The sequence below is a fragment of the Anaerobacillus alkaliphilus genome (genome assembly GCF_004116265.1).
Classification (GTDB): Bacteria; Bacillota; Bacilli; order Bacillales; family Anaerobacillaceae; genus Anaerobacillus; species Anaerobacillus alkaliphilus.
In genome coordinates this window covers 461,372-686,961 of the sequence record NZ_QOUX01000001.1, presented here as the reverse complement: position 1 = coordinate 686,961, position 225,590 = coordinate 461,372, and the positions used below count along the sequence as shown (strand labels likewise).

At 36.5% G+C, this 225,590-nt stretch carries 293 protein-coding genes, 3 pseudogenes and 1 other annotated feature (2 of these 297 running past the window's edge); of the genes and pseudogenes, 50 read left to right on the top strand and 246 right to left on the bottom strand.

All coding sequences use genetic code 11. The annotated features are described in order from the left end of the window. From DS745_RS03820 to DS745_RS03810, 3 genes are all read right to left on the bottom strand, one after another. Window positions 1–120, bottom strand: the start of a protein-coding gene (locus DS745_RS03820) for a GNAT family N-acetyltransferase (RefSeq protein ID WP_241657702.1). It extends 297 nt beyond the left edge of the window; the window shows 120 of its 417 coding nt (coding positions 1–120); it begins with the start codon at window positions 118–120; the stop codon falls past the left edge of the window. A 94-nt stretch (window positions 121–214) separates the two neighbouring features. Beyond that, the gene (locus DS745_RS03815) at window positions 215–565 is read right to left on the bottom strand and encodes a YunG family protein (protein ID WP_129076864.1); all 351 of its coding nucleotides are present in this window, start codon (window positions 563–565) and stop codon (window positions 215–217) included. 27 nt (window positions 566–592) lie between these two features. Then, window positions 593–1,129 carry a hypothetical protein gene (locus DS745_RS03810; protein ID WP_129076863.1) on the bottom strand — a complete coding sequence of 179 codons (537 nt, stop codon included), beginning with the start codon at window positions 1,127–1,129 and terminating at the stop codon, window positions 593–595. Between the two features lie 215 nt (window positions 1,130–1,344). Here DS745_RS03810 and DS745_RS03805 point away from each other — a divergent pair, with 215 nt between their 5' ends. Further along, on the top strand, window positions 1,345–2,103 hold the full coding sequence (locus DS745_RS03805) for a CPBP family intramembrane glutamic endopeptidase (RefSeq protein WP_161568170.1): 759 nt from the start codon (window positions 1,345–1,347) through the stop codon (window positions 2,101–2,103). Between the two features lie 50 nt (window positions 2,104–2,153). Here the strand turns inward: DS745_RS03805 and DS745_RS03800 are convergent, their stop codons facing one another. The 5 genes from DS745_RS03800 to DS745_RS03780 all read right to left on the bottom strand — a co-directional run bounded on the left by DS745_RS03800 (window position 2,154) and on the right by DS745_RS03780 (window position 7,372). Continuing rightward, entirely contained in the window at window positions 2,154–2,462 is a 309-nt protein-coding gene (locus tag DS745_RS03800) for a hypothetical protein (RefSeq protein WP_206662910.1), read from the bottom strand. 89 nt (window positions 2,463–2,551) lie between these two features. Continuing rightward, window positions 2,552–2,812, bottom strand: coding sequence for a hypothetical protein (locus DS745_RS03795; RefSeq protein WP_129076861.1), 261 nt, complete (start codon window positions 2,810–2,812; stop codon window positions 2,552–2,554). Window positions 2,813–2,928: 116 nt separating this feature from the next. Then, on the bottom strand, window positions 2,929–6,120 hold the full coding sequence (locus DS745_RS03790; RefSeq protein ID WP_129076860.1) for a DEAD/DEAH box helicase: 3,192 nt from the start codon (window positions 6,118–6,120) through the stop codon (window positions 2,929–2,931). Between the two features lie 132 nt (window positions 6,121–6,252). Next, window positions 6,253–6,924: a GNAT family N-acetyltransferase gene (locus tag DS745_RS03785; RefSeq protein ID WP_129076859.1), complete on the bottom strand. Its 672-nt coding sequence runs from the start codon at window positions 6,922–6,924 to the stop codon at window positions 6,253–6,255. A 100-nt stretch (window positions 6,925–7,024) separates the two neighbouring features. Further along, on the bottom strand, window positions 7,025–7,372 hold the full coding sequence (locus tag DS745_RS03780; RefSeq protein WP_129076858.1) for a winged helix-turn-helix transcriptional regulator: 348 nt from the start codon (window positions 7,370–7,372) through the stop codon (window positions 7,025–7,027). 172 nt (window positions 7,373–7,544) lie between these two features. On the opposite strand from DS745_RS03780, the gene DS745_RS03775 reads away from it, so the two are divergent. Continuing rightward, window positions 7,545–8,261 (top strand): 3-ketoacyl-ACP reductase, encoded by a 717-nt coding sequence (locus tag DS745_RS03775; protein WP_129076857.1) that lies wholly within the window; start codon window positions 7,545–7,547, stop codon window positions 8,259–8,261. Window positions 8,262–8,301: 40 nt separating this feature from the next. Here DS745_RS03775 and DS745_RS03770 read toward each other — a convergent pair whose 3' ends face one another. The 26 genes from DS745_RS03770 to DS745_RS03665 all read right to left on the bottom strand — a co-directional run bounded on the left by DS745_RS03770 (window position 8,302) and on the right by DS745_RS03665 (window position 21,811). Then, a complete protein-coding gene (locus DS745_RS03770) occupies window positions 8,302–8,565 on the bottom strand; it encodes a hypothetical protein (RefSeq protein ID WP_129076856.1) in 264 nt (87 codons plus the stop codon). 44 nt (window positions 8,566–8,609) lie between these two features. Next, entirely contained in the window at window positions 8,610–8,987 is a 378-nt protein-coding gene (locus DS745_RS03765; protein WP_129076855.1) for a hypothetical protein, read from the bottom strand. After that, window positions 8,984–9,136, bottom strand: coding sequence for a hypothetical protein (locus DS745_RS24500; protein WP_161568169.1), 153 nt, complete (start codon window positions 9,134–9,136; stop codon window positions 8,984–8,986). Before DS745_RS24500 ends, DS745_RS03765 begins: the two co-directional genes overlap by 4 nt. 10 nt (window positions 9,137–9,146) lie before the next feature. Beyond that, window positions 9,147–10,262: a hypothetical protein gene (locus tag DS745_RS03760; protein ID WP_129076854.1), complete on the bottom strand. Its 1,116-nt coding sequence runs from the start codon at window positions 10,260–10,262 to the stop codon at window positions 9,147–9,149. Window positions 10,263–10,272: 10 nt separating this feature from the next. Beyond that, on the bottom strand, window positions 10,273–10,812 hold the full coding sequence (locus DS745_RS03755) for a GNAT family N-acetyltransferase (protein ID WP_129076853.1): 540 nt from the start codon (window positions 10,810–10,812) through the stop codon (window positions 10,273–10,275). A gap of 185 nt (window positions 10,813–10,997) precedes the next feature. Beyond that, window positions 10,998–11,837 carry a hypothetical protein gene (locus DS745_RS03750; protein ID WP_129076852.1) on the bottom strand — a complete coding sequence of 280 codons (840 nt, stop codon included), beginning with the start codon at window positions 11,835–11,837 and terminating at the stop codon, window positions 10,998–11,000. A gap of 516 nt (window positions 11,838–12,353) precedes the next feature. After that, window positions 12,354–12,569 carry a hypothetical protein gene (locus DS745_RS03745; protein ID WP_129076851.1) on the bottom strand — a complete coding sequence of 72 codons (216 nt, stop codon included), beginning with the start codon at window positions 12,567–12,569 and terminating at the stop codon, window positions 12,354–12,356. A 177-nt stretch (window positions 12,570–12,746) separates the two neighbouring features. Then, window positions 12,747–13,172 (bottom strand): GNAT family N-acetyltransferase, encoded by a 426-nt coding sequence (locus DS745_RS03740; protein ID WP_129076850.1) that lies wholly within the window; start codon window positions 13,170–13,172, stop codon window positions 12,747–12,749. 72 nt (window positions 13,173–13,244) lie between these two features. Next, entirely contained in the window at window positions 13,245–13,463 is a 219-nt protein-coding gene (locus DS745_RS03735; RefSeq protein WP_129076849.1) for a hypothetical protein, read from the bottom strand. Between the two features lie 75 nt (window positions 13,464–13,538). Next, on the bottom strand, window positions 13,539–14,003 hold the full coding sequence (locus DS745_RS03730) for a hypothetical protein (RefSeq protein WP_129076848.1): 465 nt from the start codon (window positions 14,001–14,003) through the stop codon (window positions 13,539–13,541). Window positions 14,004–14,021: 18 nt separating this feature from the next. Continuing rightward, window positions 14,022–14,504, bottom strand: a complete 483-nt coding sequence (locus DS745_RS03725; protein WP_129076847.1) for a hypothetical protein — start codon at window positions 14,502–14,504, stop codon at window positions 14,022–14,024. A gap of 159 nt (window positions 14,505–14,663) precedes the next feature. Then, on the bottom strand, window positions 14,664–15,188 hold the full coding sequence (locus DS745_RS03720) for a P-loop nucleotide/nucleoside kinase family protein (protein WP_129076846.1): 525 nt from the start codon (window positions 15,186–15,188) through the stop codon (window positions 14,664–14,666). Between the two features lie 253 nt (window positions 15,189–15,441). Further along, complete coding sequence (locus tag DS745_RS03715; protein ID WP_129076845.1) at window positions 15,442–15,840, bottom strand: GyrI-like domain-containing protein; 399 nt, start codon at window positions 15,838–15,840, stop codon at window positions 15,442–15,444. Window positions 15,841–15,911: 71 nt separating this feature from the next. Further along, window positions 15,912–16,157: a hypothetical protein gene (locus DS745_RS03710; RefSeq protein WP_129076844.1), complete on the bottom strand. Its 246-nt coding sequence runs from the start codon at window positions 16,155–16,157 to the stop codon at window positions 15,912–15,914. 172 nt (window positions 16,158–16,329) lie between these two features. Continuing rightward, window positions 16,330–16,641 (bottom strand): YciI family protein, encoded by a 312-nt coding sequence (locus DS745_RS03705; protein WP_241657701.1) that lies wholly within the window; start codon window positions 16,639–16,641, stop codon window positions 16,330–16,332. Between the two features lie 62 nt (window positions 16,642–16,703). Further along, window positions 16,704–16,868 carry a hypothetical protein gene (locus DS745_RS24495; protein ID WP_161568168.1) on the bottom strand — a complete coding sequence of 55 codons (165 nt, stop codon included), beginning with the start codon at window positions 16,866–16,868 and terminating at the stop codon, window positions 16,704–16,706. A gap of 25 nt (window positions 16,869–16,893) precedes the next feature. After that, a complete protein-coding gene (locus DS745_RS03700; RefSeq protein ID WP_129076843.1) occupies window positions 16,894–17,466 on the bottom strand; it encodes a hypothetical protein in 573 nt (190 codons plus the stop codon). A gap of 75 nt (window positions 17,467–17,541) precedes the next feature. Continuing rightward, window positions 17,542–17,850 carry a putative signal transducing protein gene (locus tag DS745_RS03695; RefSeq protein ID WP_161568167.1) on the bottom strand — a complete coding sequence of 103 codons (309 nt, stop codon included), beginning with the start codon at window positions 17,848–17,850 and terminating at the stop codon, window positions 17,542–17,544. Next, the gene (locus DS745_RS03690; protein WP_129076841.1) at window positions 17,843–18,094 is read right to left on the bottom strand and encodes a DUF6366 family protein; all 252 of its coding nucleotides are present in this window, start codon (window positions 18,092–18,094) and stop codon (window positions 17,843–17,845) included. Before DS745_RS03690 ends, DS745_RS03695 begins: the two co-directional genes overlap by 8 nt. 87 nt (window positions 18,095–18,181) lie before the next feature. Continuing rightward, window positions 18,182–18,394 carry a hypothetical protein gene (locus DS745_RS03685; protein WP_129076840.1) on the bottom strand — a complete coding sequence of 71 codons (213 nt, stop codon included), beginning with the start codon at window positions 18,392–18,394 and terminating at the stop codon, window positions 18,182–18,184. Window positions 18,395–18,439: 45 nt separating this feature from the next. Beyond that, complete coding sequence (locus DS745_RS24490; RefSeq protein ID WP_161568166.1) at window positions 18,440–18,577, bottom strand: hypothetical protein; 138 nt, start codon at window positions 18,575–18,577, stop codon at window positions 18,440–18,442. An 87-nt stretch (window positions 18,578–18,664) separates the two neighbouring features. Next, window positions 18,665–19,087, bottom strand: coding sequence for a hypothetical protein (locus DS745_RS03680; protein ID WP_129076839.1), 423 nt, complete (start codon window positions 19,085–19,087; stop codon window positions 18,665–18,667). A 90-nt stretch (window positions 19,088–19,177) separates the two neighbouring features. Further along, complete coding sequence (locus tag DS745_RS24375; RefSeq protein WP_153188167.1) at window positions 19,178–19,429, bottom strand: hypothetical protein; 252 nt, start codon at window positions 19,427–19,429, stop codon at window positions 19,178–19,180. 352 nt (window positions 19,430–19,781) lie between these two features. Continuing rightward, window positions 19,782–20,531 carry an NAD(P)-dependent oxidoreductase gene (locus tag DS745_RS03675; RefSeq protein ID WP_129076838.1) on the bottom strand — a complete coding sequence of 250 codons (750 nt, stop codon included), beginning with the start codon at window positions 20,529–20,531 and terminating at the stop codon, window positions 19,782–19,784. After that, on the bottom strand, window positions 20,528–21,181 hold the full coding sequence (locus DS745_RS03670; RefSeq protein ID WP_277750900.1) for a DUF4386 domain-containing protein: 654 nt from the start codon (window positions 21,179–21,181) through the stop codon (window positions 20,528–20,530). The genes DS745_RS03675 and DS745_RS03670 overlap by 4 nt, the downstream gene beginning before the upstream one ends. Before the next feature lie 246 nt (window positions 21,182–21,427). Next, complete coding sequence (locus DS745_RS03665) at window positions 21,428–21,811, bottom strand: hypothetical protein (RefSeq protein ID WP_129076836.1); 384 nt, start codon at window positions 21,809–21,811, stop codon at window positions 21,428–21,430. Between the two features lie 167 nt (window positions 21,812–21,978). On the opposite strand from DS745_RS03665, the gene DS745_RS03660 reads away from it, so the two are divergent. Continuing rightward, window positions 21,979–22,401 carry a hypothetical protein gene (locus tag DS745_RS03660; RefSeq protein WP_129076835.1) on the top strand — a complete coding sequence of 141 codons (423 nt, stop codon included), beginning with the start codon at window positions 21,979–21,981 and terminating at the stop codon, window positions 22,399–22,401. Between the two features lie 22 nt (window positions 22,402–22,423). Here the strand turns inward: DS745_RS03660 and DS745_RS03655 are convergent, their stop codons facing one another. From DS745_RS03655 to DS745_RS03630, 6 genes and pseudogenes are all read right to left on the bottom strand, one after another. Next, window positions 22,424–22,741 carry a hypothetical protein gene (locus tag DS745_RS03655; RefSeq protein ID WP_129076834.1) on the bottom strand — a complete coding sequence of 106 codons (318 nt, stop codon included), beginning with the start codon at window positions 22,739–22,741 and terminating at the stop codon, window positions 22,424–22,426. Window positions 22,742–22,799: 58 nt separating this feature from the next. After that, window positions 22,800–23,270, bottom strand: a complete 471-nt coding sequence (locus DS745_RS03650) for a 2-thiouracil desulfurase family protein (RefSeq protein ID WP_129076833.1) — start codon at window positions 23,268–23,270, stop codon at window positions 22,800–22,802. Window positions 23,271–23,287: 17 nt separating this feature from the next. Further along, window positions 23,288–23,662: a hypothetical protein gene (locus tag DS745_RS03645; protein ID WP_129076832.1), complete on the bottom strand. Its 375-nt coding sequence runs from the start codon at window positions 23,660–23,662 to the stop codon at window positions 23,288–23,290. Window positions 23,663–23,678: 16 nt separating this feature from the next. Beyond that, window positions 23,679–24,131: a GNAT family N-acetyltransferase gene (locus DS745_RS03640; RefSeq protein ID WP_129076831.1), complete on the bottom strand. Its 453-nt coding sequence runs from the start codon at window positions 24,129–24,131 to the stop codon at window positions 23,679–23,681. Beyond that, entirely contained in the window at window positions 24,128–24,334 is a 207-nt protein-coding gene (locus DS745_RS03635) for a hypothetical protein (RefSeq protein WP_129076830.1), read from the bottom strand. The genes DS745_RS03640 and DS745_RS03635 overlap by 4 nt, the downstream gene beginning before the upstream one ends. Before the next feature lie 96 nt (window positions 24,335–24,430). Further along, a pseudogene (locus DS745_RS03630) lies at window positions 24,431–24,757 on the bottom strand (hypothetical protein); the annotation flags it as partial. 370 nt (window positions 24,758–25,127) lie between these two features. Between DS745_RS03630 and DS745_RS03625 the strand changes: the two are divergent. Next, complete coding sequence (locus DS745_RS03625) at window positions 25,128–26,024, top strand: SDR family oxidoreductase (RefSeq protein ID WP_129076828.1); 897 nt, start codon at window positions 25,128–25,130, stop codon at window positions 26,022–26,024. A 32-nt stretch (window positions 26,025–26,056) separates the two neighbouring features. Here DS745_RS03625 and DS745_RS03620 read toward each other — a convergent pair whose 3' ends face one another. The 7 genes from DS745_RS03620 to DS745_RS03590 form a co-directional block, all read right to left on the bottom strand. Beyond that, on the bottom strand, window positions 26,057–26,497 hold the full coding sequence (locus tag DS745_RS03620) for an NUDIX domain-containing protein (RefSeq protein WP_129076827.1): 441 nt from the start codon (window positions 26,495–26,497) through the stop codon (window positions 26,057–26,059). Window positions 26,498–26,500: 3 nt separating this feature from the next. Continuing rightward, the gene (locus DS745_RS03615; RefSeq protein WP_129076826.1) at window positions 26,501–26,824 is read right to left on the bottom strand and encodes a nucleoside triphosphate pyrophosphohydrolase; all 324 of its coding nucleotides are present in this window, start codon (window positions 26,822–26,824) and stop codon (window positions 26,501–26,503) included. Window positions 26,825–26,826: 2 nt separating this feature from the next. Further along, window positions 26,827–27,186: a VOC family protein gene (locus tag DS745_RS03610; RefSeq protein ID WP_129076825.1), complete on the bottom strand. Its 360-nt coding sequence runs from the start codon at window positions 27,184–27,186 to the stop codon at window positions 26,827–26,829. 327 nt (window positions 27,187–27,513) lie between these two features. After that, window positions 27,514–28,587, bottom strand: a complete 1,074-nt coding sequence (locus DS745_RS03605) for an ABC transporter substrate-binding protein (protein ID WP_129076824.1) — start codon at window positions 28,585–28,587, stop codon at window positions 27,514–27,516. Window positions 28,588–28,629: 42 nt separating this feature from the next. Further along, entirely contained in the window at window positions 28,630–29,094 is a 465-nt protein-coding gene (locus DS745_RS03600; protein ID WP_129076823.1) for an ABC transporter substrate-binding protein, read from the bottom strand. Between the two features lie 123 nt (window positions 29,095–29,217). Beyond that, complete coding sequence (locus tag DS745_RS03595; RefSeq protein ID WP_129076822.1) at window positions 29,218–30,441, bottom strand: MFS transporter; 1,224 nt, start codon at window positions 30,439–30,441, stop codon at window positions 29,218–29,220. Window positions 30,442–30,626: 185 nt separating this feature from the next. Next, window positions 30,627–31,505 carry an SMP-30/gluconolactonase/LRE family protein gene (locus DS745_RS03590; RefSeq protein ID WP_129077039.1) on the bottom strand — a complete coding sequence of 293 codons (879 nt, stop codon included), beginning with the start codon at window positions 31,503–31,505 and terminating at the stop codon, window positions 30,627–30,629. Between the two features lie 110 nt (window positions 31,506–31,615). On the opposite strand from DS745_RS03590, the gene DS745_RS25345 reads away from it, so the two are divergent. After that, window positions 31,616–31,747 carry a hypothetical protein gene (locus tag DS745_RS25345; RefSeq protein ID WP_277750894.1) on the top strand — a complete coding sequence of 44 codons (132 nt, stop codon included), beginning with the start codon at window positions 31,616–31,618 and terminating at the stop codon, window positions 31,745–31,747. 556 nt (window positions 31,748–32,303) lie between these two features. Here the strand turns inward: DS745_RS25345 and DS745_RS03585 are convergent. From DS745_RS03585 to DS745_RS03560, 6 genes are all read right to left on the bottom strand, one after another. Beyond that, complete coding sequence (locus DS745_RS03585) at window positions 32,304–33,914, bottom strand: MDR family MFS transporter (protein WP_129076821.1); 1,611 nt, start codon at window positions 33,912–33,914, stop codon at window positions 32,304–32,306. Window position 33,915: 1 nt separating this feature from the next. Further along, a complete protein-coding gene (locus DS745_RS03580; RefSeq protein ID WP_129076820.1) occupies window positions 33,916–34,362 on the bottom strand; it encodes a MarR family winged helix-turn-helix transcriptional regulator in 447 nt (148 codons plus the stop codon). 341 nt (window positions 34,363–34,703) lie between these two features. After that, window positions 34,704–35,585 carry a hypothetical protein gene (locus tag DS745_RS03575; protein WP_129076819.1) on the bottom strand — a complete coding sequence of 294 codons (882 nt, stop codon included), beginning with the start codon at window positions 35,583–35,585 and terminating at the stop codon, window positions 34,704–34,706. 111 nt (window positions 35,586–35,696) lie between these two features. Next, window positions 35,697–35,879 (bottom strand): hypothetical protein, encoded by a 183-nt coding sequence (locus tag DS745_RS03570; protein WP_129076818.1) that lies wholly within the window; start codon window positions 35,877–35,879, stop codon window positions 35,697–35,699. A gap of 137 nt (window positions 35,880–36,016) precedes the next feature. Continuing rightward, window positions 36,017–37,213 carry a S8 family peptidase gene (locus DS745_RS03565; RefSeq protein ID WP_129076817.1) on the bottom strand — a complete coding sequence of 399 codons (1,197 nt, stop codon included), beginning with the start codon at window positions 37,211–37,213 and terminating at the stop codon, window positions 36,017–36,019. A gap of 402 nt (window positions 37,214–37,615) precedes the next feature. Continuing rightward, on the bottom strand, window positions 37,616–38,581 hold the full coding sequence (locus DS745_RS03560) for a S66 family peptidase (protein WP_129076816.1): 966 nt from the start codon (window positions 38,579–38,581) through the stop codon (window positions 37,616–37,618). A gap of 168 nt (window positions 38,582–38,749) precedes the next feature. On the opposite strand from DS745_RS03560, the gene DS745_RS03555 reads away from it, so the two are divergent. Beyond that, window positions 38,750–38,992, top strand: a complete 243-nt coding sequence (locus DS745_RS03555) for a YuzF family protein (RefSeq protein ID WP_241657699.1) — start codon at window positions 38,750–38,752, stop codon at window positions 38,990–38,992. A gap of 145 nt (window positions 38,993–39,137) precedes the next feature. Here DS745_RS03555 and DS745_RS03550 read toward each other — a convergent pair whose 3' ends face one another. The 4 genes from DS745_RS03550 to DS745_RS25005 form a co-directional block, all read right to left on the bottom strand. After that, a complete protein-coding gene (locus DS745_RS03550; protein ID WP_129076815.1) occupies window positions 39,138–39,662 on the bottom strand; it encodes a hypothetical protein in 525 nt (174 codons plus the stop codon). Between the two features lie 31 nt (window positions 39,663–39,693). Then, complete coding sequence (locus DS745_RS03545) at window positions 39,694–40,266, bottom strand: GNAT family N-acetyltransferase (RefSeq protein WP_129076814.1); 573 nt, start codon at window positions 40,264–40,266, stop codon at window positions 39,694–39,696. A 187-nt stretch (window positions 40,267–40,453) separates the two neighbouring features. After that, window positions 40,454–41,014 (bottom strand): isochorismatase family protein, encoded by a 561-nt coding sequence (locus DS745_RS03540; protein ID WP_129077036.1) that lies wholly within the window; start codon window positions 41,012–41,014, stop codon window positions 40,454–40,456. 75 nt (window positions 41,015–41,089) lie between these two features. Continuing rightward, window positions 41,090–41,347, bottom strand: a complete 258-nt coding sequence (locus tag DS745_RS25005) for a hypothetical protein (RefSeq protein WP_129076813.1) — start codon at window positions 41,345–41,347, stop codon at window positions 41,090–41,092. 352 nt (window positions 41,348–41,699) lie between these two features. Between DS745_RS25005 and DS745_RS03530 the strand changes: the two genes are divergently transcribed. Continuing rightward, the gene (locus tag DS745_RS03530) at window positions 41,700–43,541 is read left to right on the top strand and encodes a stalk domain-containing protein (protein WP_161568164.1); all 1,842 of its coding nucleotides are present in this window, start codon (window positions 41,700–41,702) and stop codon (window positions 43,539–43,541) included. A gap of 170 nt (window positions 43,542–43,711) precedes the next feature. On the opposite strand, the gene DS745_RS03525 is transcribed toward DS745_RS03530, so the two are convergent. The 6 genes from DS745_RS03525 to DS745_RS03500 all read right to left on the bottom strand — a co-directional run bounded on the left by DS745_RS03525 (window position 43,712) and on the right by DS745_RS03500 (window position 47,702). Beyond that, window positions 43,712–44,191, bottom strand: coding sequence for a hypothetical protein (locus DS745_RS03525; RefSeq protein ID WP_129076811.1), 480 nt, complete (start codon window positions 44,189–44,191; stop codon window positions 43,712–43,714). 148 nt (window positions 44,192–44,339) lie between these two features. After that, window positions 44,340–44,525 (bottom strand): hypothetical protein, encoded by a 186-nt coding sequence (locus DS745_RS03520; protein WP_129076810.1) that lies wholly within the window; start codon window positions 44,523–44,525, stop codon window positions 44,340–44,342. 58 nt (window positions 44,526–44,583) lie between these two features. Continuing rightward, window positions 44,584–44,811 (bottom strand): hypothetical protein, encoded by a 228-nt coding sequence (locus tag DS745_RS03515; protein ID WP_129076809.1) that lies wholly within the window; start codon window positions 44,809–44,811, stop codon window positions 44,584–44,586. Between the two features lie 109 nt (window positions 44,812–44,920). Continuing rightward, complete coding sequence (locus DS745_RS03510; protein ID WP_129076808.1) at window positions 44,921–45,433, bottom strand: hypothetical protein; 513 nt, start codon at window positions 45,431–45,433, stop codon at window positions 44,921–44,923. 333 nt (window positions 45,434–45,766) lie between these two features. Then, window positions 45,767–46,210 (bottom strand): hypothetical protein, encoded by a 444-nt coding sequence (locus tag DS745_RS03505; protein WP_129076807.1) that lies wholly within the window; start codon window positions 46,208–46,210, stop codon window positions 45,767–45,769. Window positions 46,211–46,580: 370 nt separating this feature from the next. Continuing rightward, window positions 46,581–47,702 (bottom strand): DUF2812 domain-containing protein, encoded by a 1,122-nt coding sequence (locus tag DS745_RS03500; protein ID WP_129076806.1) that lies wholly within the window; start codon window positions 47,700–47,702, stop codon window positions 46,581–46,583. Window positions 47,703–48,053: 351 nt separating this feature from the next. Between DS745_RS03500 and DS745_RS03495 the strand changes: the two genes are divergently transcribed. Continuing rightward, entirely contained in the window at window positions 48,054–48,578 is a 525-nt protein-coding gene (locus DS745_RS03495) for a hypothetical protein (RefSeq protein WP_129076805.1), read from the top strand. Window positions 48,579–48,714: 136 nt separating this feature from the next. Next, window positions 48,715–49,005, top strand: coding sequence for an RNA polymerase alpha subunit C-terminal domain-containing protein (locus DS745_RS03490; protein ID WP_129076804.1), 291 nt, complete (start codon window positions 48,715–48,717; stop codon window positions 49,003–49,005). A gap of 92 nt (window positions 49,006–49,097) precedes the next feature. On the opposite strand, the gene DS745_RS03485 is transcribed toward DS745_RS03490, so the two are convergent. Together DS745_RS03485 and DS745_RS03480 are read right to left on the bottom strand one after the other, a co-directional pair. Further along, window positions 49,098–49,574, bottom strand: a complete 477-nt coding sequence (locus DS745_RS03485) for an NUDIX hydrolase (protein WP_129076803.1) — start codon at window positions 49,572–49,574, stop codon at window positions 49,098–49,100. Beyond that, complete coding sequence (locus tag DS745_RS03480) at window positions 49,574–50,065, bottom strand: GNAT family N-acetyltransferase (protein WP_129076802.1); 492 nt, start codon at window positions 50,063–50,065, stop codon at window positions 49,574–49,576. The genes DS745_RS03485 and DS745_RS03480 overlap by 1 nt, the downstream gene beginning before the upstream one ends. A gap of 158 nt (window positions 50,066–50,223) precedes the next feature. Here DS745_RS03480 and DS745_RS03475 point away from each other — a divergent pair, with 158 nt between their 5' ends. Then, window positions 50,224–50,634, top strand: coding sequence for a DUF3888 domain-containing protein (locus tag DS745_RS03475; RefSeq protein WP_129076801.1), 411 nt, complete (start codon window positions 50,224–50,226; stop codon window positions 50,632–50,634). A 77-nt stretch (window positions 50,635–50,711) separates the two neighbouring features. Here the strand turns inward: DS745_RS03475 and DS745_RS03470 are convergent, their stop codons facing one another. The 3 genes from DS745_RS03470 to DS745_RS03460 form a co-directional block, all read right to left on the bottom strand. Then, window positions 50,712–51,125, bottom strand: a complete 414-nt coding sequence (locus DS745_RS03470) for a hypothetical protein (RefSeq protein ID WP_129076800.1) — start codon at window positions 51,123–51,125, stop codon at window positions 50,712–50,714. Between the two features lie 304 nt (window positions 51,126–51,429). Then, a complete protein-coding gene (locus DS745_RS03465; RefSeq protein ID WP_129076799.1) occupies window positions 51,430–51,861 on the bottom strand; it encodes a hypothetical protein in 432 nt (143 codons plus the stop codon). Window positions 51,862–51,996: 135 nt separating this feature from the next. Beyond that, the gene (locus tag DS745_RS03460) at window positions 51,997–53,718 is read right to left on the bottom strand and encodes a methyl-accepting chemotaxis protein (protein WP_129076798.1); all 1,722 of its coding nucleotides are present in this window, start codon (window positions 53,716–53,718) and stop codon (window positions 51,997–51,999) included. A 424-nt stretch (window positions 53,719–54,142) separates the two neighbouring features. Between DS745_RS03460 and DS745_RS03455 the strand changes: the two genes are divergently transcribed. After that, the gene (locus DS745_RS03455; protein WP_129076797.1) at window positions 54,143–54,706 is read left to right on the top strand and encodes a CBO0543 family protein; all 564 of its coding nucleotides are present in this window, start codon (window positions 54,143–54,145) and stop codon (window positions 54,704–54,706) included. A 169-nt stretch (window positions 54,707–54,875) separates the two neighbouring features. Here the strand turns inward: DS745_RS03455 and DS745_RS24485 are convergent, their stop codons facing one another. The 11 genes from DS745_RS24485 to DS745_RS03400 all read right to left on the bottom strand — a co-directional run bounded on the left by DS745_RS24485 (window position 54,876) and on the right by DS745_RS03400 (window position 66,311). Next, window positions 54,876–55,043: a hypothetical protein gene (locus DS745_RS24485; protein ID WP_161568161.1), complete on the bottom strand. Its 168-nt coding sequence runs from the start codon at window positions 55,041–55,043 to the stop codon at window positions 54,876–54,878. Between the two features lie 194 nt (window positions 55,044–55,237). After that, a complete protein-coding gene (locus tag DS745_RS03450) occupies window positions 55,238–55,840 on the bottom strand; it encodes a hypothetical protein (RefSeq protein WP_129076796.1) in 603 nt (200 codons plus the stop codon). A 108-nt stretch (window positions 55,841–55,948) separates the two neighbouring features. After that, a complete protein-coding gene (locus DS745_RS03445) occupies window positions 55,949–56,209 on the bottom strand; it encodes a hypothetical protein (protein ID WP_129076795.1) in 261 nt (86 codons plus the stop codon). Window positions 56,210–56,302: 93 nt separating this feature from the next. Then, window positions 56,303–56,806, bottom strand: coding sequence for a hypothetical protein (locus DS745_RS03440; protein ID WP_129076794.1), 504 nt, complete (start codon window positions 56,804–56,806; stop codon window positions 56,303–56,305). A gap of 394 nt (window positions 56,807–57,200) precedes the next feature. Next, window positions 57,201–58,328, bottom strand: coding sequence for an alanine dehydrogenase (gene ald, locus DS745_RS03435; RefSeq protein WP_129076793.1), 1,128 nt, complete (start codon window positions 58,326–58,328; stop codon window positions 57,201–57,203). A 1,416-nt stretch (window positions 58,329–59,744) separates the two neighbouring features. Next, complete coding sequence (locus tag DS745_RS03430; protein ID WP_129076792.1) at window positions 59,745–61,100, bottom strand: aspartate aminotransferase family protein; 1,356 nt, start codon at window positions 61,098–61,100, stop codon at window positions 59,745–59,747. Window positions 61,101–61,126: 26 nt separating this feature from the next. Then, window positions 61,127–62,593 carry a CoA-acylating methylmalonate-semialdehyde dehydrogenase gene (locus DS745_RS03425; protein WP_129076791.1) on the bottom strand — a complete coding sequence of 489 codons (1,467 nt, stop codon included), beginning with the start codon at window positions 62,591–62,593 and terminating at the stop codon, window positions 61,127–61,129. Window positions 62,594–62,795: 202 nt separating this feature from the next. Further along, window positions 62,796–64,373 carry a PucR family transcriptional regulator gene (locus tag DS745_RS03420; RefSeq protein WP_129077034.1) on the bottom strand — a complete coding sequence of 526 codons (1,578 nt, stop codon included), beginning with the start codon at window positions 64,371–64,373 and terminating at the stop codon, window positions 62,796–62,798. Between the two features lie 920 nt (window positions 64,374–65,293). Next, window positions 65,294–65,554, bottom strand: a complete 261-nt coding sequence (locus tag DS745_RS03410) for a hypothetical protein (protein ID WP_129076790.1) — start codon at window positions 65,552–65,554, stop codon at window positions 65,294–65,296. Between the two features lie 140 nt (window positions 65,555–65,694). Beyond that, window positions 65,695–66,090 carry a hypothetical protein gene (locus DS745_RS03405; RefSeq protein WP_129076789.1) on the bottom strand — a complete coding sequence of 132 codons (396 nt, stop codon included), beginning with the start codon at window positions 66,088–66,090 and terminating at the stop codon, window positions 65,695–65,697. After that, window positions 66,087–66,311 (bottom strand): hypothetical protein, encoded by a 225-nt coding sequence (locus tag DS745_RS03400; protein WP_129076788.1) that lies wholly within the window; start codon window positions 66,309–66,311, stop codon window positions 66,087–66,089. The genes DS745_RS03405 and DS745_RS03400 overlap by 4 nt, the downstream gene beginning before the upstream one ends. A gap of 161 nt (window positions 66,312–66,472) precedes the next feature. On the opposite strand from DS745_RS03400, the gene DS745_RS03395 reads away from it, so the two are divergent. Beyond that, window positions 66,473–66,724 carry an AbrB/MazE/SpoVT family DNA-binding domain-containing protein gene (locus DS745_RS03395; protein WP_129076787.1) on the top strand — a complete coding sequence of 84 codons (252 nt, stop codon included), beginning with the start codon at window positions 66,473–66,475 and terminating at the stop codon, window positions 66,722–66,724. 237 nt (window positions 66,725–66,961) lie between these two features. On the opposite strand, the gene DS745_RS03385 is transcribed toward DS745_RS03395, so the two are convergent. From DS745_RS03385 to DS745_RS03270, 24 genes are all read right to left on the bottom strand, one after another. After that, window positions 66,962–67,237, bottom strand: a complete 276-nt coding sequence (locus DS745_RS03385) for a hypothetical protein (protein ID WP_129076786.1) — start codon at window positions 67,235–67,237, stop codon at window positions 66,962–66,964. 324 nt (window positions 67,238–67,561) lie between these two features. After that, window positions 67,562–67,741 (bottom strand): hypothetical protein, encoded by a 180-nt coding sequence (locus DS745_RS03380; RefSeq protein ID WP_129076785.1) that lies wholly within the window; start codon window positions 67,739–67,741, stop codon window positions 67,562–67,564. Between the two features lie 503 nt (window positions 67,742–68,244). Beyond that, window positions 68,245–68,685 carry a HEAT repeat domain-containing protein gene (locus DS745_RS03375; protein WP_129076784.1) on the bottom strand — a complete coding sequence of 147 codons (441 nt, stop codon included), beginning with the start codon at window positions 68,683–68,685 and terminating at the stop codon, window positions 68,245–68,247. 88 nt (window positions 68,686–68,773) lie between these two features. Continuing rightward, the gene (locus tag DS745_RS03370) at window positions 68,774–69,340 is read right to left on the bottom strand and encodes a GNAT family N-acetyltransferase (RefSeq protein ID WP_129076783.1); all 567 of its coding nucleotides are present in this window, start codon (window positions 69,338–69,340) and stop codon (window positions 68,774–68,776) included. Between the two features lie 154 nt (window positions 69,341–69,494). Then, window positions 69,495–69,689: a hypothetical protein gene (locus DS745_RS03365; RefSeq protein ID WP_129076782.1), complete on the bottom strand. Its 195-nt coding sequence runs from the start codon at window positions 69,687–69,689 to the stop codon at window positions 69,495–69,497. Between the two features lie 158 nt (window positions 69,690–69,847). Then, window positions 69,848–70,234, bottom strand: a complete 387-nt coding sequence (locus DS745_RS03360; RefSeq protein ID WP_129076781.1) for a retropepsin-like aspartic protease — start codon at window positions 70,232–70,234, stop codon at window positions 69,848–69,850. Next, window positions 70,231–70,488 carry a hypothetical protein gene (locus DS745_RS03355; RefSeq protein ID WP_129076780.1) on the bottom strand — a complete coding sequence of 86 codons (258 nt, stop codon included), beginning with the start codon at window positions 70,486–70,488 and terminating at the stop codon, window positions 70,231–70,233. The genes DS745_RS03360 and DS745_RS03355 overlap by 4 nt, the downstream gene beginning before the upstream one ends. Before the next feature lie 110 nt (window positions 70,489–70,598). Beyond that, window positions 70,599–70,787, bottom strand: coding sequence for a hypothetical protein (locus DS745_RS03350; protein ID WP_129076779.1), 189 nt, complete (start codon window positions 70,785–70,787; stop codon window positions 70,599–70,601). Between the two features lie 131 nt (window positions 70,788–70,918). After that, window positions 70,919–71,359 (bottom strand): hypothetical protein, encoded by a 441-nt coding sequence (locus DS745_RS03345; RefSeq protein WP_129076778.1) that lies wholly within the window; start codon window positions 71,357–71,359, stop codon window positions 70,919–70,921. A gap of 104 nt (window positions 71,360–71,463) precedes the next feature. After that, entirely contained in the window at window positions 71,464–71,682 is a 219-nt protein-coding gene (locus DS745_RS03340; RefSeq protein WP_129076777.1) for a helix-turn-helix transcriptional regulator, read from the bottom strand. After that, on the bottom strand, window positions 71,683–72,000 hold the full coding sequence (locus tag DS745_RS03335) for a DUF6442 family protein (protein ID WP_129076776.1): 318 nt from the start codon (window positions 71,998–72,000) through the stop codon (window positions 71,683–71,685). Between the two features lie 165 nt (window positions 72,001–72,165). After that, window positions 72,166–72,477, bottom strand: a complete 312-nt coding sequence (locus DS745_RS03330; RefSeq protein WP_129076775.1) for a hypothetical protein — start codon at window positions 72,475–72,477, stop codon at window positions 72,166–72,168. A gap of 129 nt (window positions 72,478–72,606) precedes the next feature. Further along, window positions 72,607–72,972: a hypothetical protein gene (locus DS745_RS03325; protein ID WP_129076774.1), complete on the bottom strand. Its 366-nt coding sequence runs from the start codon at window positions 72,970–72,972 to the stop codon at window positions 72,607–72,609. 378 nt (window positions 72,973–73,350) lie between these two features. Further along, the gene (locus DS745_RS03320; protein ID WP_129076773.1) at window positions 73,351–73,584 is read right to left on the bottom strand and encodes a hypothetical protein; all 234 of its coding nucleotides are present in this window, start codon (window positions 73,582–73,584) and stop codon (window positions 73,351–73,353) included. A 23-nt stretch (window positions 73,585–73,607) separates the two neighbouring features. Beyond that, window positions 73,608–73,823 (bottom strand): hypothetical protein, encoded by a 216-nt coding sequence (locus DS745_RS03315; protein ID WP_129076772.1) that lies wholly within the window; start codon window positions 73,821–73,823, stop codon window positions 73,608–73,610. Window positions 73,824–73,845: 22 nt separating this feature from the next. Next, the gene (locus tag DS745_RS03310) at window positions 73,846–75,330 is read right to left on the bottom strand and encodes an NCS1 family transporter (protein WP_129076771.1); all 1,485 of its coding nucleotides are present in this window, start codon (window positions 75,328–75,330) and stop codon (window positions 73,846–73,848) included. A gap of 117 nt (window positions 75,331–75,447) precedes the next feature. Then, complete coding sequence (hydA, locus tag DS745_RS03305; protein ID WP_129076770.1) at window positions 75,448–76,863, bottom strand: dihydropyrimidinase; 1,416 nt, start codon at window positions 76,861–76,863, stop codon at window positions 75,448–75,450. Between the two features lie 10 nt (window positions 76,864–76,873). After that, complete coding sequence (gene preA, locus DS745_RS03300) at window positions 76,874–78,160, bottom strand: NAD-dependent dihydropyrimidine dehydrogenase subunit PreA (RefSeq protein WP_129076769.1); 1,287 nt, start codon at window positions 78,158–78,160, stop codon at window positions 76,874–76,876. A gap of 31 nt (window positions 78,161–78,191) precedes the next feature. Next, on the bottom strand, window positions 78,192–79,550 hold the full coding sequence (locus DS745_RS03295; RefSeq protein ID WP_129076768.1) for an NAD(P)-dependent oxidoreductase: 1,359 nt from the start codon (window positions 79,548–79,550) through the stop codon (window positions 78,192–78,194). Between the two features lie 76 nt (window positions 79,551–79,626). Beyond that, the gene (locus DS745_RS03290; protein WP_129076767.1) at window positions 79,627–80,517 is read right to left on the bottom strand and encodes a nitrilase-related carbon-nitrogen hydrolase; all 891 of its coding nucleotides are present in this window, start codon (window positions 80,515–80,517) and stop codon (window positions 79,627–79,629) included. A gap of 234 nt (window positions 80,518–80,751) precedes the next feature. Then, complete coding sequence (locus DS745_RS03285) at window positions 80,752–81,201, bottom strand: DMT family transporter (protein ID WP_129076766.1); 450 nt, start codon at window positions 81,199–81,201, stop codon at window positions 80,752–80,754. A gap of 127 nt (window positions 81,202–81,328) precedes the next feature. Then, complete coding sequence (locus DS745_RS03280) at window positions 81,329–81,811, bottom strand: GNAT family N-acetyltransferase (RefSeq protein WP_129076765.1); 483 nt, start codon at window positions 81,809–81,811, stop codon at window positions 81,329–81,331. Window positions 81,812–81,831: 20 nt separating this feature from the next. Further along, window positions 81,832–82,305, bottom strand: coding sequence for a tetratricopeptide repeat protein (locus DS745_RS03275; protein WP_129076764.1), 474 nt, complete (start codon window positions 82,303–82,305; stop codon window positions 81,832–81,834). A 78-nt stretch (window positions 82,306–82,383) separates the two neighbouring features. Further along, window positions 82,384–83,067: a YetF domain-containing protein gene (locus tag DS745_RS03270; RefSeq protein WP_241657698.1), complete on the bottom strand. Its 684-nt coding sequence runs from the start codon at window positions 83,065–83,067 to the stop codon at window positions 82,384–82,386. Between the two features lie 136 nt (window positions 83,068–83,203). On the opposite strand from DS745_RS03270, the gene DS745_RS24480 reads away from it, so the two are divergent. Continuing rightward, a complete protein-coding gene (locus tag DS745_RS24480; RefSeq protein WP_129076763.1) occupies window positions 83,204–83,395 on the top strand; it encodes a hypothetical protein in 192 nt (63 codons plus the stop codon). A gap of 28 nt (window positions 83,396–83,423) precedes the next feature. Here the strand turns inward: DS745_RS24480 and DS745_RS03260 are convergent, their stop codons facing one another. From DS745_RS03260 to DS745_RS03135, 27 genes are all read right to left on the bottom strand, one after another. Next, window positions 83,424–83,723, bottom strand: a complete 300-nt coding sequence (locus tag DS745_RS03260; protein ID WP_129076762.1) for a zinc ribbon domain-containing protein — start codon at window positions 83,721–83,723, stop codon at window positions 83,424–83,426. A gap of 196 nt (window positions 83,724–83,919) precedes the next feature. Next, on the bottom strand, window positions 83,920–84,249 hold the full coding sequence (locus tag DS745_RS03255; RefSeq protein WP_129076761.1) for a low molecular weight protein tyrosine phosphatase family protein: 330 nt from the start codon (window positions 84,247–84,249) through the stop codon (window positions 83,920–83,922). Window positions 84,250–84,348: 99 nt separating this feature from the next. Then, the gene (locus DS745_RS03250; RefSeq protein ID WP_129076760.1) at window positions 84,349–84,531 is read right to left on the bottom strand and encodes a hypothetical protein; all 183 of its coding nucleotides are present in this window, start codon (window positions 84,529–84,531) and stop codon (window positions 84,349–84,351) included. A 235-nt stretch (window positions 84,532–84,766) separates the two neighbouring features. Beyond that, window positions 84,767–85,078 (bottom strand): hypothetical protein, encoded by a 312-nt coding sequence (locus DS745_RS03245; protein ID WP_129076759.1) that lies wholly within the window; start codon window positions 85,076–85,078, stop codon window positions 84,767–84,769. Between the two features lie 147 nt (window positions 85,079–85,225). Then, the gene (locus tag DS745_RS03240; protein WP_129076758.1) at window positions 85,226–85,597 is read right to left on the bottom strand and encodes a DUF4181 domain-containing protein; all 372 of its coding nucleotides are present in this window, start codon (window positions 85,595–85,597) and stop codon (window positions 85,226–85,228) included. Between the two features lie 202 nt (window positions 85,598–85,799). Then, window positions 85,800–86,474, bottom strand: coding sequence for a class I SAM-dependent methyltransferase (locus DS745_RS03235; RefSeq protein ID WP_129077031.1), 675 nt, complete (start codon window positions 86,472–86,474; stop codon window positions 85,800–85,802). A 361-nt stretch (window positions 86,475–86,835) separates the two neighbouring features. Then, complete coding sequence (locus DS745_RS03230) at window positions 86,836–87,285, bottom strand: DUF4829 domain-containing protein (RefSeq protein ID WP_161568160.1); 450 nt, start codon at window positions 87,283–87,285, stop codon at window positions 86,836–86,838. A gap of 91 nt (window positions 87,286–87,376) precedes the next feature. Next, window positions 87,377–87,793: a hypothetical protein gene (locus DS745_RS03225; RefSeq protein ID WP_129076756.1), complete on the bottom strand. Its 417-nt coding sequence runs from the start codon at window positions 87,791–87,793 to the stop codon at window positions 87,377–87,379. A 12-nt stretch (window positions 87,794–87,805) separates the two neighbouring features. Beyond that, entirely contained in the window at window positions 87,806–88,195 is a 390-nt protein-coding gene (locus DS745_RS03220) for a hypothetical protein (protein WP_129076755.1), read from the bottom strand. A gap of 126 nt (window positions 88,196–88,321) precedes the next feature. Further along, window positions 88,322–88,666 (bottom strand): DUF3221 domain-containing protein, encoded by a 345-nt coding sequence (locus DS745_RS03215; RefSeq protein WP_129076754.1) that lies wholly within the window; start codon window positions 88,664–88,666, stop codon window positions 88,322–88,324. Between the two features lie 14 nt (window positions 88,667–88,680). After that, window positions 88,681–89,562 carry an aminoglycoside 6-adenylyltransferase gene (locus tag DS745_RS03210; protein WP_129076753.1) on the bottom strand — a complete coding sequence of 294 codons (882 nt, stop codon included), beginning with the start codon at window positions 89,560–89,562 and terminating at the stop codon, window positions 88,681–88,683. 106 nt (window positions 89,563–89,668) lie between these two features. Next, window positions 89,669–90,490 carry a hypothetical protein gene (locus DS745_RS03205; protein WP_129076752.1) on the bottom strand — a complete coding sequence of 274 codons (822 nt, stop codon included), beginning with the start codon at window positions 90,488–90,490 and terminating at the stop codon, window positions 89,669–89,671. Window positions 90,491–90,544: 54 nt separating this feature from the next. Beyond that, window positions 90,545–92,188 carry a glutamine--tRNA ligase/YqeY domain fusion protein gene (locus DS745_RS03200; RefSeq protein WP_129076751.1) on the bottom strand — a complete coding sequence of 548 codons (1,644 nt, stop codon included), beginning with the start codon at window positions 92,186–92,188 and terminating at the stop codon, window positions 90,545–90,547. 59 nt (window positions 92,189–92,247) lie between these two features. Then, window positions 92,248–92,494: a binding site (T-box leader), on the bottom strand. A 131-nt stretch (window positions 92,495–92,625) separates the two neighbouring features. After that, entirely contained in the window at window positions 92,626–93,090 is a 465-nt protein-coding gene (locus DS745_RS03195; RefSeq protein ID WP_129076750.1) for a GNAT family N-acetyltransferase, read from the bottom strand. A gap of 444 nt (window positions 93,091–93,534) precedes the next feature. After that, on the bottom strand, window positions 93,535–94,134 hold the full coding sequence (locus DS745_RS03190; RefSeq protein ID WP_129076749.1) for a dienelactone hydrolase family protein: 600 nt from the start codon (window positions 94,132–94,134) through the stop codon (window positions 93,535–93,537). A 99-nt stretch (window positions 94,135–94,233) separates the two neighbouring features. Next, window positions 94,234–95,010 carry a DUF6843 domain-containing protein gene (locus tag DS745_RS03185; RefSeq protein WP_129076748.1) on the bottom strand — a complete coding sequence of 259 codons (777 nt, stop codon included), beginning with the start codon at window positions 95,008–95,010 and terminating at the stop codon, window positions 94,234–94,236. Window positions 95,011–95,256: 246 nt separating this feature from the next. Beyond that, window positions 95,257–95,781, bottom strand: coding sequence for a general stress protein (locus DS745_RS03180; RefSeq protein WP_129076747.1), 525 nt, complete (start codon window positions 95,779–95,781; stop codon window positions 95,257–95,259). Window positions 95,782–95,794: 13 nt separating this feature from the next. Then, window positions 95,795–96,364: a hypothetical protein gene (locus DS745_RS03175; protein WP_129076746.1), complete on the bottom strand. Its 570-nt coding sequence runs from the start codon at window positions 96,362–96,364 to the stop codon at window positions 95,795–95,797. Window positions 96,365–96,415: 51 nt separating this feature from the next. After that, window positions 96,416–97,144 carry an alpha/beta fold hydrolase gene (locus DS745_RS03170; protein ID WP_129076745.1) on the bottom strand — a complete coding sequence of 243 codons (729 nt, stop codon included), beginning with the start codon at window positions 97,142–97,144 and terminating at the stop codon, window positions 96,416–96,418. A gap of 309 nt (window positions 97,145–97,453) precedes the next feature. Next, window positions 97,454–97,627 carry a hypothetical protein gene (locus tag DS745_RS24475; RefSeq protein WP_161568159.1) on the bottom strand — a complete coding sequence of 58 codons (174 nt, stop codon included), beginning with the start codon at window positions 97,625–97,627 and terminating at the stop codon, window positions 97,454–97,456. Between the two features lie 74 nt (window positions 97,628–97,701). Next, complete coding sequence (locus DS745_RS03165) at window positions 97,702–98,019, bottom strand: hypothetical protein (protein WP_129076744.1); 318 nt, start codon at window positions 98,017–98,019, stop codon at window positions 97,702–97,704. Between the two features lie 13 nt (window positions 98,020–98,032). After that, window positions 98,033–98,344: a hypothetical protein gene (locus DS745_RS03160; protein WP_241657697.1), complete on the bottom strand. Its 312-nt coding sequence runs from the start codon at window positions 98,342–98,344 to the stop codon at window positions 98,033–98,035. A gap of 89 nt (window positions 98,345–98,433) precedes the next feature. Continuing rightward, entirely contained in the window at window positions 98,434–99,243 is an 810-nt protein-coding gene (locus tag DS745_RS03155; protein WP_129076742.1) for a DUF2785 domain-containing protein, read from the bottom strand. 157 nt (window positions 99,244–99,400) lie between these two features. Next, window positions 99,401–99,763: a hypothetical protein gene (locus tag DS745_RS03150; RefSeq protein WP_129076741.1), complete on the bottom strand. Its 363-nt coding sequence runs from the start codon at window positions 99,761–99,763 to the stop codon at window positions 99,401–99,403. 54 nt (window positions 99,764–99,817) lie between these two features. Then, window positions 99,818–100,336, bottom strand: a complete 519-nt coding sequence (locus DS745_RS03145) for a hypothetical protein (RefSeq protein ID WP_129076740.1) — start codon at window positions 100,334–100,336, stop codon at window positions 99,818–99,820. Between the two features lie 176 nt (window positions 100,337–100,512). After that, entirely contained in the window at window positions 100,513–101,001 is a 489-nt protein-coding gene (locus DS745_RS03140) for a hypothetical protein (protein WP_129076739.1), read from the bottom strand. A 94-nt stretch (window positions 101,002–101,095) separates the two neighbouring features. Beyond that, window positions 101,096–101,866, bottom strand: coding sequence for a YhfM domain-containing protein (locus DS745_RS03135; protein ID WP_129076738.1), 771 nt, complete (start codon window positions 101,864–101,866; stop codon window positions 101,096–101,098). Window positions 101,867–102,148: 282 nt separating this feature from the next. On the opposite strand from DS745_RS03135, the gene DS745_RS03130 reads away from it, so the two are divergent. After that, a complete protein-coding gene (locus DS745_RS03130; protein ID WP_129076737.1) occupies window positions 102,149–102,499 on the top strand; it encodes a DUF2200 domain-containing protein in 351 nt (116 codons plus the stop codon). Between the two features lie 134 nt (window positions 102,500–102,633). Here the strand turns inward: DS745_RS03130 and DS745_RS03125 are convergent, their stop codons facing one another. The 5 genes from DS745_RS03125 to DS745_RS03105 form a co-directional block, all read right to left on the bottom strand. Then, window positions 102,634–104,031, bottom strand: coding sequence for a serine hydrolase domain-containing protein (locus DS745_RS03125; protein WP_129076736.1), 1,398 nt, complete (start codon window positions 104,029–104,031; stop codon window positions 102,634–102,636). Further along, the gene (locus DS745_RS03120; protein ID WP_129076735.1) at window positions 103,940–104,281 is read right to left on the bottom strand and encodes a serine hydrolase domain-containing protein; all 342 of its coding nucleotides are present in this window, start codon (window positions 104,279–104,281) and stop codon (window positions 103,940–103,942) included. Before DS745_RS03120 ends, DS745_RS03125 begins: the two co-directional genes overlap by 92 nt. Before the next feature lie 141 nt (window positions 104,282–104,422). After that, the gene (locus tag DS745_RS03115; RefSeq protein WP_129076734.1) at window positions 104,423–104,989 is read right to left on the bottom strand and encodes a hypothetical protein; all 567 of its coding nucleotides are present in this window, start codon (window positions 104,987–104,989) and stop codon (window positions 104,423–104,425) included. A 24-nt stretch (window positions 104,990–105,013) separates the two neighbouring features. After that, window positions 105,014–105,793 (bottom strand): CPBP family glutamic-type intramembrane protease, encoded by a 780-nt coding sequence (locus DS745_RS03110; protein ID WP_129076733.1) that lies wholly within the window; start codon window positions 105,791–105,793, stop codon window positions 105,014–105,016. A gap of 4 nt (window positions 105,794–105,797) precedes the next feature. Further along, on the bottom strand, window positions 105,798–106,460 hold the full coding sequence (locus DS745_RS03105; RefSeq protein ID WP_129076732.1) for an HAD family hydrolase: 663 nt from the start codon (window positions 106,458–106,460) through the stop codon (window positions 105,798–105,800). 134 nt (window positions 106,461–106,594) lie between these two features. On the opposite strand from DS745_RS03105, the gene DS745_RS25485 reads away from it, so the two are divergent. Then, window positions 106,595–107,086: a CBO0543 family protein gene (locus DS745_RS25485; protein WP_421721798.1), complete on the top strand. Its 492-nt coding sequence runs from the start codon at window positions 106,595–106,597 to the stop codon at window positions 107,084–107,086. A 94-nt stretch (window positions 107,087–107,180) separates the two neighbouring features. On the opposite strand, the gene DS745_RS03100 is transcribed toward DS745_RS25485, so the two are convergent. Together DS745_RS03100 and DS745_RS03095 are read right to left on the bottom strand one after the other, a co-directional pair. After that, a complete protein-coding gene (locus DS745_RS03100) occupies window positions 107,181–107,672 on the bottom strand; it encodes a hypothetical protein (RefSeq protein WP_129076731.1) in 492 nt (163 codons plus the stop codon). 387 nt (window positions 107,673–108,059) lie between these two features. Continuing rightward, the gene (locus tag DS745_RS03095) at window positions 108,060–108,821 is read right to left on the bottom strand and encodes a class I SAM-dependent methyltransferase (protein WP_129076730.1); all 762 of its coding nucleotides are present in this window, start codon (window positions 108,819–108,821) and stop codon (window positions 108,060–108,062) included. 368 nt (window positions 108,822–109,189) lie between these two features. On the opposite strand from DS745_RS03095, the gene DS745_RS03090 reads away from it, so the two are divergent. The 3 genes from DS745_RS03090 (at window position 109,190) to DS745_RS03080 (ending at window position 112,220) form a co-directional block, all read left to right on the top strand. Continuing rightward, entirely contained in the window at window positions 109,190–110,377 is a 1,188-nt protein-coding gene (locus DS745_RS03090; protein WP_129076729.1) for a glycine C-acetyltransferase, read from the top strand. A 39-nt stretch (window positions 110,378–110,416) separates the two neighbouring features. After that, entirely contained in the window at window positions 110,417–111,367 is a 951-nt protein-coding gene (locus DS745_RS03085; RefSeq protein ID WP_129076728.1) for an L-threonine 3-dehydrogenase, read from the top strand. 226 nt (window positions 111,368–111,593) lie between these two features. Continuing rightward, a complete protein-coding gene (locus tag DS745_RS03080; RefSeq protein ID WP_161568158.1) occupies window positions 111,594–112,220 on the top strand; it encodes an N-acetylmuramoyl-L-alanine amidase family protein in 627 nt (208 codons plus the stop codon). A 723-nt stretch (window positions 112,221–112,943) separates the two neighbouring features. Here the strand turns inward: DS745_RS03080 and DS745_RS03070 are convergent. Together DS745_RS03070 and mce are read right to left on the bottom strand one after the other, a co-directional pair. Continuing rightward, complete coding sequence (locus tag DS745_RS03070) at window positions 112,944–113,261, bottom strand: hypothetical protein (RefSeq protein ID WP_129076726.1); 318 nt, start codon at window positions 113,259–113,261, stop codon at window positions 112,944–112,946. A gap of 136 nt (window positions 113,262–113,397) precedes the next feature. Next, complete coding sequence (mce, locus tag DS745_RS03065; RefSeq protein ID WP_129076725.1) at window positions 113,398–113,811, bottom strand: methylmalonyl-CoA epimerase; 414 nt, start codon at window positions 113,809–113,811, stop codon at window positions 113,398–113,400. A 187-nt stretch (window positions 113,812–113,998) separates the two neighbouring features. Here mce and DS745_RS03060 point away from each other — a divergent pair, with 187 nt between their 5' ends. Then, window positions 113,999–115,039, top strand: a complete 1,041-nt coding sequence (locus tag DS745_RS03060; RefSeq protein ID WP_129076724.1) for an ArsR/SmtB family transcription factor — start codon at window positions 113,999–114,001, stop codon at window positions 115,037–115,039. Window positions 115,040–115,066: 27 nt separating this feature from the next. Next, window positions 115,067–116,293, top strand: a complete 1,227-nt coding sequence (locus tag DS745_RS03055; protein ID WP_129076723.1) for an MFS transporter — start codon at window positions 115,067–115,069, stop codon at window positions 116,291–116,293. 253 nt (window positions 116,294–116,546) lie between these two features. Here the strand turns inward: DS745_RS03055 and DS745_RS24470 are convergent, their stop codons facing one another. The 8 genes from DS745_RS24470 to DS745_RS03020 all read right to left on the bottom strand — a co-directional run bounded on the left by DS745_RS24470 (window position 116,547) and on the right by DS745_RS03020 (window position 122,342). Beyond that, window positions 116,547–116,723: a hypothetical protein gene (locus tag DS745_RS24470; protein ID WP_161568157.1), complete on the bottom strand. Its 177-nt coding sequence runs from the start codon at window positions 116,721–116,723 to the stop codon at window positions 116,547–116,549. A 134-nt stretch (window positions 116,724–116,857) separates the two neighbouring features. Continuing rightward, the gene (locus DS745_RS03050) at window positions 116,858–117,280 is read right to left on the bottom strand and encodes a hypothetical protein (protein WP_129076722.1); all 423 of its coding nucleotides are present in this window, start codon (window positions 117,278–117,280) and stop codon (window positions 116,858–116,860) included. A gap of 154 nt (window positions 117,281–117,434) precedes the next feature. After that, on the bottom strand, window positions 117,435–117,827 hold the full coding sequence (locus DS745_RS03045; protein WP_129076721.1) for a hypothetical protein: 393 nt from the start codon (window positions 117,825–117,827) through the stop codon (window positions 117,435–117,437). A 167-nt stretch (window positions 117,828–117,994) separates the two neighbouring features. Beyond that, entirely contained in the window at window positions 117,995–119,323 is a 1,329-nt protein-coding gene (ltrA, locus tag DS745_RS03040; RefSeq protein WP_129076720.1) for a group II intron reverse transcriptase/maturase, read from the bottom strand. A 528-nt stretch (window positions 119,324–119,851) separates the two neighbouring features. Next, a complete protein-coding gene (locus tag DS745_RS03035; protein WP_129076719.1) occupies window positions 119,852–120,343 on the bottom strand; it encodes a hypothetical protein in 492 nt (163 codons plus the stop codon). A gap of 96 nt (window positions 120,344–120,439) precedes the next feature. Further along, on the bottom strand, window positions 120,440–120,805 hold the full coding sequence (locus DS745_RS03030) for a DUF7674 family protein (RefSeq protein ID WP_129076718.1): 366 nt from the start codon (window positions 120,803–120,805) through the stop codon (window positions 120,440–120,442). A gap of 465 nt (window positions 120,806–121,270) precedes the next feature. Further along, complete coding sequence (locus tag DS745_RS03025; protein ID WP_129076717.1) at window positions 121,271–121,696, bottom strand: hypothetical protein; 426 nt, start codon at window positions 121,694–121,696, stop codon at window positions 121,271–121,273. Window positions 121,697–121,790: 94 nt separating this feature from the next. Beyond that, window positions 121,791–122,342: a GNAT family N-acetyltransferase gene (locus DS745_RS03020; RefSeq protein ID WP_161568156.1), complete on the bottom strand. Its 552-nt coding sequence runs from the start codon at window positions 122,340–122,342 to the stop codon at window positions 121,791–121,793. Window positions 122,343–122,481: 139 nt separating this feature from the next. On the opposite strand from DS745_RS03020, the gene DS745_RS03015 reads away from it, so the two are divergent. Next, the gene (locus DS745_RS03015; protein ID WP_129076715.1) at window positions 122,482–122,661 is read left to right on the top strand and encodes a small acid-soluble spore protein H; all 180 of its coding nucleotides are present in this window, start codon (window positions 122,482–122,484) and stop codon (window positions 122,659–122,661) included. 77 nt (window positions 122,662–122,738) lie between these two features. Here DS745_RS03015 and DS745_RS03010 read toward each other — a convergent pair whose 3' ends face one another. From DS745_RS03010 to DS745_RS03000, 3 genes are read right to left on the bottom strand one after another with little or no spacing between them, the layout of a single operon-like run. Continuing rightward, window positions 122,739–123,755 (bottom strand): S66 family peptidase, encoded by a 1,017-nt coding sequence (locus tag DS745_RS03010; protein ID WP_129076714.1) that lies wholly within the window; start codon window positions 123,753–123,755, stop codon window positions 122,739–122,741. 2 nt (window positions 123,756–123,757) lie between these two features. Beyond that, window positions 123,758–124,558, bottom strand: coding sequence for a PP2C family serine/threonine-protein phosphatase (locus tag DS745_RS03005; RefSeq protein WP_129076713.1), 801 nt, complete (start codon window positions 124,556–124,558; stop codon window positions 123,758–123,760). Continuing rightward, window positions 124,552–125,004, bottom strand: a complete 453-nt coding sequence (locus DS745_RS03000; protein WP_129076712.1) for an HIT family protein — start codon at window positions 125,002–125,004, stop codon at window positions 124,552–124,554. Before DS745_RS03000 ends, DS745_RS03005 begins: the two co-directional genes overlap by 7 nt. Before the next feature lie 264 nt (window positions 125,005–125,268). Here DS745_RS03000 and DS745_RS02995 point away from each other — a divergent pair. After that, window positions 125,269–126,144 (top strand): annotated as a pseudogene (locus DS745_RS02995) (AraC family transcriptional regulator). Between the two features lie 279 nt (window positions 126,145–126,423). Here DS745_RS02995 and DS745_RS02990 read toward each other — a convergent pair. From DS745_RS02990 to DS745_RS02945, 10 genes are all read right to left on the bottom strand, one after another. Further along, window positions 126,424–127,410, bottom strand: coding sequence for a DUF3231 family protein (locus DS745_RS02990; protein WP_129076711.1), 987 nt, complete (start codon window positions 127,408–127,410; stop codon window positions 126,424–126,426). 68 nt (window positions 127,411–127,478) lie between these two features. Then, complete coding sequence (locus DS745_RS02985; protein WP_129077029.1) at window positions 127,479–128,267, bottom strand: endonuclease/exonuclease/phosphatase family protein; 789 nt, start codon at window positions 128,265–128,267, stop codon at window positions 127,479–127,481. A 69-nt stretch (window positions 128,268–128,336) separates the two neighbouring features. Beyond that, on the bottom strand, window positions 128,337–128,741 hold the full coding sequence (locus DS745_RS02980; RefSeq protein ID WP_129076710.1) for a GNAT family N-acetyltransferase: 405 nt from the start codon (window positions 128,739–128,741) through the stop codon (window positions 128,337–128,339). A gap of 14 nt (window positions 128,742–128,755) precedes the next feature. Then, complete coding sequence (locus tag DS745_RS02975; RefSeq protein ID WP_129076709.1) at window positions 128,756–129,025, bottom strand: hypothetical protein; 270 nt, start codon at window positions 129,023–129,025, stop codon at window positions 128,756–128,758. An 11-nt stretch (window positions 129,026–129,036) separates the two neighbouring features. Continuing rightward, complete coding sequence (locus DS745_RS02970; protein ID WP_129076708.1) at window positions 129,037–129,390, bottom strand: cupin domain-containing protein; 354 nt, start codon at window positions 129,388–129,390, stop codon at window positions 129,037–129,039. A 21-nt stretch (window positions 129,391–129,411) separates the two neighbouring features. Continuing rightward, entirely contained in the window at window positions 129,412–130,080 is a 669-nt protein-coding gene (locus DS745_RS02965; RefSeq protein WP_129076707.1) for a hypothetical protein, read from the bottom strand. 137 nt (window positions 130,081–130,217) lie between these two features. Then, window positions 130,218–130,781, bottom strand: coding sequence for a glutathione peroxidase (locus DS745_RS02960; protein ID WP_129076706.1), 564 nt, complete (start codon window positions 130,779–130,781; stop codon window positions 130,218–130,220). A 126-nt stretch (window positions 130,782–130,907) separates the two neighbouring features. Then, the gene (locus tag DS745_RS02955) at window positions 130,908–131,408 is read right to left on the bottom strand and encodes an AAA family ATPase (RefSeq protein ID WP_129076705.1); all 501 of its coding nucleotides are present in this window, start codon (window positions 131,406–131,408) and stop codon (window positions 130,908–130,910) included. Window positions 131,409–131,422: 14 nt separating this feature from the next. Next, window positions 131,423–131,974 carry a GNAT family N-acetyltransferase gene (locus DS745_RS02950; protein ID WP_129076704.1) on the bottom strand — a complete coding sequence of 184 codons (552 nt, stop codon included), beginning with the start codon at window positions 131,972–131,974 and terminating at the stop codon, window positions 131,423–131,425. 1 nt (window position 131,975) lies between these two features. After that, on the bottom strand, window positions 131,976–132,707 hold the full coding sequence (locus DS745_RS02945) for a hypothetical protein (RefSeq protein ID WP_129076703.1): 732 nt from the start codon (window positions 132,705–132,707) through the stop codon (window positions 131,976–131,978). Between the two features lie 195 nt (window positions 132,708–132,902). On the opposite strand from DS745_RS02945, the gene DS745_RS02940 reads away from it, so the two are divergent. Next, entirely contained in the window at window positions 132,903–133,706 is an 804-nt protein-coding gene (locus DS745_RS02940; protein ID WP_129077027.1) for a polysaccharide deacetylase family protein, read from the top strand. Between the two features lie 66 nt (window positions 133,707–133,772). After that, window positions 133,773–134,546 carry a glucose 1-dehydrogenase gene (locus tag DS745_RS02935; RefSeq protein WP_206662909.1) on the top strand — a complete coding sequence of 258 codons (774 nt, stop codon included), beginning with the start codon at window positions 133,773–133,775 and terminating at the stop codon, window positions 134,544–134,546. Window positions 134,547–134,592: 46 nt separating this feature from the next. On the opposite strand, the gene DS745_RS02930 is transcribed toward DS745_RS02935, so the two are convergent. From DS745_RS02930 to DS745_RS02920, 3 genes are all read right to left on the bottom strand, one after another. Continuing rightward, window positions 134,593–135,018: an NUDIX domain-containing protein gene (locus DS745_RS02930; protein ID WP_129076701.1), complete on the bottom strand. Its 426-nt coding sequence runs from the start codon at window positions 135,016–135,018 to the stop codon at window positions 134,593–134,595. An 18-nt stretch (window positions 135,019–135,036) separates the two neighbouring features. Next, window positions 135,037–135,537, bottom strand: coding sequence for a GNAT family N-acetyltransferase (locus DS745_RS02925; protein ID WP_129076700.1), 501 nt, complete (start codon window positions 135,535–135,537; stop codon window positions 135,037–135,039). A 77-nt stretch (window positions 135,538–135,614) separates the two neighbouring features. After that, complete coding sequence (locus tag DS745_RS02920) at window positions 135,615–137,504, bottom strand: beta-propeller domain-containing protein (RefSeq protein WP_129076699.1); 1,890 nt, start codon at window positions 137,502–137,504, stop codon at window positions 135,615–135,617. 138 nt (window positions 137,505–137,642) lie between these two features. Here DS745_RS02920 and DS745_RS02915 point away from each other — a divergent pair, with 138 nt between their 5' ends. Further along, window positions 137,643–138,224 carry a PAS domain S-box protein gene (locus DS745_RS02915; protein WP_129076698.1) on the top strand — a complete coding sequence of 194 codons (582 nt, stop codon included), beginning with the start codon at window positions 137,643–137,645 and terminating at the stop codon, window positions 138,222–138,224. Between the two features lie 55 nt (window positions 138,225–138,279). Then, window positions 138,280–138,474 carry an ATP-binding protein gene (locus tag DS745_RS02910; RefSeq protein WP_161568176.1) on the top strand — a complete coding sequence of 65 codons (195 nt, stop codon included), beginning with the start codon at window positions 138,280–138,282 and terminating at the stop codon, window positions 138,472–138,474. Between the two features lie 45 nt (window positions 138,475–138,519). Here DS745_RS02910 and DS745_RS02905 read toward each other — a convergent pair whose 3' ends face one another. Next, the gene (locus tag DS745_RS02905) at window positions 138,520–139,692 is read right to left on the bottom strand and encodes a pyridoxal phosphate-dependent aminotransferase (protein ID WP_129076696.1); all 1,173 of its coding nucleotides are present in this window, start codon (window positions 139,690–139,692) and stop codon (window positions 138,520–138,522) included. Between the two features lie 974 nt (window positions 139,693–140,666). Further along, the gene (locus DS745_RS02900) at window positions 140,667–142,685 is read right to left on the bottom strand and encodes a prolyl oligopeptidase family serine peptidase (protein WP_129076695.1); all 2,019 of its coding nucleotides are present in this window, start codon (window positions 142,683–142,685) and stop codon (window positions 140,667–140,669) included. Window positions 142,686–142,824: 139 nt separating this feature from the next. Between DS745_RS02900 and DS745_RS02895 the strand changes: the two genes are divergently transcribed. After that, on the top strand, window positions 142,825–143,601 hold the full coding sequence (locus DS745_RS02895) for a carbon-nitrogen family hydrolase (protein ID WP_129076694.1): 777 nt from the start codon (window positions 142,825–142,827) through the stop codon (window positions 143,599–143,601). A gap of 47 nt (window positions 143,602–143,648) precedes the next feature. Here the strand turns inward: DS745_RS02895 and DS745_RS02890 are convergent, their stop codons facing one another. Together DS745_RS02890 and DS745_RS02885 are read right to left on the bottom strand one after the other, a co-directional pair. Next, complete coding sequence (locus DS745_RS02890) at window positions 143,649–144,371, bottom strand: hypothetical protein (protein WP_129076693.1); 723 nt, start codon at window positions 144,369–144,371, stop codon at window positions 143,649–143,651. Beyond that, a complete protein-coding gene (locus DS745_RS02885) occupies window positions 144,328–144,861 on the bottom strand; it encodes an RNA polymerase sigma factor (RefSeq protein ID WP_129076692.1) in 534 nt (177 codons plus the stop codon). The genes DS745_RS02890 and DS745_RS02885 overlap by 44 nt, the downstream gene beginning before the upstream one ends. 170 nt (window positions 144,862–145,031) lie before the next feature. Here DS745_RS02885 and DS745_RS02880 point away from each other — a divergent pair, with 170 nt between their 5' ends. Both DS745_RS02880 and hpaB read left to right on the top strand, forming a co-directional pair. After that, window positions 145,032–145,466 (top strand): YndM family protein, encoded by a 435-nt coding sequence (locus tag DS745_RS02880; protein WP_129076691.1) that lies wholly within the window; start codon window positions 145,032–145,034, stop codon window positions 145,464–145,466. 149 nt (window positions 145,467–145,615) lie between these two features. Then, entirely contained in the window at window positions 145,616–147,058 is a 1,443-nt protein-coding gene (gene hpaB / locus DS745_RS02875) for a 4-hydroxyphenylacetate 3-monooxygenase, oxygenase component (protein ID WP_129076690.1), read from the top strand. Between the two features lie 41 nt (window positions 147,059–147,099). On the opposite strand, the gene DS745_RS02870 is transcribed toward hpaB, so the two are convergent. From DS745_RS02870 to trhA, 8 genes are all read right to left on the bottom strand, one after another. Beyond that, complete coding sequence (locus DS745_RS02870; RefSeq protein WP_129076689.1) at window positions 147,100–147,915, bottom strand: alpha/beta hydrolase; 816 nt, start codon at window positions 147,913–147,915, stop codon at window positions 147,100–147,102. 199 nt (window positions 147,916–148,114) lie between these two features. After that, window positions 148,115–148,642 carry a hypothetical protein gene (locus DS745_RS02865; protein WP_129076688.1) on the bottom strand — a complete coding sequence of 176 codons (528 nt, stop codon included), beginning with the start codon at window positions 148,640–148,642 and terminating at the stop codon, window positions 148,115–148,117. 1 nt (window position 148,643) lies between these two features. Continuing rightward, window positions 148,644–149,150 (bottom strand): zinc ribbon domain-containing protein, encoded by a 507-nt coding sequence (locus DS745_RS02860; RefSeq protein ID WP_129076687.1) that lies wholly within the window; start codon window positions 149,148–149,150, stop codon window positions 148,644–148,646. A gap of 35 nt (window positions 149,151–149,185) precedes the next feature. Beyond that, window positions 149,186–149,662, bottom strand: coding sequence for an NUDIX domain-containing protein (locus tag DS745_RS02855; RefSeq protein WP_129076686.1), 477 nt, complete (start codon window positions 149,660–149,662; stop codon window positions 149,186–149,188). A gap of 106 nt (window positions 149,663–149,768) precedes the next feature. Beyond that, window positions 149,769–150,821: a ribosome small subunit-dependent GTPase A gene (gene rsgA, locus DS745_RS02850; protein WP_129076685.1), complete on the bottom strand. Its 1,053-nt coding sequence runs from the start codon at window positions 150,819–150,821 to the stop codon at window positions 149,769–149,771. Between the two features lie 378 nt (window positions 150,822–151,199). Next, the gene (locus DS745_RS02845; RefSeq protein WP_129076684.1) at window positions 151,200–152,636 is read right to left on the bottom strand and encodes a DEAD/DEAH box helicase; all 1,437 of its coding nucleotides are present in this window, start codon (window positions 152,634–152,636) and stop codon (window positions 151,200–151,202) included. A 340-nt stretch (window positions 152,637–152,976) separates the two neighbouring features. After that, entirely contained in the window at window positions 152,977–153,447 is a 471-nt protein-coding gene (locus DS745_RS02840) for a hypothetical protein (RefSeq protein ID WP_129076683.1), read from the bottom strand. 48 nt (window positions 153,448–153,495) lie between these two features. Continuing rightward, window positions 153,496–154,143 carry a PAQR family membrane homeostasis protein TrhA gene (trhA, locus tag DS745_RS02835; RefSeq protein WP_129076682.1) on the bottom strand — a complete coding sequence of 216 codons (648 nt, stop codon included), beginning with the start codon at window positions 154,141–154,143 and terminating at the stop codon, window positions 153,496–153,498. A 131-nt stretch (window positions 154,144–154,274) separates the two neighbouring features. On the opposite strand from trhA, the gene DS745_RS02830 reads away from it, so the two are divergent. Together DS745_RS02830 and DS745_RS02825 are read left to right on the top strand one after the other, a co-directional pair. After that, window positions 154,275–154,820 (top strand): DUF1836 domain-containing protein, encoded by a 546-nt coding sequence (locus tag DS745_RS02830; RefSeq protein WP_129076681.1) that lies wholly within the window; start codon window positions 154,275–154,277, stop codon window positions 154,818–154,820. An 11-nt stretch (window positions 154,821–154,831) separates the two neighbouring features. Further along, window positions 154,832–155,305 carry a hypothetical protein gene (locus DS745_RS02825; RefSeq protein ID WP_129076680.1) on the top strand — a complete coding sequence of 158 codons (474 nt, stop codon included), beginning with the start codon at window positions 154,832–154,834 and terminating at the stop codon, window positions 155,303–155,305. A gap of 42 nt (window positions 155,306–155,347) precedes the next feature. On the opposite strand, the gene DS745_RS24465 is transcribed toward DS745_RS02825, so the two are convergent. Next, window positions 155,348–155,500 (bottom strand): hypothetical protein, encoded by a 153-nt coding sequence (locus DS745_RS24465; protein WP_161568155.1) that lies wholly within the window; start codon window positions 155,498–155,500, stop codon window positions 155,348–155,350. Between the two features lie 61 nt (window positions 155,501–155,561). Beyond that, window positions 155,562–155,702: a hypothetical protein gene (locus DS745_RS24460; RefSeq protein ID WP_161568154.1), complete on the bottom strand. Its 141-nt coding sequence runs from the start codon at window positions 155,700–155,702 to the stop codon at window positions 155,562–155,564. 116 nt (window positions 155,703–155,818) lie between these two features. On the opposite strand from DS745_RS24460, the gene DS745_RS02820 reads away from it, so the two are divergent. Continuing rightward, window positions 155,819–156,661 carry a VOC family protein gene (locus DS745_RS02820; protein WP_129076679.1) on the top strand — a complete coding sequence of 281 codons (843 nt, stop codon included), beginning with the start codon at window positions 155,819–155,821 and terminating at the stop codon, window positions 156,659–156,661. Between the two features lie 118 nt (window positions 156,662–156,779). Here the strand turns inward: DS745_RS02820 and DS745_RS02815 are convergent, their stop codons facing one another. Beyond that, complete coding sequence (locus DS745_RS02815; protein ID WP_129076678.1) at window positions 156,780–157,241, bottom strand: DUF6232 family protein; 462 nt, start codon at window positions 157,239–157,241, stop codon at window positions 156,780–156,782. Between the two features lie 150 nt (window positions 157,242–157,391). On the opposite strand from DS745_RS02815, the gene DS745_RS02810 reads away from it, so the two are divergent. After that, complete coding sequence (locus tag DS745_RS02810) at window positions 157,392–158,354, top strand: DMT family transporter (protein ID WP_129077026.1); 963 nt, start codon at window positions 157,392–157,394, stop codon at window positions 158,352–158,354. Window positions 158,355–158,906: 552 nt separating this feature from the next. Here DS745_RS02810 and DS745_RS02805 read toward each other — a convergent pair. The 5 genes from DS745_RS02805 to DS745_RS02790 form a co-directional block, all read right to left on the bottom strand. Further along, window positions 158,907–159,542: an FMN-dependent NADH-azoreductase gene (locus DS745_RS02805; protein WP_129076677.1), complete on the bottom strand. Its 636-nt coding sequence runs from the start codon at window positions 159,540–159,542 to the stop codon at window positions 158,907–158,909. A 110-nt stretch (window positions 159,543–159,652) separates the two neighbouring features. Beyond that, window positions 159,653–159,799 (bottom strand): hypothetical protein, encoded by a 147-nt coding sequence (locus DS745_RS24850; RefSeq protein ID WP_196121179.1) that lies wholly within the window; start codon window positions 159,797–159,799, stop codon window positions 159,653–159,655. Between the two features lie 86 nt (window positions 159,800–159,885). Further along, complete coding sequence (locus tag DS745_RS02800; RefSeq protein ID WP_129076676.1) at window positions 159,886–160,194, bottom strand: hypothetical protein; 309 nt, start codon at window positions 160,192–160,194, stop codon at window positions 159,886–159,888. Between the two features lie 14 nt (window positions 160,195–160,208). Next, window positions 160,209–160,403 (bottom strand): hypothetical protein, encoded by a 195-nt coding sequence (locus tag DS745_RS02795; protein ID WP_206662908.1) that lies wholly within the window; start codon window positions 160,401–160,403, stop codon window positions 160,209–160,211. 7 nt (window positions 160,404–160,410) lie between these two features. Beyond that, complete coding sequence (locus tag DS745_RS02790) at window positions 160,411–160,797, bottom strand: Hsp20/alpha crystallin family protein (protein ID WP_129076674.1); 387 nt, start codon at window positions 160,795–160,797, stop codon at window positions 160,411–160,413. 116 nt (window positions 160,798–160,913) lie between these two features. Between DS745_RS02790 and DS745_RS02785 the strand changes: the two genes are divergently transcribed. Beyond that, window positions 160,914–161,240, top strand: a complete 327-nt coding sequence (locus DS745_RS02785; protein WP_129076673.1) for a hypothetical protein — start codon at window positions 160,914–160,916, stop codon at window positions 161,238–161,240. An 84-nt stretch (window positions 161,241–161,324) separates the two neighbouring features. Here the strand turns inward: DS745_RS02785 and DS745_RS02780 are convergent, their stop codons facing one another. From DS745_RS02780 to DS745_RS02770, 3 genes are all read right to left on the bottom strand, one after another. Next, window positions 161,325–161,558, bottom strand: a complete 234-nt coding sequence (locus DS745_RS02780; RefSeq protein ID WP_129076672.1) for a hypothetical protein — start codon at window positions 161,556–161,558, stop codon at window positions 161,325–161,327. A gap of 176 nt (window positions 161,559–161,734) precedes the next feature. Then, window positions 161,735–162,424, bottom strand: coding sequence for a pseudouridine synthase (locus tag DS745_RS02775; protein ID WP_129076671.1), 690 nt, complete (start codon window positions 162,422–162,424; stop codon window positions 161,735–161,737). Window positions 162,425–162,513: 89 nt separating this feature from the next. Further along, complete coding sequence (locus DS745_RS02770) at window positions 162,514–163,014, bottom strand: L,D-transpeptidase family protein (protein WP_129076670.1); 501 nt, start codon at window positions 163,012–163,014, stop codon at window positions 162,514–162,516. Window positions 163,015–163,154: 140 nt separating this feature from the next. Between DS745_RS02770 and DS745_RS02765 the strand changes: the two genes are divergently transcribed. Next, window positions 163,155–163,370: a sporulation protein YjcZ gene (locus DS745_RS02765; protein WP_129076669.1), complete on the top strand. Its 216-nt coding sequence runs from the start codon at window positions 163,155–163,157 to the stop codon at window positions 163,368–163,370. Window positions 163,371–164,034: 664 nt separating this feature from the next. Here the strand turns inward: DS745_RS02765 and DS745_RS02760 are convergent. Then, on the bottom strand, window positions 164,035–166,593 hold the full coding sequence (locus DS745_RS02760) for a DEAD/DEAH box helicase (protein ID WP_129077024.1): 2,559 nt from the start codon (window positions 166,591–166,593) through the stop codon (window positions 164,035–164,037). Window positions 166,594–166,812: 219 nt separating this feature from the next. Between DS745_RS02760 and DS745_RS02755 the strand changes: the two genes are divergently transcribed. After that, window positions 166,813–166,974 (top strand): YjcZ family sporulation protein, encoded by a 162-nt coding sequence (locus DS745_RS02755; RefSeq protein ID WP_129076668.1) that lies wholly within the window; start codon window positions 166,813–166,815, stop codon window positions 166,972–166,974. A gap of 199 nt (window positions 166,975–167,173) precedes the next feature. Continuing rightward, window positions 167,174–167,350 (top strand): hypothetical protein, encoded by a 177-nt coding sequence (locus tag DS745_RS24845; protein ID WP_196121178.1) that lies wholly within the window; start codon window positions 167,174–167,176, stop codon window positions 167,348–167,350. Window positions 167,351–167,536: 186 nt separating this feature from the next. Here the strand turns inward: DS745_RS24845 and DS745_RS02750 are convergent, their stop codons facing one another. Beyond that, window positions 167,537–168,181: a pyridoxamine 5'-phosphate oxidase family protein gene (locus tag DS745_RS02750; protein ID WP_129076667.1), complete on the bottom strand. Its 645-nt coding sequence runs from the start codon at window positions 168,179–168,181 to the stop codon at window positions 167,537–167,539. A gap of 127 nt (window positions 168,182–168,308) precedes the next feature. Here DS745_RS02750 and DS745_RS02745 point away from each other — a divergent pair, with 127 nt between their 5' ends. Further along, window positions 168,309–168,602: a hypothetical protein gene (locus DS745_RS02745; protein WP_129077023.1), complete on the top strand. Its 294-nt coding sequence runs from the start codon at window positions 168,309–168,311 to the stop codon at window positions 168,600–168,602. On the opposite strand, the gene DS745_RS02740 is transcribed toward DS745_RS02745, so the two are convergent. From DS745_RS02740 to DS745_RS02710, 7 genes are all read right to left on the bottom strand, one after another. Further along, window positions 168,599–169,924 carry a serine hydrolase domain-containing protein gene (locus DS745_RS02740; RefSeq protein ID WP_241657696.1) on the bottom strand — a complete coding sequence of 442 codons (1,326 nt, stop codon included), beginning with the start codon at window positions 169,922–169,924 and terminating at the stop codon, window positions 168,599–168,601. The genes DS745_RS02745 and DS745_RS02740 overlap by 4 nt on opposite strands. 140 nt (window positions 169,925–170,064) lie before the next feature. Beyond that, on the bottom strand, window positions 170,065–170,487 hold the full coding sequence (locus DS745_RS02735) for an SRPBCC family protein (protein ID WP_129076666.1): 423 nt from the start codon (window positions 170,485–170,487) through the stop codon (window positions 170,065–170,067). A gap of 116 nt (window positions 170,488–170,603) precedes the next feature. Beyond that, entirely contained in the window at window positions 170,604–171,332 is a 729-nt protein-coding gene (locus tag DS745_RS02730; RefSeq protein WP_161568153.1) for a polymer-forming cytoskeletal protein, read from the bottom strand. A 13-nt stretch (window positions 171,333–171,345) separates the two neighbouring features. Beyond that, entirely contained in the window at window positions 171,346–171,990 is a 645-nt protein-coding gene (locus DS745_RS02725) for a hypothetical protein (protein WP_129076664.1), read from the bottom strand. 5 nt (window positions 171,991–171,995) lie between these two features. Beyond that, window positions 171,996–172,628 (bottom strand): YhbD family protein, encoded by a 633-nt coding sequence (locus DS745_RS02720; protein WP_129076663.1) that lies wholly within the window; start codon window positions 172,626–172,628, stop codon window positions 171,996–171,998. A 50-nt stretch (window positions 172,629–172,678) separates the two neighbouring features. Next, the gene (locus tag DS745_RS02715; protein ID WP_129076662.1) at window positions 172,679–173,962 is read right to left on the bottom strand and encodes an MFS transporter; all 1,284 of its coding nucleotides are present in this window, start codon (window positions 173,960–173,962) and stop codon (window positions 172,679–172,681) included. 5 nt (window positions 173,963–173,967) lie between these two features. After that, window positions 173,968–174,438 carry a winged helix-turn-helix domain-containing protein gene (locus tag DS745_RS02710; protein ID WP_129076661.1) on the bottom strand — a complete coding sequence of 157 codons (471 nt, stop codon included), beginning with the start codon at window positions 174,436–174,438 and terminating at the stop codon, window positions 173,968–173,970. Between the two features lie 160 nt (window positions 174,439–174,598). Between DS745_RS02710 and DS745_RS02705 the strand changes: the two genes are divergently transcribed. Both DS745_RS02705 and DS745_RS02700 read left to right on the top strand, forming a co-directional pair. Continuing rightward, on the top strand, window positions 174,599–175,228 hold the full coding sequence (locus DS745_RS02705; protein ID WP_129076660.1) for an SIMPL domain-containing protein: 630 nt from the start codon (window positions 174,599–174,601) through the stop codon (window positions 175,226–175,228). 74 nt (window positions 175,229–175,302) lie between these two features. Continuing rightward, window positions 175,303–176,673 (top strand): amino acid permease, encoded by a 1,371-nt coding sequence (locus DS745_RS02700; protein ID WP_129076659.1) that lies wholly within the window; start codon window positions 175,303–175,305, stop codon window positions 176,671–176,673. Here DS745_RS02700 and DS745_RS02695 read toward each other — a convergent pair. Both DS745_RS02695 and DS745_RS02690 read right to left on the bottom strand, forming a co-directional pair. Then, the gene (locus DS745_RS02695) at window positions 176,654–177,286 is read right to left on the bottom strand and encodes a LysE family transporter (RefSeq protein WP_129076658.1); all 633 of its coding nucleotides are present in this window, start codon (window positions 177,284–177,286) and stop codon (window positions 176,654–176,656) included. The two genes, DS745_RS02700 and DS745_RS02695, sit on opposite strands and share 20 nt — an antisense overlap. Window positions 177,287–178,200: 914 nt before the next feature. Continuing rightward, complete coding sequence (locus DS745_RS02690) at window positions 178,201–178,479, bottom strand: hypothetical protein (protein WP_129076657.1); 279 nt, start codon at window positions 178,477–178,479, stop codon at window positions 178,201–178,203. A 92-nt stretch (window positions 178,480–178,571) separates the two neighbouring features. Here DS745_RS02690 and DS745_RS02685 point away from each other — a divergent pair, with 92 nt between their 5' ends. After that, window positions 178,572–178,874, top strand: coding sequence for a DUF3892 domain-containing protein (locus tag DS745_RS02685; RefSeq protein ID WP_129077020.1), 303 nt, complete (start codon window positions 178,572–178,574; stop codon window positions 178,872–178,874). 36 nt (window positions 178,875–178,910) lie between these two features. On the opposite strand, the gene DS745_RS02680 is transcribed toward DS745_RS02685, so the two are convergent. From DS745_RS02680 to DS745_RS02660, 5 genes are all read right to left on the bottom strand, one after another. Then, on the bottom strand, window positions 178,911–179,321 hold the full coding sequence (locus DS745_RS02680; RefSeq protein ID WP_129076656.1) for an NUDIX domain-containing protein: 411 nt from the start codon (window positions 179,319–179,321) through the stop codon (window positions 178,911–178,913). A 21-nt stretch (window positions 179,322–179,342) separates the two neighbouring features. Continuing rightward, the gene (locus DS745_RS02675; RefSeq protein ID WP_129076655.1) at window positions 179,343–179,768 is read right to left on the bottom strand and encodes a hypothetical protein; all 426 of its coding nucleotides are present in this window, start codon (window positions 179,766–179,768) and stop codon (window positions 179,343–179,345) included. Between the two features lie 37 nt (window positions 179,769–179,805). Further along, window positions 179,806–180,429 carry a zinc dependent phospholipase C family protein gene (locus tag DS745_RS02670; protein WP_129076654.1) on the bottom strand — a complete coding sequence of 208 codons (624 nt, stop codon included), beginning with the start codon at window positions 180,427–180,429 and terminating at the stop codon, window positions 179,806–179,808. 91 nt (window positions 180,430–180,520) lie between these two features. Then, a complete protein-coding gene (locus DS745_RS02665; RefSeq protein WP_129076653.1) occupies window positions 180,521–181,201 on the bottom strand; it encodes an SOS response-associated peptidase in 681 nt (226 codons plus the stop codon). 42 nt (window positions 181,202–181,243) lie between these two features. Next, on the bottom strand, window positions 181,244–181,765 hold the full coding sequence (locus DS745_RS02660) for a GNAT family N-acetyltransferase (RefSeq protein WP_129076652.1): 522 nt from the start codon (window positions 181,763–181,765) through the stop codon (window positions 181,244–181,246). A 180-nt stretch (window positions 181,766–181,945) separates the two neighbouring features. On the opposite strand from DS745_RS02660, the gene DS745_RS02655 reads away from it, so the two are divergent. Then, entirely contained in the window at window positions 181,946–184,186 is a 2,241-nt protein-coding gene (locus DS745_RS02655; protein WP_206662907.1) for an S-layer homology domain-containing protein, read from the top strand. A 35-nt stretch (window positions 184,187–184,221) separates the two neighbouring features. Here DS745_RS02655 and DS745_RS02650 read toward each other — a convergent pair whose 3' ends face one another. Then, window positions 184,222–185,058, bottom strand: coding sequence for an aminoglycoside 6-adenylyltransferase (locus DS745_RS02650; RefSeq protein ID WP_129076650.1), 837 nt, complete (start codon window positions 185,056–185,058; stop codon window positions 184,222–184,224). A gap of 192 nt (window positions 185,059–185,250) precedes the next feature. Here DS745_RS02650 and DS745_RS02645 point away from each other — a divergent pair, with 192 nt between their 5' ends. Continuing rightward, window positions 185,251–186,135 (top strand): hypothetical protein, encoded by an 885-nt coding sequence (locus DS745_RS02645; RefSeq protein ID WP_129076649.1) that lies wholly within the window; start codon window positions 185,251–185,253, stop codon window positions 186,133–186,135. Window positions 186,136–186,174: 39 nt separating this feature from the next. Here DS745_RS02645 and DS745_RS02640 read toward each other — a convergent pair whose 3' ends face one another. From DS745_RS02640 to DS745_RS02625, 4 genes are all read right to left on the bottom strand, one after another. Continuing rightward, window positions 186,175–187,641 carry an aminotransferase class V-fold PLP-dependent enzyme gene (locus DS745_RS02640; RefSeq protein ID WP_129076648.1) on the bottom strand — a complete coding sequence of 489 codons (1,467 nt, stop codon included), beginning with the start codon at window positions 187,639–187,641 and terminating at the stop codon, window positions 186,175–186,177. Window positions 187,642–187,764: 123 nt separating this feature from the next. Further along, entirely contained in the window at window positions 187,765–188,661 is an 897-nt protein-coding gene (locus tag DS745_RS02635; RefSeq protein ID WP_129076647.1) for a manganese catalase family protein, read from the bottom strand. A 30-nt stretch (window positions 188,662–188,691) separates the two neighbouring features. Beyond that, window positions 188,692–188,937 carry a YuzF family protein gene (locus DS745_RS02630; protein ID WP_241657695.1) on the bottom strand — a complete coding sequence of 82 codons (246 nt, stop codon included), beginning with the start codon at window positions 188,935–188,937 and terminating at the stop codon, window positions 188,692–188,694. Window positions 188,938–189,086: 149 nt separating this feature from the next. Beyond that, window positions 189,087–190,298, bottom strand: a complete 1,212-nt coding sequence (locus tag DS745_RS02625) for an ATP-binding protein (RefSeq protein ID WP_129076645.1) — start codon at window positions 190,296–190,298, stop codon at window positions 189,087–189,089. A 217-nt stretch (window positions 190,299–190,515) separates the two neighbouring features. Here DS745_RS02625 and DS745_RS02620 point away from each other — a divergent pair, with 217 nt between their 5' ends. Next, window positions 190,516–191,079: an FAD-dependent oxidoreductase gene (locus DS745_RS02620; RefSeq protein ID WP_129076644.1), complete on the top strand. Its 564-nt coding sequence runs from the start codon at window positions 190,516–190,518 to the stop codon at window positions 191,077–191,079. A 120-nt stretch (window positions 191,080–191,199) separates the two neighbouring features. Then, complete coding sequence (locus tag DS745_RS02615; RefSeq protein ID WP_129076643.1) at window positions 191,200–191,499, top strand: transposase; 300 nt, start codon at window positions 191,200–191,202, stop codon at window positions 191,497–191,499. 269 nt (window positions 191,500–191,768) lie between these two features. Here DS745_RS02615 and DS745_RS02610 read toward each other — a convergent pair whose 3' ends face one another. From DS745_RS02610 to DS745_RS02600, 3 genes are all read right to left on the bottom strand, one after another. Next, window positions 191,769–192,254 carry a GNAT family N-acetyltransferase gene (locus tag DS745_RS02610; RefSeq protein ID WP_129076642.1) on the bottom strand — a complete coding sequence of 162 codons (486 nt, stop codon included), beginning with the start codon at window positions 192,252–192,254 and terminating at the stop codon, window positions 191,769–191,771. A gap of 71 nt (window positions 192,255–192,325) precedes the next feature. Further along, the gene (locus DS745_RS02605) at window positions 192,326–192,925 is read right to left on the bottom strand and encodes a trimeric intracellular cation channel family protein (protein ID WP_129076641.1); all 600 of its coding nucleotides are present in this window, start codon (window positions 192,923–192,925) and stop codon (window positions 192,326–192,328) included. 86 nt (window positions 192,926–193,011) lie between these two features. Then, the gene (locus tag DS745_RS02600) at window positions 193,012–194,475 is read right to left on the bottom strand and encodes an amidase family protein (RefSeq protein WP_129076640.1); all 1,464 of its coding nucleotides are present in this window, start codon (window positions 194,473–194,475) and stop codon (window positions 193,012–193,014) included. Window positions 194,476–194,630: 155 nt separating this feature from the next. On the opposite strand from DS745_RS02600, the gene DS745_RS02595 reads away from it, so the two are divergent. After that, the gene (locus tag DS745_RS02595; RefSeq protein WP_161568152.1) at window positions 194,631–195,338 is read left to right on the top strand and encodes a BsuPI-related putative proteinase inhibitor; all 708 of its coding nucleotides are present in this window, start codon (window positions 194,631–194,633) and stop codon (window positions 195,336–195,338) included. A gap of 787 nt (window positions 195,339–196,125) precedes the next feature. Here the strand turns inward: DS745_RS02595 and DS745_RS24455 are convergent. The 4 genes from DS745_RS24455 to DS745_RS02585 all read right to left on the bottom strand — a co-directional run bounded on the left by DS745_RS24455 (window position 196,126) and on the right by DS745_RS02585 (window position 199,721). Beyond that, window positions 196,126–196,284 (bottom strand): hypothetical protein, encoded by a 159-nt coding sequence (locus DS745_RS24455; protein ID WP_161568151.1) that lies wholly within the window; start codon window positions 196,282–196,284, stop codon window positions 196,126–196,128. Between the two features lie 69 nt (window positions 196,285–196,353). Next, entirely contained in the window at window positions 196,354–196,509 is a 156-nt protein-coding gene (locus DS745_RS24450) for a hypothetical protein (protein WP_161568150.1), read from the bottom strand. A 139-nt stretch (window positions 196,510–196,648) separates the two neighbouring features. After that, the gene (locus DS745_RS02590; RefSeq protein WP_129076638.1) at window positions 196,649–198,685 is read right to left on the bottom strand and encodes a transglycosylase domain-containing protein; all 2,037 of its coding nucleotides are present in this window, start codon (window positions 198,683–198,685) and stop codon (window positions 196,649–196,651) included. Between the two features lie 184 nt (window positions 198,686–198,869). Continuing rightward, window positions 198,870–199,721, bottom strand: a complete 852-nt coding sequence (locus DS745_RS02585; RefSeq protein ID WP_129076637.1) for a metallophosphoesterase — start codon at window positions 199,719–199,721, stop codon at window positions 198,870–198,872. 211 nt (window positions 199,722–199,932) lie between these two features. On the opposite strand from DS745_RS02585, the gene DS745_RS02580 reads away from it, so the two are divergent. Continuing rightward, window positions 199,933–200,514: a LysM peptidoglycan-binding domain-containing protein gene (locus tag DS745_RS02580; protein WP_129076636.1), complete on the top strand. Its 582-nt coding sequence runs from the start codon at window positions 199,933–199,935 to the stop codon at window positions 200,512–200,514. Window positions 200,515–200,650: 136 nt separating this feature from the next. Here DS745_RS02580 and DS745_RS02575 read toward each other — a convergent pair whose 3' ends face one another. The 12 genes from DS745_RS02575 to DS745_RS02520 form a co-directional block, all read right to left on the bottom strand. Continuing rightward, window positions 200,651–201,415 (bottom strand): DUF4931 domain-containing protein, encoded by a 765-nt coding sequence (locus DS745_RS02575; protein ID WP_129076635.1) that lies wholly within the window; start codon window positions 201,413–201,415, stop codon window positions 200,651–200,653. A gap of 110 nt (window positions 201,416–201,525) precedes the next feature. After that, the gene (locus DS745_RS02570; protein WP_129076634.1) at window positions 201,526–202,467 is read right to left on the bottom strand and encodes an SDR family NAD(P)-dependent oxidoreductase; all 942 of its coding nucleotides are present in this window, start codon (window positions 202,465–202,467) and stop codon (window positions 201,526–201,528) included. A gap of 80 nt (window positions 202,468–202,547) precedes the next feature. Then, on the bottom strand, window positions 202,548–203,123 hold the full coding sequence (locus tag DS745_RS02565; RefSeq protein ID WP_129076633.1) for a TetR/AcrR family transcriptional regulator: 576 nt from the start codon (window positions 203,121–203,123) through the stop codon (window positions 202,548–202,550). 95 nt (window positions 203,124–203,218) lie between these two features. Further along, window positions 203,219–204,058 carry a hypothetical protein gene (locus tag DS745_RS02560; protein ID WP_129076632.1) on the bottom strand — a complete coding sequence of 280 codons (840 nt, stop codon included), beginning with the start codon at window positions 204,056–204,058 and terminating at the stop codon, window positions 203,219–203,221. 73 nt (window positions 204,059–204,131) lie between these two features. After that, window positions 204,132–205,430 carry a Zn-dependent hydrolase gene (locus DS745_RS02555; protein ID WP_129076631.1) on the bottom strand — a complete coding sequence of 433 codons (1,299 nt, stop codon included), beginning with the start codon at window positions 205,428–205,430 and terminating at the stop codon, window positions 204,132–204,134. After that, window positions 205,427–206,365, bottom strand: coding sequence for a DMT family transporter (locus tag DS745_RS02550; protein WP_129076630.1), 939 nt, complete (start codon window positions 206,363–206,365; stop codon window positions 205,427–205,429). The genes DS745_RS02555 and DS745_RS02550 overlap by 4 nt, the downstream gene beginning before the upstream one ends. A gap of 153 nt (window positions 206,366–206,518) precedes the next feature. Next, window positions 206,519–206,710, bottom strand: coding sequence for a hypothetical protein (locus DS745_RS02545; RefSeq protein WP_129076629.1), 192 nt, complete (start codon window positions 206,708–206,710; stop codon window positions 206,519–206,521). Window positions 206,711–206,841: 131 nt separating this feature from the next. After that, the gene (locus DS745_RS02540; RefSeq protein ID WP_129076628.1) at window positions 206,842–207,456 is read right to left on the bottom strand and encodes an NUDIX hydrolase; all 615 of its coding nucleotides are present in this window, start codon (window positions 207,454–207,456) and stop codon (window positions 206,842–206,844) included. Window positions 207,457–207,466: 10 nt separating this feature from the next. Continuing rightward, window positions 207,467–207,769, bottom strand: coding sequence for a hypothetical protein (locus DS745_RS02535; protein ID WP_129076627.1), 303 nt, complete (start codon window positions 207,767–207,769; stop codon window positions 207,467–207,469). Window positions 207,770–207,771: 2 nt separating this feature from the next. Next, window positions 207,772–207,978 carry a zinc ribbon domain-containing protein gene (locus tag DS745_RS02530; protein ID WP_129076626.1) on the bottom strand — a complete coding sequence of 69 codons (207 nt, stop codon included), beginning with the start codon at window positions 207,976–207,978 and terminating at the stop codon, window positions 207,772–207,774. 530 nt (window positions 207,979–208,508) lie between these two features. Beyond that, on the bottom strand, window positions 208,509–209,048 hold the full coding sequence (locus tag DS745_RS02525; RefSeq protein ID WP_129076625.1) for a DUF3231 family protein: 540 nt from the start codon (window positions 209,046–209,048) through the stop codon (window positions 208,509–208,511). 105 nt (window positions 209,049–209,153) lie between these two features. Continuing rightward, window positions 209,154–210,365 carry a hypothetical protein gene (locus DS745_RS02520; protein ID WP_129076624.1) on the bottom strand — a complete coding sequence of 404 codons (1,212 nt, stop codon included), beginning with the start codon at window positions 210,363–210,365 and terminating at the stop codon, window positions 209,154–209,156. Between the two features lie 157 nt (window positions 210,366–210,522). On the opposite strand from DS745_RS02520, the gene DS745_RS02515 reads away from it, so the two are divergent. After that, window positions 210,523–211,851, top strand: a complete 1,329-nt coding sequence (locus DS745_RS02515) for a polysaccharide biosynthesis protein (RefSeq protein WP_129076623.1) — start codon at window positions 210,523–210,525, stop codon at window positions 211,849–211,851. 178 nt (window positions 211,852–212,029) lie between these two features. Here DS745_RS02515 and DS745_RS02510 read toward each other — a convergent pair whose 3' ends face one another. The 17 genes and pseudogenes from DS745_RS02510 to pdxR form a co-directional block, all read right to left on the bottom strand. After that, window positions 212,030–212,563, bottom strand: a complete 534-nt coding sequence (locus DS745_RS02510; protein ID WP_129076622.1) for a GNAT family N-acetyltransferase — start codon at window positions 212,561–212,563, stop codon at window positions 212,030–212,032. Between the two features lie 288 nt (window positions 212,564–212,851). Then, the gene (locus DS745_RS02505) at window positions 212,852–213,706 is read right to left on the bottom strand and encodes a GNAT family N-acetyltransferase (RefSeq protein WP_129076621.1); all 855 of its coding nucleotides are present in this window, start codon (window positions 213,704–213,706) and stop codon (window positions 212,852–212,854) included. 16 nt (window positions 213,707–213,722) lie between these two features. After that, window positions 213,723–214,169, bottom strand: a complete 447-nt coding sequence (locus DS745_RS02500) for a GNAT family N-acetyltransferase (RefSeq protein WP_129076620.1) — start codon at window positions 214,167–214,169, stop codon at window positions 213,723–213,725. Window positions 214,170–214,318: 149 nt separating this feature from the next. Beyond that, window positions 214,319–214,669 (bottom strand): annotated as a pseudogene (locus DS745_RS02495) (VOC family protein). A gap of 169 nt (window positions 214,670–214,838) precedes the next feature. Next, the gene (locus tag DS745_RS02490; protein WP_129076619.1) at window positions 214,839–215,189 is read right to left on the bottom strand and encodes a hypothetical protein; all 351 of its coding nucleotides are present in this window, start codon (window positions 215,187–215,189) and stop codon (window positions 214,839–214,841) included. Between the two features lie 98 nt (window positions 215,190–215,287). Beyond that, window positions 215,288–215,869 (bottom strand): hypothetical protein, encoded by a 582-nt coding sequence (locus DS745_RS02485; RefSeq protein WP_129076618.1) that lies wholly within the window; start codon window positions 215,867–215,869, stop codon window positions 215,288–215,290. A 138-nt stretch (window positions 215,870–216,007) separates the two neighbouring features. Beyond that, the gene (locus DS745_RS02480; RefSeq protein ID WP_129076617.1) at window positions 216,008–216,226 is read right to left on the bottom strand and encodes a hypothetical protein; all 219 of its coding nucleotides are present in this window, start codon (window positions 216,224–216,226) and stop codon (window positions 216,008–216,010) included. A gap of 158 nt (window positions 216,227–216,384) precedes the next feature. Next, window positions 216,385–216,558 carry a hypothetical protein gene (locus DS745_RS24445; RefSeq protein WP_161568149.1) on the bottom strand — a complete coding sequence of 58 codons (174 nt, stop codon included), beginning with the start codon at window positions 216,556–216,558 and terminating at the stop codon, window positions 216,385–216,387. Between the two features lie 136 nt (window positions 216,559–216,694). Continuing rightward, window positions 216,695–217,159: a hypothetical protein gene (locus tag DS745_RS02475; RefSeq protein WP_129076616.1), complete on the bottom strand. Its 465-nt coding sequence runs from the start codon at window positions 217,157–217,159 to the stop codon at window positions 216,695–216,697. Window positions 217,160–217,395: 236 nt separating this feature from the next. After that, complete coding sequence (locus DS745_RS02470; protein WP_129076615.1) at window positions 217,396–217,932, bottom strand: hypothetical protein; 537 nt, start codon at window positions 217,930–217,932, stop codon at window positions 217,396–217,398. A gap of 97 nt (window positions 217,933–218,029) precedes the next feature. Further along, window positions 218,030–218,260: a hypothetical protein gene (locus DS745_RS02465; protein WP_129076614.1), complete on the bottom strand. Its 231-nt coding sequence runs from the start codon at window positions 218,258–218,260 to the stop codon at window positions 218,030–218,032. A gap of 107 nt (window positions 218,261–218,367) precedes the next feature. Continuing rightward, window positions 218,368–219,180: a DUF2785 domain-containing protein gene (locus DS745_RS02460; protein WP_129076613.1), complete on the bottom strand. Its 813-nt coding sequence runs from the start codon at window positions 219,178–219,180 to the stop codon at window positions 218,368–218,370. Window positions 219,181–219,317: 137 nt separating this feature from the next. Beyond that, window positions 219,318–219,506 (bottom strand): hypothetical protein, encoded by a 189-nt coding sequence (locus tag DS745_RS02455; protein ID WP_129076612.1) that lies wholly within the window; start codon window positions 219,504–219,506, stop codon window positions 219,318–219,320. A gap of 92 nt (window positions 219,507–219,598) precedes the next feature. Next, entirely contained in the window at window positions 219,599–219,880 is a 282-nt protein-coding gene (locus DS745_RS02450; protein WP_129076611.1) for a hypothetical protein, read from the bottom strand. A gap of 297 nt (window positions 219,881–220,177) precedes the next feature. Beyond that, window positions 220,178–220,681, bottom strand: coding sequence for a GNAT family N-acetyltransferase (locus tag DS745_RS02445; protein WP_129076610.1), 504 nt, complete (start codon window positions 220,679–220,681; stop codon window positions 220,178–220,180). Window positions 220,682–220,688: 7 nt separating this feature from the next. Beyond that, window positions 220,689–221,141: a DinB family protein gene (locus DS745_RS02440; protein ID WP_241657694.1), complete on the bottom strand. Its 453-nt coding sequence runs from the start codon at window positions 221,139–221,141 to the stop codon at window positions 220,689–220,691. A gap of 57 nt (window positions 221,142–221,198) precedes the next feature. Next, on the bottom strand, window positions 221,199–222,575 hold the full coding sequence (gene pdxR / locus DS745_RS02435; protein WP_241657693.1) for a MocR-like pyridoxine biosynthesis transcription factor PdxR: 1,377 nt from the start codon (window positions 222,573–222,575) through the stop codon (window positions 221,199–221,201). Window positions 222,576–222,686: 111 nt separating this feature from the next. On the opposite strand from pdxR, the gene DS745_RS02430 reads away from it, so the two are divergent. After that, the gene (locus DS745_RS02430) at window positions 222,687–223,112 is read left to right on the top strand and encodes a GNAT family N-acetyltransferase (protein WP_129076609.1); all 426 of its coding nucleotides are present in this window, start codon (window positions 222,687–222,689) and stop codon (window positions 223,110–223,112) included. A gap of 53 nt (window positions 223,113–223,165) precedes the next feature. Here the strand turns inward: DS745_RS02430 and DS745_RS02425 are convergent, their stop codons facing one another. From DS745_RS02425 to DS745_RS02415, 3 genes are read right to left on the bottom strand one after another with little or no spacing between them, the layout of a single operon-like run. Continuing rightward, window positions 223,166–223,684, bottom strand: a complete 519-nt coding sequence (locus DS745_RS02425; protein WP_129076608.1) for a YfiT family bacillithiol transferase — start codon at window positions 223,682–223,684, stop codon at window positions 223,166–223,168. A gap of 13 nt (window positions 223,685–223,697) precedes the next feature. Continuing rightward, window positions 223,698–224,309 carry a signal peptidase I gene (lepB, locus tag DS745_RS02420; RefSeq protein WP_241657692.1) on the bottom strand — a complete coding sequence of 204 codons (612 nt, stop codon included), beginning with the start codon at window positions 224,307–224,309 and terminating at the stop codon, window positions 223,698–223,700. 11 nt (window positions 224,310–224,320) lie between these two features. Further along, on the bottom strand, window positions 224,321–224,893 hold the full coding sequence (locus tag DS745_RS02415; RefSeq protein WP_129076607.1) for a nucleotidyltransferase family protein: 573 nt from the start codon (window positions 224,891–224,893) through the stop codon (window positions 224,321–224,323). Between the two features lie 218 nt (window positions 224,894–225,111). Here DS745_RS02415 and DS745_RS02410 point away from each other — a divergent pair, with 218 nt between their 5' ends. Further along, on the top strand, window positions 225,112–225,590 hold the 5' portion of the coding sequence (locus tag DS745_RS02410; protein WP_129076606.1) for an MFS transporter. 721 nt of this gene lie beyond the right edge of the window; the window shows 479 of its 1,200 coding nt (coding positions 1–479); its start codon is at window positions 225,112–225,114; its stop codon lies beyond the right edge, outside the window.

Sequence of the window (225,590 nt, the reverse complement as noted above, 5' to 3'; positions counted from 1 at the left end):
ACATCGCTCCTCCTCAACTGCCATTCTAATAAACTCTCGTCTATGATCATCCCCAATGACTTCTCGGTCAATTTGAACTAGATCTTCTATATTGCTAGAATTCGCTATCTTTACACCCACGTCTATCATCACCTTTCTACATTTTCTATCACGGTAACATAACCTTCGAAAAAACCACACAAGATTAAATAACTTCTCACCACTTCATACTTACTTATGTATTCTTTAGATAGTCCATGACACTTTGTTTTAGATAGTGATATTGTTTTGAGTTTGTATCCGTAAAAGCCTCTTCTCGCTTCGATGGTAGATCTGTATACGCAATCGCTTCAGAAAATTGTGACGCTGTAAAATCATAGCGTTCTCCATCTATAAAATTATAATAGTGCCAACACTCATCAAGTTTCGTTTTTCTTATCTCAGCCCCTAATAAATCATTTACAACTAATGCAGTTACCCCACATTGTCCTTTGGTAGGGTTATCTTCCAGCCATTTTGAACTTGATTGCAATGACCAAGCGTTAAGCAAGGCCTTGTATACCATATCCACTTGTAAAATTTCCATAACACTCCATGTTTCATCAAAAAATAGTTAATAAACAAATTTTGAAACATCCTCATTCATCGCACTGATTAAATCTAGTAATCTTCTCATTTCTATATCATTCGAGAGTAGTTTTTTTGTATCAAAACTAAAAATCCTAATTTGGTCACTATACTCTAGAATGACTTCTCCTATTTCGTGCCTTCTACTCTCAGGAAAGTTTCTTTTCGTATGAAATAATAGGTGCTCGATAAAATAGACATACTGTTCGTAGATCAAATCCTCTGGATAAAGCTGTCTTAATGAAGTCAATTCACGCCCTATGTGATTTAGCCTATATCCATGGGATGACAAAAGTCTTTCATACAAAACTCGTTCTCCTTCTGTAAAATCCTCGTTATAATCTGCTAATGTCATTGCTATAGAGGATAGTACGTTAGAATAATTTAAAATGGCAAAAGAAAATGCACTAACTTCCTTTTCCTTATAAGATTGTATTTTAGTGTTAGCTTCTACCAATTGATACGATAAGACAATTATTGAAATAACCATTCCAATACCCAAAAATACTTTTACTTTTTTCAACACTACTCACTCCTACAAACTATCATTATTGAAGTCCAAGAAAAAGATAAATTAATTACCCTTATTTTAACACCATTTTCCAGTACATTGGTAAAAAAAACGACGGTGCCACAAAAACAGTTACCTAACATCTTACAGGAAATATTTTCAAAACCTACTAGTCAACACTCACTTTATTGCTTATGATAGGAAGAAAAAGAACTCAGGAGATACATATGAGCTATTATGGCAAAGTATTGGCAGGATTTATTGTTCTAAATCTGTATTTGAACATCGGCATTGCGACATCAAGTCAATTTTGGTTACAAGTTTTACTAGTCCTCTTGTTTTTTCCATTATTAAAAGGGATCTTAAAACTTACTAAACTAAAAGATTTTCATCAAGTCGGAATTAACTTCCATTCAAAATGGGGGAAAAATCTGGCGATCGGATTTGCTATTGGTTTTTTCTTTTGGCTGATCAAGTATATGCTTGTCTATCTTTTGGGAGGATTTGAAGTAACTGGAGTTATGCCGTTAGTAAATATGTTCATGACACTATTCATGGTTATGCTCACATTTTTCATCGGATCCTTTTTAAACGACATCATCATCCGCGGTTATGTTTTCGGACATTTAAAAGAGCGAATTCCATTGAAATGGGTATTCATGATATCGATTACACTCTACGCCCTAGACGACGTCTGGAATGAAGGATTTAGCATCTCCAATACGCTATTTTCACTCATCCTCGGACTTTCGTTAACCTATGCAATTTATAAAACTGGCTCGATTTGGGCAACCACTGGTATCCATTGGGGTCTGAACGTTTGCTACGGGATATTTAACGGAACCCTTGGTAGCTCCAATGCTGGAATAATTATCACCAACTTCGGAACACCATCTATTCAACTAGAATTGATCAACTATCTTGTTCCGTTAGCCATGTTTCTCTTTGTTTATTTACTGAGAAACAAATTTGCGAAAGTCGTTTAATTGAAAAGCAGTGTGTTTCAATCGAAACACACTGCAAGCTTAACAATATGTTATTTTGTTTCATCCTCAATCTCCGTTAACCCAATCCCAAACCAATGGATGAAACCGCAACGCTTGCACATTAACGTACTAGCTGAATTATTTAACCAATCCAAACCCAAATATGACATTCCCCTTGTATTAAGTAAAGCACTACTTTGCTCAAACTTATCGTGTTTACAGTGTACACAGCTAACTTGAAAATCATTAGCTTTGTATTTACGGCCATTTTTGTCTTTCACTTTATCTAACCCTAATTTCTCTAACTTTTCCTCACCCTGTTTTCTAATCTTTTCTAATTCTTCCTTACTATAATACATCTATGTAAGTCCCCCTTATGTTTTCGCAAATGTTCTTCTTAAACTAAATAGTTCTAACTGCACAAACTGATTAGTCTCACAGTCTTTGATTAAAAGAACAGAAAGTTAATAATTAACCCTATTAATCCTGCAATATGTACGAAGGTCTTTGCGTCAGAGTTTTCATTTATGTTCAGAAACAGAAAAATAATAAACCCTAATGGTATTGGAAAACCATTAATCCCAAAACTAAATCCACCTAAAAGCAAATATCCGATTAGCTTCAAAATAAGAAGTTCTTCATCATCCTTTGCCATTGTCCAACCTATCAAGATAACTACTAGTACACTAATAAGTGTAATTACTATCATCCTACCACTTCCTTACATTTCCTATCTCTCTAGTCTAACATAGAGAAAGTGGTTAGTTTTCTGGAAAGTTTTACAAACCGAAAAAAACGCAATAGCTTTACAACCGTTGCGTTCCTTCACGTCAGTATTTCTCGAATGTCATCTTCAGTTAAAGTTGCTTTACCCTTAGAGTCTGTATTAATAATTTCTTCTATTAAATGACGTTTTTTCTCCTGGAGTTCATTAATCTTTTCCTCAATGGTTCCCTTCGCTACTAATTTAATTACCTGGACGACATTTTCCTGTCCAATTCGATGTGCTCGATCTGCAGCTTGTTCCTCTACTGCAGGGTTCCACCATAAATCATACAAGATAACCGTATCTGCTCCAGTCAAATTCAGTCCTGTCCCGCCTGCTTTTAAGGAGATTAAAAAAAAGTCTCTTTGGCCTTCGTTAAACCGTTGGCAGATCTCCACTCGTTCCTCGGATGGAGTTTGACCATCTAGATAAAAGAACGGAATGTCCTTGACGGCGAATTCTCGTGAGATCAACTCTAACATTTTCGTGAATTGTGAAAAAATTAATACACGTCTTCCCGATATTCTTGCCTCGTCAACAATGCGCATCAACTGTTCAAATTTTGCAGAACTTCCTTTGTAGCCATCTACAAACAAGCCTGGGTGGCAACAAATCTGTCGTAGTCGGGTTAAGCCTGCCAAAATTCGAATCCGATTTTTCCGAATCGTCTCTTTATCTAAATGCTTTAGCGTTTCCTGCCGGAGTTTTGCCAAATACGCTCCGTATAAATGTTTTTGATCTGGAAGCAGCTCAACAGTTTCCAATGTCTCCTCTTTTTCAGGGAGCTCAGCGAGTACATCTTCCTTTACCCGTCTTAGTAAAAACGGCCGAATTCGTCTCGCAATTGTTTCATGCGGGAGAAAACTGTAGTCTTTTAATCCTTGGAATAATTCTGGGAATACGACATGAAAAATTGCCCAAAGCTCTACAGACGAGTTTTCCACCGGGGTTCCTGAAAGAGCAAAACGGTAATTCGCTTTGATTTTCTGTACTGAACGTGCGGTTTGCGTGACCGGATTTTTAAACGCTTGTGCCTCATCGAAAAAGACGGTATGAAACTCTTGTTTTTCAAACCAATGAATATCCTTTCGCAAGAGCGGGTAGGAAGTGATCACCACATCTGCACTGATAGCATCTTTCTGGTTATTCTCTCGTTGTTTCTTCTGACCATCAATGATGACAGCTCTTAGATCAGGTGCAAACTTCAAGATCTCACTCAGCCAATTGTATGTTAGTGATGACGGACAGACGATGAGAACTGGCTGTTTCTTTTCACGAATCGTTGGAAGTTCAGAAACAATGTAGGTAATACTTTGGATAGTTTTCCCTAAGCCCATGTCATCCGCAAGAATTCCTCCAAACCCAAAGTGAGCCAACGTTTTCATCCATTGGTAGCCTTGCTTTTGATAGTCTCGTAGGATGGTTTCTAAGGTTTGAGGTACCTCGAACTCTATCTTCCCCGGGTTACGAATCGTTTCAAGAAACTGCCTAAACGATTCCTCAAGCTGAAAGATCTGCTCATCATTCACCGCATCTAAAAACGGAAGACTTTTTACGACTGGCACATCTAAGCCATTAATAAGATCTTCACTATTCCCAGGTAGTCTTTCGAGAAATTGGCGGATGTCATCGAATTCCTTCGTTTGTAGAGATAAAAGTGAGCCGTCACGTAGACGGTAATATCTCCGCTTTTCCTCTAATGCTTCTAGGATCTCACGAATTTCCCGTTCCTCTTTCCCATTGATCTCGAATTTAAACTCTAACCAGTTGGTCCGTTCTTTTTTGGCCTTAATCCGTATTTTCGGAAACATATTTCCTTTAAAAATTCGAAGTTTTACCGCTGTGGTCGCATAGACCTGCACAAGCTGCTCTAGTTTTGGCACGACATAATAGAGGAACTCATATTCTAGCTCTTCATTTTGCAGATAGTAACCGCCATCGGTTTGAACAAACTCACTTTCCTCCATGATCTCTAAAATCGTATCTTCTTTCTTAACGTCCCTGATTAAAAGAGAACTCGTTTTCGGTTCACGGTTTTCACAAGGATTAATGACGATATGTTCATAGTGAAATTCTAGTCCAGCTAGTAAACGATGATTTACCCTATCCAAAAAGAGTTTCGCAACTAACGGTTTATTTGCTTCTGAAACAAGCCCGGATATCTCAACATCCCCAAGCCTTTTGAGCCCAGGAACTACTTTTTCTAGAAAAAAAGGAACCTGGTCCTCTGATATCGGAATTTGATTTGTCCCTGATTGTTCTAACATTTTCTTAAGGTCCGAAAGCCGTTTTGAGTCATCTTTTTCAAGCTTTGTTAGGGTACCATTGGTTAACACTGATTGGTATGGTGTGAGTAACACCATATGCTCAAGACCATTAATCCTAAGCTGAAACGCCTTGCTTCCTTTACTTTTCAGAAAGTCAAACTGTAGGTCAAGTCGATCTGTTGATACTTGTAATGACTCATAGGTTTTCTCTTGACCGATGATTTTAACATATGGTGAACCTTTGAGCAGCTGTGAGAGCCTGTCCCACGAAGATGGCGGAATTAATAGAAGCTGCTGATTTCCTAAGTAATCAGAGCGATGTCCTGTTTCGTCTAAATATACAAGTTCATCATGGCTGACTTGAATTAACTGTTGAATAATTTCATCAACTTCCCTGTGAAAGCAATGCAGGGTTGGGTCATATTTAAATAGCGGCGAAAGGTATGTCGCTTTCCCAGACTTTACTCGTTCGAGAAAGAGTCTTATCTGTTGCACATAACTTTCTGCCACCTTCATTTCAATACCAAGTAGAGTTTCATTCGTACCAATCGTAACCGGTCGACAAAAAAATTCTACTTCGATTATGTCTCTTTTTTCAAAATGAAGTTGCTTCGAGCTTGTGCGCTTTGGTTGATTTTTAAAGATATTTAAGAAGCCTTGAGCTAGATCAGTTTCAGCTCTATTTACAGGATTGGTTCCGTTGCGTTGATGTTCATTAATTGAAAGTAACACCGCAGCAATGTGCTGGCAGTCCTTTTGAAAAGAAGCAAGCTTCGGACAGTTACAGCTTCTTGTAATCGATCCAGTGGGATCACGTTCAATCAAAACATGAAAGTCTTCTGTACCAGATACTGTAGCGGCACAACGATCAACATCATATTCCTGGAATGTAACCTTATTGGCACGATAAAATGAGTCCCCTTTTTTGAAGGAGACCGTTCCACACATATCTTTAATCAGCTTTTGATTTAATTTGATATTCAAGTAAACTGCTCCTTCCTAGGGGTTACGAACACGAACTTATATTCTACGATTGTATCACAGATAAGGAAAAATGATAATTGAAGTGCCACAACAAAAGAAGACGACTCAATCGAATCGTCCCCCACCTTTTAATTAAATTGCTAATAAAGCCAACTTCTCTTTCGTTTCTAACTCTTCTACCATCGCAATCCAAGATTGTGGTTTGTTTGGTAACACAGCATAGTAACGTTTTAGGAATTGAACTACTAAATCAGCTGAGATGTCAGTCATGCCATCTTCTAGTGGCATAAAACATAAGTCTAAGCCTTCTACCGCTTCGCCATCATTGTTCCAAGATGGGTGAACGTATGTAAAATCAATTTTCTTGTAGCCAAGATGTGCCAGCACTTCACGGCGTACGTAAGGGTCCATTGGCTTAACGCCGCCAAAATCATGGTCTTCGACACGGTATGGATCATAAATCTCAGCGAACATTCCAGATAACTGCTTACCATTCGCCGACGCTAACTCTTTTAAATCTGCCATTCGCTTCTGTGCAAGGAACGGTCCTATTCCAAGTCCTGCTTGACCGATAATCGTAAAGTCAGTCATTGCTACATTGAAATCCTCATAATAGCGGTATTCCGTAGAACCAACCACTTTTCCTTCGTGAACAGCTACAAATACGCGAATTCCCGGATCCTCTAGCGGCTCTTTCCAAAGACTAAACTCTAACACTTCCTCAGGAGGAAATACTTCCTTCATTAAATCATGCATTTGTTTAAATAACGGGTCTTCAATATTATTAATTCTTATGTATTCCATTTCAAAACTCCTTCCAATTGTATTACCAACATTATTAGTTATAAGCAAGTTTTTCACAAGTACACACTTTTGTTTCACTTAGTAACAAAAAGTATACCGCTTACTCTGCCCTATTTTCCAACGTACCTTCTATATAATTTTTTCCCCATTCATACATCGAATCAAGGATCGGCATCAACGTTTCCCCTTGAGCGGTCAGAGAATACTCAACTTTTGGTGGAACGACAGGATACACCTTTCGTGCGACAATGTTGTCCTCCTCGAGCTCCCTCAACTGATTGACTAGCATTCTCTGTGTAATCGCTGGCATCAGTGACTTTAATTCACTAAATCTCTTAGTACCCTCTTTACCTAAATGCCATAAGATAAGCATTTTCCATTTGCCACCGATGATTGATAACGTTAATTCCTTTTCACAGTGAAACACTTTATTTTCTAATCTAGACATCTTACTAACCTCCAACTCCCATAGTATACTTTTAGACACTATGCATAAAAAATGTGCGTACTTCTCTATCTTTTAAAATAAAAATATAATATCAGATAACGTTACATAATGGCTAGTAAAACTATCCTTACTGGTTACACTAACCTGACTAATTTTTATAGGAGTGACAGACATGCCATCATTAAATGGAAAAACTGCTTTAATTACCGGAGCAGGTAGAGGAATTGGACGAGCAACCGCGATTGCTCTAGCAAAAGAAGGTGTTAACCTAGGGCTAATTGGTTTAAACCTTGAAAATCTTGAAAAGTTAGCAGCGGAACTTTCTCAATATGATGTAACCATTTCAGCTGCTTCAGCCGATGTCAGTGATCTTGAAGCGGTAACTCACGCTGTTGAGCATATTAAATCAGATTTAGGTGCGATTGATATTTTAGTTAACAATGCTGGTACTGCGAAATTTGGTGGATTTTTAGATCTTACACCCGAGGAATGGGAAAAAAATATCCGAGTCAACTTAATGGGTGTTTACAATGTAACTCGCGCAGTGTTGCCAGATATGATTGAAAGAAAGTCTGGAGATATTATGAACATTGCATCAACTGCTGGTGAAAAAGGAGCTCCTGTCACAAGCGCTTATAGTGCATCAAAATTTGCAGTAATGGGGCTATCGGAATCGTTAATGCTTGAAGTGCGAAAGCATAACATTCGTGTTACTGCGTTAACACCAAGTACAGTTGTAACAGATTTAGCGTACGAAGCCAATTTGATTAGTGGAGACGCTGAGAGAGTGATGCATCCCGAAGATCTAGCTGACCTAATTGTAGCAGGACTAAAATTACATCCGCGAGTGTTTATTAAAACTGCAGGCTTATGGTCAACGAATCCTTAAAAACATGAAGTGGTGCTCCCGCCAAGCAGGAGCACCACTTTTAATGATATAATTTCTTAATTTGATCCAGATCCTCTATAAACATACTCGTTTCTTCCTGTGTCAACCTTAGAGGCAATTGATCATACAAAGTAATCACCTGTCCATCTTCCTCGTTTTTGTGAAGGGTAAGGTATTGATAGAGAGTATCTAATTGATTTTTACGTAGCGTAGATCTTGTTAAAAAATGTTTGACTGACTCTAAGGAAAACTCATTCATCTGCTCATCAAATTCTCCAGAAATAATTGACCCTGTAACTTTCATAGATGCAACTCCTCTACATGGTTTGTCTTAGTTTGTCCCAAAAATTACTCATACACAAACTCATGTTCAAATCCGTAGGTATCGTTCACATAAACAGATAACAAAAAAGTAATTTGCGATGTAAGGTACAAGACAGTTCGAACACCATGTGATAGCGGCATCAGCCTTGAGGCTTGAACATACCAACGTTCACCTTGAGTTGCTACTGCACTTAGCTGATGGAAAATTGGGTTAAGTTTGTGTCCAAAAGGCAGAACAAATCCATTAGGTTGTTGTACGGTTGCTTGTAGGTGAGTCAACCAGTCGGTTAAAAATCTAATTTTTTCCCCATCGATCGTGAAATCCTCAGTCTTATATAAGTCTCCTCCACATTGAAACAGGATCTGTTGCCATCTTTTCAGCTCTGTCTGGAATTCAGTCATTTCATTTCGATTTGACCTAATAGAGCAGTCGCATGATAGATTTCCCCATTAATAAACCGACATAAATCATTTGCATTGCCATCCGACTTTTCAGGACGAATAGTCTGAACGGCTATGTAGCTTGCACAAAGAAAATCACCATATATCATTGTTTGCTCCTTAGTTACTAAACTTATCATCAATGGTCATCAGACCATCGCTAAATACAACTTCTATCTGATGTTCTTTTCCTTTTTCGTTCTCAACAGTAAAAACAAATCCTTTTTCATGACGAACCGCAAGATCAACATTGCCGAAATATTTCTGATAGCTAGCAATTCGGTCTTCTGCTACTCTTTCTGGTCCTCCATCCATTGGTTTAATAAATTGTCCAAGTTCTTCGACATTTTTAGTCACAATGAGGTCTACATACTTTGTTACCATTTCTTCAGCAAACGGGAAATACCTTATGTAAGGATGGTTATAATAGATATCACCATTACCCTCATAGCGAATGAGAAACACATTAATCCCTTCATGGTCTTCTTCTCCATCATCATGTAAGACAAATTCAAATTGACCATCGATCGAATTTGCCGGTCTGTCATTTAGTTCAACTTCTAGTGAAGGTAAGTCAAACGTCTGTTCAAAACCCTCAATCATTTTACTTACATAAGACAAGTCATAGCGAGAATACAAATTCGAAGATTTAATGAGTGCTAGTAATTGTTCCTCATTTTTATGTTTTATCGCATTGATGAAATTCCTCGCTGCATCTAAGGCATGACCTGAGTCATGATAGTAACCAGATATCCCGTCATTTCGACTCTGACCAACAACTTTCCAATCCCCATTTATTTTTTCTAAAAGAAGCGTAATATAATTAACTTCTAGAACATCATTACTCTCCGCTGCATAATCGATACATTCAATATTGACCTCATTATAAGTACCTTTATATTTACTTTTTGCCACTTTATAATCAGCTTTTCCATCGCTATATAGTAATGAGGAAAACTTCTGTTTCTCACATGTTTGGATATACTCTTTAAATTCTTCCCAATCTAGAGGTTGCCTAATTATTTTATAAACAGAGTTTTCAGTATGTTCTCTCCATTCCTCTTCAGTAATCACATGTACACTTTGACGTTTATCTTGATGTGCTTCTTCTACTACCATCCCAGCAACTTTGTAAGGCTGTTTAAAGGTATCTTTGATAAACCAATATCTCCCTCCGAAAAAAAGGATTGTTACGACAAAGATAAAAAAAGGAATAAGTAAAAAGTTTCGTTTCATCTTTCCTCTCCTATTCATGCAAATTGTCAAAACGAAAGATCAATTTCATTCCATCAAACGTCTCACCGAGTTCTTCTATGTAGTTTCCATTCGTATAGGTACACACAGCTCTTCGCCAAAACTTCTGCCCTGCAATATTGGCCTCTAAATGATTCGTAAATAACTCCCATTTCCCTCTATGTTGATCAAATACTAGGTGTGCTGCCTTTTCCGCGATCCCTTTTCCACGATACGGTTGAAGTAAGAAAAATTCATTTACAAAATAATCAATGCCTTTGTTACAATAGGGTGGCGTTGCAATTAGGATAAAACCTGCAGGTCTTTCGTCGACCCTAATTAAGTAAGGAAACAATACACCAGGTTTTTCCCACCAGATATTTTGAACCTCGTACTGTTCACTCAATGTCTTCACATCATCCGTATCTTCGTAAATCCCATGCTGATTTGGAAGATGGCCATAATGACCTGATAAATCATGTAAATAAAGTGGGTATAAGTTCTTAATAATATATGAAGTATCTATATTCGTTAATTGAATTTCGATGTGCATGTAACAACTCCTTTGGTTTTCATATGCCTTTTATACTATTCTGTAAAACTACATATTTCTCCTTTTTTCATATAAAAAAGCATTACTGTGGCCAGTAATGCTTTTTAAGCTTCATGGTATTATTGCAAGGGTATAGGTATAATAGACCAACTGTAAGACTGGTACTTTTATCTCTTATAGCCTTACTATTTCATTTCTTTCAAATAATGAGCAAGTGCTTCTTCCACAATTTGTGTCAATGTTATCTCTCTATTCTTAGCTACGTCCTCGAGACTTTGAAGTAATTCATGATTAATCGTAATCGAAAGATTATGTGCTACAGATGTTTGCGACTCCCACGTCCCTATCATTTTTCGAAAAATTTCAATTTCAGTCGTTGATAAAGGTGCAATAGGTTGGGATAACTCTTTTGCTTGTGGAACATTTACTGGAAAATTAATCTTTTCAAACTCTTCTTTTAATTTATCTACTTTCATTCCACGTTTCTCGAGTTCCTCAAAGGATATCTCTTCATTTTGCAATTTCTCAGCTAACAGTTTTACCAATTTTGTTCTTTCCTCAACTGTCCAAATGTTAAAGAGGTTATCATATCGATAGCCCGCATGCTTTAGTTTATTTCGTATGTTCGGTGCTACTAATTGAAACTTCACTTCAGCTTGCTTCATCGTATGACCTTCATTTAAGTATGTAACAATGTCTCTAGTGACAGTCGCATCTAATGCAGTGTCTACAACCTGAAACATTGGATTGTCGATGCTGTTATTCTTACTCGTCTGATCGTCTTTTTCTAACCAACGCTTATGTTCTGTATCATAGCTATAACCCAAGTCCTCTAACTTCAATTGTAATTTAAAGGCAAAGCTAGCCTGTTCTCGCTTCTTAACAAATTCACCCGAAACGTCAAATAGGGTTTCACCCTGATTTAACCGTTTAACAATGGCAGCTAAAAAGTCTTTCTCCTCTACATCGATCCATTTTCGGAAAAATAAACTAAAATGTGTCTTCTTGAAAACAGCAGTATTCAATTTATTTCCCCCTTTCCCCTAGAAAAATTTGGCTTTATTTACTATTGACGTTATTAATAGGGGAAAGTTTCAAAATTACATTTTTTTTTTTGCAGGCGGACAAGTTACCTGTCCCCCTGTCCCACTCCTTACACTCAATAAGGAATCATCGAATTTTTCTATGAGCCATTTTCAACGCACCTTACAATCAATAAGGATCATAGAACTCTTCTATGATCCCTTTTAAACACAACTTACAATTATTAGGCTTAACCCCTCCTAACGTTTCCATGACACAAGGATAGAAAAGGTTTCACCTTCCCATTCTCCCATATTAATTTCCTTTAAATTATCATCGAGAATGATCGGAATAAAACATACATGCTGATCGTAATTGAACAGAATATTATCATATGTGTTGCGAAACCCCAGACCACTAGCTCCACCTCCGACGTTCAAGTATTATTAAACTCTAAAAATCTACTACCCCACTTATGGAATAATCTTGAGTGGATGATGTCAATGCAAATTCCCTGTTTATAGTTTTTCAAGTTTATTAGCGATATCAGCAAGTATTTCATTTCTTTCTCGTTGAAGTTTTATAAAACTGATTGCAAACCAAACAATCACACCAATTAAAATAGAATATATCAAAAACGGCAAAATCGTTAGAAAATAAACCCCTACCCCTGCGATATTTATAATTAATAAACCTAGCACAAAAGCAAGACCAAATATTAATAGATATTTCATTTTTCTCCTCCTTGATTAGATATTAGGATATTCAACTTTAATTTAACACCATTTTCCAGCCAGAAGGAAAATGGGACAGGTACCTTGTCCCACTCGCAACAGTTCCTAGCATACTAAAGAAAAAGTTTATATTCAGAGAACTGGACAAGTTACCTGTCCCTCTGTCCAAATAGCTAATTAAATTTGCTTATAAAATCCTGTCGCGCTTCCTTCAAACCCTTTACGAAGATAATACTGGTGAGACTCTTTTCTTTCGGAACGATTCCCACTATTCAGGGTCATCATATTCGCACCTTTCTGCTTAGCCCAATTCTCCGCTGCATTTAACAGCTTACTACCAATTCCATTACCCCTGAACTCAGACTTGACCACAAATGCAATAATCCTTATATAACTCTCACTTTTTTCAAAGCGATGACATAAAATCATCCCAATCATTCCATGCAAATTCCCATCTTCTTCGTATACATATGTTTTATAATCATTTTTTGAAAATATAGTATACATTCTATTTTCCATCTCGCTACTTTCAGTAGGGTAACCCAAGTCTCCCATTAACTCAGCTAAACCCTCAACATCCTTCTCCCTAGCTTCCCTTATCAATTACTTCCCCCCCAATCTGATCATTTCCTTCATTAACTTTTAGTTCTACCAACTACCTGCTCCAAACTAGAATTAAGTTCTATGAATTTCATGATCTTTAACCCACTTTATCACATAGATAATTAAACTAAGGATCAAATATAAAATTAGAGTAATTCTCCCGAAATTTTCTATATAAAAAGGAATTTCGCTTATGTCTCTCTCCATGAGAAAATACCAGAATGCAGTGTTACCAACATGGAGTAATCCTAAAACTAAAATGATAATTGCTAGTTTTCTTAATGTTTTCATGTTAATCCTCCAGTTGATTGACTAAACAGTGCTATCAAATGTTTTAACTCGATAGCTCTTTATAATTTTAGGTATTTAATGCTTTACTTCAATTTCAAAAACAATATCTACTCGATCCCTAAAGTCCCATCTAGGATTTAGTTTATAAACATAGTTTCCTTCCTCCGCCGGGGTCGTAATATTGATCTCTTCTTTCTTTGTGACTTTCCACTTTTCTATTATCTCTCCATCAAACCACTTTTCTAGAAATACTTTCGAAGGCTTATCTACAAAGAATACCTCTATCGTAGAATTTGCTTTCACGACATTTGGTTCATCAAGTATAATATTTTGAGCAAGAACAACAGGATCTGTCGGCGTGTCTCCCATCCGTCTAATTATTATTCCGGTATAGTTAATCTTTTCTCCATTAACAATAATAAGTGGACTAACAGAAAAAGTAGTCCCATAGACAGTAGCGTAAAAATATAAAACTATTGGACTACCTATGATAATTAGAAACAAGATGATAAAATTTCTAAAGTACCTACTTTTCTCCAAACAACCACTTCCTCTATATTACTTGACAACTTCAATGATTAAACTGATCTCGTGTTCTATATCATTAATATTTATTAACGCATTAATTTGATATCTACCTGGAGATAGCTCTAGTTTACTTAAGAAACTGAATTCCTCCAGAAAGGATATATTTCGATAAAGTGTTGTTTCAGCTCCCACACTTCTAAACCCATAAGACTTCTTAAAATTACGATCTAAGCTCGTGACATTTACTATTTTGACAATACCTGCTCTATAATGAAAAACTTTCGTCCACAGTTTTAGACCTTGATATTTAGTTGTTGCCTTAATTAATAATTTTTCATCTGCAGTATATGTTTCTTTTTCGGAGATAAGAGTTATTGTATAATTATCTATTGTTTCTTTTGAGTCATGATACTGTTCAGGTGTATTTTTAAGGGCCTCATAAATAGTCCCGAAAAACAACCAAATAAATGCTGCAACTGTAATAAGGATTAGGAATATAGCCCATTTTTTCATACTTATTTCACTTCCTTAATTTATGGTCCTACAGATAATTAGAGAAAGTATCTTGCCAATGTTCTACTTCTTTCATTAGATATAAAGACACTCCTCTATTTTATCAAATTTTCCCAGTTTGTAGATAGAAATAAAGAGTTGCAAAATTAGCAACTCTTGTTACTCCATTATGTAATTAATAACGTCTTGAATATAAGTATCTAATGGTTTACCAGTGTTAACAATTAAACAACGATGATTGTCAGGCTTTTTACTATTTTCTATAGTATACGTAAAGCCTTCAAATGACTTTACCTCTTTAATTTGGCTGATCATACTTTCTCTATTTTTCAAACGAGAATTTATCTCGTTAAAATCATTGAGGTAGCATTCAATGTATTTGTATTTAACGTTATATCTTTCTGCCAAACTTGTTCCTTTACTAATCATTTCGTCATATAAACACGGGCTATCAAATATAACACTATGGCCTTGTGATAGATGGAATTCTATGAGTGACCAATCAATATTATAAGATATTTTGCCGGCAAGCCTTGTATCAAACTCTATATCATCAATGGACTCTAATAATGCAGTTTTTACAATATCGTGATCAACGATAACTGCTCCAGTTCCTCTTGAGATTTCACGAGCAAGTGTTGATTTTCCTGACCCCGGAAAACCTGACATTTGTACAAAAAACATAATAGGGCCTCTTTTCTTATTGTTTATTTTGAAGGGGCTTTTTCTATTTTCACAGTGAAGTCATTAATGTCTAAGGAATTTGAGGAAGCAACTTTATTTAACGACAACGAGAATTACGCTATTTACCTACGACAATCGCGCTAATATTAAATCTCATTTTCTATTGAATAATACCGTTGAACTAAACAATAATAAATCTGTTGTTTTACATCTTTCTTATTCATATAAGCTTCCCTTAATAAGCATTGTAAAACTATTTAATTGCTATGTGAATCTCAATTTGACCATTAGGATAGTATTTTTCAAAGTCAAATGAATAAGCTCTCTCCAAATCCCCTTTCTCTTCACGTTCCCATATTTTTTTCCAAGCGTTGAGTATCCCAAATTCTTCTGCAGTATCCACCTCAAAAATTTCATATTTACTTGTGTTAGGAATTTTTAGTGTGAGTTCGTTCTCATTACTTTCTATTGCTACACTTAAAGTATAATCACCTTTATAATCACTCTCATAATTATAATACAAACCATATCTAACATTATTGTAATTCTTCAATATACTGGATGCCTCTTTCCACATTTCTGTAATCTTATGCAAAATAGCGTCATCTTTGAAATTATTAGTTCTAACACTTCTAATAACTGTTAGATTCATTAAAATCCCCCTTCTCATTGGTTTTTATTTACCTCTTTCAACAAAATGCACAAAACGGAAAGGAATACATCTCAACGTAAATTCATTGCATTTTCATTTTTTCGCCTTATAATAATGAACAATGCACCAGATACCAAACCCCCTACCAAAACAGAAACCAGAGATTTAAAAAATACCATATGCTTTATGGTTTCAACAAAGTATTCCAACGGCGGAGCATCTAATTTAATTCGGAAATTTGGCAAATAACCAATTAATACATATGTACCGACAAACACTATAAAAAATGAAAATACAGAAATAACTACCTTCTTCATTGTTGTTTCTCCCCTAATTTTCAAATGACCATAAGTTTTAATTTTTCTTACTAAACAATCCTTTTTAAGTAGTTGAATAAAGATAACAAAACCATTTCTTTGACTGTCCTGTTGGTGGACAATTGCAGTCGGTTGTTTAATAAATATTAATTCCGTTTAGTTATGTTTATGATTATCCCATTCCCATATGGTTGTTTTCTTTACAAGAGAGTTCCCAGGTTCGAATTTCATAAGATTCTACTCGGCTAATGACGAAAGGATCTAATTCTGCAATTTCTTTAGCCTCTTCATAGGATTTTGCCTTGATAATGATCATTCCACCTTTATAATCCGAAAATGGACCGCAAAGTTCTAGCTTATTTTCACTTTCTAACTTTTTTAAGTAATGTACATGTTCTTTGATTAGTTTCTCTGTTAACTCTTTACCAGGATTTAAGGTTAGTAGTATTACAAAACGTGTATATAATCCTGTACGATTATTCAAATTAATAGACCTCCTAAAGACTTCTTAGAAACCAAACACTTTTAAAGTATAAAGTCTTCACTTCACTTTTCAATTAAACTGTCAATCTTTTCTTCCAATCTCTTTAGCCGTTTCTTATTTTCGATACTACTCCTAAATAACGATGCTATAAAAAAGATAATACCAATCCAAACAATGAAAATTAACAACTGGTAGATCACATTAATCCAAACAATATTCTCTAACATAGACTGTCTCCTCCCACAGTTCGTATTACTCTTCTTTATTCTTCAAATACCTTTTATAAAGCGTTCGATACTTTTCCCCACCATCATATCGCAGTATGTCATATACTTTATTAATCTCTTCGACTGTTACTTCTTCTGAATTTAATAAGTTATGTGCTTCAAAAACGTCTTCATATAATGCTTCTAACAAGAAGATTAGCTCTAGCTGAATTTCACCATCTTGCCAGACACCATCATATGCATGTTTACCATTAATTAATCCCCCATTTAAAACTCCTTGGACATGAAAGGGAAATGTTCCTGCAATCGCTCCTTTTAACTCTTTATGAACGTAGAAACCTGCTTCACTTACGGTTTTTAACTCATAACCGGCTCTTTCTAAAAGTTTTACATAATGTTCATTTGTTACTGCGTTTTTCGGTTGTTCAATTAATGCTTCTATCGCTTCTTTAACCATTATCACTCGCGAATGTAAATGTCCTGCGTATTCCTGCAAATTGTTGTCGTTTTCTTTTTTAACATTGTAATGTAGTATGAAAGACAGAGCTAAACCAAGGCTAAGAATAACTAACATGATATTTCTCCAATTTTGAATCAACTTCATCCCACCAATACCTATAATATAATTTTCATGGAATTATCTTATGTTTTCTTAAGGGCTCCCTTCCATTAATTACCTATTCTCTTCTAGTAATCGTTTCGCTCTAACTAAATCTTTTTCCTGTACCATCAACTTACGTATAGAACCCTTGTCACCAATATAATAATTTCTAACCGCATGATTGGTCAGAGCATCGTCAAATTCAACTCTTGATTTAATCCCATTATTGGATAGCACACGCTGAAGCTTATAAATGTTTATTTTATTAACATCCGAATGAATGATAACAAACCACTGTTCTTTATTAATTGTGGTTTTAAACTTTAAGAAAAGACCTAACCCTATTACAAGGATAAACAGGAGAAACCAAGCATTAGCCAATGACTTCACCAACTTCTCGACAACTATTTTCTACTGAGGAGCTATCAACCACATTGGAGCATTGAGTAACAAGTAAAAATCCAACAATTAGTAGAATTAGAGTCACAATTTTAGTTAAGCATCCACCCCTCATTAACGCACCAGGATCTCCTGCCATTGATCGGTTTACAGAGTCGGCAACATTCGCAGTCGGGTGTCTTTCCCAATCCTTTACTCTCATTTTATCCTGTTCATCTTGACTCATTTAATCACCTCTTCTACAATACGGATCAAGGTACATTTGAGTTTCAGTCATTTGACACATCCCGCTAACACTTTGAAAAGTCCAATATCATAAATTAGCTTTAATTGTTTCCAAGACTTTATTAGTTGTCCACATCGATAGCACTACTGATACAACAACCATAATTGAAGAAATAATTAAAAGATAGATCGTAGCAAAACCACCCATTAAAAATTCTATCAAACCAGTTATTAACGAAAAATACCAAAAGTAAATGACAAAGAAGACAACAATTAACAAGCCTTTTAAAAGTACCTTCACTACCAATCAACTCTCTTTTAGAAAAATGATCATGTTTATTTAGGATTAAACACAAAGCTCATTATTTTCACTGACACCTCTAGAGCAGCGCCCTCGAATTTCAACATTTTCAATGTACCAAAACCCATTACCTTTTTTCATCGTTACTTTCATATCTTCTCCAGCAATAGAATCATCAAACACACCATATCTCAATATATATCCATGAGCACTGTTTTCATCAAGAAGTTCAATTCTAGTAGTTATCTCCCAAACTTCTAGACCTAGCCATTAACTAGTTTCTACCTCACTCATCCAAGCTGATATTAACAATCCTGGTGTTTCCCAAGTTTGATTAGGCACTGAGAAAGATTGATCAAATTCGCCATCCCATGATCGCCAATTTGTAGTGCCACGGATCCAACCATTTTCTTCAGCAAATGAAAAATCTATAACGTATTCCCACAATTGAGTATCAGGGTTATTCCATAATCTAGGGGCTATTTCTTTATCAATCTTGATATACTCCTTATCTTTTGATTCTTCAAGTTGCTGGTAAAGTGCCTGTAACTCGCTTTCTTTCTCTTCTAAGCGTTCTGAGATTATTTCTATCTCTCTTTCTAAGTTGGCAACACTTTCTTGGTCTACCACTTCATTCGAACAACCACTTAACAATAATGCTCCCAAAACTAAAATAAACAAATTCTTAATCATAAGAACCTCCCACAATATATTTATAGAGTTCTTGGAAGAAGCCTTTTACCCTAGTTCTTTAGAGAAACTTAAATCACATGTGCTGCTTAACTAAAGAATATTGATCTGATCTTTCATTTTAATAATAACCAAGATATTAATTATCGATAACGTCATTGCTACTGTTACTGTAAACAACATTGCGTCTGTCGGAGTGAATGACCAGATTACTGCACCTAATAAATACAGCGTATAGATTGAGAGAATAGTTATACCTATCCATAACAAAGATTTAATTTCTTTAAGATAACCTATCAATGCGAGTAAAAATAAAAGGAAAGACACCACTGCTATTATTGCCAAACCATATTGTTCATCTCGCCAAGACGTAAAGGTATTAGCTAAGAACACGAAAGACATTAGAGCTAAATAGTATTTTACATAGATGATAATCCCCTCCAGTTCAAAAGAGTTTATCTAACGAGTACTCCTCCTTCCATTTTAACATTAATCCCCTCTTAATTTCCCAAAAAAATACAAAAAAGCCCTTCTGCTTTTTAAGTAAAGGGCTACGGATAGTATTAAAGATTATTATATTCAGTTATTGTATGTTCTCACCTTCCAGAAGAATATCAAACCAAAGCTGATTTAGTTCTTGTACAAGGTGTATTTTCTTTAACATCCGGTGAAACTGATTTTCTGCAAACAATCGCTTTCAAGTATTTCCTCCCTCTACTACTGAATTTTCATTATAAATAACAGGCATTTGCCCTTTCCATTGCTCCCACAATTCTTCATTGATAATTAATTCTGACATAAAATGAGCCACATTAATCCTACTAGTTTTTCCCGGATTAAAAATGGCACTTCTGATAGGTGAAGGAAATATAGAATACTTAGTTACTTCTTCTAAATTTAATAAACTATCGGGTCTAACTGCAATCCATTCTATTTCAAGGTTGTCTTGGCCAATTTCAACTCGTAAATAATCAGCTGCTTTTTCATTATCTCTGTGTGGCGGCACAAGCAATCTAATAATACCCAGAACACATTTTTCAGCCAAAGATACTGTTTCTCTTTGATTTTTATTACTATTGCCTGTTGTATTCATAAGAATATACTTAATTGTTCTTTGGGGCTTATTTTCTTTAATCGCATGACAAATGAGTTTAGTTACATCAGTTACCAATTTAAAAGGAGGGCCAAATATTCCACGTAGAGTTAGGTTATGTCCAAGGCAGGAGATCACAGCATCACAATCTTTAACATAATCTCTCATCTCAAGCTTGTTTATTTGTAAAACATTACCAACAGTTATAATAGATATATTTTGGTGAGATAGAATTGTTTCTGATAATTTATCTGGGTAACGAACAATCACTCTTACTTTCTCTCCACAATCTAGTAATTGTTTGACGACTAATTGTCCTGTTTCACCAGTTGCTCCCACTACAAGAATTGTCATAGTGTTCCCCCTTTTTGTTTTATATATGGATTGAACCCATTAACTATCAGGTAAACAGCTAAAATCAACTCCAATAGTGCAGTGGGCGTATTCATTATCAAGTATATTGGTGATACTATTTTAATTATGTCAAAGAACAACAGAATGGTTGCTATGAGTGTAGAAGTATAGCCAATAAGGCCCCAGATTGATAACCATTTGGGAATAAGTTTCATTCTAAAAAAACAATAATATAGGATTAACCCCCCTATACTCCACGGTAATATCATTCCAATATGATTTATCCAATCTCTACCTACTCTAAGCAATTCTCCTATAGTTTGAAAACGGGATGGATCTGGCTGAACCTCTATTACAAATCGTTGACTTATGAATAATAATAGTAAAAGAAAAATGATACCAATAAAAAGAAATACTGCTCCAATTATTCTAAATCCAAAGTATGAGAGTGCAAGACCTTCATTATATTTTTTAATAGTCGGATATAATAGTACCGCAATACACACATAAACAGCGGCCATGATAAATTGAAAAAATGCAGCCAGCAATACTTGCCCCTTGATAGTTGATAATTTGGTAAGGTAGTCCGGTTGCTCTAGAGCTGGAACCGATGATAATATGCCAAATATTATTCCTGTGATTAATAATATTCCAAATGTTATGGCAGTTTTTCTGTCGGTATCAATAATTCAACCCTCCTCATTTTACTTCCTCCTCGTATTTTAAGAAGAACTGAATAAATAATAGTATCCTAAATAATTTTCCATTATAATAATTTATAAAGTCATACCGCATACTTTCAGATACTTAATTACTCAATGATAGATAAGTTTCATAACCGTTACTTGATCCCCACCAATATGCAGTGACTTTCTTCAGATAAGATAAGAAAAAACTCATTCTATTTCCTCTTCAAAAAAAGCAGCAACTTCTTCAGGAACTTCAATAATATTGTAAATCAGATATTCATCTTTATCTCGATCATGCCGCAATTGTACCAATAATGCTTTATTATTTTCATATCTCACTAGAGTTAGTGTCGAGATGAAAGCTCCGTCCGTTTTTGTTCTCTTGATTAATTCATATTTTTCACGTATGAAATCCTCACTTCTCTGATCGTCAAATAACTTTTTAAAATCCTCATAAAATACTTCGTCCGATGCAGCGATAAAGTTCATCCCAGATGTGGTCATTCCCGGACTAGAAGTGTCAGGTAGTTCAGATTCGCCTTTACAACCGGACAAGATAATTAATAGTAAAACAAAAGCTACATTCTTCAAAGATAATCCCTCCAATAAATTCTACTACATTAAATTTAACATTAGTTCCCTTTTATTTGATACACGAAATGAAAAAGCCCCCACTTCTTTTTGAAATAAGGACCTAATACGTTGCTAAAAATAAGTTGGGTATTTTAGGTTATTCTATTACTGAGGTGAAAAAATATATGGTTCGGAAATCTGTACTTCTACTAGTGTTTATCACGATCTTTTTTAACTACTCAATAATCAATGCTGAAAACAATAAGCATGTTGAGATCCTGATTATTGAGAGCGATGAAATCATTAAATCGGTCCCTATAAATCCTAATATTCAGTCTGAAGTTGAACATATCATCAGTAAAATTGATGATGTTGTTAAGAAATTTAGACCTATACCAGACAAAGGGGTCTTGATGAAAATTCCATTAGAGCCGTCAATTAATATAAACAACCAATTCCTGAACACATTAATTGATGAGGTCATTATTATTATTCCTGAAGATGAAAATCCGTATCTGCTCGTCTTTGATGATGAAAACAGAAGCTGGTTTTTTACCTTCTCAACACCACTTAATAAATTACTAAAGACACTAAACGTTTCTCTTTAAAAGACCTTTTATGGTCTTTTTTTTACTTCGCTTTGTCCCGATATACTACCAGAGTTAGTACATTTAATGTGATCGTACCTATAAGTAGTAATGCCGAGACTATAGCGACAGCTTTATGTGTGTCCAATAGAGCAGACCAATCCTCGATGATTACTAAATGAGAGGTATAGAAAATTTGAAAACAGATGGAAATAGCACAAGCACTAAGACTTATGACTGAAAGTATCACCCACGCTTTATTGTCTTCTTTCTTCTCTCTACTGAGATTTACAATTGGAAGCGTCAAGGCAATCAATCCTAGTACGAGGCTTCCAACATTAAGCCATCCAAAATCTAACATATGTAAATTCTCCTTTTTATTAACTCTCTAGTTGGTTATTCTGTTTGTTTTTTGATCGTTAAGTAGTTTGGTCTTTGAGGGACTCTAGAAACTGTTCTTCAGAAATAACTGAATAGCCATGCCTTTTGAGTAATGCAGACGTCACTCCATTACCAACGACCTTTTCACCAGAAAATTCGCCATTATAAATCATAGAATTACCGCAGGAAGGACTAGTTTCCTTAAGTACCACCAAGGTTGCCCTGAGTTCTTGCGCCTTTTCTAAAGTGCGATAGGCTCCTTTTATATATAAATTTGTGACATCGGTTCCCGACTTGGTAACTACTCTTGCTTTACCATCCAGGACATCCCCTCCCTCCCCGCCGACAATTTCAGTCGGTTCTCTCGGGACTGAAAAGCCAGCAAGCAATTCAGGACAGACTGATATTGCTTGCTCTTCCTTTACTAGCTTGTTAATCTGACTATGAAGGCAGTGGGTCCCATCGTACCTAACCTCTAAACCAACCAAACAGGAACTTACTAATATCACTTGCAGACCACTCCTTTTTAATTAGTAAACAACCACTCTAATCTTTCATTTAATTCGTCATTTGATAAAAAGTAAAAGTCACCAATACTTGAGGTATCAAAAGAAAAAGTTAACGTTTCTCCTTCAAACAGCTTCACATAATATAAGTAACCTACCCTCCCTTCCTGATTTTCATCAGGAACAAAAGTGATCATTTGTATATCGTCCAGCCAACGTTGAATAACTTCCTCATCTACAATCGTTTTTAACTCGCCACCACCGTGTCTTATTTCAATTTTCGTGACAGCTGATAGATTACCAGAATATATTTCTGCGAATGTCTTTGGCTCTAATTTCTCGGTCGAGCAGCCAGTTATCAGTACAATAAACAACAAAAGAAAGACTTTTCTCATCTCCCCACTTCCCTCGCTACAAGTCTTGTGATAGACGAATCATATCCCTGCACTGAATTCCATTCTCGTATATCTCATCTTTATAGTGTCTAATAAAAAAGTCATGATCAACACCAATAATGCGAAATCCACATTTTTGGTAAAGGGCAAGCTGACCTATACTAGAGTTCCCAGTGCCAATTTCTATCGTTTTGTAGCCGGCTGCTCTCGCCTTATCAATGGCATCCATCACTAAACGTTTACCAATGCCTTTACCCTGTTCTTCCTCAGTAACAGCAACATTAACAAGTTCAACAGTTTGGGGTCTAGTAGGAAGTAAGACATAGGCTCCTACCACTTTTCCGTCTATCTCAGCTAAATAGCAATCGCCTCTTTTGAGATAATCTTCTATTAACTCTAGAGAAGGGTCTGCTAGTAAAAGCAAGCTTCTAGGAGCTTTTTCACTTAAACTTTCATTTCGTATAATCATAGTTTACCTCTGCTATGGATATGAAAATATAATTCTCTATTCTCATCTTCTAACTTCTCCATTCTAGCTTCAAGATCTTTAATTTTCTCTTCATACTCATTACTTTTAAATTGGTTAATTGAGCGGTCAATTAAGCTCTGGACAATCGCAATCACTAAACCAATTCCAGCTAATAATATTGGTATATAAATAAAACTCTCCACTCTTCGTCACCTCACCCCCCACTTTACCATAAATAACCAATAAGATTGATAAATTTCCATAAAAAAACCGTAGAAATCCATCTACGGTCTGAAGTCTTATTTTCTATTTTCTAACTCTTTCGTAATAACTTCCATAGTTTCAGTTAATTCCTCAGCCCAGTGATCGTTTACTTTCTGGAAAATAACCCGACCGTCGTTGTCGAGTAAAGCATAGCCTCTAAATGCCATATCTCCATTTTTCATATGTAACTTATCAATTAGCTTCAGGTCTGGGTCTGATACAAAAGGAAGACTTTCCCCAAACTTTTCCTCTAGTGCACGATATAACTCGTATTGTTCTTCTGGTGTATCGCTACTAATAATATACGTATTGACGTCTAACCCTTCTAACAACCCTAGGTTTTCATGCAACTTAACTAGTTGCTGTTGACAAAAACCTCAGGTGTAAGTAGTTAAAAAGAAGAATAAAGTTGGTTTATCCTGTGGAAAGCTAACTTCTTGGTTATCTTGGTTCATTAGAGTAATAGGTTCATTAATTTTAGAACCACACCCTGAAAGGAAAACTAAAATAAGAATCATAAAAAGATAGGTTTTGCGTTTCAAGTATATTCCTTCTCTCACACGAAATTTAACTTCTATTCTATAATTTATATCAATCAGTTACTTGTCGCAACAAGTATTTAATGTAAGTTATAACTCAATTGTATGGGACAACTTCTATTTTTATTACACATGAATACAATTAAGTTTAGGTTTAGTTGAAATTAAGACGCGTTTCGAAAGGAGCATGGTTATGTATCCTGTTTATGATTACTGGGGAAAAGAAAGAAAGTGTGAAGATGTACCACTTGCTTTTCCACCTCAACATCAAGACCACCATCCAGGCTTTGAATATAAGATGGTCCCTAGGCCTCTTTCCGAAAATCCTCATTACATCGGTAGTAGAAAGTTACAAGACAAAGTAGCCATTATTACTGGCGGAGATAGCGGGATTGGCCGTGCAGTTGCCTATGCGTTTGCAAAAGAAGGCGCAGACATTGTTGTTTCGTACCTTAATGAACATGAGGATGCCACAGAAACAAAGCAACGGGTCGAACAACTTGGAAGAAGATGTCTACTTGTACCTGGTGACTTGCAAGATGAAACAATGTCACATACAGTAGTTCAAGAAGCAATTCGTCACTTTGGCAAAATTGATATTCTCGTTAACAACCACGCAGTTCAGTATGTTCAACATAGTATTTTAGATATTACTGCCGAGCAGTTAGATCTAACTTTTCGTACCAACATTTATGCTTTTTTCTTTATGACGAAAGCTGCACTACCATACTTACAAAGGGGGAGCACAATCATTAACACAACTTCAGTTACCGCATTTGAGGGATACAAAGAAATGATCGATTATTCCGCTAGCAAAGGCGCAATCCTTACATTTACCAAATCACTCGCACTTTCTCTAGCCGATCAAGGTATCCGTGTCAACGGTGTGGCCCCTGGCCCTATTTGGACACCTCTAATCCCATCTTCCTTTTCCGCAGAAGATGTAAAAACTTTTGGCGTCGATACTACACCTCTCAAGCGTCCTGGTCAGCCGTTTGAAGTTGCTACAAACTTTGTCTTCCTAGCTTCTTCTGATTCAAGCTATATGACCGGTCAAACACTTCATCCTAACGGTGGAATAATGGTTTGATTGGTAAAAATAACCCTGAGAAATTGGCAGGGTTATTGATATTTTTTCCTAACAACAAGATGCGAAATATGAGTAGTGTCAGAAGTAAACACATCAACAATTCCTTCTGGATAGGTAGGCGTCTGTTGTAATTGCTCAATGGTACGCCAAACAAGTATTATATTTGGATCTTCATTATGAATGTAGACTTTGTCCCCGTCTGTGATTGTACACCAGTGAATGAGCGTGCATTGATGAATCTGTTCACCGTCTACCTCAACAATGCTCTCGTTAACAATCGCTAGTTTTTCTACTGTTGAACTGATGTTGTACTCTTCTACCAGCTCCCTCTTAATCGCCTCAGCAGCTGTTTCTAAAAATTCAACACTCCCACCCGGAAGTCGATAGAAGCTTTCATCTCTATCACATTGAACAAGAACTAGCCTCTTCGCTTTATCCCAAATGATTGCCTCCGCTCGCAATGTCGGTTTCATCTTTTAGTCCTCTACATCTATCAAAAATATTTGTTTTTCAAATCCGCCACGTTGTACTGCTTTGTTTTTTCTTATTTCTTCTAATTGGTTTGGGTTGGAGTGGTGAATATGTGTTAAGGCATGAATAACTTCAAGCATATCTGCTAATTCCTCAATAGCCTCACTGTCATTTGTCGCTTGTAAAAATTCATTCATTTCCTCAGATAGTTTTTTTACCAATTCTACTTTATATTCAGCCGTATCTAATGTACGAGTATGATAGTTTTTTCCTGTATTTTCAATAATGCTAGGAATTAAATCCCTTACTAGTTTGTTATATGTAGGCATGGCTATTTTCCTACCAGAACAAAAACATTCTTATCTGGTGCTTGCATAACCGCTACATGACCACCTAAGGCATTCGGGAATGGTGGGCGGATCCACTCAACTTCAGGATTAGCTTTTAGAATCTCATAGGTTTCCCTGACATCTTCAACAACAATTTCGGTTTCAGCAAAGTTCAAATTCGGGTTATTCTTCAAGACTAATTCTGAGTCTCCGTCAGGAAACCTCATACCTACGAACTTCCATTGCTTGCCCTCATCTTGGTACGTTTCCCAAGCTTTAGTTAGACCTAACGACTGGTAGAATGCTACCGAATTTTCCAGATCATCGGTATAGATTGCGACGCACTCGATTTTTTTCCACATACCTTTCATCCCTCCAATTAGAACAGACATTCCACCATAGAATAAACCAAATTTAGCCAAATTTTCAAGAGAAACTTTAGGCTGTTTTCAGTTAGAGGACAGAGAGGACGCTATTTTAGCAAATAACGCCTTTTCGGAAATTTCGCGGCCACCAGGGACGTTATTTGCCCAAAATCTATGAAAATGAGGCATAATCAAGCAAAATAACGTCCTCTCTGTCCGCGAAATCGAAAAAAACTAGTTTTTTCTCAAAATAACGGCACTGGTGTCCGCCAAACTTCTCCCAATTAAAAAAGTATACGATTTTCTGTCGTATACCAATTTCTATCATAATCGTCTCGACCAGTGGTCCTTTGTCACTTCGGTTTCGGTAAGTTCAAATGTGCTGCGTGAAGCACGAAATTGAACGTGCCGGTTTACCGCGTATAAATCCTGCGGGCAACATAGAAATAACCCTAACGCTTCCTTATAAACAAAACGATCAATTTCTTTTGCTAATTCTACTTTTCTCAGATCATTAATTTCACTACTATATGCCACAAACAATCTATTAAACTCTTCTAGTTCTGGGCCTAATCTTAATGCTCCATTCTCACCAAAAAATTCGCGGTGAATAAATGCAGGAATTCCTTCTGTAAATAAGGCAAACACGTCAACTAATAGCAAATCAATCTTAGGTATTCTTCTTTTTTCAGCGATTGCTTTGCGCCATTTGTGCTCTTCTGTTTCCTCAATGACAATTACCCTGACTTTTAATGAAAGAACCGTTTCAATTTCCTCTGCAATCACTTTCGCTGCATCTTCGTACATTTTTAGCACAGCGATCACGAATTCACGATCTTCAGGCCAGCCCACTTCACGAAGTAATTCTTTTGCTCGACTAGGGTTGTAAGGTATTGGTGTCACATCTTCTGGCATCTCTTTAGACCATGGTGGTACCAAGCTTGGAATTGGTGTTGCGTAGCCAAGAAAGCCTTGCCGGGCGACTCTCGATTGATTGATAGCCATGTTAAACGCTTCTCTTACTCTTCGGTCATTAAACGGTACATCAGGCTGAAATCTGTTAAACACCCCAGCAAAAACACGGTCTGTATTCACCTGAACTAGGTTCGCATACGGCGAATCAATTACTGCCGCTGCTTGTTTCGGTTCAATCATTGTGACAATATCGACTTGTCCCTCCGTGTTTATACAAAGCAAAAGTGCTTCTTGCTTACTAAGATCATTCCGAAAGATTACCTCGGAAAGTTTTGGCCCTCTTGGTTTATTCCAATAATCTTTATTTGCCTGCAACTGAACCATCGGAGCACGAAGCTCTTCAACAGTAATCCAAGTTGCCTCAAACGGCTCTTTCTTAATAATCGCTTGCTTATTTTCTAATGATGAATATCCTTTTTGCAAAATAAACGGTCCGGTGCCCCACCGACCTGGTGCATCAAGAATTCACCAACGACCTTCCCCACTACCTTCTCGCGCATAGCCAAACCCTAGACTCTGCCAAAATAACTCATTCCCCATATGAACAGCCCTTAACTTCACTAGCGCTAATCCATCTGCCTTTGGAAACAGAAAGCGAACGGTATAATCGTCAACAACATCTACAGTTGTTTCCCGTGGAAGGTTCATCCACGTTCCAGGCGGATGTGGCGCAAACCACCGCTGTTCCTCAGAAAAACTTCTTACAAAGCTATCCGCATTAAAAACCTCACCATTATGGAACGTAACCCCTTTACGAAGCTTTACTTCTAATGTCGTTTCGTTGATCCAAGTAAACTCACTTGCCAACGACGGTGTTACATACCCTTCGCGATCAGCTCTTACTAGTTCCTCCATAGTATGAAAGAGTACAAAAAGCCAATTTAAAGGAGAAGGATCGACAACATAAACTTTTCCTACTGGTACGCTCATTTTATCCCTCCAATCCTATAACTATATATACAGGCGCCTATCAGTTATGGTGCTTGCCATTCATTTTTAACATAAAAAGCCGACTGGTTATCCTCAAACCAATCGGCGATATCAGTGCAGACCCTAGGAAGCAATTTTATCTGGACTACCTTTCTCATCAATGAATTTAAAATAAGGTAAACATATTCCTATTAACGAAACAAGACTAATTAATAAACCAATCAACAGATACAGCGGTCTCACACCAAACATTTCACTTAAGACACCTCCAGTTAGCACTCCCAGTGGCATAGCTCCTCTGATAATAAGCAGACGGACTGAAAACACTTTTCCCATGAGGTGATTTGGTACAACTTTTTGGCAGATCGTTGTATTATGGATACTAAAAATAGCCATGACTATTCCGCCAATAATTTCTGTTGAAATAGCTAAAGGGATACTATAGTTAAAACAAAGTGCAATGAAGGTAATGCCTCCGATGAAAAGGGAACCTAGCATGAGTAATCTACGACTTTTGTACTTTATTTTTGATACTAGTAAAGCACCTATTATGTATCCAACCGGAAAGCCCGCCATAAAGTACCCATAATCGGCATAAGTCCCTCCCAATTCCTCCGTAATGTATGGAAGAGTTGTAACCATGGTCACACCTACTCCAAATTGAACAAATGCTAAGAAGACACCTAACCACACAATAATTTTTTGAGTAAAGAAAAAAGATATCCCTTCTGAAAAATCTGCTACCCATGTTTTTCTTACTTCTAGTTTAATTCTCTGTTCTTGAATAAAAAGCAAAGTAAAACCACTCATGATAAGGAAAGAACTAACAAGAGTAAGTGTGAATGGAACCCCAATGTATTCAATGACTATCCCAGCTAGTATGGGAGATAAAAAGGTCATTATTCGTACGGTCCCATCAATATAAGCATTTGCTGTCTGTAATTGATCCTTTGCTACTATCGTAGGCGTAAGGGCATGGTTAGCAGGTACATATAATGGAGTGATTAAACCAACTACACACTGAACAACGTAAATATGCCAAACCTCTAAATTGCCTGATAGTAATGTAGCTAATGGGATGATAAATATGACACCCCTTGTCCATTGTGAGAGTACCATAATCCACTTTCTACTCCACCGGTCAATATAAGGGCCAATGAAAAGTTGAAGAACCAATGATGGAAGAAAATACAAAAGCCACATACTCCCTAGTGCGAGAGTAGAACCAGTAAGTTGGTAGATTAATATCGAATTACAAAAAGTACCAAAAGCACCACCTAGTTCTGATATACCATTTCCTAACCAGGTTGAAAGAAATGAACGGTTTTTCAATATAGACGAATTCATAGAATCTCCTTATACATCAATATAGTAGTTAAACTTGTCCATATTATATTAGCATTAATTTCCATTTAAATAGATAATAAATATAAAAAAACGTTCCTTATATAGGAACGCATTTTATAATCTAAACTATTAATCAAACATTTGCGAGATTTTTTTGACTATCGCTCTACCTTCATCAAATTCCCTCATCCTTTAAATGGATAAGCCTGAACCCCTTTTACATCCGTTTTTATCTTGAATAACCCTCCTGAATAAGGGTATTCCTTCAGTTGATCTTCATTTAATCCTGATCTTGCAGTCGTTATATATAATTCATCTAAATCTTTTCCGCCAAATGTACAGGATGTTACATTTAGCGCTGGGACTTCAATGGCTGTTAATTGTTCTCCTGTTTTAGGGTTCCATCTAGATACCTTGGAGCCACCCCAATGAGCAATCCAAAGCATTCCATCTTCATCAATCGTCATTCCATCAGGCATTCCCTCTTCTTCTGGAAAGTAAATAATCTCCCTCGGATTTTCAATTTCACCTGTACTGAGATGAAAGTCAAAACAAACTACCTTTCGAGTTAAGGTATCTATGTAATAAAAAAACTTATTGTCTGGAGACCACGCTAATCCATTTGATAACCCAACTTTACTCAACTGCTTTTTCACAGCCAAATTCGTATTCAAGCAATAAAGTGCACCTTGTTCCTTATGATAGGATTTATCCATTGTCCCTGCCCAAAAGCGCCCATTCGCATCACATTTCCCATCATTAAATCGATTATTTACTATATGCTTCTCAGGCTCATCTATCAGTGACAATGTCTCTGTCTGAGTATCTAAAAAATAAAAACCTTTTTCTAGTGCCAACACAGCTCCACCTGAATTTCTTGGTACGATTGCCCCAACGTAATGATTTAATTGAATGCAGCGATTTTCATTTGTTCTTGGGTTAAAAATGTATACCCTTTTTTCAAGTATATCTACCCAATATAATAATTGTTTTTTACTATCCCAACAGGGCCCCTCGCCCAACGTAGCTTTAATATCTAAGACCAATTCTAATTCTCTCACAATAGAAAACACTCCTTCTTGCCCACATAAAGACACCATTTCTTATTTGGAAATTATATACATAAACTCAATAACTTGTACATAAATAGTCTTTAAAAGGGGGGGATACAAACATGGTGATATCTTTACATAAAAAACTTATCTTTATTGTTGCAAGTATACTTGTGATTATCTATGCAATTTTCTATCTAAACAATACAAATCCTCTTGGAAATCGACAACCTACTGTATCAAGACACTTATGAAATCTTCAAAACCATTGAAAAAGCCAGAGAGCATGACAGAGACCTAACCCATAACGAAAAGGTGACAATCAAAATTTATGAAAAGAAATGGAATGGTGTAATACATCAAATAAAGCTTAAAGCTTTTCAAGAAGGCGACAGAAAATTAACCGCTGCTGAAACCAAAAGAATTAGAGAAATCGAGAGTGTCTACATTGATACCATCAGCCTTACCAATACATATAAGGTATTGATAGAATTGAGAGACGACCACTTAGAACAGAAGTATATAAATGACTTTAAAGTCGCCAAAGCCGCACTAGGATTAAGGTAATTTATCGAGCCTAATTTATCTACTTAATGCTAAGCTTTGTTAAGCATTTTCCTATCATCCATCACAATTAAAAGCACAAGAAAGTACGAAAGGAACCTTTATAGTAGGGTTTTATCACCTCTATTCACATCATGGAAACAACTATTTCCAACCAAATGAATAGAGGTGTTGATTTTTATTGGTTTTATCAAGATTGTCTGTGTTATTTATAAATCGGACAGCCTCACATTTTCCAAGCCATTCTTATTCTGTTGCTTTTCCTTCGTGTTCATCTTCTTCCTGATTTGAAGTACGAAGTGGGAGTTCTTTAAGAAAAATAGTTAACAAGACGGTTAAAACTACAGCAATCATAGCAAACATGAATACACCGGATAAAGAATAGCTCAATGCTTCTCGCAACGCTTTAATAATAGAATCGAACATGCCAACCATTCCTTCAGGCATTTCCTTACGAATTTCACTTAATGCATCAGCGTTCATTAAAATTTGAGGATCCTGTATACTAGTAAAATCCAACCCTGACTCCCCTGCTGTCGGAACTGGGCTGCCATTTGGTAAATCCATTTCACTTAGTTTATCGCTCATGCGCTTACTCAATATTGCTCCCATAAATGCTACTCCAATGGTCCCGCCAAGTTCACGGAATAATTGTGCCGTTGCAGTGGCAACACCTAAGTATTTATGTTTCACTGCATTTTGAACAGTTAAGTTAAAGACTGGGAACGTAATACCAATTCCAAGACCTGTGACACCTAGCATAAAAATCACGTGGAGCAACGTAGATTCTATCGTTAGATACGTAATTAAGTAAAGACCAAATGCCATTACTATTAAGCCAATTAGTGCAATTTTTTTATGCTTTCCTGTTTTAGTAATCAGGAATCCAGCGATAGCACTTGAAATAACCAAGGAGATGGTCATTGCCATTTCAACTAAACCTGATACAGTTGCAGAGTGACCTGCTACCCCTTGTACATGGAACGGAATATACATAATGACGCTAAACATTCCCATTCCTAAAAGAAAGGCAACGGCATTTGAAATTGTAAACACACTATTTTTAAACAAATGTAGGGGAAGCACTGGGCTCTTCACCTTCGTCTCTACATAAAGAAATAAAGCTAAAGACAAGGCTGAAACAGAGAACAAACCGATTATTTCAGGTGAAGACCAGGCATATTTGGTTTCTCCCCAAGATTCTCCCCAAGAAAAACCTAATAGCAATGTTATAATCACTATTGTTAAAATAAGTGAGCCTAGATAATCTATTTTCTCGTCCTTAAGAGTGGCTTGCTGTGGGTAAAGCTTTGCAATTAAGAGGAAAGCTACGATCCCAAACGGAAGGAATACCCAGAACACCCATGACCACTGGAAGTTATCTACGATTATTCCGCCTAAGGTTGGACCTAGCAAGCTTGCCAAGCCGAAAACCCCACCTAAGGCACCTTGCCAACGCCCGCGCTCTCTTGGAGAAAATAAGTCACCTACAGTTGCAAATGAAACGCTCATCAGCATTCCTCCGCCAAATCCTTGAATTCCTCGGAATGTAATAAGCTGAACGATGTCTGATGAAAATCCACTCAATAAGGAACCTAAGCTAAAGATAATGATCCCAGATAATAAAAACACTTTCCTGCCATATATATCAGATAGCTTTCCTACCAAAATGGCGGTAATACTGGACGTAAGCATGTAGATCGTGAAGACCCACTCATAATAATCAAGCCCACCAATCGCTGATACGATTTTCGGTAGTGACGTTCCCACAATGGTCATGTTAAGGGCAGAGAACAATAACACTGACATGACAGCAATCATGATAAACACTTTTTGTCGTTTATCTAACTTCTCCACTTTAGTCCTCCTCATGTTGTTCTGTTAGATAGCTCTCGATTTTTGCTGAAATCTTATTAAGCATCTGGATCGTTTTGATGATTTCCTCGTTCGAAAAATCGTTGAGTATATACTCATATAATTGAACATGCTCCCTTTTTTTTGCCTCCACAAGGTCAAGACCTTTCGCTGTTAACGTAGAAATCACAATCCGTCTGTCTTCTATGCTTCGCTTCCTTTCAATTAGCCCCAGGTTTTCCAACTTATCTGCAATTCCTGTTGCTGCACCAGAAGTTACACCGAAGTGCTCGGAGATTTCATTCGTTTTTATTTGACCTTTACTATAAATCATGAATAATAAAATCATTAACCCATGATTTACTTCCCCTGTATCTCTCGGCCGCATAACCGAGATACTCACCTCACTAGCACGCTTTAAGGAGATTAGCAACTCCTCAAAAATATTCAACACATCACCTCCTTTAAAATACCTTAGCAACTAAGATACTTAACGACTAAACTAAATGTATGCGCAAGGGCCTTGTCTAGGACCATTGTTTTGAAATTTTTTTAATAAAAAATTTAAATAAATTTCAAAAGTGAAAGAGGGACGTAGAAACAACATAACGAGTTCTGCTTTTTATTGAAAAATGAAAGTATATGTAGAAGTTATAAGGCTTTTACTAGATAAAGAGGATATAACAGAAGATATTGCAGTATTTTGTAGTTTCCTGCGCTTTCCCAGGAAACTATTTCTTTTTACCAATAAAAATAGCCACCATACGAGGTGACTAGCTCATCACAAACTAATTATTTTCTTCTCTCTAACCTTTTCATTTGATATTTAATATGTCCTGCTCCTAACAATGGTTCCTTATTTAGGAGACTATTACAAAGGCTGATACATTCTTTCCGATAAGGATCGTAGGATTTGCATTGATCTTGCAGTGTTACCAAAAACTTTTTAATATGTTCCGGATAGCTAAAAATATTCGTATTTTCCTTATCCTCAAAATAATAGTAGTCTGTATCTTCATCTAAGTCCGTGTATCCATGATCATTGACAAACATGCTTAAAAGTTTTTCATACCGTTTTTTTTCGAGTTCCTCTTGATAATCATTTATTGATGATATTACGTAAATTTTTTTCTCTGACCACTTAGTTAATTTCATTTGGTTAACAAGATCATCGAAAGCACGTTCTGTAAAATTCCCTATTGATTTAGGGAAAATGATGAGATTTACTTGTGATAGTTTATCAGGATGTATTTTACTTATATCTTCGTTTGTAAACCTGCAGTCCGGGTTATTTAATGGATGGCGATATCTCCAATCAATGACATCCACACCAGTATAATAGACATATTCCTTTGCACTTTTCCCGATATCTTTTAATGCTAAATCGAGTCCATAATAATCAACACCGCTTCCTGCTCCGATAGATAGGATATGGTATGAGTTGTTTAAATGGTTTTGTTCTATTACATTGCTGTATATATCATAGTATTCAAATAAGTGAGCAGGGAAGTATTTTAAGAGGTAGAGTTGTTGAATTAGTGGATTAGAATAGTCTGGTAAATGCCCTTTGTTAAAGTTTAAATCCTGTAACGTGCACAAATCGGTAAGATTTTTTAAGTTGAACTTAAAATCATCAAAAATTTCTCCAAGCTTTCCATTAATAAACGTTTCCATGCCCTGCCCCCCTATATCAGTTCGTTGGAAAAACATTTCCTTTCAACTAGCATATTGGCAAATTCGCCTTAATATGACTAAAAAAAGAGTGACTGCTACACTGAGCAATCACTAAACATGCCAATCACTATTTGAAGGATTTTGCTTTTGAGTTTGATCCTTTACTGCTTCAATCCCACTCTTTACGTTTTTATCACTCATTCGCCGATACCGATCTGACCTTTTATCAACGAGATAGCCAAATACAACGAACCCAATAATTACCAAAAGGACTATACCCCAAAAAACCGTCATACAATCACCTCTACTTTATATATTTTCAAGGTCGGAAAAGCTATTTTAATTAACTACATAATGTCCCACGAAATCAATTTAATTTTATTATAACACAAATGGAAAATAGAGGAAATACATATCGTTATATATGTTCATTACTGAGTATTCAACCATACAGAAGGACGATTACTCGTTCGTTGTCGTTGACGGCGACTTGTAGGTGCAATCAGAATTGCTCTCATCGCATCAATCCTACCAAAGCGAATTGTACCTCCTGAAATCGATTGAGTGGCTGCTCGCTCAATGATTGACCTAATTTCTCTATTCGTTAACGCTGAATTTGTTGCTTTTATTAAGCCTGCAAGACCACTAACAAAAGGAGTAGCCATTGAAGTTCCTGATGCAACCCTATACATCGAATCTTCTAATTCCACTGGAAAGGTAGATAGAATATTTTGTCCTGGTGCTGCCACATCTACCCAAGTTCCATAGTTGGAGAATGGTGCTAGTTCGTTGCTTTGATTTGTGGCAGCTACCGAAAGTACAGATGTATATGCTGCGGGATAATGCGGTAGGTTTGAAGAATTATTGCCTGCTGCACCAACTAGAAGTACACCTCTATCATTTGCATAGTTTATTGCCATTTGCAGCGTCTCATTGCTTTGCGCAGAGCCAAAACTCATGTTAACAACATGTGCTCCTCGATTCGCAGCATAAATAATACCCTCGGCAACATTACTGTTAGTGCCACTTCCTGTGTCTCCTAAAACTTTTATATTCATAATCCCAGCCGCATTATAGCTCATTCCTGCGATTCCATTTCTATTGTTCGTTAACGCTGCAGCAATCCCAGCCACATGAGTCCCATGTCCATGAACATCTTCCACTGTTGAAGAACTGGAGAAATTTGCATTATGGATGACCTTCCCTCTCAAGTCAGGATGATTTCGGTTTACTCCAGTATCTAGAATGGCAATTCTAGCAGAGATAGGAGAAATTCGTGCCAAATCCCACGCTCCTTGTGCGTTAACGTTCTCAAGTCCCCATTGCCTATCTGATAATGGATCGTTCGTTGTAATAGTAGAGTTACCTACCTTACTAGTCACCTCGTTTGTATCTGAAACTGGTTCAACCTGTATCAAGTGATCCTCCTCCACAAATCGAACTCCTTCAGTGGAAGCATATCTAGTAAGACAAGTTGGTACCTCGTCGCTTGATACTGTAACTACATGTATATCAATCTCTTTAATCTCATTAACAAGTGTGGCCTTCATCTCCTTGTGCATCTTCAAACAAGTAGACCTATCCGTCCCAGGCTTAAAGCAAACTAGTAGCCGCTTCATTGTAGCCATGAACACCCTCTCCTTATATTAAATTGGCTGTTTTCGCATGTTTGTTGCTTTCGTAAAAATCCCAACAGCTGGATTTTTACACAAAATTCTAAGAATTCACCACCAATTTAGTAAGTATTGCGCTTTTTTCTTACTTAACTTATTGGGTGATAAATTCATCTAATGTATTATTCCGATTTTTTTAGTGTAAGAAGCAAACAATGTTTACGAAAAGAGCCTTTAAATTAATCTATTTAGTCTATTCAACCAAAAGATGAAGGAAGCGGTAGATGTACTAGGATAGTTGAAATTGAGTCAAGTGAACTAATATAGTAGAAAGGATTTCACACACACGCAAAAAGTACCTGACCCCTAGGGAACAGGCACTCTTTCATAATTTTTTCTGTAATTTGACTACCAATCTTAAAATTTAAGTAGGTGTATTTCTTTCCCTTCACTTTTTAAATTAACAACCCCACCGATTGGGAATGTAATTATCGGTTGTGTATGACCAAAGTCAACATCGTATAGAACTGGAAGCGCTTTTAAAATAGGATGTTTATCAAGGGTGAAAATAAGCTGTTCTTCTGTTATTTTAGATGCACGTTGAAAACGGCCAATGACTAGTCCTTTGATATTACCTGCTACTTGTAATAACGATGTTAAATCCCGAGCGAATGTTTCAGGAATTGTCATTTCATCATCTTCTATGAAAAGTATCTTCCCATGAAACTCTGGAATGTATTCCGTACCTTGCAGCAAGTTTAGCGTACAGAGATTTCCACCATATAATTGAGCGCAAGCTTGGCCCTTGTTATAAACCTTCCAACTCGTAGCTTCAAAGTGTCTATTTTCCTGATCTAAATACCAAGCGTCATCACTCCATTGTGGAGACGGTTGGATTATATAGCTTTCTTCTTGCATTAGACATTTTTTGAAGTAGTTTGTTTGATACTCTTGTGCTTTTTCCATTTGAAAGCTTGAAAAATGCGGACCTGAATACGTCACTAGACCTGTTTTTGTTGTAATAGCGGTCGCAATCGCAGTTATATCACTATACCCACAAAACACTTTTGGATTATGTTGAATGATATCATAATTAATATATGGTAAAAGCTCGTTACTATTAAAGCCGCCTATTACGGTTAAAATTCCTTTTACGTTTTGATCACGAAATGCCTCATGCAAATCTTCAAGCCGTTCTTGAATAGAAGTAGAGTTATGTAAATCAGCATTAAATATACTTTTTCCAAACGTCACAATCAAACCTAAGCCTTCTAGACTTTTTTTTGCAAACTGTATTCCTTCATTAGATAAGATACTCGCACTTCTACTTGGTGCGATAATTCTAATCTCATCTCCTACTTTGAGTTTCACTGGTATAAGCAACTGATTTTCCCCTCTTTCTGTTTTGAAAAATAGTTTCAAAGTTTTAAACATTTTACCACAACAGCTAAATTTCACATAAGTTTTTTTAAAATTAGGTCAACACCCAAACAAAGTAGGCAAACTCACATATACTGCCTTGAAACTACTTACAATTTTGGAGGTACAAATATGTATTACGGATATGATACGCAACAAAGAAACATGAATACACAGTATCAAACAATGATTGACCCATTCGTCATTGAAACGTTACAAACAGTTATTGGTAAGCATCTTGTTGTTGAGACAACTAGAGACTCAGTTCGCGGCGTCTTAAAGGATGTAAAACCTGATCACATTACGCTGATGGCTGGTGATACACCGTTTTTTATTCGAATTCAACAAATTGTAACAATCATGCCGATTAGTTAACTTCTTGTAGAAAAACTTCCCTTGAATTGGTTTTTCAAGGGAAGTTTACTTAAGGAAGGTCGCTTGTTGACTTTTAATTCTAATCTGCTACAATTGCTCGAGGTATTTCATAGCCAATTAGTTTCTCTTCAAATTCCTATGGAAATTATTCCTCTAATAAACTTCGTACATTTCTCAAACAGAACATTTTTGTTTCTTCATCAGGAAAATAAATATTTTCATGGTCGTAGGTTACAAGTGCCTCGTAAAACGAGAAAGAACCTTGTGTCCATGCGGTTATAAATTCCTTTTTAGGTAGGATGTGTCTTTTATTGATAGCAGGTAACTCCAGTATTACATGATCTTTATCATAATCACTTAAACTTATTTCCAACATGTAATCAGGAAATTCCTCACTAGCTTTTCCATCGCTGACATACGTTCTAATTAACTGTATAAATACTGACCACATATCAGTAATTGTACCGTATTCCTTAGCACCCAAAATCTCTTCGTCCCCAAAGTGAATTTTCACGAACCCATATAAGCGTTTTGATTTTATTAATTTACCTATTTCTTCTTTGTTTCTTCGATCTTCAAATCTAAGAAAGTCTCTTTGAATTACTTCTACAGAAACTCCTTCTGAATACCATTCTTCATTCTTGCTTACATATGTTCGAACAGTAAACAAAACTAAACACCTCACTTATTTCTGGCACAAATTATTCAATTTTCTTTTTTAGATAGTCTTCTTGGAGAAGCCCATAAACAGCACAATCCTTGTATTGGTTTTTAGCATTACGAATCATATGTCTAATAGTACCTTCTTGCACCATTCCTACTTTACTCATAATTTTACCTGATGCAGGATTATCAGTGTTATGTGCTGCGGATATTTTATGTATATTCATCTGCGAAAATCCAAATTCTACAACCGTTTTTAACGCTTCTGTTCCATAACCTAAATTCCACCAATGGTATCCTAGCGAATAACTTACTTCACAATTTTCCGTTTTATTGTCAAAATTATATAAATCGATTTCGCCAATCAGTTCACCGGTTTCACTGATCTCAATACCCCAATAACAATAGTCCCTACGACTATATTGATTTACAATATTAGCTACCCTTTCTTTCGTCTCTGAGACGACCTTATGTGCTGGGCTAATCCGATTGTCGCTTACTCTCTCATCTGAAAGCCAGTTGTCAAAAATACTCCGAGCGTCATTAAGCACTAATCTTCTAAGGGTTAACCTTTCTGTTTTTAATGTGGGTGTTCCTAAATAATTTATCAATTTGTCACCTTCCATAAATCAGCCCTTGAATATAAAACTAGTAAAATCATTTTTTTAATCGTAAAGAATGACTAAGTAACTTCTAAAACTATATTTCTATACCAAAAAGAAATAACTTTGTGAGGATAAAAAACACTAAAAAAGCCTAAATTTCTGTTGTAATCTAGGCTACATATAGCTGAAAAGCTTAACGAAATTGATTGATTATTTCATCCGTTGTTACGATTGTCGCAAACTCGTTATGTAACATGGCTAATTCATGCTCCTGTATCGCATCTGCTGAATGCACGTTTCCATTATGATCAGTAACTTCAAATGCAGCAATCGCATCTGAGACTAAGTATGTGTGATAACCAAGATTTCCGCTCATTCTGGTCGTCGTTGAAACACAATGCTGTGTTGATAGACCAGTTATTACAACAGACTTTACCTTTTGTTGCTGCAAATACGTTCCTAGTTCAGTTCCTATAAACGCACTATTCACATTCTTTGTGAACACCATTTCACCTAAAGCTGGGGAAATAATGTCTTTGAATTCTGTACCTATTTTATTCGTATGGTGAAGTGGTGACTTCGGCTGAACTGACAAATGTTTAGAATAAATAACGGTTCCACCTCTCCGTCTCCACTCCGAGAGCAAGCGTGACATATTCTCCTCAGCTTGAGGATTATTTCGCTTTCCCCAATACGGGTCATCGAAACCCTTCTGAACATCTAAGATCAGTAATGCTGGTAACTCTGGAAACATATTCATTGTAAAAACTCCAATCTAAAGTGGTAGCTGCTACCATACATTCTTTACAGTGCACTAAAGATCTATAACTCATTGAAACATATAAATAATAATAAATGTGAAGATGACTCCAATTACAATCCATACTGAAAGCTGTTTATCCAGTCGTTTCGTAAGAAATTCAAAACGTATCTCTAACTTCTTTTTTACAAAATCTAATATGTAAAGGATTACAATAAAACTAAAAATTTTTAGAGATCTATCTCCAATTACAGGCTCCAAAGCCTGGTTATAGAAGCCTATTGATAACAAAAAAATGATAAGATATAGTAGTGTAGAAATTTTCATTGAGAAACTCCCTTATAGTTAAATTAGATCCATTAGGCAACTGCATTTCTCTTATTATCAACTGACCTTTACAGGCAATTGCAAGTTGAATTAAGTGTCACCCTAATTCTATCTTTCATAGTTCTGCCTTTTTTGTAGTAATACTCTTATTCACATGGATAAGTGCATTTTAACATAATCTACCAAATTCAAAAAGATAAAAAATAGCATGGTCAACTTATTTAAGTTTGATAACATTACATACGCTTCTCTATATCAATCTTTCTATTAGCTATCAAACACCAGATATTTCCGATTGCTTTACTTACTCCCTTTCCTAATAATGATAGGTATAAAAGGAGTGAAAAGAATTTTGAAATCTATTATAAAATTAAGATATTACACGTTATTTATGACTATATTTTTCTTTTCGTCGATTAACGTAGGCTACACAATAAATTGGCACCAGGCAAATGGCAATGAAACACAAACTAGGTTTTCACATGAACATATTTTACCGCCATTAGTACCAAAGTGGACAAATCGTGAGTCTTCAAATCAATTTCCTGTGATCGATGGACATACGATTTATGTCACTTCAACTAATCCACTAAAATTGCAAGCCATTGAATTAACTTCAGGAAAAGTAAAATGGGAGTACACCCTTGGAGGATCTAAACAGCTTCCCCCGTTAGCAAGAGATGGTATTATCTATGTTGGTAACGCTACTCATTACATGGCTATTCAAGATTTAAACACTCACCCAAAGGTCTTATGGTCAGTTCCTCTAGTTACTGGAACAGTTCCTTCTACAGTTTTTAGAGATACAATTTATGTAAGTACAGGTATAGGGAATTATACTGCCATTGACAGAAGAACAGGGGCACGCAAATGGGGCAATTTTGAACCAAAATCCAGCCACCCAGTTGCGATTGGCGAAGGACGGTTATACGGGGCCTCTGATAGCGATGTGTTTGCTTATGTAGACAATGGAAAAACTTACACTACCGTATGGACTAGAAGTTTTTGGACTACAGGCAAAGTCACACAGCCAATTTACAAGAATGGCATGGTTTATGTAGGCTTTAACCAAGACTATTACGCTTTAAATGCTAGAACTGGAAATGTTGTTTGGCGAACTAGACTTCCTGGAAATATTACAGAGGCCAGCGCTATTGGTAAAAATTTTCTATTTTTAAACATAGCAAATAAAACGGTAATAGCAATTCACCCATCCAACGGAAATATCGTTTGGAGAACACCACTAGACATCTTAGGTGCACCCTTGGTTGTGAATGATACTGTTTATTTAGCTAGTAACAAAGGATTGTACGGATTATCTACCCAAAATGGTACACAAACATTTACGTGGCATAGGTCTGCTCACCACTCGAGATATGCTTTAGCAGCTGCAAAGGATTTTATCATTTACACGAGACAAGACCATATGATCGGTTTCCTTCCTCACAATAAAAATATTCGTGTCATGATAGATGGAAAAGAACAAACTTTTAATAGAATTCCTAAAATTGTCTCTGGAAGAACTTTAGTACCGATGAGGGCTCTATTTGAAGCATTCGATGCTAATGTATCTTGGAATGGAGCAACAAGAACTGTAACTGCGAAAACCGAGGATACCACTGTTGAACTAACAATAGATAAAACAGAAGCCTATGTAAATGGCAAGCTTATTATTCTTGATGTACCTGCTACAATTATTGACAGCACAACATATGTACCAATTCGATTTATTAGTGAGTCATTAGAAAAAACAGTAACATGGGACGGAAAAGAACGTATAGTTGACATATCTTCAGTTAAAGAATATCCATCTCAAAAACTCATCGTCAATGGGACTGTTGTTAGAGATGATATCAAGGTTACTAATTACCATGGAACTCCTACCATACACGCAGACCCTATTTTTCAATATTTAGGCGGAGGCGTGCAATATCACCTAGGGATTGGGCAAATCATTGCTACAGTTCCTAATAACTCTATTGTCTTTGACTATAGCAAGCGGGAGCTAGTTCCTAATCTATATACTACTACGGTTGATGGAAAAGATATATTTATCAAGTATTTGCATGTTGTCAATAATCAAATCCCCGGAAAAGAAGAATTTCATCTTGACCTCACGTTCTTCCAAGATGCCTTTAATTGGACAGTGCAGTGGGATCGTGAGCAAGGGATAGTAAATATTAAATACAATTAGGTTACAAGGTGTTCTTTCAATTCTATATTTTTGTCATATACCACAGTCCAGTCGTTACATGGGCTGTGGTATATTTATTGTATGTCTTAATTCCCTGCGTATGGAAACCTGCCTCTACATAAGATGATTTCTTAATACTTAATGATTGTGTTTAGTTGCTCTTTCACATACTATGAAGTCTTTGAATTGTCGCTAGAGACTTCTCGAAACCATTTCATTTGGTCTTCACCTAGATCAGCATCGACCTTACTAAGTATTTCGTGAAAAAATACAACTTGACTTTTTATATTCTCTATCTCATTATCAGGATAAACGTTACTTTCGGCTAATACTTCGAGTTGTCTCGGAATGTGATTAAGATAGTCTCCTAAAATCTTGAAGTTTATGTTTCCTGTTTTATGTAACTTTGTATTTAAAAAGGCTATGTCTCGTTTCCACATTTCGAAAGGAAGATCGTTACCGTCCGTTAATCCATCAATAACATAGCTAAATTCACCTTCATTTACAGTATAGATTGCTTGTCTTACCGCTAACTGATACTCCGCACCATGTCCTCCTTTAAATCCACTGTTATCAATATAAAGAATATAGTTTACGACAAGTGATGCAATAAGTAGTACGAATAGAATTAATGGTTTATTAATTTTCAAGAGTATCCTCCTTTGGTTACGCCCAAACATACTAACAGGAGTAAATGGCACATTGTGTAATTTTTGATCAAAATTAAAAAATTTTTCATTTGTAAATACCAACCATTTTTATTTATTCATTAATAATAGCTTCTTATACCTCTATTACTTACACATCAACTACCTTAGATGCTCTAATCTTAACCTTTTGATGAAGGAAAAAAGCGACCCAAGCTGATGCAAATAAATTCACAATCTGTATATACTTAATTTCTTGGTTCATATAGAACGAATACAAGAATGACAGTAAAAAAACAAATACCATTACACTGAAAAAATTTCTTGCTATCCTCATCACTAACCTCCATTAAATTCTAATTGGTGCTCACATATGGCACAACGCTTTTCCTAACTTAATCGCACTCTCTGCTCTGTCTTTCTTGTCTAAAAAGCCTGTAGTGTCTAAATCCTAATATTCCACCTAAAAATCCTGTTATCACCAAAGCTACGCCTATTAAAATATCAATCAATCCTTGAACATTATATAAGCGTTCTACACCCCTAAATCCAATTAATATTGCAACAATACTTATACAAAAAATCCAAGTTGGGTCTTCTGGTAGCTTACTTTTCTTACTCATTGATTTTCCGATCTCCTCATTTTTCACCGTATAAATTTAAATCCTATTTTTAAAATTCTACTCTGCGAAATATATCCTTTAACAATTTTTAGCAGGTATAACAAACCTACTATTTTCCATAAAGATTTAATTTCTTAACTAGTTCATGAATGTTGTTATGGTATTCTTCCGTAGTCCAGTCTGTTAAAGGACGTTCTTTAAACCATTCTCCTTCATAACGCGTTAAAGTATTTCGTATGAGCGCTAGATCACTGATCATAGTGTTATATTCTTCATCAGAAAGAACAATGTCGGTTAGTAACCATTCCTTAGTTCTACTCTTATAAAAATCTAAGATGTCCTTTACCTCCTCATGCGGCAATCCTAACGCAGCCATTAATGGTAAATTAGACACCGATGTACTATGTAAATCAGCGTACATTAGTAATAAATGTTCTTTTCCTCTACCTTCTTTTGCATTTGTAAGATTAGCATAATAAGTACCCAATCCAAACTCGAATGAAGCATATAAGTTATTTAATCGATGCTCTGCTACACTTTCTTTCTGATTGTACATAAACAGTAATCCTAGATTTGTAATTATGGAAACTATCAAGGCTACTTTCATTAATTTGCTTCGCATAACTTCACTCTCAATTCCTCGTAGATAAAAGATTTTTCACGCACTTAGCACATTTTATTGCCAAGACGATTTGTTCACCATCTCTATATTAACATTTTTTTCCTTTTAACTGTTACAATAAAATAAAAAAGCCCTAATTCTCTTTGGAATTAAGGGCAACTGGAAGTCAGGGTAAACGATAAGAAGAGCAATTATAATTAACACAGACTATTTTCTAAACACTAAGCAGGTGAGATAAAAATCGAATACCTCTGATGGTAGTTTCAGTAAATCACACTGCTTTTAAGTAGAACTCTGTATCTCAATCGCTTGCTTAAAATATGACTACTACTTTTACACTTTCTTTTTAATGAAAAAAATACCAATAAATGTAATTAGAAATAGCACTAGAAAGACTTGAACAGGTAAACCTCGGTCATCTCCTTTATATGTGTCTTTAGCTTCCCTAATCGCTTTTTTATACATACCATTTTTCTCTTGTATTGCTATTGCTTCATCTGTACTTACACCTTTGATAGAATAATATTTAGTCCCTTTTTTGTAAGCATTGGAAAAATTCCCTGAGAGCCGTTCCATATCTGAATACTTAGTGACTTTACCAATCTTCCTATCTATTTCCGTTACATACTCATCAGTTACTACGTAAATATAGCCATCCCAAACAACAAAGGGATACGCCCAAGACGTTGCTAGGGATTTGTTTGGTAGTATAAAAGATGTAATTAAAAAAGCTACAAATACGATTGAAAATAAGTATCTAAACTTCATACGATTCATCTCCTCGATCCTCCAATTTACACATAGTAACCCGTTTTAGTTAGGATGCTTGCTTTGTTTAAATCTTTTCTTATGGATATTATATAGATGAATAAAATCGTGATCGACTCTGATCTCCTTTACCCTCTTTTTATAAGGCTCTTTTCGTATACATTGTGGCTTTTCTATCCTAAAATTATCGAAAAAATACCCTAGATGAAGATATCAGCCAATAAATTATGTAAGAAAAGAGCTTTACTTACTAAATTAGTGGTGAATTCTTAGTAATTTGTGTAAAAATCCGGCTTTTGGGATTTTTACGAAAGCAACAAACTTTGCGAAAACAGCCTTTTAAAAATACATGGATAATTATCTGTGCCTGTTTAAACAATTAATTTTTTATCGAATACTGAATCAAAGTATCGACCGTCTCAATCCCCCAGTAGTCTACAATAAACACATTTTTTCCTACCCTAGCGATAAATGATGTGAAATTTTCCTCCTCGATGGTCCATAACTCATCAATGGAGGGATTAGTCTTACGTTCGAATGTTCCTAGATGCTGCTTTTCTTGCACCATTATCAATACCAATAGTTTTGCAATGCTCTCAAAACCCACCTCGTAACGCTTTGCCCAAATCGTAGGATTGTATACTGGATCCTTACCAATTTCAACACTTTGACGTACTGAAATTTGATTAGGAACGAAAAAGCTTCCATCTTCCCTAAAAGATAGTTCACGCCATTTACCATTTCTAACATTCTCATAATTTTCACCTTCTAGGATTTCACCTAACATTACAATCTTCAGCTCATCATCCTGGAACATAATATAAGGATTGGAGTTAGATAGCTCAAGTAAGCCCATAATTGTCATTGCAGCAGCTAGCAAAAATAATAGTGCCTTCCTTACTTTCATTTGATATAGCTTCATTTTTGTTATTCTGCCTATACGAGTCTGATATCCGTCTTCTAATTTTTTTCTCAAATTCGCAAGGTAAAATACCCCTATATACATTTTCAACAAGAAGTAGCCAAGAACGAATATCGAAATTAGTGTTACAATTACGGAATCATAAAGCAGTACAACAGTAAAATTATTTTTTAAGATATTTAGATACAACCAACTTGATAAAGCTAAAAGAAAAGTGGCTCCTAATGTTTTTAATAAATGGCTTCTTTGTATGATCTTTAATGATCGGGCATGTTCCGAGCCGTCAGTATAGATCTCTTTTGCTTCCACATATTCTTTTTCTCGAAAAATATGAATGGAACCGATGGAGTCAATATATTGCCAGCCTAACTGTTCGTTTGCATCAAGCTTGTTTTGTCCTTTAAGATCATTGATAGGAAACGTATCAATACGATACCTGGTCTTCGTCACATTCCCTTTTTCAAATATGGCTTGCCCTCCCTTAACTTCTGTAAGATGCCAGCCTTGTTCACCCATATACGAAAACAATGAACCTAGTCTTTCTAAGTTCCACGTGTCAAACAACATCATTTTCTTCATTTACTAATCTCCTACATTGTCTTTAGATGTTTACTACCCTATTTTTAGTTTAACATCATTTTCCAATTAATAGGTAAAAATAAATTAGTAACTATTGCAACCGAAGTTACATTCTACGTACCAATTTGCAAAGAACCTCAATAAATTTAAACTAAATTACGGAAGTATTCAAATGAGTATCTTAAGGTTTGGTGGAATTTTATGTTAAAATATATACAAGGACATTGTATTTTTTTTAAAACGCCAACTAAAGAAGTAGGTTTGTTCAGTAAGAAGTAACCTTTCCTCATCTTTTCCCGTCTAATAAAATGGTACGGTTGAGCTATTTGTTATAAAATGGGAGGCTATTAAATGAAAAGTAAATCACTTCTGTCCGTTGTATTGTTAATCTTACTTGGTAACGGCTTGGTTGGGTGTTTTAACTCCAATGTTGATCAAGGTCTAATAGTACCAAGTGAACTACTAACGACTGAAAAATCATTCCCAAATGACTTCTTCGAGATAGCAGAACAAGGTTTTATCGTTAGCAAAGTTACAACTCAAAGTGATTTCAATAAACAGTGGGAATTTTTCGGATTAAGTGATAATCCAGCACAAATTGATTGGAAAAATCACGTGGTGATCTTTCTTGGAACTGGCGAATCTGGGACATGTCCAATGGAGTTTCAATTTGTTGATCTAAACGAAGAAAAAACAAAAATGACTATTCATTTAAAAGAAAAATCAAAAGGTGCTTGTACAGATGATTTCACCCCTAGAACCATCGTATTATCTGTTAACGCTAAAGAAATTTCGAACGTATCACTTGTAGAAATAAATAGATCCGGAGGTAGTAATCTTATTAATCCTGTTCTTGAGTTTCTTGAGAGCAAATAATGAAATAAGTACACCAAGAGAGATATAGTGAAACAAAAGCAGTAGCGCCTTCGTGAAGTACAGAAATCGAATTGTACATCAGAAACATACAGAGCTTTTATTTTATAACTATTACAATTTATTAGGAGGCGTTATTTTGAAAACTGAAAAAAGTTTAAAGGTATGTGAAAAAGGACATAAGTATTACAAAAGTAGTGAATGTCCAAGTTGCCCTACCTGTGATAAAGAAACCAAACCTGTAAGCGGATTCCTTTCGAAACTGAGTTCACCTGCTAGAAATGCACTGGTTCACGAAGGAATTGATACTTTGCAATTACTATCAAAGTACACCGAAAAAGAAATTTTAAAGATCCATGGTATTGGGCCAGCTTCCTTACCAATTATGAGAACTTCATTAGAAGAAGAAGGTTTATCATTTAAAGAATAAAAACAGGATCCCAAGGAATTCCTGTTAGCTTCTTCTTCGATGTTTTCTCCATTAAAAACGAACCTGTTAATGCAACTCACACTACTTATATTTCACTCTGATAATTCCCATTTGGTAGGTAATTGCTCGTTATACATTTTTATTGAGTGACTATTCCCATCTAATAAGTTATCAATTATTTGTCTTATCGCACCGTGTTCTCGTAAGTCTTCATCTTCATACGTAAGAAGGTCTTTTAATCTTATCCATTTGTAACCTGTAATTTCATCTTCCTCGAGGTTTACGGAACCTCCAGTAACCTCTCCTGTGAAATGAAACATAATAACCTGATCATTTGTACCACTGATAAAATTGTATACACCAGTCGTTCCAGTCAGTTTTACGTCCAACCCTGTTTCTTCCTTCACTTCCCTCCGAGCTGAATAAAGAATGTCCTCACCATATTCAATCCGCCCACTCGGAAAATTCCATTTGCCAACGGCTTTAGGTTTATTCTCTTTAATAATCAAGACCTTATCATTATTAAAGATTGTTACACTTACTACTAAAACAATTGAATTTTGCGACACTATTTCTCCTCGTTTCTCACTGTCTTTTCAAGTTCTATCTCGTCTCTAATCGGGATACCATCATAACCAACCAAAGGGATCTCTGGCTTTAACTTTCTTGCTTTCTCAACAGCGTTCTTATAGACATTTGCTATGCAATAGCCTCGTTTTTGATAGAATTTCATTGCCAACAAGTTGTCATTCGTAGTAATAAGTTTAACTTTTTTACATCTATTCTCTAATGCAATACTCTCTACCGCCTGTAATAGGGAACTCCCTATTCCTTGCTTTTCTACAATACTATCTAATGAAATGATTTCACACTCATCATTAGATATGATGTATGTAATTAAACCAATTATTTCGGTCTCTTTATTTAAAATAACAAACCCATTTAACTTAGAACAATCGTATATACCTGATGAAATCACCATCTCAGTACTTCCCCAATGCTCTTTGAAAAAATCAGAAACTTTCACTTGGGATATCTCACTTATTTTTAGAATTTCCATAAATACCTCCTAAACTATACTGGAATTTGCGCTCCCCTTCTAACTAATACCACTAATATACCATGTGATTTTATCCAAATACATATTTTTCCGATTAGTACTTTTCAAATTGAATACAACATATACAATTATGAACAAGCCTCAAAAGGAGGATGAAAATGAAGTGGAGAATATTAATAGTTAGTTTGGTTGTCGTAATCATTTTTGGATGGTATGTATGGAGTAGCGAACGAACTAAAACAAGGTTGGCTCAAGAAATTGTTTTTCTAGAACAACATACGGAGCTATTTAATGAACATTTCCCTGAATTTTTATGGGAGTTATTCTCGGAACCCATTTTAACTACAATCAGTCAGCAATACAGCTTGAATGAGAATTATGGATTTAAAGTTGATGCAAACAAACATATTAAATTAACACGTAATTGGGATCATAATTCGGGGTTTATCGTGCAGTTTTATATTGTTGCTCATGATACGAAAAGGGATTTAGGCTACGATATAGTGACGTTCAGACTTAAAAATAATAATAAAATACACTTAATAGAGTATAAGAAAAACGGTTGGTGAATGATCAAAAGGAGCTGCTAAACGCAACTCCTTTTAGGACTGACCATTCTGCCCAAAAATTTCAATTGGGTTTTGGTTCATTCTCTTGATAAAATCAACCTTTCTTCATAATCCAGCCATTCACCAATAATGAAGGTCGTCTCTTTAAGATTTTCCTTATACCTACAACCGCCGCATTCGACTCTCTCACTATGATAAACATTCCCATCCTTTAGTGAGAAATTTCCACTAATTACCCCGTCCTTATCACCTATTGTATACCGCAGAGGAATAATATTTTTTAGTTCATTGTCATTCCCTTTGTACCTAATTTTCGTTTCATATTCTACTTCAGTTCCAACGAGGTATATCTTGTGTTCCACAGACCAATTTTGATTTTCACCTTTATAGGTCATTGAACTAGTTAATAGATTTGTTTCCTCAGCAGTTGTAATACTAGGACTTAGAATAAAAACCAATAATAGGATACTTAAAAATTTTAATTTTATCATTGTAATAATTCTCCATCTTTTTTTCTTATATTTAGCATCGTATTAAAAAATATTCCTCTTTTGGCTCAATCCCAGTCCCCCTATTTATTCAAATCAATTACCCCTTTTGAAAATTCGAGATAATTATCAAGATAATACCGAATACAATCGCTGGGATAGATAACATTTCGAATATTTCCGGTGCATCTTATATGACCCCAAAGCCTTCATTAAACGAAATGACCAAGGATAAATAACAGAAATCCCACCCAAAACAAAACTCCCCTACTTTTGTACGATGTTTCATCACTCCCTCCAAATTTCCTTACCCCTTTCGACAACCAATCAAAAAGCCTACAATAAAAGTAAGTAACATACATATATAACTTAGGATCATTACCGTTGAACTATGTATTGTATCAGAGAAAATTAATACCAATTTACTCCCACTCCAAATAAAAGGGAGCATGTAATATTGCGAGAAACTAGTGAAAGCTATATTTCTACTAAGATCATCCAAAATAACAAACTGCCAGATGAAAATAAGAAATGATAACAGCCATATGCTATTGCCTAACAAAATACTCTTGAATTTGCTGATAGCTAGCCTACCGAATTTCATTCCTACCCACAACCAGAAAACCCCAAAGATCAATTGAAACGCAAAGGGATGAATAAAGATTAAATTTCTGCTAGCGATGTACCCATAGATTAATGGAACAAAGATTAATAAGACTTCTAGTTTATAACGGCCCATGATCGCCCTCCCTCAATGAGATAAATTTTTCTTTCATAGATACTTAACCAAAAGTTTCCAGAGTACAAATTTATAGTATCATAAATTCCCAGCAAAAAGGAAAAAGGAGTATGAGTCACTCATACTCCTTTTCTCCTATACTTTAAATTTATCTGTGATACTCTTTAAATCTGCAGCCATTTTTGCTAGTGATTCTGCTGAAGCTTGTATTTCTTCACCAATCGCCACTTGCTCTTCAGTTGCAGCGCTTACCTCTTGAGTAGATGCAGCATTTAGTTCAGCTAATTCTTTTGTGTTCCGGATCGCTTCTGATAACGCATTGCTGTCCGTCATTTGTTTTGTCGCACTGTAAACAGCCTCTGTTTTCGTTGCAACATTCGTTACCGATGTTTGAATGAGGGAGAATTTTGTTCCTACTGAGTCAACTAACTCCCTACCTGTTGAAACCTCTTGTATTCCTTCTCTCATCGAATCCATAACCTCATGAATATCGCCTTCAATAATCTTAATTGAATTTTCGATTTCTTTTGCAGACTTTGCCGATTGTTCAGCTAATTTACGGACCTCATCAGCGACAACTGCAAACCCTTTTCCATGTTCACCAGCTCTAGCTGCTTCAATAGCAGCATTTAACGCTAATAGATTTGTCTGGTCAGCGATTGCTGTAATGAGATTTGCTACTTTAGAAATATTAGCAGACCGCTCACCTAAGTGATTGACAAGTTGTTCTAGGTTTCCTATTTTTCCCTCAATCACTTCCATTTGTTTTGTGGATTTGGTGATTTCCTTTGAACCGTCAGATGCTAAGTGAAGAGTTTCTTGTGCTAGTGCTGTCGTATTTTCAACACTGTGTAAAATTTCCATGATAATTTGATTAACTTCTTGTAGTACTTGATAACCGTTGCTAATTTCTTCTAACTGAGACTCTGAACCTTTGACTACTTCCTCAATGCTTGATGCAACTTGTTGTGTGGCAAGTGAAGATTGGCCAGTACTTGCTGTAAGGTCTTCTGCGGAATTGGCTAATTGCGAACTTGTTCTTCCTAATTGCTCCATGATTGTTCGTAAGGAATGAACCATTTGTTTACTAGATAAGGCAAGTACACCAATTTCATCTTTGTTTTTAACAAGTGGCTCAACTGTTAAATCTCCCTCTGCAATCTTCTTCAATTGACTAGAGACAGTCTGGATCGGTTTTGTTAGGTATTGCGCGAACACAACAATAATAATTGACGTTACTCCTAGCGCAAGTAATGCCGTTACGATTGTCGAAGTAAGCATCTCGGATTTCCTATTAAATTCCTCTATGTATGACCCTGAAGCTATGATTACGTCCCAATCTGGGTAGTAAGCTGTATACGTTATTTTGGGTTTTATTGAATTTGGTTGGTTAGGTAACGCCCAATCATATAGAAAGAAACCATCCCCTGATAGCGCCGCTTCAACTAATCCCTTCCCGACTAGCTTCCCATTAGGATCTGCCACATCCCATAAATTGCTCCCTTCTAATGAAGGGTGGCCCAATAGATTTGCTTCTTTATCTAAAATAAAGAGATAGCCACTTTCACCTATTTTTAGATCTGTAGGTAATGGTCTAGTTCCGTCCGCATTTTTTTCACCGAGGATTTGTAAGTTAATTTCCTCAATTCCTTGAGCGATCGTCAAATCTTTTTTCTCCACACGTTTGTTCACTTGTTCCATCATTCGTATAGTCAAATGAACATCATTTTGAAGCGAATCTTCTGTCAGACGATTTAGTCCATCTTCTGCAATTGAAAAACTAAAATACCCGAGCGTTAACATCGGGCCTAACACTAATAGAAAACATACCAAAATTAACTTCTTCCTAATACTCAAAATTCTTGCCTCCTAGTTTTGTAGATTTACCTAAGACAAATCTACTAATTTTCATAGCTGTCTACTTTAATTATCTAAATAGTACCAAAAATCAGTAGAAATTTCACCTAAATTAGACAATTGTAAGAAAATATTCCATGAATATAGTCGAAATATACTAAAAATAGCCGTTAAGCGGGCTGGTTTTTAATAAACGGAATCGTTTAATTGTATGTAGCTATCCAAAAGTTCCCCGTCAACGAAACTACATCTAGACACCTTCTACATTACGTTATAAAGCCCTGCACCATTGGAAAACATAGGGATTATATATAAAATTTACTTAAACACAGAAATAAAATTAACGAACCAGCTCGATGATGAATATTTAGGTCAATATTACCAAAAACTTTAGTGATAAAACTTTTACAGGAGTTGAAGCATTGTGGCTCAAAATCAATTAATAAATCAAACATTCGAGAAGCAAGAGGAATTAAGTACGATAATTAGTTCCTATTGGAGTCAATATTCCCATATGGGTACATGGCAATTTTGGGTCGTTACCTCTTTTTTAATTATTCCTTTAGTCATCCTTGTCTTTGCTGTAGATAGAAAAAGAATTTTTGAAGTTTTATTTTTTGGATTTGTGGTGCATATGCTTTGGACGTATGCGGCACTTGCCCTAACAAATCTCGGTTATTTTTCCTATAACTATTTTTCAACTCCAGTACTTCCTGCTAGTTTAAATATGACTGCCTCCGTACTTCCAGTAAGTTTTTTATTACTGTACCAATACTGCACTAATCATCAAAAGAATTTCTTTCTTTTTTTATTACTCTTATCTGCTGTCTTTGCATTCGGCTTTGGCAGTATAGAAATAAAGATGGGTTTTCTAGAATTAAGAGGCGGAATGAATCAATTGTATCTTTTTCTAGGTGATATTGTGATCGGTGTCCTTGCATACTTCTTAACGCAACTCATTAACAGATATAAAGTAGAACGATATTAATTATCCTGGAAATCCTTTCGACAAAAATCCTCTCGTTACCTGAAACGAGAGGACTCACTATCTTATCACAGAATTACATTTTTCACTCTACTCCTAACGAGCACAATTAAAACCTAGTAGCGATTAAATATCACCGCGTAATTGCCTTTCTAAAGCTTCAATAATTCCATCAATTGTATCTTTTTTCTACTTCTGATAATTCATGTGTTTCATACAAGCTCTGGGGTGTACTGATTATCTCTTCAAGGTCGTGATAACCTGCATGCTGAGCTAATAAATTGCTAATCCCTTTTTCAACATTATTTTCTAATTTACTTAATTTCTCTATACTTTCCATATTTCCAACCTATCAACGAAAAATTAGCCCAAGAGCTGAAATCCATAATCCATATTTAGTTCCTGTTGCTAATATGAATGCAATGCCAAATAAAGAAATTGAAATTCCCAGTAGTAACAACCGCAAAACGTTTTCCCTCCCAGATATAAAAAAAATTCACAGACCTGCTCTTTAGCTTTATAAGCCAATCTTTTTTATTTCCTACCTGTTCGTACAAGTATATTTGAATAATTGTCGTCAATAATTAGCATTGGTTCCTTTATAGACTGTAAGATGTCTTCTATGTCACCTAATTCATTTTCTTTTTCTTCACTAATTGTTCTAAAAACTGTAATAACGGCTTCCATTTTCTCTTTTTCTTCACTACTCATAGCATACGAATGATTTTCAAGAAACTTATTAGTCATACCAGATATAAATATATCAACACGAAATAAGCTATATTGTAGTAAACCCCAATCAGATGATGCGTCTCCCATATGTATGGGTGACATAGCAAATAAATCGGAATGGATGCTTCTACTTTCTCCGTTAACAATTCTCCAATTATTGTACAACTCGCTTTTCACTTCACTAATTTCTTCTTTTTCAATAGGCAAATGAACAAATTCCTCAAGCCTATTTGCTAAATTACTACCTTTAACTGATATGCTCCATAAACTGTCGTAATTTCTATCTATACTCTGATTAATATAGTGTCTGTACTCTAAATGGATATAAATACTGTAAATAATAAAAACTCCAATTAATAATATAAGAAATCTGTTTAGATACTTTTTCAAATTTACTTTATACATTTAATCCCCCCTTTGCTATTTTACTTCTTTAAGTATTCTGCTTCGTTAGCACCATAGCTGTGGTAACTGCTTGTTTTAAACTCATGCTTCCGTTCGTTGTATAAAACCTTAGTAAAAATAAAAAAATCCAAAAACGATACCTATTAATATAACTGCTTTAATCCAAATAGTCTTTCTACTAATTCCAACCTTTTCCTCTAACTGATAGATATATCGAATTAATATAAACATACCAACCATAATCAGAAAAAAACCTTTAAGGATTTCAACTACTTTAAGAAACTCAAAAGTACCAATAAAAACAAGAATTATACCAATAGCACCTAAAACCATATTAAAATATAAATTTCTATTATTACCTTCTTTCAAATAAACTCCTCCAATCTTTTACAAACCTGTTCTATAATTTAGGTAGCGACAGTTCTGTGTCGCTAAAGCATTCATTAGTTTAGTAAACTAATACTATTTCAAAGATGAAATTACTTTATGAATATCCTCTTCACTGAGCCCAACAGAATAAAATTCATACCGTGTGTACTCTTCAATCTCTAGGTTAGGTATATTCATAAAAAACTCATAAGAAATAGTATCACCATTTCTTCTAAACTGTCCTACAAAATCTCCTATTACTAACAATTCAGTATCAGGAGTCGTGCCATATGGATCTATACCTTTCTCAACATTTTTTATTATGTTTTCGGGATTTGGATTTGATCTTCGATTAGGTTGTTGACTAAACCTAAAGTATGTTTGAATATCTTCACTTTCATATCTTAACTCTAGAAACTCATCTTCTAAAGAGAGGGAAGACATAGATGATAAACCTAGACCATTTGGAAGATATTTAGGAACTAACACTTCGTAAGGTAATTCCTCCTGAGCCTTGTCAATAATATCTTCTTTGCTTGAACACCCCGCGAACATCAAAATAAGTATAGAAATAATACAATAATATGATTTCTTCATATTAACCACCTCTTTTAAAGTATCATCATAGGTAATTACAACATTTTACAGGAAGAAACTGAATTTTCTTTTATTATTAACCTGCTCGTTCGGTTAAGTACATTCCTTCACAAAACCATTAGTTTTCTCTATATTAATTTAACATAAAATACCAATGTCCTTGTGAGTTTTTTATTAAGGATTATAGTTTGTTATTCAAAATTAAAACTGGAAAAATATAATGATTAAACTGTGTGTAGATTTGAACCATTAATTGCGTATACAGTAAAGTACAATAATTAAGGTAGAATACCATATATTAATAAAGAATGCCTACCAAATTAACTAACAATTTGATAGGCAAATTTCTCTATATTTTACTTTTGTGCGATAGGTAACGGAAGGTTTATTTTTGTTATACCCCCATTGCTCCCAATATATCAATTGCATTTTTATATGGTAGATTATGAGCTAGGGCAACACCTTGGCAAGTAACGATTCCTCCAACAACATTTAAGCCTTTAAGTAAGGATTGATCATTTGCACATGCTTGTTTGTAACCTACATTGGCAATTTTTAGAGCATACGGTACTGTAACATTCGTCAAAGCTATCGTTGAAGTTCTCGGAACTGCACCCGGCATATTTCCAACAGCGTAATGAACAACACCATGTGCAACATAGGTAGGATTGGCATGGGTCGTGACATGATCAACTGTTTCAAAGATACCTCCTTGATCAATCGCCACATCAACAATGACTGACCCTTCTTCCATAAGGCGAACTGTTTCCTCGGTTACAAGTTTCGGTGCTTTTGCTCCTGGAATTAAGACTGCACCAATTACTAAATCTGACTCAGTACATGCTTGCGCAATCGTATACGAGTTTGACATTAAGGTTTGAATGGAATTTCCGAAAATGTCATCCAATTCTCTTAAACGATGTGGATTCACGTCAAAAATTGAAACGTCAGCTCCTAAACCAACAGCAATTTTTGCAGCATTCGTTCCTACAACTCCGCCACCGATAATCGTTACTCGGCCTCGCTTAACCCCAGGGACTCCACCAAGAAGGATCCCTTTTCCACCTCGTGATTTCTCTAAGTATTGAGCCCCGATCTGCGTGGCCATTCTTCCAGCTACCTCACTCATTGGTGTAAGTAGTGGTAATGAATTGTCGCTTAATTGAATAGTTTCATATGCTAGAGCTACAACTTTTCTACTGACCAAAGCTTCTGTGAGCTCTGGCTCCGCTGCCAAATGCAAATACGTAAACAAAATCAATCCTTCATGAAAATACTGATACTCTGAAGGCTGTGGTTCTTTTACCTTCATCACCATTTCACAGCCCCAAGCAGCTTCAGCGGTTTCTACAATAATTGCCCCCGCTTCCATATACAATTCATCAAAAAATCCTGAGCCTAGTCCTGCACCAGTTTCTACAAACACCTCATGGTCTGATTGAACAAAAAATTTTACGCCAACTGGTGTTAGCGCAACACGGTTTTCGTTGTTTTTTATCTCTTTTGGAATACCGATACGCATTTTAATTACCTCCTTTTAAGGAATGATGGTTGAAATATGTAACCTTTTTTATCAATTGTCATAGACGCATTTGCAGTCACTCGAGACCCTCTTTCAATCAATACCTCACTCTTGGTAACACAAGCCTCTATTACGTTTCCTTTCTTCCATCCTCAACTCTATTTAGGGCACGCAAGAACTCCTTACGTTACCTTTCCATCATCCTAAACTCGATTTTCGGCACGAAACAACTCCTTGCGTTACCTTTCCATCATCCTAAACTCGGTTTTGGGCACGCAAGAACTCCTTACGTTACCTTTTTTCCTTCCTCAACTCTTTTTTCGGCACGCAAGAACCTCTTGCGTTACCTTTCTTCCTTCCTCAACTCGGTTTTGGGCACGCAAGATCCCCTTGCGTTACCTTTCCATCAGCCTCAACTCGATTTTTGGCACGCAAGAACTCCTTGCGTTACCTTTCCATCATCCTCAACTCTTTTTTCGGCACGCAAGAACTCCTTGCGTTACCTTTCCATCATCCTAAACTCGGTTTTGGGCACGCAAGAACCTCTTGAGTTACCTTTCTTCCTCCCCCAACTCTATTTTGGGCACGCAAGAACTCCTTACGTTACCTTTTCATCATCCTAAACCCGGTTTTGGGCACGCAAGATCCCCTTGCGTTACCTTTCCATCACCCTCAACTCTATTTTGGGCACGCAAGAACCTCTTGCGTTACCTTTCCATCATCCTAAACTCGGTTTTGGGCACGCAAGAACCCCTTGCGTTACCTTTCCATCACCCTCAACTCTATTTTGGGCACGCAAGAACCTCTTGCGTTACCTTTCTTACACCCTCAACTCTTTTTTGGGCACGCAAGATCCCCTTGCGTTACCTTTCCATCACCCTCAACTCTTTTTTGGGCACGCAAGAACTCCTTGCGTTACCTTTCCATCAGCCTCAACTCTTTTTTGGGCACGCAAGAACCCCTTGCGTTACCTTTCCATCAGCCTCAACTCTATTTTGGGCACGCAAGAACCTCTTGCGTTACCTTTCCATCAGCCTCAGCTCTATTTTGGGCACGCAAGATCCCCTTGCGTTACCTTTCCATCACCCTCAACTCTTTTTTGGGCACGCAAGAACTCCTTACGTTACCTTTCTTACACCCTCAACTCTTTTTTGGGCACGCAAGAACTCCTTACGTTACCTTTCTTCCTTCCTCAACTCTTTTTTGGGCACGCAAGAACCCCTTGCGTTACCTTTCCATCAGCCTAAACTCTATTTTCGGCACGCAAGACCTTCTTGCCTCACCTTTCTTACTTCTCAACTCTATCCTGGGCACGCTACCAACCCCGAACCACCCTCAAAACAACCCCCATTAACTTAAAAGAAAGTACCTGTAACCCCTTTTCCTCGATTACAAGTACTTTCCGATCGACCGCTGCTACACTACATCTTGTAATGCATCTATTATTGTTCTTGTCATAAACTGCAAATCTTCTATTTCAATATTTAACGGCGGAGATAGGGTAAGCACGTTGTTAAACCCTGCAACGGTTGCCCCGTTTTTCCCGATGATTAACCCTCGTTCTTTACAGAAGCCTATAACTTTATTTACAATCGCCACATCAATCGGTTCTTTTGTCGCCTTGTCTTTAACCAACTCGATACCGATCAGCAACCCTTTCCCACGTACATCCCCTACAAAAGGGTGCTCAGATAAGAGACTACGTAAATCACTGAGTACCTGTGCTCCGAGTTCCTTTGAGCGCTCAAACAACTTTTCTTCTTCCATTATTTCAAGATTTTTCAGAGCCAAGGCACACGCTGCGGGGTTCCCGCCAAATGTGTTGATATGTCGGAAATAATCATATTCTTCTGTTCCTTGAAAAGCTTCATAGATTTCCCTACGAACCGCTGTCGCTGAAAGTGGTAAATAGGCACTTGTAATTCCTTTCGCCATTGTTATAATATCTGGCTTCACCCCATAGTTCATAAAACCAAAAGGCTCACCTGTACGGCCAAATCCACAAATGACCTCATCAACAATCATCAAAGCGCCATGCTTTTCACAAACCTCTTTGACAGCTTTCATATAACCTTCTGGCGGCATAATTACTCCGCCTCCAGTAATGATGGGTTCCATAATCACGCCAGCAATCGTCTCACTCAATTCCCAAGTCATGACGCGATCGATGTCTTTGACAGACTCTAGCTGATCCGGTGGACAATCAGGTCTATCATTTGATCGGTAGCTATCAGGGGGTGCTACATGAATAAAACCAGGTGCCAGCGGTTCATATTTATATTTTCGCTGGGCCTGACCAGTTGCTGCCAACGACCCCATCGAGTTTCCGTGATACGCCCTGTACCTAGAGATAAACTTATACCGGTGCGTATCTCCTTTTTGCTGGTGGTATTGCCTCGCTAGTTTAAACGCAGTTTCATTCGCTTCCGATCCACTATTTGAGAAAAAGATAACATAGTCATCGCCAAGCATTTCATTCAGTTTCTCAGCTAATTTGATGGCTGGCAAGTGACTTTGCGTCAGTGGAAAATAAGCCAGTTCCTTCAACTGTTGATAAGCTGCTTCAGCTAACTCCTCTCTCCCATACCCTACATTCACGCACCATAACCCTGACATTGCGTCCAAATACTTTTTCCCATTTATATCCGTGACCCACGCACCTTTGGCTGTTTTTACAACCATAGTTGCGACAGGATTGTAAGGCTTCATCGAATGCCAAAGATATTTTTCATCAGAAGTTAAGGCATCTTGTTGCTGATTTACCTCTTCCATTGAAACTCCTCCCTTCCCCAAGTGAATTAGAAATCATACCTCGAAGTGATCATTTTCTTACGAGTGAAGAAGTTAACTCCGTCTTTCCCGTTTACATGAAGGTCTCCGTAGAACGAATCCTTCCAGCCTGAAAATGGGAAGAACGCCATCGTTGCTGGAACTCCGACATTGACTCCTAGCATTCCTGCATCTGCTTCTTCACGGAACTTTCGAACGGCTTTGGCATCCTTTGTATAGATCGTCGCCCCGTTTCCGTAACGTGACTTACGAATGTACTCTAACCCTTCATCAAGATCTTCTGCCCGTAACAAACTTAATACTGGTGCAAAAATTTCATCCTTGGCAATCGTCATTTCAGGTGTGACGTGATCAAAGATCGTTGGTCCTAAGAACGTTCCACCCGTCATTTGATCTGCTTCCACTCGACCATCACGAATTAGAGAAGCCCCTTCTTCAATTCCTTTTTCAATGTATTCCAACACCTTAGAGCGGTGCGAGTCTCGAATGACCGGTGTTAGTAACACTTCATCATCCAAGCCGTTCCCGATAATTAACTCATCTGCTTTTTTCTTTAACGCCTGCACAAAATCTTCATTATTACCAACGACGACAACAGCACTACACGCCATACAACGTTGGCCAGCACTTCCGTACGCAGAACTTACAATGTGCTGAACCGCTTTATCCATGTCCGCATCTGGCATGACAATATGATGATTTTTCGCGCCTGATAATGCCTGAACGCGTTTTCCTTGTGCGGCTGATTTTTCATAAACGTATTTCGCCACTAGCTGCGAGCCGACGAACGAAATAGCTTTTACATCCTCATGCTCGATTAAACCATTCACAACATCGTGAGCACCATGAACAACATTAAGTACCCCTGGAGGCGCACCTGCTTGCGTAAACAACTCAACAAGCTTGTTGGCCAGTAACGGCGTGCGCTCAGATGGCTTCAACACAAATGTATTACCACAAGCAATCGCTAGCGGGAACATCCATAATGGAACCATCATCGGGAAGTTGAATGGTGTTATTCCTCCAACAACTCCTAAAGGATAGCGGAACATTTCTGAATCAATATCTTCAGCAATGCCAGAGAGCGTCTCGCCCATCATTAACGTCGGCGCACCTGCTGCAAATTCAACACACTCAATTCCCCGTTGCACTTCGCCAAATGCTTCGTTGTAGGCTTTGCCGTTTTCCTCAACAATTAATTTTGCCAGCTCTGCGTGACTATCTGAGAGTAATGTATGATATTTAAATAAAATTCGCGCCCGTTTTGGTACCGGAGTATTTTTCCATGTAGCAAACGCCTCTTTAGCTGCTTGAACCGCTAAGTCCACGTCCTCTTTTGATGATATTGGTACAGTCGCTAAGATCTCACCAGTTGCCGGGTTGGGTACCTCTAACGTTGCTTCCGTATTTGCCTCTATCCACTGTCCATTAATATAGTTTTTTAAGATCGTTGTATTTTTCTTTGTAACAGCCATGGAATACCTCCTGAGTTTTGTCTGAATTTTTAAACTATTATAGATATGACTTTATTATCGCTTATTTTGCAAGGGCTTTCACTAGACACAATGTAAAATAAGTTTCCTGTTTTGTTCCACACAATGAACAGTCCCACCAAGCATTCAAACAATCTATAATGTAAAAAAAGAAGACTTGCGCACAAAAGTTGTCTCAAGCCTTCTAAAGATCATAAATATGATACCTCGTATTATTTTTTTCAGTTGTCTGCAAATATTCATAGGCAACAATCATGAATTCAAGCGCTAGCCTTTTTTCCGAAATCATAAAGTCTTCTCCTAGAAGTTTCTCAATTTTTTCAATGCGATGGTAGAGAGTTTGCCTAACGACAAACAGTTTTTTCGCAGTTTCTTGTTTAGAACCTTGGCACGCCAAATACATTTTCAACGTTTCCATCAATCGGCCATTATACTTTTGATCATATTCTATCACTGGCGCTAAATACTCCATCACTACATCCGTTAGATCACTGTGCTTGTGTACTAATGAAATGATCCGATAAAGATGCAAATCTTCGTAAAAATAACTTTTATTCTTATCGCTCAAAATATCTTGTAGTCGCAATGCTTCTTTTGCCGTTTTGTAGCTAAGGTGCATGTCATTTACTCGATTGACATACTTTCCTACGCCAAATGAAAGTGAGGAAAGCTTTAATTTCGCATTAAAATCGACGTTTTCAATTCGCTTTAATCCTTCGTTAAGTCGATCGCGCCAGCCTTTTTTCGTACGTTTATTTCCTAGGATAAAAATAAGGTCATGCTTCCATTCCGTTGTAAACACATGAAAGCCATGTTGCTCCAAAATATTTCGGCAAAATAGTTTAAAGTAGGTACCATCCATATTACTAGATTTTGCACTAGAGTTCATTTTGCAAATACAGACAACCCCACCTTGCAGTTTTAGTTGCGGGTCCATATACGTTAAATGTTCACGGATCGCTTGCTCGCTATGGTTTCCCTCTAACCAATCGGTCATCCACGCCGATTCTTCAACTGTTTTCTTTTCTTCTACGTACAAATTTCGTAATAATAATTGCGCAAGTGCAGTGACAGTACGATCAATTATTAATAGATCAAATTCATTTAATTCTCTTTGCTTTGGCACAACAATTAACTCTGCATATTGCTGTCCTAAAATTTGTACCGGGTGACGGCTCATATTCGAACTATCACTAGCAATCAACGCTCGATACTCCTGTTGCTCACGTTCTATTAGGGGTGGGACGAATTGCATATCCTTCTCGTTAAACGTAGCTATCACTTGGAGATCAATATATTTTTGAAAGAAATGCAAAATTTCTTCATAATCTTCTATTTCTAATAGTTTTTTATTTAACTGTTGTGAGTAGTTTTCTAGATCTGAGATCATTTGATAGTGTTGGTTGATCAATAAGGAGTGAATGTCTTGTGTAATTGCGACAAATGGTACTTCTTGATGAAATATGATGATCGGAAATTGATGCTCGTTGGCTAGCTCAATTACTTCTTCAGGTATGTATGTAGCGTGGGTTCCTAACTCAATGCATAATCCTGCAGCATTGCATTCAATTAACTGCGTAAGGAAAGACAGAAATATTTCTTTATCATCTTTCCACCCTAGTCCAGTCGTTAAGATTAGTTCATGTCCATTAAGAAGCTTACGAATTTGAATAACTTCAACAACATGGACCCATTTAACAAACCGATGGAGCCCCGATTGTCCTGCAACAACCTCAACCGTTTCAAAATGTTTTCGCTTCATGATTTCTTCAATTGTTAAATAAGATTTCACTTCAAGCACCTCGCCCTTTGAGGAATGTAACTATTATAATATGAGAGAGTTGTCTCGTGGAGATTTTCGAGGAAACAAGTGCTATTATGCTAAAATCCAACAAGAAAATCTCAAGGCGCCCTAGGAAAAAGAATTCGCTTTTTCTTTGCGTATCAGGACAAGCTAAAAAAAGAAACTTGGATTCCTAACGGGTTCCGTTAACTATCGCAAAACTAGAATTTACACTATAAAATAGACTCCAAATTGTAATGCATTTTGCGGTGCAAATTGTAATTAATTTTTTCCATACAAACCCAAACTTCACCCAAAAACTCATACCACCTTGATCGGAGGCAATAGGTGATACATTGACGTAACTTTCGGAAGTCTATATATAGAAATTAGATAGTTGAATTTTGGTAATATCCTGTTTTAATCCTAAACTAACCTAAATAATTGAAGAAGCAACAGCTCTATTCCGCTATCGCTTCCGTTGAAAATAATTTAACATAAAAAGGACCCAATATCTAAATAATTATCAAAGGTCCCTTAGTTGTTTTTATTCATTTGTAGTTTTGACAAATCAATAATGTAGCCGGCTTTCATTAACAAATCTAAGCCTAGTAAACCATTGATATCGTCATATCCAAAATCATTAAAATCTAACTCCACTTCTTTTGCTGTAAAATCGCCAATTTGAATTAAGTCGACTCGTTTCCTAAAAGCGTGCTCTTTTCCACCAATTCCATAATAAGTGACAATTCTATCCTATAAATCTACTCCTAGACCAATTTCTTCTACAACATTCTGTGAAATAAGTGTTCTAGCTGCCCCTGTATCTACCACCATATTCAATTACTATGCTTTTTCCTTTGAACGTCAAACTAATATCAACTAAAAGTAATCCATATTTATATTTGATTTTCATTGTAGTCAAATCTCCTTAACCCAATATCTTGACGAATTTCAAGGACAATATTTTCATGTATTGTATGATAGACTAATTCATCACCTTTCGATTTCAATAATTCCTTGGTTGCAATATCATCTGGTACAGGTGATATCAAAGCCATATCATCTATAATCTCTTGCCCACCTTTAATATGAGAAGATAATGATTTTAATTTTACAAATTGATTAGGATATAACTTTCTAACTTCGGACCATTTCACTCCAAGCACCACCCTTCTATTTTTAATATTGTTCTAGCATCCACTTTCTGCATTTTATATATTTCATCCACACCTTTAGCTAAAAAAAGACAAGATTTCTCTAATGCATTCGTTTGTTTAATAATCAATATTAAGGAAACTTACTTAATACGCCCCTTTCCTCGCAACTGATATTCCTCTTGATTACTAATTTGCTCCAATTTATAGACATAACCAAATTCTTCATCTTCCCTGAATGATTTAAAGGAAACCATATATTCCTCGCCTTCTTCAATTAAGTTATAAACCATTGATTCTTTAATGAAAATTTTATAACGCTCACGATTCTCTTTTTTTTCATGAGCATTATATCCAATAATCCACATTTCAAAATATTGACCTGGCTCAATATAATGGTGTTTTTCTTCTACAATCATACCTCCCATGCCAATACTCTTTGTCATCTGGGAATTTTCAAAGAAGAGATAATAACTAATTATTAGAGCAAAAAACGATATTACTACCACCAAAAACCATTTATTCCCAATTAACTTCAAACACATTTCCCCCTCACTAAAATACCGATCGAATATTTTAACGAATTATCAGATAAACCATCAGACGAATGGAAGGAACTCTTCATTACTTGTAAGGTTTCAGAAAAATTCTGAATTAAATCATCATCAACTGAAATACATTTATATTCTTTTGGGGCATAGTAGCCATAATCTTCTAGGGTATTAAAATCATGGATAATGCCGAACTCATGGACAGGCATATATTATCAACCTTTCACATTATGAATTAATTAATGGTTAAAAAAACTAACAGATGCAGCTGCTACTCAACAGTAGCTCTCGTCAATACAATAAGATTTTTATCTAATCACTAAATTTGTTATAATCTTGTTATAACGATTATAACGGAGGTGCAAATTCATTGGAACAATTCGAAAGAAAAGTTACTAAAATTGGAAATAGTTACAGCATTACTATACCTACTGAGTTGCTTAGACAAGTTGGTTTAGCACAGGGTGATGATGTTCAAGTAGAAGTCAAAGATGGCAAAATTGACTTACGGAAAAAAGAGCAAATTACACTCCCAGAAGGTGTTGATGCTGAATTCATGGATATCTTAAATGAAGTAATTAAAGAACATGATAAAGCCTTTAAAGGGTTAGTGAGCAGATAATGGATGAAATCGTTTATCTAACAACGAACCAAGTAATTGCAATTAATACTGTTCAAATACGTTGTATTCACCAAATGAACCAGTTGGAGTAAAAGATGCAGGTTTACTTGACTCAGCCATTAATCGACCAAAACAATCTTTGTTTGGAAATGATGCCTAGTTCAGCTATTGCTTCCGTTAGTTTAATATTCTTCTATAATTTGTCCTCTATAAGTCATTTATCAAAGTGACATTATTTTATAAACGTCTTTGATTATTTATTTTAATGTCTAAATTTAATGTACGGTCTTTTACCTCGTTTATTTCCACTTCAATATTGTCTAAAATTTTACTAATAATATAGCTTATAAATAATAAAACACTTCCCGTTGACAACAGAAAATATAAACTAACATCACCTAAACCTACAAAGTATACATTAACGTTGGAATAAATAATATTAAATATGCCAATAATAAACAGTATTACACCTACTGCAAAAATTGCACCGCAATAATTCTTTGCTTTTTTCATTCTTTTCACCTCCACTCTTTTCATCGTTTTCTATAACATCAACCTTCTCTTTAGTTCCTCTTCAACTCTTTGCTTCAATAATTGAAGGAGCGACAGACCTGTTCTGCTATCGCATCCGCAATAAGAACCGAGCTTCTATTAACTGGTTTAGTGAGAAGTAAGTAAGATTAATTACTCCTTTTCATGGTCAATGGTTTTGAGTTTATAATGATTATCAAATAGTCTTTTATAGTATCTAATTGTATACTTTTCATTTTCATCGACAAGGCTCCAAGTTGTTGCAGGTACTACAACTTCAATTATGTAGTTAGGGTCATGTTCACTTCATAAAATGATATAATGTTTGTCGACTACTAAAATCTTTTCCTCTATCTTCATACTAACTGCTATTCCACGACTTCCAGTACGTTCATAGAAATAACTAACCCCGTACAAAATTGGCAATAAAATAACCACAAAGATTGCTAAATTAATGATGCTAATCTGCTTATTAATTTTTTTCACCTCTTTTATTCATCTCTCCAATAGCAACAGAAGAACCGCCTTATTGGCTCTCGCTTTCGTTAATTTAATATCATGTTGAAAAAACTAGTCAATACTAATATAAAAGTGTCACTGCTGATGTTTAAGCAAAGCTTACACGCTTAATAAAAGAATAATTATAACAATTATAGATTTATGTTTACCACTCATTCTTAACCCCTGAAACCATTGAGTAGCTATTAAGGAAATAATAAGTATAATTAATAAAATAATAACGCTAAATCCAAAGCTTCCAGATACATAGCTACTAATATATGTAAAAATATGCTTAAATAGTATTCTAATCACTCCAATGAAGAACATAACTAATAACAATTTTGTAAATAATTCTTTCAATCTCGACACCTCATCAATAAAGTTTTTCTCCCCTCATTACTTCCTGTTCAACAAACCAGCTTCATGAGTTATAAAGAAGGGTCACTGTTACTTGTTCCAGTAACGCACCCGTTAACGCAATAAGAAAGTTACAATTTTAATCCCTTTTTCCCTAAAGAAAAAGTAGCTCTTCTTCTGACATATTCCTCCTCATCATATAGAAATTTCTTTAAAAGTTTTTTTATTTCTTGACCGTTTTCTTTTATTTCTCCAAGCCCATAAGCTATTTGCCATCTTGTATCATGGTCTGGAAAGGAAACCGAGTGTTCTGCTATTGATAACAGTTGGTGCGGATTTTCTATTAAAGTATCAATAATTATTTCACATTCATTGTCCCTGGCTAAAATATACAAAAATTCATTTAGAAGTTCTGAACTCCATCTTTCAACAGCTATATTCTCTATTAACTGGCTAGCAAAATGATAAATTTTGTCCCAATGGAAATACTCAGTTTCCCATTCTCCGAATGATTGATCTGCTGTTATAGCCCAATCCCTAAATGTTTTAATCTCTAAGAGCAATTCGTACATGTTCAGCTTCACTCCATATTCTCATCGTTACTTTCATGCCCGATGCTACTTAAAGGTAAGCACCCGTTTGTTAAATAAGGGTAGGTTATTAGTTTCTTTGGAAATCTTTCTTTAGTAAAGAGTAAACAGCCATATCTCTAAACATACCCTTAATATAATATTCGTTTTTCATAACTCCTTCTAATGTCATTCCAAGCTTTTGTAAAACTCTTTGAGATTGAACATTCTCAACCATACAAGGTGCCTTTATTTTATTCAACTCCATACTGTCAAACCCAAATTGGATTACTTTATTTGCTGCTTCGGGAATTAAGCCCGATCCCCAATGTTCTTTAGATAAGATAAACCCTATTTCAGCACGATAATGTTGCGGGAACCAAGCAACAAAATCAATTGTTCCAATTACCTTTCTATTTTCCTTTAATTCAATAGCCCAAGGAGCTAGTTTACTTTCTTCGTATTGTTTTAGGATATAACTAATGAAATCCTTTGAATTTTCTACTGTTTTATGAGTTTCCCACGGAACAAATTTCGATACTTCTGGAACAGATGAGTATTGAAACATATCGTTAGCATCATTAAGTATAAATTTCCTTAATAGAATTCTTTCTGTTTCCAGAGTCGGTAAATCATAGAACACATCTGAAATCTTCATTTTTCTACCCCTTTACTATTTAATTTTCCGCAACTATTCTACTCATTTGTAAATAAATTCCACAGGAAAAGCGTTTATTCCTTCTTGAATAAACGCTTTCGTTAACACAATATGAACTTAGCTTCTATATAACTAGTTACCCAACAACTCTAAACTATAAAGCAAAAATACTTGCTATTGTAATTGTTCCAACAATATATACCAATGAAATAGTCATCCAAAATGTATGTTTTGTAGTCTCAGCTTCAGTATTAGCAGAGATTTTCCTAATAATTTCTACTAAATTTAAACAAAATATTATCGCTAATATCGGATTTAAAAAAATTGCAAAGTATAATAAAAGTTCCACAAGTTCCTCCTTTTAAACTTCTTTCATTTTCAGTTTCCTCGTTTGCACCACAACGGAAGCAGCGACAGTTCCTCAACTATTGCTTCCGTTTACTTTAAGTGTAACACTTCACATAGCCATAACTTCTATGAAAAAAAATATCCCCTTTAAAAGAGGACTTACTTTATGGATATATTGAACTGTTTCAAGTCAATAATAAGACCTACTTCCTTCATGAAATCAAAGCCTATAATACCATCAATCTCAAGGCCATAATCCATTGACCCTAATTCAACATGGAAGTTTTGAATTGTGATTTCATTGTTAATAGAGATTTGATCTATGTTTTTAGTATAAACAAACTCAAGTCCACCGACTCCTTGAATCGTTTGAGTTACATCATTAGCTTCTGGCTTTACTCCTATCACTTCAAGTTTGTTAACATTAAAAATTGTTCCAGCAGATCCAGTATCAATTAAAACATTTTCTAATTTTAAGCTCTGCCTTCGAAATGTAACTGTAGCTTCTATAAATGGTAATTCTGACAATTCTTTTATCTTAATCATATTTTTCTAAGTCCTGTCCATTTCTTCTCACGTATTTCGAGTTCTTCCCTAGATGTATGAAAGAAGTAAAGTTCACGATTAGACTTTTGTTTGTGTAATTCATTATGACGACGGAATGCGTCCATTGAATCGTCGAAACTATCTATTACCGCAATATCATCTACTATACGATAATTACTATCTGAGTGAGCTTCAATTGCTTCAAATACAACCCATTTATCTGGATATGCTTTTCGAACATCTTCCCATAACATTTTTACTCCCCCTTTGTGAAATAATTATATTTCTATTTTATCAAAAATATCTTTAAGATACCTCAAATTTCTTTAATCAAGAAAAGCTTATCGTTACTTTAATAGGGTTTTTATTTTTTATCCCTAATTTCTTCTAAAATTTCTATTACACGTTTGTTTTGTTCTTCAATAGATTTTAACTTTTTCTCAATAATACTCGATGAAAAAATATTATGTTCGTTGTTCTTTCTCAATTTCCCATCAATAGATAGACAAGTAATTGCTATTATAACAACTCCAATTGCTACAACAAATCCCATAATATCAACCTCTTTCAAAAAGTTATAAAAACAGTTAAAACTTCAATAATACTTACATCCTAATATCGCTTTTCTTTTTTTACTTCAACAAGAAAAAGGCGATAACCTTCAACTAAGCTATCGCTCTCCATTTAATTTATTAAAGTTTTATTTTTTTTAATTTTAAAATATAAAATTTCGTATGCGTCAGGTGACTTCAATATTAAATGAGAGTACAAAACTAAAATTCTTCCAATGAATTTTTCTTCATCTTCAACATTAATTTTGCTCTCATCAAAGGTTATCGGTAAAAATAAAAGATAATTCCCTGCAATCCTTGACCATAAATTTTGTAAATAACCTATGTCATCTTTGCTGACTATTTTTGTAGAAGGTATTGTTTTACCATCCCACCAAAGGATAGTACATTTCTCATCACCATATAGCCTTTTCACAAAATCAAATATCTCATCTAAAACTTGTTCTTTTGGTTCACCTGAAGGTTCTTCAATCAGTGTCGTTATATTAGCAATTTCCCTGTCAACTTTATCTAGCCCTATTTCGTCTAAAAAACTATCCCATAAATGAGCCATAACATCACCTTTCTGGAACTAATGCACCCGTTTGTTGAATAAGAGCAGCGTCAGTTTTTTGTGCTAACGCTATCCTTTCGTGGAAGAAGCTAATAATAATTGAATTAATCAAAATAAAACAGCTCTTCAAACTTCTTATCTAATGCAATACATAATATTAATGCTAATTTAGCCGTCGGGTTAAACTGCCCTGTCTCAATTGAACTAATTGTTTGCCTTGAGACACCAACTGTATTTGCCAATTCACCTTGTGACATATTCTTTTCTGCTCGTGCTATTTTCAAACGATTTTTAAGTATAAGTTGTTCGGGCTTATCTTTCATTTAGTACACCCCATATTGGCTTAGCAAAGCTGCAAAAGAAAGAAAAACTGCAATTGTACACATGATTCCAGTAAATAAATATCCTTTCCTATCTCTCATATTAAAATATTGATAAAAAGAAACTGCGGCTGTCTGTGCTGCCAGTATCATCAAAATGTCGCTGACGAATTCATTATTAAAGGTGCGAAAAATGATTAAAAATAATATAACTGCAGTAACACTTAACCACCCAATTTGAAATGCTTTAGTTTTAACATGTTCTTCACGTTCATCCTTTTTTTCCTGCTGAGCTTTTTTTAAAATATCTTTCCTATTCATTTATAAGCCTCCTAACATTCTACGATTTAATTCTATAATTCGTATAACCGAATGTCAAGTTTTATTGTCATAAAGTAAAGTTTTATTGTCGTTTTAAAAAACTGCTTATCAATTAAAAAAGCGACTGCTCCCTTGAACATTCGCATTCTTTAGTTGAGTTAAATACTAAAAGAATTCATGTAGGGTTATACCTAAATCAAAAAATTGTTGCTCTATTCTTCTCCGTTCTTCTGCACTTCTTAAATATTCTAAAAAGCAATTTTTACATCCATGTGTTTCCACAACACAAGTATCTATAAATAAATCAAATGGTGGTTTATGTAGTGACAATGAATGACTCAGTATTTCTTTAAGTATTTCTCCATCATAAGTATTGGAAAGGATAGTATAAGTAAATCCGTCATTATTACTTTCGCCCCTGTATTCCCAATGCTTTAATACCTCTTTGTGGTCATATCCACATTCATCGCATTTCATTTTTTCACCTCTATTTAAGAGAACTATTATCGTAATTATTAAGGTACTATCCTGCTCAATGCAACAGAAGCAACAGCCTTCTTGTGCTATTGCTTCCATTACTGTAATAACACATTACCAAAAATATCCTTAATAATCAGCATCCCAAAACTTATCCTTTCTCATATCTCCAACAACTTTTTCGAACATATTCTCGCTACTAAAAATCATTCGAACAGGCGATTGAGTTGGACTACCACCAAATTTAGAACAAGGAAAAACTCTAACTTGATAAACGTTGTTCAATTTTCGATGGTACAAGTCCAAAAGCCAGTGTGTAGCGTTTGGGTAGTCAGGTGTTATTTCATCGTTTAGCATCGCAATTTTATCGTCTTCTCCCATTGGTAAAAGTTCATACTGTATGCACCGATTCCCTTTTCGCTTTCTCTTTTGACGTTTCGCCTCGTTTAAAATATTATATCTATTTTCAAACTTCTTCCTTAATCGTTTGTTCAATTTTTATCACACCTAAAAGTCATTATTTAATTTATAGCTTCTTTAACTATCCTGCTTCGTTAGCTAAAGTACACCTCTTCACAAACTTGTTTTTATAACTCTTTACTACTTTAACATAAAATACCAATTTCCTTGTGAGTTTTTTTAAGTTTGTATTCCAATTGAGAACTGGAAAGATATATTTAAGTTAAACCGTACATTAATTTGTACCCTCATTTGCGTATGTAACCTGTTGAACATACATATCACTATAATTTTTGAAAAATCGCTTTATACCAATAAAAATTGCCTACCAAATTTAGTAACAATTTGATAGGCAATTTACTCTACATTTTTTTTGCGATAGGTAACGAAACCCATTAAGGGAGTCCCTGCTTCTTAATTGATGAATGGGTAATTTAGTTCCATCTCTCTAACCATTGCATGAAATTGACTTTCGTCGCAAAACTGTTCGGCGCTCCAGTTTTTCAGAACCCAGAGGATTAGGTCTTGAGGGGTATTAAAGATTTCACCACATGAATCTGGCTTTCGAATTGTATATCGACCATTATCCTCATCAATTGTCACTTCACACGGGAACACATTTTGCTTAGAGCTTAACTTAAATTCCATGCCTAATACCCCCTTTAATTAATTTACGTTTTTTGTTGAATAAGAATTCCTGAAAAATACTTTCTTGCATCGGCTGTTAAAATGTGTAACGTTTCAACGTTTAGAGATTCCCCGTTTGCTTGCTGAAATTCTACAAAAGCACCACTTAAGTTTTCTGTGACGGCTTTAATTTTATAGCCTTGCTCAATCAAAAAATCAATTTTTTCACGCTCAGCTATATATTCATTATATGATGACATCTTTTAATCCTCTCCTCTATATCTATGCTTTTTCTCCAGGAATGACTGCCCCACCAACTGGAACCTCCACAGTTTCAGGCGCCTCATCAACCTCCCAGTAACGCCCGACTGTAATTCCTAAATACTTCTCATCATTCGGATCCGTAATTTCTGCTTGCTCATATTTCGAGAACCACCAATATTTTGCTAGGAAATAATAAGTAACGGACCCGACAAGGAAGCCAACGATAAATGAGTAGTTTGATAAGAAGTAAGCAGACCCCCCACCTAAAATCCAGGCAATAAATCCTGCCATATTAAAGCCATTGTAGTAACGGTATTGGCCATTGTCTTTATATAAATCTTGAACATTCACTCTACGCTTACGTAATAGATAATAGTCAGCAAACAAAATCCCTACAATTGCTGATAGAATTCCACCGACGATTAATAGTGCAGGAATGATAATCCCAAACAAGCTCCACGGTTGGACGATCGTTCCAATGACCCCGGCCGCTACTACCCCTGCCCAAAACGGAACTTTTGGTCCACCAACATTGGAATAAATTGTCGCTGCTGGAATTAAATTCGCCGAGATATTTGTTGACCATTGGGCAAACACAATCATTAACAAAAGAATTCCTAGTACTAATCCAGAAGCGGCTTCCTGTAAGGCAACAACAGGATCATAATTAGAAACAGCAATATAGGAAACTCCACCGATAATAATCATAAACGTTTGTGTAATCGGTAAAGCTACTAAGCTACCAACAATTTGAGTTTTGTTTCGCTTAAACCAGTTTCTTTCACGTAAAGGGGCCTTAAAGAAGCGCGAAAGAGACGGCATATCAGCAGCGAGTGTTCCCCAGAAGCCCATGTTTGCCATAATCACAACAATAAATGCAGTAAACGCTGCGCCACCAGTGACTGGGCTTTCCACCCAAGCCCACACTTCACGTCCTTGGGCTAACGCAGATTCTGATAGCGTTGAATACATCCAAATTGAAATTAAGATTATGATTGGAGCTGCTAAATCAGCAAATCTCTCAACTGCCTTAATACCTAATGACGTATTAATAACCTGTATCGTTGCGAAGATTAAGAAACAGACGAACCAGTTATCAAAACCTATAAGGACAAATAAAATGGCATTCATCGCTGTTGAACCAAAATACGTATTGATCCCAAACCAACATGATGCTACAAATCCCCGGATAATAGATGGGATATGAGTACCAACCGTTCCAAACGGAGCCCGCATATAAACAGGAAATGATAGCCCATGTTCCACACCAATATCACCAATTAATGTCATACAAAGTCCAATTGCAATCGAACCGATGATTGTTGCGAACACAACCCAGCCAAGCGAGAGACTCTGAACCCCAGTTCCTCCAATAGCAAATGCCGCAAGCACAACTGCCATTCCTACCCAGATAAAAGCAAAACCAATCGGACTTATTTTCTTCCCACTTTGGGTGGTAGGAAGTAAGTCCGGTGACCGTAGATAACTTTCTTTTTTGTCCAATTTAATCGCCCCCAGTGTATTATTTTCTTAATATTCAGATATTTAGGTTTATAATTTTACTAGGAGAGCAAGTGCATAAGATCTCTTACGCACTTGCTATGAGTAGGATTGTTTGCGCTAGATTTTGAGTGTTTGACTTTTGTCTGAAGTCGTTGAGCCATATTTTGCTCGTTTTAAAAATTGTCCTTTACCAGGAGCCCCAACAAATTGCTTGTCACGAATGACAAACTCTCCCCTGGATAAGACGGATACAGGTTCTCCTGTTACCTTCATTCCTTCAAAGGCGCTGTAATCAACCGCCATATGATGGGTTTCTGCTGAGATCGTTCTTTCTACGTTTGGATCGAAAATGACAATGTCAGCGTCAGAACCAACAGCAATTGTTCCCTTTTGTGGAAACAGCCCAAATAATTTTGCAATTCTAGTAGACATTATGTCGACAAACTGGTTAAGATCAATTCTGCCTTTTTTCACCCCTTCGGAAAATAAGATGCTGACACGATCTTCAATAATTGGACCACCATTTGGAATTTTCGTAAAATCTCCTCTCCCTAGTTCTTTTTGAACTTTAAAATTAAATGAGCATTGATCAGAACCTAATGTTTGTAGCTGCCCATTTTTCAAAGCATTCCAAAGTACTTCTTGATGGGATTTATCCCGGAGTGGTGGCGACCAGACATATTTCGCCCCTTCAAAATCCGGCTTTTCTAGAGCTGTTTGATCTAATACCAAGTATTGCGGACACGTTTCGCCCCAAACGTCAAAGCCTTTATTTCTCGCTTCCGCAATGCGTTCAACTGCATCCGCGCAAGAAACGTGAACAACATACAGTTGTGAGCCTGCTAAACCTGTTAGCTGTGCCGCTCTGCCTGTTGCCTCACCTTCAATTTCCGGTGGTCTTGTAAGAGCATGATAAATTGGATCCGTATTTCCTTCAGCCAATGCTTTTTTTGTTAAAAAGTCGATGACATCACCGTTCTCAGCGTGTACCATCACGAGGCCGCCTAGCTCTTTAGCTGCTACTAACGTACGGAATAATGTTTCATCATCTGCTTGTAGCACATTTTTATAGGCCATAAATACTTTAAAGGAAGTAATTCCTTCATCGTCGATGACACTCGGTAGCTCTTCTAAAACAGCGTCATTCACTTCACCAATCATTAAGTGGAATCCATAATCAATCACTGCTTTATCCTTGGACTTGTCATGCCAAACTTGGATGGCATTCTTTAATGGCTCCCCTTTATTCGTTAAGCAAAAGTCAATGACAGTGGTTGTTCCACCAAACGCAGCTGCAATTGTGCCTGTTTCAAAGTCATCGACCGTAATCGTTCCTCCAAACGGCATTTCTAAATGAGTATGTGGGTCAATTCCCCCCGGAAAGACATAACAGCCATTTGCGTCAACTACTTCTGCACCTTCTTCAGAGAGCAGTTGTCCAATCGTCGAAATTTTTCCGTTCTCAATTAACACATCTGCTTGGTAGGTATCTGTTGCCGTTACAATTGTTCCGTTTCTAATTAGTTTTTTCATCGAGATCCTCCTATTTTACAAAGTCTACTTTACAAGATTGAACTGCTCCAAGAGCTGCTTGACGCTCGTTCCACGTCATTGGCGCTTGTTCATGTGGTAGCTCCACCATCTCAATCGCCCCATCCACAGGACAGACGATCGAACATAAATTACAGCCTACACAATCCTCTTCACGAACTTGCAGATATGGCTTTCCACTCTCTTCCTTCAACATATCAATACATTGGTGCGAGGTATCCTCACAGGCAATGTGACACTTGTTGCAATTGATACAGGTATCTTTATTAATCCTGGCAACGATCTTGTAGTTGAGATCAAGGTTCCCCCAGTCCGAATATTTCGGAACTACCTTACCTACTAAGTCCATAGCTGAGTCCAAGCCTTTTTCATCTAAGTAGTTTGATAGACCTTCAATAAAGTCTTCAACTATTCTAAACCCATGGTGCATCACCGCTGTACAAACCTGTACCCCCGTTGCTCCCATCAGCATAAATTCAACGGCATCCTGCCAGTTTGAGACTCCGCCCATACCTGAGATTGGAACATTAATCCTTGGACTTCTTGCACATTCTGCCACCATATTAAGTGCAATTGGCTTAACAGCCGGTCCACAGTAGCCACCATGAGCCCCTTTGCCAGCAACATGTGGGATCGTGTTCCACGTATTCAGATCAACACCTGCTAAACTATTAATCGTATTGATCATACTTATCGCATCAGCACCACCCTGAACAGCAGCTTCAGCTGTTATGGTAATATCAGTAATGTTTGGTGTTAGCTTAACAATGACGGGTGTTTGCGCAACTTCCTTTACCCAATAGGTTTGCTTTTCGACTAACTCTGGTACTTGACCAGATGCCGCTCCCATCCCACGTTCTGCCATTCCATGTGGACAGCCAAAATTTAGCTCTAACCCATCAACACCAACATCCTCGACGCGCTTAACAATTTCATGCCATTTCTCTTGCTTCGGCTCGACCATTAGTGAGGCAATGATTACATGGTTTGGAAATCTCTTTTTTGTTTCATAGATTTCTCGTAAATTCACCTCTAAAGGTCGATCGGTAATTAACTCAATATTATTAAAGCCAGCGACACGTTGGCCGTTAAAGCTTACAGCAGCAAACCTAGAAGACACGTTTAAAATCGGATCTCCGAGCGTTTTCCAAACAGCTCCTCCCCAACCTGCTTCAAACGCTCGTTGAACCTGATAACCAGAATTCGTTGGAGGTGCCGAGGCAAGCCAAAACGGATTCGGTGATTTAATTCCTGCAAGGTTTATTCGTAAATCAGCCATAATGAACCCTCCTTCAAGATTATATTTGCGATTATGCTGTTTCTACTTCTTGTTGCACAAGCTGCTTGTAAATGGCATACGCAGTCTCTTTTCCTTGCTGTGCAGCTGAAACAACCATCGCTTCCCCCTGTCCCTTACCAAAAATGACATCGCCACAGGCAAATACTTTTTCTTTAGACGTTTGGAATGTCACCTCATCAATTTTTACAACGCCATCATCATGTTCAAGACCAAACTGCTCAATTAATTGAACATATCTTGATTGACCAATCGCTTTAATGACAGCATCAACTTCAAGGACAAACTCCGAATTAGGTACCGGAACTGGTCGACGACGTCCATCATCACTTGGTTCTCCAAGCTCCATCTTGATACATTCAATCCCCGTCACTTTCCCATTTTCATCACCAATAATCCGTTTTGGAGCAGTTAACCAGCGGAATTCAACGCCTTCTTGTTTGGCAAACTCATATTCAAAATCATAAGCGGTCATTTCGTCAACCGTACGTCGATATAGGATTTTGACGTTTTCAGCACCTAAGCGTACCGAGCAAGTTGCACCATCAATCGCTGTGTTCCCAGCTCCAATCACGACCACACGCTTTCCTACATAATCATTTGTCAGCTGTTTTATTTTCGTATCTTTTACAAAATCGATTGCATCATAAACGCCATCTAACTCTTCACCATCAATCCCTAGCATCGGAACATTCGCCATCCCAATTGCTAACACAACAGCATCATAGTTATCTAAAAGCTCTTGGACAGAGACATCCTTGCCAACTCTTTTATTGGTACGGATCTCTACATCCAAGCTCTTGACTTGATCTACCTCCCAAAACGAGATCGCCTGTGGTAACCGGAACGAGACAATCCCATACGTGTTCAATCCACCGGCTAGTTTTTCAGCTTCAAAAATTGTGACTTGAAAGCCTAGTAACGCTAACTCTCTTGCTGCGGATAACCCTCCTGGACCTCCACCAACAATCGCGACTGATTTGCCATTCTTTTTACCAGCTTTAAATAAAACTTGTTCATTTTGGATCGCCCAATCGGTCGCATAGCGCTGTAAGTTTCCAATTAAAATTGGTTTTGTGGAGTGGTTGAGGACACAGGCACCTTCGCAAAGCTCCTCAGTTGGACAGACACGCGCACAGCTCGCTCCTACGGGATTTGCGGTCATAATTGTTTTGGCAGAGCCTTTTAAATTCCCTGAAGCAATCTTCTTAATAAACGTAGGAATATCAATGCCTGTCGGACAGGCCTGAATACAGGGAGCATCGTAGCAATATAAACAACGGTTTGCTTCTTCAAATGCTTCTTGATTTGTTAAGCCAGGATGAACTTCTTGAAAATTCTTTTCTAAGTCATGCAACGATCTGTTTGTCATAGAAATGCCTCCTTTATCTACAAAGTTGAGAGAGCAATAGGAGTTAGACTTATTCCTATTGCTCCTGTTTTTCTTCTTATGGTAAAAGATCTGTCATTTCTTGATACGTTTCAGGACGACGATCACGGTAGAATTGCCAAGTATCACGAACTTCACGGATCGTCTTCTTATCCATTTCACCAATTACAACCTCATCATTATCACGGCTACCCATGGCTACAAAACTACCTCTTGGATCGCAAAGATACGATTGTCCGTAAAATTCACCCATGTTCCACGGAGCTTCAAAGCCAACACGGTTGATTGCGCCAATATAATACCCATTAGCTACGGCGTGCGCTGGTTGTTCAAGCTTCCATAGATATTCAGAAAGACCAGCAACAGTTGCTGAAGGATTAAAGACAATTTCCGCTCCGTTTAACCCTAGCAATCTCGCACCCTCTGGGAAGTGACGGTCATAGCAGATGTAGACCCCAATTTTTGCAAAGGCTGTATCAAACACTGGGTACCCTAAGTTACCAGGTTTGAAGTAATATTTCTCCCAGAACCCGCAGCCTTGATCTCCCACTCCTACTTGAGGAATATGTTGTTTGCGATACTTCCCTAAGTACGAACCGTCTGCATCAATGACTGCCGCCGTATTATAGTAAGTAGCAATTCCTTCCCGTTCATAGATTGGGAGAACAATGACTACCCCTAGTTCTTTGGCTAAATCCTGAAATCTTCTAGTCGTTGGACCATTTGGAATTTCTTCTGCCGCATCGTACCACTTGGTTGTTTGCTCAGCACAGAAATACGGGCCATAGAAAATTTCCTGCAAACAGATAATTTGAGCCCCTTTATCTTTTGCCTCTCTTACTAGCTTGATATGTTTCTCAATCGCTTTCTCCTTGTGTACTTCAACAGGCTCATCCCCATGAACATCATTCGCTGCTTGAATAAGACCAATCATCACTTTATCTGACATATGAAACCCCTCCATAGGAAAAATATATTTAATAGTTCTAATTCAGTAAGCGCTTACACGAGTCATTTTCACGTATGTAAGACGTACTCACCTCCCTTATACACGCGAGAATATTTAGAATATACTGAATTTAGTTTAGTTTTGTTAATTGTACTTTGAATTCCAGGCCATTACACTATACATATTGTTAAATAGAAACTGCCCTTGATTGATCATTCTGTCAAAGGAAGATTGTTACTGAGTGATACTACCGCGATAAATAAAGAACAAACCAGCTAACATTAATAGCAGTCCGAACACTCGACTCCAATTCATCGGGATCGCCTGTATCCCTAAAAATCCAAAATGATCTATTGTTAAACTGATTAACATCTGTCCGATAATTGCCGCAAAAATTGTTAAAGCAACTCCCGTATGTGGAATAGAAAGGATGATCACCGTAACAAAAACTGCACCCAGGAAACCACCAAGCAATTGCCACTTTGGAACAGTAAAGATTTGATGAATTTGTCCTTTCCCAAAAAACAAAACGATAAACACGAGAAATAAGGTACCAATGAAAAACGAGATTAAGGATGCTTCTAGTCCACCAACCCTTTTCCCAAGTTCTCCATTTATTGAGGCTTGTACTCCTGCTAACACTCCCCCAACGATTGATAGAATGATAAACAAAAGTTTTGACACAAAACCACCTCCCTTATCTGTTCAATGGATATTATTATATATACCACAGTAATTTTGCGAATATTGTAACAATTTGAGGTGACAACAAAAAAACACGCTAGAAAATCTTCCAACGTGTGCTTGTCTATTATTTTCTTACCACATAAATTACTTGCTCAGCACCAAAGCGCTGGACGTTTTCCTTCACCGTCATTCCCAACCGTTCAAGCAGGCGGCAGGAGGCTTCATTTGCCGCTTGAGTTTCCGCCACCAATTCCGGTAATTGAAGTTCAGTGAATCCGTATTGGATTACCTCTTTTACTACTTCCGTAGCATACCCAGCGCCCCACCATTCAGGCAACAACTGATAGGAGACTTCTGTTGAAACCCCGTCATGGTGTGTGTCTAAGGAAACTGTCCCAATAAACTGCTTCGTGGCTTTTTCTCTTGCCACAAAATAAAGGGACCCATCATCAGCTTCTATAATACTAGTAAAGCTGCCTTTAACCCGTTCCTCAGTAACAGTTCCACCAAGGTACTCGCGAACTCTTTCATCTAAATAGAGTTTTTTTACATCCTCATAATCATCCTTATGGATCAAACTTAACACGCAGCGGTTTGTTTCGAGCATTAACGTTTTCCTCCTAAAATTCACCAAGTGTTATTTAAATGGTCTTTATAATATGTAAGTGCTCGCTTATACTGTTGGATCGATTGATCTGTAGATGTATCTAGTAAAGTAGTCATAAGCAATTGAACAGATTTCTCATGCTCGCTTGTATTATAATAGCAGATTGCTAGAAACACTTTTATGGCACCATTGGCAGGGAACTCTTGTAAACCATTAGATAATATTTTCATGGCCTTTTCGTATTCACCGATGCAGCGTAAGCTACTTCCTAATTGAACATACGCCATTTCGCGATTAGGCCCTTGAATGTCATTTGCCAATGCTTTTTCATAGTAAGGGATGGCTTCTCTCTCGTTCCCTAATCCATCATGAAAGCTTCCATAATAGAAATTCACTTGACTGTCTTCTGGGTCTGCCTCTAGTAATTTATCTAAAATCTCTCTAGCGGCTTCATAGTTATTTGCTTCTAATAACGATATTGCTTCAGTTAACATATTACTCCCTCCCTAACTTCCTATTTTAGCACATTTTACCAAATAAAAAACACACCCTATTCGAGGCGTGCTTATGTTCTATATGTAAGTACTAACGTACAAGCTATCTCCTTCCAGCCATTCTGCAAAAAACACTTGGTCTGGTTTTACAATCCCTTTTGCATTAAGTTGACTTAACAGCCAAGCTTCATCAAATCCAGCTTGCTTTAGGTTATCCCATAACACTTCACCATCACTAATTAAAGAGATTGGCATATAAACTGGCTGTGGTTTGAAATTAAAATCTTTATTCATCGGATTATCATATTGTTGTTTTCTAAGTACATTTACAGTTCCGTTCGCTTCTAAAATTGCGTACTCTACTTCACGCATTGAAAATATATCTTTATCGCGAAGAAGATGCTGGAGCTGGTTAATATCAAGCTTACTTTTCTTAAGTTGATGTCGATCTAGCTTTCCATTCCTGATAACGATCACTGGGTTCCCCTCTAATATGGACCTTGTCTTTTTAAACCTTTGTGTAATCCATTCTAGCAAGTAAATAAACGATCCCCAAAGTCCAATTGCGTAAAGTACATATTGAAGTCCAATGTCCTTATTATAAATCGCATTACCAATTAACTCCCCTAGAACAAGCGCAGAAACAAAATCAAACGGTGTTAGCTGAGTAATTTGCGTTTTCCCGAGCAACTTTGTAACTAGGAACAAGGCAAAAAAGCCTACAATCAATTCAATCGACAAATGATAAAAATTAGTATTCAAGAGTTCTCCCCACTTTTTGTTTTGCTCATTCCATTTTGGACAAAGAGTAGGTGAGATAAACATCCATACAAAATATGCCAATCACATTTATGTTTGTGTTAAAATTAGAAATAACATACAAGTAAAGGAGTATATTATGTTTCAAGAATTTTTACCATTTTTCGTTACTGCCCTGATAGCAGTTTTCGCAACTGATTACCTGTTTTCAAGACTTTCCCTAAGCAGCTCAAAGCCAAAGGTCGTAACTTCCTTTTACAAATGGCTTACGTATGGATTTTCCTTATACGTTCTACTATTAGTAGCAGCTTTTCTTGGGTTTTTACCCTAAAGTTAGTTGGATGTTTCCTTCTATCTTATTATAATTTTCTATGTCCACAATTTGGACACGATGAAAAGGTGTTATCGTATTCATAGTCACAATTGGGACAGTTCATTAGTATTTTGTGAAGTTGTCTCATAAACTCATTTTGCACTTGTAACTGATGTAAAATGTTTAACTGGTTATCAATGATTTGGGAAAACGCAAATAATATCATGCCAATGAAAACTCCACCTGCTAAAAAAAGGAGAAATCCCAAGAATGTCCCAGTAAAAACACCTGTTATAACACTAATAATGATTGCTACCGCTCCAGTGATAATAAGTGCTGTGCTCAATAATAACAACTCCTCTCCGTTGAAAACTTCTGCTCATGTAGTGGTATGACGAACAAACACCAATCAATAAGAAAACCTTGACACCCGTTTTACTAAATTTCTCAATAATATTTAATTAAATGAGCTGCAACTTGCAGTTCATTTTACTTGCCATTAACGTAAGATAAATTTAGTTTTCTGTTGAGTGACAACAGCTTTACTCTGGAACTTCTAAAAATTCTCCAACCCGAGCTTTTAGGATTTCTATTAACTCATCGTCCATATAGCAGTAATCATCTGGAATGTCTAAATTCAAGACCTTTTTATTATTGAGCATTGGTCCAAACTTATCTTTTAACCGTCGTATATGCTTTTTCTCCATTACAAAAATAAAGTCTGCCCACCCAATGTGTCCGTTCGTAACCTTAACCTTTGCACCAACCTCTGTTCCTGCTGATCTTACATCATAACCATTGAAATCATGAAAAATCTTTTCAGCTGTCGGGCTTCGCCATTTGTTCTTACTACATATAAATAGGATTTTAATTTCAACTCACTCCTTACAACAAATTTGTCTCATTACTTCTTTCGCTAACCAGGGTTATCTATTACAGAAAATGCTCTCGTTTGATGAAATAGCAAAATGTTATTTTAAGCTTTTAGTTCTTGCCAAAATTTCCGAAACACCTATTGCTATACTTGCATTTAACATCGCAAATACTGAAATAACCATAGCTATACCTTCATATTCACCAATAAAATTCATTACAAAAGATATGAAACTAAAGAAAAATACAACTATGCCAAAAATAAATAAAAATCTATCCATTATCCCTCACCATTTCCATTCATAAAATCTGTTCCAAACTGCTTCTTTACTTGAATAAGTAAATTTTAACACTATCTACCAGTTACAAAAAGACAATTTTAATAGAAAAATAATAGGACCTGGTTTTATAAATATCCAGGTCCTTCACTCCAAATTTTCACTAAAGCACTCCGTTAACACTATAAGTACCGAGCTTCTACTAGCTGGTTTACTTGAAGTACAGCTTTACACAATCTTAATATCCGAATTTATCAATACTATGTTTTAACTCAAAAACTTCATAGCTTGTTCGAGACCCTTTTGATTTTATTTCAATTAAAAAAGCATTATTTTCTATTTCCAAACGGTACATATTACTTCCTACATATTCAATATTCGTTATTACTGAGTCATCACCTAAAACTTTTTCTCTTACACTGGGGTCACCAATTAATCTTAAAACTCTTTCTTCTGCTTTTAAATGATGATACATCTCATTAGGATTAATAACTAAGACTATAGTGATTACTAACATAAAACATAATATAAGTATTATATTCTTCTTCATTGACTTCTTCCCCCTAAGCTTTACTACTCCCTAATGCTAAACTCACAAACTGCTTCCGTTTCTCAATTACCGATTAGAATGAACCATCAATGCGACAGTTCCTGAACTAATCGTTAATGAAATAAGAATGAGCAATTATTAACTGGTTTAGTTAGCGTTAAAATGAAAAATAACCAATACGCTTATTATGCCAAACATCATTAATGAAAAGGAGAATATATGCTTTTTCCCATCAAGATAAATCCATTCTGCTAATGACCTAATCCCATAAGTCATAATGTAAAAGAAAACCCAGTACCATTTGCCAAGGTTAATATCATTTATGATATAGGTAGCAGTCGCAGCTAAAATAAGAATGAATATTGATATTATTCCTCCCCAACGTACAACCCTGCCACCCTTAGTTTCAGTAAAGTTCATGAACTCAGATAAGTCTTCATATTCTCCCTTAACAAATCTATTTCCTAATCTATCAAGATAAAATATCAGTATACAAAGCATACCTATTGAAACGTACATGAAAACCCTCCCTTACTATCTATATTTTTTATTACTCTGCTCAACATATGAAAAGCGACTTCCCTCTTCCGCTATCGGATTCTTTCTGTGTGTGGGATCGATATATATAGAGTTACTAAGGTTTAGAGTTGTATTAGGATCTTGGTGATTGCCCATAAAACCACCATACTTTTAATAGCTAGATGTTGTGGTACACTAGCACTCATAAACTTCCTTTCTGAAACAATCCTGCCCACAATCCTTCTACACCAAATAACTCTTCATTTTCAGAAACTTCTCTCATTCTTCTAATTTCAACAACCTCAAATTCATGAAAGATCTTCTTTAATTTCTCCTCTGTAAATCCTAAGCCACCTTGCAGACTACGTAACTTGTAAACCTCTAAATCAGAGATTGCAGAACCGCCTAGCTTCCCACCTTCAACAAAGCAGGTAATTGCAAAATAGCCTCCTGGCTTTAATGCTTTCATGACTAACTTTATATAACTCATTCTTCGATGTGGAGCGATATGATGAAAACAGCCAGAATCGTAGACTAAATCGTATGTACCTTCACTAAACTCTAACTCGAAAATATTCCTGCTCAAAAAATTCACTGAAGCATTTCTTTCTTTCGCTCGTTCTCCCGCCCATTCAAGTGCTTCTATTGAAAGATCGACCGCATCAACGACAAAACCTTTTTCAGCTAAATAAATCGCATTTCTTCCAGGCCCGCAGCCTAGCTCAAGAGCTTTGCCAGTACTAACGTAGCCCTTCTCAAAGTAACTGGCTAAATTTTCATCAGGAAAGTTAATAAAAAACGGAATTTTCTTGTCACGGTCTGAGTAGAACTCATCCCAATTAAAGCATTTTTCATCTGTTAAGAGCTCGTCTAACATGGTTAATAGATCATCAATACTTTTAATCAATTTCACTCTTCTTTCACATATATTTTCTACTAAATTTTATCAAGTAACATGAAAAGTTAGGTAACATTGCTGTTAAGAATGGATGAAATCCTCAAATTCAAAAAGATTCAATTAACCCACAACACACCTTAGAGCCCCTCATAACCTATCTATTTGCAAAAAAAAAATGTTTCTAGACATATCCCCTTTGCCTCTCTCATCCTGGTAAAAATCCCTTTTCAAACTCTCCTACACCTTTCCCTTCCCAAAACAATCATGACAAATGTTACAAAACTATTACAAACAAAAAAAAACAGCTTTACTGAAAATCTCAGTAAAGCTGCATCACGTTCTAGTAACCCCAATCATCAATTTTCCAAGGGGATGATTCAGAGTCTCTTGTAAGATAGTACCACCAACTATGTACGCCATTATCTAAACCAGAACCAAATCCACCTTGATAATCGACTTCAAATTCCACCTTAAAGACGCTGATATTAGATTTTTCGAAGTTCTTACCAAGACCATATGCGATAAAGTCTTCCTTCATCTTACCAGTAGTGTCTTCTTCAATTGAAAGAATTTGGATTGAATTCAAACTTTCGAGTTGCCACGAAACTCCATGTCGATCGTCAGACAATAACTGCTCCATTTTCTCTAAATCTTTATCATTTCGATACTCAAAAAATTTAGTGACTGTTTCTTTAGGTGACAAACTTACTTGCCCTTCCACCTCTTGGCTACACCCTGTCGTTATGAAAAATCCTGAGAGAATAACTAGTAATAATAAAACCTTTCTCAAGCGTTCCACTCCTTCCTTTTTTCCCTACTAAATAGTAGACGGTTCAATTCCAAAAAAGTTTCAAGCGATTGCCCAAATAGGCAATCGCTCACTAATTTCCAGAAAGCATTGTAAATGGAATTTCTTCCCCGTTCGCAATAGCCTTAATTGTTTCATATTCCTTGTCTAATTGAATTTTATATAATAACTCATACGTTAATGTCGGATCAGAAAAATTTCTCGTCTCCGATTGATCAAACAAAATATGAATCGTATCTTCAGTATGATCTACATGAAAGTTAGAAAAATATGTCGCTTTATTGCCTTGTACAACATTTCTGCCGTTTAGGAAGACATACATAGCCTTTTTCCCATCAAAATGGAGGTGAACGCCATTATCAAGCGAAACTAACTCAATAAATTCCTGCACGTTTTTACTCACACTACTCGTCTTAACTTCTGTAAAGGCTAATTCAGAATTACATCCTACTAAGAAAACAAGAAGAAATGTTACAAGGACCTTTTTCATCAGTTCCACCTCTTAACGTTTATTTGTTTCTTTCAGAGTAATGTTCTTGTCACTCATTTTATCAAGTTTAATAAGTTGATCGTAACTTAGAAAAGAATCATTCACAGCAAAACCAACGATACCATTAACTATGTAGTTTCCACCTTTAGATCTCACATCAACACTTGTCGTGATATACTCATCATTAAGGTGGTCACACTTATAGTAAATGTAGGTGTTCGTCTCATCATGGAAGATACTAAACTTTAAAGCATTTGGACTACTTTCAATGGCACGCCTCACTTCATATGGAGCATCGTCTAACGAAAGAACTTCAAAGTCTACTTTTTTTCCAATGCCAATGTAAACAGATAGAATTACAAGGGTGAAGGTGAAAAGAATTATAAACAGATTTTTATTCATTCATTCACGTCCTTTTCGCAACCATGATAAAGTTATTTTCGCCAGATCTTTCCAAAACCCTTTTTAATTGAATATCCTTTTAACATTTTATCCCTTTATTTTTCTACATGTTCATCTGCTATCGTTCTACTGGATTAATTTAATCTTAAGTGCTCCTGCTTTGAGAGGGTCCGATTCTCTCCAACCATCGACCCAAACTTCTACTAGTTGACCTTTTCTTAACTCAGAAAAATCTATCTTATTGTCGTTAGCATCTAAAATCTCAGTTTTATTAGAGACCAACAAAGACACTACAACCGGTGTAGGATAATAATTTGCAATTAGTTCCTGCACTAGTACTCTATCATCTATTTTCGTAATTTTACCTTTATGGTGTGCATCACTGGTAATTTCTTGGATTTTCTCTAAATCACTCGGACCACAACCTACAATCAGAAACAAAGCGATAAGTGTTATGAACAACTGCTTCATTTTTTTCCTCCAATTTAAAAGATTTCCCTTGCACCCTTTGACAATTCCCTTACTTGTCGCAAGTACTTCATCATATTTTGATCATCTTGGGTAGGATACGTAAAACCAAAGTGCTTCGCTACTTCTTGAGAAAGCATTCGAAATAATTCACAAGTAATAAAAATTGAGTCCCACATCTGTTCGTAGTAAGCTGAGGAATACGTTGCTTTATACATGTTCCAATAATCTTCTGGCAAATAAACTTTAAAGTACTTACCTAACTTCCCTGCAGATACCTGGAAGTCTGTTTCTACACCGATCCACCATGACACCATTTTATCAAGCGAGTCCCTTGTGGTGTATTCATACATCCATTTGACATATGGCAATTCATCACGCCAAATTCCCTTTGCCACGTTTTGCAAGCACCACCAAAAGTTATTTGTACAACTATTGAAGTCTCCTTCACTCGGCTTTTTCACATGGTAGTCTATATCGGTAGGGGGTGGAATGATTGGCAAAATATCATCCTTATCGAGTAAAGGAAGAGTTAGCTTATCTGTTTCATATCCTGCAAGCATGCTTTCCTTCGTTTCTAGATGAAGATCAATCCGATTTCCATCGGTAAATAACATTAGGTATGTATACGAGCGATCAAAGTTTTTCGGAATACCGACCCCTTGGTCTAACTTGTCCGGTTCTTGTATCATAAGTAAGTCCCCAAACACATTGATCCATTCTTCGTCTGCTAGAAAAGACGCTGTTCCAGTCACAACATAAACAATATCGTAGTCTTGGAAGATATCCTTTTGGACATTTGGATTTGTTCGCGACCCATTCATGTAAACGGCTCTAATTCTCTCATCCTTCTTGGCAAAACCCAAGATCAAATCAAACATTTCTTTCTCGCTTCTCACAGCTCCACCTCTTTTGTATAGTTATCGCCATCTTAACTATAACCTTTTCCCAATTTTTCCAAAAGAACAAAAAAAGCGATAGCTTCTTTTCGCTACCGCCATGTTGCTAATCTAACTTCTTAATCGCTACTGCATACCCTTGAGCAGGTAAGGAATGCAAGATCATACCGTCTGACCAAGCCATAACCTGATCACCGACTTTAATATCATCCACTTCTAACTCTGCACCGCTATGATCTCTGATAACCGTAGCATCGTTGATTGAAAAATAGATCTGGTCATCTATAAGTATTCTTCCATTTTCATCAATCTCCATTACTATTCCCGTTATAAAAGGCTCAGCAATAGGTAGACCGTTTTCATCAACTGCACTCATAATTCCTTCTTTAATATGGATAATTTCATCGTTTCCACCTGTAATCTCGCTTAGTAGGTCAAGATTAAGATCGGCTTTCGTTGAGACATCCATAAAAATTCGGTTTTCCATTTCATCAATGCCAAAAGAAAGAACTTGTCTTTCAGTCACTAATAATTGTTGATATGACTCATTTAATTTATTCATAATCGTATCTAACGTTTGATATGAATATTTGGCAGGTTTGATTTCAAACTCTAAATTGTCACTGCCCTTACTCTCTGCAAAAGCTACAATTCTTTCCCTCAAATCTTCATCGTAATAATCCTCTTGCACGAGCAATACGACATGCATATGTGGATCATGTGCTAGATAAAGTCCCGAAAAAGCCAACTCATCTAACTCATTTGCTACAAAATCACGGATGATATCGACAGCATCACCCTCAGGTACACCAATTGACTGCCCTCCGTCTGGACTTCCTTCGTACCCAGTTCGTGGCTCTTCTTGCTCTGGCGATTGCCCACATGCAGCTAAAGTTAACGATAAAATCAAAATCATCAAGTACTTCATGGTTCCTCTCCTTTAACCCTTTTTAAGTTAGACGACGAAGTACGAGAAAAAGTTTCATGACAAACGTTTCCATGAGTCCTTTAATGGTACAATTCGGTTTAGTACTAGTGTTTCTTCTGTCGTATATTTTTTATCGACACAGAAGTAGCCCTGGCGTAGAAATTGAAATTTCTCTTCTGGCAATGCGTTTGCAATAGACGGTTCAACGACCACACCTTTACGAATGGCTAATGAGTTTGTATTGATTTTCTCCTCCCACGTTGATTCTTTCTCGTTCTCCTCTACTAAAAGCTTATAGTACAAATGAACATCTACTTTTACCGCATGTTCTGCTGAAACCCAGTGAATTGTCCCTTTTACTTTTCGCCCTTTAAAACCAGTACCACTTTTCGTTTCTGGATCATAGGTACAACGCAACTCAAAAGTCTCACCATTTGTATCTTTAACAACCTCGTCACACTTGATAAAATAAGCGCCCATTAAGCGGACCTCTGTCCCTAACGTTAACCTCTTAAAGCCAGGCTCAGGTACTTCCATAAAATCTTCTCTTTCAATATAGACAACCCTGGAAAATGGAACTTCTCTACTACCTAGCTCAGGATTTTCACTGTTGTTTTTCACTGTTAGGTACTCGGTTTGTCCTTCTGGATAATTGGTAATGACAACGCGTAACGGTTCTAAAACCGCCATCACACTAGGCGCTTTAGGTTTCAGATCATTGCGAACCGAATGTTCAAGCATAGCCATATCTACAACTGTTTGATGTTTAGCCAACCCTATCTCTTCAATAAAATGACGAATAGCTGAAGGTGTAAAGCCCCGTCTTCTCATTCCTCGAATTGTTGGCATCCGCGGATCATCCCAACCATCAACATAACCTCCATGAACCAGTTCTCGTAAAAATCGTTTGCTTGTTACGACTCCCGTTACGTTCAATCGTCCGAACTCCCTTTGTTTCGGTGGCTCAATCAGATCTAATTCATTTAATACCCACTCATACAAAGGACGGTGATCCTTAAACTCAATGGAGCATAAAGAATGTGTAATTCCTTCAATCGCATCTTGAATTGGATGTGCAAAGTCGTACATTGGATAAATACACCAGTCATTTCCGGTTCTGTAATGCGAAGCATGAATAATTCTGTACAACACAGGGTCACGTAAGTTGATATTTGCTGAGCTCATGTCAATTTTTGCCCGTAGCACCTTTGATGCGTTAGCGAAATCACCATTCTTCATTTTTAAAAATAACTCTAGGTTCTCCTCCACCGATCGATGACGGTAAGGACTATCCTTGCCACCTTCAGTTAATGTTCCCCGGTATTCCGTCATTTCCTTTGGAGACAGATCACATACGTAAGCCTTCCCCTTTTTTATCAGCCTAACAGCCGACTCAAAAATTTGCTCTGAATAATCCGAACCGTAAAAGATATTGTCTGGTCTATATTCCAGCCATTCCAGATCCTCAATAATAGCGTTTACGTATTCAATGTCCTCCTTTAGCGGATTGGTATCATCAAACCTCAGATTAAATTTTCCTTTGAACTCTTTAGCAATCATATAATTGGTGTGAATGGCATAGGCACTTCCAATGTGCAAATACCCATTCGGTTCAGGAGGAAAACGAGTGCAAATCGGTCGTTGAAACGTTGCCTCCTTCACATCTTCTGCCACTAATTTTGTTAAAAAGTTATCCATGTCCTTCCCTCCTACTCAATTTTGGCCAATAAAAAAAATCTCACCTCCAAGACGTATGTCTTGGGGACGAGATTTGTTCGTGGTACCACCCCAGTTTATTAATATGTCACCATATTAACCTTGTCAGGTACGGCAATCAGCTTATACCCTAGCTCTATAACAGGAGCACCTGTCACACCATCCCCTAAAAGATTCCGATGTGCCGCTCGGAGGCTTGGTTCAATAACTTCATCTTTACTCCTTTTCAGCTACCGGAGCTCTCTGTAAAAAATGATCGCTATCTACTCTTCTCTTCATTGCGTTTGATTTGCTCTATAGTATCACCAAATTCAGGAAGTTGTAAAGATGATTTATGAAAATATTTTTTTAAAGTTAACACCTTAAAGAGTTGAAAAATTAAATCGGAACAACCACCCTTGAATGTGCTTATCCTATACTTATTTGAGTTTTAGTTTTAATCCTTCATGTGTTGCCTTAAAGCCTAACTTCTCATAAAATCTCAAAGCATCAGGACGCTCTTTATCTGTTGTGAGCTGTACTAAGTGACATCCACGTTCTTTGGCACGGTTAATTCCCCAATTAATTAGTTCAGTACCTATACCTTTTCCACGAGAAGCAGATGAAGTTCTTACCCCTTCAATGGTAGCCCTCCAACCGCCCTGATATGTTATATATGGAGTGAAGGTAATTTGTTGAACGCCTATGATTTCATCTCCATGACATGCTACAACTAATTCATTGTTTGGGTCAGATGAAATAGCTCTGAACGCTTCTATGTAACTATCTGGAAGGGGTTGCTCATATCTCTCCCTTTTTCTCCCTAAAACATCATCAGCTAGCATTTCAACAATTTTATCCAGATCTTGTTCTGTTGCTATTCTAAAATTAATTTCTTTTTCCATAAATCCCTCATCCTCCTAAACTCTAAAATACTTGCTCATTGTTATTGCTAATAAATCCCGCAAAAAAGCGTTAATTCCTCCTTGAATTAACGCAGTACAGAACGAGCCTTTACGAGACATCAGTGCTTTTTTTTAATAACCCTTTGCGATTTGCTATTAGGGAAATCAAAAACGAAACTATTATAGAAGAAATAATGATGTATACAATATTTAAAAAAGCAAACTCTGTGTAATTCCCAAATAGCAAAAGAAAAATGAGTGGAATACCAAACCACCTAGACCTAAATAGTCCAACCCATCCAATATATTCAGTGCTATCTTTCTGCTTTTTTGAAAATAGTATAGGCGAAAAAATAAGTATAAAAAGTCCAAAAGTTAACATAACGCTGAGAAAATCAAACTGCAAAACACTCACACCCCTTTCTCGATAAAGAGTCATTTGAGTTAACGTAATTTCTGAAAGAAATTCATCATTTGTGTATATGCTTTTTGTGCTGACTCCTCATTATATTTTGAAGAGTACGCGTCACTGAATCCATGTTGACCACTGAATTTATATAGCTTACTATTCTTTTTATCCAAAGTGGAAATTAACTCATCCACATTACATGATTTTTCTTCAGTGGAAAAGAAAAGCATTACTGGAGATTTTGGTAAAATGCCAACATAATTTCTAATACGTGAACCATAGTATCCTACTATTCCATCAACAGATTCATCCTCACTACATAACCAAGCTATGGTCGCCCCAACACTAAATCCGACAATAAATATTCTTTTGTATTGATTTTTAATATCTGACAAAATATCTTTTATTTTATGTAATGCCTTGTCAAAACCAACGTTCTCCATAAAATGATGATAAGCTACTTTCTCTTGATGATATTCAAATGGTGTATGACTCTCGTATAAATCAGGACAGAAAACATCAAAATTCTGTTCTGATAGAGACTCACAAAAATTCTTCATATGTTGATTTATTCCATAAATTTCGTGGATTACAATGATTACACTATCAGAATTTTTATCAGTTAATTTAATCATTTGCACCTCCGGTAATACTATGATTCTTTTCATCTTCATCTAAACTGCTCAATAAACCAGTGTTAAAAAGGAGCTGCATTTTGCAACTCCTTTTAACGACTAGTCCTCAAACATCCGTTCTAGCACTTTATCACTGAGCCGCCTGTAACGTTCATTTCCTTGCATAAAATAGTTTTCGCCACACATACTTTTTGTCAATTGTAGCTTCTCATAGTTTGCGGTCTTGCCGTTGGAATCATTAAATGAGCCGACCCCGTCATAGTGGACACAATCATGAGGAATCATAGTTCTTTCTCCTGCTTGATCTACGTAATAATACTCGTTATTTAATATCCCGAATGATTGTGGAGACGATGTCTTATAAAACCCATATGTGTCCTCATCTTCTTTTAGCTTTGCAACTTCAACTGGAACGACTTTATATGCTCCTTCTGTTTCCGGCTTCGGCTGATTAGGCTCACTATAGAACACAATTATCGGACCTTCAAAACCTTCCGGAATTAAATAAATCGTATTAGTCTTTTCTTGAAAGAGTGGAGGAACCTTATAAACTGCAAAAATAGCCAATGCCAAAAACGCAACAATAACAAGACTACTGCCAAGCAGCTTTTTCCTGCTTCTCTCTCTTCGGTGCAGCCATTCATTAATAACAAAAAAGAGACAGGCACTGAAGACCGCATAATACGCTAGAAAATCAATAAATATTACAGTTGCTGCCCCAAAGAATAGATGGATTAGCCCCGCTACCAGCAGACGGTAGTCTTGCATGTTTTTCGTTAACCAATCTGACAGTAAAGATACTGGAATCCCATAAATAACGGTTCCAATTGCGGTGTATACAAACACTATTGCAGCAAACAAAATAGAGTCCTGCATGATCAAACCTGCAATCAAATAAAAGCCGCTTACAAGCAGGGAAACATATAGTGCAGTTAACAATTTTTTGATCATCGAATGATATCAATTCCTTTGTGAAAATGAGTAATTACAAGGTTTACTCACTTACTTGATTTAGTTGTCTACTTAAATAGACTGTTGTATCTTCGCTAATAGGATCTATAACGAACGGCTTTCCCTTTCTTCTTCAGGATTGCTCAGGAAAAAACTTACCCTTTACACAAATTACCGGTTAAGCCGCTTCCTAACGAAATCCTTACTTATACAAGCTTGCTTCAACCTTCTAGTCTTGGCAAGGTACTTAATGTCAGAAACATTATCATACGATAGCTGAAGATGGAAATAATTGATATATTCCAAGATGGAGAAAATATAGATAAACAGCGCAATAGCCATGCCTAGAGGCAAAGATGGATACCAAATATAGACATCGATGAAGAATGACAGAGGTGCAATCCAAATCCAAATGACATTCCACCTTTTCATTCTCCAAAGGTATTGCACCACTCTATCAGGGGTTATCGATGTCCCTTCCTTCTTTAAGCGCCTTCTTTTGCTATACCAATAATAGGACCCTTGCATCAAGAGAAAAAGTAGCAAAAGAAAAGAGACCCAGAAAGAAAACAAATAAAATAATCCTAGTCCAGGGAATGATAGATGCCACAAAAAGCTGACAAAGATAAAAACTACCATAGCGGCAGCCTCACCCGTATATAAAAATGTAAACCGCTTCTCTAACCTACTTCTCACCTAATACCTCCCCTTAATCATCGTAAGTGGTCCATTCGATTTCTTCATCTTCTATTAACTCCATTAGCGTTTTTAAATGATCTACATCATTCACAATTTTGTATTCATTCACATAATCCTCGTCAACAAAGAGGTAATAGCTGGTTGTCAAATAGTCGCCTCTTTTGGTTTTATTGGTAGCGAAAATTCGTATTTCGTATTCTCTACCATAATATCGAGCATCTCGATCTCTTTTTAATCTTAGTCCGCTAAAGTCATCCAAGATGCGTTCGATAATTTCCTCATCCTTAATCGTCACACTAGCAATTCTTGTTCGACGATCACTTGAAGGATCTAGGATTGTAATCGTGACATCTTTTATCTCAGTTTCCTCGTTAATATAGTTTGAAACAAGTTTCTCAAATGTTGTATATTGGCTTGCTACAATTAACAAAATTGTTCCAACAACTACTACCGCAACAGCGGATATTAATGTTTTTTTCTTTTTAAAGAACAAACTCAAGAAAAACGTCAGCAATGCCAGTAATATAACAAAGAGAACTAGATCAAATATTTCATATAAAAACCAAATAATCGTTGTCATATTTCCCTCCTAATCTGGTTATCTAATTACTAGCTTAACATAATTTACCTTTTATTTGGAAATATATTGATTAACCAGCATCTTAATAGCTTGAACAACTAAATCTGGTTCATCATTTTGAATGTAATGTGCACTTTTTTCGGCTAATACAAATTCAGCTTTTGAAGAGATTCCTAACATTTCTCGTTGCATATCATTCCATAAGGCTTGTGACTCACTAGAATAATGTGTTTTTTTGCCAGCCGCTAAAACAACCAGCGGAACAGATAATGTCTGTTTCGAGTACTTTACCTGCTGCAAACTCTCCATAAACTCAGAATAGTTCCCTTCCAAGACAAATTGTTGGTTATAAGCATCTTGAAACTCTTTTGGCATAGTTGGAAGAAACCTTTCGCGGTAATCCTCTGGAGTAGTGTCAACCAGTACCAGACCTGCAACGTCCTCAGGATATTCAGTAGCATACAATCTTACATTGACACCACCAAAAGAATGTCCGACGAATATATACGGCGGTTTTAATTCTAAGGTATGTAAAAGTATATGTAGTTCCTTAACCATTTCCCGACTAGTTCGAGGAGAGGTACTTCTTTCGCTTTTACCTAATCCCGCGCGATCATAAACCAAAACTTCAGCAAACTCTGAAACCTCGGAAACAATCAAGTCCCATGCACTTGAGTCATCACCATAACCTGACTCCAACACTACCATTTGGTTTCCACTACCGGTAATTCTAGCAAACAAATGAAAATCACTGATTTTCACTAGCATTTCCTTCGTCATAAATACTACCTCCTACGCTACTTTCTGTTGCTACTACTAAATTTTTACTTTTATGATTTAACCTTCATTGAAAAGATATATATTTCAGGTAAATATATGTTTACCACCGTAGCAATAAATCGAGATCGTATCACTGATAATTGGAGTAAATGTCATAACCCCGACCACTACAGTAGCTTACGTATCCCCTTTCGTAAGATCGTAGAAAATGAAACTTCTTTACTTTAACTACACAATTAAAGAAAGAGAGCTGAGTCAACAATGGTCTTGTTGCTCAACTCTTGCATTCGTTGAATTCATTTTAATTCTTTACTCATTTTTATTTAACGGAAGTAACTTAGCCATAACTAATTGAACAGCAATTAATGTCAAAATAAAATCCGTATAAGGTGTATCAGTTCCTCCTAATACAGTAGCACCAATGAAAAATGTTAAGAATGAAACAATAAGCAAAGCTAAAATATAGGACAATGGATTATTCATTAGAAGACTCCTTTTTAAACACATAGTAGCTACAAATTTTAAAACGTAATAGAGTTATTATCCCGAAATGAAAACTAAGGAAAGGAATTCCTAACTATAGTAAATGTTACTAAGAAAAAGGTTAATCCTAAGACTAAAGCAAAACCTATTCGAGTATTTTTCTTTTGATTGGATAAGGCTGTGTCAACTATAAAGAAAGCACCTACGGAAGCCATGAAAAACACAAATTCTGCTAATTTTGAAGGATATATTAAAAAGCCAATTGCAAGAAAAAACATAAATAATGTGATTTGGTAAGTAAGCTTTACATTTTTTGATTGAAAAATCTTCAAAGCCACTCCTCCTTCTCCAATTAAACCGCTAACTATTAAAAAAGCGATTGTTATTTTCAACAATTACCTACTTTTAACTAAACAAGTAATGCAGAATTGGGGGACATAATAATAGAGTGATAGCAAATATTAGTAACGTTTTTGATACACCTTTAGGTAGCTTTTCTCTACCTTTCCCTATGTACCATCCACTGAATTGAAGTTTATTTCTATATAAAACAAAGATTAAAATAAATACACCAAGAATAGCTGTCCATCCATATTTATCAGTATTGATACCGATAGATGAATATATACCATAAGGAATGCCACCTAAGACTGTTACAAGAATAGCAAAAATAAAAATAATTCTAAGTAATTCTAAAACCACCCGCACAAATCTCATTCCCTTCATAAATTCATTTATAAATTACTTATTACTTAAGTCCTTACTCTATCAAAGCTTTACGAGACAAAGGAAAAGTGTATTTATTTTCATTCTTTCCAACTATGGATGTTCTCTTCTATTCTATTCCTTACGTAATGTTTCTCGCTATTCAAACTGAAATAAAGTGTTTTATAGAAATTCATTATATTTGTTTTGGTTCTAAAAAATTTTAATGAATATCCTTCTACGATGTGAACTTCTTTTATTTTTTTTGATAGGTTGTCTATCCAAGACACCAATACCTCATCTTCCATACCTTTGTCTATAAGAGATTGGATAACAAAAACCAACCTTTCATCTTCATCATCAATATAAATAACTCCATGAAACAAACAGGTACTAATGGTTTCAAGCGTAATCTCATGATACTCAGAACAATACCTTGGGTGTTTTACACACGAGTCCAATAAATCTGCTCCATGAGCTATCGCATGAGCCCACCCCTTTTCATCGACAAAACCCCTTGTATCTTTTTCCAAACCTAAATATAGAACACTCTTATCAAAAACCATAGAAAACTCTTCTTCCGTAAATAACTTTGTTTCACGGTCTTTATTCATCAGACTAGCAATTACTAAGGCTGAAAATGACCTTATAAAGACGGAATCACTGTTATTATCCCCAATGCAGTAAAGTAAATGACTATTACTAAGACACCTATCCAGTATGTATCTAACCTGTTTATTATTTAAATGATCTTCTTGAATCCATTTTGCAAGAGTAGCATAAATTAGCTTATCCCTTAACTCTGAATCTATCGTTCCTATATTATTGAGCATCAGCTCAATTAAATCATCAGTAGGAAGATATACACCACAATGATTTTTCACTTCTATTAATTGCTCTTTTAAACTCATATTTATACCTCACAAACTTTTAGTATCATTCCAAACTAGGTTAAACATCATTCTCAATTATTATAGTAAATAAAGACGCAAAATCGCTTATACAATAAGAATGCGAATATAATACTTTTTAGTGACAGCTTGCTAGACTTAAAGTCCCCGCTATTAGCTACCTCTGAAATTTCAGATAACTCAACTTATATCCAACAATAGATTTGTGGTAATAACTATATGTGACCGCGTATGCTCCGTGAGTGACGAAATCCGCATCTACATTTGGATTATTGAATTTTGAAAAACTCTTCTCAACATCTTCCCAAGTATTCCAGTTGTTGAATTCCTCTACTGATATAAATGTTCGCGCTTCAAAAGATAAATCCTCATATTTTAATGAAGTTGAGTTGTACACTTTATTGTTGAAATCAATTGCACTAAAAACTCTATTGGAGTTGGAAGAGTATAAAAGTGCATAGAAAATACCTAATAAGAGTAATAGTAACGGCATCATAATGACCAATTTCTTTAGTCTCAAAAAACTCCATCCTCCTTAAAATTTCTAATAATCTTGTATTTCTCCATTAGCACGTCAAGGTCTATTAAACGGATAAAATCCTTCTCTTCCATCGTTGTAAAACACACTAAATTGTTCGGCTTTAAAATTAAAATTCCTCTGATCCAATGGGATGTACCAATAGTATGAATGTACTTTATATCTTATATCAAAGTCATTGGTTTGAAGCCGAACCATAGTTACACTATCAGGAGCATATCCATAGTAAATCCCTCTATCTGAAACTGCTATTGAACTGATAAAATCAATACGAAAATCTTCTTCACTTATACTTGGCCTAATAGCAGGCGAAGATGAACCATAGTTATTCCACCCGAAAACTCCCTTTTTATATGATATAGCTTCTATAAAATTTCTAGAATCAACCAGGACAATCCTTTCATTATGATTAACTGGAATGACTTCTAAAATATTTCCTTTAACGTTACGTAGTAACTTTTCAACTGTTGAATTTTGATAATAAGTAATTCCCCAATACACGAAAAAGGTAGTGATAATAATAATTGAAAAAAGAAACTTTTTTTCTATTTTCATAGCAATCCCCCAAAACCGCTTAACTTAGTGCAACTTAATTTTACACCATTTTCCAGTATGTAGAAATACAAAAAAGAGATGCAATTTCGCAACTCTCAATTGAACAAGCTAAACTTGAAATTTATTAGCAACGTAAAATCCTTCAAGCTTCTGTCCATCTCCATACCTATCTTAAATCAATGCAATTTTTCTACTTGTGAAAATCGTTCCTCAAATAGCATCTCAAGCTCTTCTGTTACCTTGACAAACACACGATTGTGCGTAAAATAGAAAACATTTCCTTCCCACTCCTGCCTAACTTCGAGTAAGATGGCATCGTCTCCACGGCGGAGCACTATTAATCTAATGATATTGTCGGAGGTTTGATACTCCTCGCGGTCTGCATCTTGGATAACTGGGCTAGATTTAAGTTGATCGATGACAAACTTTACTTCACTTCCATCATCTACTATTTTTCCTTGCCAGCCCTCGTCCTCTAATACCATGTATTCAATTGTCAGCGGATTTTCATACCAGCTCCAAGGTAAATACGTGACATCATCTTTTTTAAACGTTAGAGGATTAAAAAAGTAAGTGAAATGGAAGAACAGCCAGATACCACCTAAAAGCATCGTGACTACACCAACGATATACCAGTTCCTCTTACTCTTGTTTCTATTAATCATAATGTTTCCTCCCTAAATCCATGCCCTTAAGCTATTCATATGCTATTTGTAATAACAAAAATTTCAATAATTACCTAATACAAAAAATTGATGTTTAATTAACTTTATTCACAAACTCATAGATTTCTTCAACTGAACTTCTGGACAACGAATAGATCGTATGTGTGTCTTTTGTATTCATGATTGTTCCTGCTTTCTCAGTAATCCAAAGAAAATAGCTTTCTTCACCGAGACTGAATTGATACTGCGGGTTTGCCATATTAACAATACCGGGCTCTTTCTTTGAAGTAGCAACTGCTTTTGCAAAAAGTTCAATTCCTTCTTTCGATTCTAAAGAAATTAATATAGTGTTAATGACGGCTTCAGCACCGCTCTCATGTTCAATATCTACTAAAAATGAGTAACTCGCAATACCCTGCTCCCAGGTCGCAAGAATTTCAAAAACAGTTCTTCCTTTATGTGTAATAGTATCTATTTCAGTAAAGGAGCCTGTAACATCGTTATTTTCACCCCACGTCTTGACCTCATATTTAATAGGAGGTGTCTCGAACTCTATAGATATTGTCGTGCCAGAAGTTACTTTCAACGGTTTTCTGTTTTGAACTAAGTTCGGTGGTGCATCCGAGGACGCTTGAACACTTATACTTTTCCCATTATTACAACAAGACGTCCAGCCATATGGGCCAAGTAGACCGTTGACTTCCTCTACCCCATTAGAAATTGTCACCTGTGGTGGATTTTTGTAGATACTTTCTTTCAGTTCTTCATTTTGTTTATTCACTTCACTAAGATAATTCGCTTCATTCGAGCAACCAACTATTATTGATAGCACGATTAATAATTGAAGAAAGAACCTAATTTGCATATAATCCCTCCAAAACGATCTTTCTTTAATAGACGAAATAGAAAGCATAAAGTTTCAGTTTTTTACAGACTATTGCCGATAATGTGATATATAAAATAACTACCAAGGGCAAACATTAACACAATAAGCCGTTGGTGATTTTTGCTAACCTCACTCTAAGATTAACATAAATCTCCAAAGCCGAAGACCAAAATACAGAATCGATGATTGTAATAGGGTTCTTCGTTTGAACCCACCTTTTTTTCGTACTATAATAAAGAAAACGGATATCGGAGGATTACCATGGCCAAACATCGTATCTATACAATGAGTTTTGCAAGTGTCTATCCACATTATGTTACGAAGGCGGAGAAAAAAGGACGTACGAAAACTGAAGTCGATGAAATCATCCTTTGGTTGACAGGCTATAGCCAGGAAGAGTTAGATGCACATTTGGAAAAGCAGACAGACTTTGAGACCTTCTTTGCGGAAGCATCTCAACTAAATCCTTCGAGGGCTTTAATAAAGGGTGTGGTCTGCGGTGTCCGAGTGGAAGACATTGAAGAACCAACTATGCAGGAAATTCGCTATTTGGACAAGCTAATCGATGAGTTAGCAAAGGGAAAAGCGATGGAGAAGATTTTACGGAAGTAAAAATTAATAACGAAGAAACACTTACTCCATTTATACAAGTTGGTTTTTTAAAGCATAGATTTTATATAAAGAAAGTTATTGAGAATTAAGTTTAAAAAAGCCATGAGATTTTGTTTGCTCATGGCTTAACGTTATTATAAACTTATTAATTCATTACCCTGAATAGCAAAGTGTTGAAAGTGATGACTATTTAGACTTAGACTGACACACTCCTGGCGATTATTCCAATCATCAAGTTTCATAGGCTTAATCAACAATGTTTCTACATCTTTCAGCCCATTTGCAAATCCAACATATTTTAATTTACCTTCTTCCTCCCAAAAGAAGTACATATAAAGTGCATCAGATTCAGTAACGGTATTTTTTAACTCCACCCTTATCTCAACTGTTGACTTCATAATCACAGATGGTGAAGCCCCATAAACAGCTATCCTATTTATTTCACCATTCTTCTCTACATACTCTTGAATGGTTCTGCCTAAAATTGTTTTCCTTTGTTCAATTATTTCGGGATTATTAAGCATTAACCTAAGAATTGTGTCACTCTGCTCAACAAGTTCATGAGCTATGGCGATTGAATTGTCTATATTCTCGTTTACCTGTTTATTAACCAAAAACCTTAGGACATCATCACTTAACTCTAGTAACCCAAAGTGGGATCCCCAATTTATCTTAGCAGACGTCCCGTTTAGACTATATTTAATTGTTTTCCCTTTTAAAGTTTTAGGAAGATGTTCTAGGGAAAGATTTGGGATATTACTCATTTTTTTAACAATACCATCACTCCCAAGGCTCTCAAGTTCTAGAATTTCCTTTACATGGTGCATTATCGGTTTGACTAGTGCAAAGTGATTGAAAGATTGATTTGTAAAAAGGATAATTGTTTGTTCGGTAATAAGATTTCTATAGAAACAGGCACTTGTACCATAGTAGCTTGCTCCATTATGACTAACAATCAATTGACCATTAGATTCATCGACTTCCCAGCCGCACCCATAATTATTTAGATACGGAATATACATCAATTCTGTTGTCTTTTTATCAAGAATTTCATAATCTACTAGGGCCTTGTGCCATCGAAACATATCTTCTAAAGTTGAAAGCATTCCGCCAGTCCCCTTTAATGCCCACGTAGGATAGCATTTTTCTAGTGAATGCCCAAAATTATGAAAGTTAACATAACCATGTGAGATTTTAGAGCTATTCCATTTTGGTAGATTATAACCTGTTTCTTTCATTCCTAAAGGAGCAAATATATGCTGATTTAAATATTCCTCGTACTCCTTACCAGTTACCTTCTCAAGTACCATCGTAAGTAATGTAAATCCATCGTTAGCATAATGATACTTCGTTCCTGACTTAGATAGCAGAGGCTGATAATTAATTCTATTTAATACCTCTTCAGTGGTTTCAAATAGGTAATCATCCCCTACGGTGTCCTTAATTCCTGCTGTGTGAGTGAGTAAATGGTGAATTGTGATGTCTTGTTTTTTCTTTACTCCAATTCTGCACATCGCTAAGAATATCTGCAACTCTATCCCCAAATGATAGCTTATTCTCTTGAATGAGCTTCATGATTGCTACTGCAGTAAATGGTTTTGTGATTGAACCCATATCATAGATTGTATCCGTTTGACTTAATATGTTTTCCTTTATGTTGGAAAAACCGTAAGCCTTCTTAAATTCTATTTGGCTACCCTGTCCAACTAGTACCGCACCGGATAACCCAAATGCCTCTACCTCGGATAGATATTTATCTAGTAGCTCATAACCCTGGTTCACTAAAACACTCCTCTTACTTAACTAAAATTGTACTTCATATGGTTTGTCTCATTAATTTTACACATATATAATTTTCCGATTATCTAATCATAAACTTTATAAATTATCTATCAAAATTATCCTCTTCCACTGAATCAATTCCTACAAATACCATCCATTTGCTTTAGGCAGTTTTTTAAACTCTTGCTTATTCTCGATAATCTCACCATGTAAAAATCGCAAGACAAAAATGGCTAACATATCTCTAATTTCTTTATCATAGATATGGCCGGCCCAATGAACTTTGTAGATTTCACCATTCATTTGGATCGTTAAGTAATATTCCGACGCCGGTTCCATCCAAATTGAACTTCCATCCTCACCTTCATATCTTGCATTTTGAACTGTTTCTAAAAGCTCAATTTCTTTCATTTTATAATAGATAGCTTTACGCTCTTTTTTAGTCAACGTTAAACCTGTTGTAATCGTACCATCCAGTACCAGATCTTTCGTATAGGTATTTTCAAATGTATTAATCTCATTCAAAGCACCTACACCATATTTCAATGAAAAATGAAAGTCTTTTGGCATCTTATGGGGCATAATCACTACATTATCTGAAGCCATAAGGTTAATTGCGGTAACAGAGGTATTGGAATTGGAACTGCATCCAATCATTATTGATAATAGTAAAATCATTGGTAAAATAAAAAAATGCCTCAGCCTCATTGACATTCCCTCCTGTCTCACACTTCAAGAAATGGGTGTATTCATTTGGTTATCTTTTTTTTGTATTATACCTAGCAATAAAATAATCCATAATAATGAGTTTGGAATGGCATGAACAAAGAATGATGCCAAAGTGGATCCTGTAAGTTGAGCAATAAAGGGTGCAATTAACATACTCGGCAGCATTCCAACAAAATGCCATTTTAAACAAGCGTGAACAATCCAAGCCCAAAGCAAACCATTTAATACCCAGGCTAGATCGCCAAAGATCGCTACTTGAAGCGGAAGCAAAAAGCCTCGCCACATCATTTCCTCACTAAACATGGCAACTAAATGCAGGGGTATAAATAAAAGTAACAATTTCCAATTACCAGCTAATTTCACCCCAAAAAAATCATGTGGTGGAAAAGTAAACTTATGTAACGGGTTAAAAGGCGCAGGTAAATAGGGTGGTGGAGCAAATGCTTTTTTTCTAGCAAAATATTTGCCTATAGGTTCTAGCAATTGATCTAATAAGATTGTAGCTATAACTGCACCGCCAACCCATAACCAATCACTCCCTCGTAGTGGGTGAAGATGAAACCTCTCGACCACCGCAGATCGTGACAGTTCCATACCATCAATGACGTCTGCCAATGATATGGCCAAGGGCAGTAAAGCGATGACTGGTATCCACAAACAACTCCAAAACGCAAAGATTAGTGGTACGCCTTTCTTTACTAGTTTAGGAGTAAGATAATACAAGCCATAATAAATAAGAAAACCAGGTATAGCAAAAAGTAAAAAATGTAGCCAGATCTCCATATTATCACCCACTAATACATTCAAACGTCAATTTCTCACGTAGTTCTTCAACATCTTTGACAATACAGGTTGGCTTAACCACTTCTAATTCAGCGAAAGTACCATACCCGTATGTAACAGCGATTGAGTCTATTCTCGTGTTGTTTGCGCCAATAATGTCATGCTCACGATCACCGATCATTAAAAATTGATGTTTCTCGAATTCAGGATACTCTTCTAAAATGTATTGAATAACATCAGTTTTTGAAGTTCTCGTACCATCCAAATTACTTCCTACGATAAGGTCAAAATACTGATCTAAACAAAAATGTTGCAGTATTTTCTCGGCAAACACGGTTGGCTTTGAAGTTGCAACGACTACTATTTTTTCTTGATTCTTTAAAGAAGCGAGTAGACTTGAAATTCCAGAATATACTTCATTTTCATACATGCCTTTTTCTCGAAACCGCTCTCTATAGTACTCAATCGCTCTGTTCGTCGTTTCTATATCGAAACCATAGATTTTCGCAAATGACTCTTGAAGTGGTGGCCCAATGAACTTCTCCAGCATATCAAGATTTGGTTCAGAAATCCCTAATTTCGCTAACGAATACTCCACGCACTTCGTAATTCCAAGCTTAGGATCAGTTAGCGTTCCATCTAGGTCAAAAAGAATAACTTTATACATGGAAAACCTCCTTTATTTGTAAGTTTTATTCGTGTTTTTATTATAATTCTCCTTTTTATTCCTAAAATAAAAAGGTTTTATCATAAACATAACATGAAAGACTCATACTAAAAGCATTCATCAAAGAAAAGGAAGTGGTTTCCTTGGGGCATCGCTTTGGAAAAAAAATTCTTAAATGGTTGTTGCTTTTCGGTCTAATAGCTTCACCAATCTCATTACTAGGAAGGAGTTATAAAAACTGGGTTATTCTGTTTTTACTCAACAGCTATGTTAATTTTTTTATAGCTCCAATACTTGCGAAGAAAAAAGTATTGCGTTATCCCGTCCGTTTTTTACCTAAATATTATAAGAGCAGTATCATTTACGACTATTGCTTATGTTCGTTAGTTACAGTTTGGTATTGTCGATTGACTAATCAGGATTCGTTTAAACAGTTAGTTTTAAAGGTATGGCTATTCTCTATCCCACAAGCATTAATGGAGCGCTGGTTAGAACGGCACACACAACTTATCAAATACAGCAAAGGCTGGAATTGGATTTATTCCTTACTTACGATAACATCTGCAAAATTAGTACTTAGATGTTTTTTAATTTTTCTCGATCGCACAGATAAAAAAATGAGCTAAGAAGACTTTCTTCTAGCTCATTCTACTATCAATATTCGGTTGTTCAGTCAGCTTAGTTACCTAAACCTCTCTTAAATTACAGCTAGTTACTCCCTTACTTTAAAGAAGATACAATCTTCAGGAACTCGGCCTCGGGTATTCCTACAGAACTTATCCAATAAAACGGATAGCTATCGCTCTGCAAGTTTGGTTTAATAAATTCATAACTATAGCTAGTTAGCTTCTCGTTAATGTCATAAACCCCTACAAACGGTCCTATTTCTTGTATTCTCCGTGTCGCGTTTCGTTCGTAAGGATCTTCACCACTTTTCTTAAAAGTTAGTAACCCTTCAATATTCAACGCTCTCGATGTAGCATCTTGACTAAATTCTACATACTTTGTTCCGTCTACATTTTGATAAGATATTAGAATAAGACCATCCTTTAGTACAGCTGTCTCTAATTCTAGCTCTGCTGGAATATAGCTAGGAACATAGACCTTATAGTCAAGCTGTTCGATAGCTTTTTTAATAGTCGTTTCATCCCGAGTACAGCCTATTATGATTATTACCATCAATATCAGCATAAAACCTAATCGTTTGTTCATATTATCCACCTTATTCTTTATGTACTACTCATTTCAAAGCTCTTTTACAAGTGCCACACTATTTCTGAAATATTTTGATCATACGACCTTTCATTTCTGCCCCGCATAAATCACATAAACTTGTTCCTTCAGAGAATGAGTAATCAATTAATTATTTCCATAAAAAAATAATCATAATTAATGAACCAAAAAAAAGCAAATTTTCAACCCAAAATGGCATATTACCGCCTCCTAAGATTTTACATCATCTTGTTTCAGAATGGAATCTATTTTTTCTTCTACCATAGTTAAGCGCCTGATGTTTTCCTTTTTATACGTAGGTTTCAAGGTTCCAATTTATCATTTGATACTAAAAAAGGCCCCAAAAATCGAGCCCCCTATACAGCATTACATAGGTCGAGCTTCAATCACAAAGCGATGCTGCCTTACGTCAAAATAACCCTTGTTCTGAATGTGTTGATGGATTTCATATAATCTAGAAATGTATGTTTCTACCTCAAAATTAGGCACTTGCCATGGTACAGCCTTCAAATAGTAAACTAGTGCACCAACATCGTAAAATCGTTGCAGTGGAAATTCCTCTTTCGCAAGAACAATCTTGAAACCATGATTTTCAAGCTCCTTTACTGCATAATCCAAATTCCAATACGCATATTCATCATAAGGAGGTGCCCCAAGCGCATCATTTATTTGCGCACAATCGGTTCCACCAACTTGCTGCGTGATAAAAACGCCTTTGTTACGAAGCACTCTTTTTACTTCCTTCCGGCAATAAGCCTCATGCCGGTTAATAACTAAGTCAAAAAAATCTTTTTCGAACGGGAGCTTATTATCTTCCTCAATTTCATAAACTTGAATGCCCAATGGCTCAAGTCTATTTCTAGCAATCGGAACATTAGGTTTATATGCCTCTGTCGCAAAAACCTTTGGCGGTAGTGGTTTCAGTTTTGACAGTAGCTCTCCACCTCCAGTCCCCATATCAAGCATTGTGTTAGCTTTTGCTAGGTTTGGTACTAAAAGGCTGCCATAAGACCACGTCATCAATTCATTCTGAACACGCCCAGTATTAGTAATATAAGAAAAATCCCAACCACTAAAACTTTCATTCATGTTACGTATATACGTTAAAAACATCTCATCTTTTACCATTCTAATCTACCTCCAATTTTTTTAATTGATTATCATTTTAATATAGGAGGTCCTCTACTACGGTTTTATAACTCATGTTCTAGTAAATTCATCACTTCTCAACCTCATTGGAAAATATTTATAATTCTACCATATTTATAGCATATTATAAAAGCATTGTTTTGTCCTCCTCTCACAGACAAACTTCTTCTTTAAAAACACGAAAATTTTTATGGTAAAAATGTCTTTTCTATATAAACAAATGAAATTAACTGTGTTAAAATGAGTTATACAACATAGAAATATAACAATACAGTTTTGTTCGTGTGTCCTTTCCAGAAAAACATATATCCTTTTAGGAATAACAAACAATTGTAGGAGGAATAAACGTGGCAAAAGTTTTAGATAGTTTCTTAAAAGAAAATTTAGATGACTTAAAATCAAAAGGTCTTTTCAATGTGATTGATCCTCTTCAAAGTGCTAACGGGCCAATCATTAAGATTAATGGAAACGATTTAATTAACCTATCGTCAAACAATTACTTAGGATTAGCTACTGACCAACGCTTAAAAGAAGTAGCAGAAAAAGCGATTGAAGAATTTGGTGTAGGTGCAGGAGCTGTGCGTACGATTAACGGTACGTTAGAGTTACACACAAAATTAGAGGATAAAATTGCTGAGTTTAAACATACAGAAGCGGCCATCGCTTATCAATCAGGCTTCAACTGTAACATGGCTGCTATATCTGCCGTTATGGATAAAAATGATGCCATTTTATCAGATGAGCTAAACCACGCGTCAATTATCGATGGTTGCCGTCTATCAAAAGCAAAGATCATTCGTTTTAATCATTCAGATATGGATCACTTACGCCAAAAAGCAAAAGAGGCTGTTGAAAGTGGTCTTTATAACAAAATTATGGTCATCACTGATGGCGTATTCTCAATGGACGGTGATGTAGCCAAACTACCTGAAATTGTTCAAATTGCTGAAGAATTTGACTTAATTACTTATGTCGATGACGCTCACGGTTCTGGTGTCCTCGGAAAAGGTGCAGGTACTGTCAAGCACTTCGGACTATCTGATAAAGTTGACTTCCAAATTGGAACTCTTTCTAAGGCAATTGGAGTCGTTGGTGGTTATGTAGCAGGTAAAAAAGAATTAATTGAATGGCTAAAAGTAAGAAGCCGTCCATTCTTATTTTCTACTGCCCTAACTCCAGCTGACGTTGCTGCTAGTAAAAAAGCGATTGAGATTTTAATGGAAAGCACAGAGTTACATGACCGTTTATGGGAAAATGGTGACTATTTAAAGAAAGGCTTAAAAGAGCTTGGCTTTAACATCGGGGAAAGTGAAACACCAATTACACCTTGTATTATCGGTGAAGAAAGATTAACACAACAATTCAGCCGTCGTTTATATGAAGAGGGCGTTTATGCGAAATCAATCGTCTTCCCTACTGTTCCTCAAGGAACTGGACGCGTACGTAACATGCCAACTGCAGCACATACAAAAGAAATGCTAGATGAGGCAATTGCGATCTACGAAAAGGTAGGAAAAGAATTAGGGGTTATTTAATAACATTTTTACTATGGGAGAATATAGGAGGTACCGGATATGAAGAAAATTTTATTAACTGGGGCTTTAGGACAAATCGGTTCAGAACTTACTCTAAAAATGCGTGAAATTTACGGAGCAGATAACGTGATTGCTACTGACATCCGTGATAACGGTAGCGACGTTGTTCAATCAGGCCCATTTGAACTGTTAGATGTGACTGATCACAAGGCGATGTTTGATGTTGCGAACAAATACGAAGTAGATACAATCATTCACTTGGCTGCATTATTATCAGCAACAGCTGAAAAAATGCCTTTACTTGCATGGAACTTAAACATGGGTGGTCTTGTCAATGCTCTAGAAGTTTCAAGAGAATTAAACTGTAAGTTCTTCACTCCTAGTTCGATTGGTGCCTTTGGTCCGTCAACGCCAAAAGATCAAACACCACAAGATACAATTCAACGTCCTACCACCATGTATGGTGTTAATAAAGTTTCAGGTGAACTTCTGTGTGACTACTACTACCATAAGTATGGCGTTGATACGCGAGGCCTTCGCTTCCCAGGCTTAATTTCATATGCTACACCACCTGGTGGCGGTACAACCGATTATGCTGTAGACATTTATTACAAGGCGATTGAAGATGCTCGTTACACTTCATACATTGCTCAAGGAACGTATATGGATATGATGTACATGCCAGACGCGTTAAATGCGATCATTAACTTAATGGAAGCAGATCCATCAAAGCTAATTCATCGTAATTCATTTAATGTGACAGCGATGAGCTTTGAACCAGAACAAATCGCAGCTGAAATTAAAAAGCACATTCCAAACTTTGTAATGCAATATGATGTAGACCCAGTAAGACAAGGAATTGCTGACAGCTGGCCAAATTCCATCGACTGCTCTGCTGCCCAAAAAGAATGGGGCTTTAAAGCAGACTACGATCTTGCCAAAATGACTGTTGATATGCTTGAAAAGCTAAAAAAAACCGTAACGGTTTGACAAGCAAGTAATTAAGGTCAAAAGCGCAATAGTGCGCTTTTGACCTTTTTTTTTATACAATATTAGTGTTTTCCAACATAATCCGTTCTCACAACGTACATTCTAAACTATGTAAAAAAACAGCATTGGGGGAACGGTTAATCATATGCTATATTTTCTTAGGTTTAGCAAATCACTCATCAAAGTTATATTCGCTATCATCCTATTTGTTGGGGCTTATATTTCATTGCCAGAATCGAGTTTTGCCTATCCGAATTTAGCCCCTTATGACGTCATTATAGACGTTGGACATGGTGGCGTCGATGGCGGCACATCAGCAGATGGTATCTTAGAGAAAGACCTGAATTTAACTTTTGGAAAAGAGTTGTATTCTGAGTTAAAGAAAAAGTCATACCGTGTTGGCATTACCAGGATTCACGATTATGCATTAAGCGATGATAGCCCTTATCATAATATTAGTCGGCATAATCAAGATTTGAAACAACGAAAAATGATTGCAGATGCACTGAAACCAAAGGTTTTTCTAAGTCTACATATGAATTGGTCTAAAAGCAGTGAACGCAGAGGTCCTGTCGTAATCTATCAAGCAAGCGGAAGAAGTTTTCATTTAGCACAGATTGTTCAACAACATTTAAATGACTATTTCGACCTTCATAAAACTCCAATCAGAGGTAAACATTATTTTCTCATGCAAAAGCTTGAAATGCCTTCATTAATTATGGAGCTTGGATACGTTAGTAATAACGAAGACCTCCAACTGCTAACTGATGAAAAATCTCAACGCCAAATCGTTGCAGCTATCGTTCGTGCAATTGATGAATACTTATTTATATACCCATCCGATCTGCCATAAACAAACGATAAGGCGTGAGAATTAATCTCATGCCTTGATTATTGGATCTGAAAGAAAATCCCTTATTTTAGAAAAAATGCATCTAATCCTCCAGATTATTTTACTACCTGTTTTCTTATTTCTTTTTACTAATACAACAGGAATTTTAGTTTTTACTAGAGAGTATTATCCTGATATTGATACTACCGTTGGTGTTAGCAGTTATTACAAATGTATTCTTAATAAACAAACTACAAATAAAAGTAGCGCTACTTCCAAAGCTTAGTGTCTTACCTGTTCTTTTTTTATGATTTGCCGTTATTGCGATGTTTGCTGCTCAAGGGCAATTACTTCTTGATAACCTAAATTTATTATGGCAACTACTAATACCACTCCTTCTCTTTTTCGTCATCAACTTTATCGTTGGACAAAAAATAGGGCAGACCATGAAGTATTCGTATCAAGAGCGCAAGTTTAAGCATGACTACACTGGCGAGAAATTTACCTACAGCGTTGGCAATAGCAATGATTGCATTCCTAGATCAACCTTTGATAGCCTTAGCGTTAATTATAGGGCTATTTTAGAACTTCCTATTCTTGCTATTATTACTCAACTCATCTTGTACTTAAAAGGAAACTCCTTAATTGAGTAATCTCTACGCCAAATCATATATAATCTTAACTCAAAAAAGAGGATGTCACCAAGTACATCCTCTTTTTCCATCAACGAACCTTTTAATATTTTCAATTGTATTCATTCAGTTTCATTTGTCTCATTTCTCTACTATAAAACCAAAAACAGAGAACGATGGTTATCAATTCCGAAAACCCAAATATATAAAGGATTTCCCATCCTTGTGGACGACCAAATAGGACCCAGACTTGATAAGGAAGAAATGCTAGTAGAAACAAAAGCACAATACCTAATGGAACCATTAGTGAGTTTTGTTTAATCTGGTTTGATATCGACATCGACTTTGCTTTTTTCTTTTCTAATAAAGCAAGACCTTTTATCATTAGTAGCAATAAAATAATACCCGCTATCAACAGTAGCCAGTTCAAATATATCAACTCCTTATAAATCTACGAACCTCATTTTCTACATTAATTTTAACATTAATTTCCTTTTACTAAAATAAAAAAACAAGTATAGCCTCTATACTTGCCTTATTGCTAAGTAATCGTATTAATACTAATCTTACCTATTCGGATACTCACAAAGTTCAATTAACGTACCGTCTGTTGAGATCGGATTTATATAAATAAGTCTTCTTCCCCGTGCATTGACTCGCAGAGTGTCTTCTAGAAACCTAACTCCTTTATTTTTTGCCTCTAGTATCGCTTTGTCCAAATCGTCAACTCGATACGCAAGATGATGCACCCCTTTGCCTCGTTGTTTAAGAAACCGAGCAATTGGTGAGTTCTTGTTTGTCGGCTCTAGTAATTCAATGATTTTATCCTCAGTTTTGACAACAGCAACATGCACCTCAACGCCTGGTGCTTCGCTTGTATAACGATCCTCTAATACCCCATTCAGTACATCCAGATAGAAAGGCAGAGCGTCGTCAATTCTTCTTACGGCTACTCCTACGTGATCTAACATATAGTTCATAACATTTCCCCCAAACAATATTCTAACATCTCAAGTATACCCTTTTTTTCGAGCACGCTCTCCATTTATACAACACAATTTATTTGAATTCGAAAAATTCCGAAATGACACATTGAACAATTTCGAAATAAGTGGTACGATATTTTTGAAAATATCAATTTCATGAACTTCGAAATGAGGTAATTAAATGCTAAAGGAAATCCATCCGTCTGTAAGTGTCCTTATCTCCCCTGCAATTGAACTTCTTGCAGCAATGTTTCGGACCAATTGTCACGAAAAGCTCAGTAATGATAGTGATAACGTTCCGATAGAGTTAGAAAAGTGGGTAAAGAAAACAAGATCTTCATTAACACCAGAAATGAAGTCGGAACTTGAGGTATTTTTCAGTTTTGAAAGTTTCTTTGGATTAACCCTTATCCCTAATACAATAATTTCGGAACAAGCCGAAGAAATTGAAGACTTTTTATCCTATTTAAAAAACATGTCTCCACTAGAATTAATTACGATGTTTACACACTCAGGATACGGCACCCAACGAAAAATACCAACGCACGTAGAAGATCCTGCGACACTAGCACCTTTCATCAAAGAAATGAATTTTCCTGAAGTAGAGAAATGGAAGCTAACCTACTTGTGTGCGAATGCAGAGGATAGTAAAAAACGTTTAGTACAGTTAATTGAAGGATTTTATCTTCAATACTTTCTTCCTGAACTGGAACTTTTAACGCAAATTCATTATGATAGCCTACTTGAGTTAGAGAGTGAATTAATAGATGATCCGCAGCAAAAAATCGCCAAGTTATTAAGAATCGATTACGACTACAACCAAGAGAAAATCATTTTCATTCCTTCATACTTTTACGACAGTAGCTCTTGTACTTCCTATCAGGACGAATCTCAACAACTGTTTTTCGTTTATGGCGTTCGGTCCATTCACATTAATCTTCATGAAAAACTGAATGAAGAGAAACTATACGAGAGATTCAAGGCTTTAGCCGATGAAAATCGAATGAAGATGATTAAGATCCTAAATTCAACACCATGTTCGGGATATGAACTTGCCCATAAATTAGGACTCTCTAATTCGACGATCTCTCATCATGTCTCAATACTATCTTCCCAAGGGTTCCTTTCAATTACCAAACAAGAGAAAAAGAACCTTTATACAGTAAATAAAGACTTAATAAAAGCTACACTAGAGTCAATGTCTACATTTTTGACTGACTAATAAATCATGTAAGGAGTAACAAATGAAATGAGAACTTCATTGTGGAAAAATAAAAATTTCGTACTACTCTGGGGTGGTCAGACCGTATCTAAATTAGGGGATCGCTTTCTACAAATCGCCCTTATGTGGTATATCTATACCTCAACAGGATCTTCACTAGCACTCGGTATTAGCTTAATTTGTTTTACAATTCCAATGATCTTCATACAACCAATCGCAGGTACATTTGCAGATCTGAATTATAAAAAACACATCATTGTAGCCAGTGATTTCCTGAATGGTCTTTTAATGCTCGTAATTGCGGCTTTCTTGTTTACCGGTCATTTGCCTTTGGTAGGCTTATATGGACTTATTGCGCTATCTTCTGGAATAACAGCCTTTTTCACACCAGCCATTCAGGCGTCAATTCCCCTGATCGTGGAAGAAGAACAACTGCCAAAAGCCAACTCCTTAAATCAGTTTAGCATGCAAATGAGTAATATAATAGGACCGGTATTAGCAGGTATTCTCATTGGCATCACTGATATTTGGGTACTACTTGTGATAAATGGTATTTCATACTTATTCTCTGCTTTTACCGAGTTTTGGATTTCAATTCCAAACGTGAATTTGGATACAGAAAATAAGGGTTTCAACAAACGTTTTAAAGAAGGTTTTACTTACCTATTAACAAATACTCAGCTACTTTATCTTGTATTTGTTGGTGGTGTCATTATTAATTTCTTTCTAGCACCGCTTCAGGTATTCATAACCATTTTAAGTAATGACATCCTTCAAGTAGGTTCCACTGGGTTTGGAATAATCAACACATCTATTTCCGTTGGAGCTATTGTCGGAGTTTTCTTGATCTTTTTACAAGTATTTAAAGACAAATATAAAATGGTGGTCATCGGTTTATCTCTTGAAGGTGTCTCTCTACTTTTATTAGGTACGATCCCTACGTTTGTAATTGCGATAGTATCATCGATCATCCTCGGATTAGGTGTCGCCTTAGCTAGTACTGGTATAGGAACCCTTTATCAAACGATCATTCCTAAGGATAAAATGGGCCGCGTCATGGGACTAGTCTCAACGATTTTATTAACCGTTGTCCCGATCGGAACACTATTCGGCTCTTTTATCATTAATTACTATGCTGTAAATCATATACTTATCGTATTTGGAATTATTGTACTTCTATCTAGTCTTTCGTTAATTTTCCTAATTTTAAAGGTGTCAACTAAAACTCAAATTGATCAGTTACATGAAGCTTAAGTTCAAACCTTAAAAATAGTTAAAGGGTGCAAGCTTTGAAGTGCAAAGCGAACAAGAAAAAGGATGATTTTTCTACCAGGTTTCGTTAACTATCGTTAAATTTATCCAATAAAATACACGCCAAATTGTAATGCATATTGCGGGTGCAATTTAGCAAATACAAGGAATGGACCAGTTCTGGAAACTGGTCTATTCCTTGTATTTATTTTCAATTGCTTCTTCAATTAACGCACCCAGTTACTTGAGGAGGCTTCTATTCTTTGTTGCTCGTGACAAATCGTATAAACCAATATAACGCAATCCAAGGTAGAATGTTTCGAGTTGCCCATTCAACAAAACCTTTAATAATTGCAAACCCATCATAATTTAAAATAGTTAAGAGAATAAAAATTAACAATAAACCTACTGTACCATAAAAGGAATATTTCATTTATTTCTCCTTTCTTATTGTGTTAAATTGCTCTCTTGTAATTAAACTCCATAAAAAGACGTTTATTCCTTCCTGAATAAACGCTCGTAGTTAGTACCACAACAGGAGCATCAGATTGTTCGGCTAAAGCTCTCCTAAAACTTTTTTTTATAAATAATGGTAATTAGGGAGTATATAAATCCTACTAATCCAAAAATAATTAGTGCGGTCTCTTTATTTAATATATAACCACTTAGTTCTACCCATTCTGGGTATGTCATATAAAAGATTAATTGTCCGATAACAACACCCAAGATACTAAAAAATGGTGTCTTTAAAATTCCCCAAAATATCTTATATTTCTTATCTGTTGATAGCAGGTCTGTCACTATTGTTATAGGTAAATAGATGATAAGGAAAATAATAAAACCCATTTTTACGCTACTATAAAATCCTACTTGTACGTGTTCAAATGGATAGACTTTTTTACTTTCTAAATTTTCCAAAAGACTAAATCCTAAAGCAAATAACATGACGTAAAATAGTCCTAGAATAGATAAACGTTTTATAGTTTTCAATAGGTCACTTCCAATCAGCAACAGTAGTTATCTCAAGACAACTTCTTCATTCGTTAATCTCCCCTTTAGCGACACAAACGTTGTAATCGCTTGTTCCACTAAAGCTTATCGTTACTTAAAGAACGTCAATCGTGGTACTCTACGTTGGCTGGAATCACATCGATTTCTTCTTAATTGAAAAAGGAAAGAAATAAAGTATTGTAAAAAATATCAATAATGAACTTAACATTGAAACCCAAAAGTTAAAAAATCTATCTAAATCAAATAATGGAATTACATATACGCCAGGTAAATTAATAAATAAAATAATAAACATAATATCCATAAATTTCTTTTCTAACTGATGCTCTGTTCCACAGGTTTTACATAATGTCGATTTTTTACTAAAAGGACTCCTAATGTCTTTTTTCGCAAATTGCTGTTCACAATTCACACATTGGATATTTCTTTTCATAAAACGATAAATCACATAAATTATAAATAAAAAAATCATAAAAAAGAGAAAAATTTCATCGGGAATTTCTATAGAAAAAATTACATATAACAAATTATCCCTCCCCTAAACTAAACTGTTCGCTCGTACACAACGGCTGTTACAGCCTGTTCCACTAGTCGAGTAGAAGAGAACCTCTCTACCTTTCGGTAGATTGTGATCTCCCCCCTCACAGAACCGTGCTTGCACTATTAATGCACACGGCTCCTCCTAGTTACCATTTACATAATATAGCTAATCTCTTTTCTTAAGTCATAGATGTTGACCTTAACTTTGGCATAAGGTAATGGACGTTTAGTAAGAAAGAGTCTGAATTTTTCCCAGGTAAAAGATTTTCTTTGACTTCTTCTGTTGAGCCATTTAAACAATAGATACCCGATTTTATCTCTGAATTTGTTTACACTCGGGGTATTATCTGTGATGCAATAGTAGTTGTAATATCCCACAAGAGAGCGTCTAAATCTATCCATAATCATATGAATATCTTTGTTTCTATTAGACTTCAACCATTCTTTTGTTTCTTTAAGTTTGCTCTGGATCTTCTTCCTGCTTGTTTTCCGTTTCACACGAAATTTATCTTGTTTACTTTTACCACAATAATGTGTAAAACCTAGGAAATCAAAGGTTGCAGGTTTACTATTTCCCTTCTGGATTGCATCTTTCTCTGCATAACGCCCGAAGGGTATAATCTTAGTTTTATCCTCGGCTACTTCTAGATTGAACTTCTTCAATCTTGCCACAAGTGAATGGAAGAATTCTTGAGCTTCGCTCTTATATTGAAAACAACAAACAAAGTCATCTGCGTACCTCACAATGTATGCTTGCCCTTTACACTGTTGTCTAACCCTTTTCTCAAACCAAAGGTCGAGAACATAGTGGAGATACACATTGGCTAATATTGGCGAAATGACCCCACCTTGCGGTGTACCACTATTAGTCTTGTATTTCTTCCCTTCCTCCATATATCCACCTTTAAGAAATCTACCAATTACTCTTAGTAAATTAGGGTCAGCTATTCTCAGTTTTAAGAACTCCATCATCCATTTGTGATCAACGTTGTCAAAGAACCCTTTAATATCTACATCTACTACATAGTTTACTGATCTCTTTTCGATATAGTGGTTCAGTATTTTCAAAGCATCATGGCAATTACGATTAGGACGGAACCCAAAAGAGCAGTCTAGAAAATCATTTTCATAGATAGTGTTTAGTATCTTCGTAATCCCTCTTTGAACAATCTTATCTTCATGTTCCGGTATTCCCAACGGTCTTTTCTTATTTGAATTGAGCTTGGGAATGTACATCCTTCTTACGGGTACAGGACGATAGCTTTTGCTTTTAAGTCTACCAACTAAATCCTCTATGTTTTCTTTTAGGTTTTCATGGTATTGCTCTTTAGTGGTACCGTTGATCCCAGGAGCCTTCTTATTAGGCAATTCATGATGGCATCGAACTAGTGATTGCTCATTTAGTAAATGTGCAAGTGATGTAAACTTCATTTTAGGATCAGATTTTGCTAATTCTGCTATCCTTAGTAGTTCAGTTTCCATTTAATATCCCTACCTCTGTGTGTAGTAAATGTGTCCCTAGTAAGGGTGATAACTGGTAGCTAGCCTTCCCTCCATCGGCATTACCCAACTTCATTAGTACTACGCTGCTATCCGACTCCCTACACGGCATTTGGTTTCCTTGCTTGTTATCGCTTGTACACCATACTCTTCTATATAAAGAAAAGACCGGTAGGGTCTCCCGAGTTGCCGTACCATATCAATGTATGACGTGCCAAGGTCTCTGACTCCAGAGAGGCTTATCCTTCTCGCCTTTTACGAAGGATAGAATGTAGTTTTCTGCTATGCTTAAGGCATCAACCCTCTCGAATAACTAACATTATGGAGCTCAATCCCTTCAACCGCTTGGCTTTCGGCCCGCCATCTAACTGTCTACGCTTAAAGACTAAAGTTACCTTTAGCCCTCCAAGACTCGCTACGAGCGAATGGCTAGTTCTTACTCGACGGGAATCCCACCCGTTATATGATACGACCTAGGCTCGGCCGCACAAGCATCCGTTAGCACAACAACTAATCAATTTGTAATGAACTAAAATTGTTTCTAAGTTTCGGCAAAACTCTCTCTACAAAACTACCTGTATTCCTTTCGTCTATAAACATTGCTGTATATTCCTTATTACTATCGTCATCAGTAACGTGTTCCACCTCATAAATCAAGTACTCATGTTTTTCAATATCGTTCCCATTTGGGGTAATATAAGTTATAAAGTTCATCCCATCATTTTTTATTATTTTCATTAATTCCTGTTCAGTTTTAGGTCTATACCAATAAATATTTTTATGTGTCGCACCTTGAAATGACCAAAAATCACTTTTACATACTGCCCTATCCTGGATGAAATCCTTCCATTCTTTTTCTTCATTTTCCAGGTTCACTTCAAAATAAGGAAATAACAAATCCTCCACACTATTTGTAAAACAACGTAGAAACTTTACTAATTCTGAGTATCCTAAATCAAAATTTTTCACCATAAAATGTGGTGTTTTTCCGACTATCTCCATAAGAACAACTCCATTATTTGTTATTTCCTTATTATAAGGGCTTATTTTTATCTACTCAATAATGATGGAACTGAAGGTAAATTGCTACATTTCTTATTACTTCCTTCCCCAAAATCTTTCTATTTCATCAGAAGCAATATTGGTTTTATCCCCCATATATTTATATGATTTTTCTAATAAGTCCTTATCGTCTCCAAGGACTTCTAATATTGATACTTGCAGAACTTCTTTAACATCTATATCTCCTTCTACCGCCATTTTTTCTAATAACAGAAATATTTTTTTTATTTCTTCTTCATTATCTGTATCATCTTTTAGCAATTCAATTAATTTTACACAAATAGTGTCTCCGTAAAAAACATGGGCTAACAATTCGCCGTAATCATCTAAGTGTTCTTTAAGTGTTGCTTCATACTCAGGAAAGTTTTTCAAAAAATACTCAGTGAGTTTTTCTCTATTCAATTCATCTAACCTCCTATTTGTCACTTTGGCATATCTTTATAAAAACAGATAACCTTCTTCAAGTATTCTGCTCGTTAGCGTAAGTACACTTCTTCACAAACTTGATTTTAATCCCTAAATTATTTTAACATAAAATACCAGTTTCCTTGTGAGCTTTTTATAAGTTTGTTGTTCAAATCGAGAATTGGAAAGATATATTTTAGTTAAACTGTACATTGATTTGTACCCTTTTTGCGTATGTATACTGCTGAATATACATACGCAAATTCATCTACACCAAATTAAAATAACACTAATAATTTAGGATAAATCCTTTTATATCAATAAAAATTGCCTACCAAATTAACTAACAATTTGATAGGCAAATTACTACATTTCCTTTGTTTGAGATAGGCAACCGAACCCGTTATCGTATTTCGATCCTTTTTTGACATCTTGTAAGTTTCGAAAATCCTAGTAACTAATTTATACGGTATAACGGACATTCCAACTTTTGGGGAAATCTATTTTATTAGCATAAGCATAGCGAATTAACTGACCGTGATGCTGAACCTCATGTTCTAAAAGATCTAGTAACAACTCACTATTTATTTCTTCTACACTATTATCTTGAAAAAATCTCTCTAAGTTTGTGTAGGTTTCTTCCAATTTGTTAATGATTAAATTTTTAATATCACTATTATTTAGACTACAAGTAAAACCAGCCCATTTACCAATTTTCAAAGCATTTAAATAGCTTTCTCTTGCTCCAATAATACAATATGCTTGTTCTCCTATTGTATTTGAGGGTACATCTGATATTCTTAGTGCTAAACAGCCTTCATCCATGTGATTATAAAAGTCATAAGTTAAGCTCAATGCTTGTAAAATCCTTTGTTTCAGTATACCCACTCTTCATTCCTCCATCTATTTATATCGTGCTTTTCATTCGATCCCACATCATAATTTCACTTTAGAACTAGCTGTTCGAAAAGATTGGCACTTCCTACTTCCCACCTCCACGAAACGACAGCCGGTGAAAGGTATTAATAGATACAAACAAATCTTCTCCACTTACCTTATTCGTATTAGTTCCGAGAGGCAAATACATGGCATGATAGGTTTCCGGAACCCAGATATATCGATGAACATATTTTGTAAGAATAAAACCGCAAGATTGCCAAAATTGAATACGCCTTTTATTTTCTAGTGTCTCCTCTGACTCGGTCTCAATAATAATTTTCTGGTACCCATCAGCAATTGCTTTCTGTCCAAGGTACTCAACAAAGTGTTTGCCAAGTCCTTGACCTTGCTCTTTCTCAGATACCGCCAGATAGTCAATAATCATAACGCCATCAGAAACAAGCTTTCCTGTAAGCGCCATAACCACTGCCACCGACTTGTTGTACCCCACATGAAGTTCTGCAATGCCTTGGGCAAACATATTTTTAATGATCTTAACGGGCTTAGCACTCTTATCACCAAATGCTTCAAAATAAAGGGGACTCACATCCTGCCAAAGCTCCTCGTCCCAATTACATACGGTTCTAATTTCCATAAGGATTTCTCCCATCTAATGTGGTGTGCTTATGCAATTCTCCACTTATTCTACAACGGTTATTTTTCCAAAAAAATGCATAACTACTCCTCTCCCTACAAATAGTAAAACGTAGGAATTATAAAAAGGAGGTGCGAAAATGGACGCCCAACGCGCGCAAGAAATTTCTTCTTCACCAAACATGAAATCTGTCGAATATAACGGTCAAGAGGTTTACATTGAACATGTTGATCGTAGTAGCGGACTAGCTACGATTCATCCTTTAAATGAGCCAAATAATAAACAAAGCGTTTCAATTTCAGAATTAAGCGAAGCGTAAAACAAAACACCTTCAGCCACCTAGCTGAGGGTGTTCTTTGTTACAATATAAGGTGCCATAGGATATTCAAAACTATTTTACTCTGTAAAATATTGAAGTACCGTCCCTTTCCCGTTTTCTACTTCCACTTTTGCAAAAGCACCATTAATAAGTGTTAGTTGTGGTGGGACATGACCACAATCAATATCATAAATAATTGGAATTTGAAGCTCTTCGAACAGCTCTTGGTAAACGTCCTCGATTTCATAGCCACCAACTGAAGTATTAACATCACTTCTTCCGAACATAATTCCTGAACAATTTTCAAACCACCCCGCCAATTTCATTTGGACGAGAGTTCTTCGTAAATCCGTCGTTGATAGTTCACAATTCTCAAAATACCATAGGATAGGCTCTTCTTTAATATAATTTTTACTAAAGAAACGAACGTCCCCATATGGCGTACCAATCAAATGTCTAATAACATCAACGCACCCACCAAGTAAACGTCCACTCATCAGCACTTTTTTATCGGAAACTGATTTCCAGTTCGTCTCTTCTGTTAAATGAAACACACATGGGGATGGATGATCATGCTGCCACTCCTTCTGATACTTCTCAGAGGAATACTGAACAATTGAAGATCCAGTAGGCGTCTGCAACACTGACTTCCACATTGCAGTCGTTTCGTCGCTATAATTACCACGTAAATCTACTAAATTTGTTCCATGTGCTGTCGCTATTCCAGTTTTTAATGTAATCGCTAATAACAACAAACTTACATCAGAGTACCCCAGGATCCATTTTTCTTTCATATTTTCAAAGTCGATATGTTCTAATATCTCAATTAGAAGTTCGCCACCCCATGGTGGAATGATCATTTGAATTTCATCTTTTTTCATCATGTTATTAAATTCATCTGCCCGTTTCTTAGCAGGCGCTGACTTTGCCTTTTCCTGCGTCCAAACGGTTTCGCCACATTCGATGCGATAACCCTGCTCCACCATACGAGTACATGCTTCTTTTAACACCTGATGCAGTTCAGTCGGTACCCCCGAGGAAGGTGCAGTCACCCCTATTGTTATCGCTTGATTTAAAGCTGGATATCTGATCATAATCATTCTCCTTTACTAGGCATGCTACCTTCTTCTAAAATAGTCACCTTCCAAGAAATAATTGTTGTACTATCTTTACCATTTTTGTTCTCCACTTCAAGCAATAACGACTGAATTCCTTCGTAATGACAAGTTTTTTTAATCGTATTAGCAATTTCTACTGGATTAACAAATTGACTGTTCGGACACTCAACTAATCCGTCAGTCGCTAACAAGAAGTGATTACTTCCTTTTCTTAATTCTCTTGTTCCACTACTGTAGCAGGGAACTAGCTTTCGGAACGTATTTTCCTTCCCCACCCATTCATAGAATTGCCTTTGATTCAGCTGATACTGTCCTAAGGTTGCTAATTCGTGATGAAACAAGAAAAGGATGCAGTCACCAATTGAAAACCACCAAAGAAACTTTTCTTTTCTTACTACGATTAAGCAGGAAGTTTCTCCTTTTATATTTTCACATTTAGAAAGGAAATGCTCATTTTGAAAAATACCTACCATTGTACTTTCGAGTTTCTTAAAACTCGATGAAGCGAATGGTAGCGATAAAATGCTTTTTATTAGTTGTTCATTAGCCTCTATTTGTTTTACAACTGCTTCAGCACTTTCGGCTGTGGTATGGGCATCTAGGATCATCGCAAACTCCCAATCTTTATCTACCCATACTAGACATCCATCCTCATTCTTCGTTTGTCCAGCCCTAGAGCTTCCACCATGTCGACCAACAATCACTCTTCCGATCTCAATGCAGTTGGGCTGATCAATAAAATCTTCATCACTCCCAACCCAACTAAAGTCTTTTAACATAAACTATCATTCTCTAAATACTGTTTGATTCGCTGACATAACTCAACAACTTCATGATTAGTTCCCATAGGTGCATCCGCCCAGTCATAGACAGCCATTGGCCCCCAATATTCTTTTGGTGTACTAGGATAACGAGGTACGATGTGAAGATGAAGATGCGGTACAGCATCTCCTAGAACGTAAGAGTAGATATGTTCCGCCTTCTCGGTTTCTTGAAGTGCTTTACTAACTCTCGCTAACATCATTCCAAACACTTTTGCTTCTTCCATATTCATATCGCCAAGTGTTGGAACATGACGTTTCAAATCAATCATGATATGACCTAGATAATTTGGTTCCCCTTTTTTATCAATGTGACCAACAAATACGTACTCATCTTCATAAATTGTGACCCCTGATGTTTCAATTGAGCCAGCATGCTTATTACAAATAAAACAATTCTCCAACCGTAACCTCTCCTTTCTGATATTTTTAGTATTATAATACAACTAGCTATAGATTGGTATATTTTTCTATATAGTAGTTTAAAAACTAGTTTATTACAGTAAATGTATGGTTCCTTTAAGATTGATAAATGATCAAGTCGATATAATATTTCACATACATGCAAGTACCTCAGAATTATCATTTCTCGGAGCAAATTTTAGCAAAAAATGTTAAGAACAGATGAAAGACGGCTGTTATAGTGAATGTAGGGCAGGTGAAATCGCGTGGATTATGAAGTCCGAATACAACGAACCATTGATTATATTGAAGAGAATATACATGGACAAGTTACATTAATAGAATTAGCAGAGATTGCCTGCTTTTCTCCTTTCCATTATCACCGGGTTTTTCAGACAATGGTAGGGCTGTCTGTGATGGATTACGTCAGAAAAAGGCGACTTACAGTTGCTGCTGAGCGTTTATACTATACTGATGAAAAGGTAATAGATATTGCCTTAGATGTTGGTTTTCAATATCAAGAATCGTTTAATCGGGCATTCAAAAAATTCTACGGTATATCACCAAGGCAATACCGAGATGCCAAAAGATTTTCTGGGCCATTAATCGGAAAAGCTCCCCTAACTAAAACCCATTTTCTAGGAGGTACTATGGAACCGAAATTAGTTACGAAACCTGCATTTCACATTATTGGCTATGAGCTTAAAACAAGAAATCAAGAAGGGCAAAATAACAATGACATTCCTGAATTTTGGCAACAGTATTTGCAAAAAAAGTTAGGTTGCAATATTCCTAATCCCATCAATAAAAACCAGGAGCTAGGTATATGTACCAATTTCCAAGCTGAAACAGGTGAATTCGTCTATGTTATAGGAAAGGAAGTAGACGAGGGAACGGCAGCACCTGAGGGAATGGTTTATGTAAGTTTTCCTGAGTTAGAGTATGCAGTTTTCACTACTCCGAAGTCAGACGAAAGATCGTTCAGTTCTACTATTCAGTCCACCTAGAACAAAATCTTTTCTGAATGGTTTCCAAAATCGGACTATGAACATCATGGAACTCTGGAATTCGAATTATATGATGAAAGATGTCACAGTTCAGAGAACAAACAAATGGACATCTATATACCAGTTAAGAAATAGAAGGAAAAGAACTGATCCAACTTGGTGAGTGCCTTTACTAGTATTATGTATGAAATTCATTCCGTAAATAGATGAGTGGTTATACTCGTGAAGATGTAGTAATTATGTGTGGTACATTTTATATTGAGAAGGGTGATTGCGCTTATTTAAACTTCAAAAAGAAAAGGGTTGGTTAATTCCTCCTCCACTTCATAAAGAAGTGCCAGAATTAGTGCACGTTTTAAATTTCCACTTTAAGAAAAGGGTGCTACCCATGTTAGCACCCTAATTTTTGGGGAATTAACTTTTTTTCGGTGCCTGTGGCGGCTCCTCCATCCAACCCTTTTCGATCAGCATTGTTACCCCATCTTCAGCGAATTTTGCAACTTCTGCTGTTAACGCTTTGAATTTAACTCCAACATCTTTTCTCATTGAAGTGGCAAAGCCTATACCGTAATTACTCATCCCTTGAGAATTTAAAAACGTCACTAAGCTCAACATTAACTTTTCTGAAAATGGAGCTATTGTAGAAGATGTTATGCCAGCGTTCCATGTAGATACTACAGGGAGTTCTTCTTTTTTTAATATTGTTGCTAGAGTATCAATATGATCCTGAGAAATTTGCTTACCTTTTTTAAAGTAATCTTTTATGTCATTTGATTCAGTCACCTGAATAAAGCTATCCATCATCGTTTTACCAACTGTATTGGTCACGATATTGTAAAATATACTTCCTATTTCAGATCCGGTAAGTGGACGGGTATCCCCAAGCCACCCATTCAAAAAGCTTTCTTTTTTTATATACTCATTTTCAATTGGTACTGGAATATAAGGTGCCCTAACCCATAACCCCTTCTCTAACAGTAGCTTTCTTGAAGTGTTTAGTGTTGCAAGAGCGTCTTTGATAAATTCGCTGAAAAACGTAAATACATCTTCCCTAGCTATCGTATTAATTGCAATTGACCCGTAGTTTAAATTGCCCTTCGCGATAAACCATTGATAATATAAGATAAACGGGTCAGTATATAGCCTTTCAGTAGTCTTTGTAAGATCTGCTTCAGAATATCCTACAGGAACAGGCAACTGCTCTTCCGTAAAGATCTGCTTAAGTTGGTCAAGATACCTTACACTCGCGTTGAGGTTTAACTGATTTATTTTCTTAATTTCCTCATCTTCTACTATCGAATCAAAATAAGTTAATATGCAATAGTTCATGCATTGTGCTTGGTATGTATTCCATAAGTAACTCATTTCACTAGCCGTTAAATCAATATGATTTTGCTTCATGTGTGCACCTTCTTTGTCAACTATTCTTGTCAATTAATAGTATTTACAAGGTACAGGAATTTAAATCTTTAAAACACTTTTAATTCTACACCAAAGTGATCTGAGATCACTGGTTTATTATCACCATTGAAAATGACGTTCGAGCGACTAACAGGAATTTCTTGATTCGTAAAAATATAATCAATTCGTAAATCTTGTTTATTCTTGCTCCAACCAGCAATATTACCACTAACGGTTGTTCCTTTATCTTTCTCAGTAGCCATTTCGAAGGTGTCAACTAAGCCTTTTTGTAGCAAATAATCGTACCCCTCATTCCCTTTTGAAGCGTCGTTATTAAAGTCTCCGAGTAAGAAATATGCTTCATCGTGTGGAACGTGTTCCATTAATCTGTCGATCTGATCCTTAAAAGGCTCATCTTTATCATCCCACCATCCAAGATGACAAGTATAAAAAGATATTGCTTTCCCGTTATATTGAATTTTCACACCAACTATTTTTCTGGCTTTCCAATTTAAAGGATTGGTTGTCCTACTGACATAAAATGAGCTCGTTTCTTCTATTGGATGCTTGGTTATTATAGCAACTCCCTCCTCATAAGAGATATAGCCAATATGTGAAAAACTCCAAACTAAGCGATAATCATGAACGCCGATTGCCCTTAATTCGTTTAGTAAAACTTGCCCATAGTGATCCCTCTTAACTTCTTTATCAATTTTTTTCGAGAATATACTCTGACTCACTTCCTGAAGCGCAATCACATCATAAGCATTTTCTTTAATTGTTCGAGCCAATATTTTGATCTTTTGTAATTGGTTTTTCTCCCGCCACGAGTGACAGTTTAACGTTAATAATCTCATCATTAAAAGCTCCTTACCCTGCCTTTATAAAATAAGCATTACCCCACATCGTGAAGTAATGCTTATTTTTTATTTACCCGATTGCTTGCTGTAGTTTCGGAACACCATTCCCGTTGATTTAATCATCCCTAGCTTTTCATAATAAGGTTGTAACTCCTGATCACACATCAGATCGATCATATAAATATCCTCGAGCTGTTCCATCATCCTCTTCACCAATTCCTTACCAATTCCTCTGTTTTGATAATCTGGTAGAACTTCTAAAAAAGGAATGTAAGCAGATAACACCCCATCACTAATCGCCGTGATAAATCCTACAACTGAGTTTGACTCTTCATCCACCGCTAGTACAACATGACTACTATTTTCTAGTAACCTTAGATGAGTATCAGGTTGTGGCGGGTTTGGCCAACCAACAAAAAAGCCTTTTAACATTTCTAAACTAATTCCTTCTATCGAATGTTTATATAACATAAATTTTCCCCCATCTACTCTGTTGCAATTACAATCCTACTAATAAAATAACTGATAGTAATTGATATTACCAACAAAATTCCATAGTGTACTAAATGAAAGCCTACTTCCAAGTAAAATACTTGATCATAAAAAATAATTAGATTAGGTAGTAACAAACCTACAACACTAATCATGAATGCCCTTAACAGACCAAACCCTAAATGAGAGTATTTTTTCCTCTGAACTAACAATGTCAGTAAGCCTACTAACATGCAACTAAATACGTAAAAAAAATAGAACATAAAACACCTCTCTATTCCGACATAAGTTTTGCTGGATCTACATTCTCTCCCTCAAGTACTATTGCCTTCATGGTGTTATTTCCTGTTCCCGCAGCATGATTTTCTCCTTTTATCCAGAATGCTGCTTCGCCAGCTTTAATAGTGAGTTTCTCATCCGTTTCTCCGGTTACCCACCCTTCTCCCTCGATGACTAGAAAGAGCTGATTCGTCGTTGCCTCGTGTCGCCCAACTAAGCCGTACTTATCTATGTGCATACACCCTAATTGAAATTCTCCATGGTAATTACCAATTCTAGACATAACAAAATTAGAGCCAAATGCGTTAATTTGTTTGCCCACTTCTTGATTAAAGCGAAAAATTTTCATGAAAAACCTCCACAACGTGAATTAAGGTAATTTTTTATTTAATACCAGCGATTTTACCCATGTTTTTACAACAGAATCAGTTTCCGAATGCCGAAAAATATGTTCCTTAAAGGGAAATTCAGATGCAGTTACAGTCATCTTTGCAAGCGGCTTAACTGCAGTTTCACATATCCATTCGTCTTTAATTCCACCTGGTTTAAAGTCTTTCTTAGGCAAAAAATATATTGTACCATCACTCCAACATTCGCCATGAAAGTCTTTATTAAGCGAGAAATAATAATACCGCTTTATTCCCTTTTTTGTCGGCGAAGTTATGCAAAGGTTTCGTAAAGAGCCAACATAACCAACCCTATTTATAACCGCAAAGAACAGTGACCAAACTCCATCAGAAGCCGCAAAAACTGCTTTTACAGGCTTTCCATTAAAAAGTGTTTGTTTCCTCGGTTCGAAACTCACGATATCTGACTTATTTGTCCCATGCACCAACACATCTTTTGTTTCTATAAGGTAGTTTAAGAACATATACTTCGGATATCTACATTCAAACGGAACAATTTTTCCTTCAGCAGTGGATATATGGCGATCATAAATATCATCAAACTCATGAATAGTTTCTTTCGGTAAATCTAGTTCTGGCAATCTTAATAAATGGAGCTGATTTAGAATAAGTCGTTTCAGAAGAGTAAACATAACTATCCCCCATAGGCAAATGTATAAATTATATATTCAATAAAAACGAACTAATTCCTCTAGCAGCCTGAAAGATAAAAAAATAGGTACCTAACAGAAAAGTAAGTCACACGGGAAAATCCCATGTGACTTACTTTTTAAGCGTGTGTAGTTTCCAATAACTTCTCTATATCTAACTCTAAATCAATAATATCAGTTGTACACTCTAAGCGTTTCACTACTTCACCCTCTGGGCTAATTAAGAACTTCGTAAAGTTCCACTTGATTGAGTAATCGTCTACTAAATACTCTGGGTGTTTGTCGTTTAATAATGGAATTAGAATTTTTGCCACTGGATGGAACTTGTTAAATCCTTCAAACGGTTTAGAGTGTGATAGGTAGTGGAATAAAGGATGAGCATTTTCCCCACGTACGTCAATCTTTTGAAATAATGGGAAGCTAACTCCATAGTTTAATAGACAAGAAGCTTGAATTTTTTCATTATTGTCAGGCTCTTGATTATCAAATTGATTACAAGGAAACCCAAGAATAACGAAGCCTTTCTCTTTATAGCGATTGTATAATCGTTGTAAATCTTCATATTGATATGTAAATCCACATCTTCCAGCAGTATTAACAATTAATACTACCTTACCTTTATAGTCTTGAAGAGGTACTTCTCTTCCGTTCATAGCTACAGCTGAAAAATTATAAACATTCATTTGTGCGTCCTCCAAAGTTGTTAGTTTCGAACTAGGTCAATAGTTTGTATCTTTATTATAATCCGCCATAAAAATTAATCAACTATTCTGCTTAGAGTATTTTTAAAGGACTAAAGAAATAGTTCTTTAGTCCTTTAATCGCAATTCACTTGCATTCTTTATAATGACAACCTTATCCTGAAACTCTTCTAAAATCTGAAGGATTTCTGGTTTACTTTTTTTTTCAAAATGTGCATTCCAACTAAACATACTCTTAAAAATTTTAAAGCTAGGTTTATAATTGGCATTTTCTATCCCTAATTTTTGCCGACAGTACCTCGTAATGATGCGATACGTTCTTTTTGAATAGCTGGTGTCTAAAAATATAATGAGATCCGCTTTCTCGAAGCTTGGCTTCACCCATGTATGATGAACACCCTCAAGAATCCAAGTATCTTTTTGTACAATTTCCTGTAACTGGGCATCTCGTTCTTGATCATTTCTTCTCATATCACCAGTTGGAGACCTTTCCCATACAACATTATCTAACTCAAAAACTGGTATATGTAACGTAGAAGATAATTGCCTTCCAAGAGTTGTTTTACCGCTTCCTACAGAACCAATGATATGTATTCTCTTATAACGCACGTCTTTGCTCACCTTTAATCACGAAAAAACGAGTTCCCTTCCCACTCTTCCCTTAATAAGCCCATTCTGATCGAGTCATAATATTCACCGTTATAGAACCGGCATTTCCTAAGTCTTGCTTCCATGGTCATCCCAAGTTTTTCACCAACCTTAATCATTCGCTCATTTCCTGACCAGGTGGTATAGCCAACGCGAACTAATGGCATCGTTGTAAAAAGATGATTAATTAGAAATCGTATTGCTCGCGTCCCGAAACCTCCACTCCAATAGTTTGGATCGTAAATGACAATCCCCATTTCAAGCCAATTTGAAGGTTTATGCTCCCAATAATAGCCTAGGGTCCCTATCAGTTCATCGTCAACTAAAATAGCCCAGTGATCAATTTGGTCAACCCATTTTTTCTTTTCCCCCATAAAATCTTCATAAGGGACATGTTTATGCTCAAAATAAGGTGCATCCCATTTTTTCCACTCTGGCTCTTCTTTCCCATACATTAGCTGCCAAAGCCGCGGTAAGTCTTGTTCATTAATCGACCTTATTACTAATTCATTTTCTTTATAGTACATGCTAATCCTCCACTTTATTACTAAATGTTAACGATTGATCTTTTTGAATAAGAAAATTAAATTCCCATTCTCCGTGTAAGTAAGTACGGTTTTCCTTTGCAAACCATTCCTTCGAAAAAGGTTCTATCTCATTATTATTTATCCTAAAAAGCTCGTAAAGCTGAATGATAATCTCATCTTCATTTCCTAGTAACGGCAGTAAATGTAGCTCTCCTTTGCTCACACCACCAGGTTCGATCTCCATTAGAATATCTTCAGATGCAGTAAAAGGACCTATCATACTATCCCTATAGCTGAAACGATAATGTTCGAAAAAATAATTGTGCTCTTGATTTAGATCTCGAATTTCAAAGTACACAATAATTCTATCTCCAACATCAGCATGAGTAATCGTAAAATCGATGTGATGATCCTCTTCTACCTCAAGATCAACCTCCTCTGCGACAACTTCAATCGTTACTACTTCTGGCTCATCTTTAAACAAGGCGAGGTAACCGCTATAAATAGCCACAATGATACAGAGAACAATGAGACTAAAGAGTAAAGCAGACCTAAGCCATTTAGGTGATTTAGTTGAGTTAGCTTCCTGATCTGTTTTATTAATAATTGCATCAAGTTTAGTCGCACAAACCTCACACGTAGCCAAATGTTCATTCGTTGCCTTGTAGTCTGCAAAACTTAAATTTCCCTTATGATAATCTTCTAACTTCCTTTTTCCGATTGGACAGTTCATGATGTCACCTACCATTGGTGTATTTTCTATCCACGTTTTATGTCAAATGTATTCATTTTTCAAGGATTTAAAACCAAAATTTACAGACTCTAAATACTTTTCTCTATGTATTGAGAAATTCCTTCCTAAAGATAAGAAGGATATTTTAAAATAAACTAAGAATTAGATAGTATTCAACAATGAGAGGTGATTACAATTCCAAAAGTACTATTAACGTTCCCGAATGGGAGACATAAAGTTTTGACGATGAGTTATGATGATGGGAAACATGCAGACAGAAAGTTACTCTCTATTTTTAACCGACATGGAATAAGGGGAACTTTCCACCTGAATTCAGGATTAACCGAGACTGATGATGAGCGCATTTCAAAACAGGACATACCTGAGCTTTACAAAAATCACGAGGTATCAGCTCATACGGTGACACACCCTACCATTGAAAGATCACCGCGAGAACAACTAATCGAGGAAATCATTGAAGACCGTAAAGGATTAGAAAGCATTGTTGGTTACACTGTTAGAGGTCTTTCCTACCCAAACGGTTCTTATAACAAGAAAATTAAAGACATGTTGCCACATCTCGGGATCGAGTACGCGCGCACCGTAAAGAGTACCGGCACGTTTTATATGCCAGATGACTTGTATGAGTGGAATCCAACCTGCCATCACAACCATCAATTACTTGACTTAGCAAAGGAATTTATTGGTTTACATAAGCAACAATACTTGTACATGATGTACGTCTGGGGACACAGTTACGAATTTGATAGGGATCAAAACTGGGATCTTATCGAAGATTTTTGCCAATTAATTGGTGGCCGTGATGACATTTGGTATGCAACTAATATTGAAATCATTGACTACGTAAAGGCATTCCATAACCTGAAGTTCTCAGCTAACAGTCAATTTGTGTACAATCCAAACGCTATGTCTATTTGGCTTAGAGTCGAAGATGACATTATTGAAGTAAAAGGTGGCGAACAACTTTCGTTAATGTAAGTTAATAATTACTGTTATTATGAGGAAAATAACAAATAATCATCACTGTGCATACCTACAAAGGAAGTGGACGTATTGAACAATTTATTTAGTGTACAAAACAAGGTCGTTTTCATAACAGGCTCCACAAGAGGAATCGGTCTAAGTTTAGCAAAAGGATTTGCCGACGCCGGGGCAGTTGTTGTTATTAATGGTCGGAACCAATCTGAAGTTGAAACTATCGTTAAGCTTATCAAAAGCACAGGTGGTAAAGCCTATGGTGTAGCTTTTGATGTAACAGAAAGAGACTCCGCTGCAAAAAACATCCAGAACATTGAACAAGAAGTAGGTCCAATAAGTGTCCTTATTAATAATGCAGGCATCCATAGACGTGGTCCACTTGAAGAACTAAGCATTGACGATTGGAAAACCGTCATAGAAGTTAACCTCAGTTCTGCCTTTTATGTTTCTCAGATAGTCTTCTCTTATATGAAAGATAGAAAAAAAGGAAAGATTATTAATATCACTTCGCTAAATGCAGAGAAAGCTCGCCCAAACATAGGCAATTACTCTGCCGCCAAAGGTGGACTGAAAATGTTAACAAAGTCCATGGCAACAGAGTGGGGCAAATACAACATTCAAACGAATGCGATAGGACCAGGATATTTTAAAACAGATCTTACAGAACACCTCGTCAACGATCCGGAATTTGATCGTTGGGTCAAAAGCGAAGTGCCACTGCAGCGCTGGGGCATGCCAGAAGAATTAATCGGTACAGCTATATACCTTGCCTCAGATGCTTCAAACTACATAAATGGTCATACCATTTACGTTGATGGCGGTTGGCAAGCCTCTCTCTAAGGTCAAAGGAGAAGTGTAACAACTTCTCCTACTCTTCCTTAACTAGCTATTCTTGTAATAACTTGTCCGCTTGTTTGACATTTTCTTTTAGATAACTAGGCAGATCTGCATGATTTAAAATTTCTGCCGTTGTCATCCAAATGACTTCGTCAACTTCATCTGAGCTTTTGGCGTACGGTTCACCTTTTGTATGTTGACATAGAAAAACGATGTCGATGACATGTAGTCCTGCATCTGTAACGAAGGAAGAACTATTTACATACCTTACGTCATTTGTGACTTCTACCCCAACCTCTTCAGAGACTTCTCTTTGTAACGTTCTCTCCAAAATATCGGTAGAAAAACCCTCCAGTTCACACTTTCCGCCGACGAGAGCAAGAGAACCTCCTTCATGTTCTTCTTTCTCACTTCTACGAATTAAAAGCCATTTTCCATCACGATAGATTGCAGCTTCAACATTTACTATAAACATGAAATTGTCCCCCAGTTACTAAATTCCCACGATCTTACTTCTTCTCTCTAAAAATAGATTATCTCGCCAAACGCCATTCATTTTTCCAATGCGCTCACGAACACCTACTTCCCTGAAGCCAAATTTCTTGTGGAGTTGAATACTCGCTGAATTTTCTGGAAAGATCCCAGATTGTAGTGTCCAAAAGCCTTGTTCTTCGCTAGCTACAATTAGTGCTTCCATTAATAAGCTGCCAACGCCAGCGCCTTTGCTGTTAGCACCTACATAGACACTAACTTCAGCTACCCCATTGTACACACACCTACTAGACACAGGTGACAGTGCACACCATCCCAAAATGACCCCGTTTGTTTTGGCTACTAAACGACATTCCTTTACATGACTCTGATCCCATTCTTCCCACGTAGGTACCTCTTGTTGAAATGTAGCATTGCCAGTTTTAATGCCTTCTAAGTAAATTTGTTCCACTTGTTCCCAGTCTTCTTTTAGCATGTTTTCAATTTTTATTGGATTATTCATATTCATCATCACCACCTTACATATTCGCTCCCACATGACAATTACCCTTCTAAAGGAAAAAGCTGACAAATGTCAGCTTATTTTCCAAATATGATTTGCCCTTTTTTCTTGAAGCTTGTTAAATCATGTGCTTCAATTTTGTGGTTAGATAATGTGTAAAGATTGTCACCGATATACATTAGTCTAGAAATATGCCTCTGATAGTCCCAATTCTTATCAGATATTACATCCTCATAATGACTAATTCGATTTTTTAACTCAAACCCTTTTTCAAGATCAAGACCGTAAATATAAGCTCCTTGGAAAGTGAATTGTGGATACATAGATCGGTCACTTCCTTTTTTCTCATAAACATCGATTGGAAAACCGATAATATTTTTTGATTTAGAATAAAGTAAGGCTTTATGGTTGTATAACAACTCTGAATGTGTTCCACTATCACCAATAATCTCCACAAACTTCTCTTTAGGGTTGTTTACATCAGTGATGTCAAACAACGCCATTTTAAAACCACGAACCATCGCTCCGTTTTCAATTTCTTCCGTATCTTTTCCAAAACCAATAATATGGTGTTCATCGTAAGGGTGAAGATAGTCGCTGAAGCCTGGGATTTTCAATTCTCCGAGAATGGTTGGGTTCTTCGGATCTTGTAAATCAAGGACAAATAAAGGATCTACTTGCTTAAACGTAACAATGTAACCACGATCCCCCATGAAACGAGCGGAGTATATCCTCTCGCCTTCAGCAATCCCGGTAATTGAACCCACTACTTCTAGCTTGTCGTCTAAAACAAACAATAGATTTTCAGAAGGATTGGTATCCGACCACATATTCCCCTTCGTTGTTGCAATACGGAAGTGACCGTTGTGTTCATCCATGGAAAATTGATTTAACAATGCTCCCTCAACCTTACCTTCAGCACGAAATACGACTTTCCCACGATCTAAGCCAAATTTGTAGATGATCGTGTCCTGGTTTGTTGGTGGATTAAAAATACGAGTTGCTATTTTCTCAATTGGGCCTTCTTCATATTGATGATCTGTTCTTGTCACATATAAATTCTCATGAGAAGAATAGATCGTACTACCTGCCCCAAGATAAGACTGAACATTAATTGGTTCGTTTGGTTTTCCTAGATCAATCCCTGTGACAATCAAATAGTTCTCTTCTAATGAACCAGGAAAGTAATAGATATCCTCCCAACCAATCACTTGAGGCTCATCAGAAACTGCTGGATCATGAAAACTAGGTTTCATATCCTCTAACAATTGTTCCTTTTCTGCTTTGCCACGAGTTTCATTTAATAGAAAATATGGTAGATGCTTATTTGTAACAATATATAACGAGTCGCTAATTTTTCTTGAAGATTGATAATAACCTTCCACTTCCGCTTCACGGATGAGTGTTAAGTTACTACGATCGTTAAGCTGATAGATTTTAATAGATGTAAAATCTTTGTGATAGTAACCTTTTGTGTCGTACACTGTTTTTCTTCCAATTAAAACTAGGTGTTCTTCATCTACATACATCTCGTACGGATAAAAGCTGTTATAATCAAATTTTTCTGAGTAGACAACCTTCATCTCTTCCACTGGGTTTACCGTTGAAATGACGAGCTCTTCATCTCTTAATTGATAAATAAAAGATCCATCATTTTTTATCCGGTCGGCCTCATCAACACCCTCGACTTGAACGTTCGTTGATGAATGATCAAATCCACCGTCAAGCGCCACACTCTCATTTTTCAGACCAGCTCGCCCAAATTCCATTGCTGTTTCTTCTACAGCTTCGTAAATTCTTCGTTGCTTTTTCGTTACCTCTTCCACTAAATTCTGAAAATTTTCTAAAGAACCAACTGTGGGTAGCTCAGTTCCATAGGCTTGTTGAGTCGGTTCATTTTTATTAACTAATAGACCTATTGATAGTAGTAGAACAATTGCGACTGAGGCAATAATCACCTTTTTCACTGCTAGCACCTCTCTTTTTCCCTTTATTCATTAGACGACTGTTGGACTAGAAAGTTTCAAACAATTAAATAAACTTGTAATTCCACTAGAATAAACTTACAATTAAAGTAAAAAAACGAACTTAAAAAGGATTAATCTATGACAATACAGCAAAGTAAGGACCTTATCCTTGAAATAGAAAGATTAAGTCAAATCAATCAATTAATCTTAGATTCAGTTGCAGAAGGTATCTATGGAATTGATCTAAATGCAAAGGTTATTTTTTGGAATAAATCAGCCGAAATCCTAACTGGATATAAAATAGAGGATTTCGAAAATGATAACTTACACGATTTAATACATCACACGAACCCTGCTGGGGAACATGTGCCCGTAGTCGAATGCCCCGTTTATCACGCGTTAAATAATGGTACAAGCTTATATGTAACAGACGATATTTTCTGGAGAAAAGACGGAACATCTTTCCCTGTTGAATTTACAATCAAACCTATGGTTGAAAAAGGTACGCAGGTTGGGACAGTGATCACCTTTAGAGACATCACTGAAAAGTTACAAACCGAGGAACTAATTCTACAGTGGGAAAAACTTTCAATGGTTGGTCAAATGGCGGCAGGCGTAGCACATGAAATCCGAAACCCGCTAACATCTCTTAAAGGATTTTTGCAGTTAATGAAGTCAAATAAAGTCTTTAATGATCAATACTATGACATTATGAGTTAAAATAAGGAAACGAAAGACAGACATCATTATTGATATAGAAGACAATGGAATAGGCATGTCTAATGAACAGCTAAATAATTTAGGAACTCCATTTCATACAACCAAACCGGACGGGACTGGTTTAGGAATGATGGTTACCAATAACATTATTAAAAATAATCATAAGGGTACTATTTATATCGATAGCCAACAAAATCATGGAACTACATTTAAAATCTATCTACCAATTAAACCAGATATTGAATTTTAATATAGAAAAACGTGCAAACCGGTGAGACTGTTTGCACGTTTTTGATTAGAAAATCTTTAACTCTTTAATTCTCTTGGCTGCCTCAACTAAGATTTCTTCATCGCTCAATAAACCTACTCGGACATACCCTTCTCCATACGTGCCAAAGCCATTCCCAGGAGCAACAACTACTCTCGCTTTTTCTAAAAGTAGATCAGCAAACTCCTCAGATGTATAGCCTTCAGGAACTGGTAACCATGCAAAAAACGATCCCATTGGCGCTTTTACATCCCAACCAATCTCCTGTAAAGCTTGAATAAATGTATCTCTTCGTTTTTCATAAGTTGCAACTAGTTCCTCTACGCAAACTTGAGAGCCTAGTAGCGCCTCGGCTGCAGCTTCTTGAATACCACCAAACAAACTACAATGGTAGTGATCTTGAATCATATTTAGCGCTTCTATCACGCTCGTGTTTCCAACTGCAAAACCAATGCGCCATCCAGCCATGTTGTAGGTTTTCGACATTGTCATCATTTCAACACCAACGTTTTTGGCACCTGGTATCTCTAAAAAACTTATTGGCTTTTTTCCTTCGAAGCCAATTGCACCATACGCAAAGTCGTGAACGATACAAATATCGTGTTGGTCTCCAAGCGCCACTGCTTCTTCAAATAATTCCCTTGTCGCTACCGCACCTGTAGGATTGTTTGGGTAATTTAAGAACATCAGTTTAGCTTGGTCGAGTGAGGCTTCACTTATCTTTGAAAAGTCAGGTAAAAACTCATTTTCTTCGAGTAACGGCATGAACTCCATCTTTGCTTGTGCAAGGCTAATTCCTGACCAATAGTCAGGGTAACCGGGATCTGGTACTAATGCAACGTCATCTTTGTTTAATAGACACTGACTGATCTCTACTAGTCCTGCTTTCGCCCCAAAAAGCACAGCTACTTCTGTTTCAGGATCTAAGTCCACCCCATACTCCCGCTTATAATATGTACAAACTGCCTCTTTCAAAAATGAGTAACCACGAAATGGCGAATACTTATGATACTTTGGATTTTCAGCCGATTGTTGCAACGCTTTGATAATATGGGCTGGCGTCGGTTGATCCGGATTTCCTTGTCCTAAATTAATGACATCGTCATGAACAAGTTTTACTTTCTCTACCTTCTTTACAAGCTTTGCAAAAAACTGTTTTGGCAAATTCGCTAGAATATCAGATTGTGTGAACTGCTTCATAAAGGCACCCCTTTCGTTAAGTATAAATTCATTATATTACAACTTATAATAGAAGTAGAGCTAGTTTATAAGTTGCGTGCACTAACTTTCCTCTATACGCGTACTTTCCAATTACTAGAAGAATTGTGTAAGCGGCAAGCTTCTTGTTACTCCTTTTTTTCCAATTAATAGGAGAATTTTGTCAGCGGTAACCTTCTTGCTACTCCTATTTTCCAGTTAATAGGGGAATTGCGTAAGCGGCAAGCTTCTTGTTACTCCTATTTTCCAATTACTAGGGGAATTGTGTAAGCGACAACCTTCTTGTTACTCCTATTTTCCAGTTAATAGGGGAATTGTGTCAGCGGTAATCTTCTTGATACTCCTATTTTCCAGTTATTAGGAGGATTACGTCAGCGGCAACCTTCTTGTTACTCCCATTTTCCAATTACTAGGGGAATTGCGTAAGCGACAATCCTCTTGTTACCCCTATTTTCCAGTTAATAGGGAAATTGTGTCAGCGGTAATCTTCTTGTTACTCCTATTTTCCAGTTACTAGGAGGACTACGGCAGCGGCAAGCTTCTTGTTACTCCTTTTTTCCAATTAATAGGAGAATTTTGTCAGCGGTAACCTTCTTGCTACTCCTATTTTCCAGTTACTAGGAGGATCACGTAAGTGGCAAGCTTCTTGTTACTCTTATTTTCCAATTACTAGGAGAATTGCGCAAGCGGCAACCTTCTCGTTACTCCTATTTTCCAATTACTAGGGGAATTGTGTCAGCGGCAAGCTTCTTGTTACTCCTATTTTCCAGTTACTAGGGGAATTGCGTAAGCGGTAACCTTCTTGCTACTCCTATTTTCCAGTTACTAGGATGATTGCGTAAGCGGCAAGCTTCTTGTTATCTTTCTATTCCAGTTACTAGGAGAAACTCACAAGAACATCCCTTACCAATAAAAAAACCGGGTGAAATCCCACCCGATCTTCCTCCATCAATCAACTACTTCAACTCACGATCTAAAAACGCATAGAAGTCTACCCACTCATCAATAAGTTTCGATGTTGGCTTACCAAGCCCATGGCCCGCTTTAGCTTCCAAGCGAAGAACGACTGTTGACTCTTTATCCGCCAACTCTAACAACGTAGCAGCGAACTTTTTCGCATGAGCCGGCACAACACGATCGTCGCTTTCTGCCGTAGCGATCAAGACAGGTGGATACTTCTCACCTTCAACAATATTGTGCAACGGAGAGTATGCGTACATAAACGGGAAATCTCCAGCTTTTTCTGCATTCCCATACTCTGGGATCCAATAACGGCCCACAGTAAACTTGTGGTAACGCAGCATATCAATGACCGGAACACGACAAATTACCGCTCCAAATAAGTCAGGACGTTGCACCATGCAAGCTGCTACTAACAGCCCGCCGTTTGATCCTCCCATGATCGAGAGTTTGCTAGCCTTTGTAAACTGATTAGCAATTAACCACTCACCTGCAGCAATAAAGTCATCAAACACATTTTGTTTATTTTCTAGCATTCCTGCCTTGTGCCACTCTTCCCCGTATTCTGAACCACCACGGAGATTTGCTACTGCGTATACGCAACCTTTTTCTAGCCAACGAAGGATTGCTGGGTTAAACGATGGTGTCAAACTGATGTTGAAGCCGCCGTAACCGTATAGGATCACAGGATTTTCACCATTTAACTCGATATCCTTTTGATGAGTGAGAAACATTGGTACAACCGTACCATCTTTAGAGTGGTAGAATACTTGTTCAGTTACGTAACCAGATGTATCAATCTCTAACTCTGTTTCCGCAAACACTACCAATTTGTCACTCATAAGATCATAGTGATAAACGACAGTAGGACTTAGAAATGATGTCATCCCAAAGTAGATTTCTGTTCCATTTGCTTTCCCTGTCATTTCCGTTAACGACCCAATAACGTCTAGTGGAATTTCTTTTTTATAAACCCCATCTTCCTGAAAAATATGGACTTGATGGTGAGCATCCTGTTTTTTTACCACGATAAAATGCCCACTCACATACTTAACTCTTTCAATTACCTCTTCTTGTTGGGCAATGATCTCTTTCCAGTTGTCTCGGTCTGGATTTTCCAAATCAATGGCGATCACCCGTCCCCGAGGGGCATCTAAGTCCGTCTGAAAATAAAACAAACTTCCTTTATTCGTAATATACGTGTACTCAGCGTCTTGTTCATCTAACAATCGAACAAAAGGTTCAGTAGACCCGATTTCCTTCACATAAAAGCGGTTTTCCGTTGCCGTACCAAACCAGACATGGAGACCAATGTAGGTTTCATCATCTGTAACAAATGGGGAAAACGCTAACTCCTTGTCTTCCGGTTGTTCATGAATAAGAATGTCTCCAGCTTGCAACGTACCTAATTTGTGAAAATAAACCTTATTGAAATTACTCTGATCCTCTGCTGCGACTGATCCTTGCTCTGGAAAACGACTATAAAAGAAACCGGAACTGTCAGGAAGCCACGCAACATTCGTAAACTTCACGTGCTGAATATGGTCAGACAAGTCTTCCCCAGTTGCAATCTCGCGCACGCGAATTTCTTGCCAATCACTTCCATGGTTCGAAGTTGCATACGCAAGATACTTAGCATTTCCGCTAATCGAAAAATTTGTCATCGCAACTGTACCATCGTCACTAAGTGTATTCGGATCAAGTACTACTGACTCGGTATCTGCGTTTTTTTTATATAGTGTTGCTTGATTTTGTAGTCCATTATTTTTTTGATAAAAGAGGGTTTCTTCAACCTTCTGAGTTACGAAATACTTTGGATAATTCCACAGTTTCGTTAATCTCTCACGGTCTTCTTCCTGTGTAGTAGCCTGAGAAAAATACGCCTCACACTTCTTCCCCATCTCCTTCCCCCACTCAATGGTGTCGGTAGAATTTACATCCTCTAACCATCTGTAGGGATCATCAACCATTGTGCCGTGAAAATCTTCAACAATCGTATCTTTTTTTACTTGCATCTTTATCACCCCTATACGAGTATTCTCTAACCTATTTCGCTGCCCGAAACAAAAATACCTTTTTAAAATTAAAATCATTGAAAAAATCTGCTTCTGTCGGTAAAGTTATAACAAAGATACGAATAGGGGTTGATCTCTAATGAAAGTTACTTGCCTACAAATAGATATACAGTTTGGAAATCCAAACGAGAACAAGAAACATGTTCAAGAGGAAATTACCAAAGCCATGGCAAATTCTCCTGATGTCATTGTCCTACCTGAATTATGGACGACAGCTTATGACTTACCTAGACTAGATGAAATTGCGGATCAGCAAGGTTCTGACTCTCAACAGTTTCTAAGTCAGCTTGCCAAAGAACATCAGGTCAATATTGTCGGAGGCTCGATTGCAAAAAAAACAGCAGACGGTGTAACGAACACGATGTACGTCTTTAACCGTAATGGGGAGCTCGTCGGCGAATATAGTAAAGCACATCTTTTCCAGCTCATGGATGAGCATCTCTTCTTACAATCTGGAAATACGAAAGGTCACTTTACCATTGATGGTGCTCCTTGCGCTGGTCTAATCTGTTACGACATCCGCTTTCCAGAGTGGGTTCGCGCCCATACAACAGAAGGAGCGGAAATCGTTTTTGTTGTTGCCCAGTGGCCGCTAGCCCGCCTTGACCATTGGCGAACGTTATTACGTAGCCGCGCGATCGAAAACCAATGCTACATCGTTGCTTGCAATCGGTCTGGCCATGATCCAAACAATGAATTTGCTGGACACTCTCTCATGATCGACCCATGGGGCGAAGTACTAGCAGAGGCTGACAAAGAGCCTACACAGCTATCAGCTACGATTGATTTAAGCAAAGTCCAACAGGTTCGTAAGCAGATTCCCATTTTCGCAGATAGACGAACCGATTTATATTAACGCAAAAAGGATAGGTGCGCACTCACCTATCCTTTTAATAGTAGGGATTATCTCAACACTTGCTTATAAAACAAATCTAAACTTTCTCGGTTAGTTGCTTGAATATCAAATGAAATAATCGCTTCATCTCGGTATTGATAAGCATTTAGGCGGTATGAGTCTCCGATCGTCATTACTGTGGCCAGATCCTCGTTCAACTCTAATTTCTCACTATTTCTTGGAATTGGGATGCCATCTATTACTTCGTTTCCGTTTACTACATCGGTAAGCCAATGATGATTTTGCGAAGCAATGACTTGCTCTCCCCCTGCACTCTCAAAGAATTCAAAATAGTGCAACCCTTCATTTATAAAAATGGCAAAACTATGCATTTTTTCCCAGGTAAGCGGAGCTTCAAGTGGCATAATCTCAAAGTTTGCTAGCTCTCTTGCTTCTTCTAAAGAATACACTGTATTTCTTGTCGTCAGAAAATCATAGTAACTCATGCCTTCTAGGCCATCAAAGACTGTCTGACTATTCGAGTAATCCATAGTCGTAACATATTTAAGATTAATGCCGTTCCAGACAGACGAAGCAGAGCCAAAATTTAATGTCATTGGGATGGCGATCGCCAGCGCCATTATAGCAACAGCCACCTGCCATTTAGGCGAAGAACGGAACGATCGTTTTGCCTTTGGTTCATGTAACTGACTATAAACGTTATTTTTAAATTTTTTCATATCGACTTTATGATGATAAGAATGTGACGCTTCTCTTAATTCCTTCTCCATACTTTGCATCCTCCTCTAATTTCATTCGTAAGTATTCCCTGCCTCTTGATAATCTCGATTTTACCGTTCCCTGACTTACACCAATCACCTTAGCTGTTTCTTCCACTGAGAGATTATCAAAATAATATAAGATCATCACCGTACTAAACCGTTCTGGTAAGGTCATTACTGCATCGTGCAACTCCTCTAACGATTGCTTTTGAATAAATGTATCTTCAGAACTTTTCACTTTTTGCTCTGGTAGTAAGGAGGTAATATATTCTCTCCATGACTTGCGATAAGCTGCCTTACATTCATTGATGACGATCCTTGCTAACCAAGGGTATGCATGTTGATTTTTTAGCTGACTCATCGAATGATAAGCTTTGATAAAAGCATCTTGGACTCTATCCTCTGCGGTTGACCAATCCTGTGTGTACGAATACGCTAGTCGAACAAGCGCTTGAGTATGTGTATTCATCCAATTTTCTAAGACTTCTACGTTTGCCAATTTCCTTCACCTCCTTGTTTTTCACCCTTAAGATGCAAATTCGATCGTTCTGGTTCCATTTTTTATAAAATATTTTCCCTGCATTGATTCAATACTTGTCGCCATTACTCCTCTATGTATGAAAAATCCATATTTTGTACACAATGAAAGAAAAAAGGAGCATTAACAAAATGAAGCATATCAGTGTTTTACTCATTAAGTTTATCGCAAGCGCTATTATCCTATGGATTAGTTTAGGAGTATTTTTTGAAGCTACCTTGGCCCAAATCCTTTCTTTCGCTTTACTAATTACGGTTGCGTCATATCTAATCGGTGATCGAGTTCTTCTACCACGACTTGGAAATCGAAATGCAGTTGTTGTTGATTTTTTCCTAGTCTATTTAATCGTTTGGATATTTGGAGGAATTTTCTTCCACAACTATTTACAGGTTGCATGGGGTAGTATTATTTCAGCCACACTTATTGCAGGCTCTGAAGTATTTGTCCATTCCTATATTTTAAAAAATGTATCACCGCCCGTTCGCGAAAGACAGCAAAATTTTAGCGGAAATTTCGCATTTGAGTTTGCCGAAGATGAAGATCCAAAACGCGGGAAAAATGAATAAACGTATGTACATAAAAAGGACTTAGAAATAGTCCTTTTTTCGTTTGTTTAAAACAGGCTTAACCCCTTGGAACATAGTCCCATTCCTCCTAATAAAATAAACCAACTAGTCTAGATTTTTTATAATTAAAAATTTATGGGAGTGCTACTATGGGGGCTATTAACGGAAGTCAATTCATTAATCGAATAGATCAGCTAGACACTGAGATTTGGTTTGATGGGGTAAAAGTTGAAGGAAAGAAATCTGAACATCCAGCGTTTAAAGGACTTCTTCAAACGAAGGCTTCACTTTATGACTTACAACATAAACCTGACCTTAAAGATGAACTGACCTTCTTATCTCCAAAAACAAACGAACCTATCGGAATGTCTTACCTACAGCCAAAAACGAAAGAAGAGTTACTAAAACGACGGAGCATGTTTGAGCACTGGGCAAGGTATTCAGGTGGTATGATGGGAAGATCTCCTGATTATTTGAACACTGTACTAATGAGTTTTGCTTCTTCCTCTCCTCTTTTAAAAGGCATGAAAAACTCCTTTCCAGAAAACATTCAGTCAGTTTACGAATCAGCAAGAGAAAAAGATCTCTCATTTACCCATACATTTATTACTCCACAGGTTAACCGCTCAGAGGCTTATTATGATCTATCTAAAGAGCCAATCTCTGCAAAAGTGGTTGATCGAACAAAAGAGGGACTAATTATTAAAGGAGCTAGACTATTAGCTACTCAAGGTGGCTTAACGGATGAGGTATTAGTCTTTAGTTCGCCTCGATTATTTATGGACGAAGACGAAGCCTTTGCATTTGCCATCCCTTCAGATACGAAAGGGTTAAAATTTATTTGTCGTGATACCTTTGTTGGCGGGGAATCTCGTTTTAATCATCCACTAAGTTCGCGTTTTGAAGAAATGGACTCTATCATTGTCTTTGATAATGTTTTAGTTCCTTGGGATCGTGTGTTTTTCTACGATAGCCTTGAGGCATCTAGTAAGTTCTTAATTCAAAGCTCTTTTCACCATTTTGCTACACACCAAGTGATCACGAGACAAATTGTCAAAACCGAATTTATTTTAGGTTTAGCAGAGCTTCTCATTGAAACGATCAATGTTAGTGAGTACCAACATATCCAGGAAAAGCTCTCTGAAATTATCATTGGCCTTGAGACCATGAAGGCATTATTACAAAAAGCAGAGAATGATGCAGTAGCAGACGAAGGCGGAATTATGCGACCTAGTATTATCCCACTTCAGGTTGCTAGTAACATCTTTCCTAAAATCTATCCTCGCTTCACAGAAATTATCCAATTAATCGGAGCAAGCGGACTGGTATCCATACCAACCGAAAAAGCTTTCCAATCAGATATTAAAGAAGATCTTAATAAATACCTGCAAGGAGCAAGGAAGCCTGCTGAAGACCGCATCAAAATCTTCCGTTTAGCCTGGGACCTCACGATGAGTTCGTTCGGAACGCGACAAACGCAATACGAGAGGTACTTTTTTGGTGATCCGGTACGTATTTCAAGTCTTTTGTCACAAACATATCCGAAAGATGAACATGTGAAGATGATCAACAAATTTCTTGATATAGAGTAATAATAGTAAGCATTACTGCACATCAGTAATGCTTACATCATTTATAAGTACTCGATCCAGCGTCCTGCCATTGTGATCCAATTAGCTACCTCTGGCTGCACCGATTTTTCGTTATCCTTCGCTTTTGTTTCGCCTGTTCCTAGAGACAAGCCGTGTACGCCTCTCGGGTAAATATGTAACTCCAAGGGTACTTTATTTTTCAAAAGTGAATTTGCAAATAAGAGACTATTTTCAACCGGAACTGCCGTATCCTCTACTGTATGCCAGAGGAATGTTGGCGGAGTATTTTTTGTTATTTGATTTTCTAAAGATAACTGGCTTAGGAGGTCTTCACCATAGGCTTTATCTCCTAATAAAGATTGAAAACTACCCTGATTTGCGTGTTCTCCCGAAGTAATCACAGGATAACAAAGGATCATTCCATTAGGACGAATTTGTTCACTTGGTAATCCTAGTTTTTCCGTTAGAAACTCTTGGTTCCAAAACACTCCAAGGCTCGCCGCTAAATGCCCTCCTGCTGAAAAACCCATGACAAATACTTTAGTTGTATCAATGTTCCAATCCTCGGCTTTTTCACGAATTAAGCCTATTACTTTTGCTAACTGGCACAGGGCAGTTGGAAATACAGCCGGCTTCACACTATACCTTAACACACAAGCATGAAACCCCATGGCATTTAACTTAATGGCGATGGGCTCTGCCTCGCGATCCGATGTGTGACGATATCCCCCGCCCGGGCAAATAACGACCATAGGTCTTTTGCGCTCAGCATCTATACTTGGAGAGTTGTCTAAAATATAGGTAACTAGACTTGCAGTTTCTTGTTCGAAAGTAATATCTATTTTTTCATAGATCATCTGTTTCACTCTCCTCTACTGTTTTATTACCCATATATTAACATATAATTCCATGAAGAATGTAACTATGTTGGGATCTGGTAAATATAGGTTCAAACAGCTCTTACTAGCGCCCTATTCTGTAAGTTACTAGTGTCTCTACAATTCCATTAGTAAATATCTATCAACCAATGAAAAAAGCCTCCGGAAAGAGGCCTCATTACTCTAATTCTATTTGAAAAATATCCTTCAATAATCGATTGGAAATAGCTAGTGCCTCTACTCTATTCGAAGCAGGTGCAGAAATCATGCGACCATTCTCTCCATTCCACTCTGAGTTACCATTACCACTTTGTTCATTCTTGGCAATGGTTAACTCAGTAAAATCTTCATTAACATAGATGATCCCGTATGAGTAAATTTGCCCTAACCCATCGTCAGTATGCTCCAGGTATTGGATGATACCACCAACCCAAACTTTTCCGAATACAACTTCAATCGTATCTTCATAAGCTAACCCTGAAGGAATTATTTCATCATTGATTTGAAGAGTCCCGCGAAAGATTTTCTCTCCAAACAAGCTTTTTGTTAGCTTACCTTTGAGATAGATTGTAACCTTCTCCTCGTTATCAGACCCTAACTGAAACTCCACTCCATTATAGACTTTCTCGATCTTTTTCGGTAATGAATACCACACATGTGCAGCTACTACTAACAGTATAATTGCGACTATAAATTTTCTGATCACTTTATAGTGTCCCTCCACAATGGTTACAGAAACGAGCACCGCTTACGTTTATTTGATCGCATTTCTTACAACGTTGTGCCAACTTTTCCCCACATCCATTACAAAAATTTGCGTTAGTAGGATTATCGTGATCGCAAATCCGGCACGTAATACTACTATTTGTGCCCCCTGATTGAATTGCATTCGCTACTTCCTTCACCCCAGATTTTGTCTCCTTGGCTAAATAGTTAAACGTATCTTTAACGACGGGAGCATATTCTCGACTCTGGTATTTTGCCACTGTTCCTCCATAACCTAAGTTAGACAACACAACTCCAATGAACAAGAACGGCATTGCCAAGAAGAATAGCCAAAATAACGTAGGTTCTTCAAAAGGTCCCAACGTAAAAAAATCTATAAAAGCGACAAGCATACATCCTGCTCCAACTAAAATAAGCAAAGGTCCAAACAATCGAAACGTCCCTCTTGCCTTAACATGCTTTTCTGATACAAACTTATTGTTGTCCATGGGGAACACCCTCTCACATTTTCATCTATTTATAATTACGTTTTTTTACTAGTATTGGTTTCAGTATTATGAAGAATATGTTTCAGAAAAAACTCTTTCGTATCTGCGTGAGTGAGTATCTCTAGAACATTATCTTTCTCAAAGAATTTTATATCATTTATCTCATTATCAATGGGACTTAGCTTGTTCGTATCACCTAAATACTCAACAAGGAACATCGTTGTTTCCTGTTTCTCAAGCCCGATTTTCAATGCAATATCATTAGGAAAATCAAAACTAATTTTCTCGTTAAATTCCTTAACAACTTTAAAATTGCTAGAACCTGTTTCTTCTTTTAGTTCTCTTAATAGTGAAGCTTGGAAACTAGTATCGCTTTCCATTACACCACCTTTAATAAAATCCCACTCACCTTTAATCGTTTCTTTTCCTAGTTTTGAATTAATCTTTGTTTTATTTACGATTAGAAAGCTATTTCCTTGAAAAACTATTGCCCCAACGGCTTTACGAATCATTTTAAGCATCCTCCCTGTTCTACAATTAGTTCTCCAATAATAATGTAAATTCCTTTATTACAAAATAAAAGCGTACCAACCATATGTAAAGGCGGTACGCTTTCTATTAACGCTTTTTACTGCTAGCCGTAAGCTTCTTCCATTTTGCTTTTTCCGCTAGCTGCGCGCGGATATCATCTTTTCTAGCAAGGTAAGCAAGCTCCTTTTGTAGCTTAACGTAGCTATCAAATCTCCCTTGAGTTAAGGTTCCATCCTTAATTGCTTGTTTCACCGCACAACCTGGCTCTGTTCCGTGTGTACAATCTCTAAAGCGGCACTGTTCTTCAAGCTCATGAATGTCATGAAAAACCTGTTCAGTTGCGTCATCTGCTTCCCACAATTGTAGCTCTCGCATCCCGGGGGTATCAATAATTAACCCTCCATTAGGGAGAAGAACTAATTCTCGATGAGTTGTTGTGTGCTTTCCTCGATCATCACCTTCACGAACTTCCTGGACAAGCTGCTTTTCCTTGCCTATTAAATAGTTGGTAAGCGTCGACTTCCCCGCACCAGATGAGCCTAGTAAAGCTACAGTCTGACCTGGTGTTAAATAATTTAGTAGGGGCTCAAGCCCTTCACCGTTATGAGCACTTACAATGAAGGTTGGAACTCCAAAGGCCACCGACTCAACTTCTGCAAGCTTTTCCTCCACATCCTCACATAAATCTGCTTTTGATAAGATAATGACAGGTGTTGCACCACTTTCCCATGCCATCAGCAAATATCTTTCAATCCTACGAAGATTAAAATCATTGTTTAAGGCATTCACTAAAAAGACAGTATTCACATTCGCCGCGACGATCTGTTCTTCAGTCGTTTCCCCAGCTAATTTCCTTGAGAACTTACTAAACCTTGGCAGCACCGCATGAATAGTCGCCTTGCCTTCCTCAGGTCTTGCTGAAATAACTACCCAATCCCCTACCGAAGGAAAGCTTTCTCTTCCAAGTGCTTGAAAACGGAATTTCCCTGAAACCTCTCCTAAGAGCTCGCCTGCTTCAGTAAAAATACGGTAAATCCTTTTGTGTTCTAAAGCTATTCTTCCAACTGTCAATCCTTCGCTTTTATATTCATTAAACTGCTTTTCTAATTCCTCAGTCCAACCTAATTGTGTTAAATTCAATGTGTGTTCCTCCTAATTTTTAGATAAATAAAAGGGCCTATGCATAGATAGGCCCCTTTTGTCGTCATTAAAAAACCATGGCCTGTGAACACAGCCCATGGTGAATGTACGTATCTAAAAATTAAGAACGTCAAACTAGAAAGTTTCACAAGTGGGCTGTGTTTTATATACAATTAATCGTCTGTTAGTTGTCATTGATTTCATAAAACATCCCTCGCTTTCTAATAAGATGAGCATATCATAACATATTCTGGTAAGATTGACAAGATTAACCCAAAAATTTTTTTGAACACAAGAGCTGTCTCTCTCAGGTGGACTTTTCACAAAAAACGTCCATTTATGGTGCCAGGCACCTAAGGGGAAGAACCTAAGGAGCTTTTACTTTCTCGCTTTGTGTACTTTTAGCAGCTTCCCTTTTACAGTAGTGGTTTTCATTTCTTTTATGACATTTGGCCCTTTGCCGTTAAGTATATCCACATACGTGACGTTATCTTGAATTTCAATAATCCCAATATCGTCTGCCGTAACTCCTGGAAGATTCGAAAGTGTTCCAACAAAATCAACTGCTCGCAATTTCTTTTTCTTCCCACCGTTAAAATAAAGCTTCATGATATCTTTATTAAGTTGCTCACTTTTGTCTTTTTTTATCGTTGGACGCGCTTTTAATTTCGCCTGAAAAGCGTTTTTTCCTTTTGTAACTTCTTCCTTTGTAGGTGGAGCTACTTTCGTTATGCTAAATCCGATATATTCTTCAATTTCTGCCAACAATCTGCCTTCTCTTTCAGTAACAAAAGAAATGGCTTTTCCTGATTTCCCTGCGCGTCCCGTTCTCCCTGTACGGTGAACATAACTTTCCTTTTCCATAGGAAGATCATAATTTATGACATGGGATATGCTTTCAATATCAATTCCACGTGCGGCAACATCGGTCGCTACTAAATAAATAAATTTACCTCGTTTAAAATCATTCATTACTGCAAAACGATCATCTTGGTACATGCCTCCGTGAAGCTTGTCGCAAGGGTAGTCATACTCATTTAACTGCTCAATCAGCTGTTCCACTTGCTCCTGTGTGCGGCAAAAAATAATACAGCTATCAGGATTTTCAACTGTTGTAACATCCCTTAAAAGCTCGAACTTGTCAGCTTCCTTGACTTTCATCACAACATGGTCAATTTTTTCAGTGACAATGCCTGTCGCATGTATTTCAATTTTTTCAGGTTTTCGCATGTACTTTTTACTTAGAGCTTCTACATCTTCCGGTAAGGTCGCAGAAAACAGCATTGTGACACGTGTCATTGGTGTTCTTTTAATAATCGCCTCTACTTGCTCAATAAAGCCCATGTTTAGCATTTCATCTGCTTCGTCAATCACAAGATAGCTGATTTTGTCTAACGTCAACGTTCCCTTTTTAATATGATCGAGTACGCGACCTGGTGTTCCAACAACAACATGAGACTTTTGCTTCAACTCTAATTTTTGTTTATCAAATGGCGATTTACCATACACAGCCGTTGCTTTCACTCGTTTAAAGCGGCCGATATTGGTTACGTCATTCTTAATTTGAACAGCAAGCTCCCTCGTTGGTGACAGAATTAATGCTTGTGGCTTATTTTCTTCCCAATCCACTAATTCGCAAATTGGTATGGCAAATGAAGCTGTTTTTCCACTGCCCGTTTGCGATTTGACGACAAGGTCTTTCTTTTGAAGCGCTAATGGAATTACTTTCTCTTGAACTTCTGTTGGTTTTCGGTATTGAAGCTCCGAGAGCGCTCTCTTTATGTTCTCACTTAATTTATAACTTTGAAATGTCATCGTTTACCCTCATTTTATACATAGTTTTTTCGTTCGTTTATTAACAATCATTAACAGTACTTGCTTATAATAAAATTTTTCTCATTAGGACATCATATTATTCGAGGGCAGCAAATCAACTGCTCTCCTGAACCCAGTCCCATCGCTTTAGGTGATGTTTATATACAAGATGAGGTGATTCGTTTGCACAGCGACCAGAAATTTCAGATTTGTTCTTAACAAAAATGGAATGAGGTGTTTCTGTGGTAAACAATAATCGTTACGGCCCCAGATTGTAAGTAATAAGGAAAAGTGGGTAACAATGAAGAGATGGTCACACACGTGGCCATCTCTTTGCCTCTTAACGGTTCGGCTTAAACCCTTCTTCGAGTAGATATTGCTTAGCTTCATTGTAAGATGGAAAGGTCCCATCTAACAGTGAACCTGCATACACATTCCACATGTCATCTTCAAGAACTAAGGTAAGCGTGTGACCTTCTTTTTTGCTTACCCATATCTCTTCTTCAAACACTTCTTCTTCATCTAATACTGTATCTAATTGAAGTGACTCAATTGAACGATCTATGAGAGATCTGAGCTCTTCTTCTGAGAAGTTGCGGATATTTACCATCCCTTTAGGATCTTTCTTAGGGACTTTCAGCTTGCCAGCATAAACGAAACCATTTCCATTTGGATGAAGATGATAAACAACCACCTTTTTATCGCTTTGGCTTTCTTCAAAATGAAAGTTCACTCGCCCCATTGAAACATTATAGCGAGTTAATTCAGGGTAAGACTCAATAATTGAAAGTTTTTCTTCAAAAGTTAACATATTGCCTCCAAATAACGTAATTTGATTATTATACCATTAATATACATCCTAGAGGACAAACAAATACACACATAAAAAATGAGCTAAACTACCAAACAAGATGAACACATGAAAAATCTCGTGAAAGCCCATGTATTTGAAGCTTAAAAATTTTGGTTTCAAACCATAAATGACTCCACCAATTGTATAGAAAATACCTCCCAAAACCAATAACCCCAACCCTAGCGCTGTTAAACTTTCAGCTAATGGTGAAAAAACAAAAATGGCTACCCAGCCCATCGCAATATAAATTCCCGTTGATAACCATCTCGGACAATTAAACCAGACCATCTTAAAAACAATCCCAGTCACTGCCAAAAAGCTTAATATCCCAAATAACAACCATCCTGTAAAACCATTTAAACTAATCAGACAAAACGGCGTGTACGACCCCGCGATTAAAATAAAAATCATCGAATGATCAACTTTACGTAAAAACGCAATGACCTTATCCTTTGCAATCACCATGTGATACGTTGCCGATGCTGAATATAATAATGTCATGCTAATCCCAAAAATGATAACAGCAGCAATGTCTATAGCGGTCCCTGAAGTCATTGATGCCTTTATAATTAATGCAAGTAACCCCACAAATGAAAGCACTGCTCCTGCTAGATGAGTAAAACCGTTCATTGGCTCACGGATATAATTATACAATTCAAAACTCCCCTTTAACTATGTTATGTAGTTTCTATAACTACTTATAATAATATAGATAACCCATCATCTAGTCAACATTTACTTTAATTGTTTTTTTTCGTATAATTAAAGAAAAAAGAGGTATCAATATGGACGATAAAATTAAGCAGTTAGGTTTAGATAAAATCATCCCCCTAGACGACATGCCAAATATTGATTTGTATATGGACCAGGTCATTCAATTGTTCGAAAATACATATGGAGAGACAAAACGGTCAGAAGATGAAAAAATTTTAACGAAAACAATGATTAACAATTACGCAAAGGGAAAAGTATTTTTTCCAATCCAAAATAAAAAGTACTCCAAGGAGCACCTGATTTTGCTTAGTCTTATCTATCAATTGAAAGGAGCTCTATCAATCAATGACATCAAATTGACACTCGAAGGCTTAAATAGCCAATCCAAAGACATGAGCATTGAAGACTTTTACACTTCTTACCTTCAGCTTTTCGAAGCAAGTATTGAAAGGTTCTATGAGGATTTTGCCCAAAAAACAGCAGATGTAAAACAAGTAGCGAATCATAAAGATAGTGATTACTTGGAGAAAGCCTTGTTAATCACGACATTAGTGAGCACCAGTAATTTTTATCGAAGAGCAGCTGAAAAATTAATTGATGAACTTGGAGAGTCATAGGAGATGTTGAATTGAAGCGACTTGCAATTATCCTTTTTATTCTTATCATTGGATCGATTATCATTAGTTCATTCTTTTTCATTGGAAAAGATACTGTAAAAGAAGAAACAAAGTTATTTATTCGAGAAATTATCTTGCTTAACGAGTCCCAATTACTTACTAGTGAGGAAAATGAGGAAATCAAACTGTTTTTTGAAAGTCTTGAAGCCTTAAACCTCCCTCACCCAATCATAGAAGGCATTGAAATTCCCTACTATGATGTATTTACACCGCCTACCGAGAACGAAGAATTTCTTCAGTACATTTCGGTAAAATATGATCAGGTCACTGCTACTGTTTCCGATACAGATATTCACTTTGAATATATCTTGTACAACGAAGTAAGCAAAAATCCAGAAGAAATCTATTTTGGCAAACTTACCCTTCGTTCTTCTGATACTGATGTCAATCTAGTGGCAGTTCATTTAATGGAGCGGCAAAAATAAAAGAACTCCCTTCTCTGTCAAAAGAGTCGGGAGTATTTCACTTTAGTCCTCCATAAATAAACGGGCATAATACATAGACTCTTCATCTAATTTATTTTCAGCTTCTACCTCTTGAAGTCCTTCTTGCTGTGTCTCACTAGACACTTGAAAACTTCCAGAGACATTAGGCACTGGTTTCCGCTCTTTTTTATCCACATTAAACCCTCATTTCAAGTTGTGTACAAGCTATCGCAAGTTGTTGCGATAGCTTCTTTGTTTATTTATCGTTATTATCTACATTACAATCATCACAATTTAAGTCTTGCGCATCATTTTCTTCTGCAAATTCAGTATTAACGTTTTCAACGTTTACTTCATCATTGTTTTTACGATTGTCGCGCTTTCTGTTTTTAGCCATTGCTTCCACCTCCATTCACTGTTATTATTTCAAATCTAAACACAAGCATGCTACGAGTTGTAATTCTTTTCACTGACAATTACACTAATATCTAGAAACACTAAGGAGGAAAATAAGTGTCTGGATTTCATCAAAAACCTAATACCTATGTAAGTGAACTAACATTGAAAGTCCAAGATCTGAAACGATCGATCGATTTTTATCAAAGTATTGTTGGCTTTCAAGTGCTTGAAGAAACATCGACAAAAGTTCGTTTTACGGCAGATGGCACGCGAGCCATTTTAACAATAGAACAGCCAGAAGATATTCTTCCAAAGCAGGAACGAACAACTGGTTTATATCATTTTGCGATCCTCCTACCAAGTAGAAAAGAGTTAGGTAAGTTTATTCAACATTTAGCACAAATGGCCTTTCAAATCCAAGGAGCAGCTAATCACGAAATTAGTGAAGCCATTTATTTTGCTGATCCAGACGGGAATGGAATTGAAGTATACAGCGATACCCCGTCCTCCACATGGCGCTGGCAGAATGGTCTCATTGAAGCTGAAAATAAATCACTAGATTTTATGGAAGTTGTTGCAGAAGGGAAAGGAGAGACTTGGACAGGTCTTTCACCAGAGACAATCCTAGGTCATATTCATTTACATGTAGCAGATATGGATAAGACCGAAGAATTTTACTGCCGTGGACTTGGCTTTGAAGTAGTCATTCGAATGGCAAATCACGCGCTATTTTTCTCCACCGGAAACTATCACCACCACATTGGGACAAACATTTGGAACGGTTTAGGTGCACCCAAACCATTGGATAACAGTGTAGGACTAACACACTTCACCATTATTTTCCCAGATGAAGAAACAAGAATCCAAGTGGCAGCAAACATTCAAAAGTTAGGATATGAGGTAACCAATTTCACTACGACCTACCCTTCTGGAAACAAGATTGAACTAGGTGTGTAGCGAGAATAACGAATAAAAGGAATAGGCACGCTGGAATTTTCCTGCATGCCTTTTCTATGATTGCGTCTTTCCAAGAAGAGTTCGACTGCCTGTCCTAATATACCCGTTACCCTTTGAATTATTTCGATTGTCTACGATAATCAGCATAACGTAATGCCTGATTAATCGCCTTATTAATCTCGAGGATGTTTACATAATGTTGTTTATCCTTTAATATCACTCTCTTTTTATTACCATCTTTCAATCGAAACTGAAGAGCATAATACTCTTTTTGAGGTAAAGTAATTAAAAGTGTAACCAAAAGAATAATTAGTCCAGCCAAATCAAAATAATTAGAAGCTGTAAACAAAACGTTTATATCTATCAGATCTGTGAGTTGACCCTCACGAATTTTCCCTAAGAAGATGCAGAAAATCCCGACCAAGGCCAAGGCCATGTTGATCGTTTGATCAGGTTTTCCTACATAGGCTTCTCCACTCATTAAATCATTGACCTTTACCGTCACATGAGCAATTTGGACAAAATCATCAGCTACAACAATTTTACCGTCCTCGCTCTCAAAGTAAATAACATCGCTCATTTCTCCACCGTCCAATATTCTTCGTTAGAAAATTATATGAAAAGGTGGACAAACTTATGTTACATTCGTGTGGAAATTTTTCCTAGCAATTTTTCTTCGTGAGGCGTAAGATAATAGTACGTATTTTGGAGAGAGAGTTAGGTGATGATTATGAGAGAAATTGCGATAGGAATACTTGCATCTATGTTTTTCGCAGTTACCTTTATTTTAAACCGCTCAATGGAGCTTTCTGGTGGTAGTTGGTTGTGGAGTTCTTCGTTACGATTTTTCTTTATGGTTCCACCACTCATACTGATTGTTTTATTACGGAAAAACTTAAGACCACTGTTTCAAGCGATGAAAAATCGACCACTCCCTTGGTTAGTATGGAGTTTCACGGGTTTTGTGCTTTTCTATGGACCCATTACGTTCGCAGCTGCCTATGGACCAGGATGGTTAGTAGCTGGAACATGGCAAGTAACAATTGTCGCTGGGATATTACTAGGTCCTTTATTTTTTGAAACCCATGGTACCCAGAAAGTTCGTAAAAAAATTCCGCTTCGTGCACTATATATTTCTGTATTTATCCTAATAGGAATTGTATTAATACAACTTCAAAACTTAGGTAGTATTACACTAAGCTTACTAATTATTGGTGTACTCCCTGTTCTAGTAGCTTCCTTCGCTTACCCACTCGGAAATCGTAAAATGATGGATGTTTGCGGTGGAGAATTAGATACGTTTCAGCGTGTTCTAGGTATGACATTAGCCTGTCTCCCGTTTTGGTTTATCATTGCGATTATCGGCTACGTTCAAGTAGGACCGCCAGCGAGTGGCCAGGTAATCCAATCCGCTATTGTTGCTATTTGTTCTGGCGTTATTGCAACTACGTTATTTTTCGTGGCAACTAACAGAGTAAGAAACGATCATCATAAATTAGCCTCTGTTGAAGCAACACAATCAACACAAGTGATTTTTGTCATGATTGGGGAAGTGTTGCTACTTTCAAGTCCATTCCCTAATATCTTTGCATCCATTGGTCTTTGCATCATTATTATTGGTATGCTGCTACACAGCTTAGGGGTAAACAAACCTCAGAAGCTCCTTACTACAAGTGTTAAAATAGCAAAATAGGCGTCAGGGAATCTCCCTGGCGCTTTCTTTTGAGAAGGCTGTTTTCGCAAAGTATGTTGCTTTCGTAAAAATCCCATAAACCGGATTTTTACACAAAATATTAAGAATTCACAACTAATTTAGTAAGTATTGCTCTTTTCTTACATAATTTATTGGCTGATATCTTCATCTAGGGTATTTTTCCGATAATTTTAGGATAGAAAAGCCACAATGTTTACGAAAAGAGCCTTTGAGAAAAAAATGTTTATTTAATTATTCTGTTCATAAGTTTAGTATGGTTATTAGAAAAATGATTTTTCTCACCATTAACACTGCCCAACCCCATTTTATTTCGAAGCGTTGAGGTTTTGTACATACTACTATTGTTTCCAACAAAAACTCCTGAAGAATTTGTGATACGATTAATTTCAATGTTCGAGAATGAAACTAGACTTTTCATCGCTACACCTGCCTATTTGACTCAACTCTTTTATTCTATTCCATTTGTAATTGAAGGTGATTTATAAATGAAAACAGCACCCTTTTCTCCAGATAGGGTGCCACTTTTAAATACTAAAACGTATGGGCTAAATCCTTAGCACGTGCGATTGCGTTTTCTTTAATTTCTTCTGCTTTATCTGGCATTGCTGCATGCCCTTCCACAAACAATCCCTCAAAGGAAGGTACTCCAAAAAATTGCATCATAATATCTAAATAACGATGACCCATTTCCATTTGAGCTGCAGGACCTTCTGAATAAATTCCACCACGCGCTTGAATATGCAAAGCTTTTTTGTCCGTTAATAAACCAACTGGCCCTTGCTCTGTATATTTAAACGTTTTACCAGCAACAGCAATTGAGTCAATATATGCTTTTAAGACAGGTGGGAATGAAAAGTTCCATAATGGTGTGACAAAAATATATTTATCCGCAGCAATAAACTGCTCACATAATTCCGATAAACGCCCAACTTTTCCTTTTTCCTCTGCAGAAAGCTCATCAAATGCTTGTCCAGATCTTAATTTTCCCCAACCGCTAAATACGTCGACATCAATATGAGGGATATCTTCGTTATATAGGTCTAAATTGATTATTTCGTGGTCAGCATTTACTTCCTTATATGTATCAAGAAATGCTTTGCCAACTGCCATACTATAAGATTGCGTATCATCATGAGGATGTGCTGTAATGTACAATACCTTCGTCATTATTCTTCCTTCTTTCCTTTAAAATTGTGCATTTTAGTTTTTGCGAAAAAAAGGATACTATGCGACATAAGAAAAAGCTGTCCTCGTTATAAGACAGCTCTTGCTTTAAGTTATTTGGTTTCAGACCCTAAGTATGGATTGCCACTAATAGTTGCTCTCATTTCGTCAGTTAACGTAAATGGTTCATTAACAGAATTAGCATTTGAAGTGTCGTTGTTCTGTATGCTGCCATCATAATGATTTGGTTTCCCTTCCATGTTGTCACCTCCACTTCTATAGCTTATACATTATTTTACTGAATATTTACCACGATAGAAAGTGTTTTTCCGACTTTTCTGTAAAACTATTTTCCCCCAAATTCCTCATCATTCTCCGTTGCTAACCTAGACTTAATGATTTCTTGGACCCACTCTGGTATATCTTCACTAGTAGGTGAGTTCGTAATCATATCAATTATATGAGAGTCTGATAAAATTGACCTTAATCCCTCTAGTGAATTGTTGTCTCCAGTAATCGAACCAAAACCTTGATTATGTTTTTTATTGCTCTGAAAATTACTCGGAAAATTATTCCCCATATTTACGCATGAGGCACCTTCAATCGTACCAATTCGAATATTGCCAATGACAAACTTCGGAGAGAATGATGACATGCTCGACCTCCCTTTTACTTTTCATTTGCTTCGAGTTCAATCACAACGCTTTTATTATCTTTTATCTTATTTTGATCACCAGAGACAGAACCCTGCCCCTCATTAATTTTAGTGATCGCTTTAGCTCCATGTTGAAAATTATCTCCCGTAAAAAGACCGGATGTTTGGGAGATTGTATCAATTTTAATCGTTTGAAAACGTATTTCCACCATCGTCTCACCCTTTCAAAATATGGATTTCCACTAAGCCATGGTTTTGGAATGTAGCAATTTTTTGAAGTGAAAAAGGAAAAGGTATTAGTACTTTTCTCTGAAACGTTCCAGTGAACCTTTCGGACAATTCCAATTCTGCTTTAGGAAAAGGGTAACGATACGGAATTTCTCCATGTAAGATTATAGACTGTCCCTCTTTTTTGAGCTTCACATGGTTTTCTACCTCGATGCCTGGAAATTCTGCGAAAATAACGACTCTCTCACCGTTACAATATACATCAATAGTCGGGCCACGTTTTGGGATCACATCCTTCATCTCATCCCAAAAATCGTCACCTAGTACTTCTTCAATATCATCATGAACTTTCTTCCAGTTAATAGGTTCCTTCAAATGTATTCTCGCTCCATTCACCATACCATTTCCATATGTATATGCGAAAAAACTCTAAAAAATTTTATAATAAAAGGTGGACTAGCTAAATAGGATAAATAATGGGGGTGGATAGTTTGGATGCTGAGGTTAAGAAAGAAGTACCTTCTTTTCAGGATATAATTGAAGAACTTAAAAGAAGAGAAACAGAGAAAAAGCACATTACAATAAATATCAATATTCAAGAAATTAAAGAAATTAATATACAAGAGTTTTATTTAGACCAACTCTCATATCACCTTGACCGACTAGATATTAAAGACTTGAGCGGAGCATTAAATCTGGGGAACAACTTTGGTGGAAGAGTTGTTAAGGGCATTGAAAAGTCAAAGCCTAAGGCGAGTTTTTCCGTGGTTGTTAATGGTAAGAACATTCCGTTTAAAGTAATTGATTATTATCAATAAAAGCCGTTACCTCTAGTTTCTAAATTAGAAGTAACAGCTTTTTATTATGCTCAACATTTCACATAATTACTTTAAAAAAAAGAATTATTTCGCTGGTATGATATTTAAGCTTCGTAAGTGTTTAATGATAAAGTTTGAACTCAAAACTGCAGCACACACTAAGAATGTAAACAACGTACCTGCATTTTGATAGTTACCACCGTAGATATTTACAATCACTCCTAAAAAAGATGGTAAGACAGCTAATGCTGCAAAAATTGAAAGATACGAGATAATAAATGCTATAATTCCCTCTACAACTAAACTAATTTTTCTCATTTTCAACACTCCTCTGAAATTTATAAATTGTTTCTTCTATTACTTTTACTATATCATGGCAGTTTTATAGTGAAAGTAAAATCTGTGTCTACCTTGCGACTCTTTCTTGAATAAATTGTGAAATACTTCACATTTAAAGTCATATAAAAAACACTTAAATAATTAAGTGTTTTCCATTAATCTAACAACGTTTTAAGTTCACTCAATTCACTCTCTGATAAATACCGCCACTCACCAACTGGTAAATCTTTAATCATTAAGTTCATGATCCGAATTCGTTGCAGTCGCTCCACATGATAGCCAAACACTTTGCACATTCTCCGAATTTGTCTGTTAAGACCTTGTGTTAAAATAATTCGGAACACATTGTCACTGACTCGAGACACATGACATGGTTTCGTTGTTGTATTCATAATGTCTACCCCAGAGGACATCCCTTGTATAAATTCATCTGTGATTGGTTTATTTACCGTTACAATGTATTCTTTTTCATGATTATTTTCAGAACGAAGAATTTCGTTAACAATGTCACCGTCGTTCGTCATAAGCAGAAGCCCATCCGATTCTTTATCTAATCGACCTACGGCAAAAATCCGTTCAGGATAATCCATATAGTCAATGAGGTTTGTTTTAACCTCTTTACTAGCCGTGCATGTTATCCCAGCAGGCTTATTTAAAATAATATAGACGTTTTCTTTTTTTCCTTCAATCGGCTTACCATCAATTAAAACTTGATCACTAGGTCCAACTGAGTCCCCATAGCGACAAATGGTATTATTAATCGTAATTCTACCAGCTGCGATTAGGCGTTTTGTCTCTCTTCTAGAACAAACTCCAGTTATGCTAATAAATTTATCAATAATCATTTAAGTCTCATCCTTATATGTGACAATATTCTCAGTCCGTTTATTCTAACATACTTATTTATAGAAATGGACTAGAAATATTTAATAAATCATGAACGAATGATGACTTTCGTTCCGATCGGGACGATACTAGCAAGTTCATTTACGTCATGGTTGTACATACGTATACAACCTTTAGATACAGCCTTTCCTATCGATGAAGGGTCGTTTGTTCCATGTATTCCATAGTGTTTTTTGGATAATGACATCCACATCGTTCCAAAAACACCACCTGGATTAGGAGCCTTATTGATAATAACAAACTCTCCAGTAGGAGTTTGATGGAGAATTCGCCCAACAGCAATTGGAAACGTTTTTACGATATCAGTATGTTTCCGTAAAGTTAATGTGCGATTACTTATAGATACCAAAATTGAGTAATAAATGGTACTAGGATCGGGAATTCCAGGAATTGAAATCTGTTGGCCAACATAAATCACATTTGGATCAGCAATGGCATTAGCTGAAATTAGAGACTGCACAGGTATACGAAAGTCTTCGGCAATACTTATTAATGTTTCTCCTGGTTTCACAGAGTGTCTATGATTCACTTAAATCCCCCCTTTAGGGATATGATAGGTTATTTTATGTTACCTAGAAGGAATAGGGCACTAAAAACTAGCTTTTTGCCTATAACATTTATCTGTTTACTATCATAATTTGTACTATAACCTAAGAAAGGGGTGTTTGTATGGGATATTATGGTGCCCCAACTTATCCTGCTGCACATATGTATGATCCTTGCTGTCCTACACCGATGGCTGCTCCTGCCTACGTTCCAGCCTACCCAGTTGCACCAGCTAGAGGCGGTGCTGGTTTTGGCATTGCCTTAGTTGTCGTAGTCGTAATTTTATTGGTTATTTTAGGAGCTCTATATTTATACAGAACTCCAGGTGCACCTGTATAGGGAAGGAATTTATTCATGATAGGCGTTGCTGACTGAAAGAAGCAGCGCCTATTTTGTATGATATAGTGCTACTTTGCTGATTTAATGGTTATGCTACTCCTTTTTACCATTAACTAGGCGAATCGTGTAACCGAGATCCTTCTCACTTACTGTTTTTTCCACCATTTAGGAGAATAGTGTAATCGGCAGCTTCCTCGCTGCTCCTATTTACCATTATCTAGGCGAATTGTGTAACCGAGATCCTTCTCACTTACTGTATTTTCCACTATTTAGGAGAATAGTGTAATCGGCAGCTTCCTTGCTGCTCCTATTTACCATTAACTAGGCGAATCGTGTAACCGAGATCCTTCTCACTTACTGTTTTTTCCACCATTTAGGAGAATAGTGTAATCGGCAGCTTCCTTGCTGCTCCTATTTACCATTATCTAGGTGAATTGTGTAACCGAGATCCTTCTCACTTACTGTATTTTCCACTATTTAGGAAAATAGTGTAATCGGCAGCTACCTTGCTACTCCTATTTACCATTATTTAGGAGAATTTTGTAACTGAGATCCTTTATCGGCAGCTTTCTTACTACTCCTATTTACAACTCTACTTCCCGCTCTCCCCACCACATCAAAAAAGAAAAAGACGCAATCACTCATGCGCCTTCTCCCCATAGAACTAATATTCCTCATAATAACTTCTGCGCTTCTTCTGAGCGTGGCATGCATCGCAAATTGGAAAAATGAAATCCCACGGAAGGATCTTACCACAGCTTTTGCATTTCTTCGTTAATGCTTTTACATCTGTTTTTAATCGTTCATGAACATGATCGCTAATTTCCTGCCGTAGACGTTCCCAGTAAATAGCCTCTGTTCCTCTGTTCAATCGATATAAGAACAGCAAATGCAACCCTAACGTCTTGTATGACAATTCCAGCTCCTCAAGAGTCCCTCTTTTAATCACGGGCTCTGGTAAATCCTTGCCTCGAACAATCGCAAACATCGTATCGCGCCATTGCTTGATTAACTCTGGATCCTTCTTGGAGAATGGTAAGTGTAAAAATCCGTAAAGATCCATCATCGAAAGACGACCTTCCACCTCTGTATCACGGATCGTTGCATATAACTCTCGCTCTTCCGATAATGAAGCTTTCTTCGTTCCTTTTGGACTTTCAAACTTATACCACATCTCAAAAAATTTACTGAGATCACGATAATATTTTTGGAATCGCTCAAAAATCGAATTTGTTGGTGCTATTGCGAACGTTGATATTAATACATCTTCCTGCTCTAACAATCGTTCCATTGTTCGGATATCTTTTGTAAAGGCAACCTTCCCGGTATCATAAATCCCTTTACGACCAGCTCGCCCAGCAATTTGCTTCACTTCTTGGGAAGTCAAACGTCGCCTTCTCGTCCCATCAAACTTTTCATTTTCTAAAAATACAATTCGGCGGATGGGTAGGTTTAGTCCCATCCCGATCGCATCTGTGGCTACAATGACCTTTGTTTCGCCAGTATTAAATCGTTGAATTTGTTTTTTCCGTGTTTCAGGTGGCATACTGCCATAGATCATGCTAACTGAATGACCGTCATTTTCAAGCTTTGACGCTGTTTCCAAAACACGTCTTCTAGAAAAGCAAACAAGTGCGTCACCTTTTTTCGTATGCTTAATATTAAATTCCTTTTTTTCAACTACTAACGGGATATCCCGATAGTACTCATGAATTTCTATTTTCGAATTACCCAATAGCTCAACAATCATTTCTCTAGCGTTCCAGCTACCAATGATATGAACTTCCCGGGCATTTGCTTTTGTTATCGCTTTGTACCAAGAAAACCCGCGATCTTTGTCTGCAATCATTTGTGCTTCATCGATCACAATAATGTCAAAAAACGATTTCTCGTGGAACATCTCTACCGTACAAGCTAGGTGACTTGCCCCTTCCACCTCTTTTTCTTCTTCCCCTGTTTTTAGACCACAAGGTACTCCTTCTTTATTCAATTTATCAAACACCTCTAAGGCTAATAACCGAAGCGGTGCTAAGTAAAGACCAGTGTCAGCTTTTTTCATTTCATTTAGAGCGTGATGAGTTTTCCCGGTATTCGTTTCACCAATATGAAGAACATAGCGAATATTTCTCCCAGTTGATGGACTATATTCTCTACCGAAAATATCATCAAGCATTCTTGCTTCTTCTGCCTTCTTCCGTTCAATTTCAGCTAATTCTTCTTGTTTCCTTCGTTCCCGATTCCGTAAGTCATCTTCATATACTTGCTCGTGATCATCAAGGTCAAACGGAATGTCCACAAGCTTTAGTAAATCCTCAATATACTCTTCTTCAATCTTTAAAAAATAATCCGATTGAAGCGCAGTTATATAGTCATCTAAAATCTCAGTTAACACATTTTCAGTCAATTTTAGACCAGTGAGTTGTTCAAATTCCTCAAGAACAGTTGATGGTAGTTTGCCTAATACCCAATTTGAGACAATTTCTGAAACATATTCATCAATCAGTGCGACATAACGGTAACTGTAGGTCTCATATTCCCATCGGTACATCTTATGAACTGCACCTGTTAATTCTTGAAAAAATGTTTCCATGGTCGAGTACTTAGATGCATCAAACTTGCCCTGCTCCACTAACTTTTCTTCGATTTTATAGGCTTCAACTTGCGAATACTTCGAGTTTTCCCTAAGATCCTTAACCAGTATTGACGAAACGAAATTCCTAACAAACAAATAAAACGTATCGTATTCCTCATCAATTGACTCGGTTGCTACAAGTTCAATTTGGTCATAGAGGACGTGTTTTTTTTGAGCTAATCGTTCTTCCTCTAGTCGCTTTAAAAAATTAGCTCTGGCAACAGGATGTCTTTGTTTCCATCTATCCGAATCATTTTCAAATTGAACTACTAACCAATCCACCACGTCAAAAGGGGAAAATAACATCATTTCATTACGAAACAACTTATTAATGAGCTTTTTATCTACATTCTCTACTTCATAGCCATTTTCACTTAATAGCCGTTTTTTTTCTTTTCTTGGCACATCATTATTTGTTAAGTTAAGCCAAATGTTAAACCAAATTTCACCCAAATATTTATAACGTTCTTTTTTATAATCTTTAAAATCTGGAGCCACTTCATGGGTTTCAAGAAAGCGATCAATATCTTCTAAAACCTTTGTCTTCGTTCTTTCCACTGCAATTGGATATAAATTCTCAATTCGATTTATCATTTTACTCTCCTTTCTATGTAAATGATCAATGTATTGAGAGGAGATGGTTGTTCCTAAAAACTTTTTATTTATTAGTTTTTACATTATCACACTATTTATGTTAGTCCTAATTATATGTGCATCTGCCCAATTATTGTCTAATCCGCAAATATCTAATACCTAGTTGCAAACTAGTGCATATGCTGTAGTAACTTCACAGGAAGGTGGTGTTAGTTAATGTACGGATACGGATATGGTGCTGGTTATGGAGCTGGATGCTACCCAGCTGCTGCTCCTGTAGCGCATACAGGTGGATTTGGCCGTGGTTTCGCGTTAATCGTGGTTCTTTTCATCTTATTAGTAATCATCGGGGCTGCTTGGGTAACTCCAACTGTCTAATACCAAATAAAGATAGAGCGCTGACAAAAAGGCGCTCTCTTCTTATTCTCCAAGAAAATGGTTTTCCCTTTAAAAACTTAATAAAGTGAGCAGTCATAGCTTTTTTTTTCAGTGAATAATCTTTTTAAGAAGAAGAAAAATAGTCAACATGGGCAAACTATGAGATAATAAAATAATTACAAAGAAAGAAGGTAACTAATTGCGAAACAAAAATAAATTTCAGTCCAACGATAAAGCTACCCTTAAATCAACTGGGGAAACGGTAACTATTAACAAGTTTAGTTACGTTCCAAACATGAAGAGATATTCCTATACGGTTAAGGAACACCCACAAACCTTCTACTTTGAAGAAGAATTACAGGAATTAACTACATAAAAAGGACTCACTTAAAGAGTCCTTTTTTTGTGCTTGGCTCTTTTCGTAAACATTGTGGCTTTTCCCCCCTAAAATAATCGAAATATCCGCCAATAAATTATGTAAGAAAGGAGCACTACTTACTAAATTAGTTGTGAATTCTAAGTATTTTTAAAGCAACAAACTTTGCGAAAACAGCCTTGTGCTTTAATAAAGCTGGTTAAGATAACTATTCTGAAGTCTTTCCTTAATGTTCTCTGCCGTTGTCTGAGGCAGCTTTGCATGATCAAAAAGTATCTGTGCAGCCGAGGGTAGTAAATCTCTTTCTTCCCAACTACTTACATCCCATAGTTTTGAACGTTTAAATGCTTTCGCACAATGGATGAAACACTCTTCTACTTCAACACCTATCCCAAATAACGGGAGTTTACCATTCACTGACATTTCTTTTAGTATCTTCTCATCTTTCGTTACGCAAGCTTTTCCGTTTATTCTGAGAGTCTCTTCTAACCCCGGAATGATAAACAGTAGCCCTACTTGAGGATTTGCTATAATATTTCTTAACGTATCAACTCTTTTATTTCCTGGTCTCTCTGGAATTACAAAGTGTTTCTCATCCAGAATATGTACGAAACCTGAAGCATCTCCCCTAGGTGAAACATCGCATAATCCATTAGTATCTGATGTAGAAATCATCAAGAAAGGTGACTTTGCAATGAAGTTCTTTACATGATGATCTATATGGTTGATAACCTTTGACTTGACTAAGTCACTTGGTTCTCCAGTAAATAATCGTAAAGCTTCCTCAGTTTCAATTGTTTCTTGAAAAAAATTCAAGCTATTCCCCTCCATTCCGTGCCTCTCTAGCAAACCTTTTTTTACGAATGATCTATCGGCCATTTACTGATGATTTGGATTTCCTTTCATGTAAAGCAATTTCCCATTGAAAACATACGTTCGATTTTATATAATTAAATTCATGAGAGGTGTGGTTCACTTGGAAAATGAAGTAATTGAAAACTATCAACGAGATGAGAAAATGATGATTCTCATTTTTGCCCAGTGGTGTATTAATCACAATTTAGATCCTAAGCAAGTCTATGAACAAGCGTATCCTAACCAAAAAAATAACACCGCTTTGAATGATGCAATTGAGCACACTGTTACAAAAGAAGAATCAGATTATATAGCAACAGATACATTATTAGCGGTATTATCGATGTTCGGCAATGAAGAGCTTGCGTTTGTTATTAGTGAGATGAAGAAAGGCTAGGTGCCTGGCACCCAGCTTCTTTTTCTTGTTAGAACTCTAAAACCTAGCAATAGTCCCCACGCCTTGTCATTGCCTGTCGTATAGAATGTTAACGGCTTTCCATTACTCTCTATAACTAGAGTGTTTTCATTACTTGCCCTTAGAGCAAATGTTTCTTCATTAACCTCAAGCATTGGCAATCCATTTTCTAAGAAAATTACGGCTTTCCCGCCCTCTGAACTATCATATGCACCTAAAAATTGGCTGAGTCTTTCTTCAGAAATCTCATAAACCGGCTCAGTTGTGCGCTTTTGATCCATTGGTAAACCAAGTGCTGTGTTTACCGCAGCCAACCAAATTTCATCTACAGGAACATTAGAAACATTACACAGTACTGAAACGACCAGTTTTTGTTCAGGTATAAATCCGAAATTTGAGGAAACACCTGGTTGGCCCCCACCATGTTCTATTAATGTTCCATTGGCATAATTGGGAGTAACTTGTAAGGCGAAACCATAATATGTGTTCTCCCTGACCTTAAAAGGATTTTCCCACATTTTCTTAACCTTTTCTTCTGACAATAACCCTTTGCCACCATTAATGTATACTTGTCCATACTCTAATAAATCTAAAACTGTAGATCTAATTCCGCCACCAATCTCATAATTCCCTAGCTTTGGCCAAGGTTTCTCTTCTAGTTGCAGTGTTTTTTTGTTGTAATCATATGGAATAGAGACATTTTCATACTTTCCTAGCTCATCAATGCTAAGTGTCGAACGATACATTCCCAAGGGGTTTAGAATCGATTCGGTCACATATCTACGATACAATTTCCCTGTATATTTTTCGATGATTGCCCCTAGAAGTAAGAATGTATCGTTACAATAGCTAAAATATTCTCCCGGTTCACCTAATCGTTCATATTCCTTATCGGCAAGGTAAGCAATATGATGCTTTAATTTTCGTAATTCTTCACGACGAAACATTGGTGCAAGGCCTGTTGTATGAGTGAGTAAATGGTGGATTTTTATTGTGCTAATATCTTCAACACCTACTAATTTAAACTCTGGTAGATGTTGCACAACAGGATCGTCAACCGACAAATGCCCCTCTTCCTCAAGTTTCATGATAGACAGTGCCGTAAAAGATTTGGTTACGGAAGCAACACCGAAGATCGTTTCTGGTGTTACAGGTCGTTTTGTGATCATATCACGATAACCAAAACCTTTTTTATAAATGACCTTACCCTTTTGTGATACGGCCACGGCACAGCCAGGGATATGGTGTTCTTTCATTGTTTTAGCTAAGTATGTTTCAAATTCACTCCAATTTTGCTGAGTCAACTAAATCCCTCATTTCCTATGGATAGTAGTAGATTTATTCGCCATTTCCCTCTTATATCCTTTAAAAATCCTTCGTTAACCTAAATTTTTTTACCTGGATTAAAAATGGACTTAGGATTTTCCCTAAGTCCAAATCAATATTATTTCTCAACCGCATTTCGAAGACCGTTATTTAGTAGTCCATCCCAACCCATGTCCATTGTCGTTCTAATTTGTAAATTTGTCATGTCTGGTCCTGGCCCTTGAATTTTCTCATCTGGAGCACCCCAACCAGAGTGAACCATCGTAAGTTCTGTTTGATCTTCTACTTGTTTTAAATCAAACGATACTTCCCAACCCGCTTCTCCCCAGGTAATTCCAACGTGATTTGGTTCTTCCACTTTTAAGACCTTACAAGAAGTTGGTCCAAACGGTGAGTGGATGGTGAACTCAAATCCCTCTTCCGGTTTAAAATCATTTTCCATAAACCAAGAACTAATTCCTTCAGAAGTAGCTACTGAATTCCAAACCTTTTCAATTGATGCGTTTAATAGAACAACCTTACGGATATCTGGTGTAGTCATTATGAAAACCCCCACTATTGTTATGTATGTACTTCGAGTATACTTTACAGAATTTCGTCAACCTATGTCAATATTATCAAAAAGGAGTCTTGAAAAATCAAAACTCCTTGTATCCGCTAATCCATTTTTCTGCTTTCTCCGACGTTTGCACTCTTGTTCGTCTGCAACTGATCTTTGTATTCAACCAAATCGATGTCACAGCCTAACCCGATTTTTATCGTATTGCCACGAACCACCTTTGCTTTCGTGTATTCTAGTTCAATAACGTCTCCTTCAATCACGTCAACCGTTAACTCACGCGACAATACTTTAAAAAGTTTATCAAGACCTAATGTAGTGCTGCCTTTACGAACAGAGATGGTTTCTCCACCAATTTCTTTCGCATATGATCTACCATGCAAACTCACTTCAATTTTATCAGCATTTAAAAGTCCGTCAATCGTAAAGCTCCCTTGGAAAAAAGCTTCCTCAACCTCACAATCGCCACCTGCTTTTAATAAGCCTTCAACGACTAGTTTTTCACCACGTACACCTTTCGTAACTTTACTCGCGCCCTTCACTTCTAACTTTTCAAAAGCTAGTTCACCATCAATTGCGGCACTACCATTAATCAGGAAATTCCCTGTCGTTACGTCCCCAACAAATTTACTACTACCGTTAATCACAGCTTTCGTTGCTGTAACATTTCCCTCAATCTTACTAGAGCCGTTTGTTTCAAAATCCTCACATTCTACGTCGCCATGAACTTTCCCATTGCCATTTAACCTTACCTTGGCAAACGTTCCACCAGCCGTACTACCGTTTCCATTAATCACTAAGTCACCTATTACTTTTTTTGTTTCCATTGTATTCACCTCTCTAGTTTCCTTTTTTCTCATTTCCAATCGTGGACTTGTTATCTTTTTTTAGAGTTGTTTTATACTCTACATGCTCTATCTCACAGTGAGGCCCGATAGTAACCTCATTTCCACGAACAATCTTAGCTGTTGTGTGTTCTAGATAAATTTTGTCTCCTTCAATAACATGAACGTCAAGGCGTTGTGACTTTCGAAACGGATTTAAACTTCTGCTCTTAATCGTTATTTTCTCTCCGCCGATTTCATTAATTTTGCTAGGTTCGTGCTGTAAATTCATCGTTAACTGTCCAACATTTAAAAGTCCTTTAATTTTCAGGCCACCAGTGACGTCTAACTTTTCCACTGACACATCTCCATCTACATTGGTCCATCCTTTGATTTTTGCGATCTCAGATTGGAAGGTCTCTTCTACCTCTAGTTTTCCATAAACCTTTACCAATTTTGCTTTTAAACTTTGCTTCATAGAGACTGAACCAAACATCGTAAACCGACTAACGGAGGTATTTCCCTCGAATTTCCCTTCACCAAACAGTTTTACTTGCTCACAATGTAGTTCACTTGTAATCCTTCCTGTCCCAACCACTTTGACTTTCTGAAAATGTCCACCTTGGGATCTTCCCTCTCCAATAATTTTAATGTCTGCCATCGGTTCTACCCTCCAATTAATACTTTCTTCTTCAACCTCTCAATCACCTTACTAAGTGGTAGCCTAACGGCAATCTTAGCTGTTCCTTCAATAAATAATTGTTCACTAGTAGGTACTAACAGGACGATCGCTATCCCCATTTTTCGGATTAGCACTAACTCGCAACTTCGCTCTTTTGTCTTTGGATAATGATCCTTGAGCGTTTGTAGTACCTGTTTAGACTCTTGCAAACTGATTTCGCCACTAAGGAGCAGTTCATCTAGTACGTACACATATAAAATAAAATCAAATGAGAAGTCATTGATTAATCCGAATTGCTCAGAAAATATATCTAGCGAAGTTGACGAAACAATGTTTCGTTTCACCAATTCCTCTTTTGATAACCTGAGATCTGTTGGACTTCCCGAAAACATATCGGCCAACTCATCAAGAGATAAGCCGTCTTTCAAATTTATAATTTTATCAATTCTCTCGAGAATTTTATCTCGGGGAAAAAACGTCTCCTGCCCCGTAAATGTAGATTTTCGTATAAACCAATCTTCTGGTACAAGGTTTTTCCGCTTCCAGCGGTACAGTTGACCGTAAGAAATTCCCGTTTCGTTTAGCAGGTCTTTCTTTGAGATTAATTGCTCTTCCATCGCTTTCACCTCCAGCTCTGTTTCGTTGTTTTAAATGTAACATAACACTGTTACGCTGTAAAGGTAAGTTTTGAATTATTCTTTAATTTTAAGTGAGAAGAATTTAATTCTTCCCCAGAAGGAATGGTTCGTGATACCTTATCAACCATCCAAAAAATTGCAATACCTATTACAATAAGTCCACTCGTGAAAATAATTACGGTACTACCTACAAACGCACCAATAACCCCACCGAGTAACGAACCAATTGGCATCGCAATTCCGCTCATGCTAACAGCGGTTGAAAATACTCTTCCTAACATTTCTTTAGGGATGACCCTTTGAATGACCGTATTGATGAGGATATTCGTCGCCCCACCTGGAGCCCACCCTAAGCCAAACACAAGGATTGTAAGCCAAGTCCATGGCATAATCATAGATAATGCCCATAAAATACCTGCTAAACCAAAGGCTCCAGCATATACACTACCAATTTTAAATCGTTCTAATTTTAGGAATGGCGCAAGCAAGGCACCCATTAACGAACCGAGTGCTGCTGCCATTAAAAGAAACCCATATATCTCTGGTCCTCCTTGCTCAGAGGCATAGGCTGGCAAGACAACAAAGGTGGCACCAATGACCATATTTAAGACAATGGCCCCTAATAGCAATCTAGATAAGAATGTCTTAAACAACAATTGAGCACCTTCAAGCAATTCATTATGATAGGTTCGTATAAATTGTTTTAAATCTTTCTCTTTTGAATGAATTCTATTATCTGGGAGACGAATCTGTAGAAAAATTAGCAAACCTATAAGAAAGGTCAAAGAATCTATAAAATAGATGGTCACTGCACCAACGCTTGCTATTAAGATCCCGGCAATGGCATTAAAGGACATTTCAACACCTTGGTAAGCAAAAGTAAACAGTGAGTTACCTTTCATTAACTGATGATCTTCAAGTATTTTCGGAAGGGCTGCGGATTGAGCTGGGTACACAAACATATTGAAAGTCGTAATAATAGGGGTAACAATTAACACTAACGTCACACTTAAAAAATCAAAATAAGCTGCAACCGGTATGATTAATAACAAGATACATTGAATGAATTGGGTGATAACTAAGATCGACTTTAGCGCATATCTATCGATCAGCGGACCTGATAAAAATTGAATAATTCTTGGGAAAAATGAAAGAAAGCCAGCTAAGCCTGTATATAAGGTCGAGCCACCCAATTCAAATACCAACCACATCGCTGCTACGGCGTAAAGACTATCACCGATATTTGTGATAATTCTGCCAAAGAATAGTGCGCGAAAATTTCTGTTTTGGAAAATCGATAAGTAACTGCTCATAGCCCCTACTCCTTTTCTACCGTATCAACTATTTGAATACCAATCGCATATTCTTTTGCATTTTCATTTTTCCCAGTTTGTTTTACCCATTTTTCTAATAATGCCTTAAACTCTTCTGTCAATTGATCTCTTTCTTCTTCGGTTAGCTGTAAGCGTAAATTCAATTTCGTAGAAAAGTCTGATTGGAAGTTTTCTGCTAAAGCCGGGTCACTAGTATCTGGACCTCCATCGAACCATTTCGCTTTCGATTGATAATACTTTTCAGTGATACCGTTAATCTCCTTTGTCTCGACTAAATCAACTAGCCCACCCTCAAATAGTTGCTTCATGTGATAATGAATATTCCCTGGAGATTGACCCAAAATTGTAGCTACCTGTTTTGCAGTCCTCGGTGTCTCAGCAATCGTACTAATAATCTTCACCCTCGTCGCATTCCCTAATAATTTTGATTGTTCTATCGTTATTTTTTCACCCATAGTAAACACTCTCCGTACTAATTTTATTTAACGTACTATTTTATTAGTACGTCTTGTAAATACAGATTAACACGATGTAAAAATATTGTAAATAGGCAGTTCTGAAAAATGGGAACTTTTAATACCTTTATAAAAAATTCCCTATAAAGGAGCTATCCTTATGTTCAATTCGTTAAAATGTCTTAAGGTTACTGGTGAAGGAACTATTTCAGTCACACCCGATCAAGCAAATATAACCCTGGGTGCTATCACAGAAAACCGAAATCTTCAGCAAGCCCAGGAAGAAAATACAACCATTATCTCTAACGTTATTACTGGCCTTGTGCAACTTGGAATAAGGAAAGAGAACATTCAAACGGTTGTCTATCGAATTGAAACCCTATACGATTATCAAGATGGGACCCAAATTTTCCGGGGCTATAGAGTAAACCATCAACTATTAATTAAAGTGGAAGAAATTGATCAAACTGGTCGAGTTGTAGATCTTGCCGTAAGTCTTGGAGCAAATAGCGTAACGAACATTGAATTCACAGTGGCCCAGCCTGAAGTTTACTATCATCATGCACTTCAAATGGCACTTCATAACGCTACTCAAAAAGCACTGTCTTTAACATCCCAATTACCAGTTAACCTTAACCCTATTCCATATAAGATTGAAGAAGTATCAGTACATCCTTCTCCTCCTATTCCTTATGTAACACCCATGCTAGCCAAAGCTGAAACGACTCCAATTCAACCAGGTGAGATAACAATTTCCTCAACAATTAAAGTAGAGTATCAGTACTATTAAAAAACAAATACCCCTTCCTTACATAAACTTTTCGTTTTATCGAAAAATATAAGAATGAGAAAGGGGGACTTGTTTTGAAATCAACATCTAAAGAGAAGACACAGGAAAAACCATTACTTTGGTGGCAACTCTCTCTGTTAGGGGTTGCTTGTACAATTGGGACAGGCTTTTTCCTTGGTTCAAGTATTGCCATTAATATGGCGGGACCTTCTGTTTTGCTTTCTTATGCATTAGCTGGTTTAGGAACTTATTTTGTTTACGAAGCTCTCGCGAAAATGATGATTGCCGATCCACAAAAAGGATCATTTCGTACATATGCAAAACAAGCTTATGGCCGTTGGGCTGGCTTTAGTAGCGGTTGGGTGTATTTCCTTTCAGAAATGTTAATTATGGGAAGTCAGTTAACTGCTTTATCAATCTTTACAAAATTTTGGTTTCCAGACATTCCTTTGTGGATTTTTGCTTGTATTTACGCAGTGTTAGGATTGTTAGTCATTTTAGCTGGTTCTAAAGGATTTGACCGTATCGAAAATCTACTAGCCGTCCTAAAGCTTGCGGCGATCGTCATGTTTATTATTTTAGCGATTATTGCGCTTATTGGATTATTTGGAGGTGCTAATGATCCAAATGCCCTTCCAAGAACATATGAGGATGTTTTCCCACGTGGCGTTAGAGGCTTTTTGCCATCACTAATCTTTGGATTTTATGGATTTGGTGGAATTGAAATTATTGGGCTTTTAGCCATTCGCTTAAATGACATGAAAGAATCACTAAAGGCCGGAAAGGTCATGTTAATATCCCTTACCGGCCTTTATGTAGCTTCAATTGGATTATCATTAGTTATGGTTTCTGTCAATAAAATTACGAATGACACAAGCCCCTTTGTTACTGCTTTAGCTAATTATAACGTTCCGTTTATGACTCATATTTTTAATGGCGTATTTATTATCGCCGGGTTTTCAACAATGGTTGCTTCGTTTTTTGCTGTGATTCGAATTTTAGTTACATTATCAGAGGATGAAGATGCACCTGCTGGCTTAGCAAAACGGATTAAAAACGGGACAATAGCTATTAATGCCATCTTGCTAACGACTACAGGGATTATCGTATCAATTATTTTAGCAATTATTATGCCTGGCAAGATTTATGAATATATTACAACCGCTGCCGGTCTAATGTTGTTGTACAATTGGCTATTTATCATCGGTTCCTATGGTAAAATTCATGAAGTTACGACTGGTGATAATGTGAAACGTTTTGTCGGTGTTGCTCTCGTCATGTTGGCAGTATTCGGAACCTTGTTTGATGCTCTTAGTCGACCTGGTTTCTTTGTAAGTATCGCATTTGTTGGCATCATTGCCATTGTCACACTCTTCATGAAGCAACATTGGAAAAAACCGAAGAAACCGAAGATGCCATCTGTTTTCACGAAAATAAAACAGTAGCAGCTTGAATGCCAAAGTACACGCCAAAACCAATTAAAGAAATTCCAGACAGAACAGATATCGTAACTAGGAACTTACTGGTGAGGAAACGTCGTAAATTACTCGATAACATTGCCATTGTTAGGTCCCATACAGTAATCCCAATAAAGATTGCTCCAGTGTATAAGATGACGGTTGACATGTCATTGTTATTCACGGTTTTAGCTAACACAGAACCGAAAATACCTAACCAAAACAAGATTGTTAGTGGATTGAACAAAGAGATGAAGAAGCCAGAAAAGAAGGATTTAGAATATGATTCCTTAGTTCGTTCAACAGGGTCCATTGATGCAGCCTCTTTCGCACCAAGGATGCTTTCAAACCCAGTGTAGACCAACACAAAGAAACCAAATAACCAAAGAAATGTCTGCATAAATGGAATTTCAAGAAAATGGACGACTCCTAAAAATACGAGCAGCATGTAAACTCCATCTGCGATCGTGGCCCCAAGTCCCACAAGCCAAGAATGGAAGAAACCATTCTTAATACCACGGTCCAGCTGGGCAGCATTTACAGGACCAATTGGTGCTGCTAATGACAGTCCTAAAAATATGTAACCTAAAATAACACTCATCTAAAAACATCCTCCAGTCACTAAAGTTGTACTAACCGCGGGACAAACTTACCGCTTGTAAATTGTATTCAGTGAACCAAGGTCTTACGACTAGAGGATGTATTTTTTTATATTTTATTGGCTGGAGCAGTTCTTAGTGCTAAATGGAGAAGTTAGTTGAAATATGCACCAGATTAAACTATATTCACCTAAAAAATGGATAAGTTAGTCATAATAAGCACAGGATTAAACAGCTTTCCCCTAACATATGGGAAAGTTAGTCACAATAAATCCTGAATTAAACCTGATTCTCCCAACATGTGGAAAAGTTAGTCAAAATAAACCCTGGATTAAACAGGATTTTCCTAACATATGGAAAAGTTAGTCAAAATAAACCCTGGATTAAACAGGATTTTCCTAACATATGGAAAAGTTAGTCAAAATAAACCCCGGATTAAACAGGTTTCTCCTAACATATGGAAAAATCAGTCATAATAACTCTTGAATTAAACAGGATTCTCCTAACATATGGAAAAATCAGTCATAATAACTCCTGGATTAATCAGCATTCCCCTAACATATGGAAAAACCAGTCAAAATAAACCCTGGATTAAACAGGATTCTCCTAACATATGGGAAAGTCAGTCACAATAAAGCCTGAATTAAACAGCATTCTCCTAACATATGGGAAAGTCAGTCACAATAAACCCTGAATTAAACAGCATCCTCCTAACATATGGAAAAGTTAGTCAAAATAAACCCTGAATTAAACAGGATTCTCCTAACATATGGGAAAGTCAGTCACAATAAAGCCTGGATTAAACAGCATTCTCCTAACATATGGAAAAGTTAGTCAAAATAACACCATAGACCCCCTCATTCATCCAAATTACTCGTGATCTACAACAAAAAAACAGACCCACATCCATGCAGGTCTACTCCTTGTCTAACTCAATCTCCACTTGTTTGCCACCAACAGCCAAAAATGTCATCACTTCTAAATCCGGTTTAATCTTCGTCAATCCTTGTAAGTACGGCTTAACAAGATCTTTATAGTCTTCACAAACGCCCTCTTCTTGCAGCTGGCTAAACACATACATCTTATTCTCTTCAATTAAAAATGATAAGTAACCAATTGCTTCATTACGGTCAGTTACAATATTTAGAACTTGAGCGTTCTGGTTAATAAATTCTGGTGAAAAATAGATTTGCACAATAAAGCTCTCCTTTCTCTGTTAATATTTCACGTTTTCACTGGAATTAAACTCCTCAGTTTACACAAACTATTTTCGAAGGAGGGATTTTGATGGAAAACAACGATCGTTTTGAACAAATATATGAGCAGTACCGCCAAAATGCTGATATAGAAGAAATGAATATTAACGATGGTACAGAACATATTGTTGCCGTGCGAAAAAATGACGAAGGTGACCTAATTGCTTTTAAAACGAGCTCCGGCAGAGAGTTAGATTACGTAACCGCCTTAAATGATGCCAAAGCAGGAAAGCTTGCTCATGTAGATGTTTTTCATAAGTATGGCCGCGACATCCTACGAAGCGAGCCTGATGGAATCAAAGAAAATAACTTAGATAATTTACCCGAATTCTAATAAAAAATTAGCTTGGAGAATCTCCAAGCTAATTTTCTAACGATTTACTATGTACTTTTGCTTCGTTAATGCTAAAGCCTCGACAGAAAAGCAAGCCAATTCAGTTGGGATCTCCTCTAGTTGAAACCATTGCACTTCGGATATCTTGTCAGGTTCCATGTTTTTCATCGTACCCTTAATGTTCTTCGTAGTATAAATAAGTGATAAGTAATGCTCACTCGAAGATAAATCAATCGTCTCAGCTGTACATAGCAACTTAGAAATCTCTATATCCAAGTTGACCTCTTCTTTGATTTCCCGAATAACCGTATCCTCCAAGCGCTCTAGAAACTCTACTTTCCCACCTGGAATACTCCATTTGTTAGCCTCAGGAGCTTTTTTTCGTAGTACCAATAACACTTCATTTTTTTCATTCAAGATCACTGCACCTATTCCAACAACAATCATTTTCCAACCCCATCTACTATTTTATACCGTTTTATTTTTCCCATCTTGTTGCTTAACTTTCTGACCACCAACCATAACTCCTAGCGTTATACATCCAACGATGATAATATAGCATATCATTCCTACGTTGGAGAATGAAATAGTCGTAAACTTCATATCTAACCAAATCACATAAAACGTAAACACAGCAAACTGAAATAGCACAACAAGTAGACGAAGCACCCTCCTGCCAAAACTTGACCTCAAAGAAAGTCCATCAAATAAACCTAGCAATTCAAATGGTAGGGACCAAAGGATGACACAAAACGAGAAAATTATTGCCGCAATCCAACTATCTATCTGAATCAAAGAAAATAAACTCATGATCAATAACAGAAGAGTTAACCCACCGAGATAAAGACCTAGGATTAACAGAATCACTACTAGCGTTAATAGTATATTTTTCAAGCCCTATTCACCACCTATTACCTGTGGAAATATATCCTCAAAATTCATCGTTTCCGGACCTTAGCTGCTGAATACAGAATACCCCTCTTTCAACAGAGGTCTCGATGTAACCAATAATCTGGTTAAGCGTAAAGATTCTTAATCCTTGCCCGATAACTTCTACATCGTACTCCATATCACCTAATATATATGGAAGAAAAGCTACAACATCTCTACCTTTCACCTCATCTAAGTCGATCATTTCTCCATCTTGATTTAACGTATTACGTAACTGATCAGTAGATCCATAGTAGTTTAATAGCTTGCCATTCAATAACTTAAAATCCTGATGATATGATGGGAGAATCGAATGATCAGCTTCTATTCGATTTTTCAACCAAGGCTTGTAAAATCCAGTTAACCAAATATCATCAGCGATCAAATGGGTGTAATACCCTAGCAGGTAATCACGATTGCTGTGCTCGCTGTACTTTTTGATAAAGCCGGAAAAATCAATACCTCTAGTATAGTCACTCAAATTACCTATGTAAAAATGTGATATATCTTTCGTTGAAACGGCATCTGGAGCAAGACTGCCCAATAAAAATGAGGTGCGATCATCAATTGACAAAATATCTACTATACGATTGGCAATTATAGCATGCATAATTCTTGAACCCATGCGTAATCCTCCATTTAGGTTTTAATAACCATATAATACCATGTAAAATATATACTGTGTCATACAAAAAAGAGTATGAAATGATCATACTCTAAAATAGCCTTGGTGGCTCATCAACCGTTAGTAGATCAGACCCTTCATTTTTCGGTGAATTCACTAAGCTTGAAACTTGGTACGTCAACATCTCCTCTTCTGGAAACGGTTGTAAAAACTTTTGTAATTCACTTACATCACTAAGAGATCGATCAAGCCACAGCTGTTCCTTCTCCCTTGGCAAAATGACCGGCATCCGATCGTGGACTTCTTGAACAAGTTCATTAGGTGTTGTCGTGATAACCGTACAGGTATGTAAGGGCGAGCACCCATTTTGGAACGTTTCCCAAAGGCCAGCAAATGCAAATAGGCGTTTATCTTTAAAGGTAATGTACATTGGGATTTTCCCTTTGCCATCTCGCTTCCACTCGTAAAATCCATTGGCAACAATTAAGCAGCGACGCTTGCTAAAAGATTGTTTAAAGCTTGGTTTTTCAGCCAATGTTTCCCCGCGCGCATTGATTAACTTGTGCCCGATACTAGGATCTTTCGCCCATGCAGGTACGAGTCCCCACTTTAAGTAGCCAGCACGATTTTTCATTCCGTCATTAATAATCGCCAGCACCTGCTGACTTGGTGAAATATTATAACGTTTTTCATAACCAGTAAGAGACAACTCTACGTTAAATCGTTCTTTAATCTCTTCTTCCTCTGCCGTTAAAGTAAATCTACCGCACATAAACGAATTTCCTTTCTTGAAAAAATATAGTAACAGCTTTGCCTAATTTACATCAATCCAAAATCTCTTTATGACATTTCCATCTTTTTCAATAAAATCGCTATCCGGAACACCACCATTATTCACAATCGTCTTTAGTGAACCTACATTCCTCTCATCACAGACAACAAGAGCTCTTTCAATACCGATCTCTTTTGCTTTCTCTAATGATTGCTTTAATAGTACCGTTGCATAACCTTTCTTTCGCTCAGACGGACGAATTCCGTACCCAATATGCCCACCTCTAGTTAATAAATGCTCCGTTAACTCGTGTCTTATATTAACCACACCGATAACTCTTTCAGACTCGTTCACAAGCCAATAGGTTGAGTCGCGTACCCATCCCTCTGGAATTCCAATCCCTTCTTCATTATTAGCCAAGAATTGGAGCATCTCCTCAAAATTAGATGGGTCTTTAGAGATCACCCAAGGAATCATCGTTTCATTACTTTCCTTCCATTCTTCATAAAAAGATAGATACTCGTTCCTGAATTCCATTGCCGGTTTGATTAGATAAACAGTCATATAATAACCCCTCAACTAAAATTTTTGTTATTATAACACACTACTAATTAATTGGAATAGTTTTCTAGTTCGAATCTACTAATTTTCATAAAATGGAAACCTTTTACAAATTGGTTCGTATAGATACTAGAACCTTTCATATAGTAGTAAAGGTTATTAAATCGTAATGGAGGAATTATGTTGAAGAAAAAGAGTATTGGAGCTGTGTCTCTATCAGCATTACTATCATTAAGTCTACTTGCCCCTAGTGTTGGTGCAACAAGTCTGTATGAGCCAAATCATGAGGAAAAGGTAAAAATTCAAGTTGCATCGGTGAATGTCGTTTCAAAAACAGAATTAATTAAACGAGTTAAAGTGCTTTTTCCAGGGAAGTTTGATTTTCTATCAAATAATGATTACCACTTACATTCAGGGCATCGTTTTCCAGAAGATAATGAGGATATCATTCGTTACAGCCTTAGCTTTTCGAAAGAGGTAGGTGGCAAGTACATTCATGGGAACTTTGAGTTTGTTGGTGAGGAACTTGAATTAAATGGTTTTTACTATCGCCCAGCCAACGAAGCAGATGCTCTATTCCCAGCAAAGGTATCCAAGGATGATGCACAAAAAATTGCTGATGAATTCCTGAAAAAGTTAACAAAGTCTAGTAGTAACTATAAACTGACGACTAACCATTATCATTATTACAGACCTAATCAGACGCTAACAGAGCCAATCCGCTATGACTTTTCGTATGAAAAATTTAAAGATGGTGTCCCTATCTCAAGTCAAAACGTTCATATTACGATCTTAGGAAATGGGGAACTAATTCAATTCAATGGACCTTACTATCAGACTCATAATTTCACTTATGAAGATGTAAAAAATGCAAAGTCAAAAGAAACGATCCTAAAGCAGATTAAAGACAATTTCACTGTAGACCTACAATATTTCATTGACTTTGACTACAGAACACAAGAAGCAAACGTTCAATTAGCATATATACCTCTTCAAACTGTTACAGGCGTTCACGCAACATCTGGGAAGTGGATGGTACATAACAGTTTTATTGAAACTCTACCAGCGAAAAAAGAGTTGAAAATGTTAGTAGACCAGCCTCTCAAATCAAAGTATACGTCGTTTTCACTAAACGATGCAAAAGCACTAGCTGAAAAACTCCTCAACGTTGATGACATTGAAGGGGTTAAGTTAAACATTGATGCCATTGATGAAAGAACAAACCACCTTGGCAAAGAAGTTATTTCTGTAAACTACATGTATCATACAGGGAATTCCGGAACTGGAACTAACTTTGAGGTTGACAAAAACACAGGAGCCATTCTTCAATACCACGACTTGAAAGAACAATTGCTTCGTGACCTTGGTAAGAGTAAAAAGCCTGTGAAAGAGCTTTCTTATGATGAAGCTTTAAAACTAGCTGTCGATTATGCGAAAGAATATGCTCCAAGCTACTTACACCTTTTTGCGTATCCAACAATTGAAGCTAGCTCTAACCAAAACGGCTTTACCATCTCATTCCCGAGAATTCATGACGGCTTAGTAGTTGCAAATGAAGGACTGAACGTTGGAATTAGCCATGATGGCGCATTAAATTCTTTTAACGTAAACCTTTTTGAAATTGACAAGTGGCCTTCGAAAGAAAAGATTATCTCTGAAGATACAGCACTAAAAGAGTACCTTAAGCATCTCGACATCGAATTAAGGTATTTGAATAACTACTGGGATACAAAAAGTAAAGAATACAACTTAGTTTACACGACTAAATATCACGAAGATTATCAATTGATTGATGCTCTTACAGGCAAGTGGACCAGTAATTACCGTAACCAAGAAGAAGCAGAAAAGCCTGTCGTTACAAACCATTGGGCAGCAGAAGAATTAAATTTTATGATTAATGCTGGGATTATTAAAGTAAAAGATGTAGAGACGTTTAACCCAAATGCATCTACAACAAAAGGGGAAGCCCTTGAGGTTATTATGAAATCACTCACTAGATTTTACGATTATTATTATGACAGAGGAGAACAATCCTCACATACTTTTGAAAACATTCAGCCAGATCACGAACTATATCAAATCGTAGAACGTGCTGTTAATCTAGGAGTACTAGATAACGAGAAAAAACAATTCGCTTACGATGAGCCTCTGACACGCCAAGAACTAGCCGTTTGGTATGTTCGTGCCCTTGGCTTAGAAGAAGCGGCGAAACACGGTAACATTTATAAAGTTAATTTTGCTGATGCTGGTAAAGTTTCTGACGAAAACAAAGGCTACGTTGCTTTAGCAAATGCGCTAGGGGTCTTAACTACTAGCAATAACAGATTTAACCCTGAGCAAGAAGTTACTCTTGGACAGTTAGCTGTATCTAACTTCCGTTTAGCCCGACTTGTATATAATGATAACCGTTTAAATCGCTATTAAAACAGGAAAAGCTAGGGATCTCCCTAGCTTTTTTTCTATAGAGTCATACCTACAATTTCATCTACCCACTGGTCGTTCATTTCTAAACCAACCATTTCACATAAACTCTCATGTATTTTCTTAAATTCAGGTATGATGGCCTTTGTCACCTTAAAAATGTCTTCCCGATCTCTTTTACTATACCAACCTTCGAGGAGTGATAATTGCCAACCTTCTAATCTACTTCGGCTTCCTTCTATCTTTGCCCAATCTCCAAATGTGTTTGGTTGAATTCCTGCTACCATAAACCAACCAGTGGTAATAGACAAGCGTAAGTTATCAATACATTGAAGAGCATAATAGATTTCCCCTCTTTGTACTCTGCGATAAACCTCATGAACATAGGAAAAAAATTTCGTGCGCCAGATGTCAACATCCTGAAGCGATGGCAAATAAGATAGTTTCCTTGACTTCTCTACCACTTGGTCTACAAATCCTTGCGAGTCTTTAACAATTTTTATTTCTTGAAGCCAAACCGATGGCTGAATACCCTTGATATGGTAGTAAAATGTATCAACCTTAATGAAAGTATCAAAATGCGCAATACTATATGTTGTCCATGGAAAATCTTCAAAAAACAATACGTTTCCCCATGTCTTCGCTCGTTCCTTTTTATTCAACCGATACTGTTCAAACATATCGTCTTTCACAACAATGCGAAGGTCGATATCAGAATACAGATCAGTACAGCCATTTCCTATTGAGCCACCGTAAAAGACTGCTAAAATATTGTCGTCACCTAATAAGTCTCGTTCAATAGCATTTATTAGCTTTTTACGTTGTTCTGGGATTGCTTGATCCCTCTTGGTATGATTTCGGATATTTTCGCCCATCAAATCCACTCCTTATAATCGTTCGTATATATTAAAATCAACGCTCTCTCCGTATCTTAGATAACTTATAAAACTACTATAAATTACTAATATTATATACCAATCATCTACCTTTTACTGGCAAAAATTGTTCCTATACAGCACTCTGGAAATAATCTACCATAATACTAATTAGTAAAAAGGATGTGTAGAATGAAACAGGAGTTTAAGTGGTTTTTCGCAGGAACTAGTTCTGCATGGTTATGCTATTTTATCATCGTAATACTTGAGCCAAATCATCCATACGAAGTGGTCTGGACTGCTTTATTTTTGTCATCATTTTTAATTTTTCCACTACTATTGCTAATAGGTATCCCATTTTATGTCGCATACTTTACTCTCTTAATACTTAAAGCCCCTAATATTAAGCAAAGAACAATTGTTTATGGTACACTTTCGCTTCTGTTATTGCCAGGGTTAACGATCTTACATATGCACGTAAACAATTATTTAACTTTGGCTAAAGTGTTCCCTTCTGGACTAGAAACGCAGTACGAACTCGTTATATCTAACCTTAAAGATGAAATGTACTCAGATATTGAGGTAATTACTCGCACATATTCGCCTCCTTACACAAGTAGTATTGGTGCTAGTTCCATAAGCGGAAGTAGCTCCTCAATCGATCTATGGATTTATTATAAAATTCCACATTTACCTGTGAATTGTGGAAATAGTGGCGGGTGCGAATTTATTTATAGCGAAGAATACGATATACAAACTGGTCAGCTTATAAGGCAATACAACAGCATCTCTTTTTACCACGAAAAATGGGCTCCTGGCTTTACAGGAGAATATCAACTTGATGGTCAATTATATTCTATTCGATATGAAACATATGAATACGGTCAGCCAATCCTTCATATAGATCCAGGATTCACGCTGAAAATTGAGCACAGTCAACCAAACTTTATCACTGGAACAGTAATAGCAGGTGATGAAAGGTTGACTGGGAAAACAGTTAGTCTAGATAAAAGAGAGTCAAATATTATTTCTTTTCAAATTGAAAATGAAGAACCACAAGACTTAATAAAACACTAAAAGGAAGAGCTTGAGAATTTTTTTCTCAAGCTCTTCCTTTTAGTTAGAAAACCACTCTTTAACATCTAATCCACCATTAAATGTCTTATGATAATATTCATTATTCTTAGCATTATAGAGATAATCCTGACTCCACACGTCTTTGTTTTCTACAATCTGCTTAATCGCATTAATAATATATAATAACTCGGCATTTGTCATTGTTGGGTGCAAGGAAAGCCTTACCCAACCGGGTTTTACAGATAAATCTCCTTGATCAATTTTAGTCGTAATCTGCTTGGATTGCTCCGGGGTAATCCCGAGTAAATAATGACCGTAGGTACCGGCGCAAGCACATCCCCCTCGAACTTGAATTCCGTACCGGTCGCATAGCAATTTTGTAATTAAATTATAGTGAATGCCATCCATATAAAACGAAATGACACCTAAGCGTCTTCTGATATTTTTTTCTAAAATGTGTAACCCATCAATTTCCCCGAGTCCGTCAAATGCTATCTTTAACAGCTCTTGTTCACGTTGTTTCATTTGTTTTGTACCCATCTGTTCTTTTAAGCCAATACATAGTGCTGTTTTAATCGTCTGCAAAAATCCTGGAGTTCCGCCATCTTCCCTTTTTTCAATATCGAGGAAATAACTTCTTCCCCCCCATGGATTTGTCCACTGTACAGTACCACCACCTGGATGATCTGGCACCTTATTTTTATAAAGATCTCTATTAAAAATTAAAACTCCACTGGACCCAGGACCACCTAAAAACTTATGAGGCGAAAAGAAAATTGCATCTAGTTGCTCCATCTTATCTTTTGGTCTCATATTAATGTCAACATAAGGGGCAGAGCATGCAAAATCCACAAAGCAGACCCCACCATATTCATGAATTATTTTTGCCATTGCATGATATGGTGTCTCAATCCCAGTAACATTTGAACATGCAGTAAATGCTCCAATAATATAGTTACGGTGTTTATACTTTTCTAGTTCATTCCGAAGATTTACTAGACTAACCAGATTATTTTGATCTGGTTCTACCACAACGACATCAGCAATGGTCTCTAACCACGATGTATGATTGGAATGATGCTCCATATGCGTTATTAATACCACAGGTCGATTTTCAGGTTTTATATAAATTCTTTCTTTATATTTTTCTGGTATTCTCAAACCTAGCATCCGTTGTAATTTATTTACTACGCCTGTCATTCCAAACCCATACGTAATAATTACGTCACTATTTTCTCCGGCATTCACGTGCTTTTTGATTAAATCATGAGCATACGTGTACGCTGCTGTCATCGCCGCTCCTGTTACATTCGAGTCCGTGTGTGTATTCGCAACAAACGGACCAATTGTATTAACTAACTTAGTTTCTATTGGTTTATATAAACGCCCACTTGCTACCCAGTCAGCATATAATAGCTTCTTTTTCCCATAAGCGGTTAAATAAGCTTCATTTAATCCAACAATGTGTTTTCTATATTGTTTAAAATATCGTTCTAATTTTGACATCACACTTCTTCCTTTACACATAAGTTAGGAAACGTCTACTCCCTATAGTATAAAGGTAGACTAAAAAGGGTGATTACATTAAAAATAAGCCTCTATCTTGAAGATAAAGGCTTACACAATTACTTACATTCCTGCTGATTTCATCAAGCGTTTCACAATTTCCTGATAATCTTCAGCAGAGACACCAGGTGCAAATTCTTCAGGCAGATCATCGTAATCTGGTTTAGGAGCTCCTTCTGGCATACCAACTATTACTTCAAGTGGCTTTCCGTCCTCAGGATGCGTTCCCGTCCATATTTTATTAATGTCACGGAAGTCAGACGGACTCCATGTATATAGCTTCGTATGGATCCCTGCATCTTCAAATTCTCTGGCTGTTTCAAATGCTCGGTTACTCAAGTTAGGGATTGGCATCATTTTTGTCATATCAACACCTGTCATTACTTGAATAGCCTTTGCGTAAGCAACTACATGAACTCCTCCACGTACGAGAAGGTAACCAATCATTCTTCGAGCGGTAGGATGCTCGGTCATTTCATAGACTCTCATTTTATGTGTTCTTGCTCCACATTCTAAGAAAAAGTTATGGATTAAATCAAGCAACAAATTACCGCTGTTAAAAACATTGTCCCCTGTCCATGGTCTTCCATGGGAATCTGCAGGTTTCGCTGTTTGGGCCGTATCAATAAAATGATGGTGAAAACGCAAATCCTTGGCATTTTGTAGCGGAGCTATATCTGGATCTCCAGGGAATGTCGTATTCTCTAACATAATATTAATTGTATGGGAAACAAGCTCCACATGAGCAATTTCTTCAGCAGTAATACTCGCCACTAAATCATAAAACGGCTTAAATTTTTTCTTATTACGAAAGTTAAACGATTGATACAAATAATTATTTAACGTAGACATTTCACCGAACTTACCACCAAGTAATTCCTGAACAACTGATGCTCCATTCGGATCTGCATATTCAGGCTTTGGAAGATCTATGAGTAGTTTATCAAAACGTTGAAACAAGACTTTCACCCCTTTCCCTGTTCAGTCTGTTTATTCTGGCTTTACCCAAACAATGCATTGAGTTCTAATAAAAAATGGTGAACCCGAAACATCTACAACAACATGATCAGGCTTTACATCAACAAGGACACCTCGGATGCTTCCTTCTGAGGTTTGAACGACAACAGTTCTTCGCATCACCGTTTGTAGTGTTTGATACACATATGGATCAACTAATGTAACCAATTCTGGCGTCCCGTTGCGTTCATAATGATGCTGGTTTTGATAATTACTCAACATAACTACCCCCTTATTTCGCACTTACTTTGATACTATGAGGTCCTTGGATTGTACCATTCCAATTTCTAAAAATTCACAGAAAAAAGAGTGGCAATTGCCACCCTGTTTTCTCCTATTCACCAAAAACGTACTTCTTTTGTTTGTTACTAATTTATCTTCAATGAAACTGGAAGAGCAATTTCTATAGTAACGCCAATTCTTTCCCCATTATAAATATGAAGTTCTCCGCCGTGGTCAGACACAATCTTGTTGCTAATCATTAGCCCAAGCCCAGTACCTTTCTCTTTTGAAGTTATAAAGGGTTGACCAATATCATTCAAGATAGCATCATCTATTTTAGGGCCATTATTAAATATTGTAGCTATAATTTTTCGATCCACTTCTTTTACACTCACATCAATAAATCCTTCAGACTCTATGGCTTCAATTGCATTTTTAAAGATATTAATAAACACCTGTTTCAACTGATTTTTATTGCCCAAAATATAAAAATTATCCTCGGAATAACAAAGGTTAACTTGAATCTCCTGTTGATGGAACTGTGATTTAAATAAAACATAAACTTCATTAAGCGTCTCTTCTAAATGAACCTGATGAAAATTAATTTCCTTGGGCTTAGCTAAGATTAGTAATTCACTAACAATCAAGTTAATTCTTTCTATTTCCGATAGCATAATCTCTCTATTTTTCTCGTCTTTATCTAGCAATTGGACAAATCCTGACAACACAGTTAGTGGATTACGGATTTCATGAGCAATTCCTGCTGCTAATTGACCTGTCATTGAAAGTTTTTCCGACTGAATTAATTTTTCTTCCGTTTTGGACAATTGTTCTTTCGTCATTTTTTCATTCTCTTGTGCCTTCAGCCAAAGAATTCTTGTGAACTTAACATGGTAAAAAAAGAAAATCATCAATAATACCGCAAATAAAATAAAGTAAATAACATCCAATTTAATAATACTAGAAAATATTTGTTCAAAATTAAAAAGATAGAAAAATACCAAAGAAATTAAAGTAAGAACACCAGAATATAGTATTGCTTTGTAACTTTGATATAAAGAAGCTATGATAATACCAAATAGCAAGAAAATATAATTAACCAAATATGGATACTGCCAATTAAGGTAGGATAAGTAACCGATAACGGCCGTAATAATCGTGTACATAATCCACTCTTCGTACTTGTCCACCTTCACCAAAATTGTACAAAGAATACAAATCACAAAACCTACGGGTGGCCATACAGTGGTAATTTGCGGATCGATCAATAAATAAAAGATGGTCATTAGTAAATAAGAAATCCACAAAACTCTCATTACAAGACCATTTCGTTGTTTAATTAATAAATTCAATTGCATCTAGAGGTAATTCCCTTCAGTATATTCTACTATTCTTATAGTAATTGTAAAATCTAATTAATACAATGTTCATATTATAGTGTAACTTACATGGTTAAAATAGGAAGTCAGATCAATTGACAGTAGAAATACCAATATTTTATAATGGTGAACGTTATTAGTATGCACAACAACCATTTAGTTGCTATAACTACTACAAACCAAGGGGTGTTAGCTTATGTATGATATCATTATTATTGGAGCAGGTCCTGCCGGTGCCAGCGCTGCAATTTTTACAGCAAAAGCAGGGAAAAAGACTTTATTAATCGACAATGACAAAAGCATGACAAAAAGAGCATGGGTTGAAAACCACTATGGGGTAACAGAAATAACAGGTCCAGACCTTGTAGAAACAGGTAAGAAACAAGCAAGTAAACATGGTGCTGAAATTATTGAAGGCACTGTCGGAACAATTGAAAAAGCAGATAACGGTTTCAAAGTCGAAGTGGAAAACCAAATATTTGAAGCAGGTCATGTGATTTTAGCAACAGGTGTCGCTGTTGATTTAGCTGAAAAAATTGGTGTTGCTACAAAAGATGGTACAGAACCAAGAATTAAAACAGTAATTGCTGTTGATGCAGAAGGTAAAACGAATGTTGAAGGCATTTGGGCTGCAGGAACTGTCGCTGGAGTTAGCGTTCATACGATTATTACAGCTGGAGACGGTGCAAAGGTAGCTATTAACGTAATTAGCCAGTTAAACGGCGAAAGATATGTTGATCACGATGTTTTAAAGGCATAGTTTGTAAGGAGCTTCTAAATGGAAGCTCCTTTGTTTTTTCTATTTTCTATCCTAAACAGTATACTTTCCGTCATGTTTAATCCTTATATCGATTGTAAATAATGGTATTGAGGTGAGAGCATGAAGCTACTTTTAATCATAGGAAGTATTTTAGTACCATTAGTAATGATTTTACTACAGCTTAAGTGGCCTTTATTTAGACTACTTTTTCATATTTTAGCACTACTATCAGCACTAATATTCGGCAATATATCCTCAACATCAATTCACGAGATACTTATCGATGAAACAGTGTTCATGACAAACATTCACGGTGTCTTTCTAAATCCAGTTTTTTTAATTACTGGGGCTTACCTAGGCTTATATTTGATCTATATAATTGCTTTAAGTACCATATATGAAATCAGGCACCAAAAATAACCATTGTCTTATAATTCAATCCATGGTATATTAATTAAGCGATGAGCTGATTTGCATAAGTCGAGATAACGCGCCTTTATGGCAGGCACAAATGTGGAGTGCTGTTCTCTCGCCGCAATACGCAAAAAGACGTCCTTAGGGACGTCTTTTTTATTTTAGAATTCTCTGCTATTAGTGATTGTAATCACCGGAAAATACAGGCGCTAATAGCCCCTAATTACATCCCTTAACCTCAAAAAAAGGGGACGACGTCATCCCCATGTACTAACTTAGCCTTCTGTTAATCCCGTCCATTTTTTTGTCTCAAATGAGTACACTAATTCATCAACAAAGTGACTTACAGTAGAACCAGTATCCGTAAATCCTATTTTCTCATACAAGTTCTTTGCTTTTTCATTTTCAGGGTGGAACGTTAAGACAATCCTCTCACATTGAAAGCGATTAATCATGTCTTCCATGACTAACTTAAGTCCTTCTTTTCCATAGCCATTCCCCTGAAAGTTATAGTCAATCATAAATCTACAAACCTCATATTCTTTTAATTCATCTGAAAAGCCATACATAGCAAAACCAACTAACTTCTCATCTACGTAAACGGCTCTTGTGATCCACTGCTTCTCAATGCTTGCTTGGGCTAACGACAAACAGTTTGATGCAATATCTCTTTCAAAGATACGATTTTCTTGGTCCTCGCCACTTCTAAGTAAGATGACGTCAAACCAATTTTCTTTTGTTACTTCTTTCAGCATGATCATGATAATCCCTCATTCATTTATGTTAAATTCTGACACAAAAAGTCTAACATAAAAGCCTAAGAACGAAAACTCTAATTTAACCTCCGATGTGGTAACTGCCACTTTAAGTAGACTGATAGCATTCTAAGTACTACGATACTAACAAATAATATCCAGATACTAATAGGACCTGAAACTGCTTCTACTCCAATCGCTAGTCCTGCTAACATCGCCCAAGCAATATAGATTTCATTTCGCAAAAACAGTGGTTTTCTTCCAGCTAGAACGTCACGAACCATACCGCCACCAGCACCAGTTAACGCTGCTGCTACAATTACTGCACTAATTGGATGGCCCATCTGTGTTGCATAAAGAGCACCTTGTATCGCAAAGGCAGCTAAGCCTAACGCATCGAAAATTAATCCCCATTTGAACCACTGAGCCACCCATAATTTCGGAAAGAAAAAAGCAACCGTCATCACAACTATAGCTACTGTAAAAAGATGTCCTTGATCCCATAATGCGGAGACAGGTACACCAATTAGTAAGTTCCGAATTGCTCCTCCACCAAAGGCAGTGACTAGCCCTAATATATAAACCCCCATTAAATCATAGTCTTCTTCCATTGCAACAATCACACCACTTAGTGCAAACGCAATCGTTCCAATAATCGTTAATATTTCCCACTCCATGTTATTTCCCCTTAAACAATAATAAAAAGGACACAAAATGTGCCCCTAAAAATTCTACTCTATATCATAACATGAAGTCATCAAAATTACTCATTTTTCATTTTAGGTGCTTTTCTTGCTTTTGTACCTTGCTCATAAGCATAAGCCACTTCTATCAGCTTCGGTTCGCTAAATGCAGTACCTGTAAACGTAATCCCCACTGGCTCCCCTTCTTCGGTATATCCTGCCGGAACCGTAATCGATGGATAACCAGCTTTTGCTGGAATACCTGCACCAAAATTATTTGGGAAGACAATTGCGTCTAACTTGTGCTCCTCAAGAGTTGCATCAATTCCCTGTTCTGTTGACTTATAGATATCATGTTCTCTTGCATTTACATACTCTTTTTCCCTTAAAGTACCCGATGTCTCCTCCGCTTCTTCTAACAACGTTTGCCCGTATTTTAACATTTGATCTGGATCTTCGTTATTAAACTTAATAACATCTGCTAATGAACGAATGTTTGCTGAAGGTGAAAGAGAATTTAAATAGGAATTAAGTGCAACTTTAAATTCATACGTTAACACATCGTATGACCATTTTTCTTTTGTTGAAGGAATCGTAACCTCAACAACTTCTGCACCCAGCTCCGTTAACTTTTCAATTGCAGCATTCATTACAACTAACTTCTCTTCCGTTAAATACTCAAAGTATGTTTCGCGAGCAATCCCCAAACGAACTCCATGTAAATCAGTTTCCCCAAGAAACTCCAAGAAGTCTGTGTTGACTAGTGGATTGGTTTTTGTGACAGGATCGCTCTCATCATTACCAACTAAGGCGTTTAATAAGTAAACCGCATCCTTAACCGTTCTAGCCATCGGTCCTGCCGTATCTTGGCTAAATGCAATCGGAATAATTCCAGTCCTACTGATTAATCCAACCGTAGGTTTAATACCGACCAAAGAATTTTGACTAGCAGGGCTTAAAATTGATCCAGACGTTTCTGTGCCAACCGCTGCTGCTGCTAAATTGGCAGCAATCGAAGCACCCGAACCAGCACTTGATCCACCTACATCAAATTTCCCAGGTCCATAAGGGTTAAGGACTTGTCCACCCCTTGAACTATAACCACTAGGCATTCCAATCGTCATAAAATTTGCCCATTCCGTCATATTTGTTTTTCCCAGAATAATCGCTCCAGCATCTCTTAGTTGCTTTGCAACTGTCGAATCTTTCAACGCAATCGAGTCCTGTAATGCCAGAGAGCCTGCACTTGTATGCATTTTATCGGCTGTATCAATATTATCTTTTACAAGAATAGGAATCCCATGAAGTGGACTACGTGGACCCTTTTCTTTTCGTTCAACATCAAGAGCTTCTGCAATGTGTAGCGCATCAGGATTAATCTCTAAGACAGAGTTAATCTGGTCAAAGTTCGCAATTCGATAAAGATACATAAGTACAAGATATTTTGACGAAATCTCTCCATTTGTTAATTTCTCTCTTATTTCATCTATTGTCGCTTCTACTAACCATTCATCATGAAGTTGTTTTAATCTAGGATTTTGCATAAGAATTACTCCTTTTTTATTAAAATAAAGTTACCCTACTATATTGCCACAAAATTTCGCAATTGTTAAACAATAATCCTCACTGTAACCTTTTCTACTCTATGACGACTAACATTTTGAACAGGCAAGAAAAACTGTATTTGGAGGCGGTTCACATGAAAAAACATTGGAAGTTACTATCGGCCCTTACATTAGCAACGTTACTAGCCACAGCATGTGGTTCTAATGAAGTAGAGAAAAAAGTAGGTGGCAGTGATCAAACAGGCTATGAGACACCTAGTGAGAATACGGATAAAGAGACTGTAAGTGAAGATCTCGTTTCTACTGACATTCAATTTTCAGACGGCTACTATACGTTCACGTTAAAGAACGAAACAGATAAAGACCTAGAATTGACATTTAGTAGCTCACAAGAATACGAATATCACATTAAAGATAGTCAAGGCAACATCATCTACACTTACTCTATGGATAAAATGTTTATGCAACAAATTGTAGAAAAAACATTAGCTCCAGGTGAAACATACACCATGAATGTAGATGTAGATATCCTTTCATCATTACAAGCCGAAACCTACACGCTAGAAATTTGGTCAATGGCAGACAAAGCACAAGATGTAAAAACTGAAATTGAATTTACTCTTGAAGAAGTTGCAACAAGTTTAGAAGGCACTTATGTAGGTCAAATTGATAATAATTCCGTAGAGATTAAAGACAGTAATGGAAATCCTAAAGCTTACAGACTAACCGGCATTACTAACGAATTCATCTCGTCACTTGAAGCTGAAGACACTGTAATCTATAGCTACTATAAGAAAAATGGTCAGTTATTTTTGACAATGATCCACGGAGAGTTACAATAATAGGAAAAAAACACGGTATATCCACCGTGTTTTTTCTTTCTTACTCTGCATGTTTAAAATTCTTTATCTTCTTTTACCAACTACTAGGAAAATCAGGTAAGCAAGTTGAGTCTCGTCACCCGTTTTTACCATTATATAGGTGAATCAGGTAAACAAGATGAGTCTCGCTGCGCCTACTTACCATTAACTAGGACAATCAGGTAAACAAGATGAGTCTCGCTACGCCTATTTACCAACAACTAGGAGAATTAGGTAAGCAAGATCAGTCTTGCTGCGCCTATTTACCAACAACTAGGAGAATCAGGTAAGCAAGATGATTCTCGCTGCGCCTATTTACCATTAACTAGGAGAATTAGGTAAGCAAGATCAGTCTTGCTGCGCCTATTTACCATTAACTAGGAGAATCAGGTAAACAAGATGAGTCTCGCTACGCCTATTTACCAACAACTAGGAGAATCAGGTAAGCGAGATCAGTCTTGCTGCGCCTATTTACCAACAACTAGGAGAATCAGGTAAGCAAGATGAGTCTTGCTGCGCCTATTTACCATTAACTAGGTGAATTAGGTAAGCAAGATGAGTCTTGCCACGCCTATTTACCATTAACTAGGTGAATCAGGTAAGCGAGATGAGTCTCGCTACGCCTATTTACCATTAACTAGGTGAATTAGGTAAGCAAGATCCGTCTTGCTGCGCCAATTTATGGTAGCCAAAACAAAAAACACATGCAGCATAATGACATGTGTTTTGATCTACATCACTAAAAAAGGTTCCCCCACCCCAGATAAAGCTATTTATCTAAATCTAATTCCATTTCTTTAATAATTTTTAAGGCTTCCACTAAGCCCGGTAGTTTATCGAAGTTTTCCGTTTCATTATTCTCTAAGATCTTGTTAAATCGCTTTTGTATGAACTCTTCAACTACCTTGATCGCTCGCTGATTAGTCATAATATGCACCTCATAAAGCTTTTTTTTAGTATATGTGATAGCTCTTAGAGTGTTAAAAAAATCATTCTTTTAGACTAGGAACGATAAAGCTAAAATACAAATGGATGCATGATAAAGTAAGTCTAATAGACTTTTACGATATCTTCCTAGAAGGTTAAAGGCTACATAACCCGAACGAACAACAATAATAACAAGAGCAATCTTTATTAACAAAGCTGGTATCATAAAAACGCCTCCTTTTTTAGTGTTCTCAAGATACATATGCTCTATTGTCTGTCCGTTAATATAGTCCTAACTACCTTTTATGATAATAAACAAATGATGGACCTACCTTTGCTGAAAAAGTAGGTCCATCTTCTTACATTCAGTTCTTACCTTTATCCTTGCCCTTTTTGTTTTCCTTCTTATTTCCCTTGCCTGAGTTGTTGTCTTTGGTATTTCCTTGCCCTGGATTATTCTCTTTCCCTTTTGGAGGATTTTTATCTTCCTTCGCAGGTTTACCTGGTTTCACTTCTTCACGGTAATTCTCAGGCTTCGGGAAATTCGTAACCATAGTATTCTGTAAAGAAGTTGTCATAATGGCTTGGAATATCTTTGCAGGATGATTTCCTCCTGCTGTCTGCATGAGGTTGCTTGTATCCAGCTTGTCATACCCTACCCAAACCGCTGTCACTAGCTCAGGGGAATAACCAACGAACCAAGCATCTTTGACTCCACTAACTCCTTCAAAACTCCCGGTATTCGGTAACTGTGTCGTACCCGTCTTTCCTGCTGTTGGTCGCCCTAGGGTAGCATTTTTTCCAGTCCCCTCTTCGACAACACCCATTAGCATCTGCGTCATTGTATAAGCATTTTCTGGACTCATGACTTGAACTTCTTCCTCAACAACTTCTAACAAAATTTCTCCAGTGCTAGAAGTTATTCTCGTTATTGCATGAGCTTTTTTCATTGAACCAAGGTTAGGGAACATACTAAACGCTTGAGCCATGTCCATCGGTGATACCCCTTCGGTAAACCCACCAAGAGCTAAGCTTAAATTGCGATCATCACGAACTAATGGAATACTTGATCGCTGGAGGAAATCCACTCCTACACCCACTCCCATATCATTTAAAAGCGCTACTGCAGGAACATTGATTGAATGAATTAATGCATCATACATAGATACTCTTCCAAGGTAGCGATCATTATAATTCCGTGGAGAATATCCATTAAAGTTCTTCCTCTCATCAAGGAGCATGCTTGATGGACGATAGCCATTTTCCAAGGCCGGGGCAAATACAGCTAACGGTTTAATTGCAGAACCTGGTTGCCGTTTCAACTGAGTTGCACGGTTAAAGCCACGGTACACATGTTGACCACGGTAGCCAATCAGTCCTCGCACTCCCCCAGTATAAGGATCAATAACGACAGATGCGCTTTGAACAAGCTCCTCACTTGTACTCTCTGGAAACAGCTCATTTGCCACATATGCAACTTCTATCGCATTCTGAACCACAGGATCCATTTGCGTAAAAATATGCAGTCCACCCGTTAAAATATATTCTTCACTGAAACCATACTTATGTATGGCTTCTTCAAGGACATAGTCCACATAACTAGGGTATTTCCCTCTTAAACCCTCAAGTTCCCAGTCCCTAAGTACAATTCCTGAATTTACGGCTTTTTCATATTCTTCTTTATCTATATAGTTTTGTTCATACAGCAAATATAAAACAAGATCTCGTCGTTCCTTTGCTTTTTGTTCATTTTGAAACGGAGAATAGTGGGTAGGCGCTTTTGGTAAGGCTGCTAAAAGAGCTGCTTCAGCGACTGAAATCTCCTGAACATCTTTGCCGAAATACGTCTTTGCTGCATCTTGAATGCCCCATGTCCCTTCACCAAAATAGATTTGATTTAAGTAAAGTTCCAATATATCCTGTTTACTATAGTTCCGCTCAATCCGATACGCTGTTACGATTTCATTAAACTTTCTAGTATAGGTTCTATCTGATGTAAAAAACAAATTTTTCGCTAACTGTTGCGTTATCGTACTTCCACCTTGAACAACAGACCCAGCTCGAAAGTTTCTCCATGCAGATCTTGCAATCCCACGAATATCTACACCTGAATGATCAAAAAAGCGCTGGTCCTCTACGGCAATAATCGCATGAATTAGTTCGTCAGGTATTCTAGACAACGGCACTGAAGTAAACCTAGCTGACGAGAGTTCAGAAGCCGCCTCTCCATTTTTATCTATAATGACCGTTGGCCTTGGCAACGGCTCTTCTAACTTACTAAGGTCAACTTCGTAAGCCTCTACAATTAACTTTGTAAGGAAAATTGCTGCTACAGTGAACATCAATGCAAAAGCAATGATGAATGTAACTAAGATACGGCGCATATTCTGTTTTAATTTCATGTGGTTAAGCACCTTCCTGTAAACTAAAAATTTATTCGTTTATTATAACACGACAAAGTATGACTCTCTGTTCATACTTTTGGACGATTTCATCAAACAAACTTTCGAACTATTTTCTACACAAGAAACAAGGTCAATAGTGGAATTGACCCTGCTTTACGTTTCCCTTTATCTCCCTGTTTCACTAATTATCTAAAGTCACAACCACTACTTCTGGCCGGTTAAATAAACGTATTGGAATAATGCTGTTACCAAGTCCTCGATTGACAATCATCGTCGTCCCATCTAACTGGTGTTTTCCTGAAGAATACTTAGGAAATAATCCTTGGTTTGGGGCTATTAGACCCCCAATAAAAGGAACTCTAAACTGTCCCCCATGGGCATGTCCTGAAAAAACTAAATCAACACTGTAACTTGAATATAACGATACTAATTCAGGACGATGGGCAAGTAACATCGTAAATTGATGATCCTTATCTACACCTTCAATCGCATAGGTAAAGTCTATCTCTGCGGTTTCTAGTTCTGAGTGGGACACACCCAGTTTGGCAGGATCATCAATACCTATGATGGTAATCATATCACTATTAATGTAGAGATCTTCAGCTATATTCCTCAGTACACTAACACCAATATTCGTTAATTTCCCTTCTAACGTATGAATTTTCCCTGACCACCATTCGTGATTTCCTGTCACAAAATACACAGGAGCTAGCTGGACCAATTCCTCCATTAGGAGAAGACTACTAACCTCATCGTAGCGTTTAGAATCTACTAAATCTCCCGTAAAAACAATTAAGTCAGGGGCTATCTTCTCCACCTTCTTAACTAGCCTGTTTTGATCTCGCCCAAATGATTTGCTATGTAAATCTGATAACTGCACGATTTTATAACCATCAAAACTCGGTGGGATCGTACCATTTTTAATTGTATAGTCTGAAATAACGATTGAATTATTTTGAAAATAAATGAAATAACTCACTAAAATGATTGTAACTATTAAATACCATATTCGTTTCTTCATTAGCCGTTTCATAAAACTCACCTACCTACTGATATATTAGTAATTATTAACTAATCAATTTTAACATAAAATTCCATTTTTAACCCTATTCATTTACACTAGTTCGATTTCCTTCCACCAACCTTCAGACGAAGTTAATTAATCTATTAAAAATTACTAGTTTAAGACTACTCAAAACGAGGTACATACTAAATAGACGTTACTAAAAAGGAGGAGACAGAAAATGAAAAAACAAACGTCACTATTACTAACATCAGTTTTGGCTTTAGGGATGACATTTGGAGTTGCTGATCTGTCACCAAAGGCTTCATCAGTAACAACAGTCAAGATTAACAAGGGAGATACGCTTTGGGGAGTTTCCCAACAGTATGAGGGGGTTTCTGTTAGCGATCTACTAACTACCAATCCACATCTCGACCCTTATGCATTACCGATTGGTCAGGAACTCACAATTGTGCACCCGAACAACCATTTTGGTCAAGAACAAGAGCTTGTAACCTATGCTGTTCAGCCAGGGGATACGCTTTACAGTATAGCTGAGCGCTATGAAGGTGTAACTGTACAAGGTTTATTACACTTAAACGAAGGAATTGACCCTTATCATTTACCTGTTGGGATGGTTCTTTTCCTAGCAATACCAGATGAACCTACTATGGTCTTCCATACCATTCAACCAGGAAATACATTCTGGCAGATTGCTAGCGTTTATGATGGTGTGACAGTTGAAGATTTAAGAGCGGCTAACCCGCACGTAAATGAAAATGAGCTGACTATAGGATCACAAATTATCATTCCACTAGATTAACGAATACAAGGCTTAGAGAAAAATTTATTCTCTAAGCCTTTTTTTTGCTCTTACAAGGTCACACTTACTCCTTAAGATCCACTACTTATCTCGCTTGATATCACAAACATACTTTGACCAACATCAAACTCTCTTCTTATAAACAGTAAATCTCCTTCACCCGCTCTACAATCTCTTCTAGGTTTACAGCTACTTGCGCGATGGAATAACCTACAAAAAGTGGCGATGTAGCAAATCTAGGAATAACCTTGACAAGAATTTTCCCATCTAATTGATAGAAAAACAGATTATAGCTACCACATTTCGCCGGAAAATGATTTAGGATATAATGAGTCGCCATTTGAGTGTATTCGGCTAATACATTTTGATCGACTAGATTTTCCAAAACCACATTAAATTCATAGAAGCCCATCTTCGGCTTAGTTGAAAGGGTAAACTGAACAGAGTTGGTCTCGGAAATTCGGATACCTTCAAAGTGCTCTAACGTAATATCCTTGGTGTAATCGACATGCTTTAATCCTACAATTTGCATATGGGCATGGTGAATGGAGCCACCAGACAAAGGCCCATGATTTTTAAAGAGTAGTACAGATTTATACTCTTGCGATTTACTCATCTCTAACCAATTTCTAAAGGCAAAATCTATTAGATTGTGTAAATGTTCTTTGTTATAGCTTGAAAACTCTTCTTCACATGAGTCTGTTTCAATTAGAACAGTTTGATAAGTATCAGGTAAGGTTGGAAACTTATTTTTCAATAAAATAAATGGACTCTTTTCATCAAGAATATCGATAAGGTTATCTCGATCACAAAACGGACACGCTGTTGTTCGATTTATAATACTTTCTGGTTTTTGCTTACCAATCGATGGATCATAAAGTAGGTATGAGGGACTAGACATGTTTTTCACTCCAGTTTATAAGTTTGCAATAGTAGTATTCAGCATCCTATCCTAGAAATCCTTTATTCATTGAAAAAAGCTAAACCATTACAGATTTAGCTTTTCATACATTATTTAACAAGTACTTGTTTTTCTTTCCATTCCAGCGTTGTTTTTAACCCATCTTGGTAAGGGGTTCGTGGCAGTAGACCAACCTGCGCCTCATATTTCTCTCCACTTAACACAATCGGCTCCTCCGTTAAATACATCATCTCAACCATTTCTTTCATAAAAGGTTGAAAAACCCCCATAAAACGAATCATCGATTTCGATATTGTTCGTAATGATCTGGTATATCCAAACTCATCACGAAAGATCGTTAGTAATTCGTCACCTGTAATTGGTCGAGAGGCTGGTATATTCCAATTTTGATTATAAGCTTCGTCACGTAAAGCCAATTCCACCATCGCTTTTGCCCCATCTAGTGTAAACAAGTATTCCCTTGCTACGTTCGTAGGTCCAACAAAATTAGCCGTTTTGTTCGCCTCAATATTTTTCAATGTTTCATGTAAGATCGTATTTCCACAGTTCGGTCCGTAGACATCAGGCATATGAACAATTAGCGTAGGAATACCGCTATTCTTTAGTGTATTTTCCATCCCAAGACGTAATTTTCCCTTTTTCGTATGCGGATGCTTTTCGTTTCTTTCAGTAACGAAACCAGACTGTTTACCGTATGCATAAACGTTATCAACAAACGCTATTTTGGCTTCGTTAATTCTAGCTGCCTTAATCATAATTTCTACACATTTTGGATGGGTATGCTCCCAATCTTGATAAGGAAAACTTACCGAATGAAAGATAACATCAACCCCGCTAGCAGCTCTCATCACATCTTCTTCTTCTAATGCATTCCCTGTAACAATGGTAACCTTATCGCTACTGCCATAAAGACCTTGTAACTTCTCTTTTCCCCTCGCAAAAGCAATAACTTCAATTCCACGAGAAACTAACTCTTGAACTAATGCATACCCTATTCCACCTGACGCCCCTAAAACTAGTGCTTTCTTCATAATTCAACCGCTCTCCTTTTTTGACCAGTGGTCAATTATAGTTAAAAAAATATAGGTAGCTCCAAACCGTAGCTTAGAGCTTATGAACTTTTTAATCCTTTTACAATAAATTTCACATGCCCTTCAGCTGTTACCTTCACATCCTCATACCGAGTTACGTACCCTCGGTAATATGAAACAAAACCGTGCAAAGCAATAAACGCTGACCAGACATCTTTAATCGCAAGCCTCTTCCGACATAACGTCTGAACAGATTGGGCGAATTTCTGATAGCTCATATAAGCTGCTTGTTGGTTTAAACTATCTACTTCTGAATTTCTTGTCATAAACATAATTTCGTATTGGCTTTGATGATCTAGGCCAAATTCAATAAATCGAAGAAAGATGGAAGTTAACTTTGACTCGTCATCCTCGTTCCCTTCAACCACATTCTCAATCAACTGATTAAGTCTAGCAAAATCCTCTTCAACTACTCCATTAAATAACTCAGCTTTATTTTTAAAGTGGTAATAAATGGCCCCATGACTACAGCCCAATTGTTTCGCAATATTTCTCATGGACACCTTTTGGAAATCTTTTTCAATAAATTGTAATCTCGCCTCTTTCAAGATCATTTCTCGTGTTAATTCTTCAGAGGCAGGTTTTCTTGGTGACATCGCGTTCTCCTTTAATTGACCATTGGTTAATTATATTATAACTGATTAGAAAATTTTTACAAGTGTTTTCCAAAAAAAGCACACAAAATTGTGTGCTAATGTTCCATCATCACAAATGCTACCTTTGAGGTCGGATGGTAAAACACCATCAAATGCCCCATATCTCCAAAAATAAGAATGTCATTATGTACTTCATGATCATTGATGACTTTAATCGAAGGGTCAGACTCAATTGAACAAACAAACCGCATCGGCTCATTTGTTACTGGACATCTCGGTACACATGGAAACTGATACCACATCGGCACTCCACATAACAAAACGTCACGACTTTCAAATTCTTGCAGATCGTTGAGTTCATCTGTTACACGATAATTTACTCTCTCATACTCAACTTGGGTTTCTTGTAAAAAGCTGTCTTCCCAGTCATCTGTAAAGGTCGTCGGTTCAATAACCTTAGGTTCTAACGGATTACTATAATCAAAAAAGACTCCGTAATTACATTCAAACAAAGGAAAGACGATATGGAACTGTTCCATGTTCATCCACTGAAAAGCACGATCTTCCCCGCCTAAACTACCAATGTATTGGAATTTCGTCATCACTTCTGCATGTTTTGGCAATTGTAATTCCTTTGGTTTTTTTCCCCCAATACGATGATTGCCATTTACATCCTTTTTCAAAAAAAATACAGGATGGTCTTCCCACTCTTCTAGGGGTAATTCTTCATTTTCCCATTTTACTTTCTGGTGTTCCTGTTGGTGTTCTACGGCCCTAACAATCTGGTTTCCCTCAATCTCTAGTTCAATTCCTGCCTGCAATTGCTTAAACAGCTGAAAGGCTTCTTCAGTTACACCATGTGTTTTAAAATAATCAATGCTTTCTTCTTTGTCTTCTAAGTATATTTCCCATCCAGCTAAATATCTTTTTCTCATGACAAGTCACCTCTATTACCTATTGTTTACCATAAGTAAAAAACCGTTTCACTACTAGAAACGGTTTTTTACCTTATTGGGTAAGGTCTTCTATAATCCCTTTTAATACATGAGCTGCCATCACACAATCATTTAATGATGACCATTCTTTGGGATTATGGCTAATCCCATTTTGACTTCTAACAAATAACATCGCTGCAGGAGTATGAGTTCCGATGACCATCGCATCATGTCCGGCCCCACTTGGCAATAAGAATGCCTCAACCTCTTGATCCTCTACGGCCTTCATAACTTTGCCTTGCATTTGTAAGGAAATTGGAACAGGTGCAATTCGAATAGTTTCTGCTACCTCAAGCTTAACATTTCTATGCTCAGCAACTTCTTGGGCCATTTTTATCACTTCTTCAACCAACAAATCTCTCGTTTGTTTATGTATATCACGAATATCAACAGACAATGTAACCTTGCCAGGTATGACATTAATGCCGTTAGGGTGAACATTTAATCTTCCTACAGTTGCAACAGCTGTTGGACTTACTTCCCTTGGGAACCTTTCTAATTCATGTATAAACATACTCGCAGCTATTAATGCATCTTTCCGATCATTCATTGGAGTATTTCCGGCATGACCCGCTTCCCCTAGAAACGTTAACTCAAGCCAACAAGGTCCAGCAATCCCAGTCACAACCCCGACTGGAAGATTTCGTTTCTCAAGCTGTTTGCCTTGCTCAATGTGAACTTCAACAAAGGCAGCCACTTCTTTCATGTCACGCTTTGCTCTGAAATAGCCATCTACAGTCAGCCCGTCAGCTTTAATAACTTCTTGAAATGAATGACCATGTAAATCGATTAGCTTCAACTGCTCATCTTGATTTACGTCCCCAACCATCGCAGCGCTTCCGCTAAAGCCCCCACTAAAGCGTGAACCCTCTTCATCGGTAAAGATAACAACCTCATACGATTTATTTGGTTGGTAGTTAGCTTGTTTCCATGCTTCTGCCACTTCTATTGCGGCTAGAACACCCAACGGGCCATCGAAATGTCCGCCATTTGGAACAGAATCTACATGTGATCCTGAGAGGATGACATGTGCATTCCCGTCCTTACCATCCAATCTACCAAATACATTGCCTGCTCCATCCTCCCGAACAACTAATCCAGCATCCTTCATCCACGATTTCACTAACTCTTTTGCTTGTCGCTCTTCCTTTGAAAAACCCATTCTGCTAGACCCATTTTCGTCTGTCAAGCCAATTTCAGCTAGCTTTGCTAATCTTGTCGCTAATCGTTCTCCTTCAATACCTGAATGATTTAAACGAGAGTCATAATCTTGCATTAACCTATCAAAAAATTGATTTGGATATGTATTCATGCCCTTAACCTCTCCTTCTTTATAAATGGAACTTCCCTTTTATCTTTTATTCTAGACAAGATCACAATTGTAGCAATTATGCAAAAAGCTCCTAGCCATTCCGAAAAACCAAAAGGGACATTTAACCATAACACAGCAAGAAGTGCTGCCGACAATGGTTCTGTACAGGCTAACAAACTCGCCTCGGTCGCCTTTAAATATTTTAAGCTTTCTAAATAGCATAAAAACGCAAGTAATGTACCAAAAACGATGACGAAGCTAATCGCGGTTATTGATGAAACAGAAATGTTTCCCTCCACACGCCAAGGTGGGTGAAGAAAACTCATTCCGATACCACCAATAATCATCCCCCATCCTACTACAACAAACGAACCATATTTTTTTAATAATTGGATCGGTTGAAGCGTGTAAAAGGCTAGAGCTAATGCAGAAGCGATACCCCAAAACAAGGCCCAACCAGTAATAGACAGCTCACGGAAGTTTCCATGAGTCACTAATAAAAACGTTCCGACTAAAGCGAATCCAATCGCCATAAACTGTGTTCTAGATGGTAGGCTTTTCATCTTTAAAGCTACATAAAGAACAATCATTGCTGGTGCTAAGTACTGTAAAAGGGTCGCGGTTGCTGCGTTAGAAGCTTCAATTGCAGCAAAATATGTATATTGAACAGCTAATAAACCCAATGTACCAAAAAGAATTAAGCCAAACCAATGGTCTTTCCAAATTGCCCAGATGTTGTTTTCTCGTTTTATCATAGTTATCAATAAAATGAGTAGACCTGAAACTAATAAACGTATGACAACAAGCCAAGAAACACCAACACCATGCTCTTGAAATAAATACTGAGCAACTGTACCACTAACACCCCAAAAAACTGCTGCTAAAAGAACTAGGACAATCCCGAAAAACCTTAACTTTCCTTTTTCTACTTTCATGCTCGTTCCTCACTTAACAGTTATCTCTTATTCTATTATTCTGCCTCAAATATTGAAATATATGTAAAACAACAAAAAATTTTGATAACTATATACTCTTACCCAAAGAATTCTATAGTTAAACCTACTATTTAAAATTATTTTTTATGTTTTTTATTTTATAAACCCTTTATCGCGGTATTTTTCAACTTCCGCCTCCATGTCCTCATCTAAAAAGCGTACATCATGTTTCTTTAATTGAATTCTTAGCAACAGATCTAGCTTGTCGTTCATATTTGAAATGGTCCATATGACAAATCCTAAAACTCCTATGTTAATAACCACAATAATTGCAATTGTATCCACGTCTTAATCTACCTTTCTATGTATAAAATATACTCTCTTATACGGTGTGACGTCTTTAAGGAAAAAAAGTTACAATTTTTCTCAAAAATAAATAAAAAAAAGAAATGTCTAAACTAAAGACATTCCCTCGCTTATAAAAACTTGTTAATCATCCTAGCTACATCCTCATAAAATTCTTTCTCATGAGGAACGAAGTCCCTTTTACCTACTGCTTTTTTTATCACATTTTGTTTATCGTGGTTCACATAACCTTCAATTATCATTTCCTGTAGGTCATTAAAACAAAATTGATAAAAATCATCAAATACCGCTCTAAAAATGCCCGTTACCTCTTCTTCCTGTAACTCAAATTCCGAAAACCCATTTTCATAGTGAAACAAAAACACATTAGCCAATTCCTTGTCAATAAAACCAGGCTTGGTTTGACAATATTTTAGGATGCCCAATGGTACTAGCTTGTCAAAAGGTACGTCAATCCCAAGCTCTTCCTTCACTTCTCGAATCCCATCTACTACAGTTTCGTTTGCTAACAAATGGCCAGCAGCAGTAATATCCAAAAGATTTGGATAATCTTTTTTGTCGCTACTACGCAGTTGGAAATAGATATAGTTAGTATCTAACTCCTTCTTTATTAACCAGCAATGAAATGTTTCGTGCCAATAACCTTCTTTATGAACCTCTTCACGAGTAGCAACTCCAAGATGGTTTCTTTTCTCGTCATATATATTTATTAATTCTGTTTCCATTTTTTCTCCTTTAGCTTATCTCTATTAACGTCGGGTTGGTTACTTGATATCTCTTTTTAACCTCAAGTAAGGTTTCTGCTAGATTTCTCTTTACCTCTAATTCCAAGTAGACAAAATTACCACTAATTAAATAATAGTCATCGATACTATCGGAAATATGTAGATTGCCTGCATCATCTTCTTCGAATTGTTCTTCACTAACATAAAGATAATCCTGTCTAGGTGTGAAATGTATAACGATATATGTGATATTATCATCTACCTGTAACTGATCAATCGTCTCTTCACCATGTTTAAACATTCTTCTTAACATCATTATCCTCCAAAAAAGAAATCAATTACATTAGATGCTGTCGATGTTTGTTTATTATAGAACTCTGAGTAACCACATTTTTTGCAATAAACCACTAAGAATTTATTATGTTGAATATCAAACATTTTTGATAACCCTGTACCAGTAGTCGCAATCTCTTTAGTCGCCGCTTCTGTTCCCCCACATTTAATACAGCCTCGTTCTTTCATAGTCATCCCTCCACCAATTGAAAATTTTTTCAACTATATTTACGTGGTTTGATTAGGAAAGTTTCACCATTTACTCCAATCTGGTCTTTGCTTTTCTTAATGCGCTACTTAACATTACTGCCCATCCGAAAGAAACATCCGAGCAATTTCATATCGCCTTTCTTTTCCACGTGCGGTACGTAATAATAATAAATAAACAAAGGGCCCAGATTAGAAAGTTGATTGAAAAGAAAACTGCAATCTTATGCTCCAAATGATGTGGCTTTATATGGAGGAAATCCCCTATCAAGTTCGTTGGGAAAAAGAGAGTACAAATTAAATACAAAGCAACAAGAATGATTAGCCATTTTTTCATCTAGAAAGTTCCCCTTTATCAAATTATCATTTTATGAACGTTAGACGATTTTACCAACTTCATAGTTTCAGAATTATCAACATCACCCTTCATTTCAAAAAATCGTATCATATTGTGACAATAAATGGAATAAAAAAAGACGACTCTTTCGTAAGTTAGAGTCCGTCATTTTTTCTCATACACCAGGTGGGGAATAACTTGGTGGAATTTTCGCCCACCCTCTTTTTCTCATTTTCGTTTTTAGTGTCATTCCATATGCTAGAGCTTCATTTAAATCTTTTACCCACAATGTACCTAAATCAGTTCTTACACATTGTGAAGCTGCCATTGATGCGGCATTTGAAAGAGCAATCATTTTCATAGCTACCCCGTTTGAGATTTCATCATCCGTTAACTTCACACCGGGTGGAATTTCGCTAGAGTTACTCATCGGTTTAAACTCCGACACTGGTGGCAACGGCACACCTTCTTTTCTCATGAAGTCTTCCAGTTCCTGTGCCTGTGCTAGACACATCTTTTCAGCGTCTTTTAAAATCCCTTTCAATTCATCATCGTCAGTTGTATTCATACCTGCCTGCTCAAAGGCAACTGCTTCACGAAGCACCCCGTAGTACAACCAACAATGTCCGGCTTCGAGAATGTTTAACGTCGGTTGTTGTTCATCATCAATGATTGTTTTTACCGCAGCCATTATTGACTCTAGATAATTTGGCATTATCACACCTCCTACGGGAGATTTTTCCCAATAAATGTATTTTTTATAAATATTTATGATAAAAAGCACGATCCTCTAAACGAATCGTGCTCTTTCCTAGTAAATCTAATAAATCCCCAACTCCCGGTCGGAAACAACCCAAGTAACTTTCGCTTTAGTCGTTGTGTACGTTACTTCATAAGGTCCCTTACCACTGGCTACAAAGTAAACTGGACCATGTGTTTCTTCCCCGGCTTTTACGATTTCGCCTAGATTTTCCTCAAAGGGGTAAATTTCCAACTCTTGACCCCATGAGTCTTTTATTGAAAAGAGTTTTGCCGAGGCAAATGTTCCTACATCACGTATATTTTCAAATTGGATACCTAACCTTACAACAATATTTGGAGAGTATAGCTCATTTTCTAGTCTTCTAGCTACTGTCGTTCCACCTGTAATCGTAATTACATCGCCATTAATATCGATTGGTTCTCGCATACGAAAGGTTCCTAAATTAACACGGTTTCTTTCCTCTTCTTGTTCTTTTTCAATTCTTCGTTGCTCAGAGGAAGTGTTGTATTCAACGATGAGATCTCCTTCTAAATCAAAGAATTGGATCGTAGGTTCCTGTTGATTTTGATAATAGGTAGAAGCTTTATACGCTTCACGTAGATGTAAATCTGCTACCTCGGCATTAAGAGTAAGTAGATCCTGGAGCTCAATCGATAGTATTTCTTCGGTAAAATCAAGAATATCTGAATACTCCTCTAATTCGAAAAATCTTACCTCCAACAAGTCATTACCAACCAAGCTTACATCTGCAGCAAATATTTCGTTCTCATTAACCCAATTAAGGTATTGCTGATATTCCACATCAGATAGTCTTATCTCTTTTCTGCCCCAATCAAAAAGAGTAAACTCAGACCAGTCCCGATCTTTAATAACCTCTTTCCTAAGGGTTAGCTTAATATCCTTTGCTTTTTCTGTAAGTATGCTTACTTCGTAGTTTCCTGCTTCACCATGAATTTTAAGTAAACCTACAGATGTATTCCTGACTTCTTCTTCAGAAATTAGCTCACCATCAAATTGAACACGCAAAGAAAGTGTTCCTTCTCCTATAGTAATTTCATAAGGGATATCTCCACCTACTGATAGGGCCTCCGCTAAGTAAATCGTGTCAACGTGATACTCACCCTTTAACGATCCAATTGTCAGTTGCGTAGTCTCTTTGGTTGTGAGCTTATTTGTATTAATAGCAAGGTTATCAGCGAACATAGAGAATGACAACACAAGCACTATACTTAAAATAACTGTACCAATAATGAATAAACGTTTAGTCAAAAAATCATCCTTTCTACTGCTTACTTTTACTTTCATTTTACCATATAGGATCATGTTTTTTACAGATTATCCCACCCTCAAACGATTTTACTCATATAGTAACAACTTGTCTCATATATATAAGTAACTTTTGTATATTGTAAGGGGATAATAGGAGATGAAATTATTTTATCGCGGTGTCATTTTGTTAGCAATTGCGGCTTTTATCGGGGAAAGCCTCGAATTGGTTATAAATATTGTTTTGGCAAGGGAACTTGGCGAAACTGGCTTAGGGTTATACATGTCTATCCTTCCAACGATTATGTTAATTGCTGTATTAGCAAGTATGGAACTTCCAATCTCCATTTCAAAATTCGTTGCTGAAAAAGACAAACGGTACCATCGAAGTATGTTATTTCAAGCCATTGGAATTGCAACAGTCATCGCCCTCTTATTCCTAGTAATCTCATTAATCGTCGTCCCACAAATCCCTGTATTTGATCAATATCATCCATATGTAAAATTACTTGTCTACATTCTCATACCAATCATTTCATTTTCATCAGTCTTTCGAGGCTACTTTATGGGCTCTCAACAGATGGGTAAGATTGCCATCTCAAACTTTTTACGACGTGCCCTTCAGTTATTGTTACTAGTTATCGTCTATCAACTATTTCAATTTGAACATGAAGTAGCTTTACTAGTGGCTCTCTGTACACTCATTGCCAGTGAATTCGTTGTGTTTGCTTACATGGCAACGATGTTTTTTATCCAACTAAGATCAGAGAGATTACACGATCATGCCTCACTTGATGGAGCTACTGTTCGAAAAGGGCTTATGTCAGTGTCTCTTCCTATGACAGGCGTTAGGATTTTCCATTCGGTGACTTTTGCAGTAAAACCTTTTCTCATAAAATATGCCTTAGTAAATGCAGGCCTAACAGAAGCAATGGCAACTGCTCAATTTGGAAAATTAGCAGGTGTAGCTTTTTCCATTGGCTTTTTCCCAGCATTCATTGCTCATTCGTTATTAATTGTTTTAATACCAACCGTTGCCGAAGCTTACGCGAAACAAGACTATCAAAAACTACAACAATTACTCATCCAAGTCATGAAGTTAACACTTGGTTACGGATTGCCATCCGTATTAATCTTTTACTTCTTTGCAGAGCCACTGACAGGTTTGTTTTTCAAAAATTCTCCTGCGGTCGTTTATTTACAGCTATTAGTCCCATACTTTTTATTTCACTTTTTTGTGATCCCACTTCAAGCGTACTTAATTGGATTGGGAATGGTGAAAGATGCTTTACTCCATGCTGTTTGGTCTACTTTCATTTCCTTTTTACTTATGTACTTCTTAGGATCAAACCCTAGTCTACAAATGCACGGTATTATCATCGGCATGAATACAGGGGTTGTGCTGCTTACTTTGATGCACTACATGACCGTTTGTCATAAGATTGGCATTCCTCTTACTTTGCGTACCCCTACCTTAACAAAAATTTAATAAGGAAAGCAGTACCACCACCGTCTGATGGTGGAAATGGAACTACTGCTCAAATATCGGATTATGCAATAGTTCAATTCTGCTCTTAGAAATTAATCAAACCACTTGGGAATGTCCCAAGTGGTTTGTAATATTGTTTAATTGTCTTAAACTAACCTGCCCCCGCAGCTGAATCACATTATCTATTATATTTAAGTAATGAATACACATATGTATCATATGCCTCTCCGTTTTGGTACATATAATCCCTCAGAACACCTTCTTTTAGAAATCCGACTTTATCTAACAGCTTATTAGAAGCCTCATTCTCTGTAAAGACAACTGCACCTATTCTAGTTAGACCGAATTCACCAAATCCGTATTCAATTACTTTTGTTAACGCTTCGAGTGTATATCCCTTTCTCCATTGATTAGGATGTATCTCATATCCAATCTCTGCTCGTTTATGTTTAGGGGACCACGCATTAAATCCAATAGTGCCTATTATTCCTTGCGCTCCTTTTATTTCTATTCCCCAACGTATTCCTCTGTTCTCCTTGTAACTATTTGCAAAGAAATCAACAAATGCTTCTGCTTGTTCCATATTTTCTAATGTATCTTGCCCATAATACTGTGTTACATTTTTATTTGAAAAACAGGCAAAAATACCTTCTGCGTCATCCTTTGATATTTCTCTTAGTACCAATCTTTCTGTCTCTAGTCTAGGAAACATTCTTTCTCTCTCCTTCACAACCCGTTTTATGCAATACATCAAGAATATTGCTTTCCATCATGTATGCACTCCTTCATTAAAAACCTCAATATCACTAATCTTTATCTTTTTGTTCTGCTATTCGCATCCGTTTGTTCAATAACAGATTTCCTAACTTTTACTCTTTAATTAAATGATTAAGAAGAAAAAATCCAAAAATAATTAACAAAGAACCCATTAAAACTAAAATAACTTTCATTAACCAATATTGAAGATCCGATTTAATATAGATTAGTTATTGAAACAGAATTATTCGACTTTATCAAAAACGAGATGAACAGAGTCTGCAATCCTTTCATAGCCAATTTCCCTATAGATCTTATTTGATGTCGGATTCATCATATCTGTATACAGGACGCAAAAGTTGAAGTCTTTAAGTAGTTCTCTTGAAACCGCCTTAACAAGCGTCCGAGCATATCCTTTTTTACGTTCTTCCTTTGGGGTATAAACCAAACTAACGGTTACACCGTTCTTTGTAGGACGTGACTTCTTCATCATAGATACGATCTTTCCTTTATCCTCCCAAATAAAAACCTCTTGTTCCTGAAGAAACATTGCAACACGTTTTTTCACTTGTTCGATCGGAGAAATCGGCAGTCCGACATCATTTTCGAATGAGTTAAACCACTTCTCGATAAGTAGAGAATCATTTTCTTCCGCATAACGCCAAGAACCTGGACTATGTTCAAGCGTTTCATTGACCTTATTTAAACGATACAATCCCTGATCCATAAGCAGTTTATGAGCCTTACCGGTTTTAATTTCCCACTTCTTCGCGACTTTGTATGCCCACTCTTTCAAACTGATTATAGAACAAAAGTCAATTTCAATTTCGACCATATTTTTTATGAAGAAATCTATTATTTCATCTAAACTGTTTTCATCGACAAAAATAAGATTTAACGGATGCGGGGGTGTCATTTGGAAAAAGGCTAATACATTTCCGTCTTCCTCAATTGTCGCCATAAATGGATTTTCATAATTACCAGCTTTAATCGCTTGCAGTACACCGTAAAAAAGACTGAATATATCTTCCTTCTCCAATAAAAACGACTCTATCTTTCTCTCAAACTCATGTCCATTATCATAAACTATAAATTTCATTTTCAACACTCTCCACTCAAGATAGTTTGATGTTCTTATGCAAGAAGATGACTCTTTCTATTTCTTCAAAACCATTTTTCTTATAAAATTCTTCGGCAGGTATACCTCTATCTGTGAGAAGTATAATGTTACTTATATTACTGCTATGAAGCTCTTTTATTAAATAATTTAACATCGCTCTTCCAATACCCTTATTTTGACTTTGTGTTTTTACACACATTTCATTAATAAAAAACTCATCTCCGCTCCACCATACTCTATTTACACCAAAAATAAAGCCGAGAATTTCATCGTTTTCTACCGCTAAAACGCCTAAAAATCCAGGTGTCTGATAAAAACTCAGTAAATATTTTTTAGCCTTTGTAAATGTCCATTCATCATTCCAAGGCTCATCATTGAATACTTCAATAAATGTTTCCGTACATTTAATTAAATCATTTTTTGCTACTAGTTTAAATTCCAAGGTAATTTCTCCTCATAGCTAAATGTATTATTGAAACCGGATTATTCTACCACAAAAAACAAAACTCCATATTCGGCTAACTTGCTTAATAGTGTTAAAGAAAGCGTCATTGTTGCTGTTCCAGTAACGCCCACGTAAATAATATTAGGTTAACACCTGCACACCATCAAATGGTTTCCATAAGGGTCTTTGAAATTAAACCAATGGTTATGCTCAATTTCTGTTGTTAATTCGACATTCTTACTTCTCAATTACTCATATGCTTGCTCAATATCGTTAGTGTTAAAATGAAAAAGTGGAGTTTTAAAAGTATTATCTTCTGAATAAATCTTGCTATCTAATACAATACCTGTCCCATTCATTGGTACAATATATAAATGACCATATAGTATCTCACCTTCTGCTATTAACCCTAGTATGTCACAATACCAATCACGAGCTTCTTCAACATTACTTACAGGAATAAAAATTGTACCAATTTTATTTAATATAGGGTTCATAAAGCTACCTCCAAAAATAAACTTCGAGTATACAAGATTAATTCTCTACAGCTTATATATTCCCTTCATGTTAAAGCTAACAGCCAGTTACTTTAATAAAATGAGACAGGCTGTCGCGATAACTGCTGTTCCACTAACGCGTTTGTTTAATAAGAAATTATATCTGTAATTATGATGATAATTTCCAAGCTGGAATTAAAGAATGGAATTGAAAAAAATAACTCATTACAACGTGAATAACGGAATACAAAGCTAATACTGTTATGTATGTAAGAAACCATATATGAAGCAGTTTATTTAAGTATAGATAAAGTAACAGCATCCCAACTGGAAACGGTATTAACACAATTAACCAAATAGGTGCACCTAAATATTCAGTAAGTGCACCCAAAGTAACTACTGAAGCTCCGATTACAAGGGATTGCCAAAGAGCTATATCATTCCTAATTAACTGTCCCCCTAAAAAATACGATAGAGAAGTAAGAACAATAGATAAAATAAAACTAAAAAAGTAATTCATTATATTCCTCCTTTTTTCACTAATCACCATATTAATCCAACTCATTCTTCAATGATTACTGCCAGTTAGTACCACAAGTCGTTAGTTTAAAGAAGCAATTAGTCTAGACTTATTAGTTCCTTAAATTTATTTATCTTTTCAGTCTCTTTTATTATAAAATTTTCTACTATTTCATTGGCAAAGTCATCCCATTTCATTTCAGGATAATGTTTTTTTTGGTAATCTTGTAATCTTTCTATCATTAACTGCATCTTTGCACCAGTTTGAACCACATACTCATTCCAAAATTGTTCTTCTGTTATCCCTAAATCAACAATTGTTTCTTCAATACCTTTCTTTTCTTCATTAGATAACTTACCAGTTTCAAACATTTCTCTTCCTTCATTTGCTTGTTTCTTAGCATCTTCATCAGTTATTGCTATTCCTAATTCCATTGCATGATTTATTAAAGCTACTTTCAGTAGTTCCACTTCAAATGCATACTTACTGGCTTCTTTTTCTGAATATCCATTTTCATTTTGGAGTGTTGCAGCATATTGTTCGTAATTCTTAATGTCGAAGTCATTTATAGGATTTATTTTTCCAGCTAATGAACTCTCAACAGGAGATGTGCTACAAGCTGTAAGAAAAAGCAAAAACATAATTATGCTAGATATAAAAAATTTATAAAAATACTTCATTTTTTCACCTTCCAATTTTTTATTTTTAACAAGCGAAAAAGTCTGTTTATTTAATTCCTTTTTATGTAACTAACCGGCTCAAAAGTTAGAAAGAAAGCGTCACTGTTGCTGTTCCAGTAACGCTTTCTTTAATAACCTTTATTGCTTTTGATTCACTAAATAAAGTAGTGTTTGTTTTACTTCATCTGCATTTAAATCATTTCCAGTAAATTCAACTGAATAAAAAACATTATTCTTCACCCATGAAACAGTTCCCGACTGCCACTCACTTTTATTAGGTAGCTGAAAATAAACATCTTGCTTGTTATCCAGAGAAATTTTTACTGCTCCATTCTTAAATGTATTTAATATCGACATATCGAAATCCCTTGCATAAACACTTAATAAGCTATCATCGTCTATTGAAGTTGCTCTTAATTCAATTGCTATATCTTTGCCATCTTCGGTGACGTTCCAATCAGTAATAAACACTGGTTCGAATTGATTAAATGTACTTGGAATTTCTGTTGGTACTTTTAATTTAAAAGCAATGATTTAATCACTACATCTAATGATTTTGCTTTATAGTGCTTAACTTCTTCATTATTGGCGTTTTCATAAACTTCAAGGTATTGAATAACTAATTTTTTGTCGTTGTTTTGACATGCGACAAGTAAAGTCAAAAAGATTAAAATTAAAAATTTCTTCATGAAATTTCTTCCATTAACAATCTATCTACCAATCAAGAGATGTAATTCAATATTAGTATTCCTTTTTATTAGACCATGACGGCAGCGATAGCTTCCTGTACTAAAGCTCTCGTGTGTTTAAGAACGATTTTGAATATTAATTAACAAAAACGCTCAATCCACCAGATACACCAAATTGAATTTCCTCTTTTCCTTTTTTATAATAACCTTTTAACTTAATGCTTGGGTTTTCAAAATCAAGTAAATTTGAATTGGAAAATACCTCTTTAATAGGTGCAAAAATTGAAAAACTTATTGTCTCGCCTGATTTTAAATTTATAGGTCTAAAACTATCAGTTTTTCCTTCTACCGAATATGGATTACTTTTTGAACCATTAGAAGTTTTTATTGGGTAACTTAAATTAAATGTAAGATGAGTTAAATCAAATCCAGTTTTATTTGTAATTTCTATAATATAATATTTATAGTCTGTGGTTTCTTCTATTTTTACAAGATTAAAAACAATATTTTCATCATCAAATTTTTCTTTATTAGCTGAACAGCCGAATATTGCACCGAGTAACATAATTAAAACAATTAAACACAGATTTTTATTTATCATCTTCTCCCCTAATTTCTAATCAAACTCTATTCAACAAACCTACAACTTACTTGAATAAGTAAATTTTAACACTTTCTACCAATTGCAAAAAGACATTTTTTTTATAAAAATAAATGGACCTAGTTTAAAAGCACCAGGTCCATCACTGTCAAATTTTTCACTAAAGCATCCGTTAACGCAATAAGAACCCGAGCCTCTATTAGCTAGTTTAGTGAAATTAAATTGATTAGATAGTATTAGTTATAATACTCTTCAATGTGTTTAAAGATTAAATCGTAAATCCAAGCGGGTGTTTCAGTTTCGAAAGTATCTGCTTCGGTTCTCGTTCCATAACCAGTCTTTAAAATATTATCCTCTTTCACTAAGAAACCCGTGGTATGTTCAAATGAAGGAAAACGTTCTAAGTCTGCATAAGAATAATTTTCTTTTCGATAAACGAAATCCTGAATATCCGAGTCAATAAAAAATACAGGAACGCCGATAGAAGAAAATACAGGAGCCCACTTTTCTTGGGAAACCTCACTGAAGTAATCACGGGTAATAAAGTAGGCATCAAATTCTTCAAGTTCTAACGAAGCAGGTTTAATCTTATGGAATGTAACCCTGTCAAAACTCTGATTTGGTAATTCTCCAATAATTCCAATGTCTAATGTTCTCCCACTATATACTGATGGTTTTGTGTCTGTTTCTTCGACATTAAAATAACATCCTGAAAGCAAGAGCGATAGAACAATAGAAACAATGATTAATCGTTTAATGATTATCCCCTCCAACTAAATTACTTTTTATTGTTATTCTGTTGTTATCAGATAAATTTAGATAAGGTAATTAATTCACTTATTGCATATACGCACTCGTTAATTGAATAGGTTAAGATTTCTTTTTATCCATAAATATAATAATTCCAATAATAATCGAAATTGCTATTAGGAAAATGGATACTGTTGGTACAGAAGGATTAGTTGAATTTAGGGAGCCTCCTGCCTTAATAAATCCAGCAGATTTCTTTACTGCGTTTGATAGTTGGTCAAATCCGTAAGCTATGACCGCTGTTAACAATGACAAACCTATAAGTAATAAGCCACTAGTTCTATTATTCAACTTATTTCCACCCCGTTATTTTTTCTCTTCCACTAAGCTTCCGTTTGTTTAAGTACATAACTTCACAATAAAGAACTTCTTTAATACAATGGTAAAGTGAGCTTAATTCAACTATTTTTCCACGACTGTATGTTCTCTTCTATTCTATTCCTTAAGTAATGTTTCTCGCTTGGCAAACTAAAATAGAGTGTTTTATAGAAATTCATTATGTTTGTTTTGGTTCTATAAAACTTTAATGAATACTCTTCTACGTTATGAATTTCTTTTAGTTTCTTTGAGATGTTATCTATCCATCTCTCCAACATCTCATCTTCAATACCTTTGTCTATAAGTGTGTTGATAACAGAGACCAACCTCTCATCTTCATCATCAATAAATATAACTCCATGAAATAAACAGGAACTAATGGTTTCAAGTGTAATCTTATGGAACTCAGAACTATACATTGGGTGTTTTACACACGCATCCAATAAATCAGCTCCATGAGCTATTGCATGAGCCCAGCCTTTTTCATCTACAAAACCTCTTGTGTCTTTTTCTGAATTTAAATATACTACACTCTTGTCAAAAACATTTGCAAACTGTTTTTCGGTTAAAAGCATAGCTTCATGGTCTTTATTCATTAAACAAGCAATTAATAGGGACGAAAATGACCTTTTAAATACCGAGTCATTGTTTTCCTCCCCAATACAGAAAAATAAATGGCTGGTACTAAGACACCTATCCAATATGTAGTAAGCCTGTTTACTATTTATACTATTTTCTTGCACCCATTTTGAAAAAGTAGAGTAAATCAGCTTATCTCTTAACTCAGAATCATTTGTTCCTATATTGTTGAGCATCAACTCAATTAAATCATCAGTAGGCTGATACACACCACTTTGATTCCTTATTTCTTCTAACTGGTGTTTTAAGTTCATATTTATACCTCACACGTAATAATATTTCTTTCTAAAAATCATAAAACCTTAATAAAAGCAACCTAATAAACCACAACAAAGACCTCAGCCCATCGCTCTCGTAAGTTTAATTTCAACACAAATATTCTTATAACTATTTAATTTTTAATATCATATAACTGCTTTCGTAATTCAATGTAAAAATAGGCTAAATCTTTTGTATTAACATTCCCTAAATGGATTAATTGATATTGTTCAATTCTATTTGCAAAAGTAAGCCAAGCTTTTTCTATCTCTTCTATTGCATCCCAATCATTTGCTGATAGTTCGTTAACTCTATTTGCCATACCTAATATATAAACAGTTGCCTGTTGTCCATTAAATTGACTCTCAGTATATAACGACCATTGTTCATCTGTTAAGTCATGTCTATTTAGTTCTAATAAACTTGAATAAATTGATGTTGATTTTGTAGTGAAGCGTGTAACAATTCAAATCGTTCTTTTGTTGGTTCTTCTTTTACTAACTGAAATCCATGTATTATAGGATAGAAACTATAAAAATTCGTTAGACGAAATTCTGCTGCCGATAGAGTGTTCTCTAATCGATTTATTTCTTGTTTTTGCTGAAAATAAGTAAATATTAAAAATAATAACAATATTGATACCACAATGTTTTTTAATACTTTTCTCGCACTTCTCTTTTCGTTATCTGCCATCACGTTTCACCTCTTTCCTAAACTATCCTGCTTCGTTACTTTAAGTGCATCTATTCACAAAGTTAATATTCCTTACTCCCTTATATATTAACATAAAATTCCAACAAACCTTAAAAACTATCGAATTAATCATTTAATTGTATAGAAAAAAGCAAAGGAATTTAACAATACCCTCGCTTTTTATAATGCTATTTGACTGTAAATAGTAATATTAAAACTACTTTAAATTAAACTGCTAAAAATGTTTTTCGAACTCAAAACCGAACGAGTTATACCACGTCTAACGGTACTGCTTTTTTACTACTGATGCCAAGCAAAATGAATAAATCTTACAGTTTGGCCAAGAAACTCAATCTCTTCCTGATCTTCGTTCACTAGCCTGAAGTTATTTCTTTCTAAGACCTTTTGCGAACCAATGTTATTACTGGTCGTCTTAGCGTAAATCGTTTTTATTCCGTGTGACCTTGCTTCGATTAAGCCCAACTTTACGGCTTTTTGAGCAATACCTCTACCAAGAAACTGTTCGCCTACACGGTATCCTATTTGAGCTGTATGAGCGTCAATATCAACGAAATTTACTCTACCTAAGATTTCTCCTAATTCATTCTTTATCAAATAGAAGTAGCTTTCTCCTCGTATTTGTTCCTCTAGTAACTCATTATGTCTTGTAAGAAATGTGTCGTAGTTATAGTACTCGTCACCTCTACCAGGTACCAGCGTTTCAAAAAATGAACGATTTTCCTCCTCAAACAAAAACAGCTTCCGAGCGTCTTTATCTAGTAGTCTTGTTAGAAAAATCTCCATAATAGGGTTACCTTTCCTCTTCTAAAAACTCATAGATTTGCTTTAAATGGGTTTGATCATGACCAACAAACATCTTTAGGAAACTATCTGTTGAAAACTGTCTTTTCCCTTTGCCAAGAGTAAACCTAACATCAGAAGGTACAAGGGCTATTTGTTCAAGTAGTTCCTTTCTGGTTAACCTAAATTTTTCAAAGGCTTGGTTTACGTCATAGTTACTTATATACTCAATTGCTTCTAGATTAAACACATCATGGTCGGGAAACGTTGGAAGAACTCCACCTTGGACCATTTTTGATACCATCTCTTCTAAAATAAATTTGTCCCAGTAAAAAATATGGCCAATAATTTCCTTACAAGACCATTTCCCTTCCTTTAGAGGAGTAACCAGCATAACTTCTGGGAGTTTCGAAAGCGCCATTATTTCTTCTATATTTTCTTTGAATTGTACTGCAGACATCATTTTTTCCTCCAATATATCAATCTTCCAAGTAGTTTATCATAATTTCTTCCAATTTTACTAACACCAGACATCGGCTAAAAGTTTAATTCCCTTTGGGATATTCTCTAGTGGTACGCCACCATAGCCAATTAATAATTGTGGGTAGGTTGGTACTGGTCTTATATAATAGATAGACGTTGGGTAAACCTTTATCCCTACTTTTGCAGCACGCTCGATTAATTCAACCTCCGTAAGTTTCGTATCAAGAACATTTATGACGATATGTAAACCAGATTTTTCACCGTTGATTTTGACTCGATCGCCGAAGTACTTATCTAACGCCAAAAGAAGTGTTTCTTGTTTTTTACGGTACAACGTTCTCATTCGGTTAAGATGTCTTTGCCAGTGTCCGTCTTGCATAAAGAATGCTAACGATCGTTGATGTATCTTCGAGACCGGTTGCTTAATATGTGAAAGATTTTCTTGATATCGCTTAAGTAACTGTGGAGGGAGCACAAGAAAATTTAGCCTAATCGCTGGAACAAGAGATTTCGAGAAGGTTCCTAAATAAATGACCCGTTTCCCCTTATCAAGCCCTTGTAAGGCAGGAATTGGCTTACCCTCATAACGAAATTCGCCGTCGTAGTCATCTTCAATTATAAAGCTATCTTGTTCAGTCGCCCATTGAAGTAATTTTTGCCGGTCACCAATTGGCATGATCGCTCCGAGCGGGAATTGGTGTGAAGGTGTACAATAGAACAACTTTGCTCTCGTTTCGTACAGTTGATTAAAATTGAGGCCATCCTTATCAATTGTAACTGGTAAAACGTTCATCCCAGCTTCTCCAAATGACATTCTAGCTCTATGAAAACCTGGATCTTCCATCGCTACCGTAGTCCCCAAGTCAAACAACATCAGTAATAGTTTTAATAAATATTGTGTTCCTGCCCCAATGACAATTTGTTCTGGCGAACAAGTTACGCCCCTTGCTTCGTAGATGTAAGACGAGATCTCTTTCCTCAAAGTGAATTCACCTTGGTAGTGACCTAGCTGTAAGTTAGCTAGATCATCTAAAGCTAGATTTGTATATTTACGCCATTGGCTAAGTGGGAAATGATCCGTATCAATCATACCTTGACTAAAATCAATGAACCATTTCGGTGAATTTGCTTCTTTTAATACTATTTCACTTTTCGTTAAAGGTAACTGAGACTCAAGCTGTTGTACAAAAACTCCTCTTTTCGGCTGACTTACCACATAGCCTTCAGCAATTAATTGCTGATAAGCTGCTTCAACCGTATTAATGCTAATTTCTAAGTGCTTAGCTAACGATCGCTTTGATGGAAGCTTATCACCACTCTTTAGCTTTCCTGCCAAAATATCTATTTTTATCTTCTGATAGACTTGAATGTAAAGTGGCTCTGAGTCTAGAAAATTCATTACAAATTCATTCAATGTAAGACCTCCAATCTGACACCATTAAAAACTAATAATCTGGATCTTTTATACAGTCCAGTTTAACGGTAAAGTATCATTATCACAACACATTTTCAGGAGGAATTTGCAATGAATATAGTAGAAATAACAACTGAACAACAATGGAAAGAAGCATACCCTGTCATGAACGAACTACGCACCCATCTCTCAGAAGAAGAATATTTCCAATTACTTCGTGACATGGTCCCACAAGGCTATCGAATGTTTGCCTTATATAACAATGATCAAATAGTAGCCTTAACTGGCATTATTCAATTAGCGAACTTTTATAATTTCAAGCATATTTACGTCTATGATCTCATAACGAAAGAAACCGAGCGCTCAAAAGGCTATGGTGAAAAACTGCTCTCTTATATTCACCAACTGGCTAGTGAATTAGGTTGTCAATCTGTCGCACTTTCATCAGGACTACAACGCATTGATGCTCATCGTTTTTATGAGGAGAAGATGGAATACCGAAAAACCTCATATGCGTTTACTTATGAGGTAAAGTAAGGAGTTAACCGGCCTACTATAAAGACGTTAGGATTTCTCCTAACGTCTTCCTATTACCAGCCCATTTTTTCTCGCAAACTTGTGATATGGGCGATATGATGTTTTCCATGCCATGCATATGTAGCAATCAACTGTTCAACAGATACTATTCCGTTGTCTGGATGGTTAATTGTTCGCTTAAAATCCTCATCTTGAAGAGAGTTTAGTAAAGTTACCAAGCGTGCGTGAGTCGCTAATAGCAATTGTAACGACACTTCAATTGGTAATTGATTATCAGGTAATTGTGCCCACAAAACTTCATCATATACTTTTACCAATGGATTTTCTTCTGTCAGGGCAAGCTTAACCCTTATATACGCATTAAGATGCGAATCGGCGAGATGATGAACCACCTGATCTACCCTCCACCCTTCAGGCCGATATGGTGTTGCCAATTGTTCTACTGTTAGTCCTTCCACAGCTTTGCGAAGTAATTCAGGTGTTGCTTCTAATTCACTAATCCACCTAACTATATCTTCCTTTGTAATTTCGTCATTGATTTGTAGCTTCCCAATTGGATATCTTGGATCCATCTCAATCCCTCCGTTAAAATAGATTTAATTTATTGAATGGAAAATAACGAACCATTACCTTCCCGACAATATTCTCATATGGAATTGTGCCAATCATTCGGCTATCACCACTATGATTACGGTTATCTCCTAAGACAAATACATGGTCTTCAGGAACTGTAATTGCTTCGAATGAACCATCCATACCTTCAAATATATAATCCTCGTTTAGCTCTTCTCCATTACGGTACAAGGTTCCTTGCTTTAACTCTAGACGATCCCCTGGTTCGCCAATGACTCGCTTAATCCACTTATAATTATCCGGAGATTCTTTAAAGATAGCTACTAACGGATGCTCTTTTAGCTCATCAACTAGAGTTCGTGGCTTATAGGTACGACTGTCAATAACGATAATATCACCCGCTTTTGGCTCGCCAAATAACTTATAGGAGCTTTTCGAAACAAATACGCGGTCTCCCTTTTGCTCTTCATCATATGGATCAGTTCCAATAAACGTTGGCTCCATCGAGCTACCATTTACCGTATAAGGTTGAAAAACAAAAATACTTATCACTATAAATATTGCCAATGAAAAAACAATCGTTTTTCCCCAACTAAACAATTCCTTCAAAAGCTTATGAACCACGGTACCACTTCCTAACACTCTTTTAGATTATGTATCTGTAATTTTGGCCAAGTAGATGACCACTTTTTTTGTGTCACTCTTTGTTGATAGACTTCAAGCAAATCTTGTTGAAATGGAGGCGATGGCTTAACGTTCAAGGAAACGACGTCTTTAATCCCGTATGGAGCAGTAAAAACAACTTGATTATCTGAATTCAACGCTACTCCTAAAGCAGTTACAGTTTCAGGAAAGTGAGCAATTCCATCAACAGCCGATTGATACGGTGGTAATTGATTAATCTTGTGCATTCTTGCTTGATTTTTCACTGACCAACCGACTCCCGGTAGAATATTATCTAGTTTAGCCTCAAATTGTTTTTCCACCTGCTCATCTAGATTACTCGTATCAAAATAGATGACATCAATATCAGGTAGAGGAGTTCTTTCCGTAAACCCGTGTAATGTATCCCAAATTTTTGACCTAATAAAACCCGCGCTGATCCACCAATCCGGCAAATTTAACTCATTTACTACACGTAAGAGTTCCATCATCCATTCGTCTTCCTCTATTAATCTAATAACATCTTGTTCGGTTGCCAACTTCAAAACGTCAAACACCTCTTTCCTTTAAATAGTATACTAATTTTTTCCATGTCTAACAAATAAAAAAACGCTCCAACTGGAGCGTTAGTCGTCAATTAGAATAAAAAGGTTACAATTAATTTAGATATACTATGTCGTAAAAACTTTAGCACTTTAAAAAACATAGAATAAAGACATTTGTATCGACATTTTGTTATGATGGGCTATAGAGGTGAATTACCGTGAAACAAACACGTTGGACTGCTTTAGTCCTCATTGCTATCAGTCAATTATTTGCCCTTTCCCTTTGGTTTAGCGCATCAGTCATTATCCCTGAACTCAAACTCATCTGGAATTTAAATGGTATGACAGAAGCATTTATTTCTTCTTCAGTACCGCTTGGGTTCATTATTGGTGCGCTTTTCAGTTCTTATTTTGGTATGGCCGATCGCTATAATGCTAGGAAAATTTTCGCTATCGCTGCCTTACTAGGAGCTATCATCAACAGTCTGATCTTGGTTGCCGAAACAGCTTTCGTCGGAATTTCGCTGCGGTTTTTAACAGGCGTCACCCTCGCCTTTGTGTATCCTATAGCAGTAAAAATTCTTGCCCAATGGTTTCCGAAAAACCGTGGCTTAGCGATTGGCATTTTAATCGCAGCCCTTACACTAGGCTCAGCATTGCCACATTTCGTTGTCGTTTTTCTAACTGCTGTTAGCTG

Coding starts and splice junctions, on each gene's coding strand:
- DS745_RS02705 (WP_129076660.1), top strand. CDS start 174,599: ATGTTCAATTCGTTAAAATGTCTTAAGGTTACTGGTGAAGGAACTATT.
- DS745_RS03225 (WP_129076756.1), bottom strand. CDS start 87,793: ATGAAAAAGGTCCTTGTAACATTTCTTCTTGTTTTCTTAGTAGGATGT.
- DS745_RS03765 (WP_129076855.1), bottom strand. CDS start 8,987: ATGACTGAATTCCAGACAGAGCTGAAAAGATGGCAACAGATCCTGTTT.
- DS745_RS02600 (WP_129076640.1), bottom strand. CDS start 194,475: ATGCAAAATCCTAGATTAAAACAACTTCATGATGAATGGTTAGTAGAA.
- DS745_RS02475 (WP_129076616.1), bottom strand. CDS start 217,159: ATGATAAATAAAAATCTGTGTTTAATTGTTTTAATTATGTTACTCGGT.
- DS745_RS25005 (WP_129076813.1), bottom strand. CDS start 41,347: ATGAAAATTTCTACACTACTATATCTTATCATTTTTTTGTTATCAATA.
- DS745_RS03355 (WP_129076780.1), bottom strand. CDS start 70,488: ATGTTATGGGAAGATGTTCGAAAAGCATATCCAGATAAATGGGTTGTA.
- DS745_RS02480 (WP_129076617.1), bottom strand. CDS start 216,226: ATGTCGATATTAAATACATTTAAGAATGGAGCAGTAAAAATTTCTCTG.
- DS745_RS03400 (WP_129076788.1), bottom strand. CDS start 66,311: ATGCCTGTCCATGAGTTCGGCATTATCCATGATTTTAATACCCTAGAA.
- DS745_RS03005 (WP_129076713.1), bottom strand. CDS start 124,558: ATGTTAAAAGACTTTAGTTGGGTTGGGAGTGATGAAGATTTTATTGAT.
- DS745_RS03155 (WP_129076742.1), bottom strand. CDS start 99,243: ATGAGTTTAAAAGAGCAATTAATAGAAGTGAAAAATCATTGTGGTGTA.
- DS745_RS03640 (WP_129076831.1), bottom strand. CDS start 24,131: ATGATTATACGAAATGAAAGTTTAAGTGAAAAAGCTCCTAGAAGCTTG.
- DS745_RS02860 (WP_129076687.1), bottom strand. CDS start 149,150: ATGGACAACAATAAGTTTGTATCAGAAAAGCATGTTAAGGCAAGAGGG.
- DS745_RS03060 (WP_129076724.1), top strand. CDS start 113,999: ATGCTAAAGGAAATCCATCCGTCTGTAAGTGTCCTTATCTCCCCTGCA.
- DS745_RS03805 (WP_161568170.1), top strand. CDS start 1,345: ATGAGCTATTATGGCAAAGTATTGGCAGGATTTATTGTTCTAAATCTG.
- DS745_RS03105 (WP_129076732.1), bottom strand. CDS start 106,460: ATGTATAAAGTTATTCTTTTTGACCTAGATGGAACGCTAACTGATCCT.
- DS745_RS02925 (WP_129076700.1), bottom strand. CDS start 135,537: ATGAATAATCCAATAAAAATTGAAAACATGCTAAAAGAAGACTGGGAA.
- DS745_RS03565 (WP_129076817.1), bottom strand. CDS start 37,213: ATGGCTACAATGAAGCGGCTACTAGTTTGCTTTAAGCCTGGGACGGAT.
- DS745_RS03200 (WP_129076751.1), bottom strand. CDS start 92,188: ATGGATAACTTTTTAACAAAATTAGTGGCAGAAGATGTGAAGGAGGCA.
- DS745_RS02980 (WP_129076710.1), bottom strand. CDS start 128,741: ATGTTATATAAACATTCGATAGAAGGAATTAGTTTAGAAATGTTAAAA.
- DS745_RS03385 (WP_129076786.1), bottom strand. CDS start 67,237: ATGAAAAAAGCAAAGAATTATTGCGGTGCAATTTTTGCAGTAGGTGTA.
- DS745_RS03555 (WP_241657699.1), top strand. CDS start 38,750: ATGTATTACGGATATGATACGCAACAAAGAAACATGAATACACAGTAT.
- DS745_RS03690 (WP_129076841.1), bottom strand. CDS start 18,094: ATGAGTCAAGATGAACAGGATAAAATGAGAGTAAAGGATTGGGAAAGA.
- DS745_RS03715 (WP_129076845.1), bottom strand. CDS start 15,840: ATGAATCTAACAGTTATTAGAAGTGTTAGAACTAATAATTTCAAAGAT.
- DS745_RS24445 (WP_161568149.1), bottom strand. CDS start 216,558: ATGAAGAAATTTTTAATTTTAATCTTTTTGACTTTACTTGTCGCATGT.
- DS745_RS24460 (WP_161568154.1), bottom strand. CDS start 155,702: ATGGCTAAAAACAGAAAGCGCGACAATCGTAAAAACAATGATGAAGTA.
- DS745_RS03760 (WP_129076854.1), bottom strand. CDS start 10,262: ATGAAACGAAACTTTTTACTTATTCCTTTTTTTATCTTTGTCGTAACA.
- DS745_RS03095 (WP_129076730.1), bottom strand. CDS start 108,821: ATGGTAAAAGATGAGATGTTTTTAACGTATATACGTAACATGAATGAA.
- DS745_RS03620 (WP_129076827.1), bottom strand. CDS start 26,497: ATGAAACCGACATTGCGAGCGGAGGCAATCATTTGGGATAAAGCGAAG.
- DS745_RS02485 (WP_129076618.1), bottom strand. CDS start 215,869: ATGAAGTATTTTTATAAATTTTTTATATCTAGCATAATTATGTTTTTG.
- DS745_RS24495 (WP_161568168.1), bottom strand. CDS start 16,868: ATGTTAGAGAATATTGTTTGGATTAATGTGATCTACCAGTTGTTAATT.
- DS745_RS03170 (WP_129076745.1), bottom strand. CDS start 97,144: ATGACGAAGGAAATGCTAGTGAAAATCAGTGATTTTCATTTGTTTGCT.
- DS745_RS02525 (WP_129076625.1), bottom strand. CDS start 209,048: ATGCCAAATTATCTAGAGTCAATAATGGCTGCGGTAAAAACAATCATT.
- DS745_RS03235 (WP_129077031.1), bottom strand. CDS start 86,474: ATGTTAGACGAGCTCTTAACAGATGAAAAATGCTTTAATTGGGATGAG.
- DS745_RS03280 (WP_129076765.1), bottom strand. CDS start 81,811: ATGCTCGAAACAAACCGCTGCGTGTTAAGTTTGATCCATAAGGATGAT.
- DS745_RS03195 (WP_129076750.1), bottom strand. CDS start 93,090: ATGGAAAAAGAAATTAATTTTAGAATAGCAACAGAACAAGATCTGGAT.
- DS745_RS03780 (WP_129076858.1), bottom strand. CDS start 7,372: ATGTCTAGATTAGAAAATAAAGTGTTTCACTGTGAAAAGGAATTAACG.
- DS745_RS02755 (WP_129076668.1), top strand. CDS start 166,813: ATGTACGGATACGGATATGGTGCTGGTTATGGAGCTGGATGCTACCCA.
- DS745_RS03350 (WP_129076779.1), bottom strand. CDS start 70,787: ATGGGATTTGTTGTAGCAATTGGAGTTGTTATAATAGCAATTACTTGT.
- DS745_RS02810 (WP_129077026.1), top strand. CDS start 157,392: ATGAGAGAAATTGCGATAGGAATACTTGCATCTATGTTTTTCGCAGTT.
- DS745_RS02660 (WP_129076652.1), bottom strand. CDS start 181,765: ATGACTGTTTATCTAATCAAACCGGCAATGGAATTCAGGAACGAGTAT.
- preA (WP_129076769.1), bottom strand. CDS start 78,160: ATGGCTGATTTACGAATAAACCTTGCAGGAATTAAATCACCGAATCCG.
- DS745_RS02965 (WP_129076707.1), bottom strand. CDS start 130,080: ATGTTTACTCTTCTGAAACGACTTATTCTAAATCAGCTCCATTTATTA.
- DS745_RS03130 (WP_129076737.1), top strand. CDS start 102,149: ATGGCCAAACATCGTATCTATACAATGAGTTTTGCAAGTGTCTATCCA.
- DS745_RS03340 (WP_129076777.1), bottom strand. CDS start 71,682: ATGAAAGATAAGCCCGAACAACTTATACTTAAAAATCGTTTGAAAATA.
- DS745_RS03680 (WP_129076839.1), bottom strand. CDS start 19,087: ATGATTAAGAATTTGTTTATTTTAGTTTTGGGAGCATTATTGTTAAGT.
- DS745_RS02715 (WP_129076662.1), bottom strand. CDS start 173,962: ATGAGCAGTTACTTATCGATTTTCCAAAACAGAAATTTTCGCGCACTA.
- DS745_RS02720 (WP_129076663.1), bottom strand. CDS start 172,628: ATGGAAGAGCAATTAATCTCAAAGAAAGACCTGCTAAACGAAACGGGA.
- DS745_RS02695 (WP_129076658.1), bottom strand. CDS start 177,286: ATGAGTGTTATTTTAGGTTACATATTTTTAGGACTGTCATTAGCAGCA.
- DS745_RS03250 (WP_129076760.1), bottom strand. CDS start 84,531: ATGGATAGATTTTTATTTATTTTTGGCATAGTTGTATTTTTCTTTAGT.
- DS745_RS02890 (WP_129076693.1), bottom strand. CDS start 144,371: ATGGAGAAGGAATTAAGAGAAGCGTCACATTCTTATCATCATAAAGTC.
- DS745_RS02505 (WP_129076621.1), bottom strand. CDS start 213,706: ATGAAATTTATAGTTTATGATAATGGACATGAGTTTGAGAGAAAGATA.
- DS745_RS03115 (WP_129076734.1), bottom strand. CDS start 104,989: ATGAGGCTGAGGCATTTTTTTATTTTACCAATGATTTTACTATTATCA.
- DS745_RS02990 (WP_129076711.1), bottom strand. CDS start 127,410: ATGAAGCAAAATCATATTGATTTAACGGCTAGTGAAATGAGTTACTTA.
- DS745_RS02970 (WP_129076708.1), bottom strand. CDS start 129,390: ATGAAAATTTTTCGCTTTAATCAAGAAGTGGGCAAACAAATTAACGCA.
- DS745_RS03330 (WP_129076775.1), bottom strand. CDS start 72,477: ATGAAATGCGATGAATGTGGATATGACCACAAAGAGGTATTAAAGCAT.
- DS745_RS02805 (WP_129076677.1), bottom strand. CDS start 159,542: ATGACGAAGGTATTGTACATTACAGCACATCCTCATGATGATACGCAA.
- DS745_RS03575 (WP_129076819.1), bottom strand. CDS start 35,585: ATGGAAACGTTTATTAATGGAAAGCTTGGAGAAATTTTTGATGATTTT.
- DS745_RS03755 (WP_129076853.1), bottom strand. CDS start 10,812: ATGCACATCGAAATTCAATTAACGAATATAGATACTTCATATATTATT.
- DS745_RS03055 (WP_129076723.1), top strand. CDS start 115,067: ATGAGAACTTCATTGTGGAAAAATAAAAATTTCGTACTACTCTGGGGT.
- DS745_RS03315 (WP_129076772.1), bottom strand. CDS start 73,823: ATGTCATCATATAATGAATATATAGCTGAGCGTGAAAAAATTGATTTT.
- DS745_RS24450 (WP_161568150.1), bottom strand. CDS start 196,509: ATGATACCAGCTTTGTTAATAAAGATTGCTCTTGTTATTATTGTTGTT.
- DS745_RS02830 (WP_129076681.1), top strand. CDS start 154,275: ATGGACGATAAAATTAAGCAGTTAGGTTTAGATAAAATCATCCCCCTA.
- DS745_RS03140 (WP_129076739.1), bottom strand. CDS start 101,001: ATGATTAATAGAAACAAGAGTAAGAGGAACTGGTATATCGTTGGTGTA.
- DS745_RS02560 (WP_129076632.1), bottom strand. CDS start 204,058: ATGAGAAAAAGATATTTAGCTGGATGGGAAATATACTTAGAAGACAAA.
- DS745_RS02570 (WP_129076634.1), bottom strand. CDS start 202,467: ATGAAGAAAGCACTAGTTTTAGGGGCGTCAGGTGGAATAGGGTATGCA.
- DS745_RS02680 (WP_129076656.1), bottom strand. CDS start 179,321: ATGATTGTTGTTGGAATAGGTGCAGTGATCTTGAATGAAAAAAATGAA.
- DS745_RS24455 (WP_161568151.1), bottom strand. CDS start 196,284: ATGACTAATCAGCGAGCGATCAAGGTAGTTGAAGAGTTCATACAAAAG.
- DS745_RS03020 (WP_161568156.1), bottom strand. CDS start 122,342: ATGGAAATTAGAACCGTATGTAATTGGGACGAGGAGCTTTGGCAGGAT.
- DS745_RS02625 (WP_129076645.1), bottom strand. CDS start 190,298: ATGCAATTGAATTTATTAATTAAACAACGAAATGGTCTTGTAATGAGA.
- DS745_RS03570 (WP_129076818.1), bottom strand. CDS start 35,879: ATGACGGTTTTTTGGGGTATAGTCCTTTTGGTAATTATTGGGTTCGTT.
- DS745_RS02950 (WP_129076704.1), bottom strand. CDS start 131,974: ATGTACTATAAAGAAAATGAATTAGTAATAAGGTCGATTAATGAACAA.
- DS745_RS03135 (WP_129076738.1), bottom strand. CDS start 101,866: ATGCAAATTAGGTTCTTTCTTCAATTATTAATCGTGCTATCAATAATA.
- DS745_RS24470 (WP_161568157.1), bottom strand. CDS start 116,723: ATGAAATATTCCTTTTATGGTACAGTAGGTTTATTGTTAATTTTTATT.
- DS745_RS03430 (WP_129076792.1), bottom strand. CDS start 61,100: ATGGAAGAGGTAAATCAGCAACAAGATGCCTTAACTTCTGATGAAAAA.
- DS745_RS03710 (WP_129076844.1), bottom strand. CDS start 16,157: ATGAAGAAGGTAGTTATTTCTGTATTTTCATTTTTTATAGTGTTTGTC.
- DS745_RS24475 (WP_161568159.1), bottom strand. CDS start 97,627: ATGAATAATCCATTGTCCTATATTTTAGCTTTGCTTATTGTTTCATTC.
- DS745_RS02845 (WP_129076684.1), bottom strand. CDS start 152,636: ATGACATTTCAAAGTTATAAATTAAGTGAGAACATAAAGAGAGCGCTC.
- DS745_RS03470 (WP_129076800.1), bottom strand. CDS start 51,125: ATGATAAAATTAAAATTTTTAAGTATCCTATTATTGGTTTTTATTCTA.
- DS745_RS03245 (WP_129076759.1), bottom strand. CDS start 85,078: ATGAAGAAGAATATAATACTTATATTATGTTTTATGTTAGTAATCACT.
- DS745_RS02945 (WP_129076703.1), bottom strand. CDS start 132,707: ATGAACTGTCCAATCGGAAAAAGGAAGTTAGAAGATTATCATAAGGGA.
- DS745_RS03540 (WP_129077036.1), bottom strand. CDS start 41,014: ATGTTTCCAGAGTTACCAGCATTACTGATCTTAGATGTTCAGAAGGGT.
- DS745_RS02710 (WP_129076661.1), bottom strand. CDS start 174,438: ATGGGTGAAAAAATAACGATAGAACAATCAAAATTATTAGGGAATGCG.
- DS745_RS24500 (WP_161568169.1), bottom strand. CDS start 9,136: ATGATATATGGTGATTTTCTTTGTGCAAGCTACATAGCCGTTCAGACT.
- DS745_RS03595 (WP_129076822.1), bottom strand. CDS start 30,441: ATGAATTCGTCTATATTGAAAAACCGTTCATTTCTTTCAACCTGGTTA.
- DS745_RS03320 (WP_129076773.1), bottom strand. CDS start 73,584: ATGGAATTTAAGTTAAGCTCTAAGCAAAATGTGTTCCCGTGTGAAGTG.
- DS745_RS02430 (WP_129076609.1), top strand. CDS start 222,687: ATGAATATAGTAGAAATAACAACTGAACAACAATGGAAAGAAGCATAC.
- DS745_RS03495 (WP_129076805.1), top strand. CDS start 48,054: ATGAAAAGTAAATCACTTCTGTCCGTTGTATTGTTAATCTTACTTGGT.
- DS745_RS03510 (WP_129076808.1), bottom strand. CDS start 45,433: ATGCGAAGCAAATTAATGAAAGTAGCCTTGATAGTTTCCATAATTACA.
- DS745_RS03420 (WP_129077034.1), bottom strand. CDS start 64,373: ATGAAGCGAAAACATTTTGAAACGGTTGAGGTTGTTGCAGGACAATCG.
- DS745_RS02460 (WP_129076613.1), bottom strand. CDS start 219,180: ATGAACTTAAAACACCAGTTAGAAGAAATAAGGAATCAAAGTGGTGTG.
- DS745_RS03625 (WP_129076828.1), top strand. CDS start 25,128: ATGTATCCTGTTTATGATTACTGGGGAAAAGAAAGAAAGTGTGAAGAT.
- DS745_RS02455 (WP_129076612.1), bottom strand. CDS start 219,506: ATGGCAAATAGAGTTAACGAACTATCAGCAAATGATTGGGATGCAATA.
- DS745_RS03500 (WP_129076806.1), bottom strand. CDS start 47,702: ATGAAGAAAATGATGTTGTTTGACACGTGGAACTTAGAAAGACTAGGT.
- DS745_RS03425 (WP_129076791.1), bottom strand. CDS start 62,593: ATGGCTGTTACAAAGAAAAATACAACGATCTTAAAAAACTATATTAAT.
- DS745_RS02425 (WP_129076608.1), bottom strand. CDS start 223,684: ATGGATCCAAGATATCCAATTGGGAAGCTACAAATCAATGACGAAATT.
- DS745_RS03615 (WP_129076826.1), bottom strand. CDS start 26,824: ATGCCTACATATAACAAACTAGTAAGGGATTTAATTCCTAGCATTATT.
- DS745_RS02535 (WP_129076627.1), bottom strand. CDS start 207,769: ATGTTAAGAAGAATGTTTAAACATGGTGAAGAGACGATTGATCAGTTA.
- DS745_RS02550 (WP_129076630.1), bottom strand. CDS start 206,365: ATGAAAGTAGAAAAAGGAAAGTTAAGGTTTTTCGGGATTGTCCTAGTT.
- DS745_RS02725 (WP_129076664.1), bottom strand. CDS start 171,990: ATGGCAGACATTAAAATTATTGGAGAGGGAAGATCCCAAGGTGGACAT.
- DS745_RS02530 (WP_129076626.1), bottom strand. CDS start 207,978: ATGAAAGAACGAGGCTGTATTAAATGTGGGGGAACAGAAGCGGCGACT.
- ald (WP_129076793.1), bottom strand. CDS start 58,328: ATGCGTATCGGTATTCCAAAAGAGATAAAAAACAACGAAAACCGTGTT.
- ltrA (WP_129076720.1), bottom strand. CDS start 119,323: ATGGAAACTGAACTACTAAGGATAGCAGAATTAGCAAAATCTGATCCT.
- DS745_RS02900 (WP_129076695.1), bottom strand. CDS start 142,685: ATGCAAGTAAAAAAAGATACGATTGTTGAAGATTTTCACGGCACAATG.
- DS745_RS03295 (WP_129076768.1), bottom strand. CDS start 79,550: ATGACAAACAGATCGTTGCATGACTTAGAAAAGAATTTTCAAGAAGTT.
- DS745_RS03220 (WP_129076755.1), bottom strand. CDS start 88,195: ATGAATAAAAATCTGTTTATAATTCTTTTCACCTTCACCCTTGTAATT.
- DS745_RS02670 (WP_129076654.1), bottom strand. CDS start 180,429: ATGGGTTCAAGAATTATGCATGCTATAATTGCCAATCGTATAGTAGAT.
- DS745_RS03795 (WP_129076861.1), bottom strand. CDS start 2,812: ATGATAGTAATTACACTTATTAGTGTACTAGTAGTTATCTTGATAGGT.
- DS745_RS03375 (WP_129076784.1), bottom strand. CDS start 68,685: ATGTACGAATTGCTCTTAGAGATTAAAACATTTAGGGATTGGGCTATA.
- DS745_RS03475 (WP_129076801.1), top strand. CDS start 50,224: ATGAAGTGGAGAATATTAATAGTTAGTTTGGTTGTCGTAATCATTTTT.
- DS745_RS03010 (WP_129076714.1), bottom strand. CDS start 123,755: ATGATCAGATATCCAGCTTTAAATCAAGCGATAACAATAGGGGTGACT.
- DS745_RS03205 (WP_129076752.1), bottom strand. CDS start 90,490: ATGAAGTACTTGATGATTTTGATTTTATCGTTAACTTTAGCTGCATGT.
- DS745_RS02985 (WP_129077029.1), bottom strand. CDS start 128,267: ATGAGATTATTAACGTTAAACTGTCACTCGTGGCGGGAGAAAAACCAA.
- DS745_RS02590 (WP_129076638.1), bottom strand. CDS start 198,685: ATGAAATTAAAACAGAATATGCGCCGTATCTTAGTTACATTCATCATT.
- DS745_RS02640 (WP_129076648.1), bottom strand. CDS start 187,641: ATGTCAAAATTAGAACGATATTTTAAACAATATAGAAAACACATTGTT.
- DS745_RS02910 (WP_161568176.1), top strand. CDS start 138,280: ATGTCTAATGAACAGCTAAATAATTTAGGAACTCCATTTCATACAACC.
- DS745_RS03600 (WP_129076823.1), bottom strand. CDS start 29,094: ATGAGCGTACCAGTAGGAAAAGTTTATGTTGTCGATCCTTCTCCTTTA.
- DS745_RS02960 (WP_129076706.1), bottom strand. CDS start 130,781: ATGAATGTTTATAATTTTTCAGCTGTAGCTATGAACGGAAGAGAAGTA.
- DS745_RS03450 (WP_129076796.1), bottom strand. CDS start 55,840: ATGTATAAAGTAAATTTGAAAAAGTATCTAAACAGATTTCTTATATTA.
- DS745_RS03515 (WP_129076809.1), bottom strand. CDS start 44,811: ATGAGTAAGAAAAGTAAGCTACCAGAAGACCCAACTTGGATTTTTTGT.
- hydA (WP_129076770.1), bottom strand. CDS start 76,863: ATGAAAAAACTAATTAGAAACGGAACAATTGTAACGGCAACAGATACC.
- DS745_RS02620 (WP_129076644.1), top strand. CDS start 190,516: ATGTATGATATCATTATTATTGGAGCAGGTCCTGCCGGTGCCAGCGCT.
- DS745_RS02855 (WP_129076686.1), bottom strand. CDS start 149,662: ATGATTCGTAAAGCCGTTGGGGCAATAGTTTTTCAAGGAAATAGCTTT.
- DS745_RS03160 (WP_241657697.1), bottom strand. CDS start 98,344: ATGAGATTTGTGCGGGTGGTTTTAGAATTACTTAGAATTATTTTTATT.
- DS745_RS02930 (WP_129076701.1), bottom strand. CDS start 135,018: ATGTTTATAGTAAATGTTGAAGCTGCAATCTATCGTGATGGAAAATGG.
- DS745_RS02645 (WP_129076649.1), top strand. CDS start 185,251: ATGAAACAGGAGTTTAAGTGGTTTTTCGCAGGAACTAGTTCTGCATGG.
- DS745_RS03745 (WP_129076851.1), bottom strand. CDS start 12,569: ATGAAATATCTATTAATATTTGGTCTTGCTTTTGTGCTAGGTTTATTA.
- DS745_RS02730 (WP_161568153.1), bottom strand. CDS start 171,332: ATGGAAACAAAAAAAGTAATAGGTGACTTAGTGATTAATGGAAACGGT.
- DS745_RS03370 (WP_129076783.1), bottom strand. CDS start 69,340: ATGAAGATTTCAGATGTGTTCTATGATTTACCGACTCTGGAAACAGAA.
- DS745_RS02445 (WP_129076610.1), bottom strand. CDS start 220,681: ATGGAGATTTTTCTAACAAGACTACTAGATAAAGACGCTCGGAAGCTG.
- DS745_RS02685 (WP_129077020.1), top strand. CDS start 178,572: ATGGAAAACAACGATCGTTTTGAACAAATATATGAGCAGTACCGCCAA.
- DS745_RS02775 (WP_129076671.1), bottom strand. CDS start 162,424: ATGATTATTGATAAATTTATTAGCATAACTGGAGTTTGTTCTAGAAGA.
- DS745_RS03345 (WP_129076778.1), bottom strand. CDS start 71,359: ATGGCTCATTTATGGGATAGTTTTTTAGACGAAATAGGGCTAGATAAA.
- DS745_RS02780 (WP_129076672.1), bottom strand. CDS start 161,558: ATGAGAAAAATTAGTTTAGTTGTAGAGGGAATTATAGCATTTATTATC.
- DS745_RS02565 (WP_129076633.1), bottom strand. CDS start 203,123: ATGTCACCAAGAAAACCTGCCTCTGAAGAATTAACACGAGAAATGATC.
- DS745_RS03465 (WP_129076799.1), bottom strand. CDS start 51,861: ATGGGCCGTTATAAACTAGAAGTCTTATTAATCTTTGTTCCATTAATC.
- hpaB (WP_129076690.1), top strand. CDS start 145,616: ATGGGGGCTATTAACGGAAGTCAATTCATTAATCGAATAGATCAGCTA.
- DS745_RS02440 (WP_241657694.1), bottom strand. CDS start 221,141: ATGATGTCTGCAGTACAATTCAAAGAAAATATAGAAGAAATAATGGCG.
- DS745_RS03675 (WP_129076838.1), bottom strand. CDS start 20,531: ATGACAATTCTTGTAGTGGGAGCAACTGGTGAAACAGGACAATTAGTC.
- DS745_RS03110 (WP_129076733.1), bottom strand. CDS start 105,793: ATGGAGATCTGGCTACATTTTTTACTTTTTGCTATACCTGGTTTTCTT.
- DS745_RS02745 (WP_129077023.1), top strand. CDS start 168,309: ATGAGAGGTGTGGTTCACTTGGAAAATGAAGTAATTGAAAACTATCAA.
- DS745_RS03520 (WP_129076810.1), bottom strand. CDS start 44,525: ATGAGGATAGCAAGAAATTTTTTCAGTGTAATGGTATTTGTTTTTTTA.
- DS745_RS24480 (WP_129076763.1), top strand. CDS start 83,204: ATGTTTCAAGAATTTTTACCATTTTTCGTTACTGCCCTGATAGCAGTT.
- DS745_RS02585 (WP_129076637.1), bottom strand. CDS start 199,721: ATGAAACGGCTAATGAAGAAACGAATATGGTATTTAATAGTTACAATC.
- DS745_RS03480 (WP_129076802.1), bottom strand. CDS start 50,065: ATGGAAATTCTAAAAATAAGTGAGATATCCCAAGTGAAAGTTTCTGAT.
- DS745_RS03275 (WP_129076764.1), bottom strand. CDS start 82,305: ATGTTAACTGAAGCAATATCGTTATTAGAAGCAAATAACTATGAAGCC.
- DS745_RS02610 (WP_129076642.1), bottom strand. CDS start 192,254: ATGATCATGCTGAAAGAAGTAACAAAAGAAAATTGGTTTGACGTCATC.
- DS745_RS03645 (WP_129076832.1), bottom strand. CDS start 23,662: ATGAGAAAAGTCTTTCTTTTGTTGTTTATTGTACTGATAACTGGCTGC.
- DS745_RS03800 (WP_206662910.1), bottom strand. CDS start 2,462: ATGTATTATAGTAAGGAAGAATTAGAAAAGATTAGAAAACAGGGTGAG.
- mce (WP_129076725.1), bottom strand. CDS start 113,811: ATGAACTATATGTTAGATCACGTAGGAGTAGCCGTAAGAAGAATTGAC.
- DS745_RS02605 (WP_129076641.1), bottom strand. CDS start 192,925: ATGGAGTGGGAAATATTAACGATTATTGGAACGATTGCGTTTGCACTA.
- DS745_RS02540 (WP_129076628.1), bottom strand. CDS start 207,456: ATGGAAACAGAATTAATAAATATATATGACGAGAAAAGAAACCATCTT.
- DS745_RS03145 (WP_129076740.1), bottom strand. CDS start 100,336: ATGAAAATAGAAAAAAAGTTTCTTTTTTCAATTATTATTATCACTACC.
- DS745_RS02880 (WP_129076691.1), top strand. CDS start 145,032: ATGAAGCATATCAGTGTTTTACTCATTAAGTTTATCGCAAGCGCTATT.
- DS745_RS03785 (WP_129076859.1), bottom strand. CDS start 6,924: ATGGAATACATAAGAATTAATAATATTGAAGACCCGTTATTTAAACAA.
- DS745_RS03175 (WP_129076746.1), bottom strand. CDS start 96,364: ATGACAACGATTATTTGGTTTTTATATGAAATATTTGATCTAGTTCTC.
- DS745_RS02915 (WP_129076698.1), top strand. CDS start 137,643: ATGACAATACAGCAAAGTAAGGACCTTATCCTTGAAATAGAAAGATTA.
- DS745_RS03085 (WP_129076728.1), top strand. CDS start 110,417: ATGAAGAAAATTTTATTAACTGGGGCTTTAGGACAAATCGGTTCAGAA.
- DS745_RS03035 (WP_129076719.1), bottom strand. CDS start 120,343: ATGGAGATAGTCGGAAAAACACCACATTTTATGGTGAAAAATTTTGAT.
- DS745_RS03185 (WP_129076748.1), bottom strand. CDS start 95,010: ATGCAGGACTCTATTTTGTTTGCTGCAATAGTGTTTGTATACACCGCA.
- DS745_RS02515 (WP_129076623.1), top strand. CDS start 210,523: ATGAAATTATTTTATCGCGGTGTCATTTTGTTAGCAATTGCGGCTTTT.
- DS745_RS03335 (WP_129076776.1), bottom strand. CDS start 72,000: ATGAATAGGAAAGATATTTTAAAAAAAGCTCAGCAGGAAAAAAAGGAT.
- DS745_RS03240 (WP_129076758.1), bottom strand. CDS start 85,597: ATGTACGTTTCAATAGGTATGCTTTGTATACTGATATTTTATCTTGAT.
- DS745_RS03290 (WP_129076767.1), bottom strand. CDS start 80,517: ATGTCAGATAAAGTGATGATTGGTCTTATTCAAGCAGCGAATGATGTT.
- DS745_RS03720 (WP_129076846.1), bottom strand. CDS start 15,188: ATGTTTTTTGTACAAATGTCAGGTTTTCCGGGGTCAGGAAAATCAACA.
- DS745_RS02510 (WP_129076622.1), bottom strand. CDS start 212,563: ATGTTTCCTAGACTAGAGACAGAAAGATTGGTACTAAGAGAAATATCA.
- DS745_RS03215 (WP_129076754.1), bottom strand. CDS start 88,666: ATGAAGCAGTTGTTCATAACACTTATCGCTTTGTTTCTGATTGTAGGT.
- DS745_RS02490 (WP_129076619.1), bottom strand. CDS start 215,189: ATGAATTACTTTTTTAGTTTTATTTTATCTATTGTTCTTACTTCTCTA.
- DS745_RS03610 (WP_129076825.1), bottom strand. CDS start 27,186: ATGTGGAAAAAAATCGAGTGCGTCGCAATCTATACCGATGATCTGGAA.
- DS745_RS02580 (WP_129076636.1), top strand. CDS start 199,933: ATGAAAAAACAAACGTCACTATTACTAACATCAGTTTTGGCTTTAGGG.
- DS745_RS02615 (WP_129076643.1), top strand. CDS start 191,200: ATGAAGCTACTTTTAATCATAGGAAGTATTTTAGTACCATTAGTAATG.
- DS745_RS02575 (WP_129076635.1), bottom strand. CDS start 201,415: ATGTCTAGTCCCTCATACCTACTTTATGATCCATCGATTGGTAAGCAA.
- DS745_RS03440 (WP_129076794.1), bottom strand. CDS start 56,806: ATGAAGAAATCATATTATTGTATTATTTCTATACTTATTTTGATGTTC.
- DS745_RS03725 (WP_129076847.1), bottom strand. CDS start 14,504: ATGAAAAAATGGGCTATATTCCTAATCCTTATTACAGTTGCAGCATTT.
- DS745_RS02840 (WP_129076683.1), bottom strand. CDS start 153,447: ATGTTAACTTTTGAAGAAAAACTTTCAATTATTGAGTCTTACCCTGAA.
- DS745_RS02650 (WP_129076650.1), bottom strand. CDS start 185,058: ATGGGCGAAAATATCCGAAATCATACCAAGAGGGATCAAGCAATCCCA.
- DS745_RS02735 (WP_129076666.1), bottom strand. CDS start 170,487: ATGACTACACCAGATATCCGTAAGGTTGTTCTATTAAACGCATCAATT.
- DS745_RS24485 (WP_161568161.1), bottom strand. CDS start 55,043: ATGGAAAGTATAGAGAAATTAAGTAAATTAGAAAATAATGTTGAAAAA.
- DS745_RS02975 (WP_129076709.1), bottom strand. CDS start 129,025: ATGTTCTATTTTTTTTACGTATTTAGTTGCATGTTAGTAGGCTTACTG.
- DS745_RS03775 (WP_129076857.1), top strand. CDS start 7,545: ATGCCATCATTAAATGGAAAAACTGCTTTAATTACCGGAGCAGGTAGA.
- DS745_RS03360 (WP_129076781.1), bottom strand. CDS start 70,234: ATGATTAAGATAAAAGAATTGTCAGAATTACCATTTATAGAAGCTACA.
- DS745_RS02595 (WP_161568152.1), top strand. CDS start 194,631: ATGAAAAAACATTGGAAGTTACTATCGGCCCTTACATTAGCAACGTTA.
- DS745_RS02765 (WP_129076669.1), top strand. CDS start 163,155: ATGGGATATTATGGTGCCCCAACTTATCCTGCTGCACATATGTATGAT.
- DS745_RS03100 (WP_129076731.1), bottom strand. CDS start 107,672: ATGAACAAACGATTAGGTTTTATGCTGATATTGATGGTAATAATCATA.
- DS745_RS03815 (WP_129076864.1), bottom strand. CDS start 565: ATGGAAATTTTACAAGTGGATATGGTATACAAGGCCTTGCTTAACGCT.
- DS745_RS02800 (WP_129076676.1), bottom strand. CDS start 160,194: ATGTCATCATTCTCTCCGAAGTTTGTCATTGGCAATATTCGAATTGGT.
- DS745_RS03015 (WP_129076715.1), top strand. CDS start 122,482: ATGGACGCCCAACGCGCGCAAGAAATTTCTTCTTCACCAAACATGAAA.
- DS745_RS03660 (WP_129076835.1), top strand. CDS start 21,979: ATGGTTCGGAAATCTGTACTTCTACTAGTGTTTATCACGATCTTTTTT.
- DS745_RS03770 (WP_129076856.1), bottom strand. CDS start 8,565: ATGAAAGTTACAGGGTCAATTATTTCTGGAGAATTTGATGAGCAGATG.
- DS745_RS02555 (WP_129076631.1), bottom strand. CDS start 205,430: ATGAATACATATCCAAATCAATTTTTTGATAGGTTAATGCAAGATTAT.
- DS745_RS03505 (WP_129076807.1), bottom strand. CDS start 46,210: ATGAATCGTATGAAGTTTAGATACTTATTTTCAATCGTATTTGTAGCT.
- DS745_RS03190 (WP_129076749.1), bottom strand. CDS start 94,134: ATGATTAAATTAACTGATAAAAATTCTGATAGTGTAATCATTGTAATC.
- DS745_RS02870 (WP_129076689.1), bottom strand. CDS start 147,915: ATGATCTATGAAAAAATAGATATTACTTTCGAACAAGAAACTGCAAGT.
- DS745_RS02750 (WP_129076667.1), bottom strand. CDS start 168,181: ATGGAGGGGAATAGCTTGAATTTTTTTCAAGAAACAATTGAAACTGAG.
- DS745_RS24850 (WP_196121179.1), bottom strand. CDS start 159,799: ATGGAAGGGAAACCAAATCATTATGATGGCAGCATACAGAACAACGAC.
- DS745_RS02905 (WP_129076696.1), bottom strand. CDS start 139,692: ATGAAGCAGTTCACACAATCTGATATTCTAGCGAATTTGCCAAAACAG.
- DS745_RS03735 (WP_129076849.1), bottom strand. CDS start 13,463: ATGAAAACATTAAGAAAACTAGCAATTATCATTTTAGTTTTAGGATTA.
- DS745_RS03655 (WP_129076834.1), bottom strand. CDS start 22,741: ATGTTAGATTTTGGATGGCTTAATGTTGGAAGCCTCGTACTAGGATTG.
- DS745_RS02665 (WP_129076653.1), bottom strand. CDS start 181,201: ATGTGCGGTAGATTTACTTTAACGGCAGAGGAAGAAGAGATTAAAGAA.
- DS745_RS02815 (WP_129076678.1), bottom strand. CDS start 157,241: ATGAGCGATGTTATTTACTTTGAGAGCGAGGACGGTAAAATTGTTGTA.
- DS745_RS25345 (WP_277750894.1), top strand. CDS start 31,616: ATGGTGATATCTTTACATAAAAAACTTATCTTTATTGTTGCAAGTATA.
- DS745_RS02895 (WP_129076694.1), top strand. CDS start 142,825: ATGAAAGTTACTTGCCTACAAATAGATATACAGTTTGGAAATCCAAAC.